Below are 230,686 nucleotides of genomic sequence, written 5' to 3' on the forward strand. Positions count from 1 at the left end.
AATTCCGACAGCTTATGATTGATATCAACGAGCCCATTGCCGAGTCTAAAATTGTGGAAACCGTGGAAGAAGGCCTGGAATTTATTAAGGAAATTGGCTTTCCGGTCATTTTGCGTCCTGCCTATACACTTGGCGGGGAAGGCGGCGGTTTTGCCTATAATGAAGAGGAATTTAAAGGTCTTTTAGAAAATGGATTAAAGCTGAGTCCGATTCATCAAGTGTTAGTGGAAAAAAGTATCAAAGGCTGGAAAGAAGTAGAATATGAAGTGATGCGTGATGCCAATGATACCTGTATCATCGTTTGTAATATGGAAAACATGGACCCTGTTGGTGTTCACACCGGTGATTCCATTGTAGTAGCACCATCACAAACACTGTCAGATGTAGAATATCAAATGCTGCGTTCTTCTTCTTTAAAAGTTATACGTGCATTGGATGTAGTGGGAGGATGTAATATTCAGTTTGCATTACATCCAGAATCCAAAGAATACTGCATTATCGAGGTAAACCCACGGGTGAGCAGATCTTCTGCATTGGCATCCAAAGCAACTGGTTACCCAATTGCCCGGATTGCAGCGAAATGTGCCATTGGCCAGAATTTAGATGAAATTATCAATCCGATTACCGGAAATACTTACGCATCCTTTGAGCCAGCATTAGATTATGTTGTGGTAAAGCTTCCACGTTTCCCATTTGATAAATTTACCGAAGCAGACCGCACACTTGGTACACAAATGAAGGCAACAGGAGAAGTCATGGCGATGGACCGTACATTTGAAGGAGCGTTGAATAAGGCAGTTAGATCCTTGGAGATGAATGTTTATAGTCTTGCTTGGCCTGGAATGGATGAGAAGTCAGAGGAAGAGCTTTTAGAATTGTTGACGAATCCGAATGATTTACGGTTATTTGCCATTGCCGAAGCGTTTCAGCGTGGAATGGGAATGGATCAGTTAATGAATATCACGAACATTGATTATTGGTTTTTACGGAAAGTGGAGCGGATATTGGAATGTGAAAAAGCCTTATCAGCATTTGACTGGCCAAATATACCTGCCGAGAAAGTAGTGGAAGCCAAACGCTTTAATATCAGTGATCACCGTATCGCTGAACTTGTCGGCACCACAGCAAAAGAGCTACGCCAATTTTATAAGAAAATGGACCTGCAGCCGGCATATAAATTGGTAGATACCTGTGCAGGGGAATTTGACGCGTTGACACCGTATTACTACTCCACTTGGCATGGAAAAGATGAAGTGGAAACAACTCAAAATGCGAAGAAAATTTTAGTATTAGGCTCTGGTCCGATTCGAATCGGACAAGGGGTGGAATTTGACTATTGCTCTGTCCATGCAGCATGGGCAGTAAAGGAAATGGGATACGAAGCGGTTGTCATTAATAATAACCCGGAAACCGTCAGTACGGATTATTCGGTTGCAGATAGTTTGTATTTTGAACCCCTTGCATTAGAAGATGTGCTTGCTGTAGTCGAAAAGGAAAAGGTAGAAGGTGTGTTGATTCAATTTGGCGGTCAAACCGCGATTAACTTAGCAAATGATTTGAAAGACGAAGGAATTCATGTATTCGGAACGTTGCCGGAACATATTGATCAGATGGAAGACAGGGAACAGTTTTATGAGGTGTTAAACCAATTAAATATTCCTCATATTGCCGGACATATTGTTCACTCTTTAGAGGAACTTTCTGAATCTGCCTATCAATTAGGATTTCCGGTTCTCATTCGTCCATCCTATGTCATCGGTGGGCAATCCATGTTTATTTGTAACAGTGAAAAAGAATTATACAGCTATGTATCACGTATCCAAAAAGATACCAATGACCGCTGCTGGCCATTATTAATCGATCAATACTTGCCAGGAGTAGAATGTGAGATTGATGTTATCAGTGACGGAAACGACATTGTTGTACCGGGAATCTTTGAACATATTGAAAAAGCAGGTGTCCATTCTGGAGACAGTATGAGTGTATTCCCACCGATTTCTTTATCTGATGAGGTAAAAGAAGAACTAATAGAAATGGCTAAGCAAATTAGCCGTACCGTTCCGATTGTCGGTATGATGAACATCCAGTTTGTCATTCACGATGATGTCATCTATGTACTGGAGGTAAATCCAAGATCATCACGGACCATTCCGGTTATGAGTAAAGTGACAGGCATCCCAATGATTGAGTGGGCAGTCAAAGCGCAATTAGGTGTTCCTTTGCGACAGATTACGAAGGAGTTTAATTTATTGCCGGAACCTACTTATTACACAGTGAAATCCCCGGTGTTCTCAGCAAGCAAGCTAAAAGGGGTAGACCATGTTTTAGGACCGGAAATGAAGTCAACGGGAGAAATCATTGGTTTAGGCTATTCGAAAAATGAGGCGTTGAAAAAAGTTGCCTCATACATTGGTGATTTACAGAAAGTGGATCAGGTTTTTGTTTCGGTCTCGGATCGTTTAAAAGAAGAGAGTGTTTCTCTAGTGCGTAAATTTGCTGAATCAGGAGCTGAGATTATTGCAACAGAAGGAACGGCGAGATTTTTAGAATCAAAAGATATCCATGCAAATTCGATTGCCAATGATAAGGGTGAAATTTTGAACTATTGGCAGACTAAAACACCGGATGTCGTGTTAAATATTCCGAATCAAGGAAGAGAAAAAGAAAAGATTGGTTTCTATATACGCGAGCTAGCGGTTAGATATCAGACACCATATTTTACGAGCTTGGAAACGTTGGATGTAATGGTAGATTGCTATAATTGTAAAGAAGAAGAGGAAAGTCTTCTTTCCCTTCAGGAACATTTAGGACATAATGAAATAAAAATTGGTTAATGATGGAGCGAGGGCACTTAGGGTTGCCCTCGTTTTTTGGTTGGTAGAAGTGACCGAGATCGGTAATCGATTGTTGGTGTGAAGTTATCGATCGTTGGAGAGATATATCAACCTTTAGAGGGAATATATCAACCATAAAGGAGAAGAAATCGACCGTTGCGCAAAATATCAACACAAAGCATGCATATCAACCAGTGCATTGTATTACGGACAAGAAAAGAGTGACCAATGGTGATCACTCTTTCTAATTTAAGCTTCTATAGCACTATGAATGTTTGCATCTTTTTCGTATGCTGTCTGTATTTGTCTCGTAATGTTTCCCGGTTTTCCGTTATTCACTTCGGTATGGTCTACCTGAGTAATAGGTGTAATTTCTGACGTGCTGCTGGAAAGGAATAGTTCATCTGCTAAGCCAATATCTTCTACTGAAAAAGCTTCCTCGATAAAAGGGATACTCAAGTCATTGGCAAATTTTTCAATAGCCATTCGAACACATCCATGCAGAATATGATTTGTAGCAGGGTGGGTATAAATTTTGCCGTCTTTTACCATATATACATTGGAACTGCTGCATTCTGTTACTGTTCCGTTTTTGTGTAAAATGGCCTCATAACAGCCATTCTCTTTAGCTGTCTGTTTAGCGAGTACATTAGGTAGGAGGTTTAAACTCTTAATGTAGCAATTTTCCCAGCGCTCGTCACGCTGTGTAATCGTTTTGACACCGTTCTTCAGACTATCAATATTACGCGGCAAATCCTGAACATAAGCATAAATATTAGGTAAGACATCCTTTGGGAAAATATGATCCCTCGGTGCAGAGCCGCGTGTTGCCTGTAAGTACACCTTCCCATCCGTACTCATATTATTTCTGCTCATTAATTCCACTAATAATTCTTTTAGTTCTGTTTTTGTATACGGAAGCTTTAGTTTAATTGCTTCAGCTGAACGGAATAAGCGATCGACATGTTCTTCCAGTAAATAATAGTTACCTTGATAGATACGGATTACTTCATAAATTCCATCTCCAAACTGGAGACCACGCTCTTCAAATGGATAATGTAATTGATCACGATGCAAAAATCTGGACTGTGTTAAGATAATCGGATATATTGACATTTTTATTCTTTCCCTCCCCTAAATAAGTCTAGTTTATATCGATTCATGCTACATGTAAATAAAAAGAATATAAACTTTGGTGTTTATACGAAGGATGTTTTCTTAATGATTGTTGCTTTTTAAAAGAAAATTTTATGTCGTATTTGATATAAACTCCTGACTAACATTAGATGCTTGGTTGGTGTTGTACCTACCGCTGCAGAAATACACTATGCGCACCTTAGGGCGACCCGTGAGCCTCCTCGTGCTGTCTTCTTTAGGGGTCTCCCTTTGGTCATTGTTCCCGCAGGAGTCTCCTTGTATTTCCTCCGCTGGTTTTGCACTATCCAACTTTCTACCTTAGTTTTAATAACGGATTTTGATTGGATTATTGGATTAGAGAATAGTTTATTTCAAGTAGTCTGGTGCAGTATGTATCTTTTAACATAGATAAGGTGAAAAGAAGCTTATTATCAAACGTACCTTTTATAAGTTATAGCTATACATGAATCAGAAAACCAGTACTAGCGTAGCAGAATACGTAAACTTCCTCAAAAATAAAAACCGATTTTCCTCGTGCGATGTAGAGCTGCAGTTCGATGTTCCTTGTCCTGTGGGAATAGCACGTTCCAGACCTGAGCAGCGGCTAACTTTCCGCGAGGAGGCTTTAGGTCGTGCCCACGAACCGTAAGTATTCTGCCGGAGAGAATGTGCACGCTATAATCATTAGAACAAGCGAGATCATCACAAATAGGAATTTTCACTAGTCAGGAGTTTATATCAATTCATAACAAAACAATTTACGAAAGGGGACTTAAAGAAAAATGTAAAAAAATGTTGAATTTCCTCTTGATTTGTATAAATAGACTTGTTATAATAAATTTTGTTAATAAAAATTAACAATATCCAATATATTATATATTTTTCAACATGCGGGTGTAGTTAAATGGTATAACCTCAGCCTTCCAAGCTGATGTCGTGGGTTCGATTCCCATCACCCGCTCCATACATAAGTGGTTAACGCAGTGTTTCGTAGAATTAGGCTACGAAGCGTTGCGTTTTTAATTTTATCACGTGATTCGTTCATTAAACCACAGTTGGGGGATGAAAAAAACACGGATTGAAGATTCACTTATGCTTACCTACTATTTCTACATTTTTCTTCTACACTTGAATCAATCATTTCTTCCATAGTATTCTATAATAAAATGACGTAATAAGAGGGATTGTTATGAATAAATTATTTCAACAGCTCAAACAACTGGATAATAAAGGGTATAAAGCTTATAAAAGTTTACAGGGAAAGTACGATTATCGAGACTTTTTTCTGTTTATTGATTATGTGCAAGGGGATCCATTTGCCAGCCCGTCAAAAATTCGAGTCGTAATCCCTAATGCAAAACGAAATATTCATTCGGATTGGCTGGAGAGCTCACCACGTAAAGTAGCCGTGGAAGATGCGTTTGCCCGTACAGTTGGGAAAGCAATTTATCAGGAAAATACTTTTATCAAAGGCTCTGGTAAAAGTAGGCAGATTCAATTTGATACTCCAGGCCAGGAAGTACTTGAACGGACGGCAGTACAAATCAATTTGGAAGAAATCACTGTTTGCATGTCAGTTGGACTTCCTGCAAACGGAAGAAGAATTAATGGAAGGGAAGCAGAGAAGCTGTTTTCTATAGTGATTCCAACCATTATTCAAAACTCGATATTTTCGATTACGGACAATGAAATCACTGAAGCCATGCAGCTTGCGGATCAGCAGGAAGCGATACGGGAGCATATGAGAAAGAATGAATGGATTTCCTTTATTGCCAATGGAGCGATATTGCCGAGAGAAAGCGGGATTAGTAATCAACCATTAAAAGAAGCAGTAGCTTTTCAAAGCCCTCCTGAAGATGAAGTGTCGATTACGATACCATATCAATCTGAACCAATAAAAGGGATGGCCATTAAAAAGGGAATTACTTTGATCATTGGTGGTGGGTACCACGGAAAAAGTACCTTCCTGCAGGCCATTGAGCGTGGTGTATATTCCCATACTAAAGGAGACGGTCGGGAATTTGTGCTGACAGACCCGGATGCAATGAAAATTCGAGCAGAAGATGGACGGAAAATCAGTGGAGTAAATATTTCTCCGTTCATTAATAATTTGCCGCACGGAAAGGATACTTCCTTTTTCTCCACAGAAAATGCGAGTGGAAGTACGTCTCAGGCGGCGAATGTAATGGAGGCTTTGGAAATCGGTGCAAACACATTACTCATTGATGAGGACACGAGTGCTACGAATTTTATGATTCGTGATCACAGAATGCAACAGCTGGTTAAGAAGGACAAGGAACCAATTACACCGTTTATCGATAAGATTAAACAAATGCGGGATAAGCTCGATGTATCGTCGATTTTAGTTATGGGGGGTTCTGGTGACTATTTTGCTGTTGCGGATTCGGTCATTATGATGGATGAATATGTTCCTCATAATGTAACCACAAAAGCAATGGCGATAATGGAAGAACACCCATTGGAACGTGATGCTTTCATGGATGAAGACTTCGGTTCCATTACGAGTCGATATTTTCAGCAGAATTCTCTGCAAACCCAAAAAGGGAAACGAAGTAAGACGCAAGCGAAAGGCTTATATAAAATAGTAATGGGAAAAACCGATATTTCTTTTGAATATACGGAACAGTTAGTGGATGCCTCGCAAACGAGAATGATTGCGGAAATCATTCAATTTTTAGACCGGACAAAAGGGCTGGGCAACGATTCATTGAAGGATTTACTCGATAAAGTCGAACAGCAGTTTACTGAACAAGGTCTTGCGTCTTTTACAGTATTCAATGACCAGCATCCCGGAGATCTTGCTAGACCACGAAAATACGAGATTGCGTCAGTTTTAAACCGTATGCGAACAGCCAAAGTAACCCAAAAACAAAGCCCTTTTTCGTAAAATTCGCAGCTTTTTAATCTTCGCAGTTGAAATAAAGTGCGAACTAACTTCGGATGATGTTGGAGCTTAATCTACCGCTGCGGAAATACACTACGCTTTCCGTGGGCGGCTGGTGAGCCTCCTCGTGCTGCCGCACTGCGGGGTCTCACCGATGCCTCTTTTCCCACAGGAGTCTCCGTGTATTTCCTCCGCTGTTTTTGTGCTATTCAACTTTCTATCTGAATGTTGCTGATTGATATTTAATTGGATTAGAAAATAGTTATTTCTCTAGAATATAAAGTTATCCTTTTTACTTGGAATAAAGAAGTTCTCTATTCAGATGAAAAGTAGATTATGAAACGTCTTTTTTATAGGTTATAGTTATACATGAATCAGAAAGCCAGTACTAGCGTAGGCAGAATACGTAGACTCCTGTGGGAACAGCACGTGTCCGAAGACCCCGCAGGAAGTGGTTTTCTTCCGAGGAGGCTGAGGCCGTGCCCACGGAAAGCGAAGTATTCTGCCGGAGTGAATGCAACCCACTATCACCATTAGAACAAGCGAGAGCAACACGATATGAAGTTTTTATTAGTTCGCAGTTTATGTATTTTGCGTTAAAAATAACAGTTTTTTAGAAACTGCTGAAATAAAGGGAGGGATAATCATGCGCACCGAAGAATTACAACAGGAAATCAGAGATTATGCAAAGGAAATTGGCATCGATAAAATTGGATTTGCAGCTGCAGATGTTTTCAGTGAACTAAAGGAACGTCTCAGAAGGCAGCAGGAATTAAACTACCAGTCTGGATTTGAAAAGGGATCGATTGAAGAACGTACCGAACCAAAGCGATTGCTGCCGGAAGCACAGTCGATAATATCGATTGCCATTGCATACCCTTCACGAATGAAGAATGCCCCGAGAAGTACGAAAGAAGAGCGACGCGGTCTGTTTGCAAGAGCGTCTTGGGGGATTGATTACCATGATGTATTGCGTGACCGTTTGGAAAAACTTTCTGCATTCATTCAAGAAAAATTCCCGGACGCAGATAATAAAGTTATGGTGGATACTGGTGAGCTATCAGACCGTGCTGTTGCAGAAAGAGCAGGTATTGGCTTTAGCGGAAAAAACACTTCAATTATTACACCTGAGTTTGGCTCTTTTGTTTATTTGGGTGAGATGATTACGAATATCCCATTTATTCCCGATGATCCTGTGGAGGATAGCTGTGGGGACTGCAGGAAATGTCTGGATGCCTGCCCAACAGGTGCAATAGTTGAAGGTGGTCAGCTAAATGCTCAGCGCTGTATTGCTTTTCTTACGCAAACAAAGGACTTCCTGGAAGATGAGTACCGATTGAAGCTTGGAAATCGTCTGTACGGCTGTGATACGTGTCAACAGGTTTGTCCAAAAAATAAAGGAATCGATTATCATATTCATTCAGAGTTTGAACCCGATCCAGAAGTATCCAAACCGAAGTTAACCCCGATGCTTCGTATCTCCAATCGAGAGTTTAAAGAGAAGTTCGGTCCTATTTCCGGATCATGGCGTGGCAAAAAGCCATTGCAGCGAAATGCACTCATTGCTCTTGCCCATTATAAAGATGAAACGGCGATACCAGAGATGATCGAAGTGATGAAAAATGACCCACGCCCAGTTATTCGTGGTACAGCTGCATGGTCTCTTGGTAAAATAGGGACAGTGGAAGCATTTGAAGCGATCAAAGAAGCGATGAAATATGAAAATGATGACGAGGTTTTATTTGAAATGGAAAAGGGATTGGATTTTAAAAAGTCTGCTGTAACAAATTAGTCAAAAAGAGGGTGCTAGTATAGTGAATCTATATGTAGATGAAATGGAGTCACCTCTAGGTCCATTAACGTTAATTAGTAATGGAGAGAAAATGGTTCGAATAGATTATGGATTCATGAAGGATTTGAATGAACAACAGCAAAAGTGGGCGTCCCGGTATTTTCACAAACCAGAATTTATTGACAAACCAGACGAATTCACCAAAGTGAAGGCAGAGTTACGAGATTATTTTGATTCAAAACAGTATTCTTTTTCCATAAAAATGGAATTTTATGGTACAGAATTTCAGAAAAAAGTATGGCAAGCTTTATTTGAACGAATTCCATTTGGCAAAACAAAAACCTATAAAGATATTGCCGAGGCAATAGGTAATCCAAAAGCTGTACGGGCAGTTGGCGGAGCGGTTAATAAAAACCCATTTGCAATTGTCGTTCCATGTCATCGAGTGATCGGGACAAATGGAAAAATGGTTGGCTATAATGGTGGTCTTGATAAGAAGGAATTTTTATTGCAACATGAAAAATTATAATCTGAAACCTTTTCATATGCTATGACGTATAAATAAGAGACACTCTTCAATACGAGGTGAGTAGACGATGAAACAGGCATTTTTCATAGGATGTGGAATTTCCTTCATCTTGATATTGACCGCCTTTATAACCCGTGATTATGGGCTTTATGGAAAAGTTTTGCTAGGATTTGGGATCATATCTGTAGTGATTAGTGCACTATTAGGTGGTGTTTTCTTGAGCGGTCCGGAGATTAGAGCTAATTTCCATACAGAAAGTAAAGAAGATCGAAAGAGGCGCAATAATACGATGCTGGTCACAGGTATATTTGCTCTTCCCAATTTAGTGGCAGCTGCATTTTTATTGTTAATCTAAACCAAGCTATCCCTCCATATACTGTTTATGGAGGGGATTTTTATGGAAAAAATAAAAAAAATGTGGATGGACTTTTTTCAATCTGAACGGAATGATGATAATTGGTGGTCCCGTAAAAAGGCTTTATGGGAAAAAAGAGATGCTGAGATTGTTCAAACAAAGGGAAATGGTGAAGTGTTTCAAAAATTGCGGTATGACCATGAAACAGTCTGCAAATATTTATTACACACTTCCTTTTTAATTAAACAAGGCAACAATTTCCATATGGAAGAACTGGTTGTACCGTATCAATTTAGAATGGTGGATGGAGAAATGGTGGAACATAAACAAATTGCACGGGATTTTTCTTCAGATGAAATACAGCCACTGGATATAGAGGAGATGAATGAAGCAGATACTGAACGGTTTTCTTATGACAGACATGCTGCCGTACAGTATGCAGAACGTTGGTGGAACAGCTATAATCCGGAATACCGTGTCTTTGATGTAGACTGCACCAATTATGTCTCTCAATGCTTACGGGCAGGTGGTGCTCCAATGCGCGGGGCACCCGTTCGCGATCGGGGCTGGTGGTATTCTGGGGATAATTGGAGTTTCAGTTGGGCAGTAGCGCATTCATTAAGATGGTATTTAAGTGGATCAACAAAAGGTCTAAAAGGAAGAGAAGTGGAAAGTCCCGAAGAGTTACTGCCAGGGGATATTATTTGCTATGATTTCCAGGGAGATGGCCGATGGGATCACAATACTATCGTCGTTAGCAAAGATGCATACGGTATGCCTTTAGTCAATGCCCATACCGATAACAGCAGGCATCGTTATTGGTCATATGAAGATTCAACTGCTTACACACCAAATATTGAATATAAATTTTTCCGAATCGGAGAATAGAAATGGTATAATGATTTTTGAATTGAAATTGCAATCTTTTCAAATGATGTTAGGAGAATGAAAAAGTGAGTTTACATGTCGTATTATTTCAACCAGAAATTCCAGCTAATACAGGTAATATTGGAAGAACATGCTTAGCGACCGATACTACCCTTCACTTAATTCGCCCCCTTGGTTTTTCTACAGAAGATAAGATGCTTCGCCGAGCGGGGCTTGATTATTGGAAAAATGTGGATGTCTACGAGTATGATTCCATTGATGAATTATATGAAAAATATGTGGAAGGTGAATTTTATTATATTGAAAATTTTGGAACAAAACATTATACGGATTTTGATTTTAGTGATACAAAAAAGGAGATATTTTTTGTGTTTGGCCGTGAAACCGATGGGATTCCCAAAGAATTGCTAGTTGGCAAAGAGGACCGTTGCTTACGGATTCATATGAATGATAAAGTACGTTCTTTAAATTTATCCAACACGGCTGCGATTATTATATATGAAGCAATGAGACAGCAGGGCTTTCCTAATTTAACATAAGAAAACCGTCATGTAGGAGTACATGACGGTTTTCTTATGTACGGACGCAGTTTGTAACCTTCTAATCAACCATCAGCTTTACTGATTATCTTTCGGTACTCCTGGTTTTGCTTCATATCCGGCACTAAAGATAGCAACGATAAATGTTACAGTTACCCCTAAAATTAATGCTAAATTCATATCTAGATCCTCCTTTTGTATGGAACGATTTAACTTGTCATTATTATATAGTATAAATCAAAACGGTTTCAATGTTAACTAAAAGTCTTAATTCTAATGTATAATCAGAATATTTATTTTTTTGTCGCGAACCTGAGAATAATTACGATAATTCATTTTCTTTACAAATATCAGGTACAAATATTGTGCGAGTCGATAAAATGAGGTATATTAGTTGATGAGGGCAGTATCTAAAACATTAACCGTTTACATAAACGGGCAAAGTATTTATGGGGGTATTCATCGTGTCAGTAGGATTGGAAGAATCTGCTAAAAGTTTTTGGGAGCAGTTTTATGGCCCTAATGCGGGGTATGTGGAACAGCAGTATGAGTTATACAAACAAGATCCAGAAGCTGTTGAACCGTCCATTAGAGAGATTTTTGAACAATACGGTTCTCCCGAGTGGCTGAATCAGCAAAAAGAGAAAGATACAAATTTAACGACATCTAAAGTGCCTTCAAATTTTGATGTGAAAAAACTTACCTCAGCATTCCAACTTGTTGAGGCTATTCGTCGTTATGGTCATCTTGAAGCTGATATATATCCAGTAGGGAAGCATAAAGACCCGAAAGCAATTGAAATTGATCCGGAAACATATTGTTTAACAGAGGAAGATTTAAAAAGTATTCCAGCATCATGGCTGTGGGATCAGGCTCCAAGTGATGTTGAAAATGGTTTGGATGTTTTCAAAACATTAAAGAAATACTACACAGGTACTATTACATTTGAATACGATCATGTGAACAATGACGAAGAAAGAAAATGGTTATTTGATTTAATTGAATCTGGAAATGCTAGATTAGAATTATCCAAAGATGAAAGAATCAAGCTTTTAAAACGATTAGCCCATGTGGAAGGATTTGAATTATTCCTGCAAAAGACTTTTGTTGGACAAAAACGTTTTTCGATTCAAGGACTGGAAGTAATGGTGCCAATGCTTGATGAACTTGTAAAGTTTGGCAACGAGGATAATGTGGAAAATATTATGATGGGAATGGCACATCGTGGCCGTTTAGCAGTTCTGGCACATGTGTTGGGAAAACCATTTGATAAAATCTTTTCCGAGTTCCACCATTCTCCAGATAAAGAATTAATTCCATCAGAAGGATCGAGGGCAATTAATTATGGCTGGACTGGAGATGTGAAATATCATTTCGGTGCACAAAAAGAAGTGAAGGATGGAAGAAATACAACTAGGATAACGCTGGCCCATAACCCATCCCATTTAGAGTTTGTCAATCCAATTGTGGAAGGTTTTGCACGCGCTGCACAGGATGAGCGTGCAAATAAGGGATTTCCAAAGCGTGATATAAATAAAGCATTTAGTGTGTTGATTCATGGGGATGCCGCGTTTATTGGAGAAGGGGTTGTCCCGGAAACATTAAATTTGAGCGGTTTGCCTGGTTATAATACTGGTGGAACGGTTCATATTATAGCAAATAATTTGTTAGGGTACACTACTGATAGGGAAGATAGTCGATCCACAAGGTATGCAAGTGATATGGCAAAAGGTTTTGAAATTCCGATTATTCGAGTGAATGCGGATGATCCAATTTCCTGTGTATCAGCAGTTAAAATTGCTTATGAATATCGTCAAAAGTTTAACAAAGACTTTTTAATAGATTTAGTTGGTTATCGCCGTTATGGACATAATGAAATGGACGAACCTAGAACAACCCAACCTTTACTTTACAAGGAAATCGATAATCATCCATCGGTTACCAATGTATTTGCTGCTTCCCTGGAAAAGAATGGTTACATTAAGGAAGGGGAAATCAAGCAAATAGAAGATACCGTAGAGAAGGAATTCCGGGATATCTATAATGGCATGATTGAAAATGAGTCTATTGATTCAGAACCGCCATTTATGCCGAGTATTTTAAGAAATGGATTAAATAAATTTGAAACGGGTATTGACTTAAAAACCTTAAAGAAATTGAATAAGGACTTGCTAAAACGTCCAGAAGGATTTAAAGGATTTAAAAAGACCGAAAGAATTCTTAAACGCCGTGAAAATGCGCTGGAAGAAGGGAACAAGGCAGACTGGGGAACTGGTGAGGCATTGGCATATGCATCTATCTTGAAAGATGGCATACCAATCCGGATTACCGGTCAGGACACAGAACGCGGTACATTCGCACATCGCCATATGGTGCTTAGTGATATAGAAACAGGTGAAAAATATTGTCCGTTACACGGATTGGAGGATGCTAAAGCATCTTTTGAAATTCGAAACAGTCCGCTTTCTGAAGTTGCTGTATTAGGGTTCGAATATGGATACAGCATTAAGTCTCCAGAAACATTGGTGATTTGGGAAGCTCAATTTGGTGACTTTGCTAATGTTGCGCAAGTGATGTTTGATCAATTTATCTCTTCTGCACGAGCAAAATGGGGAGATAAATCCAATCTGGTCATGCTGCTTCCACATGGTTATGAAGGTCAGGGGCCAGAGCATTCAAGCGCTCGTTTAGAAAGATTTTTACAGATGGCTGCGGAAAATAACTGGATCGTTGCATATCCAACATCTTCTGCCCAATTCTTCCATTTGCTGCGCAGACAGGCGAAATTAGGCGGAGATGATATTGCAAGACCTCTTATCGTTATGACACCGAAGAGCAGTTTAATTCGTCATCCAAGAATGGCATCTGCTGCAGAAGAATTTACCGATGTTAAGTTCCAGACATTAAGAAACCAGCCGAACTTAAAGGGAAATAAACAAGCAAATCGCTTACTTATTGGTACCGGGAAAATAATGATTGATATAGAAGAGGCGATGGATAACTCTGAGGAAAATTATGATTGGCTACGTGTTTTGCGACTTGAACAAATTTACCCATTCCCTAAAGCGGAATTAGAAAATATATTAAGTGAACTTCCGAATCTGGAAGAAATTGTTTGGGTACAGGAAGAACCAAAGAACATGGGAGCATGGGACTTTGTAGACGATTATTTAAGAGAACTGTTAAAAGATGGGCAGAAACTGCGTTATATTGGCCGCCCAGACCGTTCAGCACCAGCAGTAGGACTGCCTAATGTGCATAAATATGAACAAAATCAAATCGTACAGCAAGCAATTAACCCTGAAGGAGGAAATTCCAGTGCAAGAAATTAAAATTCCAGAACTCGCAGAATCGATTACAGAAGGTACAATCGCAGAATGGCTTGTAAAAGTAGGAGATAAAGTAGAAAAAGGCGATCCAGTTGTAGAATTAGAGACAGATAAAGTAAATGTAGAAGTCAATGCAGAATCTTCCGGAGTAATTACGGAAATTCTTCAAGAGGAAGGTAACGACGTTTCTGTTGGTGACGTGATTGCCAAATTGGATGAAAACGGAACAGCAGGCGCAGAAACATCAGAAGCACCAGCACAGGAAGAAGCACCGAAGAAAGAAGAACCAAAAGAAGTCCCGGCTGCTGAAACGAAACCAGAAGCTTCAGAGGCGAAAGATACAAATGGTAATGGTGATGTCATTGCAACACCTGCTGCTAGAAAACGGGCACGTGAATTAAATATTGATTTAAACACCATCAGTCCACGTGATCCATTGGGCCGTGTTCGTCCAGATGATGTAGAGGCTGCAGCAAAAGCGGCAGCTGCACCGAAGCAAGAAAAAGCGGCGAAGAAAGAAGCAGCAGCACCAGCGAAACAAGAGTTTGATAAACCGGTAGAACGTGTGAAAATGACACGCCGCCGTCAAACGATTGCGAAGAATCTTGTTCAGGTTCAACAGGAATCCGCTATGCTTACGACTTTTAATGAAGTCGACATGACGGCGATTATGAATTTACGAAAAGAAAGAAAAGATAAGTTTGTAGAGAAACATGGCGTTAAACTTGGCTTCATGTCCTTCTTTACGAAAGCAGTAGTTGGGGCATTAAAAGAATTCCCACTTCTCAATGCAGAAATTCAAGGAAACGAACTAATCTTGAAGAAATTCTATGACATTGGTATTGCTGTTTCCACAGATGATGGATTAGTAGTACCGGTTGTCCGTGATGCAGACCGTTTAACATTTGCTGGTATCGAAAAAGAAATTGCGGAGCTTGGTAAGAAAGCTCGTGACAATAAATTAGGCTTAAGTGATTTACAAGGTGGAACATTCTCCATTACTAATGGAGGAATCTTTGGTTCCATGATGTCCACACCAATTCTTAATTCACCACAAGTTGGTATTTTAGGTATGCACAGCATCCAAAAACGTGCAATGGTAATGCCGGATGATTCCATCGAAGTACGTCCAATGATGTATTTGGCACTATCCTATGACCACCGAATTGTAGATGGTAAAGAGGCCGTAAGTTTCCTAGTTCGCATTAAGGAAATGCTGGAAGATCCAGAAACATTATTGTTGGAAGGATAAGGTTTGGAAAGCACAACCCCGTATTGGCTGAGAGGTCTGTACGGGGTTTTTGTATGCTTTGAAAAGGTTACAGGAAGGCCTTAAGTGATAAGGGAGCCCCAAAAGTGAGGTGGAGAGTATATAACCCAAAAAGATCCTTTTATCTGTATCCGGAGTTACGGACAAATGTCTACATCTTTCACTAATCCTTCTACAAATGTATTGAAAATCCCCCTATAAACGAATAATATAGTAAATGTTGGTTAAATAATAAGGAAAGAATGGTGTTTGTAATGGATAACTTCTTTAAATTAAAACAGAATAATACAAATATCCGAACAGAAATGACGGCAGGGATTACGACATTCTTAACGATGGCTTATATTGTTGTGGTAAACCCTGCAATTCTGTATGGGGCAGGGGTTCCGTTTGAACAGGTTTTTATGGCAACGGTTATTTCTGCAGTGGTTGGGTGTTTGTTAATGGGTCTATTTGCTAACTATCCGATTGCAATTGCACCTGGTATGGGATTAAATGCATACTTTGCCAGTGTCGTTGCGACGCAAGGATTATCCTACCAAGTTGTTTTTGGTGCAGTATTTTTGGCTGGTATTTTATTTATATTATTATCATTTACTAAGCTGCGGGAAACTTTAATCTTTGCAATTCCAGCTTCTTTAAAATATGGAATTACTTCTGGTATTGGATTATTTATAGCATTTGTTGGCCTGCGAAATGCTGGTATTGTTGTTCCCGATGAAGCAAATATTGTTGGATTAGGAGATATAACAGACCCAATAATCATATTAACGGTTGTTGGTTTGTTTATTACGCTAATATTGTATGTGTCGAAAGTACAAGGTGCTTTATTTTTTGGTATGGCAGCAACGGGGATTATAGCTTTTTTTACGGGGCAATTACAGTTTGAAGGTGTAGTAGCAGCACCTCCAGCACCAGTGTTTTTGGATATGGATATTGCTGGAGTGTTTTCAAATGGTCTGTTTACAGTTGTATTTGCGTTTCTTTTAGTAACATTATTTGATACAACTGGAACGATGATTGGCGTAGCTGAACAAGCAGGGTTTATGAAAGATGGAAAAATGCCGCGTGCAAAAGAAGCATTATTATCCGATGCGACGGCAACAACAGTGGGTTCTATGTTTGGAACTAGTCCATCAACAGCGTATATCGAATCATCATCAGGGGTTGCGGCAGGGGGAAGAACTGGTTTAACATCACTAACTGTGGCTGTATTATTCATTGTTTCGATTTTCTTTACTCCAATCATTCAGGTAATAGCCGGAATTCCAGCGATTACCTCACCAGTACTAATTATTGTTGGATGCTTCATGATGGAAGGTTTAGCGCGAATTAACTGGAAGGCATTTGAAGAAGCATTTCCAGCTTTTGCAGTTATATTAGCTATGCCATTTACGTCCAGTATTGCAACAGGTATTGCAATTGGATTCATAACCTATCCATTACTAAAATTAGTAAGTGGAAAAGGAAAAGATGTGCATTGGATTATTTATGTATTCGGGTTTATTTTCTTAATTCAGATGATTTTCTTCCCAATGCATTAATTTTAGAGTTTAAGAAAAACTTACATTCGCTAAAGGACGACCGAATGTGAGTTTTTCTAACTACTAAAATCGATAAACACTTTATTAAGGACAGTCTTTCTAATTTTTGTTACAATCATAATTTTTGGTAAGGAGTTTAAACTTAATTCCTTAGTTCGCTCTATGTTTTTATGTTAAATATCTCCTTAAAGGGTATAACTAAAATAAATGATGCGAAGAAATTTTATAGGGAGGAACAAATGTGGATATTTTACTAGGCATCTTAGCAATCATTATCGTTTTAGGACTTGCTTATCTGATGTCAAACAACAAAAAACTGATTAACTTTAAAGGTGTCGGTATTATGCTTTTATTCCAAATACTGATCACCTGGTTTATGTTCAAAACTGAAATTGGTGCAGCAATCATTCGTGCGATTTCCGCCATGTTTAATAAACTGATTGAATTTGGTACAGAGGGAATTAATTTTGTAGTCGGAGGCTTTATGGTTGAAGAAGGTGGCGTGTTCTTCTTTAACGTGCTACTGCTTATCATTTTCTTCGCAACCCTATTATCGGTATTAACTTATTTGCGTATACTTCCGACCATTATCAAATATATTGGTGGATTTATTTCAAAAATTACTGGCCTGCCAAGAATTGAATCATTTAATGCCGTCAATAGTATCTTTTTTGGGCAGTCAGAAGCTATTATTGCAATCCGTTCCCAATTTCATTATTTACATGATAACCGTTTATTTATTGTATGTGCTTCTGCGATGAGTTCTGTATCCGCATCTATTGTCGGTGCTTATATCCTGATGCTGCCGGCAGAGTATATTTTGGTGGCACTGCCACTAAATATGTTCAGTGCACTAATTGTCGGTTCTATTATGGCTCCTGTTGATGTTGCCAAAGAAGATGACCAAGTGGATATAAAAGATGTAACCGATGACCGGAGTATTTTTGAGGCAATGGGAAATGGTGCCTTAGAAGGTGGAAAAATTGCCCTGATTGTTGCATCCATGCTAATCGCCTTTATCGCAGCATTGGAATTAGTCAATTGGCTCGTTCAATTAGTCTTTGCCGGGGTAACTTTACAGCAGATTTTAGGCTATATTTTAGCCCCGATTGCCATTCTTATGGGTATTCCAGCGAATGAGGTTATTGAAGCAGGGGCTGTAATGGGGACTAAAATTGTTACCAATGAATTTGTAGCAATGCTTGAGTTCCAGCCGATGCTTGAACATATGTCTGAAAAAACGATTGGAATTGTGACAGTTTTCTTAACTAGTTTTGCGAATTTCTCATCCATTGGGATTATTGCAGGAGCAGTGAAGGGAATTGATGATAAAAAAGCGTCGATTGTGTCTGGTTTTGGAATGAAACTGTTATTTAATGCGATATTAGCTTCCGTCTTATCTGCAACATTTGCAGGTCTTTTCATAAGATAAAGGGAGGACCGAGGTTTATTACCTCGGTTTTGCTATATAAAAACTTATCTACATTTATCTATGCAGATGAGTCATGATTTAATTGGTTGTATTTTCTTTGCAAGGCGAACATTCTCCAAAGCAATGCGGCGGCACCACAGCTTAGGCCAACCGTAATTCCTACCCAGTAACCAAAAGGTCCAAGAGAAGTATAGTTAGCTAATAACCATCCTGACGGTAAACCAATAAGCCAGTAAGATACAAGCGCAATAACCAATGTCATATTTACATCCTTATACCCACGAAGGGCGCCTTGAATAGGTGCACCAAAGGCGTCTGCTAACTGATAAAAGATAGCAAAGATGATAAATTGAGTGGTTAGTTCAATTACATCCGGATTGGTGTTGTATAAGGTGGCAACGGGTTCTCTTAGAAGATATAACAGAGCACCGTTTAGAATGGCGATAAAAATCGAACCACTGATTCCAATGTAGGCATACGTCCGCGCCTCTTTATAACGTTTGGCACCGACTTCAAAACCAATTGGAATCGTTAAAGCCATGCCAACACTAAGCGGAATCATATATAAAAGCGAAGCGAAATTCATGGCTGCCTGGTGCGCAGCAATGGTAAAGGTACTATATACACTCATTAAAATGGTTACTGCTGAGAATACACTCGTTTCAAAAAACATGGCAAAACCAATTGGCATCCCAATTTTTAACTGTTCCCACCAGTTACTGATATGTGGGAAGGTCCAATTTGATAAAATGTTATATTCGCTAAACGGATAAACCTTATGGGTAACCAATATAGTAATAAAGCAAACAAACCAGTAAGTCCCTGCTGTCGCAATCCCTGCACCAATTCCACCAAATGCAGGAACCCCAAATTTACCAAAAATGAAAATGTAATTCAATAAGATATTAATCGGAAGAGATACTAAAATTATCCCCATCGAAATCCGTGTTTGTCCAAGGGAATCCATAAAATTACGGAGCGTGTTATATACAAACAACGGTATAATTCCAATTCCAAGTGTAATAAGATAGTATTTAGCAATGCGAAACACCTCTGGTTCCAGATCCATTAGGTTTAACACAGGGTTAATGGCAAATCCGCCAATGATAATAACTACCAGTCCCAGGGCAATAGATAAATAAATACTTTGCTGGATTTTTTTGGGAACGAGATGATTTGCACGTGCGCCTGTAATTTGCGCTATAATAGGTGTTATCGCTAGGAGAATTCCATTTATTGCTGTTAAAATGGGGACCCAAAGACTGGAGCCAATGGCAACACCAGCTAAATCTGCAGCTCCTGCACGACCTGACATGACGGTATCAAAGAAATTCATTAAATAGATACCAACTTGAGTAATTAGGATTGGAAACAATATGAGTGCAAATAGCTTTAATTTTTCTCTTAATGATGATGTCTCATACATAATAAAGTCTTCCTTTTTTTATATACTTTTAATAGGATAAAAGAAGGGATGGATAGAGAAGCATAAAAGTAATTATAACGTAAAATATTGATTTGGGAAAGAAAGGACGTACATAACATGAATACGAAACGAATTCTATTTACTGGTGGTGGAACAGCAGGGCATGTCATTGTTAACTTAGCCTTAATTCCAGTTTACCAGGAAAAGGGCTGGGAGATTGATTACATTGGATCCTATAATGGAATTGAACGCGATTTAATTAGTCAGTTAGAAGGGGTAACCTACCATCCAATATCGACTGGGAAATTGCGCAGATATCTCTCAAAAGAAAATTTAAAAGATCCTTTTAAAGTATTAAAAGGCACCATGCAAGCGTATCGCATCATCGGAAAACGCAAACCATCTGTTGTATTTTCAAAAGGTGGGTTTGTTTCTGTGCCAGTTGTAGCAGCTGCGAAACTTCGCGGTGTTCCATCTGTTATTCATGAGTCAGATTTTACACCAGGACTTGCTAATAAATTGTCGATTCCTTTTTCGAAAAAAGTAATTGCCACATTTCCGGAAACACTTCAATATCTTCCTGAACAGAAATCAGAGTATGTTGGTGCGGTCATTCGGGAAGAGCTTTTTAAAGGGAATAGGGAAAAAGGGTTAAAATTTGCCGGATTAACGAAAGAAAAGCCAGTTCTGCTTATTATGGGTGGAAGCGGTGGTTCACAAAAAATAAATGAAACCGTCAGAAACAGTTTGCCTGAAATTTTATCTACTTTTCAAGTTATTCATATTTGTGGGAAAGGAAAAGTGGATGAAAGCATTTCGGAAAAAGGATATGTTCAATTTGAATATGTGAATGAAGAATTAAAGGATGTATTTGCTGCCACGGATTATGTCATGTCACGTGCAGGATCCAATGCGATATTTGAATTTTTGGCATTGCGTATCCCGATGCTCCTCATTCCGTTATCCAGAGAAGCGAGTAGAGGAGACCAAATTATTAATGCCGAATCATTTGCCAGCAAAAATTATGCCCGGGTGCTGGAGGAAGAAGAATTAGCGAATAAAAAGCTAGTGAAAGAACTTACTCGTTTGAAGGATGTTGCCCCTGTTATGCTGGATAAAATGAAAGAATTTAAAAGTGAAAAAGCACGTGACCGGGTGATTGAAATTATAAGAGAAGTTAGTAAATAAAATCATAGGCTGTTTTTAAAATATTATTGCTTTTTACGGGAAAATGTTGTTCCATATTTGATATAAACTTATAAACTGCGAACTAACTTTAGATGATATTGGAGCTTAATTTACTGCTACGGAAATACACTACGCACACCTTAGGGCGACCCGTGAGCCTTCTCAAGCTGACGCATCTTTGGGGGTCTCACTCTGGTGTCTGTTCCCGCAGGAGTCTCCGTGTATTTCCTCCGCTGGTTTTGAACTTTCAATTTTCTACCTGTGTGTTACTAGCGGTGTTTGATTAGATTAAAGAACATTTTTTCTGATGATAATAGCGTGCTTGTATTCGCTCCGGCAGAATACTTACGGTTCGTGGGCACGACAGAATACGTAGACTTCTGTGGGAATAGCCGTATCGTGAATTATAAACATCATAACATGATATTTGAAATTTACAATTGTCAGCTAAAAGAGGAGCTATCTAAATTTAGATAGACTCCTTTTTGTTCGACATTACTGAACGGTTCCGGTATGCATGAGCTTCACATTAACATTAAATTCTACATTTATATTTGGATACTTCTCTCGCCATTCTTCAGGTGTTATTCTTCCATCTTCTTTGTTTGCCCGATATATTTTCCCAAAACCAAAGGGATCGGCATTAACTTCCTGTGTCTTTTTCAGTAGCTCTTCAAATTGCTGCTGAATCTTTTTTTCCATTTCTTTTTCTAAGAGGTCTGAGGCTTTTTTGTCTTTAATGCTAATAGGCTGAGATATTTCTGCTATTTCAAGATCTAAATATATATCAGTCTGAAACTTAAGTTCTTCTAAATTTTTAACTTTGGTCTTGCTGTTTCCGTGTTCGCCAGTTAATTGAATAGAGAAAGTTTCCCTTTCATCTCTCTCCCTTTCAGTAGTTCCTATTTTTTCTATATACTCCTGAAAGGGTTCTAATGGTAAAGTAAGTTCTATCGGTGTATTTCTTATTTGATTAAGAAAAAGATTCAGTAAAAAGCCTTCATGTGTAGATATCTCCAGTACGTATCGATCATCCTGCAATACAGCCATGCCTACGATGGAAGGTTTATCTTCTTTTATATCAATAAGTGTCAGAGCAGCATCTTGACCTATCGTAGCCCCTCTTCTCGTAAAATCCTGTAAAGTAGAGGATGGAAGGGCACCTTCATCAACTTCTATCTCTATAAGGTCAGCTAAATATTCTCCGATGGCTATTCCTTGTTCTAATTCAAATTCCAGAATTTCCTTAGCTGTCGTATTGCTGATTACCAACTTCATCGTATCGGATACACGGGCATCACGGATTAACCCCCCTATATAAGGGAATATTCCTTGTTTTGCAGCTTCATTTCCATATAATTCCACATCAATTTGTCCCTCTTTCAATTCATAGTTTAGTCGATTTCCTGCATCTTCCCGCGCTCCTTTGACCGTGTTTCCGGTTCCCGAAACGGTGGCAAAGATGTTTTGCGTTTGTGGATCAAATCGGGCAACATTTAATACTGTTTCTACTCGGTTATCTTCTATACGGTCTACTCCTCTTGCAGTAATAATGGCTAATTCTTCAATATTATTTGTCGGAATACATGAAGTAAGCACTAGAATACAGACTATTATAATTGCTAGACTTTTATTTTTCATGGCTTTCACCTGCCTTTTTGTTGCGCCGATATTTTTTTAATAAAACTAAGGGCAATAACACAAATGGATAAACATAAACGAGCCAAAAACCATAGCGGGCAGAAAAATCAATTAAATTCTGAATAACAAAATGTTTATCGAAAAATATGGATGCAACTAAAAAGATAACAGCCGAAACATACAAGGTTGTTTTTTGCCGTATTTGATACATTCGCTTCATTCCAAATGTAATCCCCCACATGAGAAAAATAAGATTTGGCAGGATAATCATCATCCATTGGGCAACGACAATATAGTCAAATCTTTCGATAAAGGTTAAATTCTGAATTTTAAAGAGACCGAGTAACACCCATTCCCTCCTGGCTATTTGCTGATAGCTAAAATAGCCAATGACAATGATTGTAGTTAATAAAACCAAAAAAGTGGTCCAGCTGATAGCTAAGAAGGCAGGAAATCTTGCCTTCTTTTTATTTTGTATAAAGGGATAAACAAGCAGGAGAATTTCAAAGCCCATGAACGTGTACGAAGTTGTTTTTGCTCCACTTAATAACTCAGGAAAGGAGGAAACAAACATGGGCTGTAAATGCGTAATATCCATTTGTGTAAAAGGATGAACGAGCAGAAAGACAATCCAATGTGAAAAAATGAAAAATAGCGTACAAACTCCGACCATTACACGAAATCCGCCTAATACACTGTATACGACAAGGCTGAGCAGTAGAAAACCGATTGCTATATTGCTTATTGCGGGAAACATATATACTCTAATTATTTCTATATAAGTAATTAATATGGAAAAAAAACTAATTGCGAAATGCAGAATATAAATCGTGCCAAGCAATTTACCAAGAAATGTTCCAAAAATATCTACTTGGATACCATATATATCTGCATTTTCGTATTGATTAAGAATGATAAACATAACAGCGATTACAACAATAATGTATATAAACGCAATTAAGATAGAAATCCAGGCATCCTGAAGTGCTTCTAAATAAATCAGTTTTGGAGCACCAATGATACCGACTCCTAATTGAAGAGAGGTGACAATAAAGAATAGATAAAATGCACGGATTTGCAAGTTTTTCCTTGTTTTAACATTTATTTCCATATAATCACCTACTCATCGATATCTTTCTTCTCTTTGGCATCTTTATTTGCGTACCGCTGTAAATCTTTTGGACGATAGGACTTAAACCGCTGATTTTGAAACTGATTCGGTAAACGATACAATACTTTATTAAAATCCTCTACTACAAGAGGGTAGATAGGTGAAAGATATGGCCTGCCAAGAGATGTTAGTCTTAGTAAATGAATAATCAGTAGACTAGCACCAAAGAAAATGCCAACAATCCCTAACAATCCCCCTAATATAATCATCGGAAACCGTAAAATCCGAACAGTAGTACCCATTAAATAGTTGGGAGCCGTAAAGGATGCTAATGCACTTAAAGCAACAAAGATAATGAGCACATTACTTGTAACCCCTGCTTCCACTGCTGCTGTTCCAACAACTACACCACCAACAATACCAATGGTCTGCCCAACCTTAGTTGGCAGTCTCGCCCCTGACTCCCGCAGCAATTCAATCATAAGCTCAAGAAATAAGGCCTCGAGTATTGGTGGGAATGGTACCGCAGCCCGAGACTGTCCGAGATTAATTAATAATGGAGTTGGAATAATTTCATAATGAAATGTAACTGCTGCCACATAAAGTGGGGTTAGTAATGTAGAAAGAAAAAATGATAGATATCTTAGTACCCTTAGAAATGTTCCAACATTCCAGCGCATATAAAGGTCTTCGGTTGATTCAAAAAAACTAAAAAAAGTAGACGGTGCAATGATGGCGGTTGGACTGTTTTCGACTAGTACACCAAGTTTCCCTCTATTAATGTTATAGCTAAAACGATCCGGCAATTCCGTTGTGAAAAATTGAGGGAAAATAGTCGTTGTAGAGTCTTCAATATATTGCATTAATACAGCACTATCATCCACCACATCCACATCTAGTTCCTGTAATCTTTGACGCATCGTATTGATATCAGTCTCATTGGCAATCGATTTTAAATAAATGAGCCGTACTTCACGGGGTTCTCTTTTTCCAATTATATACTTTTCCAAAACAAGATCTTCAGACCGAACACTCCAGCGAATGATGTTTAAATTGGTCGTCATCGACTCCGTGAAGCCAATTTTGGGACCTAGTACTAACGATTCCGTTTCTGATTGTTGCAAAGAGCGATTCTCTTTTTTGGACAATAAATAAGATACAACGGACTTTTCACTTTCACAGTAAATAAAGACCGCACCAATTAAAAGGTTTTTCAGAATATCATCCAGTTTTTCATAGGTTTTACCAGAGCTTAATGGTATTTCATTCAGAATGGAATCATTTGTCCATTCTATTTTTTCTCCTAATAATGGTTCTAATAAGAAGTCCTCTACTTTATCTGCTTCTACCTGATAATCGATATAAAATACTGCTACCTTTTCATTTTTCCGTTCATACGTTGTAAAACTTAAATCTGGATTGTTCTTAAACTTAGACTTTAGAAGTGATTCCAAATCCTCTATTTGTAATGGGAAGATATTGCCTTTTCCTGTTTTTTTCCTTCTGTTCATTCGATAATCCTCCGCATATTACTGGTTTATTTTTTTAGTATGCGAAGCTAAAGGAAAAATATTTAGTGTAAAAATAAAAAACTACCACAATTTTGTGGTAGTTAAAACTTGTCATTTCATCCGTTCATTGAGCAATCAGAAGTGGGAGTACTCTTTTGATGAATTTGGATGTATTTCATTATTTAGTCTTCTCTTGTAACAACATCTACTTTTCCTGTACCCGGGTCAATAACAAGGCCATGTACTTTAATTCCATCCGGAAGTAATGGATGATTACGGATAATGTCTACACTTTGTGCAACCGATTCTTCTACATTATGAAAGCCTTTGAATTCATCACTCAAATTGATTCCTGCATGTTCTAACGCTTCAATTGTTTCTTGAGCAACCCCACGTTCTATCATATTAGCGGACAAGGAATCGGTATCCACTTGTGACATTCCACAATCATGATGACCGATAACCACTACTTCATCTGCTTTTAGGTTATAGATTGCTACTAAAATACTTTTCATCACACTATCGAATGGATCCCGTATAATGGCTCCAGCATTCTTAACCATCTTAACATCACCATTTTTAATGTTTAATGCTTCATTAAGCAATTCAATGAGACGGGAATCCATACAAGTAAATATCACCATACGTTTATTTGGGTATGTATCCGTTTGATAAGCTTCATACTCTTTTTGGGCTATGAATTGTTTGTTAAATTCCAACATTTCATCTAAATGCATGATATCAACTCCATTCCTTACTTTTTTACCATAATAGCAGGAATAGATGATTTTGTCATTTTGAAAATTTTAATTTTTTCAGTTTTCATCTTATTAGTTTCGTACGGGAATGATAATTCTTCAGGATCAAATGATGTTTTTTAAAACGGTACAAATTATTGCTAATTAACTTCTTATCATTCATTCAGCAATCAGATACGATTTTTGGATAAATCATGGTACAATAATTTAATAAGGCAATCACGAATCACTAATTGGTGATATTATCTAATATGCCAAATGAGTAAGGTATAATAAACGGAAGAGCCGTTTAGTTATTCCTGTATGTTGAATCTGATATAGTGCGCGGGGTGACGCATGATGGACAAGAAAAATGATCGTAAACCAGATATTATCGATGAAGATCTATACGAAGAGTTTGATGATGAGGAACTTTATGAATTGGTTCAGGAAGAGCGAAGGAAAGCTCTGGAAAAGGCAATGAATAAAAAAGATACACCTCCCAAACGCCCATTTCCGAAATGGGCGTTTTGGCTAATTGCTATCGCATTATTTATTAATGTTTTTGCACTGATTCCTCAAACATTTTCCATTCCTGCCATCGACTTTTTGAAGACGTCGGCAAGATTGACATTAGATGAGGATATTCAAGCGTATAAAAAAGCAGTCGTTGTTGTTGAAACTCAGGACAGCAAGGGAACAGGTTTTTCTATTTCAAATGATGGTACGATTTTGACGAATCATCATGTCATTGAAGACGAGAACGGAATTGTTGTTGCTTTCCCTGACGATGGTTTGTTTGAAGCGGAAGTTGTAGAAACGTATCCATCGATAGATTTAGCAATCCTTCAAGTAGAGGAGGAGGACTTGCCACATCTGACCTTATCTGAAGAGGCCTCCTTTGAAGCTGGTGAACCTATCTATTTTATTGGAAACCCTCTGCGTTTTAACGGAATTGCCAATGAAGGAAATATTATTGGATCTACAGAATTAAGGAATTGGAAGGAACAAGTAGTGATGATTGAGGCGCCAGTCTATCGCGGAAATAGTGGAAGTCCAATTATTAATCATAATGGGGAAGTAATAGGTGTCATATTTGCAACCTTAAACCATGATATACATGGGAAAGTTGGACTGTTTGTGCCAATTGATTTGTTTTATGAATATCACTCATCCAAAAATTAATTTCATGATCTCTTTATAACGTGATTAACTAGCTGTAAGATCCCTACTTCAAGAATTCGAGATACTTCAAGAATTATAAGTGGGGGGCGGGCAGCCAGTAAACTCCTGATTCGTTCAGAGGCCTGGGTGTCTCTCCTTGTGGTACTAACAATCACTGGGGGATGAAAAAAACCCACTGATTGAAGATTCACTTTATTAGATGTTAGAGATTTATCCCTCATCTAATAGATTTCAGTAACCGATATTTAAATAAAATGTAATACTTTTGAGATAGCAACCTAGCTTTTGTTGCGTTACGATAGAATGTGTCTTATTCGATAGAAAAATGTCGAAGTATTTTAAAGAAGATGGTGGAATCCATGTTAACTTTTCATTTTATTCATAATATATATAGTAAAAACGCAAAAACTACACCCAAAAAGGGTTCTAATAAATCGAAACTTATATTGTCAGGGGGCATCCTGTGTAATGATAACTAAATCTATAAAAGAAAAGCCCCTTGAACAAATGGTTATTTCTGCTCAGAATGGAGATACTTCAGTACATAATTATTTACTGAAGACGTATCAGCCATTTATTGCAAAATGTGTCTCCGAGGTTTGTAAACGGTATATCAATCCTAAACATGATGACGAATTTAGCATTGGGTTATCCGCATTTAATGAAGCAATATTTTCTTATTCCCGTGAAAAAGGCAGCTCATTTTTACCATTTGCTAAATTAGTTATAAAACGAAAAGTGATTGATTATATTCGTTCTAATCAAAAAGTAATCAAAGCAGTTTCTCTTGATGAAAATTATGATGACGTTCAAATGGAAAATCCAACTGAAATTCGGGTTGCCAAGGAAAAATATCAAGAAAACCAAAATACGGTCCTCTTAAGAGAAGAAATTGCGGAATTCAAGGAAAAATTATCGGAGTACAAATTAAGTTTGACGGAGCTGACAGAAGTATCTCCAAAACATAAAGATGCGCGGGAGTCAGCCATTCAAACTGCTCGAGTGCTGTATGAAGATGAGGAATTACGCCAATATGTTTTGGAAAAAAAGAAACTGCCAATTAAAAATCTGACTAAAAAAGTAGAGGTCAGCAAAAAAACATTGGAACGTAATAGAAAGTTCATCTTAGCAATTTTTATTGTCTTGAGTGAAGAATTTATTTATTTAAAGGACTATCTTAAGGGTGTGGGTCAGTGAAAAAAGGAATTATTCTTGAACAACATCGAAATTATACCATCCTAATGACGAAAGACGGTGCTTTCGAAAAGGGCAAAGCCGAGGGTGGACAAATAGGTGAAGAAGTATACTTTGAGCCTATTCATTCCAGAAAGTCATTATTTTTTGCGAAAGGCAGGCGCAAACATGCGCCAGCTCAAGTGCTGTCTATGGCTTGTATACTCATATTATTACTTCTTCCTTTTTATCTTATTTCAGGAGCGAATGAAACCTATGCATATGTAACGATTGATATTAATCCGAGCATTGAATTAGAAATTGATGATAATTATCTAGTGCGTGATATTCGCCCAATGAATGACGATGCATCCAATGTAACAAAAGAGTTGAACAATTATGAAGAAAAAAACCTGGAAACCGTTATCCAAATGATTATGGAAAAAAGTGAAGAAATTGGACTTATTAATAGTGAAAAAAATATTCTGGTTGGCGTCAGTTTTTTAAATGATGAAATGGCGAACAACGAGGAGATTCTTCAAAATATTGAAAGTCATTTTAAAGTAAGGGAACCCGATTGGAATATTGCTGCATTTAATGTGCCAAAAGACATTCGGGAGTTGGCTGATGAACAGAACACATCCATGAATGAGATTATGGCATCAACAGTTGCCAGTGATGACTATGTTTCATTAAATGAATGGACAGATGATTTTATATTAGATGATGAGGAAATTGAAATTATTGATTCTTTTTATAATATTACCGATCCTGCTGAAGAAGAGGAAGCCGAAGAATCCGACAGTCAAAATGAAAGCAAAGAAGAAGCGGCAGAAACCAACTTGAATGAAGCAAGTGAGCCGGAACAGGAAGAGGAAGAAGCCCAACCAGTAATAGGTAAGGAAAAAAAGAATTCGGAGCCAAATAAAAAATCCGTTAATACAAGCGGAAAATCAACGAGCGAATCACATCCAAGTGAATTGAAAAGCAAAAATGGCGAAATCCAATCCAATGGAAAAAGTGCAGAACGTAAAAATAACAGTTCCCAATCAAGCAACAAAAAGGAAAATAATGGTAATAAAGGAAATAAAGAAAACAAGGATAAGAACGGGAATAACGGTAATTCTAACCAAGGAAACGGCAATAATAAACATTAATTGATATAATTTTAATTAATAGAGGATGTTCAAAAAGTACGGTGAAAAGGACACATCTATATAGGGGACCTTCTACTAAAACCGCCCACGTCCTTGAAAAAGAAAAGCACTTTTTCTGTGTGCGATGTATCGCTGACGAAGAGTTCCTTGTCCTGTGGGCAACGTAGAAGTCACCACACCACGCTCGGGGCCCGCTACTCAAAGCTTTGCCGCCTCGAACTTCTCGGTCCTTTTCCTCCTCCTTTTTGAACACGCACTAATAGTATGTAGAAAAAAGGAAGCAGCCAATTGGTTGCTTCCTTTTTTATTTATTTACATTTCCATGGTAACAGCTGGTGTTTGCTTCATTGCATGGTCAATATAGTAAAGAAGGCTGTCATGGGACTCAATAATTTTTTGCTGATCAAGGGAATAGTTGTACGAGTGAAGAAATTGTTGAATCTTTTTGGAAAGTAAGTCATCTTTTGTTCGAACCATTAATACAAGCAAATCATCCCATTGCCCCCAAAGCGTATAGTAAAGTGCTTTGTCGTAATCCGGAATCATTTTTCCCCTCCTTATAATTAAAGGGTCATTTCATATTGTCCCCGTTTTTACTATTACATGTGCAAAACTTTTTTGGTGTGATTACCATAAATAGGCTCACTTCCTTATCGCATAATGTGTTTTTGATGAAACATACTATGACCAGATTCACAAAAAAAGGAGGTTAAAAAGTTGAAGAAAAAGCTTGTATCTGGAGCAATTGTTGTTACTTTAGCTTTAGCAGGTGGCTGTCAAGCGGCAGATCAAGGTGCTGCTCCAAACGGTACTATGGATCAACCAAGATATGATACCAACACTGGCGACGGGATGACAAATGTTCGAAATTATACGATGCAGCGAGATGCGGATAATTTCCAAAATCGTGATACACGTAATATTAACAATCGGACAATGGATCCAAATACCCGTACAGATAACGTAAACCGTGCAAATGATAATCGTACAAACAATAATTTTTACAATCGAATGAACAATAACAATAACAATAACATTAACCGTGTTACTGACAATAGAAATGAAAATCGTTATGAAGTTTCTTCTGAAGCTGCTGACAGAATTTCTGACCGAGTGGAAGAAATTGACAATGTTTATGTGTTAACAACTGAAAACAATGCATATGTTGCAGCTGAGCTTGATACAGATAGAGGAGATCAGAATAATCGTAACAACAATCGAAATAACCAAAACAGATTTGATGATGAATTATCAGAAGATGTAAAAGATGAAATTGCGGATATTGTACAATCTGTTGATAATAATATTGACAATGTTTATATATCCACTAATCCTGACTTTTTTGATTTAACAAACAACTATGTGAATGACGTGAACCGTGGAGAACCGATTGAAGGCTTCTTTGACCAGTTCAACAATATGGTTGAGCGTCTATCTCCACAAAATCAAACGAGATAGTTTTTAGGCGGGCAACTCATACTACATGAGGTGCTCGCTTGTTTTTCCACGTTGGAAACATTATATGCTAGAATAGAAAGGAAAAGGAATTGGAGGAAAGATATATGAGTGAAAATGCCTTAGCTTATTTAAAAGAACATCGAGTTGCACTATTGGAAAAACTAAATGAGTTTTTATCCATCCCAAGTGTAAGCACGGATAGTGTTCATAAAGAGGATGTCGACAAAGCAGCTGATTTCCTTGTTACATATTTACAAGATATTAATTTTGAAAATGTGGAAAAGCAGCAAACTGGTGGGCATCCATTGGTGTATGCTGAATATAATGGAGCAGGACCAGATGCACCAACGGTTTTGTTTTACGGCCATTATGATGTGCAGCCTGTAGATCCAATTGATAAGTGGCAAAGTGATCCATTTCAACCGGAAATAAGAGACGGGCGATTGTATGCACGTGGTTCTAGTGATGACAAGGGACAAGTGTTCATGCATTTAGCTGTTTTTGAAGCATATATGAAAACAGAAGGAAAACTTCCTCTCAATGTAAAAGTATGTATTGAAGGGGAGGAAGAAATCGGAAGTGAGAACCTTTATGATGTTTTACATAAGAAAAAAGGGAAATTTCAAGCAGATTTTGCCGTGATCTCAGATTCAGGGATGGTTGCCAAAAATCAGCCGACAATCCTTTATGGATTAAAAGGATTTACCGGTATTGAAATTACGGTAACTGGTCCAGATCATGACTTGCACTCAGGCATGTATGGTGGTGCTGTTCGAAATCCGATTATGGCATTGAGTCATATTTTGTCATCGATGAAAAATGTGGATGAAGTAGTCACAGTTAAAGGTTTTTATGACGATGTGGAGCCTTTAACAGAAGAAGAGCGAAAATTAATTGCTGAAGTTCCAAGTGAAGATTTTGCCCAATCGACCGGTATTCCAGAAACTGTCTCAGAAAAAGGCTATACACCAAAAGAGCATACGATGGGACGTCCGACATTTGAGGTTAATGGAATTTATGGAGGTTATCAGGGAGAAGGAACAAAGACGATTATTCCTACATCTGCGACTGCAAAAGTTACTTGCCGTTTAGTTCCTGGGCAGGATCCTGAAAACATTCAGGAATTACTGGAGAAGCATGTCGAGAAAGTCGTACCAAAAGGCGTAACGGTTAAAGTGAAAAAAGAAAAATTATCTGCTAAAGCATATAAAGTGGAACCAAATCATCCACTTATTAAAACAGCTGCAGAGAGTTATACAAAAGCGTTTGGTAAAGAAACCGTATATATTCGGATGGGTGGTTCCATCCCAGTTGTAGAATGGATAGAAGCGATTTATAATATTCCAATCGTTTTATTAGGCTTCGGAACACCAGAAGATCGCCTACACTCACCAAATGAAAGCTTTCCGCTAGATAGTTTTGATAAAGGAATGGAAACGTTGGTTTATTATTGGGATAAAGTGACAAAAGTATAAGTAAAGAAACAGCCAGATTGCAAAGTTATGTATAAGAGGATGTTCAAAAAGTCCGGTGAAAAGGACACATCTTATAGGGGACCTTCTACTAAAACCGCCCACGTCCTTTAAAAAGAAAAGCGCTTTTTCTGCGTGCGATGTATCGCTGACGAAGTGTTCCTTGTCCGGTGGGTAACGTAGAAGTCACCACACCACGCTCGGGGCCCGCTACTCAAAGCTTCGCCGCCTCGAACTTCTCGGTCCTTTTCATCCTTCTTATTGAACACGTACTACAAAGGAGAGTAAAGTATGTCAAAATTCGCCATTGTTACCGGTGAGTCCAGGGGGCTTGGTGAGGGAATTGCAAAATTGCTTCTTGAATCAGGGGTAAATGTAATTGGTTTATCCAGAAGCCAAAATCACCATCTACCCGGAATAGCAAAAGAAAATAATCAGATTTACAAACATTACAGCTGTGATTTAAGTGATCCTGAGCAGGTAGAAGGTACTTTTAACGAATTAAAAGAATTGGTTTTTACAAAAGAGCTTTCTACTGTATTTCTCGTAAACAATGCTGCAGCAGTAGGGCCGATTGATCAAGCGATGAACGTGAATCGAAAAGAACTTGTTCAGCATGTTCACATTAATACGGTTGCTCCGATGTTGTTGACTAACTTATTTTTAAAAGAAGCACAGGAGTTTGATGCGGTTCAAGCGATCTCCGTCATCGTTACCTCAGGTGCAGCGAGAAGGGCTATATATGGTTGGAGTGCATATTGTTCCACGAAAGCAGGTATGAACATGTATACGGAAACAGTTGCATTGGAACAGGAAGAGTTACATACAGGAAATAAAGTCATAGCCTTTGACCCAGGTGTAATGGATACAGAAATGCAGGAAACAATTCGATCCAGCAACAAGGAAGCTTTTTCTGATGTTGAACGCTACCGGAAATTAAAAGAAGAAAATCATTTAAACAGCCCGATGGATGTAGCTGGTGTCCTTATCGATATACTGAATGATGAGGATGTCGTTAATGGGAAATTATACAGCATCAAAAATTATCTTTAAAGCATGAAAAAATACAGTGGGGAAAGCCCCCACTGTATTTTTTACACGTTAGGAAGGAAAGTATAAAACTTTAGCAAAGGAGTTTTTCGACGTAGCTAAAATTTTAAAGTCCTAAGTATAAGAAAAACTACCCATTCGCTAATCGACGAGCGAATGCGAGTTTTTCTAAAAATGAAAAGGTAGTATAAATTTTATTGTCAAGACTATAAATATACAGATGTTTTTCTTGTGAACCGGCCTGTATGCTAAGGTTGTTATTCAAGTGGGGTAAAGGAATATATTATTGAAAACCGTAACCTCTGCAGGAAGTGTAAGTTTGTGATAAAATTTAAAAGGCTACTATTATCTTACGTGAAATAATAAGCATTTATATATAGAAGAAACGTATTTTTATGCTGAGAAAGGAAGATTATATTTGATTACCCGTAAAAGTAAACGTGAAATTGAAAAAATGCAAGCAGCAGGTGATCTACTTGTGCAAACCCATAAGGAAATTGCAAAAATGATCAAACCGGGAATTACAACTATGGAGATTGATACATTTGTGGAAGATTTTCTAGCTAAACATGGAGCAACTCCAGAGCAAAAAGGATACAATGGTTATCCATATGCAATTTGTGCTTCGGTTAATGATGAAATTTGCCATGGTTTTCCTCGGGAAGAACAGTTGAAAAATGGTGACATGGTTACGGTTGATATGGTTGTCAATTTAGATGGTGGCTTAGCTGATTCTGCGTGGACATATGCAGTTGGGGATGTAGATGAAAGAGGCAAACGATTGATGGAAGTAACAAAGGAATCTCTGTATAAAGGAATTGAGCAAGCTCAAGTTGGGAATCGAATTGGGGATATTGGCCATGCTATTCAAACTTATGCAGAGGAAGAGGGGTTCTCTGTAGTACGTGATTTCACTGGTCATGGAATTGGTCCAACTATTCATGAAGACCCACATATTCCTCATTTTGGTCTTCCGAATAAAGGGTTGCGTTTAAAAGAAGGCATGGTAATTACTATTGAGCCAATGATTAATGAGGGAGCATGGCAGAGTAAAATGGATTCGAATAACTGGACTGCGAGAACAATTGATAATGGCCGTTCTGCCCAGTATGAGCATACCATTGTCATTACGAAAGATGGCCCACTCATCTTAACAGATCAAAATAAATAAAAATACTAACGCCCAGAATTTGCAGAAGGACAATGCTTTTCTGGGCGTTTGTTATATGAATGGAGGAGAGGTTTTTGCGAGTTGTTTCCATCTGTCCGAGTAATACAGAAATAATGGCATACTTGGGCCAAATAGATTTATTGGTTGGTGTTGATAATTATTCCGATTGGCCGTCTTCTGTTTTGAAACTACCTAAAGTTGGACCGGATCTATCGATTGATATGGAGAAAGTAGCGGAATTACAGCCAGATCTTGTACTTGCATCCTTAAGTGTTCCTGGAATGGAAAAAAATATTGAAGCACTGGAAGAAAAGAAATTACCTTATATCATTTTAAATCCGAATTCACTGGAAGAAATTTCGGATGACATTAGAAAAGTCGGGGATGCTCTCGGGTTAAAAGAACTTGGAGAAGAAAAAGCGAAACAATTTTTACGAGAAATCCAGGATATTCAAACTCAAAAGAAAGCCAATGAATATAAGCCAAGTCTTTATTGGGAATGGTGGCCAAAACCGATTTTTACTCCCGGTGGCTTGAATTGGCTAACAGAAATCAGTGCACTTGTTGGAGCGGAAAATATTTTCGCAGACCAGAACGTGGCCAGCTTTCAAACGGATTGGGAGGAAGTGAAAAAGCGGAATCCAGATCATATATGTATGGTTTGGGTTGGGGTCAAGGAAGAGAAGATGCGTCCTGAATTAGTAAAGAAGCGGCCTGATTGGAGTGAGATGAAGGCGATTAAAAATGGTAATATTCATGTGTTGGAGGAGTCACTGTTTTGCCGACCGTCACCAAGATTGCTTGAGGGATTGCGGAAATTAACTACAATTCTTAAATAAGGTGAAACTGTTGTGAAATCTTTACCAATTGGAGGGGGAGAGAACTTTCCCCCTTCTTAGTCAATAAATGTCAACCAACTCTAATTCGCGCGGTGGCCAAGTCAAATCGAGCGACAGTCACCTAATTCGCGCGACAACCAAACAACTAAAAACCTCGCAATTGCTTAAATAGCCGTTACCACAAGATAGTTTTTCGTATTATAGCCGTTTAGCTCCAGTAGTTCTACCGCCAAATAAAATAGTAATGAGCGGACTAAGCAGACAGAAGAATGCAAAAGGCAGATATTCCAGAACAGATACACCTAATACATTTGCAATAAATACACCACATACACTCCATGGGACGAGTGGATTGATAACTGTACCGGCATCTTCCAAAGTTCTGGATAATGCTTTTTTAGATAATCCAGCCTTATGGTAAATCCCTTTAAATGTTTCCCCTGTTAATAAAATCGATAAATATTGCTCCCCGATTAAAACATTTACTCCAATTGCTGTTGCAGCTGTTGTAGCAATGGTCGTTCTAATATTTCTAATCTTGTCTTGAACTGCCGTTAACAAACTTGGGATAATTCCAGTGACAAACAGTAATCCTCCGAAACTCAATGCCAAAATAACAAGAGAAATGGTGAAGAGCATACTATTGATTCCACCTTTAGTAAGCAGTTCATTTACTGGTTCAAAATCAGTCGCTCCAATATATCCATCGAACCAGATTGCCCAGATTTCTGACCACGTAAACGGATTATTCAACCATGCAAAGAAAGTTGCTACCAAACTGCTTATGGCTAAAGCGATAAATGCAGGGACACGGAATATCGTACAAATAATAAGCAATACTAGTGGAATCCAGGATGTGAAATGAATAAGATTAGTCGATATTAGTGCCTCTTGGTAGTCTTGAATATTGGTTATCATGGCAGTCTCATTTGGTGATAACATGACAAAGATAATAAACGAAATAATAAATGCAGGAATTGTTGTTAAACTAATGTGTTTAATATGGTCAAATAAATCGACACCAACAATGGTAGATGCAAGATTGGTTGTATCAGATAATGGCGACATTTTATCACCAAAAAATGCACCAGAAACTATTGCCCCCGCTGTTATAGCTAATGATGCATCCATGGCATTTGCCATTCCGATAAATGCAACCCCTATGGTTGCCGTAGTAGTAAGGGAACTGCCAAGTGATACCCCAATAATGGCTGTAACAGCAAACACAATACCGAAGAACCATGTGCCATTAATGATGGAAAATCCTGCATTAATCATAGATGGGATCGTTCCACTAATCATCCAGCTGCTGACTAATACACCGATAAGGAAGAATAGAAAAATCGCACCCATTGCTGATTTTGCACCAGCGATCATTCCTTCCTGCAGGTCTTTAAAAGAAATTTTCTTAAAAAACCCAAAAGTGATGAGCAGGAATATCCCCAATAATATCGGAATATGTGGTGCTGTTCCCAGACCAATAATAAAGTAACTGATGAGGCCTATAATGAGAATAAAGAATAGCAGGGACTCTGCTAATGATGGCTGATATTTAGGTTGAATCGGAAACATACAAAAACCTCCTGATTGTAATTTTATAAACGTCCTCTTTTAGTAAAAGAGTAAAAGAAAAAAAGCCTCATCCCATAGTAGGGACGAAGCTTTTCTCCGCGGTACCACCCTGATTGATGAAAATAATATATTTTCATCCACTTCATTTATGCTTAAATCCAATCGTTGTCTAGAATCTGCGTTCCTTGCTTAGTATACTTTCGCTTTTCTATGATGAATGTGTAATTCAATTATTTCCTGCCAAAGTTTCCACCAATCACTTTGTCTCTTCGTGCTGCCCGGGAATAATCTACTATGCATTCTTGGATTGCTTATGTGATTGTTTGATAGTATAGAATATACAATCTGCATTTGATGATTGTCAATAGTTAATTTTTCCAAAAAAAATTATTCCGGATAGTAAATGATGTTATGAAAATGAACGGGCTCTTCTCCACTATTGGAATACATATGTTCCACATTGGCTTTAAAATGGATGAATTGATTGGGGGATAGAGTATATTTTTCCCCTTGAATCTCAAGTGTCAATTTACCACTTTGGATAAGTATATATTCTTCACCTAAATGTTTTTCTGATTGATGTGTATGTCCTGGTTGAAGATGAACAGAGAAAATCTCAAATTTCTTTTCCGGATGAAAAGAGAAAATGGAGTAGACTTGATAATTTCCTTCATCATCAACGGCAGGAGTAATAGCTTTTAGATCGACAACTTCAATTTTCGTTTTATCTATTTCTTTCATAAAACTGGAAAAGGATACTTGCAACCCATTAGCGATTTTCCAAAGGGTCGTTACGGTAGGATTGGAATTCCCTTTCTCGATTTGAGCTAACATTGCTTTACTTACACCTGTTAAGTTGGAAACTTTATCTAAACTTAATCCGCGCTCCTTCCTTATGTTAACGAGGTTATAAGCAATTATATCCTGAATAGGTTCCATCACATCTCCCCATTTCTTCTAGTAGAAAATAATGAAGTTTTTTCCATAGTTGTTGTCTATTATAACATATGATTGTATAATATAACATACAACTTTGTAGGGGTAAGTTTCCTACTTTATTTGATTAGTGAGGTTGAAAAAATGGAATGAGGGCTGAAATAAGTTAATGAAGGCTGAAATAAGTTAATGAAGGCTGAAATAAGAAAATGAAAGCTGAAATATGAGAATGAAAGCTGAAATATGAGAATGAAGGCTGAAATATGGAAATGAAAGCTGAAATATGAGAATGAAGGCTGAAATATGAGAATGAAGGCTGAAATATGAGAATGAAGGCTGAAATATGAGAATGAAGGCTGAAATATGAGAATGAAGGCTGAAATATGAGAATGAAGGCTGAAATATGAGAATGAAGGCTGAAATATGAGAATGAAGGCTGAAATATGAGAATGAAGGCTGAAATATGAGAATGAAGGCTGAAATATGAGAATGAAGGCTGAAATATGAGAATGAAGGCTGAAATATGAGAATGAAGGCTGAAATATGAGAATGAAGGCTGAAATATGAGAATGAAGGCTGAAATATGAGAATGAAGGCTGAAATATGAGAATGAAGGCTGAAATATGAGAATGAAGGCTGAAATATGAGAATGAAGGCTGAAATATGAGAATGAAGGCTGAAATATGAGAATGAAGGCTGAAATATGAGAATGAAGGCTGAAATATGAGAATGAAGGCTGAAATATGAGAATGAAGGCTGAAATATGAGAATGAAGGCTGAAATATGAGAATGAAGGCTGAAATATGAGAATGAAGGCTGAAATATGAGAATGAAGGCTGAAATATGAGAATGAAGGCTGAAATATGAGAATGAAGGCTGAAATATGAGAATGAAGGCTGAAATATGAGAATGAAGGCTGAAATATGAGAATGAAGGCTGAAATATGAGAATGAAGGCTGAAATATGAGAATGAAGGCTGAAATATGAGAATGAAGGCTGAAATATGAGAATGAAGGCTGAATTATGAGAATGAAGGCTAAATTAAGAGAATGAAAGTAAAACTTAAATTAGGGGGGATAACGTGATTTCGAAACGGAGGACAGAAGCTCAAATTGAGCCCGCGATGGAAAACGAAGCCGGTCAATTACATATGTTTCAAAGAGGGATGATGACAGGTATACCGATTATGTTAGGGTACTTGCCGATTGCTGTTACGTTTGGTGTGTTGGCAAAACAAGCTGGGATGTCCTTGACGGAACTAACGTTAATGAGTCTTTTGGTTTTTGCCGGAGCAGCACAATTTATGGGGACGAATATGATTGCTGTTGGTACTGGCGCACTGGAAATTATTATTGCAACCTTTGTACTGAATTTCCGTCATTTTGTCATGAGTCTTTCCTTTATGAATCAGCTACGGGGAATCGCTCTAAAGTGGAAGTTGCCAATGTCGCTTGGGTTAACGGACGAAACCTTTGCCGTCTCTGCTTTGCATTCGGAAGAGGCAAGAAAAGAAAATGGGGCTTTTTATTACATTGGAATTATCATCGTTGCATATCTCTCATGGGTGTTAGGTTCTTTGCTTGGTGGAATACTTGGTGAAATTATTCCCGAACGTTTAAGTCAAAGTATGGGAATTGCATTATATGCTATGTTTATTGGTCTACTTGTCCCGTCTGTGAAAAAGAATTTAAGAATTGGTCTAATTGCTATTATTGCAATGTTAATCAATGCGATTTGTGTGCAACTCGGACTGAGCACAGGGTGGGCGATTGTGATAGGTACGGTTCTTGGTGGTATGAGTGGAATTTATTTATTTAAGGAGAATGAACAATGACGAACTTATTAATTATTATAGGGATGTCTATCGTGACGATGGTACCAAGAATTATTCCAGCATTTGTTGTGGAAAAATTACAATTTCGTCCATGGATCAATCGTTGGCTAAGTGCCATTCCATATGCTGCTTTGGGAGCATTGATTTTCCCTGGGATTATGACAGTGATTCCTGAAGAACCGATGGTAGGAATCATTGGAGGGGTAGTAGCAATTATACTGGCCTCCTTTGGATTAAATGTTGTCCTGGTTGTAATAGGTGCTATTCTAACGGTATTTTTGTTTACGGTATAATAAATAGGCTGCCTTTATGGCAGTCTATTTATAATAAGGTTCAATGTGAATATGTGCATGTGTAATTTTATGTTTTTCGAATAAGTAACTCTCTATATTTTCTGTCACATGATGGCTTTGTTCTACATTTAAACTGGGATCGACTAATATCGTTACTTCCAACAAGGACTGATTACCGTGGACACGTCCTTTAACATCGACTACTTCTTTTACTTCTTCAACTTTTTCAATACTCGATTTTATTTCTTTTAACTTTTCTTCCTCAAAACCATCTGTAAGCGTTAATGTCGCTTCCCTGAAAATGTCCCATGCTGTCTTGCAAATAATAATTCCTACAACAAATCCAGCGAGTGGGTCAAGCCAAAACAGACCAAATTGTGCCCCGACAATTCCTATAAATGCCCCGATACTTACGAGCGCATCCGATTTGTTATCCTGTGCCGCTGCATTCAAAGAACTGCTTTCAATTTTCTTTGCCAGTGCAGCATTATAACGATAGACAAAAAACATGATGACCGCAGCTCCAAGAGCAGTCCAAGCTGTTAATAAATTTGGCGCCTCTGATATTTGACCGGCGATTATTTTTTGGAGTGTCTCAAATATAACTTGGATACCAATAAACATCATAATGAATGCTGCGAATAAAGAGGCAATGGTTTCAACACGGTAATGCCCATATGGATGATCCTCATCTGGAGGTTTACGTGATATTTTTAAACCTGCCAGGACAGCTACAGATGCAACAACATCCGTAGCATTATTTAATCCATCTGCACGTAAGGCATCGGAATTACCGATATAAGCAATAATCAGTTTGATGATGGATAAAGTAACATAAGCGAATATACTAATCCAGGCGCCCTTTTCGCCCTGCTTTAAGTTATTCGAATAATTCATTTCATTTCCTCCACTTTTCACATGTTGACAGCGTTCTATATAATATCCCCTTATTTGTATGTAGCTATCATAGTCTAACAAATGTCATGTTGGTGAGTCTAGAGAAACATAAAAGGCTTCGGTTATATGTATTGGGAGTTACTAATTATTTTTCGTAAGGCAAAATTTAACGTAATAGGATGTTTAAAAGTATTAAGCCCCAAACTTTTACGGTCATTTTGAACACGCACCATAACCAATAGTATCTGTAAAAAATGACAAAGATATTTATGAGAAAAATGAGTTGCTTTTTTTCGGAAAATTTAGGATAATAGATAAAAGGAGCTAAGGGGGAGTTCTCAATGAAAAAACAGAAAGCAGTTTATCGTTTTTGCCGTTATGAAGGTGCAGTGCTTTACGCGAAAAAAGGAATCCCTTATGAATTTAGTTTTAATGCTCAGTTAGTTTTGGATGAAATTTGTTTTAATTGGAATAAACAACAGCTGATTGAACAAATTAATCATTCCATTGAAACAAACAATAAAGAAGAATTTATGAAGTATAGTAACTTATATAGACATTACGTCTGGGAGTAAGTGATATAGAGCCTCACCTATGATGGGTGGGGCTTTTTGTGGCTCTGAAAAGCAAACGAATTGCTTAAAAGCTTGATTTTATAGTTTATGTAAATTTTAGAAAATATGCATAAAGTAGTTATACTATTTTGTTATACTTTATTTGCATATCGGGAGTTTTTTGAAAATAGGGGGTGGATTCATGGAGAATAGGAAAAAAATTCAACGCAGCTGGATGCTGTATGATTTTGGGAATTCAGCATTTGCAACGACTATTATGGCAGCGGTTTTACCTGTATATTATTCAACCGTTGCAGCAGCTGGAGTTGATGAAAATCTCGCAGCCAGTTACTGGGGATATTCTCAATCTATTTCTGTACTGATTGTAGCTATTTTAGCACCAATATTGGGAGTTATTAGTGATTTCACGTCAGCTAAAAAGAAATTTCTCCATTTTTTTGCATTTATGGGTATTATAGCAAGTATTCTACTGGCTTTTGTCGGTGAAGGAGACTACATATTAGCATCTGTTTTATTTATTGTTGGGTCTATTGGGTTTTCCGGTGCGAATATTTTCTATGATTCGTTTTTGCCCGAAATCGCGGATAGAAATGAGATGGATAAAGTCTCATCTGGTGGTTTTGCTTACGGATATATTGGTGGGGGGATATTACTGGCGATAAATATTCTTATGATATTAAATCCGCAATGGTTTGGAATTCCGAATACAACGTTGGCTACTCAAATCTCCTTTGTTACAGTTGGGGTCTGGTGGTTTATTTTTTCCATTCCGCTAATAAAAAATATAAAAGAGGAGAAAAAGTTTCATAACCATAAAAGAGACAGGTCATATGCTGCAATTGGTTTCTTGAGAGTTGGAAATACATTTAAAGAAATAAGACGCTATAAGCAATTGTTGATTTTTTTATTGGCATTTTGGCTTTATAATGATGGGATTTCTACGATTATTCGTATGGCCACTGTTTATGGGAGTTCAATTGGGATTGGCAGTAATGATTTAATTGTTGCCCTATTAATTACCCAGTTTGTTGGGATTCCCTTTACATTTTTCTTTGGTTGGCTGGCAACGAAAATAACTGCGAAAAAAGCTTTATATATTACGTTATTTGTTTATTTAGGCATTGTTTCCATCGGATACTTTATGACTTCGGCTGTACATTTTTATGTTTTGGCCATTTGTGTAGGAATGGTACAAGGGGGAGCCCAAGCTTTAAGCAGGTCTATTTTTGGGAGTATGGTTCCGGAAAATAAGAAAGCAGAATTCTTTGGTTTTTACGGGATTTCCTCTAAATTTGCCGCTGTTATTGGGCCTTTCGCGTTTGCTTTGATCGGTCAGGTTACCGGGAATAGCAGAACGGGAATCTTATCGCTAGTTGTATTCTTTATAGCTGGAATAGTGATTTTACGATTTGTAGACATTGAGAAGGGAATTCAAGAGGCGAAGGAGCCTGTGGCAAGTTAACATCCGATTAATTGAAGACATACGTTAGGAAATTGTGAGATTTCAGCTAAAAGGAGTACGTCGCAGCTAAGAATTTTAACGTCTCAATATAAAAAGAATTCATTCGCTCAAAGGTGAGCGAATGAGTTTTTCTAATGAAACAATGGATTACTAAATTTATTTTCTAATCCGAGTGACACTGGTTTTCCTGTATCATAAGAAATATTGCCAATTAATTTTTCCAGCTTTTGTCTCGAACCCTCATTGTCTTTTTTCCAGTAATTCCCTAATTCGGTTAAGATTTCGATTGCTTCCACACGTCCTTCTTCATATAAATCGATAAAGCTCTTATTAGATGGTTCGTTTGTTGCGGAATGATACCATGTCTGATTCTGTAAATTTAAGTAGTCCTTATCATCCTGTACCGGCTGGTGTGAATAGGAAGAAATGTACGAGCGAAATAATAGATTTTTCCAGCCATGAGGATCGGATAAGAGCTTCAAAGCAAGAATCATATCCTTATATGCTTTATGGATATATGAGGGTGAACTGTTTTTGAATTCCGGATAGTAATTGTTAATGGCAGTATGCATCATTTCAATGATTTCCTGATTTAAAGAACTGCCAACATGTATTTCTTTGTATACTTGTGTTTTCCATGTTTTTAAATGATGATATTTTTTCATCATTAAAGTGTCAATAATAACCTCTAATTTTTGGTGGTTGCTGCCCTCGTAACCTGCATGGTAGTGGATGTATGGATGTGTATTTCGATCAAGTATATGATGAGTTAGGAACCCAACTACAAATGCTCGTACACATTTACTCTTTTTCTTTGCAGAAGTGATTAATTCCATCAAAAATGGACCACATTGTCTAGTATGTAATGCCATACCCATTTGTTGGAAAGGTTCATCTTTTATCCAAGGCCAAAAATTATAATAAAAAAGCGGGTCAGGGCCTTGGGCTCCTAATTTTAAAAATGACTCAGTTTGTGAAGTTAGAAACGGTTGATTTACTGCATCCACGACTTCCTCACAAAAAAGTATATGTGTCCATATATTTGGCACAGTGAAATCCCCCTTTATTTTTCTATATATAAAATGTAGATGATTTTACAAGTACTCATCTATTATATAGTAAAAACGAAAGGATTTGGTGAAATAAAAAGGAAGAAACTTTTACAGGTTTATCTGATACATAATTCTGATTAGACACTATTAAGAATTTTATTATCACCGTGTATTTTTTATTCTTTTATTTGGGAAATTTGTTACAATAGAGATGAAAAGTGAGAAGATTACATAGGGGAGGAAAATTGGATGGAATATCGTGTAGAAAGAGATACATTAGGGGAAATCAATGTACCTGCTGATAAATATTGGGGTGCACAAACACAGCGCAGCAAACAGAATTTTCCAATTGGAAATGAAACGATGCCAAGTGAAGTAATCAAAGCATTTGCTATTCTAAAGAAGAGTGCTGCAAAGGCTAATAGTGACTTAGGTCTAATGGAAAGTAAAAAGGCTGAAGCTATCGCATTTGCTGCTGATCAGATTATTCAAGGAAATATTGATGATCATTTTCCGCTTGTTGTTTGGCAAACCGGTAGTGGAACACAATCTAATATGAATGTGAATGAAGTGATCGCACATGTTGGGAATAAATGGCTTTCCGAGAATAGCAGTGATCTAAAACTTCATCCTAATGATGACGTAAATAAATCACAAAGCTCCAATGATACGTATCCAACAGCAATGCATGTTGCTTTCGTTTTAAAATTAGAAGATGAAGTACTGCCTGCAGTAAAGACGTTAAAGGGTACATTTAAAGCGAAAATGGATGCGTTTTCCGATGTTGTTAAAATTGGAAGGACCCACCTGCAGGATGCCACTCCACTTACATTAGGCCAGGAAATCAGCGGCTGGCACCGTATGCTTGAAAAATCGGAAGCGATGATTAAAGAAAGTGTCCATCATATTAAAGAATTAGCAATTGGTGGTACGGCTGTTGGTACAGGATTAAATGCACATCCCGAGTTTTCTGAAAGAGTGTGCCAAGCTATTAGTGAGTTTACCGGAAAAGAATTTGTGTCTGCACCCAATAAATTTCATTCATTAACAAGTCATGATGAATCGGTTTATGCTCATGGTGCTTTAAAAGCACTTGCCGCCGATATGATGAAAATTGCCAATGATGTTCGGTGGTTAGCGAGCGGCCCACGTTGTGGAATTGGAGAAATTACGATACCTGCAAATGAACCGGGAAGCTCGATTATGCCAGGGAAAGTAAATCCAACACAAAGTGAAGCAGTAACGATGGTAGCCGCACAGGTAATGGGAAATGATGCTGCAGTTGGTTTTGCAGCAAGTCAAGGTAATTTTGAACTAAATGTATTTAAACCAGTAATTGCTTATAACTTCCTGCAATCGTGTCAATTATTAGCAGATAGTATTCTTTCGTTTGATGAGCGCTGTGCAAAAGGAATTGAACCAAATCAAGAACAAATTGAAAAGAATTTAAATGATTCTCTTATGCTTGTTACTGCTTTAAATCCGCATATCGGCTATGAAAATGCGGCAAAGATTGCTAAGAAAGCATTTGCTGATAATGCAACATTAAAAGAAACCGCAGTAGAATTAGGTTTATTGACGGAAGAAGAGTTTGATCAATATGTAAAACCAGAGGAAATGACATATCCGAAGTAGGATAGTAATAAATAACTTGAGGATGAACAAGCCTGTTACACATGGTGTAATGGGCTTTTTTCTATTGTATTGGAAGTACATCTACATTTTACCAATGAAATTTAGTTATAAGAATGGGGTTATCGACAGACAATAGAAATACACAAGGAGGTGATAACACATGGCAACTAACAGAAGCAACAACTCAAACCAATTATTAGTTCCTGGAGTACAACAAGCTTTAGATCAAATGAAAATCGAGATCGCATCTGAATTTGGTGTGAACTTAGGAGCAGACACAACTTCTCGTGCTAACGGATCTGTCGGTGGAGAAATCACTAAACGTCTTGTACAAACTGCTCAACAACAACTTAACGGTGGACAACAATAATATAAATGATGGCTAAAGAGGGAAGTCCTAAGAGGCTTCCCTCTTATTTATATCGTAGACAATAATTTATCATTAAATACCTGCTTCTTTTTAAAAAGCTGTTAAATATTCTAGTGACCTGTTTTTCAACAGAACAGTGTTACACAAAACATTCAGGTAGAAAGTTGAAAAGTTCAAAACCAGCGGAGTGTATTTCCGCAGTGGCAGGTATAACACCAACTTAGGAACTATAGTTAGTTCGAAGTTTATATCTATTCAATAAAAACATAAACGATTTTAAGAGTATAAAACCAAGTGGCTTTATACTCTTGAAATCGTTTATCATTTGATTAACTAGTTATAATACTCAACTAAGTTATGATTTAATTCGACTTTCTGTTTCAGCATCAAAGAAATGAGCACGATTCATATCAAACGCTAATTCAATTGTTTCATTACCTTTAATATCAGTGCGAGAGTCTACACGAGCAATGAAGTCTTGATTATCTACTTTAGAATAAAGGAAGGATTCAGCTCCCATTAGCTCAGCAACATCAATCTTTGCACTTATTTTAGTTTCTGGTGAAGCCTCGATAAATGCTGGTTCATCATGGATGTCTTCCGGTCGTACTCCTAAAATAATTTCCTTGTTTATATAGCCTTCGTTACGAAGCATTTTCATTTTGCCTTCTGGAACTTTGACTTTCACATCTCCCATTTGGAAATAGCCTTCTGTTAATGTTCCATTAAAGAAGTTCATGGAAGGAGAGCCAATAAAACCACCAACAAATACATTTTCTGGGGAATCGTAAACTTCCTTTGGTGCTCCGATTTGTTGGATGATGCCGTCCTTCATTACAACAAGGCGTGTCGCCATTGTCATTGCTTCGGTTTGATCATGGGTTACATAAATGGTGGTAGTTTGTAAGCGTTGATGAAGTTTTTGAATTTCAGCACGCATTTGCACACGCAGTTTTGCATCCAGATTGGACAGTGGCTCGTCCATTAGGAATACTTTTGCATCACGAACTATTGCACGACCAAGTGCTACACGCTGGCGCTGCCCACCTGAAAGAGCTTTCGGTTTGCGATCAAGATAAGCTTCTAAACCAAGTATTTTAGCTGCATTGTTAACTCGTTTCTCGATTTCATCTTTACTGAATTTACGAAGTTTTAAACCAAATGCCATGTTATCATATACATTCATATGTGGATATAGGGCATAGTTCTGAAATACCATGGCGATGTCACGGTCTTTTGGTGCAACATCATTCATTTTTTTGTCATCAATGTAAAACTCTCCACTGGAAATTTCCTCCAACCCTGCAATCATACGAAGGGTAGTTGATTTACCACATCCGGAGGGGCCAACGAAAACGATGAATTCTTTTTCTTTTATGTGTAAGTTAAAATCATCTACTGCTACAACGTCTTTATCATATCGTTTTTGGATATTTTCTAATCTTAATTCTGCCATTTTTATGACCTCCATATTTGTAAACGTTTAATTTTATTTTAATACGAAGGGTTTATTCTGATAATAGCAATGGTGCACAAAGAATGGACTAGTCTTTGTGCACCATGGACAGAATAACAAGATAAACGGTCATTGCACCATTAAATTGACGTACATCAATACCCGTTTTATCAATAAATTTGTCTAATCGATATTGTAAGCTGTTCCTGTGTAAATGTAGTTTTTTTGCTGCAACGGTGACATTCAAATTGCTTTCGATAAAAGTTTTGATGGAATGAAGCAGTTCCGGATCCTCTGTCAATTTTCTTAATACAATCTTTTTGATGGAATGAAGAAATTCCTTATCAGCCTGATCAACGAAATGGTAGGAAATAGCTTCAACATAGGAAACGACGGGTCGGTCTGCATAGATAAAACCAATTTCAGCGCTTTTTAAAAAGGTTTTATAATAATGATGAAGGTTGATTAAATTATCTATGTAAGGGCCGATAAAAAATTTTATATTGATATATAAGTCACCCATTAACAATTTGATGATTTGCTCGTAGGAAATGGACTCCTCTTGAATGATTGGCTTTTCTTCTATGATGATGCCTTCATGTTCATTTTCCCATAATATTGAAATCGGAGTGGAGTAGAAATTAGATATCGCCTGTTTAAATAAAGATGGTTCGATTTCGTTTGCTTTAATGGAAAAGTAAACAAAGCGGAATGGATGTACTTGTTCGTCCCTTGTATGATCACTTATTCTCCTTCTCCACTTTTGCTCTTGTTCAGTAGGTTGTGGAATCATAATATTATGTGGTTTAAGAAAGACTAATAGTAAATTTTCATCACTTTTTGTCAGCTCAGACTTATCAATACCAATAATTTGGTTATCTTCTGTTATAAACCAGCGATAGTTTTCCGGTATTTCATGGAGTTCATCAAAGAAACACATAGAAGGAAATAATTTTCCAAGTTTGTTTATCATTGAAAATCCTCTCTTCCGTCATTCGTCAGTCCTATTTTAACATGATAAAGATTAATTGGTAGGCAATAACAAAGTTACCCTTCTTAGTATACAATGAATGGTACGTTTGTTATAGTTGACTAGAATAAAATTCAAGGAGGTTACGTTTTGGCTAACATACATGATACTGCGTATGATTTAGAAAATGCTATTCGTGAAAGTGAGGAATTCAATCACCTTAAAACTGCTTATGAAGCAGTAATGAACAACCCTCAAGCAAAAGAGATGTTCGAAAGTTTCCGTGATACACAAATGCAGCTTCAGGAAAAACAAATGCAAGGATTAGATATTACGGAAGAGGAAGTAGAGAAAGCACGTGCAGTTGTTGAACAAGTGCAGCAGCATAGCGATATTTCCAAATTGATGGAAGAAGAACAACGCTTAAATCTTTTGATTAACGATATCAGCAGAATCATCACTAAACCATTAGAAGAACTGTACGGTGACCCAAATAATCAATAAGAAAAAACAGGCTGGGACAAAAGTGTTCTAGTTAAAGTGCGTGTTCAAAAAGGAAAATGAAAAGAACCGGTCGGCTAAAATCGCAACGTCATGTTGCAACGCCGACACTAGCACGTCCTGTGCGTCGAAAGTTAGAGGCGGCGAAGCTTTGAGTAGCGAGCCCCGAGCGTGATGTGGTGACTTCTACGTTGCCCACAGGACAAGGAACACTTCGTCAGCGATACATTGCACGCAGAAAAAGTGCTTTTCTTTTTCAAGGACGTGGGCAGTTTTAGTAAAAGGTCCCCTATATAAATGTGTCCTTTTCACCGGACTTTTTGAACATCCTCTTAAAGAAATTATCCGAACTACGATTCAAAATTCTTTGGTTAGAATTGGAATTAGTTCGGATATTTGCTTTTTATAGGGATGTTTCCTAAAGGATTATTGCCTTTTGCAAAAAAACTTTATTTCGAATTTGATATATACTCCTGACTAATAAAAATTCATATCATGATGCTCTCGCCTGTCCTAATGATGATAGCGTGCTTACATTCGATCCGGCAGAATACTTGCGGTTCGTGGGCACGGCCTAAATCCCCATCAAGGAAAACCGTAAGTGCGCCTCTAGTCTTCTATTACCACTCCGTAGTAGGCTTCCTCGGCACAAGGGAACAAAGAAGATTAATCAGGTAGTACCCGCGCGTGCTAAAGTCTAAACACGAGTGATAAATGCCCTCTAATGGTTGATATCCCGCATACACTGGTTGATATGTGCGCCCGTTGTGTTGATATTTTGCACAACGGTTGATATCTCCCTCTTTATGGTCACCCGCGGAAGTCGTAATGTATTTCCTTAGCAGTAAGTTGGTGCTCCAACATCATTTAAAGTTAGTTTGCAGTTTATATAAATTCCATAACAACAAATTTAGCAAACAGGTATTGCTTCTCTAACAGGTCATCATTGTTATTAGGGTGGGGAAGTAGTTATGTCCCATTTTTTGGATGTTTTTTAACAGTTACCTGTGAAACAGTACTAATTTTGCTTGTGGGGATACACAGCGATGGGTATATTCACTGTATCCATTTTCATCTAAGCGTCTTTGTCCAATTGCTTTGGCCTCTTCGTTATTTTGTGCAGTAAACGTTTCGTCCATTAGTTTTTCTCCTAATTTACTAAAAACCGTTAATGTATATTCTTCCATTATTAAACCTCCTTGTTAGAATGTATCTTATATTCTAAAAATTATTATAAATCATAATGTGCAAAAGGAAAAGAAATTGTTATTTGCTTCATTAAATAAATACAAATTTACACTTTTCTAACAAAAGCTGAAACTTTGAAGTGCTATAATCGTAATAGTGTCTGAAAGGGGAGAGAGAAATGGCATTAATATTAAAGCAAGTAACAAAGCGTTATGGAAAAGAAACAGCTGTAGACCATCTGTCCTTGGAAATTCCAGAAAGAGAGATGTTTGGATTTTTAGGAGGAAATGGTGCTGGGAAAACAACTACCTTTCGTATGATTCTCGGACTGCTGGATATGACAGAAGGTGAAATTACGTGGAATGGTGAATCAATAAATTATGGAAAAAGCCATTTAATTGGCTACCTTCCAGAAGAGAGGGGGCTTTATCCTAAACTTACGGTGAAGGAGCAAATTATTTATTTAGGTAAGTTACGGGGAATGAAAAAACAGAAAATAGTTCAAGAACTTGAAAACTGGCTGGAGCGCTTTAAGGTTACGGAATATATGAATAAACGGGTAGAAGAGCTATCCAAGGGAAATCAGCAAAAAATCCAGTTTATATCAGCCGTCATACATAATCCGAATCTATTAATCTTAGATGAACCATTTTCGGGATTAGATCCTGTGAATGTGGAAATGCTGAAAAGCGCTGTCGTTGACCTAAAGGAACAGGGGACATCAATCGTTTTTTCATCCCATCGCATGGAGCATGTAGAAGAATTATGTGAACATTTATGTATCCTGCATAAAGGAAGTCCAGTTGTAAAAGGTTCACTAAGGGAAATTAAGCGATCTTTTGGCAAAAAAAATCTCCTTATACATGCGGACACGTCATTAGAATTTTTGCAAAAGGTGCCTGGAGTAATACAATACAAAAAAGTTGCTGATGGCTGTGAGCTGCAAATCGAAAATGAAGATGTGTCGCAACAGATTTTTTCTGAATTGCAAGGAAAAGGATTTGTTCGTAAATTTGAACTCGAAGAACCTTCTTTAAATGACATCTTTATCGAGAAAGTCGGTGCAGCATATGAGTAAATTCTGGGTTATCCTCACACACACCTATATGTCCAGACTTAAAACGAAATCATTTATTATTAGTACGATAATTACTCTATTGTTTATTTTAGGATTAGCAAACATTCAATCAATTATGGAATTTTTCTCAGACGAAAGTGCAGATAAAATTGCGGTTATAGATGAGTCCGAACTGCTTTGGGAACCTTTAATGATGAATGCCGAAGCTGTTGGCGAAGATTTACAGTTAATCGAGTTTACTGGAGACGAAGAATCAGGAAAAGCTGCGGTTGAAAAAGAAGACTATAAAGCACTTGTCGTTCTAACATTAAATGATAATCAATTACCGGAAGCAACGTATTATGCCAATAATATTTCCGATATGGGGAATCAAATGTTTATAGAACAGCAGCTTCAGCAATTAAAGGTGGCGATGGCGACACAACAATCAGGGATTGATCAGGAGACACTTGCTGATATTAACGAACCGGTTGTATTTCAAACCATAGCATTGGATGAGACAGCCAAGTCAATGGAGGAGCTTAACGAGGCGCGAGGAATTGTTTACGTAATGCTATTTGTTTTATATTTTACCGTAATGGCATATGGGCAGATGATTATGACGGATGTCGCTAATGAAAAATCCTCGAGAGTAATGGAGATCTTAGTATCAAGCGCCCCCGCGGTTACACATATGTTTGCAAAAATACTGGGAATTGCATTGCTTGGGTTAACTCAGGTAGGAACTTTTATCTTAGTAGGTTATTTACTCATATCGTCTAAGCAGGGCGAGTTAGTTGGTGGGATATTTGAATATCTAGGATTTCAGGATATATCTCCTTCTGTCTATATATATGCTATCGTTTTCTTTTTGCTTGGATATCTATTATATGCAACATTGGCGGCTATGCTAGGTTCATTGGTGAGGCGCGTTGAGGATGCAGGGCAAATGATGATGCCCCTAATATTTTTAGTGATGATTGCTTTTTTTATTGCAATGTATGGCTTAAATGTACCAGATTCAACATTAATTAATGTAACATCATATATTCCATTCTTCTCACCAATGATTATGTTCATGCGGGTAGGGATGCTGGATGTTCCTGCCTGGGAAATAGTGTTATCTATCGGAATATTAGTTGCGACCATTATTTTAATTGCAGTGATTGGTGCAAGAGTGTACAAAGGCGGAGTTCTCATGTATGGCCGCTCCAGTTCATGGAAAGATTTTAAGAGGGCAATGACATTATCGAAGAAAGAATCATAGAAAGGAAGGTCACTGGTGTGTGGCCTTTTTTTGCTATTTACTTTACTACGTTAAGTGGAAGGTATTTATCAAGTGATTAACTGACTGTAAGCCCCCCCCGCTGATTGAAGATTCACTTTATGTTATTAACAGAACGTGCATTCTGTTTCGTGGTTTGCTAGAATGTAGGTAATCATAGGAAAAGAAGGTGAGGATATGAAAAAGGAAATATCCTTTATGCATGCCGCGGATTTACATCTGGACAGTCCTTTCAAAGGGCTTTCCTATACACCGGAACATATTTTTCGGGACATAAAAGAGAGTACGTTTAACAGTTTAGATAACTTAGTTAAGGCTGCCATACAAAAAAGAGTAGATTTTGTGCTTATTACCGGAGATTTATTTGATAATGAAAAGCAAAGCTTAAAAGCACAAGTACGGTTGCGCAGGGCATTTGAAGAGCTTAAGCGACATCAGATTCACGTCTATTTGTCATATGGAAACCATGACTATATCAATGGGAATATCCATCCTGTTACATATCCGGATAATGTATTTATTTTTCCAGATGAAAATATATCCGATTTTATATTTAAAAAAGCAGGTAAGGCCATAGCAAAAATTTATGGATTCAGCTATGAAAACCGGGCTGTACTAGAGGAGAAGGCTAAGGATTACAAAGTCAAAGACAGACAAATACCTTTTCATATTGCAATGCTGCATGGGAGTATTCGGAGCAATACGGAACATGATGTTTATTCTCCTTTTCAATTAACGGATTTACAAAAAGAGCCTTTTGATTATTGGGCACTGGGCCATATACATAAACGGGAAGTTTTAAAAGAAAAACCGCCAATAGTTTACCCAGGTAATATCCAAGGAAGAAACCGCAAAGAGACGGGAGAAAAGGGATGCTATCATGTTGTTTTATCGGAAACAGATATAAATCTGTCTTTTATTCCCCTCCAGGCATTCACTATTCATCCAGTATACATAGATGTTTCTCAATGTGAAGATCTTTATGAAATAGAAAGATGCATTCAAGAAGAAATAAATAGCCGGCAATTAACAGGAAATGAATTGATAGACCTAACATTGACTGGCCGCTCCACCCTAAGACAATGGGAAAACGATAAGCTGCTGGAAGAACTGGTAGAAGTTATCAATGAGCCGATTGCTTATGCCCAGCCATGGAAATATATTTTTCGGGTAGTAACAGAAGTAAAGGAAAAAAAAGCGGATATAGAACTTCGAAAAGGAGATCATTTTATTGGCGAATTAATCAGACAAGTAGATTATGTATCCGTCCAAGCCAATGTGAAAGAATTGTATCACCATAAACAAGCAAGAAGGTATCTGGTGCAGCTTACTAACGAAGAGGAGCAAATAATGAAAGAAGAAGCAAAAGAATTATTGTTCAATCAACTGTTCAAGGGGGGAAGCGAATGAAAATAGTGAAGGCTTCCATTTATGGCTTTGGAAAATGGGTTGACTATGATATCGAGTTTTCTGACGGTATATGTATTTATGGGGAAAATGAAGCGGGAAAATCAACACTCCAAAAATTTATTTTGTTTATGTTATTTGGATTTCCACCAAAACAGAGGGAATTTTATCGTCCGAAAATAGGAGGAACAATAGGTGGAAGCTTAACCATGTATGATATCGATGAAGGAATGTTTTCGATTGAGCGGACAGACCAAGTAAATAATGGGGAGGCAATCTGTTATACGCCGGATGGAAAGGAATATGGTGAAGCCTGGCTGAAGGAACGGCTGAAGGGAATGACAATGAAAACATATCAATCTATTTTTTCTTTTTCATCGATGGATTTAGCAGGAATCGATGATATGAAAGAAGAAGATCTTGGAGAAGTGCTGCTGGGGATTGGGATGTCAGGTTCAACGATGATTCATAGGTTGGAAAAGCAGTTGGACAATCAGCTGGGTGATTTATTTAAACCATCCGGTAAAAAGCCTGTGATTAATCAACAGCTGGAAATATTGGATAAGCGATTTGCGTCTTTACAGGATTATAAAGCCAATGAGACAACTTACCGTGAAAAGAGAAATAGTAAATTAACTTTGGAGAATCATATGATGAAGCTCCAAGAAGAGATTCAGAAAGAAAAAGCTCATTTGGTGAGTTTGGAAAAACATATGCAAGCATTACCGATTCTTCAGGACTACAACCGTTATCAAAATCTATTAAAAAACGATGAGGATAACCTGACTTTTCCAGAGAATGGCATGGAGCGTCTGGAAAACATAAAGGCTTCTCTGTTACCTATACAAAGTGAACTCGCTGTTTTGAAAGAAAATGGACAGAAGTATCAGCAAAAGCTGAATAACCTACATGAGCAATTAGCGGAACAGAAGATACAGGATGATGCACAATCACTTATACAAAGAAAGCAGGAGTTTCTTGATACCAGCAATGAATTGGAACGAACAGAAAATACTTTAAATAAAAAGCAATTGGAAATAGAAGGCGAATTGAACCGTTTAAATATTGGTCTGCAACTGGAAGATTTAGGGGAAATATCCTTTCCGTTTCATTTGGAAAAGATGTGGACCCAGCTAAAAAATGATTTAGAGCAGCTTAAACTGGAAAAAGAAAAAAACACCCTAGAAGCGAAGCAACTAAATGAGGAGAGAAATGATCTATATAACCAACTGGAAGAGTTAGAAGAACAAAGTTTACCTGAAGAAAAGGTTCTTGAATTAAATGAAAAAATCCATGTATACAATGAGAACCGTTTATTAGAAAAATTACTGGCCGAATCAAATCTAAAGCAACAAAACTGGAAGCGGAAAAATAAGAAAAAAGAAAAAGATATAAATCGTTTATTAGCGGGTTGCATTTTGGTTGCCGTAATCACTGGAATTGCAGCAATGTTAACCGAAGTGAATTGGCTGTTTCAAATCACTTTGATTATATTTGTAATTGGAATCGGACAATGGATTTTAGGAAGGCAATCGCTAAAAGAAGTGGAAAAAATGATACAAATAGAAGCACAACCTTCTGTCGGCACCCAGGTATCGACAGAACAGAAGCAAGAAGTAGAACAACAGTTGTTACATCATAACAAGTGTGTTAGTGAAATGGAAAATGTGAAAGACCAACTAAAAGCCAATAACATCCAACGTCTAAACAATCGGGATGTAAAAAAGAAATTAGAGGAAAAAGAATATAACATAGAGGAACAAATCCATGTACAATACAAAAATTATCCTTTTCTAAAACAGGTTGATCATACGTACTGGCCGGAATTTTTCCATGCAATGAAACAGTTGATAACACATTACAAAGAACTATTGCACCTCAAGGCTGATACGGAAAGATTGTTGAAGAAAGTGAGTGAGTATCACTCGGAAGTTGCTCAATTTTTTAAAAAAAATAAGTGGGAAGAAGATCAATCTATTTCACATCAAATCCATACAATAGAATCATTTCTTGAACAGCAGAGGGAGGTTTCCCAGCATATCCGCCAATATTCTGATTTACTGGCAGAGAATAAACAAAAACAACACGAATTACGGCAGCGGGTTGAAATGTACCAAAAAGAAATGACGGTTTTATTTGAAAAGGCTCATGTGAAAACGGAGGATGCATTTTATCAAAAGGCAAATCGGTTAGGTGAGAAGCTTGAAATAAAGGCTGCAATGGAAAAAACGCTTGATCAGTTGGAGAGATTGTTTCCTAATGGGGAGTGGAAGCAGTTTGCTGGAAAACAGGAAGATGAGCATACCCTGGAATGGAAACGAGAAAATACTCAAAATACGATTGAGAAAATGGAAAAGCAAATGGAAGAAATGCAAAGGGAATTAGCGAGCCTTCAAGTCCAACTAGAAACGATGGAATCATCTGATGAGTACTCAAACAATTTACATCAGTTTGAAATGGAACAGGAGAAGTTAAATAAGTTGGCAAAGGAATGGGCAATAATAAAAACAGCAAAAGAGCTATTGATAGAAACGAAACGGACATATCGAGAAAAATATTTAAGTCAGGTGATGGAAATAACGTCAGATTACTTCCGGAGGCTAACAGGAAATAAGTATCAGAGAGTATTTGCGCCAATGGATCATAAACCATTTCAAGTGGAAACAGAAGGTGGTATTCGTTATAAGGTGAACGAACTTTCCAAAGGTACCATGGACCAGCTGTATGTATCCTTAAGACTTGCAATCAGTCAAACGATGAGTGAGCGTCACAAGTTGCCATTTATGATGGATGATGCATTTCTGCACTTTGATTCGATACGAATAAAGCGGATTATGGAAATTGTAGAAGAAATATCTGAAAAACATCAGATGATACTTTTTACATGTAAGGAAGAAGCTGTAGATGCTGTTAAAAATTTGGAAATACGTCTATTAGCATAAACGATTCGCATAAATTAGCATTTAATGGTACACTATTTTCAGATTACATGTAGGTGGAGGGAACATCCATTGACAGCAGAAAAAGATGAAAAGAACTGGGAAAAGCATGAGGCAATTATTGAAAAATTTATCCAGATCATTGCAAAAAATATGAATTTATATGGAATTACACCGTCTATAGGAAGACTATATGGTGTTTTATATTTCAATGATGAACCGATGACATTAGATGATATGCGAGATGCTTTGTCGATGAGCAAGACAAGTATGTCCACTGGTGTACGTACTTTAGCTGATATGAAGATGGTGGAATCGAGGTTCCGTAAAGGGATACGCAAAGATCTGTATCAATCAGAAGAAGATTGGTATAAATCATTTACTTCATTATTTGGAACTCGCTGGCGGAAGCAAACGGAAACCAATATTGAAGAAGCCGAGGAAACCATTGAGATTTTAGAAGAAATGTATAATAAGACAGAGGACGAGGAGCTAAAGGAAAGAATAACGCAGGATCTGGAAAAATTAGATTACGCCAAGAATTATTATCAATGGCTTATCCAATTTATCAAGGTTGTGGAGTCAGGAGAAATATTTAACTACATTCCCAAAAATAAGTAAAGAAAAACAAGCACAAAGATGAATGGAAATATCTTTGTGCTTGTTTTATTATGTGGATTTTTAGTAAGTTTTGATGCTGCTTTTCATTTTTGCAGTTTTTATAGTTTGTGTCAAAACAAGATTTTAAAATACAACCTATTATTTGATTCCTTCTGTATTTTCATATCTGCTGTCTAAATAGTCGACAATATGAATAAGGTATCCTTCCATAGTCTGTGGGGATTTAACAGCTGATCCCCATTCTGGAAGTCCGTGATGACAAAGGATACAATGTGCCATTTGATGAATTTCCTGCATAGAAATAGCAATATTCTCAGCCTCAATAATCTTAGTTAAAATAAGCACACCATAAGGAATATGACCAACCATTACTCCTAACTCGTCCATGGCAATACCAGCTTGTTTTCGGTTTTCAAAATTGGAATCTATTGCAGTCGGGAATAAGAAATGAAATTCCTCAAATGTTTTTCCTGCATGGTCATACTCCAGTAATTTTCCAATATCATGAAATAGAATGCTTGTGATAAGTAAGTCGTAATTTGGTTTGCATTCTTTATGCTCCATCATACGATAGAACATGTCATACAAGTGATCAATCGTATTTTTCCAAATTAGTGGCTGATTTTGCTCTCCTTGAATTTGTGCCCATAATTCATTCTTATGAGCTTTTTCTACGATGTGCATGAGCTTCATCGTTGCTTTATAGGGGTCTTCTTCAAATTTTAAAATATATCTCGCAAAGCGCATTAAACCGACTGTATGTTTTAATAAACCACCCAAATAATTATGATGATATCCCTTTGCAGCAGGTCTGATGGAAAATTGATTCCAAAATCGATTCATAGCACCAATAGCAATCTCCTGATAGGGGGATTTTAGTTCATACAAATACGAAAAAAGCTCGATCGTGAAGCTTTCTAAATCCTGTTTTGTATAAGGGAGGAAAGAAAACGGATTGACCTCCTCTTCACAAGGGATCAATTCATCGACAGTCAGTGATTTAAAGCCATTGAATTCATCGACTTTGCCAGCAATATCAAATATGGAGTAGCTTTCAAGCAATGGTAGAATTCGTTCTACGGCACCTTGATTATCCCATATTTTCGCATTAATGGTTCCTGCATTATTGCTAAATCTTATCTTTATAAATTCTTTGTTTGTTTTTGTTAGCTGCACTTGATAATCGTTAACCAGCAAACGAACGTGAACTCGGTCGCCAGCTGTTTGATCTTCGAGAACAAATGTATCTTGCCCATTTGGTAATATAGGAACCGGATACTGATCCAATATTTGTTTTTGTTCAAGCTCAGTTGTATCGATTTTTACGGGAACATGGTTATAAAAATAAAATTGTGTGTTTGTCAAGTTATCACTCCAATAGAAAAACTCTTCTTGTAAGATTAATTTTATGATTATTATTTCTTATATTATAGTTTACTAGACTGCTATAAATTAGGAAAGAATTTATCACGTGATTCACTGGCTGTAAGAAAAGTTTGAGATGCTTCAAGATAGATAAGTGGAGACGGCAGGCGGTAAACTCCTGGTTCGTTCAGAGGCCTTTAGTCATACCCTTGTGGTACTCACAATCTGCAGGGGAAGATTCATTTTTTTCATCTACTTTTTCTGAAAAAGTTATATTTTTATAAGATGATTCATATATATTTGGGTAGATAGAAATGGACAAGGGAGGTAGGACAGTGATTGCAGGTATACCTTGGTGGATTTTAGCGGTAATCGTCTTAATATTTTTTAGTGGTTATATGTCTTTTCGAGCTATGATTGCTGAACGGGAATTGGAACAGCAATATGCAGAAAAAGAAGGAAAAGTATATATTGAACGTATGAGAAAAGAAAGGGAAGAAAGAGATAAAAAAAGACAGCAAACTTCTTAACTGGAGTTTAGTAAAAATAAAAAGAGGTTGTCCGATTAATCTGGACAACCTCTTTTAACTAAGTTTTAACTAATAAATATACTGGAAATGATTCGCTTTGCTTTTAACCTTGTGCTTCTTCTGTCTGTTCTGGTTGTTCAAACATGTCCTGGAATTCTTCAATCTTAATATCCACGTCAGCATCTTGAATCATGTCGTTGATTTTTTGCTGTAAAGTAGTCATGTCTACTTTTTCAGATACTAATTCACGACGTAACTCTTCCTTTACATCCTCATATTCACCAATACTCTCTTCTTTCTCGCGAACATCATTTACTTTAATAATATGAAATCCGAACTGAGATTGGACAGGGTCACTAATATCACCAGGTTCCATGCTATATGCAGCATCCTCGAATTCAGCAACCATTTCTCCAGCTGAAAAGTAACCAAGGTTACCACCGTCTTGTGCTGTACCATCTGTCGAATATTCAGCAGCAAGATCAGCAAAATCTTCACCTTCATCCAGTTTTTCTTTTACTTCATTTGCGGTTTCTTCATCTTCTACTAGTATATGCTGTGCATCAATTTCAGTATTTTTACGATCATATCGTTCTTGAATTTCTTCCTCAGAGACTTCGATATCTTCCGCTGCTGCTTGCTCTTGGAGTAAAGAAATATGTATAATTTGACGTAATGATTCTTCATCACCAAAGTTTTGTTGAATGAGCATATCATATGATTCTCCATACATATCCTTCATACTCTGGATTTCATTATCAACATCTTCTTCTGAGACTTCATATTTATCTTCTAAGACCTTAACGGTTACCAATTCTTCAAGTACAGAGTCACCGTAACGGTTTTTTAGTTCTTCATAAAATTCATCTTTGGTAATGTCCCCAGCATTTGTTTCTACAACAACTTCCGAGTCTGAATTATTACATGCAGCTAAAGTTAAGACACTAGCTGATAATGCTAGAGCCGCGGCTAGTTTTTTCATCTGAACACTCCTAATCTTTATACTTACTTTCTTATTTTATTCAAAAATAAATATAACATACTTTGACAGAAAAATAATAGCGGAAAGTGAAATACTTTAAAAATAACTTACTTATGCCACATTTTGAAGAAAAAGTGTGGAAACATCCGCGACAAATCATAACGGGATTAAAAGGGTCACGTATAGAGGTTCTAGGCTCCCGAATGATTTCGAGCCAGTTTTAAAAGGTCACGTAGAAGGTTTCTAGGTTCCCGAACAATCTCGAGCCAGGGTGAAAAGGTCACGTAGAAGGTTTCTAGGTTCCCGAACGAGTTCGAGCCAGCGTAAAAAGGTCACGTAGAAAGGTTCTAGGTTCCCGAAGAAGCTCGGAACTAAACATGAAGGTCACTTAGGGCCAGGTTGAGCTACAACGACAACCATAAATTATCAAGACGAACGATTTCTAATCTAATATGGGACTTATGAAAAAAGAAATCCGAACTAATTCAAATTCTAATGAAGAATTTTGAATCACAGTTCGGATTTTTCTTTAAACTAAAACACTTTATCTCAGTCTTTAATTTGCCTTCAGCAATATATCGTAGCCATCATTTTCATTTTGGATAAATGCTTCTTTGGGAGCACGAATAATTTGGTTTATACACCAAAAATCAATGAAACTAATCCCAATATGCATACAAGTGAAGAGCAGTATATACAGGTAATAGTCAACGAATAAATAGGTTGCGAATATACCTGTCAGTGATACTAATATCGTTGGTGATAATAGTACAATTAAAGAAACTTTTTTTGTGATATGGGTTTTTGTATAATAGGTAAAAACAGGAATAAATTTTATTTTTAGTTTATAGACAATTTTCGCTCGTTTTCGCATGATTAATAATGGTAGAATATGCATAAACGAGTGAATGGTAGGCATAAAACAAATTGCTATTATAAATGGAATAATTCCGGCTTCATGGGAACGATTGGTTCCGTGATAAATAGAAAAAGGAACATAAAGAATAATGAATGATAGAACACCAATTAGTAAGGAAATTAAAAGTGTTCTGCTCTGCCCCATTTCTTTATTAGGGTTGATTGATTTCCAGCAATTCATGTTGAATCACTCCCATGCTTCATAAATTTGGTATGCCCATCAAGAGTACTTCAAGAATAATAGTATGAATCGGAATAAAAATCAATAGTTTTTTTGTTATTTTTATGTGAAAATATAATAAATATTATTTCATGTATATAAAAAGTGTGAGAATTATTTAGTGTATTTATAGAAAATGGGCAGAAGAAGCAGACAAGCTATGATATAACAAAAGAATTTTTACCTTTAAAATGGAGGTTTTTTAAGTTGAAGGATATTAGGAATTGTAATACTTCTTCATTTCATATACATTTACTATCTAAAATTATCGATATAGATGCATTTCCATTTATTAAACTAATTATTGAGAAAAATATAACGGAAACAGAATATGAGGGATTAATGCAATTTCTAAACCAACTAAACGAGACTTATTTGCAGCAAAAGGAAGAGGGGCTCATCGATTTTACAACATTGCTTGTTCAATTTGCTGGAATGCTAAATGAAAAATTGGATCCTAATGAGACGATTTCGGCATTAAAAAAAGAAGGATACTATCCTTCTTTAATGGCTGAGTTTACAAAAATCTTATTATATGAATCCAAACTTCGAAAAAAGTAATTAATCTCCTTCTGCTTTCTTGAAGAGCAATTCCAATTCTTTATGAAAGCCAATAATTTCCTTCAGCCGATCTGTAATGTTATCAGAATCTGTTGAAGGCTCATCCTTCTTTTGTTGTCTTTCAATTAATCTCTGAATTTCTTCTAAGGATTTCTTTTGGCTATTTGCTGCATCCATCCATTTTTTGATATAAAAATCCATAAATATTTTATACAGTGGAGAATTTGCTTCATATAAATCTTTTCGTACTCCTTTCTTCCATACACGTGTTACTAGATTCAATTCCGATAGACTTCGAATATTCGTGCTCATGGAAGTTTTGCTTTTACCTAAAGCTTCACTCATCTCATCAAGTGTAAGCGGTTTTCCTGAAAGGTATAAATAAGAAAATAATCTTGCTTCAACAGGATTTAATCCGAACAGTTCAACTGTTTTTGCCAATTCTGTCATTATTTTATGTGTGGTTTCTTCATTCTTCCATGTATTCATGTTCCAACCCGTCCCCTCTATGTAAACCTTACACGAAATAGAAAGGAATTAAAAATGCGTCATTGCCTAGGATTTTGGAGGAAATGGGAGGAAAAGAAAGGAATATCTTTGTATTTTTTGTACAGTTTAAACTGTACGTAAAATATATCCAAAAACAACCGTATTTTAAGTTTGTACAAAACAAATGATTAGGTATATAGTAGTAAGGTAGTAATTTGCTGTTTAGAACTTTCGGTTTGCTTATATAGCAAGCAACGATGATATTGGCTAAACACATAAGTTGTAGATAAATTGTTAGAAAGAGGTGAAAGATATGCCAATCATAGAAGTAGATAAATTAACAAAGATATTTGGAAAGAATACAAAACATGCACGAAAGCTACTTGATGAAGGGAAATCTAAAGAAGCCATACTGAAGGAAACAGGGAATACGGTTGGTGTTAATCAAGCCTCATTTTCTGTAGAACCAGGAGAAGTATTCGTGATCATGGGTCTATCAGGGAGTGGTAAGTCAACTTTAGTTCGACTTATTAATAGATTAATAGAGCCAACATCAGGAAGTATCTATATTGATGGAGAAGATTTGTCTAAAATGGATAAGCCTGCTCTTCGTCAAGTACGAAGAGAAAAATTAAGTATGGTATTCCAAAAATTTGGTCTGTTTCCACATCGAACCATTTTGCAAAATGCAGAGTATGGATTGGAAATACAGAATATACCGAAAGAAGAACGGGAAAATAAAGCAAAACAAGCGTTGGAATTAGTGGGGCTTGGGGATTATATTCATCAATACCCTGGTCAATTATCAGGTGGGATGCAGCAGCGTGTAGGTCTGGCCAGAGCGCTGGCTAATGATCCAAAGGTGTTATTAATGGATGAGGCATTTTCAGCACTGGATCCACTGATTCGTAAAGAAATGCAGGATGAGCTGCTTGACCTGCAAACATCGATGCAGAAGACCATTATATTTATTACACATGACTTGGATGAAGCATTACGTCTTGGAGACCGAATTGCATTAATGAAAGATGGTTCCATTGTACAAATTGGAACACCGGAAGAAATATTGGTACAGCCAGCAAATGATTATGTTGAAAAATTCGTGGAAGATGTGGATCGGTCTAAGGTGCTGACTGCTCAGCACATTATGAAACGACCGGAAACAATAAATGTGGAAAAACATGGTCCTCGTGTAGCACTGGAAAGGATGAGAGAAGAGGGTCTATCCAGTATCTTTGTCATTGACAGTAAGAAAAACTTGAAAGGATACATCACAGCTGAGGATGCATCTGATGCACGGAAAAAAGACATCAAAGATTTACAGCAAATCATTAGAACAGATATGCCAAAAGTAGAAAAGGATACGGCATTGCATGATATATTTACCATCATTCATGACTCACCGGTTCCAGTAACCGTTGTGGAAGAAGGAAAATTAGTAGGGATTATTGTACGTGGTTCGGTAATTGCAGCACTAGCTGGGGATAGCGAGGTGAATTTAGAAAATGCTTAATAGTTTATTAGACTTTGCGCCAAGAATACCAATTGCTGAAGGAACTGAATGGTTGACAGATAAAATAACAGATGTATTTTCATTTCTGTTTGATCCTATCAATAAATACTTTGGCAATTTTATGGATTTCGTTGCAGATGATGTATTGATGGCCATTCCGCCTTTCATTTTTATATTAATTATAGCGGTGATTGCATTCTTTGTATCAGGTAAAAAGTTTGGTTTGGCGACGTTTTCGATTGTCGGGCTGTGGCTCATATACAATCAAGGGCATTGGGATAATTTGATGAATACCGTAACGCTGGTACTGTTGGCAAGTATTTTATCTGTGATTATTGGTGTTCCAATTGGAATTTTAATGTCGAAAAGCAAGACTGCAAATGGAATCATTACTCCAATTCTTGATTTTATGCAGACGATGCCTGCATTTGTGTATCTGATTCCAGCAGTAGCGTTCTTCGGTATTGGAATGGTGCCTGGGGTGTTTGCGTCCCTTATCTTCGCAACTCCTCCTACAGTTCGTTTTACAAACTTGGGAATCAGGCAAGTATCCGAAGAATTAGTCGAAGCGGCAGACGCATTTGGTAGTACTGGTGCACAGAAGTTATTTAAAGTAGAATTGCCAATGGCTAAATCAACCATTATGGCAGGTATTAACCAAACCGTTATGCTGGCTCTTTCCATGGTTGTTATTGCTTCCATGATTGGGGCACCAGGCCTTGGTAGAGAGGTTTTATCATCCTTGCAGCGTGCACAGGTTGGTACTGGTTTTGTGGCAGGACTTGGAATTGTTATATTAGCAATTATTATTGATCGTATTACACAAAGTATGAACAAGAAAAAAGATTAAGTTGTTGGTATCTTTTCTCTACGAAAAGTTTCCATATATAAATTATAAAGAAGGGGAGATTCATAGTTATGTTTAAACTTAACTGGAAACGTCTAAGTGTTGCAGCTGGACTTTCATTATCATTATTTGCAGCAGGTTGTGGAGCTGCAGAAGAAGAAACAGACACAGATACTGGTTCTGAGGAAGGTACAGAACAATCAGCATCCCTTGAAGGTCAAGAAATCGAATTGGCATACGTAGAATGGGATACAGAAATCGCATCTACACATGTTGTTGGAAAAGTACTTGAAGATTTAGGTTATGATGTAGAATTAACACCACTTGACAATGCCGTTATGTGGGAAGCTGTCTCTAGCGGAGAAGCTGATGGTATGGTTGCTGCATGGTTACCAGGAACACACGAAGCTCAATATGCAGAGTATGGAGACCAGATGGTTGATTTAGGATCAAACCTTGAAGGTGCTGCGATTGGTCTAGTTGTACCAACATATATGGATGCAGATTCTATTGCTGATTTAACAGAAGAAGCTGGACAAACAATTACTGGTATTGAACCAGGTGCTGGTGTTGTAGCTACAGCTGAACAAGCTTTAGAAGACTATGAAAACTTAGAAGGCTGGGAAGTACAAACTTCTTCAAGTGGTGCGATGGCAACTGCATTAGGCCAAGCTTATGAAAATGAAGAAGAAATCATTGTCACGGGCTGGTCTCCACACTGGAAATTTGGTAAATACGACCTTAAATATCTAGAAGACCCTGAAGGATCATTTGGTGAAGCAGAAGTAATTAATACGATGGTTCGTAAAGGATTAGAACAAGATGCACCAGAAGCTTATCAAGTATTAGATAACTTCTATTGGGAAACGGAAGATATGGAAGAAGTAATGCTTGCTATTCAAGATGGTACTAGTCCTGAAGATGCAGCAGCTACTTGGGTTGAAGAAAACCAAGATAAAGTTGCTGAATGGACAGAAGGCATCGAATAATTCATATAACTTTTTTATAAAGGCTGATACGTATAACCGGTATCAGCCTTTATATTAAACTTTTGTAAGTATGGTTGCTTTTAAATTTTGATAGTTACTCTTAGAAAACAGCTAAAAAAAGTAGAGGAGTTTCTTATTGTATGTTATTTAACAATTTAAGATGGAAAAAATTCGTATTTTTCATTGGGTTATCACTTGTATTAATTACTGCTGGCTGTGGTTCAGATGATACAGCAGGCGAAAGTGAAGAAATAAACTATAGCGAAGCGGTGGATTACACGATTACCGGTATAGAACCAGGAGCAGGCCTAACTATAACGACAGAAAAAGCTATACAGGAATATGAGAATTTAGCGGGATGGGACTTAGAATTGTCTTCCACTGGGGCCATGGTAACAGAGCTTGGTCAAGCTATTGATAATGAGGAACCAATAGTTGTAACTGGATGGAATCCACACTGGAAATTTGTCAAATATGATAACTTAAAATATCTAGAGGATCCTAAAGGTGTTTTTGGGGGAGAAGAAGTCATTAAAACTATAGCTAGAAAAGGGTTGAAGGAAGAGAAACCAGATGCCTATAAGATTCTAGATCAATTTTATTGGGAAGTAGAAGATATGGAAAGTATTATGTATGAATCATCTGAGACAGGAGCAGAGATCCAAGAGGTAGCGAAAAAGTGGGTAGAGGATAATCCAGAAAAAGTTGCAGAATGGACAGAAGGAGTAGAGGATGGGGATGGGGTTTCTGTTGAACTGATATCTATTCCATGGGATACAGAACGTGCCTCTGCCTATGTTATGGCCGAAGTATTAGAGCAAAAAGGGTTTAATGTAAAAGTTACTCCAGTTGATGTAGCTGTTGCTTTTGAAGCAATTGCAAATGGTGAAGGGGATGCTTCACTTATCGCTTGGATGCCAATTACTCACAAGGATTTTTATGAGCAATATGAAGACCAATTCGATGATTTGGGAGAAAATTTAAAAGGTGCCAAAATTGGATTGGTGGTTCCAGATTATATGGATATCGATTCCATTGAAGACCTGGAGCCAAAGGAATAAATGAAAAGGCCATCTGCTAAGGATGGTCTTCTTACATGTAAGAGACGTATAAAATTTTAGATGTAAAAATAATCATTTTTTAGAATATCCTCTTTAAGAAAACAGCCAATAGAAGAGAAAAAATAAAGCTTTCTCCTTATAGAAAAAGCTTTATTTTTGCTTAGGAAATTATAAAATGTAAAACCTGTGGATAATTTGCATTACTATAAGTAGCCACATCCAGCTCCAGCGCCCAGCGACTAGCGAGACTTCCTTCACCTCCGTACGATAAAAAAGACTTGCCGATTGGTGAAACCAGAGGCTTAGTCGCACTTATACCCTGGCGGTGAAAGTCAACATCGACTGAGGTTTTTAGGAAGGCCGACTAAAAGCGGGCTCTAGCGCTCAGGCGTCGGCATACCCCTATGAAGGGGCATATTTCCTTTATCTCCTGCGGGGACTGTTCGGTTAAACCACCGCTTTACGCGGTAACACCGAACCACCTGGCATGGCCAGGCGCAGTCCGTACGTCGCTAAACGGGCGCTTGCGCTTTTGTTCTTAATTTTGTTGTTTCACTTTTTCTTCCAGGTCTTTTAAACTACTTTCAATTTGTTCCAGATAATTGTGAATACTTTCCTGATGGGGTTCAACCGTTTGTTTCCATTCTTCTACGGATTGTTTTATATCCTGTGTTAGATCCTTAATTAAAACGGCACTTTCTTTCGTAGTTTCCGTGATTTGTCTCTTAAGCCGCAGACCATCTTCTTTTAAATGATGTAACATTTCCCTGAGGTCCTGCTCCTTAAAACGGCTGCGAAGCTCTCTTCCGGATGAAGGTGTCGTTAACAATGCCACAGAAGCACTAACTGCTCCACCAACGACGATTCCTAATACGAGTGATTTTGCTCTTGACATAAAAAAACACGCTCCTTTCATTAAATTATTATATCATTTTTTCCAATTATTCTATAGTGAAGCCATTCAAATAAAAATGTTTTACTATCGGCCGTCATGATTAAAAAAATCCTCTGGCATGGTGTATGCCAGAGGATTCATTTTTACGCTACGCTGCAGCAAATTTGGTTCGCTTCATAATGGATTGTACAATTGGATATACAACTACCATAATAATCGTGTTTACTGCTGCTGCTGGCAGAATCGCACCTATAAATAATGCGATAAATCCACCTTCCCCTAAACCAGCGATTAAAGCAACTACCGCCGCAAAAATCGAACCACTGATTAAAGTCCCGATAAAGGTTAGTACAGGTGCACTAATCGTATTTTTTGCTCTATTTTGTAAGAATAGGAATAATGCCAAAACAACAAAAGCTGTAATTGGTTTATCAATCATATTGGCAATTTGTCCCCCTGGAGCTTGTGTTGTTAATGCAGAAATAACACCTGATACTAATGCTAATAATAAAACATATTTTGCCCTTGGAAATAGAAAAATGCCTAAAAACATCATGGATAACAGCATATCTGGTTTCACTCCAAATATATAACCTGGAACGAAAGCATGAAGCACTGTCCCAATCCCTATTAACAGGGATAAAGTAATTAATATACGAATATTCATTTTTTACCTCTCCTCATCTATGCATTTCTATGCTCTACTGTTCTCTTCCCAACTGTAAACTATTTTTCAGCTGCGGAATGTATTGTAATTATAACAAAAAACGTTCTAAATAAAAAGTACTATTTTTTAATTTCCATTTTTTCTGACTAATTTGTAATGTTTTGATTAATTTCTGCAGCAATTTGTTGTAAATCTTCGGATGTATACTCATCTGAATGGGTTTTCCAATTTGGTGTGTAGCCGTCTCCTTCACCATAACGTGGAATCAAGTGAATATGTAGGTGAAACACAGATTGTTCTGCTGCTTTTTCATTATTATTAAGCAGGTTCATGCCTAATGGCTGATAGGTTTCTTTAATAGCATTAGCAATGATTGGAATACGTTGAAATAATTCTTTTGCTACTTCTGGTGGGGTTTCGAAAATATTTTTGGTATGGGTTTTTGGAATGACTAGAGTATGGCCTTTTGTGACCTGGGAAATGTCAAGAAAAGCATACACTTTTTCATCCTCATATACTTTTGCGGAAGGTATCTCACCGTCAATTATTTTACAAAAAATGCAATCCTCATGACTCATTTTTACCACTCCTTCTTTTTTAAAAAATAAGAAAGTATAAATTTGCGCTTTGATGTCTAGCTCCACGCCCAGCGACTAGCGGACTTCCCTCACCTCCGTACGATAAAGAAGACTTGCCGATTGGTGAAACCAGAGGCTTAGTCGCACTTATACCCTTGAGGTGAAAGTCAACATCGACTCAGGTTTTTAGGAAGGCTGACTAAAAGCGGGCTCTAGCGCTCAGGCGTCGGCATACCCCTATGAAGGGGCTTGTTTCCTTTTCGCTCTTCAAGCATAAGATTCACTAAGATTTTTACATTCGTAAAAATCAAGATCATCTAATCTCCTACGGGGACTGTTCGGTTAAAACCGCCGCTTTGCGCGGCAACACCGAACCACCTGGCATGGCCAGGCGCAGTCCGTACGTCGCTAAACGGGCGCTTGCGCTTTTCTTATTATAGTTATTGTATAAGGGGAAGGGGACAAAGTAAAGCAATTAGGATGAGCTGGGGAGTTAGAAAAAGAAATAGGCCCAGCTCGCCTCCCAAGCGAACCAGACCTATTCTTTGCGAAGAAACAGGATGGTAAAACCTAATGAGTGGGGACCTGTAAACTTGTTAAATCGAGTTTAACTTTCGTTTACAAAAACCTTTTTGTCAGCATCTCATATATGAGACGGGTTCTGGCAAAAGGGTTTTCTGCATTAGAACGCCAACACTAACACCTCATTTGTGTGTTATTGGTCATCAAATTTAGAGTAGTTTATCGTTTACTAACACCTCATTTGTGCTTTGAGTAACACGAAACTACATTAGTAACTCGATCACTAACACCTCATTTGTGATTCACACGTTCGTAAGTGTTTGCTATACATCCTGTTTCTTCAATAACTATTTTGTGCGGATTTGTGTTTCTTATACAAAGGTACTTAATTTTTTTGATGTGAGTAATAGTAAGCAGTAGAATACTTCATAAGTAAAGAAAAATTACAAAACTGAATAGGCCTCCCTATCACTCAACCCAAATGGCTAAACGTGTCGAAAATTTACTCACGGTTTATTTTGGAAAAGCTATGTAAAAATGATAAAATCAAGGGTAGTGAAGAGGAGGAAATGATTTGGATTCATTGCTGCACATAGACAATCTTTATGGTGGATATACACATAAAAATGTATTGCACGGGATTTCCTTTGAAGTTCAGTCGAAAGAAATCGTTGGACTTATCGGTTTAAATGGTGCAGGAAAAAGTACGACCATTAAACATATTATTGGCCTGATGCAGCCAAAAAAAGGGAATATTTCCGTTAATGGAAAAACGTTTAAGGAAAACCCGGCATCTTATCGAAATCAAATGGCATATATTCCAGAAATGCCAATTCTGTACGATGAATTAACCTTGTATGAACATCTTCATTTAACCGCAATGGCTTATGGGATTAGTGAAGAGGAATTTGAGAAAAGACTGAAGCCACTCTTGAAAGAATTTCGCATGGAGAAAAAGCTGAATTGGTTTCCGGTGCATTTTTCCAAAGGGATGCGCCAAAAAGTCATGATTATGTGCGCGTTTTTAATTGAACCGCCACTATATATTGTGGACGAGCCATTTGTTGGGTTGGATCCATTAGGAATTCAATCCTATCTTCAATTAATGAATGAAGTGAAAAATAATGGATCTGGTGTTTTAATGTCCACACACATTTTAGCTACTGCGGAACGTTACTGTGATCGATTTGTTATATTGCATGATGGAAAAATACGGGCGATGGGGACACTAGAGGAACTACGTGATAGCTTTAATATGGCTGGTGCAACCTTGGATGATTTATATGTACAGCTTACAAAGGAAGATAGCCATGTTTGATTCCCATGCGTTTTATAAAAAGCGTTTGTCTGCCCATATGAAGGAATTGGGGCGCTACTTGCGCTATATATTGAATGGGCATATGGTTATTGTCATTTTCTTTTTAATATCGACTTTAGCTGTATATTATCAACAAGTCCTAACCAAGCTGCCGGAGTATTTTCCCACAGCTTTAATCATTGGAATATTATTTGGCTTGATAGCAAGCTATAGTCCTGTTCGTACGTTGTTAAAAGAGCCTGATTTAGTTTTTCTCATCGTTGCTGAAGATAAAATGGATGCTTATTTTCGCAATTCGTTAATATATAGCTTTGTCATTCAACTGTATGCCATCCTGCTTCTTGCGGCCGCCTTAGGTCCTTTATATTTCGCAACTTATCCAGACCGATCCGGAAATATGTATTTGCTAAGTATCCTGGTTTTGCTCATAATCAAGATAGCCAATCTATTTGCAAATTGGTGGATGCTTAAAGTAAGGGATAAAAACATACGCCAGCTGGATATGCTAGTTAGAACACTATTGAGCATGGTAATTTTATATTTTGTTATACGAGGGGATCTTCTATTTGCGGGGATTACGACCGTAATTTTCGTGCTGCTTTTTCTGTATGATTATACTTTTTCCAAAAAACAACACGGAATAAACTGGGATTTACTAATTGAAAAGGATCAGCACCGGTTACAGGCCTTTTATCGTTTTGCCAATATGTTTGCCGATGTTCCGCATTTAAAAGTTCGAGTGAAAAAGCGTCAATGGCTGGTTAATCTCGTTACGAAGGGTATTCCGTTTAAAAATAGCAATAGTTATGATTACTTATTTCGAATTACTTTTGTTCGAAGTGGGGAATATCTGGGGATGTACTTCCGTTTAATCGTTATAGGTGGTATATTTATCTATTTGATTCCAAACATTTGGATAAAAGTCATTTTCAGTATTTTGTTTATCTATTTAAGCACCTTCCAAATGATGGCTTTGTACCATCATCATAGGACCAATATATGGCTAGATTTGTATCCTTTAGAATCAAAAGAACGGAAGCAATCGATTATTAAAATTTTATACCAGCTAAGCTTTATACAATCCGTTCTATTTGCTCTGGTATTTATTGTGATACAGGATTACCTGGGCTTCCTGCTCGCATTAACAGGAGGCATATTATTTAGTGTGGTATTTATTAATGGATATGTAAAAGCTAAATTAGCATGAAAAAGGAGAGAGGGAGTCCCTCTCTTCAGGCTGTCGAGAAACCCTCGGCAGCCTGTTTTAATTTAGAATACTTTAACAATTCACCGCGTTAATTTGGTATAATATAAGTAATAATAAAAGGCGGTGGTTAGGTTGTTTCATACAAGGAATAATACTCAAAATGAAGTAGAATTTGTTTGTCTTGAAGACTTGGTACCTCAGGATCATTTACTTCGTAAAATTGATAAATACATTGATTTTTCTTTTATTATAGATAAGGTAAAGCCGTATTACTGCGAGGACAATGGTCGCCCTTCCTTAAATCCCCTTGTCTTATTTAAGATGATGTTCATTGGCTATTTCTTTGGAATTCGCTCGGAACGTCAACTGGAAAAGGAAATTCAAACGAACTTAGCTTATCGTTGGTTCCTTGGATTAAAGCTTTCCGACCCGGTTCCCCATCATTCCACCATTAGCTGGAATCGTCGTAAACGATTTAATAATACCAACATATTTCAAGAAATCTTTGATGAAACCGTTCTAAAAGCTATCAACCATCGAATGGTTGGAGGAAGGGTTTTATTTACTGACTCCACCCATTTGAAGGCAAATGCCAATAAGCACAAATTCTCGAAAGAAGAGGTAGAGATAGAGACTCGAGACTACATAGAAGAACTGAATAGAGCTATTGAAGAAGATCGGAGACAACATGGAAAAAAGCCACTAAAGGACAGAGAGGAAGTGAAACAAAGACGATTCGCAAAAGTAAAACGGATCCGGAGAGTGGCTTCATGTCCCGTGATCATAAACAAGAAATGTTTTGTTACCTAGACCACCGTACAACGGATATGAAATATAATATTATTACGGATGCTTACGTTACCCCAGGAAACGTCCATGATTCCGTACCGTATTTAGAACGCTTAGATAGGCAAGTGGAAAAATTTGACTTCAATGTAGAAGCTGTTGCTTTAGATTCCGGTTATCTGACGAATCCAATTTGTAAAGGACTGGCTGATAGAAAGATATTTGGAACGATTGCCCACCGAAGATTTCATCCAACTAAAGGACTTTTTCCAAAATGGAAGTTTAAATATGATAAGGATCAAAATTATTATATCTGCCCGAATGGCGAGACATTAGCCTATTCCACGACAAGTCGAGATGGATATCGAGAATATAAATCAGATCCTAAGAAATGTGCAACCTGTCCACTCTTAGATCAGTGTACACGATCAAAAAATCACCAAAAAGTATTAACCCGACATGTCTGGGAAGAGCATAAAGAGAAGGTTCGCGAGAATCGTTTATCTTCATCGGGAAAGATGCTTTATAAATATAGAAAAGAAAAAATAGAGCGAAGCTTTGCAGATTCAAAACAACTGCATGGGCTTCGCTACTGCCGGTTGAGGGGATTGCATAACGCGGGCGAGCAAGTATTACTGACTGCAGCCTGCCAGAACATGAAGAAGATTGCCACACACCTAGCAAGACTAGGTTAGGTGTGTGGGAGCCTATTTTCAATTAAAATTCATTCTTCAATACATTACTTAAAAACCATTTTAAACTCATATTAAAAAGCTTGTAGAGAAAAAACACCCACTTTCTCTACAAGCTGGAGAGAGGGAGTCCCTCTCTTTTTCATTTCACGTTAGGAAAGTATAAAATTTTAGCAAAGAAGTTTTTCGACGAAGCTAAAATTTTAACGTCCTAAGTATAAGAAAAACTACCCATTCGCTAAAGGACGAGCGAATGCGAGTTTTTCTAATATGTAAGGAAAGCATAAAGCCTTCTTCCTGCATATGTGTTAACAATGGCTGGCAATAGCCAAATTTTTTAATATTGATTTTCTTGATATTTAAAGTATGCTCCAAATAGCGTTTTGGCTGCAATTGGCATGGCCTTTTCATTAAAATCAAATTTCGGATGATGATGTGGATATGGGTTGTCATGAACTTGAGCACCGGTAAAGAAAAATGCTCCAGGTTTCTCTATTAAGTAATAGGCAAAATCTTCTCCTGCCATGGATGGGTTCATTTCTTCCGAGGTATGGATTTCTCTAATATTTTCGGCGACTTCCAAAACAAGTGTCGCTTCCTTTTCATGATTAACAACTGGTGGGTAGCCTTTGTGATAATGAAAATCATAGGTTGCATCATAACCAATGCAAGCTCCTTTTATGATTTTTTCCATTTCTGACATAATTCTTTCTTGTACGTTTACATCAAAATGTCTAACCGTTCCTTTTATTTTGGCGCTGTCTGCTATAACATTAAATGTATCTCCAGCATGAAACATACCAACCGAAACTACTGCGGTTGCGAGGGGGTCAATTCGTCTGCTTACAATCTGCTGCAGTTCAGAAATTAATTGTCCACCGATAACGATAGCATCCTTGGTTTCATGCGGATAGGCGCCGTGACCACCTTTACCCTGGATTGTAATCTCAAATCGATCTGCCCCAGCCATCATAATATCCTTCGTAGTTTGTAATTTACCAAGTGGAGTAGTGGCCCATAAATGTGTTCCAAAGACTACATCTACATGATCAATGGCACCTGACTCAATCAATGGCTTTGCCCCGCCCGGTGTATATTCTTCCGCATGCTGGTGCACAAATTCAATCGTTCCAGGAAGTTCATTTTGAAACTGTTTCAATGCTTTTGCAAGCGTAAGAAGGGTTGCAGTATGTCCATCATGTCCACAGGCATGCATGACACCAGGAACTTTTGATTTGTATTCTACATCTTTTTCATCTTGAATCGGCAGTGCATCAAAATCTGCTCTTAATACAACTGTTTTACCTGGTTTACCGCCTTTCAATGTTGCTATAACACCATTTCCGCCTACGTTAGTGCGATAAGGAATACCGAGTTCTTTATAATAATCAGCAATGTATTTTGCTGTTTCCGTTTCTTGAAAGGAAAGCTCCGGATATTGATGCAGATGCCTCCTTATTTCCACCATTTCCGGATATAGTTTTTCTATAGATTTAAAAATTTCATCAAGCAAAATAAGTCCCACCTTTAAAGCTTTTTTACAATTATAACACTTTAGGTGGAAATAGTTGCGAAAATAACAATATGCTAAGTAATGTGGAAGAATTATTATTCATTCCTGTCCGAAAAAGCAAAAAATCTGTAGTACAAGGTAGGGCATAGTTAATCAAAAGAGGTACTAATCATTTTGATCAGTACCTCTTTTTAAATGGTCAATTATTTCTGTTATAAAAATTAAGAGAATCTAGGGTCCTCTAGTAATCTTTCAATTTCTTCTTTATGCTGTGTTTCATCAGTAATTAAGTCTTCCAGTTTGACAACAAGTTCCGTTAAACCTAAGTTTTCGGCTTGTTTTTTTCGTTTTTCATAACGTTTAATCGTGTCTGTTTCCGAATTTAGTGTTGCTTCCAATAAATCTTTTACGTGAATCGGCTGCGGGATTTCAGCGGCTTTCGTTGTTGGTGTGCCACCAAGGGATTTGATTTTTTCTGATAAGTATAGTGCATGTCCCAATTCATCGGATACCTCCCCTTCAAAAAAAGGTTTTAAAGCAGAGCGATAGAGGCCGGAAACGACAGATGCACTATACGTATACTGGATAGCTGCACCATATTCATGTGATAAATCTTCATTTAATCCATCAATTAACTGTTGTAATTCATTATCCATTATTATCCCTGCCTTTGTAGAGGATGTTCAAAAAGTCCGGTGAAAAGGACACATCGATAGAGGACCTTCTACTAAAACCGCCCACGTCCTGTGGGCAACGTAGAAGTCACCACATCCTGTGGAAGCTCGTTGGCTCGCTTTTCCGTTGCTCACGTATTAATTGCATACGCTCCGCTACTCAAAGCTTCGCCGCCTCGAACTTCTCGGTCCTTTTCATCCTCCTTTTTGAACACGTACTTGTAGTAAATTTTGGTATACTACATCTATACCACTACTGGCTATTTTCAAACATAGAGAAGGAGATTTGGAATTTGTTCAATCGAAATCTGGTAAATTTTTTATTCATCACGGTTTTTATCATGACAGTAATCTGGATTATTCAAATCGTTAACGGATACGTCCCTTATGTCGATCAATGGACCCGTGAATTAGTTGAGAAATTTGATGATACATTTGCCTATCATGTTTTTCTTATGATAACAAATTTGGGATCCAGACATTTTTTGATACCTTTCGTTTCAACAGCAGCGATAGTCTTATGGATCATACATAAACATTGGTTACCACCATTTATTTTTGCTGGAGGAACGCTTGTTACCTATTTGTTTAATGGGGTTATTAAGAATATTGTTCAACGGGAAAGACCGAGTATTTTGGAGGAGGCAAATGCGGTAGGAAACAGTTTCCCATCTGGTCATGCGATGATTTCAATGGTTTGTTATGGATTACTTGCATATTTTTTGATAAAAAAATTAAAATCACCAAAGTTATCGATAGCTGTACAAATTATTTTTTCCTTGCTTATTTTTTTAATAGGAATCAGTAGATACATTATTAATGTACATTATCTTACTGATGTAGGAGCAGGATTTTTTCTTGGGTTTATTTTTCTAGTGGGATTTTTATATCTTTACGAAGGACTAAGGAAAAAAATAGCTCCGTCTCAAGTCGGAGAGAAAAGCAATCTGTAGAAGGTTTCCTCGGCCTGAAACAACGTTTATGATAGAAGGACTAACTGATCTAGGAATCGTAGGAATGTAAGCGGTTAGGACTCCTATGAAAGGAGAATAAATTTGAGAAGTATGGTTCGTTATTTTATTGCAATTCTATTCATTGTAATTGGTACTATTCTTGTTTTAACCAATGTCGGGGCAATAGAGTTTGAGTTTAACATTTCGATGGCATGGCACCTTATTTATCCAATGTTATTCGTGGCCATCGGATTAAAGTGGTGGATTGACCATTTAAGGAGAAAAGGAGGAAGCTGGGTATTTGGTTCTTTCTTCATTATATTTGGCTTATTATTGCTTCTTGACCGTTTTGGGATTATCCATTTTACGTTTTGGGATGTCTTTAAATTATGGCCCTTATTGATTGTTTATATCGGTTTTATGCTGATTAAGAAACCGAATATGAATATGGAAGATGTGGATGAGTCAGATAGGAGGAAAAAGAAAACATATAATCATTCCTTTTTTTCGATAGGTGACCATCATTTTAGTGAGCCAAACTGGAAAGTGCAGCCTATGAATTTTCGGACATTCGCTGGTGACCTTTATTTTGATTTTTCGAAAGCGTACATTCCGGAGAAGGAGATACCAATCACCATTCATTGTTTTGCTGGGGATGTCAATATTGTAATACCTGAGAATATAGAATTTCAGGTAAATGCTTCAGTGAAAGCGGGAGAAATTGAAGTACTTGGCCAAACGTCAGATGGAATTTACAGATCGATGATATACTCTACAACCGATTACGAACAAGCGGTAAGAAAAATTGATTTTCAAATTCATCTAAAAGCTGGATCGATCCGTATTGCTCAAGTATAAGGAGGGAAAGGAGTGTTCAAACTCAGATTTTCAGGTATTCGTTATTTATTTTTTCGGGCCCATTTTTATAGTTTGTTTTTAACAACTGTCACGATTTTATCGATTTTATTATCGGTATATGTGTTATTCCGTCCAGAATGGTTATCTTTTCAAAGTATTTTTTTATTCATTTCTTTGTATATTGTGATATCAGCTATACTCTCTGTTTATATAGGATTTTATGCGAGTGGTTCGCTTAAATCACGATTGGATGCTATGTCTGTGTTAATTACACAGTATGCCAATGGAAATTATGATTCCTATATTCAATCGGTAGAAAAGGATGAAATAAGCCGAATTACGAATGAATTAAATGAGTTAGGAAAAAAGCTGCAAAACCAAGTTAAATCGCTGCAGCGTATGGCAGATGAGAAGGCTGAGTTTACCAAATCAGCACATAAAGCAGCGGTGATTGAAGAAAGACAGCGAATTGCAAGGGATTTACATGATGCGGTCAGTCAGCAGCTATTTGCCTTAACGATGATGTCAGAAGCGGCGGTAAGGCAGTTGAAAAAGCAGCCAGAAATTGCGAAAACACAAATGCAGGAGGTATCTCAAGCTGCACTGCAGGCACAAACGGAAATGCGGGCACTATTGTTACATTTAAGACCTGTTCATCTATCTGGGGATTCGTTAGCAGAAGGAGTTCATAAATTAATTACGGAGCTGAAACAGAAAAGTCAGCTTGCATTTCGGGTTTCTATCCCAGAAGATTTAATGGTGTCAGATACAGTAGAAGACCATGTTTTTCGAATTATTCAAGAATCACTGTCAAACATATTGAGACATGCCAGCGCAACCGAAGTGAACCTGGAAATATCTAACCGATCAAAGGAATTATTTATTCACATCCGTGATAATGGAAAAGGTTTTGATGTGACGAATGATTACGAAAGAAAGACATCTTATGGTTTAAAAACCATGCAGGAAAGAAGTGAGGAATTAGGAGGAACATTTATGATACGTTCCAATAAGGACGAGGGAACCTATATCGATATTCGGATTCCCTGTTAGAAGAAATGAAGAACATAGATAGGGGAGAGGTTGTAATGATTCGGGTAATCGTGGTGGATGATCATGAAGTAGTTCGAAAAGGAATTGTTGCTTATTTGCAAACAGAGGATGATATCGATATAGTTGGTCAAGCTTCCAGTGGTAATGAGGGAGCAGCGCTTATTTTGAAGCATGAACCAGACGTAGTGTTAATGGACTTAATTATGGAAGATGGAAATGGGATTGAGGCTACCAGAAAGGTGATGGAAAGCCTTGCAGCATGCAAAATTATTATCTTAACCAGCTTCTATGATGATGAACAGGTTTTCCCGGCAATTGAAGCAGGGGCGTTCAGTTATATTTTAAAAACCTCCTCTGCCAAGGAAATTGTAAATGCGATACGAAAAGCGGCAAAGGGTGAAAATGTGATTGAATCAAAAGTAGCTGGGAAAATGATATCAGGTTTCCGGGCAGGTGATAAGAAACCGCATGATGATTTAACTGACCGGGAAATGGAAGTACTGTTATGTATTGGAAATGGGATGACAAATCAGGAAATTAGTGACAAACTATATATTGGAGTAAAAACTGTAAAAACCCATGTCAGTAATATTCTATCGAAGCTTGACGTACATGATCGTACACAGGCTGCTATTTATGTGCATCGAAATGATTTGTTTAAATAGCCGTAAAATCAAAATGTTTGAAAAGTTGTCATAGTTATTTTTAGTAATCTTCTTGTACTTGATAACTCTCGTCATGTATAATGATGATTGGAGAAAAGCAAATTTGGGAGAGGAATACGAATAAATGGGGAAATTAACCAAGAAAGCAGAGAACTTATTAATGCTTGCCTGGGCTCAAGCCATTATCGCAATGGCAGGAAGCTTGTTTTACTCTGAAGTAATGGGGTATGTTCCTTGTGAATTGTGCTGGTATCAACGCATTCTGATGTACCCGTTAGTTGTTATTTATGGAGTCGCAGCCATTAAGAAGGAAATAAATATTGCACTCCCTGGAATCATCTTAAGTGGAATTGGAATGTTTGTTTCTGCATACCATTACCTTATCCAAAAAGTTCCAGCCTTTCAGGAATTTGGTGGGGCTTGTACAGGTGGAGTTCCATGCAACGCTGTTTATGTGAACTACTTTGGATTCATTACGATACCTTTCTTAGCATTAACTGCATTTATAGTTATCTTCGTATTAAGTATATTTTTATTAAAAGAACAGAAGAAATAAGGGAGGAAGTAAATTATTATGGGAAAGAAAATGCTATCGATAGTTGGAGTGATTGTGCTATTATTGGTTGCTTTATATTTCGTTGTTCAATATCAAAATAATCAGGCATTGGAAGGTGCAGATAACCCATACGGTACCACAGATTTAGATCAGGCAACGATTGATCAGTTGGATGATCCAAATTATGGAAATCAAATTTTGCCGGACGAGCTTAGCGAACAATTAGAAAACGGGGAAGATGTGACCGTTTATTTCTATAGTCCAACTTGCGTATATTGTCAAAATACAACTCCGTATCTTGTACCGCTCGCAGAAGAAAATAATATTGATATGAAGAAATATAATCTATTGGAATTTGGTCAGGAAGCCGTACCATATGCGATTGAATCTACTCCTACATTAGTTCATTTTGAAAATGGTGAAGAAGCTGCACGGATTGTGGGGCAAAGACCAGAAGAAGAGTTCCAGGCATTTTTTGACGAGTATGTACTGAACTAATCATGTGAAAAAAGCTAACTAGAACGATAACTAGTTAGCTTTTTTCTGTATCTTCTTCATGCATAAAATACGTGGTCGTAAACGGCATATCATTATAGTATGCTGGCAGTTTAACGGAAAGCACTTGATGTGCTTCCTTATAACGATCAGACTCCTTCCATTTTTCATAGTCAGCAATCGAATTCCAATGCGTAAGTACGACATACTTATTTGATTTTATTGGCTTAAGAAATCGAAATGCTTGTACTCCTTCTATTTTATCGAGTAAGTTATTTTTGATGCGATCTTCAAAGACGGCGTGATCATCGTCCATAACCGCAATCGTGTTCATTACGACATAGCCTTTTTGAATGAGCTCACCTGACTTTTTAATGACTTCATACGTACGACCTGCACCAAAAATCTGCTTTTCGCTTTCTTCGTAATAAGCCAATGCACCTCCATTATTCGTCATAAAGAAGAAGTTAATTGCCGGATGTTTGTCTTGTAATTTCATAAGGAAGTCCAATGTTCCATTCGTCATATAAGCTTTCATCGTATCATCCTTCCTACCTTTCTCCTTTTATTATATTACCCTAATTCCATTTCATTAAAGCTAGTTAATCATTTATTACATATTTTTATTTACTGGGGAAATCGACAAAATTTTTTCAAAAATAGCGGCGATAAACTATGATACAATCATTTAGACCAATGAATAGTGTTAGTATGTCAGTTTATCACGTCATAACTGATGATAAGCCCTTGCTGATTAAAGTTATAATTTATAATTATTATTAAGTGATATAAAGTATATATTACTTTTCTAATGAAGAAATATGTCGTATAATGAAAAGGAACCTGTATAGAGGTGAACAAATGCAAATAAAAAAGAAAAATGTACTATCCATACGACGTCGCATACCAAAAGGACTGAGAAACCTATTAATCGTCATGTTGGCTGTATTATTACTAGGTATGACAGGATATGGTATATTGTGGATTGGCGGAAGTCTCGTTGTTGAAGAAGATGCAATGAGACTAGATGCTGCGACGATGATAGAGACGGAAGATGGAGAAGTGATTGACCAACTGTATAATGAAAAACGAACAATTGTCCAAATTGACGAAGTACCAGACCATGTGAAAAATTCGTTTATTGCCATAGAAGATAGACGTTTTTATGAACATGCAGGTGTCGACCTCAAGTCCGTTGTTCGGGCGGTATATAAAGATATAATCGCTATGAGTAAAGTAGAAGGGGCAAGTACGATTACCCAGCAATTAGCGAAAAATTTATTTTTATATAATGAAAAAACATGGAAAAGAAAAGCAAAAGAAGTAATGGCAGCAATCTATTTAGAACAAACGTTATCTAAAGATAGAATACTAGAATTATATTTAAATGAAATTTATTTTGGGGATGGCGTCTATGGTATTGAAACAGCGGCCGAGTATTTCTTTTCCAAGCCTGCTGCTGATTTAACTATCGGAGAAGGAGCGATGCTTGCAGGACTTGTAAAAGCTCCAAATGGATACTCTCCGATTAACCATCCGGAAAAAGCATTGAATCGAAGAAATATTGTTCTCCAGTCCATGAATGATGGTGGAATGATTTCAGCGGAAACAAGAATACAGGAGCAGGGTAAAACATTAGGTTTAAATCTATATAAGCAAGAAGAACATCCTTGGAATGATACGTACATTGACCTAGTTACAAAAGAAGCGGCAGACAAATATCAAATATCTATGGAAGAATTACGACGTGGAGGCTATCGTATTGTTGTGAACTTGGATTCTGATGCACAACGAATTGCCTATAAACAGTTCCAGGACAGTAACTATTTCCCAGGGAATACAGACGGTGCAGAGGGATCGTTTGTAATGATGGAGCAGGAAACAGGGAAAATTATCGCTGCAATTGGTGGGAGAAATTACCGGTTGGGAAATTTAAACCGAACCTTAGTGGAGAGGCAGCCTGGTTCGACCTTTAAGCCGATTGTGGTTTACGGGCCTGCAATGATGCATGAGAACGTATATACACCATACACACTTATTCCAGACCAGCAGACGGAAGTGAATGATTATGTAGTTTCCAATGCGGATAATATGTACACCAATATGATTACAATATATAACGCAATTATGGAATCCAAAAATACGTCAGCGGTTTGGTTACTTAATGAGATTGGAATTGATTATGCTAAAGGATTTTTAGCTGAAATGGGTATGGACATAGAGGATGATGGGTTGCCAATTGCTTTGGGGGGATTGACTTACGGGGTAACACCAATTCAGATGATGGAAAGTTACCGTGCCTTTGTACATGAAGGAAAAGTGATCGATTCCTATACCATTGATCGGATTTACAATCAGCAAAATGAATTAATTTTTGAAGCGAATCCTACTGAGACAGAGGTATTCAGTCCCCAAGTAGCATGGAACATGACGAAAATTCTATCAGATACCGTTGATAAAGGAACGGCAAGTGCTGGTGAATTTAATAAAGCGCTGGCTGGTAAGACTGGGTCCACGGAACACCCGCATGTAGAAGAACAAACGAAAGATGCGTGGTTTGTAGGCTATACTCCAGAATATGTGAGTGCATTATGGATGGGATATGACCAATCAGATGAAGATCATTATCTTACAGGTGGCAGTGCATATCCAACCGCCCTGACCAAGTCGATACTTACTGAAATCGATAAATTAAATCCACTCTCTGAGCAATTTATAAAGCCCGATAATGTGGAAGAGTTGCCTGAGCCAATTGAACTCCCGGAAATTTCTGAGGTAAAAGCTACCTATGAAATTGGTGGGTTTTCCCTCATTCGTGGCAAGTTAACATGGAATGGTTCGGCAGATGATCGTGTCATATACCGGATATACCGTGAACAAGAAGGTATAGATGAAAGGGTTGGTGAAGTAGAAGGTACAACGGAATTTTATATCAATCCTGCGTTATTCCAATCCAACCTATACTATGTTGTACCTTATGATCCTCTAACTAAACTTGAAGGCAAACGGTCGGAAACGGTAAAATTAACATGGTAAATGTATCACGTGATTAACTGGCTGCAATACTTCCATTTATGATTGCAGCCAGGAGCTAGGCAAAGCAATTTAGTCAAATTAGTGACAAAAATCGATAATTACTACACTTTCTTGTTTGAAATCTTTATAGTAGTGATAGTAGAAGAACAGCTAAAGGATGGAAATTATGCCAAAAAATTTGAATGACACCATTATAAGAGCGTATAACGGGGAGGAAACGGAATATATTCCAGCATGGTTTATGCGCCAGGCCGGAAGATCCCAGCCGGAATACCGTGAACTTAAAGAGAAGTATTCCCTTTTTGAAATTACCCATCAACCTGAATTATGTGCTTATGTAACCCGCTTACCTGTAGAGCACTATGGGGTTGATGCAGCAATTTTGTACAAAGATATTATGAGCCCACTACCTTCTTTAGGGGTGGATGTTGAAATTAAAGCAGGAATTGGACCTGTTATTCATAATCCAATAAGAAACATTCAGGATGTGGAAAGTTTAGGAGAAATCAACCCGTCTGCAGATGTTCCATACGTATTGGATACAATACGTCTTTTAACAGAAGAACAATTGGAAGTACCTTTGATTGGATTCAGTGGAGCACCATTTACGCTGGCCAGTTATATGATTGAAGGGGGTCCTTCGAAAAATTACAGCAAGACAAAAGCATTGATGTATCGTGAGCCTGAAACATGGTTTGCGTTAATGGATAAGCTGGCAGATATGATCATTACGTACGTGGAGGCACAAGTTGAGGCTGGTGCCAAAGCTATTCAAATCTTTGATTCATGGGTAGGAGCGTTAAATGCCGCGGATTATCGTGTGTTTATCAAACCAGTCATGACAAGGATTTTTTCCGAATTACGTAAACAACAGGTTCCATTAATTATCTTTGGTGTAGGTGCTCGACACTTATTACTTGAGTGGAATGATTTGCCAGTCGATGTGATCGGGCTGGATTGGCGAACCTCTATTACGGAAGCACGTAAAATGGGCGTGACAAAAGTTGTACAAGGAAATCTTGACCCAACGATATTACTAACACCATGGGAAACGATTGAAAACCGTACAAAAGCCATTTTAGATGAAGGATTACAACATGGAAAATATGTCTTCAACCTTGGACATGGTGTTACACCAGATATTAAACCAGCAACATTGCAACAATTAACGAAGCTGATCCATGAATATTCAAAAAGATAGAGATATTGGAATAAGGGGGGCACAACAATTGAGCAAGAAAAAATTAGGATTATTAGTTATGGCATATGGTACACCATATAAAGAGGAAGACATAGAGCCTTATTACACACATATACGCCATGGACGAAAACCGGAACCTGAAGCATTACAGGATTTGAAAGACCGTTATCAAGCAATCGGCGGAACTTCACCACTCGCAAAAATTACGGAAGAACAAACAAAAGCATTGGAAGATACATTAAATACAACTCAAGATGAATACGAGTTTCAAGCATATATTGGATTAAAACATATTCATCCATTTATTGAAGATGCTGTGGAAGAAATGGCCAAGGATGGTATAACAGAAGCAGTATCTATCGTATTAGCTCCACATTATTCTACATTTAGTGTGAAATCCTATAATGACCGTACAGCTACTGAAGCGGATAAGCACGGTATTACTATTAAATCTGTACAAAGCTGGTACAATGAAGCTGGATTTATTAAGTTCTGGGCTGACGGAATTAAGGACATCTATAAAGGGATGCCTGAAGAAGAACAGGAAAAAGCGGTACTAATTGTTTCCGCACATAGCTTGCCTGAGAAGATATTGCAAAATGGAGATCCATATCCAAATCAATTAAAAGAAACAGCAGATTTAGTTGCTAAAGAAGCCGGTATTAGAAATTATGAACTTGGCTGGCAAAGTGAGGGAAATACTCCTGATCCTTGGCTTGGTCCAGATGTGCAGGATTTGACTCGTGACTTATATGAACAAAAAGGATACCGTTCCTTTGTATATGCACCAGTTGGATTTGTAGCAGATCATTTAGAGGTTTTATATGATAATGACTATGAATGTAAAGTGGTTTGTGATGAACTCGGTGCAAAATATTATCGTCCGGAAATGCCAAATGTTCATCCGCAATTCATTCACACACTCGCTGATGTCGTACTAAATACCGCGAAGAGTGAAGCGTAATGGAATATAAACATATTGTTATTGTAGGTGGCGGAATTACAGGATTATCCGCTGCCTACTATTTACAAAAAGCGATTAAAGAAAATGCTCTTCCATACCGTGTGAAATTAGTTGAAGCGAGTGATCGTCTTGGTGGTAAGATACAATCGGTTAAAAAAGAAGGATTTACGATTGATAAAGGACCAGATTCTCTATTAGCACGAAAGCCAGCAGCTATTAATCTTGTTCGAGAGATAGGCCTGGAGGAGCAAATGATTCGCAATGCTACAGGTCAGTCCTATATACTAGCAAAAAATAAATTACATAAATTACCAGCGGGGACATTTATGGGAGTTCCAAAAGTGGCTGATGCTGTATTAACATCACGAATGCTCTCTACAAAAGGGAAGCTTCGTGCATTATTCGATCTTATCCTGCCAAAGAGCAAGCAGGTAGGAGATCAATCAGTTGGCGCCTTTATGCGCCGACGTTTCGGAAATGAAGTAGTCGATACTTTAATTTCCCCATTACTATCAGGAATTCATTCTGGTGATGTTGACGACATGAGTCTTCAGGCAACCTATCCCAATTTTTACCAATTGGAACAAAAATATGGAAGCGTTATGAAAGGGTTGCAAAAGTCTATGCCGAACCCATTTAACAAGAAGCCCAAAAAACCTGGAAGTATGTTTTTTTCTTTTAAGAGTGGTTTAGAAACACTGGTACATCGTCTAGTGGAAGTAATGGACGAGGATATTTTTTCCATTCATACTGCTGTGGATCATATTGAAAAAAAAGAAGAAGGCTATCATGTGTTATTAAGCAATGGGAAAGTATATAAAGCTGATGCTGTCATAATGGCAACCCAGCATAATGCTGTGCCTAAAATATTTAGCCAATATGATTTCTTTAAGACATTGAACGAGATACCATTGACGTCATCAGCAAATGTGGTTCTTGCCTTTGATCAAAAGGCTATTAAAAATAAATTCGATGGCACTGGTTTTCAGGTGGCCCGTAACAGCTCTAAATATCGAATTACAGCATGTACATGGACAAACAAAAAATGGCCAACAACTACACCGGAAGGAAAAGTACTGTTACGTTGCTATGTAGGAAAACCAACAGATCAAACGGTTGTTGATTTATCAGATGAAGAAATAACGAATATCGTACTGAAAGACTTAAAACGTACTATGAAAATAAAAGGGATGCCAGAATTTTCCATTGTCACACGTTGGAAAGACGCACGCCCACAATATAATGTTGGCCATCTGGAACGTGTCAGCAAAGTACGTGCTAATATGTCAGAAACCTTACCAGGTATCTATTTGGTTGGTAGCTCCTATGATGGGGCAGGAATTCCAGACTGTATTGGAAATGGGGAAAAGGCTGCAGAAGAAGTAATAAGTTATTTGCAAAAATAAAGAGAAATACATTCAATAAAACGGGGCTGAGACAAAAGTGTTTTAGTTAAAGAAAAATCCGAAGCATAATTCAAAATTCTTTAGTTAGAATTCGAATTAGTTCGGATTTTTTATTTTTCTCTAACAGTTTGGGACTGTGGTTACTCGTCCTACAGAAAAGATTTGTTTTTTTGTCCCTATATCGATAAAATCCGACTTTAAAATATGTTGGAGCTAGTGGTTCTTGAGTTCATTCGAGCATCTAGAGCCTTTCTAGATTCCCTTTTGCAGGGTACTTGAATGCATTCGGTCACGTAGAAGCGTACTAGGTTCCCATTTGAAAGGTACTTGATTTCATTCGGTCACGTAGAAGCATTCTAGATTCCCTTTTGCAGGGTACTTGAATGCATTCGGTCACGTAGAAGCGTACTAGGTTCCCATTTGAAAGGTACTTGATTTCATTCGGTCACGTAGAAGCATTCTAGATTCCCTTTTGCAGGGTACTTGAATGCATTCGGTCATGTAGAAGCTCACTAGGTTCCCATTTGAAAGGCACTTGAGTGCATTCGGTCACGTAGAAGCATTCTAGATTCCCTTTTGCAGGGTACTTGAATGCATTCGGTCACGTAGAAGCATTCTAGGTTCTCTATAGAAAGGCACTTGAATGCATTCGGTCATGTAGAAGCTCACTAGGTTCCCATTTGAAAGGCACTTGAGTGCATTCGGTCACGTAGAAGCTCACTAGGTTCCCATTTGAAAGGTGCTTGAGCGTATTCGGTCACGTAGAAGCTCTCTACGTGACCTTAGAAAGGTACTTGAGTGCATTCGGTCACGTAGAAGCATTCTACGTGACCTTTTGAAAGGTACTTGAGCGCATCCGTTCACGTAGAGCTCTTTACGTTCCCTTTAAAAGGTACTTGAATTCATTCGAGCACGTTGAACCTGTCCGAGAATCCTAAAAGTGCACCTTTAAAAATGTGCTTTTTTCAGTAGTCTCTGTTCCGTGCATTCTAGAAGACGCAGGATCACCAATTTTGCGAGCGGGGAGGTTGAAGTGTTGCCTTAAGATGCGACTCAATTCCAATAGCCATACTCCAGTCCATGTTATTCCCTTGCTTCAAAGTTCACTTCATTCAGTCCGCTAATTTCAATTATTTGCCCATCCTCCAGGTTAATGGTTACTTTTGGAACCCCGAAATCACCGGAGGCATCCAATATCTCGTTTACTGTAGGAATTCCAACGCATTATAAACAAAGAGATTCCCGCTTCCGCTTGGTGTTGTCACATCATATCTGCTAGCTTCTATGTCCAAACCAACTTCCCATGTACCGGTGGAAAGGGTATTCGATAGTTCCGTTTCAGCTGGTGTGAAGGTTACCGCGTTAATTCCGGATATTTCTATTTCCTGTCCGTCTTCAATTTCTGTTGTAACACTAGTTACACCAAACTCACCAGATGGATCCAGAATTTCGTTTACGGTAGGTATATCTCCATCATATACAAATAGATTGCCGTTGCTGTCCCCGGTAATGACATATCGACCTGCAGGGATATCTGTTCCTACTGCGAACGTACCCGCGTTAAGTGTCGTTTCAGTGGCAGATGCATTGTCCCGGGTTCTTGTTTCCGGTTCAGGTTCCTCTTCTTCCACTTCCTCTGTTTCTTCCCCTTCTTCAGGCTCTTCTTCCGTTTCTGGAAGTTCTTCTGTTGTATCTTCTACTGGTTCTGCAGTGTCAGTAGGTTCTTCTTCCTCTTCACCACTAGTAGCTATGATTATGATTAGAATGATGGCGAGTAGCCAAAACCACCATCTTTTATAAAATGGCTTTTTACGACGATGTCTCTCTGCCATTTTCATAACCTCCTTTAAATAAATACTTAGTCATTTTATTTTTCCTTGATAATCATAATTTTATCCCCCTAATATGAACTATAAGATAAAAAAAAAAGCCCAAAGCCTTGATTCTGCGGCCTTGGACTTATTGGTTTATTTATAGCTATTTTCTAATTCATTGATCAGGGAACCAACATAATCAACTGCAATATGAATTGCATCAGCTTTCGACATATCGACACCAGCTTGTTTGATTAAATCCAGTGGTTTCCGTGTGCCACCCGATTTAAGGACATTTAGCCACTGATCCGCTGCTGGTTTTCCATCTTCTTTAATCTTTTGTGCGACGGCAGTTGAAACCGTTAATCCAGCTGAATACGTATATGGATATAATCCCATGTAATAGTGCTGTTGTCGCATCCAGGTTAAGCCTGCACCACCGTCAAAGACAACATCATCACCCCAGAAGTTTTCCAATACTTCCTGCTTTTGTGCACATAGCAAATCAGCAGTTAAAGGTACTCCTTTTTCCGCCAAGTTATAAACACGGCGCTGGAATTCTCCTTCTAATAAATGAGTAACAAAGTTATGATAATAAGTTCCGAGCAATTGGGTAATTACCCATCGGCGCATCCTTTTATCATCATGTTTCTCTAATAAATGATCAGCAAGCAGTAACTCGTTTAAGGTAGAAGGTGCCTCGACAAAATACATCGATGGACGTGAATTAAATAGCGTTTGATTTTTTCCGGCAAGGTAGAAATGCCCAGCATGGCCCAATTCATGAGCTAAAACAAAAGCACCACGCATCGTATCTGTCCATGTTATAAGAATATAAGGATGGACACCATATGGACTGGAACAAAATGCACCATTCACTTTGCCCTTATTATTCGCTATGTCCACCCAGCGGTTAGACAGTCCTTTTTCCATGATGTCACTGTATTCTGGCCCCATAATTTGCACTGCATCGAGAATGGTTGACTTTGCCTCTTTGTACGTTATTTTCGGGTTAAATGACGGATCTAATGGAGCTTTTAAGTCACAATAACGCATTTCTTTAAGTCCTAATTGTTCTTTCTTTAGTCGGATGAATTTACGCATATGGGGAGCTAGTTCTTTTTGGATAATATCCAATTGATTATGGTACATCTCTTTTGATACTTGCTGGGAGGATAGCAGCATATCGGTAACTGATTCGTAATTACGGAGCCGGGACAATGTTACCTGTTTGGAAACTTCTGTTGCGTACGTTGCAGCAAATGTGTTTTTATATTGATTTAAAGTATTGGTAAAAGACTGATATGCTTTTCCTCTAATGTCTGCATCTGGTGATAATTCATAACGATCTTCAAATAATGGAGCAGACATTGGCAATTCTTCCTCTGTTTCCGTTTTAATCGAATCAAAGGTCATATCAGAAACTTTCGCCCGCTGGTATATCAAATATGGTGCCTGATGAACTTGTTGTAATGCAGCTAGTGTTTCCTCGACTTCAGGGGAGAGGGTATGCAATTTTTTCTCCGTTAGGTCCTGAAACATCTTGCTGTAGACTTGTAGATTTGGCTCATCTTTCAAAAATGAGTCAATCGTTTCCTCTGACAGAGTTAACAGTTCTGACTGGAAAAAAGAAAGCTTTGCTCCAATCTCCGCAAATAATGAAGATACCTTGGCGGAATCCCGCTGATTTTCTGGATTAGATCCGTCAGCACTGGAACGAAGATTTGCATATGTAGCAACTCTAACAAGTTTTTCCTGGTAGGTTTCTCTGGAAATAATGGCTTCTAATAATATTTTCGCACTTTCCTTTAGTTTCCCTTTGTATTTAGTTACATTGTCGATATCTTTTTGCAGGGCAGTTAATTCCTCTTTCCAAGCCTGAAGAGATGGAAATAAATCGGTTAGTTCCCATTTCTGTTCTTCAGAAATTTCACTTCTGTGAAGGGGGGCTGTAGCAGATGTATTCATTGTATTCTCCTCTCCAAATATTTCGATAATCTAAGTAATTATATTATATAAATAAGCAGAAAGACAGAGTTTAGTGATATTGATATGTTGGAAACTAATAGTGCTTAACCATAACTAAACAAAAAAATACAACTACCAAGGCAGCTGCATGTTTGTTCAATATTTTTAAATAAGAAGGTGGATTTGATTGTTACATGGTAATTTCTGTTATAATGATTGTTGTATAACAAAGATTTTATCCTTTTTATCTAGCTGGATGATCGCATTCATCACAAATATTACCGTAGCAATCGGCTTTCTCATGGATTTCTCCACCGCATTGCGTACACTTCTTTTTCGGTAAGCTTTTAAAGAATTCAAGGATGTTGACCATGTTTGTTTCCCCCTCATAAGTTAATGTACTTTTATTGTATTACAACAGCATTTGTTATGTCAATGCTGTTTTATAACATTTTTTTTGAAAAGGAGTGATTTTTTTGAAATTTACTGTAATTGGTTTTTGGGGAGGCTATCCAGCTATGGATGGTGCAACCTCTTCGTATTTGTTGGAAAAAGATAATTTCTCGCTATGGATAGATGTAGGGAGTGGTTCGTTATCGAAGCTACAAAAGTATAAGCATGTTTCCGAGCTGGATGCTGTTCTTGTTTCTCACTATCATCATGATCATATAGCCGATATTGGTGTATTACAATACGCCCGACTGATTGAATATTATGTAACAGGAAATGATACTATTTTACCAATTTACGGACACACAGAGGATAGGGAAGGGTTTCAGTCGCTTACCCATACCTATACAAAAGGAATTGCGTATCATCCAAATGAAACATTGCAGATAGGTCCATTTTCGATTACTTTCCTGAAAACCAATCATCCTGTTCCATGTTATGGAATGCGGATTACAGATGGTCAATCGGTTATCGTTTACTCGGCAGATTCAAGTTACCAGGAAGAATGGGGGACGTTTGCTGAGGATGCTGACTTGTTCATTAGCGATTGTAACTATTATGCTGGACAAGATGGGTCAAAGGCAGGACATATGAATAGTGAAGAGGCAGGGAAAATTGCGGCACAAGCAAATGTGAAACAGTTATTATTGTCCCATTTACCCCAATACGGGGACAGAAAAAAATTGGTAGAAGAAGCAAAACAACAGTATGATGGTCGTGTTCAATTAGCCAAAGAAGGATTTGTCTGGGATGGGGCATTAGAAGGATAATTCGAAAGCGTTTCTCTTTGAATTCATTTTCTTTTGGATTAAACTAATAATGAAAGGCTGTCTTAATTTGTTGTTTCTGACAAAAAATTAATGTACTGTGACATCATTTTACGGGTAGTTGGTGCCTATACTCGCATCGGAAATACATTAAGACTTCACCAAAGTTTGAGGGTTAAAAAGCAGCAAAGTTTATAAAAGAGTCTTGTTAAACAATTAATAGGAGGTTTCTAACATGAAATTTATTGATAATAAAGGGATTACCGATCCAATGGTTAATTTGGCCATCGAAGAATATATTTTGGAAAATTTTGGTGAGAAAGATACATACTTGTTATTCTACATTAATAAACCATCGATAATTATTGGCAGAAATCAAAATACAATTGAAGAAATAAATACAGATTATGTGGATGAAAAAGGAATTAAGGTCGTTCGTCGTTTATCTGGTGGTGGAGCGGTTTACCATGATGAACAAAACTTAAACTTCAGCTTTATTACGAAAGACGATGGAGAAAGCTTCCAAAACTTTGCTAAGTTCCTGCAGCCAATTGTCGGCGTATTGAATAAATTAGGGGTACCAGCAGAAATGCAGGGACGTAATGATCTCGCTGTGGAAGGAAGAAAGATTTCCGGTAATGCCATGTTTTCAACAAAAGGCCGTATGTTCAGTCACGGCACATTAATGCTTGATTCAGAAGTAGAAGAACTCACTAAAGCATTAAAAGTAAAAAAAGAAAAGATTGAATCCAAAGGAATTAAATCGATTCGCAGCCGTGTTGCTACCATTTCTGAATTCCTTAATGAAAAAATCACCATGGAAGAGTTTAAAGAAGCTATTCTAAAAAATATCTTTAACGTAGAAGATATAAAAGATGTTCCACAATATGAACTAACAGATGAAGATTGGGAAAATATTCATAAAATATCTAAAAACAGATATCAAAAATGGGAATGGAACTATGGCAAATCTCCATCTTATAATGTTCAGGAGTCTCATAAATTCCCATCAGGTTTAGTGGATATTCGTTTGGATGTTCAAAAAGGTGTCATTGAGAATTGCAAGATTTATGGCGACTTCTTCGGCATAGGTGATGTAAAAGAACTGGAGGAGACACTAATTGGAGTTCGTCATGACCGTCAAGCAATTGAAGAAGCACTAAAGGATGTGGAAGTTCCACATTATTTAGGAAAAATTTCAAAGGAAGATTTTATTAATCTTTTTTATTAAGCAAGTTCAAATAGCGAAATAAGGTCCCTTCGAAAATATCATTTTAGAGGAATTGCCGATAGGGGAAATTTCCGCAGAGATTTGCGTCATTTAATAAGCCAATAACCCAAAAATGCTTTAGAGAATAACAAACTCTAAAGCTTTTTTTAGTATGGATTTCATCATATTTAGGCAAAATAAGGACTAGGAGCTGATAAAGAATGGAGAAAAAGAATAATCCCGAACTGGATACATTTACGATTTTAAATCCGGATTTTACGGTTGAAAATCAGGATTTAAACGTGAAAAGTGGAGCAGATAACCCGGAAGAACTCAAGTCGGAATCGATGGTACAGTAATAGGGGATATTTTTTTCGAAAAATTTAGTTTTTAACTATCTTTATTCGTCGAAATTTGGTAAATTATAAATAAAGCTACTTTCTTTTCGTTTTCTAAAATCGAAAGGAAGGTTACCGTGATAGAAGAATTTAATACCCCGATTTTTGAAATAAGCCCACTTACATTGGCAATTATCGCAGAACATAATGAAAATGACGTAATTGTTACCCGCATTATTGAGGAAGATGAAGAATTTCTTGTGGATCAAACTCCACAACAGGTTATCAATTTCGCATGTAAGTTTTTCGGATCGAGTCTAAAGGGCAGACAGGAGGGAACAAGGAATATATGTGGATTTTCCAGTAAAATTCCTATTTCTATTGACCCTTCTAGTGGAATGTATTTTTTTCCTACAACCTCACCTAAAAATTCCAAATGTTCTTGGATTGCCCATTCGCATATCGGAAAATTAAGCAAGATGAGGAACCAAAAAACGAAAATCATTTTCAAGAATGGCAAGACGCTTACATTGGATGTGTCCTTTCGAACGATGCTAAATCAATTACAGCGAACGGCACAGTTCCGCTTTTTACTTGATAAGCGTCTCAGGTTTTTGCAACAGCAGAATCCTGAGATGATTGCAGAGCCCTCTCCATTAGATCCCGAATGACTTCTTCCACTTTTTTTCGAATGGCAGGATTAAAGTAATTACGTTTCTCTTCTCTACCTTGACAAAGGAACAGAAAAGAAGAAAATGAGTCATTTTTGTTTAAATTTACAACCTGTATTTTCTTATCCTCCATCGTTTTCCGAAGTTTTCTGCGTTCCTTTCTTGCCAAGGAATCCATTCTCTTTACCAAATCAAGATAAGGTTCATTAATTTTAAATTGCCCATTCTGAATATGGACGATATCTTGGTGCAACACGACAATTGCCATGGAAAGAAACAGAAATCTTGTTGCTATCTGTAACTCATCATCTTTCAGATAACGCATGTAAACTCCTCCATATCACCAGGAACATTTGTTCTGTTTATTCTATTATATGATAAAGTGAAACGAAAATACAACATAAATCATAATTTTTTAGTAAAATGAAAGAAAGTAGCTTAATTAATCTTACAAGTACGCATGATGAAGCCTTATAAGATAAAATGGTATACACATAAGGATAAAAACAGAATTCGATACATAATGAGGAGTATAAAACTACATGTATATAATGAATATTACCTTTTCAAATTGGGAAACCATGCTTGAAAAAGAAGGAGTAGAAGATTTTATCCTGCAATTACTGGAACAATATGAAGGGTTGGGACCATTGCCAGGTTTTTTTCTGCCTTTTGTAGAAGCGTTCCTTCCTTTTTTACCTTTAATTGTCTTTGTATTAACGAATGCTGCTGCATATGGATTGCTTGAGGGATTTTTATTATCCTGGCTAGGTGCAAGTGTTGGTGCAATCACGGTGTTTATTATTATTCGCCAGTTGCGGAGTCAAAAATGGGTGAGAAAAATCCGGAAAAATAAACAAGTAAGTGCCATTACTTCATGGGTTGATAAGCATGGGTTCGGGCCATTGTTTCTATTACTGGCTTTTCCATTTTCCCCGTCGTCTATTATTAATATTGTAGCTGGGTTATCTAAAGTCAGTATTCAGCAATTTACATTAGCAGTACTGCTTGGGAAATCGGTCATGATTTTTTCCATTTCCTATGTTGGGACCAGCATTATGGAATTTGCAGAAAACCCATTAAAAACTATTATTGTATTCATTATTATTGGGTTATTTTGGATGATAGGAAAAATCATTGAAAAAAGGCTACAGAAACGAGCAGAGCGGGAAGAGTCAAATGAAACAATAAAATAAAAAGTAAAAACACATGATTCTAAGATACGTGAAAAAAGCTGCATAAAAATCGGTATTTGTTTTTAATTAGATCTCTTATTTTGAACCCAAAATAACGTAGACTCCTCGAAAATAAAAACCGATTTACTTCGTGCGATGTAGAGCTGCAGACCGCGTTCCTTGTCCTGTGGGAATAGCACGTTCCAGACTTGAGCAGCGAGGGTACTACTTGAGTAATCTTCTTTGTTCCCTTGCGCCGAGGAATTCTACTATGAAGCTTTACTGTAAGAATTGAGGCGCATCGGTTTTCCTTGAAGAGGCTTTAGGTCTTGCCCACGAACCGTAAGTATTCTGTCGGAGCGATTGCACGCACGCTATCATCATTAGAACAAGCGAGAGCCACTCTAAGAAGCTTCATTAGTTCGCAGTTTATATATTTAGTGACAAAAATTTTAGTTTCATTTTCTCACCTCGATAACTGAACTAGTTACTATATCAGCGCCTCTATCTTTGGTAAAATAGAAAAGATAGAGGCTCTATTTAATGGAGAGCCGAACGAATAAAGTAATCAATAAAGTATGTTGATAGATAAAAAGTTTTACCATACGAATGGAGGATGAACCATGGGACTCCGGTTTATTATAGGGAGATCGGGAACGGGGAAAAGTGGAAAAACACTGGATGAAATCAAAGAAAAACAGATACAGAATCCTTTAGGAAAACCTATCTTTTATATTGTTCCTGATCAAATGACGTTTCAACAGGAGTATACGTTATTTAACGATGAAGAATTACAGGGAAGTATCAGGGCACAGGTCGTAAGCTTTTCAAGACTTGCCTGGCGTATCCTTCAGGAAACAGGTGGGGCAACGAAACAGTTTATAAGCTCCGTTGGTATCCAAATGATGCTCCGGAAAATTATTGAAGAAAAACAGGGTGATTGGCTTACATTTCATAAAGCGATGGAGAAGCAAGGCTTTTTAAAACAATTAGAAGAAATGATCACCGAATTTAAGAGGTACCAGGTCACTCCTGAAGTTCTGCAAGCTCAGATTGAACATATGAAACAATTTGTACACAAAGAGCCTGGCGAGGAAGCTTTAACCAATAAATTAGAGGATTTATTTTATATTTATGATAAATTAGTTTTAGCTTTAAAAGACCACTATGTGGATAGTGAAGATAGATTGCAGATTTTAGCAGAAAAAATAAAGGAATCCAAATTGCTGCAGGGTGCGGAAATCTATCTGGATGGGTTTCATCGATTTACACCGAAAGAGCTGCTGGTAGTGGGAGAGCTGATGAGAAGGTGTGAATCGGTCACCGTTACATTGACGCTAGATAATCCGAATGAGGAAGCAACTGAATTGGATTTGTTTTATCAAACGACAGAGACCTATCATGTATTAAGCCAAATTGCAGTTGAAAATAATATTTCTATTGATGAAACCATTCGCATGGAACCGGAAAATGGGAAATTTCGCCATCGTCCGTATTTTGCTCATTTGGAAAGTCATTTTGATACAAGGCCTGCTCCGGCATATAAAGGAGATGTAAAGGTACAGGTTGCAGAAGCAGTACATCCACGGGCTGAAGTGGAGGGAGCGGCACAGGAAATTATTCGCCTTGTAAGGGAAGGAAATTATCGGTTTCAGGATATCGCCGTGTTTATCCGACAAACCGATGTCTATCATGATTTGATCCATACGATATTTGATGATCATGGTATTCCTGTTTTCATTGATGAAAAGCGTACGATGCTGAATCATTCCTTGATTGAGTTTATTCGTTCGGTTTTGGATATTGTTGAAGGGAACTGGCGTTACGATGCAATTTTCCGGGTATTAAAGACAGGATTTATTCCAAAATCGGATGAGGAATACCCGTTGACAAACGATGCGATTGACGAGCTGGAAAATTATGTATTGGAATATGGAATTCGTTCCAGAGAGCGCTGGTTTGGTGACAAAGAATGGAAATTCCAGCGTTTCCGCGGTTTTGAACAGGCTGCACAGACGAATCAAGAAAGAGAGACACAAACACGTATTAATCGCTACCGCGGGCAAGTGGTACATGCACTACAGGATTTTGATGAGCAGATGAGAAGTGCATCGACCGTCAAGGAATTTTGTGAAATGATTTATTTATTGCTTGAGAAACTGGGGGCACCTGCTCGATTGGAAAAAGTACGCACATATTACGATGATGTGGGGCAACTGGAAAAGGGAAGAGAACAGGAGCAAGTATGGAATGCAGTAATCCAGTTGCTTGATGAAATGGTTGAGATGGCTGGAGAGGAAGAAATGTCACTGTCCGTTTTCCGTTCTGCACTCGATGCTGGTTTTGAAACACTAACCTTTTCTCATGTCCCACCGAGCATTGATCATGTAATTGTCGGTTCAATTGACCGTTCACGGATTAGTGGAATAAAGTGTGCATTTTTATTAGGTGTGAATGATGGAATTTGGCCAATGAAGCCACCTGGTGATGGTATGATTAGTGAAGAAGAGCGGGAACTACTAGCGATGCAGGGGGTTCAGCTTGCAGAAAGCAGTAAACGGCAGCTTTTGGATGACTGGTTTTATATGTATCTGGCATTTACTGCAGCAAAGGACAGACTTTGGGTAAGCTATCCATTAAGTGATGAAGAGGGAAAAGCGAAAATGCCTTCCCAACTGATTAAACGAATGGAAGCTCTGTTTCCCGCGTGCAAAGAACATATCCTACTGCAAGATCCGGATGAATTATATGAAGCGGACCGGTTTATTACGACCCCTGTTAAGACGAGGTCGGCACTTACGGCACAGCTTTCCCGTCATCAAAAAGGCTATCCGATGCAACCAATCTGGTGGCAGGTATTGAATTGGTACATGGAAAATCATCCGAAACATAGTACAACCTATAAAATTTTACAGAGTCTGTACTATCAAAATACCCCAATTGCTTTAGAGTCTGAAACGGTGAAAGAATTGTATCCAAAAGAAATCAAAGCAAGTGTAAGCAGATTAGAATCGTATTTCAGATGCTCTTACCAGCACTTTGCCAAATACAGCTTAAAATTGGATGAGCGTAAAACCTATAAGTTGGATGCACCGGATATTGGAATGCTCTTCCATGAGGCTATTAAAATTATTACGGAGTGGATTCAATCAGAGGGGAGAGACTTTTCCGAGCTGAATCAGCAAGACGCAAATACTTACGCAGATAAAGCTGTTGGAAATTTAGCTCCAATTCTACAGCATCAAATTCTGCATAGCTCCAATCGTCATAAATACATTAGCCAAAAACTGCAGGAGATTATTGCAAGGGCTACGTTTATTTTAAGTGAACAGGCAAGACAGAGCCACTTTTCACCTGTGGGACTGGAGCTTGGATTTGGTGTTGGAGAAGATCTTCCACCATTGTCGATGAAATTGCCGAATGGCTACAAACTCTTATTGCGAGGGAGAATTGACCGTGTTGATAAGGCGACAAAAATAGATGATTTGTACTTAAGAATTATTGATTATAAGTCAAGTTCGAAAGGATTAAATTTAGTAGAAGTATATTATGGACTTGCACTGCAAATGCTCGCTTACTTGGATGTAGTATTGACCCATTCGGAAAAATGGTTGAAGCAAGAAGCAACGCCTGCAGGGGTATTGTATTTCCATGTGCATAATCCAATGATTTCTAAAAATGTAAAATTAAATACGGAAGAAATCGATGAGGAAATTTTCAAGAGCTATAAAATGAAAGGATTGCTTCTTTCCAATGAAGAAATTGTTAAAATGATGGATGCGTCACTGGATTCCGGTACGAGCCAAATCGTTCCAGCAGGATTTAAAAAGAATGGCGGGTTTAACCATCATTCCAAGGTGGCGGAAAAAGAAACGTTCTCCAATTTGCAGTCCCATATCCATCATTTAATGGAAAAGGCAGGGACGGATATTACTTCAGGAGGAATTGATTTAAATCCTTATCAGAACAAAAATCAAGTTGCATGCACTTATTGTCCATTCCTTTCTGTTTGCCAGTTTGATCCCATATTAGAGGAAAACAATTACCGGAAACTGAAAGATATGAAGGATGATGAAGTACTTGAAAAAATAAGTGAGGAAGGGGATATCGATGGTTAGTTGGACAAAGGATCAAGAAGAAGCAATATATACAGATGGCAGCGATATCCTTGTTGCTGCTGCAGCAGGTTCTGGAAAAACCGCAGTATTAGTGGAGCGGATTATTCAGAAGCTGCTTAAACGAGATAAGCCTGTCGATATTGATTCCTTGCTTGTTGTTACATTTACAAATGCAGCAGCCCAGGAGATGCGAAATCGAGTGGGTGCTGCTTTAGAAAAGGCATTGGAACAAAATCCAACATCTGTACACTTAAAAAAGCAGCTTTCTTTGTTACAGCGTGCATCCATCTCAACCTTGCATTCTTTTTGTTTAGATGTCGTTCGAAAGTATGCTTATTTACTGGATATAGACCCGGCATTTCGAATTGCGGATGACATGGAAGCAGATTTAATGAAGCAGGAAGTCATGGATGATTTATTTGAAGAATGGTATGGCTTGGAAGGGGAAGAACAGGAGAAATTCTTTGCTGTAGTTGACCGTTTTTCCAGTGACCGCAGTGACGTGGAAGTTGAGGAAGTGATTCTGGACTTGTATACCTTTGCGATACAAAACCCTTGGCCAGCTCTTTGGCTCGATAGTCTTGTAGAAAGCTACAAGATTCCGGAAGACTTTCGGGAAGAAGATTTAACCTGGTTAAATCTTATGAAGCGTGAAGTGAAAAATCAATTTTCTGCCATGGAGCAGGAAATGAATCTCGCTCTGGATATTACGCGGGAAAGTGATGGACCTTATCAGTATGCCGAAACTATTGATGCTGATTTAATGCTTTTGCAGGAAGCAAAGCAATTTCTCGATTCCTGGGACGGTTTACAGGGCTTTATTCAGAACAATAAATTCAGCTCGCTATCAAGAAAGAAACAGGATTGTGATGAATCAAAAAAGGAAAAGGTAAAGAAGCTAAGGGATAGCTACAAAGATAGATGGAAAGAAATGAAAGAAAAGTGGTTCAGCCGTGATTTGGCCAATCATGTTGAAGACATGAGGGAATTGGCTCCTGTTATTAAACAATTAACGGAATTAGTTAAACAGTTTGATGCCAAATTTACCGAACAAAAACGGGAAAAAGCATTGGTTGATTTTTCAGATCTGGAGCACTATTGTCTTCAGTTATTGCTGGATGAATCCTCGACTCCAGAGGAACTTATCCCATCCAGTGTTGCGATTCAATTCCAAAAACAGTTCAGTGAAGTTTTGGTGGATGAATACCAGGACACCAATTTGGTTCAAGAAACGATTCTTTCGCTAGTCAGTGATCAAACGGGTACTGGTAACCGGTTTATGGTAGGAGATGTGAAACAAAGCATTTATCGCTTCCGCCATGCTGAACCATCTCTATTTATCCAAAAATACAAGCAGTTTGCAAATGAGGAGTCTGTTGGTAGACGAATTGACTTGGCCAGAAACTTCCGAAGCAGGGAACAGGTGCTAATTGGGGCAAATTATATTTTCCGCCAGATTCTGGATGAGACCCTTGGTGAGATTGATTACGATGATAAGGCGGAACTAATTTATGGAAACAAAACATATGATGAATATGATTTTCCGGAACCGAATCCGGAGCTTGTGATTATTGATCGCGATAAAGAGGAAGAAAAAGATGAGGATACGGAGGCTGCGGAAAACTTTCAAGATTTAGAAAAAGCCGAAATTGAGGCCCGGGCTTATGCACAGAAAATTAAAGCTTGGATTGGGCATGAGGAAGGGAAAAAGCCGCTACAGGTTTTTGATAAAAGTACGGGCATGCAGCGGGATATTCAGTATCGGGATATAGTTATTTTGCTTCGTTCCATGACCTGGGCACCAACGATTGTCGATGAATTGAAAAATCAGGGTATTCCTGTTTATGCAGAGCTTTCTTCTGGTTATTTTGAGGCAGTTGAAGTCAAGGTTATGATCAGTCTGTTAAAGGCAATCGATAATCCTAGGCAGGATATCCCACTGGCGTCAGTATTAAAATCACCAATTGTCGGCTTAACGGAAGATGAATTAGCAAGAGTTCGGCTGGCAGATAAACATCATTGTTATTACGATGCTTTGAAACAATACAAACGGCAGTATTCGGATGAAACAACGGAAAAGGTGTCCCATTTTCTAGAACAGTTAAACCAGTTCCGTCTGGCATCCAGACAAGGCGCATTATCAGAGTTAATCTGGGATATTTATCAGGAAACAGGCTACTACGATTTCGTTGGCGGAATGCCTGGTGGTCGCCAGCGCCAGGCGAATTTAAGAGCGTTATACGACAGAGCAAGAGGTTATGAATCCACATCGTTTCGAGGGTTATTTCGTTTTCTGCGCTTTATTGAACGTATGGAGGAGCGGGGGGATGACTTAGGGGCTGCACGTGCTCTCAGTGAACAGGAAGATGTTGTCCGGATTATGACGATTCATAAGAGTAAGGGGCTTGAGTTTCCAGTCGTTATGATGGGGGCGATGGATAAACAGTTTAATATGCAGGATTTGAATCAGAAGTATTTGCTGCATAAAGATTTAGGCTTTGCGAGCAAATACATTGATCCTGTAAAGCGAATCACATATCCGACCTTGTTTTATCATGCATTAAGGAGTGAGCAAAAACGGGAGTTGCTTGCAGAGGAAATGAGGGTGCTATATGTTGCGTTAACCCGTGCGAAGGAAAAGTTGGTAATGGTAGGAAATGTCGCTTCATTTGAGAAAAAACTGGAGAAATGGCAGAAGATGATGGATCATTCCGAGTGGATTCTTCCGGCTTATTTCCGAATGGAAGCAAAATCTTATTTGGATTGGGTAGGACCAGCTCTAATGCGTCATCAGGATAGTAGTTCACTGCATTCTAATGAAGTAAAAGATGTGGTATTAAAAGACATTCAGATTGATCCATCGAAATGGGATATTTCTATTGTCCATGCAAGCGAGTATACGAATTTGGAACAATCGTCTACAGAAACCGACCTGCGATTAAGAGAAAAAATCGTGCAGTGGAAACCAGTTGAAGTGGAAGATGGGGAATGGAAAGATGAGGTTGAAAAACGGCTTTCCTATGAATATCCTTATCAGCAGGCCGCCTATTCACGGGCAAAACAGTCGGTAACGGAAATTAAAAGACAGCGGGAAATCAAAGATGAGTACAGTGCAGATCAATTGGTTAAACCGTTTAAACCGCCAATTGTAAAACGGCCTAATTTTATGCAAAAGGAAAAAGTGGTTACGGCAGCGGAAAAAGGGACAGCGATGCATACGGTTATGCAGCATCTTCCGCTCTCTAAACCACTTGATCACTCTGGAATCCACGAGCAGATTGAAGTTTTGGTTGAAAAAGAAATTTTAACAAGACAGGAAGCGGATATTATTGACATTCCTGCAATTGTAAGGTTTTTCGAAACGGATATTGCAGTCCATTTAATGGAGCAAGCTGTAGCTGTTCAGCGTGAGGTACCGTTTAGTTTGACTTTGCCTGCAAGTGAAGTATATGCAACATGGTCAGGAGCAGAAGAACGGGTGCTTATCCAAGGGGTAATTGACTGTCTTGTACCTTGGGAAGATGGCTGGATGATTGTAGATTATAAGACAGATGCCATAACGGAAGGTGTTTCTGATAGCTTAAAGCGTAAATTACTTAAGCGATATGAAACACAAATGGATCTATACCGTCATGCAATCGAAGAAATCTGGAAACAGCCTGTAAATGAAACCTATTTATACTTCTTTTCGAAGCAATTGCTTGTGAAAGTACCGAGAAAAGGATAATTGTGTTATAGGAGCACGCTGTGGGAGACTGCAGGGTGTTCTTTTACACGTTGGAAATAATATTTTAGTACGACGTAGCTAAAATCTTCATGTACCAAGTATAAGAAAAACCTTACACATCGCAAAAGGATGAGCGAATGCAAGATTTTCTAATATGGCTCTTTTTTTAGTTCTGTAGCTTTATAATCTTATATAGAAACTTTTAGAAAAGCAAAAAGCCAGCTAATCTTATATAGTTGCTGACTTTTTAAAGCGTTATTATGCATTGGCATTTTGGTTTTGGTCAGAAATATCGGGATCGTTTGTTCCGGTATTGCTAAAGCCTGTATTTGTATTGATAAAATCACCAGTATTTAAGCTACCGGAACCAACATTTGTTTTATCGGTACTTTTTGGTGAAAGATAAAAGGAATCACCAAAATTGACGACACCGCCACCAACACTGTTTATTTTAATTGGACCGACAATAGATGGCATTTATGAACACCCACTTTTTCTATTTATATATATATATGACGATAATACAGATAATGTTAATCTGGATGAAACTGAGCCAGAAGTATACGGAAATGTTTAATTCTGGATTCTGCTGAAAGATAATTTAAGTTCCCTACATGAATTATAGATGAAGCACTTGCTGCTATTATAGATGCATTATTTACATGAATATAAGGGTTATGATGAACCGTTCTCTTTATGACATTTGGCTGAGAATCCGGCCAGTTTGCTTCTCTCTGAAAAATAGAATAATCTTCAAATTGCAAATCTCCTTGAAAAGTTGGTCCTTCCTTTTGCAAAGCGATAACCCGTGTAACTGGGTTGGCTTGATGCGTATCACCGATGTTTTGTATAGAGCTATTGATAACCGAATTTGTTTTCAAGTGTTTAACTACAGATGTACGTTTAGACAATTTCCTTCCTCCTATTATGCTGGTGGAGCTAGTGGTACAAGATTAGCAGCAACGATATAGCTCTCGGGTGGTGTATCAAAGAAAGATGATAGAACGATGGATTCGTTGTCGCCGATTAAAAATACAGATGAAGAACCAATTGCATCTATTTCTACACTCCCAACGTGCAGTCCGTAATTATGAACTTCCATAAACATTTTTTATTCTCCTTTATAATCTTTCATGTAATTGGTAAGAGAATGACGAACTTCGTCTTTTATTTTATTAAAAATGAAATCGGCAAGTTCCTGTTCATTTAAAGCGGTATTGTTTTTCATTGCCTGCTCCTTATAATATTTGATTCGATTAGGAAACTGCTTTTGGATATCATGAAGCATCAAAGATTGGTGCGAATCATCAATGGTACGATTATAATTCTTTGCTAAGTCACTAATCATAGATGGCCCAGATCCCTGCAGCCAATTTTGCAGTTGAGATGTAAGCTGCTGCTCAAATGATGGCAAGTTGTTAGTTGGGCTTAGTTGACTTGCTTGCCCTAGAGCTAAGTCTTCCATATTTTTTAATTCTTCAGGGGATAAACCAATCTGAAGGCTGCCTGAAAGTGTTTCGATTTTTAATTGATCAAATTTATATTCTACTTTTTCAATAACAGTACCGTTTTTTTGCTGCTGGTCGTTGACAAGTCTTTGAATCTGTTCTTCAAGGGATCTGATTCTAGCATCCTGATGTTGTATTTGCTGCTGCAATTCATATAAGTACTGACTCCAATCTTTGCCGTACATTCTAATGCCCCCTGTACGCTTAATTTCATAATTAAATTCTGGACAAATGCCTAGAATTATTTTATGCAAAAAATTTTGAGATGTGTTTAATCTATAGGAGCTAAGGGAACTAGGGGAGCAGCAGGAGCCTCTGCAACTGCAGCTTCAGCGGGTTCCGTAAAACCTCCAGTATTATAGATGTCTGCTTGCGCTTGAATGCTCCCTGTACTGCCAATTTGTACAACGGAAGAATTGGTTATCGATCCAATTCTTAACAAATGAATGTTGATTGTTTGATGAATGGTCATGTTCATAGTTATCACCCTAACTAATGTACAGGCTGATCAATTTTGTCTGTATCTGTTACTTGAGTCTTTGAATTTGTGAGACGAATCTGGATTCCTCTACCTGTATTAAAGGAGCCGCCGCCAGCATATGTCTTTGCTGTACTTCGTGGTGCAATGGAATACACATCCCCAATATTAAAAATACTTGATGTAGATACAGTAATCACTTTCACTGCTCCAACGATTGCAGGCATATAAAATCCCCCTTTTGTCATAGTTTATGCCGAAATAAGGAAATGTTGAAAAGGGATATTAAGTGAAAGTCAGTAGGTGTTATAATAGATTTAGGGGGGGTTCTAAAAGATTGGGACTGCGGTTACTCGTCTACCTGAAAAGATTTGTTGCCTTTCAAATAAAAATTTTAGTTAAAAAAACTCCTGACTAATGAAAATTCCTATATGATGCACTCGCTGGTTCTAATGATGATAACGTGCTTGCATTCACTCCGGTAGAATACTTACGGCTTTTATCCTGAAGAGATCCCTTAATACACTACTAAGTAAAAAGATACGTACTAAACAGATTGCTTGCTGCTCGTGAAAATTCTAGTTACCTGCAGAACAGTGGTAAGAAAAAAGTGTTCTTCCTTTTAATCAAACATCGATTAGTAACACTCGGGTAGAATTGAATAGCTCACAATAGCGTAGTGTATTTCCGTATCGGTAAGTTGCTGCTCCAACATCATTTAAAGTTAGTTCGAAGTTTATATCAATTCATAACCTTTTAGATTTATAATTTTGGAGGGCGAGAAAGGAAAGTGAAAGATGAACAGTGAGTTAACACCGACACAAGAATCGAATCGGCTCTTTTGGATCGACGCTGCAAGAGGATTTTCGATATTTGGAATTTTTATGGTAAACATTGGTGCTTTTAGTGCTCCGTATTTTTTGTATGGAGGGGAAGAGCAGGGGTGGACATCCAGCGTTGACCCATGGATACAGGTAATAATTGATATATTTTTCCAGGCCAGTTTTTATACACTATTTTCTATTTTATTCGGGTTTGGGATTCAGATTATGAAAGATCGTATTATTGCCCGTGGTATTAGCCTCTATCCATTCTTGCTGAGAAGACTGTTTATCCTGCTATGTTTTGGAATGGTTCATGCCTTTCTCTTATGGCATGGAGATATATTGCTGACCTATGGGATGGTTGGGATTCTTTCCTTACTGCTCCTGCATGTTAGAGCTGAGACAAAATTAGGAATAGGATCGGTTCTGTTAGTTGGCAGTGTTAGCTTTCTTTCATTCTTATATTATATATCCAGAGATTACTTAGACTTTGTCAACCATCCTATGATTGAACAGTCATTTGTGAATTATCAAAGCAATGATATACGTACCATTTGGATGCAAAATTATCAGGATTGGGTATATTCCAATAGCGCTTTCAGCTTGTTCTTTTTAACGCTCGTACTGCTGCCTCTCTTTTTATTTGGAATGTTTCTTGCGGAGAAACGCTGGCTTCATGAACCGGTAAAATATAAATCTATATTAATTAAATTATGGGTTATTGCCTTTGTATGTTTTATCGGATTTAAAATAGGTCCATATGCCTTTGGTAATCCGTTATGGCTTTCTTATATTCAGGATAATATTGGTGGAATGTTTTCTGCGTTATTTTACATTCTTTCGATTACACTGTTAGCAGGAACCGGGTTGGGGAGAAAACTGCTCAAACCATTTGCCTATGTTGGAAGAATGGCACTTACTAATTATATTTCCCAATCCATTATTAGCTTTATTTTATTCTATGGAGTTGGATTTGGCTTGTATGGCTCGGTAAGTCCTTTTCTTGGAGTCGTGTTCGTGGTGACGATCTTCACGGGTCAAGTGTTTTTTAGCAGATGGTGGTTTATGCGGTTCCGTTTTGGTCCACTTGAATGGGTTTGGAGAAGCTTAACCTATTGGAAAAAGCAGCCCTTACGAAAATAAATAGAGGGAGTAATTCTGCATTAACTTAAGGAGATTTTAAATGACCTATTCACGCTATCGTGATATGATATCGATAGTAAAGGAATTATTTACTAGTAATCATTCAAAAAATGTTGATTTAAAAGGAGGATACATACTAGATGACACATATGCATATAACTTCATGGGTATTAGGCTTTATCCTATTTGCTGTAGCTATTGTATTATTAAACCAGGGAAAAGAAAAACCTGCTAAAATCGTTCAAATGATTTTACGTCTGGATTATCTGTTTGTTTTATATACTGGTGGGGCACTACTTGCATTATATTTCCAGAACATCCAAATGCCGCTTTTTGCCGAAGCCATAACAAAGGGGCTTGCCGGTCTTTGGTTAATTGCTGCAATGGAATTAATTTTAGTGAAAAAAGCAAAGGGAAAACCTGCTAATAGTTGGTGGATTCAATTTGTGATTGCTCTCATTCTTGTTATCGTTTTAGGTTTTGTTCGTTTACCATATGGAGTGGTTTTATAAAAATATTAGTAAGAAACCGCATTCGCACGCTTGTAGCTTTGCGTGTAGTGCTGCTTTACTGAATAGTCTTGTCACAAAACGAGCACATTTGTGTTCGTTTTTTCTTAACTTATAATAACGCAGTTTATATTCGGTTTACTTGTGAGGAAGAAAAATGATAAATCGTGACATTTATAACCCCTTTAGCCACCATAGTCTCTTCATTCTTGTTCTTCGATAGTTAAGCGCTCTTTAGTTGGATATGGCACAAAATATAATTTTGAGATGTCTCGAATTCTTGATATGGGGGTCTACTGAACATCCCTTTCACAAGAAAACGACCAATGAAATGCTAATAAATTTAAATCTTGTTTAGTAACAGTTCCATTGTTTTTTTCACAAGTATTTTTAGCTTCTCTAAAAACGATATAACTGGAAGCAAATACGATAGTCAGCATAACCAAAACCATTAACCCGATTATCCAATTTCTTATCCTTTTCGATTTAATTGTTCTTACAGCCCTACTTAAATCAATCTGTATATAATAAATGATTAGTATTTAACAATCTTCTGCATTATCTCTTATCATTTTAACATAGTTATCCAAATAGATTTGCTTGTAAATGGCTTGTAAGCCTACAAGCGTTTGTCAGTTTTTTATCTATTTTTACGGTAAAAATGGTTAAAAAGTGAACCCTTTTTAACAATATCGGAAATCATGTTGACTATTTCCTTCTTTGGTTAATAATAGAAGCAGAAAGACATATTTGGTGGGGGACAGTTGAATGAAGAAATTTTTAATCATGATCTTTACTGCATTTATTTTTATTTTTGGCACAAACAAACCAGTTTTATTTGCAGACGAGAGACAAATTCAGGAAGAAGTCATATATAACATTTTAATTGATCGTTATAACAATGGAAATCACCAAATTGATGAACAGGTTGATGTTGATGATCCCACTGCTTATCATGGTGGAGATTTTCAAGGAATCATTGCTAAGCTCGATGATTTAGTTGAACTTGGAATAACGACAATTTCCTTATCTCCAATCATGGCAAATGCGGAAAAAGGCTATCATGGATATTGGATCGAGGACTTTTATGAAGTGGAAGAGCAATTTGGAACAATGGAAGATTTCCAGATGCTTGTGGAAGAAGCTCATAAGCACGATATGAAAATTATATTGGAAATAGTAACCAATTATGTTTCACCATCCCACCCAATTGCAAGTGATCCAGAGAAGGAAAACTGGTTTATCGAACAGGAATTATCAGATCCGGAGTGGGTAAGTAATACATTAAGATTAAATTTGGAAAATGAAGAAGTACAGCAATATATGATGGATGTTGCTGATTATTGGATGACAGAAACAAACATTGATGGATTTAAGCTGCATGCTGCAGACCAAGTACCAATCAGCTTTTTGGAAGTAATGACAACACATATTCAATCAGAAGACCCAAACTTTTATCTGCTTGGAGATAATTTAGTAACAGATGAGTATAATCAGGAAATATTAGAGAATACAGAAATACAAGTATTGGAAAATCCATCCTTGACCCAGGCGATGAGAACAGTTTTTTCACAGGAAGATAACGAAGTCTCTGCCATTTATGATATATGGGAAGAAAGCGGTAACCAAACTCCTCTTCTTTACATGGATGATATGTATTCCAAAAGATTTACACAAGAGTTCTCAGAAAACGGGCGAAATTCCTTTACAACATGGAAGTTAGCTTTGACTTACATGTTTACAGCTCCCGGAATACCGTCGATTTTCCAAGGGTCGGAAATTCCAATGTATGGTGCAAATGCGGAGGAAGCACAACACCTCGTCCAGTTTAATAGTGGGGAGGCAGATCTTCAGGAATATTATCATCAAATTGCTTCCTTACGTTCTCAGTTTCCTGCATTACAATTTGGGGATTTTGAGTTAGTAGGTTCAAGTAATGCAATGAGTGTATTCCGAAGAACGTATGAAGATGAAACCATCTATATCGCGATTAATAACAGCAGTGAATCACAGGATATATCTCTTTCTAATCTGGATTCGGGCATGCAATTGCGAGGATATTTGGGAGACAATCTTGTGCGCGAAGATAAAAATGGTGAATATCGTATTGGTTTAGCTCGTGAAACGGCAGAAGTGTTTTCTGTTGAACCAAATACAGGATTGAACTGGGGATTTATTAGTTTTGTAGGCGGAATTTTTATTCTGTTCATCGCTGCTGTCATTTATCTAAGTAGAAAACAAAAAAAAACATGAATCTGGAGTGTAAAAGGAGTTCCATCCTTTTCCTATATAATAGTTACGATGAAAATATAGTAGGAGGTGCAGGGATATGGTTGGTCTTATTGCTTTAGCATTAACAGCATGTATTAGTCTTAGTTCTATTATTTTGAGTGAAGTTTGGGAATAATATTTATCAACTTGTGGCCATCTCATTCAGTGATGAATTGGATGGCCTGTTTTATTGCTTAAATAAAAATGCTTATACGTTGATTATCCATTTACAACCGTACCGCCATTGACATGAATCATTTGTCCAGTTACATAACTGCTATCTTCACTGGCTAAGTATACATAGGCAGGGGCGACTTCCTTTGGCTGACCGGGTCGTTTCATTGGTGAATTGGCACCAAATGAATCGACTTTCTTTTTATTAAAAGATGCAGGAATAAGTGGTGTCCAAATGGGTCCAGGAGCAACAGCATTTACACGAATACCTTGATCAACCAGTGCTTGTGACAGGGATCTGGTAAAGGATGTGATGGCTCCTTTAGTAGCAGAGTAAGCAATTAAGTCTACATTGCCTTCATAAGCGGTAATGGAGGAAGTATTGATAATTGAACTTCCTTCTTTTAGATGTGGAATGACCGCTTTGGATAAATAAAACATACTGAAAATATTCGTTCGAAATGTTTTTTCCAGTTGCTCGCTTGTTATGTCCAAAAAGCTTGGCTGTGTATGCTGTTCAGCCGCATTGTTTACCAAAATATCAATCTTATGGAAGGTATCGAATGTTTTTTGTACAGCATCTGCACAAAATGCTTCATTTCCGATATCTCCGCTAATCAGTAAACATTTTTGTCCTTCCTGTTCGACAATCCGCTTAGTTTCTTCTGCGTCTTCATGCTCATTTAAATAAATGATTGCGATATCGGCTCCTTCTTTCGCGAAGTGGACACTGACAGCCCGACCAATGCCACTGTCCCCACCAGTTATAATCGCTACTTTATTTTTCAATTTATTAGCACCCTGATAATCATCGCGGATATATTCTGGCAGTGGATTCATTTCTGACTCAATTCCCGGTTGTATCCCTTGCTGTTGTTTGGGCGGGGTTATCTTCCCATTTTGATGCTCCATTCCCATATTATCTCCTCCTTCATGCTTATCGTACCCATTTGGAAGGTGTTCCATTATGAAGAAGAGAAAAAAGAAGGCTATTGATATCAACCGTTGTGCAAAATATCAACACAACGGGCGCGCATATCAACCAGTGTATGCGGGATTTTAATCATTAGAAGGCTTTTATCAACCATAAAGGAGCAGATATGTATTCTAAATGATGTGTTGTTTTTTGTCACTAAATCAATAACTTTAGATGATGTTGGTGCTTTTTTAGCCGCCCCGGAAATACATTACGCTAGTATTGTGCTTTTATATTTCTAACATTTGATTTAGCTTAATAAACTTTAGTATATCTAATCACTATTAAGCTGGTTGATTGGAGCGGAGGGTAGTCGACTCCTGTAGGAAAAGCACGTATCTAGACCTAAGCAGGAAGTGGTTTTCTTCCGGGGAGGATGAAGCCGTGCCCTAAGGTGCGCGACTGCCCGGATCAGAAATCTACGGAGCACTATATTAGTTCGTACTTTATATCTATTGCGAGGTAAAAAAACTTACGATAAGTGCCAAAAAGAAAAAGCCCTAATTTAATAGGACTTTTGGAGTTCTTTATAATCGAAAGCGGATATTGCCCCTTGCTTATGCAAATAAGCAAAAATGTGGCGGTAATCCTTTATGTCAATTTCACCGATGATGTACTTGTACTGGTAATAATCAAGCAAATCATTAACTGACTCAGGCATATAATTACGTTCTGTCATATATCTGTCTACTAAATCATGGATATGCATCTTATTCCCCCTTAAAGAATAACTTTCTCTGTATCCATGTGTATATATATGATAATAAAATAGCTTTCATGCTTTTTTATAGGTTGTTTCTAGAAGATTATTGGTTTTAAAGGAAAAGTTGTTCCATATTTGATATAAACTCCTGACTAATGAAAATTTCTATTTGTGATGCTCTCGCTTGTTCTAATGATGACAGGGTGAATGCATTCGCTCCGGCAGAATACTTGGGCACGCGTACTCAACCAGATTTCATTCTGCTCGTGAAAATTCTAGTTACCTGTTTTTCAACAGAACAGTGTTACATCGAAAAAAGAAGATGTCTTTGTATTTAGAAACAAACTACTCTCTGAGCCAATCAAATACCGTTAGTAACACTCAGGTATAAAGTTTAAAAGCTCAACCAGCGTAGTGTATTTCCGCAGCGGTAGGTACAGCACCAACTATGCATCTAAAGTTAGTCCGGAGTTTATATAAATTCAATAACAACAATTTTGCGAAAAGAGTCTTTCTAAAGGATTTGTTGTTTTTACCACTAAAATCGATGAACTTCGACGAATCAGTAAAATTGGTGCGGAAATACAAGAGCAAGGATTATCCCTCTAATATCCCGGGGAGTTCGTCATTTTCGGCAGCTGGACTTCATGAATAGTCAATTTTTCATTGATATCGTAAACCGTGAATTGGTCATAGGAAAATGTATATAAGAAATCACCGACTGAAATCATTCGTTTTATTTCTGATTCGTAGTCAGGATATTCTTTTTGCTGTACCTCTTTCTGATGGGTCAAACTATTAGATAATTGGATACCATTTTCTGGTGTAATGTGATACAAAAACGCCCCCTCATAAACAAATGACTGATCTTCATAGGTCGCATCACCTTGCTGAACGGTTTTCGATTCAAATAGAACCGCTGGAAAACCAAACAGGTTTCGCTCTGGGTGTTCGTATAAAGCATTATGATTATGGGTGATTTCACTATAGGACCCACCGCGCCCCAAAATTTCGCTGTCTTTTTCAATAGGGTTGGTCGGATCACTGACATCAAATAAAGATATTTTTAAGCCATCCATTCTTACTTGCGGTTCACTGCTATGTTCATTTTCTACTAGTTTTGTATGCTGTCCAAAACCGATTACATGGTTATCGTCTAATGGATGAAGGTAATTGCTGAATCCGGGTATCTTTAATTCTCCGAGTACTTCTGGATTCTCCGGGTTTTCCAAATCAATTACGAACAAGGGATCAATTTGTTCAAATGTTACCATGTAGGCGATGTCTTCCATAAACCGAACACTAAAGATTTGTTCCCCCTCCGCAAGTCCCTCCACGGCCCCTAAAGGATTTAATTCCAAATCAAAGGTATAAAGATTATTCGTTGAAGTGTTATCCTCCTGCGATGAAAAACCTTGTGTAGTAGCGACACGGAACGTATCATTACGTTCATCCATCGCAAACTGATTAATCAGTGTACCATTTACAACAGTGGAAGTTTTAAAGTTGAATTCACCCTTATCTACATGAAATTGAAAAATTTCGGTATTTGCCTGGTTCGGACTGGCAATAGCCATCTCTGCATTTCCATTAGAAGAAGTGATGTCAAATTTGGTCTGGGCAAGATAAATATGATTTTCTGACATGTACATATTATTAGAAGCTCCTAAAAAACTTTCCACTTTGGCTTCCTTATCAAGATCATGTAAATCAATAGAGGCGAGCAATAAATAATTTGTATCCTCACTGTCTGGGAAGTAGTACATATTCTCAAATGATAATGGCTCTGCTCTCTCACTAACAGCCGTATCCTTTATAAAAGGTCTTGCTTCCATATCTTTTTCCATTTCTTCAAGTATGTGGAATCTCGGATATTGATTAGCAACTAAATAAAGGTATCCGTCCATTTTTCGGGAAGCATTTAAATATCCCTCGACGGTGATTTCTCTTATTTTTTCCGGGTTTTCTTTATCTGAGATGTCATATATATAGACAGCCGTTTGTTCAACCGGTGCCGGGTAAATAGCGATATCCGATCCTGCGTCATTTTCAGTAGTCGGTTCCTCACGAATTGATTCGAACCGATGTCCGATGCTAATTAATACATTTTCCTCTAAATAAATTTCACTCGGCTGAAAATTGTCTTCCCTTATGCTTGTGACAGCCGTACTGTTTTGCTGATCCGCAGTAGTGATCACAATGTCATTTTGACGTGCAAAATATACAAATTCTCCATCAGTTTTCATGATGTCTCCTTCATCAACTCCCGCAACTTGTACATTGGTTTCAGAAACTACTGAATTTCCTTCTGGTGACGCAGCTGCTTGGTCTTCACTTACGGACATAATTTCTGCAGATTCTTCTTCACTATAAAAAGTCTGATTATGGTTCTCCATCCGTTCGTTTAATAAGGTAAGCAACTGTTCATTATTTTGTATATTTGGTAAATCTCCCAAAGCGGTGAAGTTGTGGATAAATGGTTTTGACAAATTTTTGCCATTATCCGCTTTCACGTCATCCGAGATGGTAATAACGTAATTTTTATCTTCCATATAACCATTTGTTGGCGCCTTCAACGTCAGTATCGTGTTCGTACTGTTCCATTCAAAGGATACATCTGCAGGTTGATCATTTTCATCCAGAATGCGTACGGTCTCTTTTGTAAAAGTATTTGGATCCATGCTCTTGGAGAAATGCACCGTCCAATCTTTTGTAGTAGTAGCAACTTTTGAAGCAGAAGGGATCTCTGCAGTCGGTTTATTAGAAAATATGACAGTTATGACTGCTGTAGATATAATTCCAGCAATGACTAAAGTAATGATAATCAACCAATTGTACTTTTTCATAGCTCTCACCTCTCTTTTGTAAATGCTTCCTTATAGAGTTAGACGCCAGGAGTTGTAATTTGTTACAGATTTTTTACTATTAATGGGCAGTTTTAAACAAAAACGGTTGAATAGTCCATAAGTAGAGAAAGAATAGCATAAGAGTAGAAAGAAACTTCTCCTAAACAAAAAAAGCTTCACTTCAAACTCAAAAAGTTCAAAGCAAGCTATTCGATTTTTATACAGGTTTATTGGAAAAGAATAGTGAAATGGTTCCTGGGCCGGCATGGGCTCCAATGGCAGAACCTACCATCTCGATAACGATATTTTCTTCACTGACATCAAATCGATCTTGAATCATTAATGCAAGCTGTTCTGCTCTTTCGCGGTCATCGCCGTGGCTGATGCCAATCGTTTGATGCTGGAAATCAGTTCCTCTTTCCTCCATTAATTCCATCATACGGCCAAGCACTTTTTTGGAACCGCGAATTTTTTCAAGGGGAATGAGTTTTCCGGCCTCTACATGAAGGAGCGGTTTAATTTTTAATAATGTACCGACAAAAGCTGCAGTTTTGCTGACGCGCCCACCACGTTTTAAGTATTCCAGGTCATCTACTGTAAAGATGTGTTCCATGTGTTCGGATTGATATGTTACAGCTTCGAGCACTTCATCCAATGAGGCCCCGTTTTTGGCTAATTTAGCAGCATATAATACTACTAATCCCTGACCGATGGAAGCACATTTTGTGTCGATAACATGAATCGGTGCGTCGGGAAATTCCTCTCTCACTTCCTGTTCCATCATTTTTGCTGTTTGGTATGTACCTGATAGTTGTGATGAGAACGCAATGTATACGAGTGGCTGATTTGCTTCAGCATAGGATGTAAAGATTTCCTTAAACGTTTGTGGCGACACTTGTGAGGTTTTGGGAGCTTTCCCCTGTCTCATAGCATCATAAACGGTTTTTGGTTCAATTGATTTGCCATCTTCATATTCTTTTTCATCTAAATGAACAGTTAATGGTACCATTTCAATGTCAAATTCGTTATAATGTTTTTCTGTTAAATCACAGGCAGAATCGGTAAGTATTTTAATTGTCGTCATATCTTTTTCACCTACAATCTATAGTTTAATTATTTATTTTTAAGTGTATAGTGATATAAGTGTTTAGTCAAAGTTTAGGATATATGTTAGCATTGTTTGGAAAACTGGATATGAACCGATCATTGAAATTAGCTTAAGGAATAGACAGAAAGTTTAGTAAATAGAATAAGGGGAGTTTGCTATGTTTTTGTTAGAAGCAAAGCGTATTTTTATTGTTATTATTGGCGGATTATTAAATGCCATATCGCTGAATTTTTTCTTGATTGAAGCAAATGTGTATGCTAGTGGATTTACTGGTACAGCTCAGCTAATAGCCAGTATATCAAATGATTTCCTTGGTATCGGACTTAGTACAGGTATATTACTGTTTTTATTAAATATTCCTGTTCTAATCTTAGGCTGGTTTAAAGTTGGAAAAGGGTTTACAATTTATAGTATTGTCTCTGTTGCATTTTCCACGCTTTTTCTGGAATTTATACCAATTATGGAATTATCCAATGACATTATTTTGAATGCTGTATTTGGTGGTGTCATTGGTGGGGTAGGTGTTGGTCTAACATTGAAGCATGGTGCCTCAACTGGTGGTATGGATATTATTGCGATGGTATTATCACGGATGAAAGATAAACCAATAGGAAATTACTTTTTAATCATGAACAGTATTATTATTGTGGCAGCCGGTATTATGTACGAATGGGAGAATGCGTTGTACACGATGTTAACATTGTATGTGTCAACAAGAGTCATTGATGCCATTCATACACGCCATGAGAAAGTCACAGCGATGATTATTACCCATAAGGCAGATGAACTGCAAAAGGCCATTCATAATAAATTGGTTCGTGGCATTACCATTTTACCTGCCAAAGGCGCATATACCAAGTCAGACAAAAGCATGCTGTATCTTGTTATTACGAGATACGAGTTATATGATCTGGAGCAAATCATTCATGAAGTCGACCCAAATGCCTTTACAAACATTGTTGAGACTGCTGGAATTTATGGATTCTTTAGACGAGATTAAGGGGGAATACAAAAAATGAAATACATCATTTTATTGCTGATGTCAATGATTTTAGTTGGTTGCAATAATGAAGAAGCAGCCAATGGAGAAAGCAATGAAACAGAAGAAACGAGTGCTTCCATTGAAATTAGAAATGTAGATGTACAAGTGGAAGAACTTCAAGTTATATTAATGGCTGAAGCCAAAACTTCCAGTAATGAAATTTTTTATCGATTGGAACAAGGGGAAGAACTGCTGCAGGAAGAAAGGCAGATGAGTTTCAATGGTGAGAAGGAATGGAATGCATTCGAACTCGAAGTAACATTACCAGAGGAAGTTTCTGCAGAAGAAAATCCACCTATTATTGTTATTTACGGGAAAAATGAAAATGGAGATATGATTAATCCAAATTATATACCAGTAGCGATAGGTAAGGAATAAAAAAACGGTGATAAGGAAAGTTGCTTATCACCGATTTTTCTTTGCTGAGGAAATTATAAAATGTAAAACCTGTGGATAATTTGCATTACTATAAGTAGCCACATCCAGCTCCAGCGCCCAGCGACTAGCGAGACTTCCTTCGCCTCCGTACGATAAAGAAGACTTGCCGATTGGTGAAACCAGAGTCTTAGTCGCACTTATACCCTTGCGGTGAAAGTCAACATCGACTCCCTTCGTTCGTCGTGTTTCCTTTATCTCCTGCGGCTCAGTCCAGTCCGTACGTCGCTAAACGGGTGCTTACGCTTTTGTTCTTTTCTATGTAAAATTAATAGCCATGCTTTTCGAATACTTCTTTCACACGAGGTGTTAAATCATCCCATTCGGTGTCAAACTGTTTGTTAACGGTAATGAAATTTTGATAACCAAAAACGTTATCCACACCTTCAATTTCCATTAAGTCATTTAAAATAGCGTGTTCACTTGTATCTCCAGGCATAACCGAAATACTGTTCGTTCCTTCAAATATCATGCTATCAGTTGTAAATTTCATTGCATTTGGGTTTGGTGTACCTTCCATTCGTAAGCTCAATGTGCTTCCCTCCTAATTATACATACTTACTTTTATATTAGCAGATTATTGCCAAGGATTAAAGTAACATCCCCTTCCTTTTTATCGGGAAGGGGATGTATGGATCTCATGCTTCAAGGTAGCAGAGGTTATTTTAATTGATTGTGCTGTTTTAATTGTTGCTCAAGTTGCTGTAGTTGCTGTTTTTCTTCTGGAGTAGCGTCATTATAAGCGGTTTGAATAGCGTTTTGAGCTGCCTGTTTATCCGTTTGACTAGCATTACCATTCATTAGGTTGTTTACAGCATCTCGTGCTTGCTGAAATAAATTGTTTTGCAATGAAAACCCTCCTAGATAATCTTAATTATCATTCTTCAGTCGATCTCGTTCTGCTAAGGTAGAACGATAGGGGAATTGTTCGTCATGCTTTTTTACGGAGTCAGCACCTTGCTGTGTAAATCGCTTTGATTTACTTCGTTTTCCCAAACTAATTCCTCCTTAGAATCGAATGGAAAACTTGGAAAAAGGCTTATGAAGATGTTTCCTAATCCTGAATACCTAAGAAGTAAAACAAAAAGTGAACGTTCCTGACGTTCACTAATAGTATGGATGCTCAAATCATTTTATAAGCGTGGAAATATCCGGGAATAATGTACGATATTGCCTAGTTAAAATGAACTTAGCCTTAAGTAGCTATTAAGAAATATACCAATTCCGTCCTCTTCATTGGTATCTGTTACATGATCTGCTACCTGTTTCAGTTCATCAATCGCATTTCCCATCGCAACACCTACACCTGCATAATCAATCATTTCCAAATCATTATCTTCATCACCAAATGCAATAATATTTTCTTTGGAAATGTCAAAATAATGCGCAATTTTTTGCAGACCAACTGCTTTATTTATTCCTTTTTTAACAATTTCAATGACATTATATGGTGTGCCCCATCTGCGGTGTTCGATGAGTTCAGCATGGTATTCCGTTAAATGGTTCCGAAGCTTAAGAATATCATCCTCTTTAGGATAAATAAGCAAGGATGTTGGGTCTTCTTTTAGATTATGCTTCAGATTGCCGATTGTAAATGGTGGGTCGTTTTTCGATTGCTGAAATAGTTCAATCACTTTCTCATCATATTGTTCCATGTAGACTTCATCCATTATTTCCGCTAAGATGTTGTGAACGTCTAGATCATAGCTTGCTTCAATAATTTGTCTAGCTGTTCTTATTGGCATCGGATTATGTAAGACATCCCATTTTTTGTCTGTCGGATGGTGGATAAGGGCTCCATTGAAATTAACCATCGGGGTTTTTAAACCAAGTTCATGGTAATATTCAATACTTGCTCGATGGGGCCTTCCGGTTGCGATGATGACAATATGTCCCTCATCCATTGCCTTGAATACTGTTTGTTTTGTTCGTGAACTGATTTCTTTTTTGTCCGTTAGCAGTGTTCCGTCTAAATCTAAAGCAATTAAATGTCTGTTTTTCATTCCATTCACCTCATATGCATTTAGTTTAAAGCGGAAAGAATAATATGTAAAGTTATTTTTTCGTTAACTACGTTTGCTTGAACAGTAGGTAAAACATTAAAATATAAGTATTACATAACTAAGGGAGACGACATGAAATGATTGGAGTATATAAAGAGGAAATTAACGAAATACCGAGTTTAATCGTTGTAGATGCATCAATGGAGAATGAGAAACTGCCTGCAATCATTAAGATGCATGGTTTTACGAGTGCAAAAGAACATAATCTGGATTTGGCATATTTGCTTGCAGAAAAAGGCTTTCGAGTGATCCTTCCAGACAGTGTGCATCATGGTGAAAGAGATATGGGAATTCCCCCGATGAAAAGAACTTTAGCTTTTTGGGAAATTGTTATGCAAAACTTGAAAGATATAGAGTCCATTAAGTCCTTTTTGGAAGAAAAACAATGGCTGAAGGATAATCGTATTGGAATTGCCGGAACGAGTATGGGTGGTATTACTGTATCAGCTGCACTTACACAATTCCCATGGATTAAAACATCTGTTATTCTTATGGGGTCACCGAAAATATCCGAATTTGCGAAAGAGTTAGTGGACAGTTACCGAAAGATGATTAACCTGCCCTTTTCTGATGAGATGATTGATCAATTGTATGACAGGCTGGAAGCAATTGATCTATCCAAACAACCGGAAAAGCTGAATAATCGTCCATTACTGTTTTGGCATGGGGAAAACGATTCGGTTGTTCCATTTAATCATTCCCACAGTTTTTATAAGGAAGCGAAAAGCTTTTATGAAAACCCAGGTGATATCAAATATTTAAAAGAAGAGAATCGTGACCATAAAGTAAGCCGTCCAGCTAAATTGGAAACTGTTAAATGGTTTAAGGAACATCTGTAAGACAAAGTGTGATGTATATCATTTAAAAACGAAAGAAAATATGTTTAAATATAAGAAAGGTGATAAAGGGAGGTTAAATCGATGGATGAGGCACTAAAAGAAAATGTTATGGGGGCATTAGAGAACGTCATTGACCCTGAATTAGGCATAGATATCGTTAATTTGGGATTAGTATATGATGCAGAGGTGAATGAAGAAGGACTTTGCACAGTTACGATGACTTTAACTGCAATGGGTTGTCCACTTTCTGCACACATTGAGCGTGATGTGAAATTTGTCTTAGCAGATATTCCCGAAGTTAAAGAAGTCGATGTGAATATTGTTTGGAATCCGCCTTGGAGCAAAGAAAGAATGTCCCGTTACGCAAAAATTGCACTTGGAATTCCGGATTGATTAAAAGAAGTCAATACAATATATAGAAAAAACACCTGCCATTCATGAGGAATCAGCAGGTGTTTTTTCTATATATTGTAAACTGGAAAAATGAATAGTTCATTACATATAAGGAAAATTAATTATAAAGACTTTTGTCTAATCTGTTATGGAATTTGTTACTTAGAAGAAAACATAACAGGATGGTTGCAAAGGTCAAGAATTTATGTAAAATCTGGAGGTATTGTTTATGAAGCAAGGTACAGTAAAATGGTTTAATGCAGATAAAGGCTTTGGCTTTATCGAAGTTGAGGATGGAGATGATGTCTTCGTACATTTTTCCGCAATTCAAGGGGAAGGTTTTAAAACATTGGAAGAAGGCCAACAAGTTACATTTGATATTGAAGAAAGTGAACGTGGCCCTCAAGCAACAAATGTAGTTAAAGCATAAAACAAAATTAGAGGCTGGGACTAAAGACCCAGCCCTAAATAACTAATATAATTACATATTAAAGAAATGATTCATCCTCTTTTCCACAGGACAGGGAAAACTTACGGCAGCGTTACATCGCACGTAGAAAAAGCTGTTTTCTTTTTCAAGGAGTCACCGAGTATTTTCTTCGCTGGGTAGTGCTTTTCAACCTTCTACTTGAGTGTTACTAACCGATTTAATTGGATCAGAGAATAGATTATTTCTGTAGAATACAAAGATTTTTTCTTTTTTTCACGAGTAACCACAGTCCAAATCTTTTAGAAAATAGCCTTATTAAAAGAAAAGCCCGAACTGATTCGAATTCTGATGGTAGAATTTTGAATGACAGTTTGGGCTTTTGATTAAGATAAATTCTCTTATCTCTATAAGAATAATATAACAAGTAAACCGACAACTACACAGTAGTAGGAAAAGTATTTTAGGTTACCTCTAGCCATAATTCCCATGAACCATTTCAATGCAAAGTAAGAGGCAATAAACGCGGTAATAAAGGCGATTAAATTAGGAATGAGCATCGCCTGAAATTCATCACTGCCAATTAAATCAGGTACTTCTAGAATTGTAGTTCCAACGCTAACAGGAATATATAGCAGGAAGGAAAACCGAAGTGCTGTTTCCTGTTTCATTCCTACAAGCATAGACGCTACAATTGTTGCGCCAGAACGACTAATCCCTGGAGTAAGTGCAGCCGTTTGGGCTAGTCCAACAATAATTGCATCTTTTGTGGATAAGTCCCCATCGTTCTTTTTCCCACGCAAGTTTCGAATAATCCATACCGCTGCAGCAGTAATTAATAATGTATATCCAACAACAACAGGATTACTTAATGTATCTCCAATTACTTCTCCAAATAATACACCAATTACCCCAACTGGAATTGTTGCAATAATAAGGTATACAATAAAACGGAAATCACTTTTTGCTTCCTCTTCCTTTTTAAATAAGTAAAGATAGCTATTTTGGATAAGACGGATAATATCTTCACGATAAATAACTAAAATAGCAAGCAAGGATGCGAAATTAACAAAGATTTCAAAGGATAAACCTTCCGCCTCGATTCCAAATATTTCACGGAAGATAACAAGGTGACCACTGGATGAAATCGGAATTGGTTCAGTAATACCCTGCACCAATCCTAAAAACAAATATTGAAATAAAGTCCATAACTTCTCAATAAAATCCATTTAATTCTCTCCTTATAAATCGAACTAATTCTAATATGTAAAAACAAGTCACCATCTAATAGGCTGATGAATAATCTGGATGGTGAGGAGGTTGAAGAATGAAACATCATCATATATATGATTTATGTAAGCAGCATATGCATTCCTATGTACTAGCAGAAACAACAGATGGAACTAAATTTGACGGCATTATTACGGGTTTGGATGACGAGTATGTTTATTTCGCTGTTCCAGTCGACCCAACACAGCCAGATATGGGTTTAGGACATCTGGCAGATTATACGCCACAACAAGGGTTAGCTGGTTATACACCAAGTTATAGTCAACAAACAGAACCAACGGGCTATGCACCAGGCTATGGTCAACAGCCGGGACCATCCGGACAAATGCCTCAATATGCCCAACAGCCGGCACCAGGGTCAATGCCAATGCCTGGATATCCGCAACAGCCAGGAGGTATGAGACAAACGGATGATAGCCGTTATGGATTTCCGGGTGCGTTTGGTTACGGATACGGTTTCCCAGGTTATGGGTATGGTTTTCCACCTAGAAGATTTGCAAGACTGGTACTACCGTTAGCCGCATTGGTAGCACTTAGTGCACTGCCTTGGTACTAATAATAAACCCTTGCCACATTCCTTGAGGGCAAGGGTTTCACTGTAAAAATCATATGGAGTTAATTTTCTTCTTTTAAAACACTATCACCTAGAAGAAAGATAGCTGCAGATAAAATAGCAGCTAAAATCAATGAATCGGAAAGTACAAATGTTTCCCCAGCCATACTGGTTAATACATAGGAGATAGCTAAACTAATTAGAATTGCCCAAAAAATTGACATTATGTAGCGCATGTTTACACCTCACATTATAGCTGTTTGTTTATTTTAGTATATATTGATAAGAATTTTACATCCTATTTCCAGTTTATCAAAATAGGGAATAAAGGAAAAGTATTTTCTCGTTTTCCATAATTATGAAAAGGGGGAAGACAGATGTCCATCTTAATTGTTAACTGCAATCACTGGGTTGGGTTTCATATTATAAACACGATACTTGATCTGGACTACGATGTGGACGGAATAAAAGGAACAAATCAAAATAATGATTTATCGCTGTTTTTTGGAAGAAACAGTTCGTTTAGCTTTGTAACTGAAGAGAATCTGAAACCGTATCAATCATGTATCATTATTGGTGAATATCATCATACAGAAAACATTAAAGCAGAACAAAAATTTCTTATTGGTTTAGAGGATGAAGATGGTGCTTCTGAAAGAGAAGACATCGTTACGATTCAAGCACCACTATTATATGGCGAATGGATGCCGATGAATGAGAAAGGAATATACAAAAATAACAGGTTTATCCCTTTTGATTCCGAGGAATTTATAAATAATGCAATATATATACAAGTTTTTACTTCCGCACTCTTACAATGGATGAAATCTTCTACTTTACCAAAATATATAGAGGTAAACCCTGTTCATTCGAACCGGCAGCTAAAACTTGAGAATTTTGTCTATCTTAGGGACAATGGACCCAAAGAGAAAAAAATTGAGGATGTTAAAAAGCACTACAAATTATATAAAAATTTTTATTAGTATTCAAAAACTGCCGTTTACTCCTTGACATTTAGGCTATAAAATAAAAAATGGAATTACTGCTTTTAGATTGGGGTGCCTTCGTTGAAATCATTTAAACATATCTTGTTTTTCGTGTTACTACTATTGCTAACTGGATGCAGTTATTTTGAAACTGGGCAAATTCAAAATGTCGGTATGCTGCTGGATAGTGCTATTGAGGGAAATGCATGGAATGAAAGTGGATATAATGGATTACTCCGTATTGAAGAAGAGTTTGATACAGAGATTTTTTATAAGGAAAATATAAATACAGAAGAAGAAATCAGAAATGCAGTAGATGAGCTTGTACAAGATGGAGTTAATTTGATTTTTGGACATAGTAGTGTCTATGGGAATTATTTCTCCGAGCTTTCCCGGTATTACCCAGATGTTCATTTTGTTTATTTTAATGGTGGCATTTATAGTGAAAATGTAACAAGTCTTAATTTTAACTCACATGCAATGGGATTTTTTGGTGGCATGGTTGCAGGGGAAATGACAGAAACAAATAAAGTGGGAGTCATCGCTGCTTTTTTATGGCAGCCGGAGATAGAAGGTTTTTTTGAGGGGGTTAACTATCAAAATCCTGATGTGGTTGTAGAGATGGATTATATAAAAAGCTGGAATGACAAGGAAGCGGCCATGTCCATGTATGAACAAATGAAAGCAAATGATGTGGATGTTTTTTATCCAATAGGTGATGCTTATAGTGAAGATATTATTAAGCAGGTGGAAGCAGATGGATTATATGCAGTTGGTTATGTGAAGGATCAACTTGAAATTGCACCTGATGCGGTCTTGACAAGTACTATTCAGCATGTGGACAAGCTATATGAGATTACGGCAAGGAATTTCCATAAAGGGAAATTGAAAGGAGATATTCTGACTTTTGATTTTCAGGATGAAGTTATTTCGCTGGGTGAGTTTAACGAAGATATACCGGAAGACTTTCAGGATTATATTCATGAAACGGTGGAGGCATATATAGATACTTCTTTGTTGCCGAATGAGCAGTAAAAAAATCATTTTTTCTTGCCATTTGTAAGGTTATATAATAAAATTAGTACCAAGTCATAAGAATTGATTGTAAGAATTGATAGTTAATATTTTGAGCATCTTATAAGGAGCGGTGAATATGAGTGTTGGTTTTATAGGGCTCGGACATTACGTTCCCCCAAAAATAGTAACCAATAAAGATTTAGAAAAAATCGTGGACACAAGCGATGAGTGGATTCGAACACGAACAGGCATCGAAGAAAGAAGAATTGCAGAAGATGATATGAATACGTCAGATATGGCATATTTATCTGCGGTAGACGCGTTAAAGGATGCAAATTTGACAGCTGAAGATATAGATTTAATACTAGTGGCAACCGTAACACCAGACATGCCGTTTCCCTCTGTATCCTGTATGATACAAGAGAGACTTGGGGCAATAAGAGCGGCGGCAATGGATGTTAGTGCAGCATGCTCCGGTTTTATGTATGCCATATCAACGGCAAAACAATTTGTAGAATCAAAGACATATAAGAACATACTAGTCGTTGGTGTTGAAAAATTATCAAAAATCACGGACTGGTCTGACCGCAGTACTTGTGTATTGTTTGGAGATGGTGCTGGAGCGGCTGTTATTGGAGAGGTCTCTGAGGGTAGAGGAATCCTGTCATATGAACTGGGATCAGATGGAACAGGTGGAAAACATCTATACCAAAATTCAGACGATTATTTGGTAATGAACGGCCGTGAAGTATTTAAGTTTGCCGTAAGAAAAATGCCTGAAGCCTCCGTTAATGTCATTGAAAAAGCCGGGTTAAAGAAAGAAGACGTGGACTATCTAATTCCACATCAGGCAAATATTCGTATTATGGAAGCGGCTAGACAACGACTTGATATTTCAGAGGACAGAATGAATCAATCGATTAAAAAATATGGAAACACATCTGCAGCATCTATTGCTATTGCTTTATCAGAGTCTGTAAAAGATGGTCACATTAAAGACGATGATATCGTTGTTTTAGTAGGCTTTGGCGGTGGATTAACATGGGGTTCTATTGCCTTACGCTGGGGAAAATAATTGATAGATCTGGAAGGAGGATCATTTATGGATAAAAAACGAGTTGTAATTACAGGACTAGGAGCAGTGACTCCTGTAGGAAACGATGTTCGAACGATGTGGGAAAGCATTGTAAATGGAAAATCAGGAATTGATTTCGTAACCAAAATTGATAAAGACAATTATCCTGCTAAAGTTGCAGCGGAAGTGAAAGACTTTGACCCTACAAAATATATGGATAAAAAAGATGCAAGAAAAATGGATCCATTCACTCAATATGCTGTTGCGGCGGCTAAAATGGCAGTAGAAGATGCAAAGCTGGATATTAACGATGACAATCGTGATCGTGTAGGTGTCTGGATTGGATCAGGAATCGGCGGTATGAAAACATGGGAAGATCAGCATACGATTTTAATGGAAAAAGGACCAAGACGAGTAAGCCCATTTTTTGTTCCTATGATGATTCCGGATATGGCAGCAGGTCAAGTATCGATTCAATTAGGTGCAAGAGGGATAAACTCGTGTACGGTAACGGCTTGTGCATCAGGTGCCAATTCGATTGGTGATGCGTATAAAGCGGTTCAGCGTGGTGATGTTGATTATATCATTACAGGTGGTACGGAGGCCCCGATTTCCGATATGGCTTTTGCTGGTTTTTCTTCATCTAAAGCATTATCAACAAATGATGACCCTAAAACTGCGAGCCGCCCATTTGATAAGAATCGTGATGGTTTTGTCATGGGGGAGGGTGCAGGAATTCTAGTAATGGAATCCTTAGATAAAGCATTAGAGCGTGGAGCCCATATATATGGTGAAATTGTTGGTTATGGTGCAACAGGTGATGCATATCATATTACAGCTCCCGCTGAAAATGGAGAAGGTGCAACCCGTGCCATGCAGCACGCTTTATCAGATGCAGAATTACAAGCAGAAGTTGTTGACTATGTGAATGCCCACGGGACAAGTACAGCATTAAATGATAAATATGAAACACAAGCTATTAAAGCTGTTTTTGACGAATATGCACGCAAACTTGCCATTTCTTCAACGAAATCCATGACTGGGCATTTGCTAGGTGCAGCAGGTGGAATTGAAGCAGTTATCTCGTTATTGGCGATTAAGAATGGTATTATCCCACCAACTACAAATTATGAAACCCCTGATGAGGACTGTGATTTGGATTATGTTCCAAATCAAGCCCGTGAACAGGAAGTGAACGTGGTAATGAGTAATTCCTTAGGATTCGGTGGGCACAATGTGAGTTTAATTTTTAAAAAGTATAATGGGTAAGAGTGAACAGGAAGACTGATCAGCTATGTGCTGGTCAGTTTTTTTGTTTTTAGGCTTAATATACGAAGCGACTTTGTAGGATAGGCTAACTATTGAAAAATAAATCAACACAAAGGAGTGCGATATCAACCCAAGCGAGGAAGAAATCGACCATAGGAAGCCGGAAATCAACGTCAAGCAGGAATATATTAACCATTGAAAAATAAATCAACACAAAGGAGTGCGATATCAACCAAAGCGAGGAAGAAATCGACCATAGGAAGCCGGAAATCAACGTCAAGCAGGAATATATTAACCATTGAAAAATAAATCAACACAAAGGAGTGCGATATCAACCGAAGCGAGGAAGAAATCGACCATAGAAAGCCGGAAATCAACGGTAAGCATATATATATCAACCATTGAAAAATAAATCAACACAAAGGAGTGCGATATCAACCGAAGCGAGGAAGAAATCGACCATAGAAAGCCGGAAATCAACGGTAAGCATATATATATCAACCATTGAAAAATAAATCAACACAAAGGAATGCAATATCAACCGAAGCGAGGAAGAAATCGACCATAGGAAGCTGGAAATCAACGGTAAGATGAAAAAAGCACCACTAACATAGTGGCGCCCTTAACATCCTAATTAATCCAATACTGGATTTTTGAGCCAGAGGTAAAAAGGAGTCTTGAGGAAAATCCTCCAAGTCTGGGGCAAAGTAGATTCTTCCTTTATTATTTCCTTGGTACTTTAAGTTGAGGGAATTAAGTATAAAATATGCCGTTCTAGGAGAGTCAATTTGAAGTAATTCCCTGCACTGCTGGTTAGTTATTGTGTGATGGCCGAGTAAAAAGTAATCGAAAATCACTTGAATGTGCGAATTATTATCTAAATGCGAGCAGTTCGGACACATCCATCTTTTATATATCCTATTCATGGAATATTTATTGCAGTGAGGACAGGGGATTCCTTTTATAAGATGATAGTCAGATATTTGATAGGTATCCATTAGGTTTGGCTTAAGTGGCTCGTTGTTGTTTAGTAGTAGCATACATAATTTATTTAGAGTGTGTTTATTTAAGAGGATGTTCAAAAAGTCCGGTGAAAATGACACATCTATATAGGGCACCTTCTACTAAAACCGCCCACGTCCTGTGGGCAACGTAGAAGTCACCACATCCTGTGGAAGTTCGTTGGCTCGCTTTTCCGTTGCTCACGTATTAACTGCATACGTTTCGCTACTCAAAGCTTCGCCGCCTCGAACTTCTCGGTCCTTTTCATCCTCCTTTTTGAACACACACTTTAAGTAGGGTTTTTTTAAAACTATTCTTAATCCTGGAATGGTGGGGGATTCAAGCTTTCTGCACGTACTAGCTTGTTGTATATTTTGGGGTCTTCATAAATATTTGTGATTTTTGTTTGTGGGTTGCTGGAAACGACTAGGCTTTCAATTGTAATGTTAATCTTATGTGTGTGGAGCCAATATTCTAGGTTTTGTCTTTGTGTTTCGGCTTGCGTTTATTAGGTTAACTAGTTTACCCCATGATTGGAACTACTTCATATCCAAATCATCCAAATCCAAGGATGAAAAACAACCAAACATTAGAAAAGAACGTTTGTACATAATCTTAGCAACCATTTCAAAGTAGGCATGTCCCACCTTGGACAAGCATAAATATATAGTAAAAAGTGGACAAGGTGTAGGTGGAGAAATGGGATATGTTTTTTTATTTTTATTAGGATTTGGACTAGCTGTTACAGGAGGAGTTACACTTATTGCATATCTGAACTTTTTGCCAGCAGGATTAATTTGGGCTGATTATTTTATTTTTATCAGCAGCAGAATAGAATGTTATTTTTTGCCATTGGGATTTTTGCTGATGGCAATAGTAATTTCCCGTTTTCCAAACAACCCATAATCACTCAAGAAAAGAATATTTTTCTAAATGATGGTCATAATGTATTGTAAGTTAAAATTTGTTCAGCTGAACCAAGTGACTATCATACACATGACGTACAGAAAAGGAATTAAGTTTTTAAAGTGAGGGTTGTTTATGTTATATTTGCATGATGTTTGGGTGAATTGGTTTGAAGGAGAAGAAAACGGCTATAATGTATGTTATTTTCATGAATGGCGTAAAGATGATGGGATAGAATTATTGGATCAAGTACCACTTCTATACATAACACCGGGACTGTACAGCTACATCGAAAATGATATGCATGACTTGCCGAAACCTTTACTTGATGCCATTTATAAGCGTGCTTATATAAGAAAAGGACATGAAAGATCAGTAATTGAATATGCTTGTGTTGTGACAAATGGGGAAGATATCATCGCATTTGATACGATTGGGTATCACATCCCGATACGTAAAAGCAGATTAATTCCCAGACAAGAACAATTAGTATATGACATGATTAAAAAAACAAAGCCACAATCGTTTGGATTTGAATTGGAAAATTATGAGAAAGATTATCATATGTTGTCTATGGCTCCAGAGCTCGTGTTTGGACTTACTAGAAAAGAACGACAGTTAAAGCAATTATTAATGATTGCATTGGATCAATTGCGTACGTCCAATAATTTGGAAGAGTTGCGTTATTGGCTTACCGAATGGGATCCGAAACAATATCCATATATCCGCTATATGGACGAAGAAAAAGTATGGGATACTCTTTATAACGGGGTGAAGGACGGCTGGAGTCAAGCACACGAAGATTTATGCGGGAAATTAATTAAAGGGCAGCCTTTCCTCGAGCAAATGTGGGAAGTTGAAAATGGCCAAGAACAAAATACATCCAGTCAAAAATAGATATATAAAAAGAGGGCAGTCTGAATTTGCTTCAGGATGCCCTCTTTTTGAATGGTTTAGGAGATGGCATAAGCCATACGCTTTTAGCAGATAAGAAAGTATAACACTTTCTTATTTGGGATGAGTGCCACTAAGCCAATCACCTAAAAGCTTGGCGAACGCCATGTTTTCTTACGTTATTTATTCTTTTTAACTCTTCCTAATCCCATTGCTTTCTTCGCTTTCATCAATGTTTTATTTGCAGGAATAGAAGCTTTTCCTGCACCTTCATCTAAAATATTATCAAGTTCTTCCGAAGTAATTAATTTTTCATATTCTTCTTGAATAGGTTGTAATAACGTAATAACAGCATTGGCAACATCTTGTTTAAACTCTCCATAGCCTTTACCTTCATATTTCGCTTCCAATGTTTCTATCGATTCGCCTGAACAGCTGGAATAGATGGTAAGTAGGTTAGATACTCCTGGTTTATTCTCTTTATCGTATTTAACAATTCCCTCTGAATCTGTTACAGCACTTTTTATTTTTTTCTCGATACGTTTCGGATTATCAAGCATGGAAATGAAGCCTTTTTCATTTTCATCTGATTTACTCATTTTCTTTGTCGGATCTTGTAAGGACATGATTCGTGCACCAACCTTAGGTATACGTATCTCTGGAATCGTAAAGATATCATTATAACGATTGTTAAAACGTTGTGCTAAATCTCTTGTTAATTCAAGATGCTGTTTCTGATCATCTCCAACCGGTACGATGTTGGTTTGATACAGTAAAATGTCAGCTGCCATTAACGAAGGATAAGTAAGTAAAGCAGAAGAAACTGCTTCTTTTCCGTTAGACTTATCTTTGTATTGTGTCATACGTTCCAATTCGCCTACATAGCTTATGGACTGTAATATCCATCCTAATTGGGTGTGTGCTGGTACTTCAGATTGGATGAACAAGGTAGCCTTTTTGGGATCAATCCCTGAAGCAAGGTATAGGGCAGCTAAAGAACGAATATTATTTCGTAATTTTAATCGTTCCTGTGGGACAGTGATGGCATGTTCATCGACAATACAGAAATAACATTCATAATCGTCCTGCAGTTCTACAAATTGTTTGATTGCTCCTAAATAATTTCCTAAGGTTAGTGTGCCACTTGGCTGAATACCTGAAAAAATTTTCTCCATTTTTATCCACTCCACTTCTATATTAACTCTAAAAAAGTCCATTAAAAAAAGCCCATTTATCCCAATTAAAAAGGGACGAATGAACCGCGGTGCCACCCTAATTATCTTAACGTTGTAAGATCACTTTATTAATAATTAGCTCCAAAGTCCAATTCCGATTTACCTTGATGCTTGTTTTCACCAACCACAAGCTCTCTAAAAATCAGCGGGTAAAACGTACTGCGCCTTCTTCATTGCCTATATTATTGATTTTTTATTATTATATTATAGCATTGTATTCATTGCAAGTTTCCACCTTTTATTACAAACAACCAGAAGAAATATCAAAATGGCGGTCTAATCATCCCCATTTCCCTTGCTTGCTCTTCAATTTCATCATATATTTCAATTTCTTTTTGATACTCCATGTTTATTATAAATACAGCTTCTTGTTTTATACAATTTCACTTTGACTATTATCATCTTCTAAATATCATTTTAAAATATTTTCTAACCAAGTCGATTTCTTTTTGATCACCTAAACAATATTTTTTCCTTTTTTAACCATCTATTTCAACTTCTTCTATTGAGATCCCTATGGTTGCCTACATATCAGCCCATATCAACAAGTTCATTCATATTGGCTGATACTTTAGTCCATTAATAGAATTTTCTTTTTCCCATATACAGAATTATAGTATAGACGTGCAACGGTAGATAAGTCAATTATACTACTTTATTCCTACCTAGAAATAGAATGAGCAAGGTAAATGAATGATATATATTAAAGAATCTGGCATCGAAGTATAGAGAGAGTGTTATTGAGGAGTTATTGTTTGTTAAATCAATTTTAAAGTAAAGGGAAGTTAAAACAAGGGTAAAATGATTAACTCTCTAGATTGTATTTGTTTGGGGATGCAAAAGAGAAGTCGACTTTTGGCACTCTATAGCCCCCATAGATGACATAGTAGCTAAATAACATGTTGCAAAATTTTCTCCGTACATATATAATAAAGCAGGCTTCTAAAATACCCTAACAGGTATATTAGGAGAGATAATATTAGGGGGAAAATGAGATATGGATAAAAAGAACAATGTAATTCAAAACGATATATATAATCCAGGTAAACAAAAACAATTATACAAACGAACACTTATTGTTATTATAATTGCTCAAATGCTCGGCGGGGCTGGTTTAGCAGCTGGTATAACAGTAGGTGCATTGCTTGCTGAAGATATGCTAGGCTCCAACACGTTAGCTGGTTTACCTATCGCACTATTTACTCTAGGATCTGCAGGTGCATCCTTAATTGTAGGAAACCTTTCTCAACGATTTGGTCGTCGTGTCGGTCTTGCATCAGGTTTCATCACAGGTGGCTTAGGTGCAGCTGGTGTTGTACTTTCAGCTTTATTCCATAATGTTATGCTCCTATTTATTGCCTTACTAATATACGGTGCTGGTACAGCAACGAACTTACAAGCGCGTTATGCAGGTACAGACTTAGCTAGTGAAAAACAACGTGCTACAGCTATTAGTATGGCGATGGTTTCTACGACATTTGGTGCAGTTGCTGGACCCAACCTGGTAGGAGTGATGGGTGAATTTGCCTTATCGATTGGTGTCCCAGCGTTAGCTGGACCTTTCATTCTTGCCGGGGTTGCCTTTCTCCTTGCTGGTTTGGTGTTATTTGTGATGCTTCTTCCAGACCCACTTAAGGTCGCACAAGCAATCGCAATGAATAAACAAGAAGTTGAAGAAAGTACAGAACATAAAACAAAAGAAATACTAAAGCTTGATCATCGTACTATAACGATGGGAGCTACTGTCATGGTTGTAACTCAAATTGTAATGGTTGCGGTAATGACCATGACTCCAGTACACATGGAAGAGCATGGACATGGACTTTCTGCAGTAGGATTAATCATTGGATTTCATATCGGAGCCATGTATTTACCATCTCTTGTAACAGGTGTTCTAGTGGATAAAGTTGGACGTAAAGCGATGGCAAGTATAGCTGGTATTACCTTGCTCCTTTCTGGGATTATGGCTGCTTATGCACCAACAGAATCAGTAACACTATTAACCATTTCGCTAATTCTTCTAGGTCTAGGTTGGAACTTTGGGTTAATTAGTGGAACAGCATTAATTGTTGATGGTACTACACCTTCCAATCGTGCGAAAGTACAAGGAACGGTTGACGTTCTGATTGCGTTATCTGGTGCAGCAGGTGGTGCTTTATCAGGTATGGTAGTTGCGGGTTCAAGCTTTGCTACCCTTTCAATAGGAAGTGGTGTTATTTCCTTGTTACTTGTACCGGTCATTCTAATTGTGTTACGAAACAACAGCAGCAAAAATGCCGTAAGTCCCCATAAATGATGCAATCATTGTGGGGATTTTTTGCGGTTTAGGAAATTATAAAATTTGTGGCTGTAGATTATTTTTATTTAGGTATAGCCACGTCCAGCTTCGACGTACAGGACGTACTAGTGCCGACGTCGCCACAGGACATGGCGAACTTAGTCGGCCAGCGCCCAGCGACTAGCGAGACTTCCTTCACCTCCGTACGATAAGTCAACATCATTCAAGTACTTAAGGAAGGCCGACTAATAACGGGCTTTGCGCCCAACTCACGTATACCCCATGAAGGGGCATGTTTCCTTTTCGCTCTTCAAGCATAAGATTCACTAAGATTTTTACATTCGTAAAAATCAAGATCATCTAATCTCCTGTGGGGATTGTTCGCTTAAAAACGCCACTTTGCGCGGTAACATCGAACCACCTGGCATGGCCAGGCGCAGTCCGTACGTTGCTAAACGGGGGCTTGCGCTTTTGTTCCACTCGTAATACAACCGCTTAACTCCTCTTTACCTATATAATACTTGTTTGGCTTACAATTAAATTCTTCATATAGAATTTGGTCTTTTGGAGACCCTAACAATGAATTAAAGTTTAGAGGGTGGTGCGGCAACGTTTATTGAATATGCGAAAGACGCTAATATTACCCTAACATTTTAATCGCTAGGAGGATTATGCATGGTTAAAATTATGACTACAAAAGAATTAGCGAAGAAGGTCATAAAACATGAAGAGACACTTATACTAGATGTACGTAACACCAATGAATTCGACAATTGGAAAATAGAAGGCGGAAAAGTCGAGGTAATAAATGAACCTTATTTTAACTTGTTAGATGGTGTTGATCCACTAGTAGAGAAGCTTATGAAAGAGCAAGAGGTTATTGTGGTCTGTGCCAAGGGAGGTTCCTCCAAAATGGTTGCAGAACTACTTGAGGATGAAGGTTTCTCAAATGTATACAGTCTCGAAGGTGGAATGAAATCATGGAGTGAGCATCTAGAGCCTGTTAAGGTTGGTGAATTAAGTGGAGGGGGAACGCTTTATCAATTTGTTCGTTTAGGTAAGGGCTGCCTATCTTATTTTATAGAAGTAAACGGGGAAGCGGCAATAATTGATTCAAACCGTATGACGGGCGTTTATGAGGAGTTTGCTGCTGAAAAAGGAGTAAAGATCACACATGTGCTCGATACCCATTTACATGCGGACCATATTTCTGGTGGCCGCCAGTTAGCGGAAAAGGTTGGAGGAACTTATCACCTGCCTCCTAAAGATGCTACAGAAGTTACTTTTGAATTCACACCGCTTCAAGAAGGAAAGGACATTGAAATGGGTGGTTCTGTGAAAATCCAACCAATCTATTCTCCGGGTCATACAATCGGAAGTACTTCTTTTTTAATTGATGCTCAATATCTACTAACAGGAGATATTCTTTTTGTAAGGTCCATTGGACGTCCAGATTTAGCTGGTTTAGCTGAAGATTGGGTTAGTGACTTACGTAATACTCTCTATAATCGCTATAAAGAATTATCCGAGGATTTAATTGTCTTACCAGCCCATTACTCTTTTGCAGAAGAGCTCGGCAAGGGAGGTTTAGTATCAGCCAGGTTGGGAGCCCTTTATCACGTAATTCCGGCTTGCAAGTGGATGATGAGAACCAATTTAGAAAAATGGTTACCGAAAATCTTCCACCTCAACCAAATGCTTATGAAGATATTCGAAAAACAAATATGGGTAAAATCACCCCAGAAGAAGAAAAGAAAAAAGAAATGGAAACAGGACCAAACCGTTGTGCGGTTGAAGGTTAAGGTGCCCCACTTGTCTTGGTCTAGCCTAGTTGCTTCACCATTAGGTGCTAATTCTGGAAAAAGGGTCAATGCAAAAATTCTACGATGAATATTAGTAATATTGATTTTAGAACAGCAATAAAAATATGGTTAGGGTTTTTGTAAGATGTCCATTTAAACCAATTAGCAAATGTTAGGAAAGATTTTTGGCCTTTTTTGGTTATTAAGATGCGACACCCACGATTTTGTCTAAATCAGCATTTGTGTGGGTGTTTTTTATTGAGAATATACTAGCTTTTTCACGTATTTCTATTTAAATTAAGGATGAAAATAGCCAATAATATGTGAAGATAACAAATAATTAATAAAGAAGTGTTTAATTATAATGGACAAGGAGAAGAATCAAAACCAGTCAACGAAAGATTCTAAATATATTCAGCAGCATATGGCAAATGAACGAACATTGCTAGCGTGGATTAGAACAGCAATCGCTATTATTGGAGTGGGGTTTCTAGTAACAAATTTACATTTTACAATGAAATCAAGGGTAACTATACTTGGTGACATTTTAGCAAATATTATTGGTATTTCTTCTGTAGTATTAGGTATAGCCACTATAGCCCTTGCGATAATTACTTATATTCAAAAGGTCGATGCCATTAATAACCAATCGTTTCGAGCACCAAGACTAACTGTTATCTTACTTGGATTATTCGTGATTGTAATTGCAGTTGTATTTGGTATGTACTTTATAATTCTTTAAGTCATTCTAATTCCTAGGCCTATATTTTTAGTCATATCTATTATTCAAAATTTTAGGGGGAAAGAGTAATGTCAGGAAAAAATTTAATCCCAATAAAGCACACAAACTATTAAGTGAAGAGAGAAAAGCAATCTTACCACCTACAGAAATTATTAAATACTTAAATATTAATAGAAATGATATGGTAGCCGACCTTGGTGCAGTTAACGGATACTTTACTATTCCCATTACTAAAGTTACTAATAATACTTTCTATGCTGTTGATATTGAACCTAAGGTGCTTAGTATGTTGTGGAAAGTGATTTAGTTAATATTAATCTAGATGATAATTCAGTTAATAAAGCTATTGTTTCAATGGTTATTTATGAAGTGTCCAGTATTGATCGGACACTTTATGAAATAAAGCGAATTTAAAACCAGGTGGACAAATACTTCTTATTGAATGGAAAGCTATAGAGATGAGTCTGGACCACCGGCTGTTTCAATACTTATGGATCTTTAGTATCTCTACGATAACCATCGGTAGTCTCACACATTTTTATTTAACAAAGAAGCTGATTCATCCATTGAGAGAGCTTATTCATTCTACTAAAAAGATGAAGCAAGGGGAGTACCCTACTCCTATTGAAATAAAGCCTGAGGGAGAAATTGGTGAACTGATGAGTCATTTTAACGATTTAGTGAAACAATTAGAGGCTAATGAAAAACACAGACAAAAGCTAGTATCTGATTTATCACATGAGTTTCGAACTCCATTATCTAACTTAAACGGTTATCTTCGTGCATTACAAAGTAGTGTGATAGAGGGAGATGAGAAACTATACCAATCTCTATATGAGGAATCGAAACGACTTATTCACTTGGTTGAGCAGATGGAGCAGCTCAAGGAATGGGATCACCTATCAAGTCAGATCTTTTCAGAAAAGTCTCCTGTAAATATAAAAAAACTGGTGGAACAATCTGTTGAAATGTTTCGTTGGACATCGGAGCAAGCAAAAATTAAAGTACAAGTAGATGTTGCACCTAGCTTGGTAACGGTTAATAGTGGAGCGATAACACAAGTCATTAGTAATTTACTAGATAATGCGATTCGCTATTATGAAGGGACTGGACCGATTATGATAGAAGGAAAGAATCTGGAGTCAGAATACGTGCTTTGTGTAATTGGTCCTGGAAAACCTATTTCAGTTGAGGGTCAGGAAAGGATTTTTGAACGCTTCTATCGCACTGACTATTCTAGGTCACGAGAATTTGGGGGATCTGGACTAGGGCTAGCAATATCAAAAGAAATTATTGGACATCATCGTGGCATTATCGGTGTTACTTCAGAGGAGAATGTGCATACTTTTTCGTTTAGAGTGCCACGGGAATAAGCCTAAGTGTTGTGAGGTGTAGCCAATGCTGGGATACATGAACCTATGTCCAAGTTAAATAGCCCATAGATACATTGGAAAAAGGTATCAAAAAAAATATAGATAACAGGGTTGACATTTTACCCTATGGGGTATATTATAGGTGATGTAATTGATTTTCGTAAAGCAAAATCAGTGGAAATCATGCAAAAATCATCTTATAAACGTCGTTATTAATAACGACTATTTTATTACTAATTATTATACCCATGTAGGTATAAAATAGATGTCAAATCACAAATTTTTTTGATGAAAATAATACCTTGGGGGGTAAATGTATGATTCAAACAAATCATCAACTAGATGCAAAGGGCTTAGCTTGCCCAATGCCGATTGTGAAAACAAAAAAAGCAATCATCGAACTTGAAGAAGGTCAAGTATTGGAAATTCAAGCAACAGACAAGGGCTCCAAGGCAGATTTAACTGCATGGGCAAGTTCTGTGGGACACCAATATTTAGGAACAGTGGAAGAAGGCGATGTTCTTTATCATTACATTCGTAAAGGTTCTAATGAGCCAGAAGTGGAAAAATCATATGAACACACTGTTTCACTTGATGAAATTGAATCACGTGAAGGCTTAATTTTAGACGTACGTGAAGCAGCAGAATATGCATTTGGTCATATTGAGGGTGCTAAATCCATTCCGATGGGAGAAATAGAATCACGGCTTGCGGAATTGGATAAAGAAAAAGAAATCTATGTGATTTGCCGTACAGGGAAACGCTCTGACTTGGCAGCACAACTTTTAGCTAAAAATGGTTTTACAAAAGTTTATAATGTTCTACCAGGTATGAATGAGTGGAACGGAAAAATTACAAAAGAGGTATAGGAGGAATTTATAATGTCAGAAAAGATAGCTATTATTGCAGCAAACGGTGGAATGTTTGATGCATACAAAGTATTCAATATTGCAACAGCAGCAGCAGCTTCAGAAAAAGAGGTAGAAATCTTTTTCACGTTTGAAGGGTTAAACTTAATTCACAAGCAAGGAATGCATCACTTAGAAATGCCAGCAGGGAAAGAACATTTCGCGGAAGGGTTTGAAAAAGCAAACATTCCGACCATACCACAACTAGTTGAGACGGCACAGGAACTTGGCGTGAAATTCATTGCTTGTCAAATGACAATGGATGTAATGGGACTTACAAAAGAAGATTTTATCGATGGAATCGAAGTCGGTGGAGCAGTCACATTCTTAGACTTTGCAAAAGATGCAGCACCAACATTAACTTTCTAATTAGATTATAAAACTTCATGCAGTGGGGAATTTCTCCCACTGCAAAAAAATCTACAAAAATATACCTAAGGGGGTAATCAGGAGAATGGCTGTAAACAAATGGACAGCAGCAAAAGTTGCGAGAAAAGTGATAGATAATGAAGAATTATTTATTTTAGACGTACGTAATCATGATGCATTTGAAGATTGGAAAATTGAAGGACATAAATTTGAGTATTTAAACATTCCTTACTTTGAACTATTAGATGGTGTGGAAGAAGTCCTACCAAAACTTCCAACGGATAAAGATGTGCTAGTAGTCTGTGCGAAAGAAGGGTCTTCTGTTATGGTCGCAGAAATGCTATCTGAAGCAGGCCTGGAAGTAGCATACCTTGAAGGTGGAATGAAATCTTGGAGTAGCTATCTAGAACCAATTAAAGTTGCAGATTTAGAAAATGGTGGGGAGCTGTACCAATTCGTTCGTCTGGGTAAAGGCTGCCTATCCTATATGGTTATTTCTGAAGGAGAAGCTGCAATTATTGATGCGGTACGATTTACAGATTTATTCACAAACTTTGCCAAAGAAAAAGGTGTAGAAATTAAGCATGTATTTGATACACATTTACACGCAGACCATATCTCAGGTGGACGCAACATTGCAGCTGCAACGGGCGCAACTTACTACCTACCACCAAAGGATGCTACAGAGGTAGTGTTCGATTACACAGCTCTTACAGATGGTTTAAACGTGAAAATTGGCGCATCTCAAATTGATGTAAATGCACTATATTCACCAGGACACACAATAGGATCAACATCTTTTGTCATTGATAACAAATTTCTATTAACTGGTGATATTTTATTTATCGATTCAATCGGTCGTCCAGACTTAGCTGGCTTAGCTGAAGACTGGGTTGGGGATTTACGTGAAACCTTATATTCTCGCTACCGTGAACTAGCAGAAGATTTAGTAGTATTACCAGCACATTTCATGATTATCGATGAATTAAATAAGGATGGTACAGTGGCAAGACGATTAGGTGACCTATATAAAGAAAATCATGGCCTAAACATTAAAGACGAAGAAGAGTTCCGTCGTACGGTTACAGATAACTTACCACCACAACCAAATGCGTACGAACAAATTCGCCAAGTAAACATGGGTAAAATTACTCCTGATAATGACGAACAAACCGAAATGGAAATCGGACCAAATCGTTGTGCCGTTCGTTAATTGAACGATAATAATTTAATAGTAACGTAATAGGTTAAGAAAATCAGTCATTGATTCAAAAATAGCAGTGGATGATCTACAACTAATGTTGATCATCCAATTCAAAACTCTACTAAAACAAAATTAACGGAGGTATTTTAAATGAACATTACAAAAACACTAGATGCAAAAGGTTTAGCATGTCCAATGCCTATCGTTAGAACAAAAAAAGCAATGGACACGATTAACTCTGGAGAAGTACTTGAAGTGCTTGTAACAGACAAAGGAGCTTTAAACGATATCCCTGCATGGGCAAAATCAGGTGGTCATATCGTATTAGAACAAAAAACAGAAGAGGATGTTCTATACTTCTATATTCAAAAAGCATAATGAAAATCAAAAAGCGAGTAGCAACATCTACTCGCTTTTCTAAAAGTTAGAAAGAAGGTTTATCGATGGATTTAACATTTATCACGGTAGTATTTGCAATCGGATTTATTGGTTCCTTTTTATCTGGAATGTTGGGTGTTGGTGGCTCGATCATTAAATACCCAATGCTATTATATATTCCACCTTTATTCGGTTTAGTAGCTTTTACAGCCCATGAGGTTTCGGGGATAAGTGCAGTACAGGTATTGTTTGCCTCCATTGCTGGAGTTTGGGCATATCGTAAAGGTGGATACCTGAACAAACAACTCATCATCTATATGGGAGGAGCTATCCTAATCGGTAGCTTAATCGGAAGTTATGGATCTAGCCTCATATCGGAACAAGCAGTGATTATTGTGTATGGTATTCTTGCCGTAATTGCCGTAGTGATGATGTTTGTACCGAAAAAGCGCGTAGATGATATGTCACTAAAGGAAGTAACTTTTAATAAGCCATTAGCAGCAATATTAGCTTTCATAGTTGGAATAGTATCTGGCATAGTTGGTGCAGCAGGAGGGTTCTTGCTAGTACCTATCATGTTAACAGTTTTGAACATACCTACACGCATGACCATTGCAACTAGTCTAGCCGTTACTTTTATTTCTTCGATTGGAGGTAGTGTTGGTAAGCTTGTAACCGGTCAAATTGATTATTGGCCAGCATTTATTATGATTGTAGCAAGCTTATTAGCAGCACCGCTCGGAGCAAAAGTCGGTAAGAAAATGAATACACAAATTTTACAAGTGATTTTGGCAATTCTTATTGCAGGAACCGCAGTAAAGATTTGGTATGATATTTTATTCTAGAAAGACCTGACAATTTAATTCCGCAAGATCGACCGGTTTACATTCATCGTAGCTCTGGTCAACGAAGCTATAACATGGTCATGGCTCTTAAAAACTTAGGATATTCTAATGTATTAAATATTTCTGGCTCTTATCTAGGTGTTAATCTATTTGAATACTTTAATGATTTGGAAACTGGAAGAGAGAAAATCGTTACAGAATATAATTTTAAATAATTATCCATAAATCTAATTAGTGAATAGGAATTTATACCTAAACAAACTTGACTAAATACCGTGTTGGGTATATGATTGACGATAGAAGAGTTGATATACTTTTCTTTTATTTTTAATCAAAATAATACCTATTGGGGTATATGTGTGTAATTGGAGGTAATGATAATGAAAGAAATTACTGCAAAAGAATTAGAGCAAAAATTAGTATCAGGCGAGAAACTTAATATTATTGATGTTAGAGAAGATGTGGAAGTTGCTACTGGAAAAATACCAGGAGCAAAACATATCCCGCTTGGTCAAGTTCCAGATCGTCTAGAAGAATTAGATAAAACGGAACATTACTATATGGTATGTCGTTCAGGTGGTAGAAGTGGTAACGCATGCCAGTTCCTAATCCAGAACGGTTACAATGTAATAAATATGGTAGGCGGTATGCTTGACTGGGAAGGAGAAATGGAGTAATAAAATGGGGATTATTGAGTGGATTCTAATCATTTTAATTATTGGTTTTCTCGTTAATCGTTTCATGCCAGTAAAAGGTATTTCAAATATAAGTGTTCAAGAGGCGAAGAATAAATTCAAGGAAAACAATGTGCAATTCATTGATGTACGGACGGTTGGTGAATATAAGGCAAATCACCGCAAACCTTTTAAAAATATTCCACTTTCTAATTTAGCTAGTAAGATTGATACCTTAGATAAGGACAAAGAAGCTGTTGTTATTTGTCAAAGTGGAATGAGAAGTGCTAAAGCAGCAAAAATCCTAAAGAAAAATGGATTTCAGAATATATATAACGTAAAAGGCGGTATGAGTACTTGGATTTAAGAAAGGAAGAATACGATGGCAAAACAAGTAACACCTAAAGAAATAGCTCAACGTCTTAAGAAGGGTGAAGAAGTAATAGTAATTGATGTTCGTGAAAGTAGTGAAGTGGCTAACGGTAAAATTCCCGGTGCTAAGCATATCCCTTTAGGTCAACTTGCTTTACGTAAGGGTGAACTAGACAAGGATAAAAACTATTTTATTACGTGCCAATCAGGTAATCGTAGTAAAGCTGCTTGTGGAATTCTAGAAGCATTAGGATATAAAGTAGAAGACATGATTGGCGGCATGAATAACTGGAGCGGTAAAACCGAGTAAAACATGGAGGTATAGAGAAATTTCCTTGAGGTTATCATTAAAATCATGGTGTTTTAGGCAATTGCCACAAATATTTTAAAAGAAATAGAGGCCATCTATAATGAATCAAGATATAACCATCTACACCACCACGATGTGTCCAGTATGTGGTATGGTTAGAGATTTCTTAACGAATATGAATTTGGAATATAAAGAAGTTAATGTAGATCTTCATCCAATTGCAATGATAAAACTGATTGGAAAAACCCGAAGATTTTCTGTCCCACAGACAAATATAAATGTCAATGGATTTTTGGGTTTGATCCTGTTCGTATATTAGATGTATTAAGTTCTTAGGATTATTTAGGGGGATATAGATATGCAATCAATACCATATTCGTTTTTTGTTAAGATATAACCCAAAGAAAAAAGGAGGTATTTTCATGGAGAACAACATTACAGTATATACGACAACACAATGTCCATATTGTACAATGCTAAAGGGGTTCTTATCTCAAAATAATATTGCTTTTAATGAGGTAAATGTTGAGAAAGATCCAATTATGATGCAAAGGGTAGTGAGACAAACAGGACAAATGGGAGTTCCTCAAACAGAAATTAATGGTGAATGGGTTATTGGATTTGATCCTGAGAGCATCATTAAAGCACTTAAACAATAAGTATATGAAAAGATTAAAGGGCGAGAAAATATCGCCCTTTGCTTTCTTTATCCTCTTTGTAGCCCTCGTTTCCTTCAGAATTTAACAGGAAGATAGTTGTAATTTAGCAAATACGTAATCCAATTAAACAGAATATTATAGCAAGCTTTTTTTTATAGTTACCTTAACGAAATACCTAACGGGGTATATTGTATAAGTTTATAATCCTTATTAACAGGTGATAATTATGATATTATATTTGCTAGGTATAATTATAGAAGGTACGTTTCTATTAAGAAGAGGGTTTCTTGTTAGCAGCTTTGAAATTTTAGATTGTCCTTGTAAGGAAAAAGGAGGAATTATAGATGGAGTATGATAAATCTGTTGTCAATCGTTTAAAACGAGTGGAAGGACAAATCAAGGGTGTTTTAAATATGATTGAACAAAATAAAGATTGTAGCGAAGTAATTACTCAATTATCAGCTTCACGGACTGCCATTGATCGTACCATTGGTTTAATTGTAAGTATGAACTTAGAACAATGTGTTCGGGAAAATATAGCAAATGGTGAAAACACAAAACAAGTAGTTAAAGAAGCTGTCGATTTATTAGTTAAAAGTAGATAAGTTCAACAATTCATGTAAAAAGAAGAGTTGATGAACTTTTCTTTTTAAATAAAATGATACCCATGTGCAGGAAACTTTACCAACCTTCAACAATGGTAATGAAAAATTATAGTGTGGATTTAAAATAATGTCACGAAGTTTAAAATAAAGTCGCGACGTTTTACCCCTTTGGATCCGCATTGTCCAAAGGGACGGATCGATTATATTATCAATTTCACATCGAAACGCTAAATGAGTTGCTAAGGGTTTCGAAGGAGGAAATTCGTATCTTCCCTTAGATGATTTAGAGGGAAAAAATATGATCATTTAGATAAAATAAGAGTTATCTGACTGACATCGGCTATCAAGTTGAAGAAATGAAAGTATCATATGAATTTCAGATAAATGCTAACTCGATAATGACATATAAATATTTAATGGTTGCCATCTGCGGCAAGTAGAGGTCTTTACTTTTATCTAAAGCTTGGCTAACAGAAAGGTGGTTGCAGGATGGGAACATTCGAAGAGTTACACACAATTGAAGCTGTGAATAGTTTCATTTCCAACAATCCGTTATCCTTTGTTTATATTTCGCGTACAGGCTGCAGTGTATGTCATGCCCTTTTGCCGAAGGTCCGTAAACTAATGGAAAATTTTCCGGAAATCCAACTCGCCCATATCAATTCCGCAGAAGTGGAGGAGGTCGCAGAAAGATTCACTGTTTTTTCGGTCCCGGCATTGCTTCTATTTATAGATGGGAAAGAATATTTGCGAGAAGCACGTATTGTCCATATGAGTCTATTCGAAGAAAAATTACAGAAGATTTATGAAGGTTATATGAATTAGAAGGCTATTCCCAAATGCTATAGGAATAGCCTTTTAATTCCTGATAAAGTGGGTTCTTTTTTTATCCTAGTGTGTTGCTAGTTAGGTATTTTAGTCAAACATTATTCTAAGTAAACAACGTAGGATTTGCTTCAAAACCTCCCCTATTTTTCCTACCCTTAACTGTCTCCAGTTTTCAAGAGATAGAACCCACAGTTCTCAAGAATTCAGAGAAGACAGATCAATAAGGTGAAGGAATAACTGCCCACAATTTAGGTATTCACTTTTTAAATACCCATTTACAGTGGCAAAAATCAATCATTCTGTTAGGTTTTTATTCTTTAGCTATTTCTGTAAAAGTATTATAATATACCTATATGGGTATAAGGGGTGGAGAAAATGAAAGAACAATCATATGCAAATCATACTCGTTATCAACCGTTACAGCACTTTGTTTGGTTACCATTAAGCTTTCTGTTGCTAGTTGGTACAGTTATTTATACTGTAATTCAATTCATGAAAGATGGTTTTTCTTTGCATTTGTTATTATTAGTTGGTGTAGTTATTCTGGCAATCATTCCTGGAATGCTAGCTCGTATCTATGCCCTAACTTTGCAAGATCGATTGATTCGGACCGAAGAGCAATTGCGATATTATATGTTGACGGGGAAGGGTTTGAATAATCGTCTGACAAATGAACAGATAATTGCGTTACGCTTTTCTTCAGATAGGGAATTTGTTGAGTTAGTAGATCGTACACTTGAAGAAAATCTATCACCAGCTGAAATTAAAAAGAATGTAAAAACGTGGAGGGCTGATTATCACCGTGTCTAATAGGTATTACCCTACAAAAATGAGAAAAGCATGTAGACATGGTTGGAACATGATATTAATCATAAAGTAAAGCATCATTCAATGAGAGCTTTTGTTCTCTCCTCACTGAAAATAGATAGAATGAATAAGAACCCCATGTTTCAGTTATTCTATTAAAGGGCGCTTTAATGTAGTAACGGAAAAGCCCAATTTCTCTATTTAACTAGCAGAGAAGTCGGTCTTTTTCATATTGATACTTTCTTAACATTGTAAAATCACATTTTACTGACGGTACTCCTTAAAGTTCTATACTTATCTGGTTCTGAGCCAACTAATGACTTAAAAGTACTAGAAATGTCATTACTTGAAGAGCCATTTGCAGAAAAGATTGAGCATCTATATAATATAGGGGCATATAAGACAGTTAATAAGTATCTTAGACAGATTTCCTTATGAAAATGAAAATGTGTAATATTTCTTGAGGATTTGGAAAAAGTAAAGACTTCAAAAAAAGAGTTGTTGCTAACAACGTATCAATGTGCGATTTTTACGAATGATGATTCAAATTCAATTATTGTTTTTGATAAGGACCCGATATCTAATCTTTTCCCATATCCCAAAGGAAAGTTTCCGATTTAGTGTATGATATTTTCAAAACTAAAAGAAAGCGAAATGAACAAGGATGTTATTATTACTTTTCAGAACATGATATTGAATACTCCATTTGATATTGCTCAGGAACAGTCATCGTTTCTATTACCGTTTTATACATTTTCACTTGCCACAGCTCCCTAAAGTCATCGGGTAATTTTACTATATCTTGTAATCACTTACAATAGTTGTTGAAACATACAACCACCAGGACATCTTGTAATATGTTAAGAAAAATTAGATATAAGCAAAACATATTTACTTGGTCAATCTAACAATCGCAGTAAAGCATATTATGGCATGTTAAGTGTTTTAAGTTTGGCTGTAGAGAGGTTATGGCTGGCATATGATTGGCGGTATGAATGATTAAAAAGTCAAACTAGAGTTGAAAGAAAGGGGCTATAAATATGACAGATAAACGATTTAATCCCGAAAAGGCACGTGTATTAATGAGTGAGGATCGCAAAAAGTTATTACCACCGGACGAAATAATTAAACATCTAAATGTGACCCAAGATGATACTATCGCTGATCTTGGTGCTGGTAATGGGTATTTTACAATTCCATTGGCAAGGCGAACGAAAAAGACAGTTTATGCGGTAGATATTGAGCCAAAAATGCTGGAAATGTTGAGGGAAAATGCAAGAGAAGAACTATTCGAAAACCTTTTTTATGTCGAAAGCGACTTAGACCATATTCAGCTTGATGACAACTCAGTAAACAAAGTAATGATTGCATTTGTCATTCATGAGGTTCCGAATATAGACAAAACACTGAGTGAAATAAAAAGAATTTTAAAATCTGGTGGACAGATGCTTTTAATTGAATGGGAGGCTATCCAAACAGAATCTGGTCCGCCAGTGCATCACCGAATCCCATCTGAAGAAATGTCTAGAATTTTGAAAGAAAATGGGTTTGATGCCAAAATAATTCCATTGAATCAAGCAAATTATGCAATAAAGGCTATACCAAATTAGTTCTAAGCATATAACCATCATTTTTACGAAATTAGATTAATTGCATGCACCAATCCAATCAAAGTATATAATGATAAAAAATATGTTTTAAAAAAGTTTTGAATGGATAATGGGGAAAATGTGTTTCCTTCAAAATCCTTACAATTCATCAAATTTTTCATTATCATAAATTATTGTTTACTGTGTCTCTTTGTTAACAAAAAACTCATCATGCAGTTCAAATGACTGTATGATGAGTTTGATTTTCTTATCGTTTTTATGAATCGTATGTTCTTTTAATTTTAAACTCCTCTGTGATTTTAATACTATTTTCAACAGATTGGATCATGGAACAATTTTTCCGTGTCAACTCCAGAGCCTTTTCTATTTTATTGGGCTCTATTTTTTCAGCATAAATAGTAAAAACCAAATGAATTTCCTCAATGCGGTTTACTTTATCTGGATTTCTTCTTACTCTAGTAGAGATAACTATATCATTAAATGGCAAGCGCATTTTTTGCAATATCTTTCTTAAAACCCCACCACTGCAGCCTGCTATTGAAGAAATCATCAATTGATAAGGACGAAAACCACAATTTTCTTGACTTGATATCCTTAATTCACCGAATTCTAAATTTGCTTGAAAACCATTTTCATTCATAGTGAATTTCAATTTTATTTAACTCCTTTAATGATTTATTTTTGTTTTCTTTAATGTAAAGGTTACCATTAGTTATTACTTGTAATTTATGTTCTATATGTGGAAACGGTTATCAAAGGAAGGACTATTATATTTAGCCTAAAAGGTATCTCAAATGATACAGTGGAAATGTGAAAGTTTGGTGAAAATTCAAAAAATGTTTTGGGTGAAGTCCTTGTTAATGTAGTTCAGGATTATCAAAAAGCGGGGAATTGTCACCCGCATCTCATCGTAAATTTTATAGTAATGTACTCAAAAGTATCTTCTTTAATTAAAAAGTTGTGTGGCTTCATGACACATGCCCCGCGGTGCCACCCTTATTATCCTACAATTTTATGTAAGGTCACTTTTTTATCTTAAAACAGCTCCAAAGCCCAATTCCAATAGACCATGGCACTTGTTTTCACCAACCACAAGTTCTCTAAAACCAGAGGGCAATTGTACTTTATCTTTGTCATCACTAATATAAGTTTTTTTCATTATATATACGAAAAAGAAAAAAGAAAGCAAGTCATTACGGATAAACAGATTCCGTTTAAAAATACGGTTTGGTCACTATTCATTTCATTGCTCAATTATTAAGTTCTATTTACAGTTAACCATGGATTGAATGGTGCTTAAATTTCTTTATTTAAAGTTCTATCGGATTACTTAATTGAAATCACAAATGAGTGAAACCCATAAAAAGGTTAAGTACTTTGTTCGTACTTAACCTTTTCAAGTGTGAACGTCTGGTTAGAAAAAGAATAGAGACGCAAGCAATACGAGAGATACGATTGCAAAGAATGGAATAAAGAAACCGGACCCATTTGTAGCAAGATAGATGCCTTTAGGCGTAACTTTCTTTATCACCCCACAGTAACGTTTACCATAATAATCAACAACTTCAACAGGTTTTCCATAATATTTACAAGCTTTGTGATAAAGGTGACCAGCTGACATTATTCTCCCCCCCTTTCACAATATATGGAGGCAAAGGACCTTGTCCTCCACCTTCAAGCTTTTTAATAGTTCACAAAACTAGTTCCTACGATAATTAGAAGAATAAACAGAACGACGATAAGGGCAAAGCCGCCGCCATGTCCGTAACCACTATAATCAGTCATATATATCCTCCTTTCTTAAAGGGTTTTAATATATGAGGAATATAGTGTTCTCTATTACATTAAATGCATAAAATTAATCGATTTTAATTCAACAATTAAACTGTGCTGCGATAAAAATATCCCTCACAGTATTAATTTATGCTAAGAAGTTAGTATCGAATGGACTAGTAATGGAGGGTACAAAACAAATTTTTAATAACGTGAAAGAGTGAAGGGCATCGTACTACAATAAAGGGATATTTCCTCATAAAACACCAAATACATATGAAGGGAGTGCCTATGATGTTTTGTTTTCTTCTCTTCTCGTGTTTAATCATCAAGGCATAGGGTTACTCAAGAATATCAGCAAAGAGGAATTAATTCCGAAACGGTTGTTTTCCTGAAAAAAATAAGTATTATCTCACGTTTATTAACCAATGTATTTAATTCTTTATTAAATGTTTGTTCTCATATTACATGTTAGAAAGGCTGTCATCAATCAGTGGCAGTTTTTGATGAACAGGTCAAGAAACAAGAATAGACGCTAGTGGGATTATTGGAAAGTCCGTGTAGCAAACAGGATATATTAACACCAAGAAGTGATATTAATTAGTTCGCAAATCATTTATTGCTAACGATATTAGTATTTTTTATAATATACTTAATAGAGTCAGGCAAAAAAATATTACATTCTCAGGGACTGGGAAGTTAGTTTAGTAATACAGGAAATTGTAAATGAATACTTGACTGGGAAGACGAAATATAAGTGAGGAAAAAAAATGGTTCAAGCAAATGATTATATGATCAGTTTACAAGAAATTAAATTAGTGAATCCAACATTAAATCAGGGACTCCAAGTAATGATGCTGATAAGTGGTGAACTGATTGTAGAAACGAATAGTCGATATTATACGTTAGAGGAGAAAGACCTATTAGTTATTAATCAAAATCAGCTTTATCAAATGAGAGGAAGTAAAAACAATAGGGTGCTGGTTGTAACGATTACAAATAAGTATTTGGAACAGCACTATCCCGCTTATCGAGAATATCGATTTGAATGTTTTTCTAAAGAAGTCGATATGGGACGTATACACTTGGTTAAGTCCATTCGGAAGTTGCTTGCAGAGATGCTAATTTCCAATTATCGGAGAGATGACAGCTATAAGATCGAAATGCAGTCTTATTTAAGCAAAATATTGCTTATTCTCATCCGTTCCTTTAAACAAAAGGCCATAAATACAGAAAAACATTTTTCCGATAATCGTATTACACAAATCATTGCTTATATAGAAGAAAATTATAAACATCCGATAACCCTTGAAGACACAGCAAAGAATTTTTATCTTTCTACAGGTTATCTGTCTCGATACTTTAAGCAAAAGATGGATATTGGTTTTAATCGTTTTTTAATGGAGATTCGAATGAATCATGCCATTAAGGATTTGCTTTATACCTCAAACCAAATTGGCCAGATAGCTATAGATAATGGATTTCCAAGTGCCAAATCTTTTGCAACACTGTTTAAGAAGATGTATAAAGAAACGCCTAAAACTTATCGAGAAAAAAATCAGAAGAATGTGTCGGATGTCGTGAATATTCATAAACCTGAAGATACTCTGGAAACCAAACAATCAAAAGGTATCCTGAAAAAGCTGCAGCTATTCCTTCATGAAGATGTTAAAGATTCCTATGAAAATACGGAGTGGCGTTCAGAGGAATTAATGATTGATGTTTCCCAAAATAGGAATAGGATGGAGGAAATGGTTAAACCGAAACATAATCTTTCCATCGGCGAATTAAGGGAAGTATTAAGAAAAGACGTCAGATCCCAATTGTTAGCGGTCAAAAAAGATTTGGGTTTGGAATTTGTCAGTATTAGACGTCTAATAAATGGATCTACTATTATTCCTGCCGTTGAAACAGATGAACTTATTGCAACAACTTCTCCTTATTACAATGCTGATTTTGCTTTAAGTTTTCTCCAAAAACATGGAATTTCTTTATTTATAAGCGTAGACTATCAAGAAATTACGGAAAATGAACAGCATTATTTTAAAGAATTAGATCAATTTTTGAAGCATTGTCTTAATATATATGGGAGATCTTACTTGAATACATGGAAATTTATGTTTTATGAATCACCTAGAACCGTGGTCAGTATGAATGAAATGAGCCGTGTTTATCTTAAGCTTAATCAAAAGATAAAAGATCTGATTCCAAATATAAATGTAGGAGTATTCCTTCCTTTTTCCTCTAGAAAAGAAAGAACAGGTAAAAAACATGAGTGGGTGATGGAAAAGAACATTCCAGTAGATTTTTTTGGGTATGAAACCAACCAAAATGAGGTTGTAGACTTTGAAAACCTTGATGATGAACGATTTGCTTTAACGGAAAACTATATAACTGACAAAACTGAGAAGCTAAAAAAATACTTAAGAAAGCATCATAAGGAAAAAAACCTTCACCTTGTTAACTGGAATACGTTGACCGGAAATACCCGTTATACAAATGGGACGTTTTTCCGAGGTGCCTTGGTATTTAAAAGCGCGCTTGAGGTTGCAAAAGAGGTAGAATCGATTGGCTTTTGGATTAATACGGAACAACATGAAAATAGGGTGAATAGTAGGGGTATTAGTATAGAAGGAATGGAACTTTATCACTATTTTAGTGGGAAACGTCCAGCATATTTTTCTATGCAATTTTTACAGAGATTAGAAGGAAAGATCATTGCAAAAGGTAACGAATATATGATGACGGAAAATGAATGGGGCTATCAGCTTGTATTAATGAATTATACAAATGTCAATCCTTATTATTCAACAGAAGAAACCTTATTAAAAAAATTAAATAAAGACATTCATGTTACCATTTCTAACCTTGAGCCAGGCAATTACCAAATCCGAAAACGTGTATTTGATAAGGATCATGGTGCACTTTATAATCAATGGTGGAATTTAAATAGTAAATTTGGTATTGATGAAGAGGTGATTCAATATATCATTGAAACAAGTCAACCTTCCTTAGATCTCTTTGATAAAACCTTTGACAAAGAATGGTCATTCTATTCTTATTTAACCTTTAATGCTATACATTTTTTTGAAATACGTAAAATAATAACTTAAAGAGGATGTTCAAAAAGTCCGGTGAAAAGGACACATCGACAGGTCTACTAAAACCGCCCACGTCCTTGAAAAAGAAAAGAACTTTTTCTGCGTGGATGTATCAGCTGACGAAGTGTTCCTTGTCCTGTGGGTAACGTAGAAGTCACCACAACACGCTCGGGGCCCGCTACTTAAAGCTTCGCCGTCTCGAACTTCTCGGTCCTTTTCATCCTCCTTTTGAACACGTACTTAAATGGTCATATTACTGAGGAATCAATGCATAAGGCATTGGTTCTTTTTAATGAGGTAAAAAAATAACGGTTGATTTTATACTTGTCTAAATTTGTCATAAAAAAAAGGTTAAACTTTGTTAATAATTGAGCAAGGATTAGCTTATCCGCTTTCATGTTTTTCTTTACAATTAATTTATATTAATAAGCATAAACAGCTTATTAAAGAAACAAAAAAGTAATTATTATCACTTACTTGTGAAACAAAATTAAGATTTATAAAAGGAGGATCATCATGGAAGCTACCAGCTATAAAGGTACAAATAAGATGATTGCAGGTATTGTATTTGGTGTCATTACATTCTGGTTATTTGCTCAGGCAATGGTAAATATTGTCCCTGCAGTACAGGAGGATTTAGGTGTTGAATCAGTGGCCTTAAACATAGCCATTAGTTTAACTTCTCTATTTTCAGGTATGTTTATTGTTGTTGCAGGTGGATTAGCAGATAGAATGGGAAGAAAGAAAATTACGTATATTGGTTTAATTTTAAGCATCATTGGTTCATTGCTTCTGGTACTTGCACAAGGTGCTGGATTATTAATTATCGGTCGTGTATTGCAAGGCTTATCTGCGGCATGTATTATGCCAGCTACGATTGCTTTGATGAAAGCATATTTTGAAGGTGCGGAGAGACAACGTGCACTTAGTTACTGGTCCATTGGTTCTTGGGGAGGATCTGGAATTACTTCCTTTGCCGGTGGTGCTATTGCAACGTATATGGGATGGAAGTGGATTTTTATTTTCTCTATCATTTTTGCCTTACTTGCGATGTGGCTCATCAAGGAAGTTCCGGAGAGCAAAGCCGAAACAACTGGTAAATTTAAGTTCGATTTCGGGGGACTGGGAATATTTATCATAACCATGCTTGCGATTAATATATTTATTACGCAAGGTGCTGACTTAGGTTGGACAAGTTTACCGACAATTATTGTAGCATTAGTATCTATTGTTGGTGTTATCGTATTTGTGAAATATGAAGCGAAAAGGAAAAATGCACTTATTGATTTTAACTTATTCAAAAACAAACCATATACTGGTGCGACCATTTCAAACTTTCTATTGAACGCTGTCGCAGGTACATTGATTGTTGCTAATACGTATGTACAAGTAGGTCGCGGTTTTACTGCATTTCAATCTGGTTTACTTTCCATTGGTTATTTAGTTGCCGTTCTAGCTATGATTCGTGTTGGTGAAAAACTGATGCAAAAGACTGGTGCGAAAAAACCAATGATTTGGGGATCAGCTATTACTTTAATTGGTGTAGCTTTAATGGGATTAACATTCTTACCTGATCTAATTTACACCGTAATGGTCTTTATCGGATTTATTTTATTTGGATTAGGTCTTGGAATGTATGCAACTCCATCGACTGATACAGCCGTTTCTGCAGCACCAGACGATAAGGTTGGGGAAGCATCAGGTATTTATAAAATGGCAAGTTCTTTAGGAAATGCTTTTGGTATTGCAATTTCTGCAACAGTATATAGTACTGTTGCGGCAGTCAGTACGGTTCATGTATCTGCAACAGTCGGAATTATCACGAATGTTATTTTCGCAGCTGTTTCATTATTATCTATTATGATACTCGTCCCAAGTGCTTCTAAAGAGGAAACGGACGAAGTTAATAGAACAGCGTAATTAAACAGCAGGACAAAATATTGTCCTGCTTTTACAAAATCTGAAAGGAGATGATCTTGATGAAAGAACAATTGATGAACATGTTGGAAGAACGAGAAAATGAAATGATTGAAATTCGCCGTTATTTACATGAGAATCCTGAACTTTCTTTCAAAGAGGAAAAAACTGCTGCATATATCGCAGAATTTTACGAAGGCAAAGATGTTGAAGTCGTAACAGATGCAGGTAATGGTCACGGAATTGTAGTTACGATAAAAGGTGGAAAACCTGGTAAAACGGTTGCACTGCGGGCTGATTTTGATGCACTGCCTATTAAAGAAGAATTGGATGTTCCCTTTAAGTCAAAAAATGAAGGTATCATGCACGCTTGTGGTCACGATGCTCATACAGCTTACCTATTAGTTTTAGCCGATTGTCTTATCCAATTAAAAGATAAGATCCATGGTACGGTTAAAATTATTCATCAACATGCTGAAGAAGTACCACCAGGTGGAGCAAAGAGCATTGTAGAAGCTGGATTCTTAGATGATGTAAATGCCATTTTCGGTATTCATGTATTACCGATGGCTCCAGCGGGAACGGTTGGTTATCATAGTGGGTATTCCTTTAATGGTCGTGCATATTTTAAACTTCGTTTACAGGCAAGTGGAGGACATGGATCATCTCCGCATAAGGCAAATGATGCGATTGTTGCTGGGTCCTATTTTGTCACAACGGTTCAAACGATTGTTAGTCGTAGAGTAGATCCATTGAATGCAGGTGTAGTGACAATTGGTTCATTTGATGGTAAAGGAAGTTTTAATGTTATTAAAGACAGCATTGAAATTGAAGGGGATATTCGCTATTCAAATAATGAAACCAGGGATATTATGGAAAAAGAAATTCATCGTATAGTTAAAGGTACCGAAGAATTATTTGGAGTAACCTGTGAACTAACCTATGAACCCGACTATCCTCCGTTATATAATGACCCAGAGTTGACTTCATTTGTAGCGGATACCTTGAAAGAGGTAGAGGATAAAGATATTAAAGAAATAACAGAATTCCCTAAAATGTCTCCATCCGATGATTTTGCATACTTTTTAGAGAAGGTTCCTGGCTCTTATTTTTATATCGGTTGTACACCAAAGGGAGTAAAAGAACCATATTTCAATCATCACCCTAAATTTGATATTGATGAAGATGCGATTCTCGTCGCAGCCAAATCAGTGGGATATGTTGTTTCTAACTATTTGGAAAAAGATGAATCAAGAGATTAATATTGAATATTGATTTAGAATATTGCACTAAATATGAAATTGAAACGTAATCTAACGGATTATGTTTCAATTTTTTTTTTTTTTTCGCACGTTAGGAAAGTATAAAATTTTAGCAAAGAAGTTTTTCGACGTAGCTAAAATTTTAACGTCCTAAGTATAAGAAAGTATAAATTTGCGCTTTCTAATGAATTTGGGCTGGGACATTATTAAAACAAGTATGTAAGGATAGATGAGCTCAGAGACTTTCATTGTAATGATTACATTATTTTGCAAGGGAATAAATAATTAAATGAGAAAGCGAGATACTAACATAACAAACACCCATACAAGATGGAAAATGAAGGAGGATTAATATGGAAGCTGCAAACTATAAAGGTACCAATAAAATGATTATGGGGATTGTATTTGGTGTTATTACGTTTTGGTTATTTGCTCAAGCAATGGTAAACATCGTTCCAGCAGTTCAGGAGGATTTAGGTGTTGATTTAGGGGTTTTGAATATAGCAATCAGCTTGACTTCTTTATTTTCTGGTCTGTTTATCGTTGTTGCGGGTGGATTGGCAGATAGACTTGGAAGAAAGAAAATCACCAATATTGGTTTAATATTAAGTGTCATTGGTTCTCTATTACTCGTTTTAGCGCAAGGATCTATCCTATTAATTTTAGGACGAGTTCTGCAAGGATTATCAGCGGCATGTGTTATGCCAGCTACCATTGCATTAATAAAAGCCTATTTCGATGGTGCAGAAAGACAACGGGCACTTAGTTTCTGGTCTATTGGATCATGGGGAGGATCTGGGGTTACCTCGTTTGCCGGTGGTGCTATTGCTACGTATATGGGGTGGAAATGGATTTTCATATTCTCGATTATTTTTGCACTGCTTGCTATGTGGCTAATTCGGGAAGTACCAGAAAGCAAAGCAGAAACAACAACCAAATTTAGATTCGATTTCGTTGGGTTGGCGATTTTTATCGCTACTATGCTTGCGATTAATATCCTCATTACGCAGGGCGATAATTTAGGGTGGACTAGTTTAACATCCATTATTTTAGTCATCGTATCTATTGTTGGTATTATTGCGTTTGTACTTTATGAAGGAAAAAGAAGGAATCCTTTTATTGATTTCAAGTTATTTAAAAATAAACCCTATACAGGTGCGACTGTATCGAATTTCTTACTGAATGCGGTTGCAGGTACTTTAATCGTAGCGAATACGTATGTACAAGTAGGGCGTGGATTCACTGCATTTCAATCAGGAATGCTATCCATTGGTTATTTAGTTGCTGTTCTTGCAATGATTCGCGTAGGAGAAAAGCTCATGCAGCGTGTTGGTGCTAAAAAACCAATGATATGGGGATCAATCATTACATTAATCGGGGTTGCTATTATGGGATTAACTTTTTTACCTAATCTCATTTACACAATTGGTGTGTTTATCGGGTTTATCTTATTTGGACTAGGTTTAGGTATGTATGCTACTCCATCAACGGACACAGCTGTTGCTGGAGCTCCAGACGATAAAGTTGGGGAAGCATCGGGTATTTATAAAATGGCAAGTTCTTTAGGTAATGCATTTGGTATTGCCATTTCAGCAACTGTATATAGTACAGTAGCTGAAATAACCAATGTTCATATATCAGCTACAGTTGGTATAATCACAAATGTTATATTTGCTGCTATTTCCCTAATTTCTATTATTGTACTTGTTCCAAGGGAAGTTAATAAGCATTAAAAACAACATATGAGCTGTGTTTTTATTCAGAAAAGGAACTTGTTTTGTGTTAGGAAATTATAAAAATTCAGCAAGGTAGGGCATAGGAAAAACTGCACATTCGCTCAGGGACGAGGAATGGAAGCTTTCCCTATGTCATTCCTAATCTAAAAATTAGAAGGGAGCTTTACATGATGAGAGATGAATTAATGAAAATGCTGGAGGAACGAAAAGATGAGATGATTGAAATCCGTCGTTATTTACATGAGCATCCTGAACTGTCTTTTAAAGAAGAAAAAACAGCATCCTATATTGCCGATTTTTACAATGGTAAAGATGTCCAAGTAGAAACTAATGTAGGAAATGGACATGGAATCATTGTAACGATTGAGGGTGCTTCATCTGGGAAAACTATCGGACTTCGTGCTGATTTTGATGCACTACCTATTATCGAGGAAGCGGATGTTCCGTTTAAGTCGAAAAATGAAGGCGTGATGCATGCGTGTGGACATGATGCCCATACCGCATATTTATTAGTATTGGCTGATTGCCTTATCCAGTTAAAGGATAAAATCAATGGAAAAATTAAAATTATTCATCAACATGCAGAGGAAGAGCCCCCTGGTGGTGCAAAAAGCATTATGGAAACAGGCAAACTGGATGATGTAGATGCAATTTTTGGCATTCATGTATTACCTATGGCTCCTGCGGGAACAGTCGGCTATCATAGTGGATTTTCCTTTAATGGTCGTACCTATTTTAAATTACAGATTCAGGCAAGTGGAGGGCATGGTTCATCTCCTCATAAAGCAAATGACGCCATAGTTGCAGGCTCCTATTTTGTTACTGCAGTACAAACGGTCGTCAGTCGTAAGGTGGATCCACTTGCTGCAGGTGTGGTAACCATTGGCTCATTTGACGGAAAAGGAAGTTTTAATGTTATTAAAGACAGTATTGAGCTTGAAGGAGATATTCGTTATTCAAATGATAAAGTACAGGAGGTTATCGACAAAGAAATTCATCGAATGGTCAAAGGGTTGGAAGAATTATTTGGTGTAACTTGTGAGCTTACGTATACACCTGATTATCCACCATTATATAATGATCCTGAATTGACGGTTTTTGTTGCAGAAACCTTAAATAAGGTAAATGATAAAGATATTACAGAAGTAAAAGAATTTCCTAAACTGTCTCCATCTGAAGATTTTGCATACTACCTAGAAAAAATTCCAGGCTCCTACTTTTATATTGGTTGTACTCCAAAAGGTGTGGAAGAGCCTTACTTTAATCACCATCCTAAATTCGATATTGATGAGGATGCAATTCTTGTTGCAGCCAAATCAGTAGGGCATGTCGTTTGCAGTTATTTAACGCAAAAGTAGCAGTATATGTGGTCGTGTGATAAATGACTTGTAAAATCAGCACTTCAAGAATGATAAGTGGGGACTCGGCAGCCAGAAAACTCCTGATTCAATCATCTCATAATCGCGGGGATAAAAAAACGCTGATTGAAGATCACTTATTATCCATAGCGGGCAATGATACAAGGTAAAGTTAGACAAGCGGGAAATTGCATATTTCACCTTTCGAGAGAAAAAAATATTATTGATCGGATACAGCATGATCAAGGAGGGTGCTAAATGGACAAGGATATGGATATGCATTACGGTAGTGACTACAAATATATCCCCACAACTTCTCTAGAAAGTGGAATGGGGATTGAAGTCTTGCCTGATTTATATTGTCATACAATCCAAATTGTCAATATTATTTTAGTTGATAATCCAGAAAAAAACGACTTTGTATTAGTTGATGCAGGAATGCCGAATTCAGCAGATAAAATTATTTCGGTTATCGAAGAACGGTTTGGTGATAACAGCCGTCCAAGAGCTATTATTTTAACGCATGGTCATTTTGATCATGTTGGTGCGGTCATTGACCTGGTTCAACATTGGGACATTCCTGTTTATGCTCATGAATTAGAACTGCCCTATTTAACAGGTAAGAAAAGTTATCCTGAACCAGACCCAAATGTGGAAGGTGGTATGGTAGCAAAAATGTCTCCACTGTTTCCTAATGAACCTATTGATTTAGGGAATCATGTGGAAATGCTCCCTTCTGATGGAACTATACCTCATATGTCTGATTTCCGTTGGATTCATACACCAGGACATACACCTGGCCATGTATCATTGTTCAGAGAAAACGACAGGGCCTTAATTGCGGGAGATGCATTTGTTACTGTTAAACAAGACTCCCTTTATAAAGTTGTCACGCAAGAACAGGAAATAAATGGACCACCAAGATACCTTACAACAGATTGGAAAGCTGCCAAGGAATCAGTCATTAAATTAGAAGCATTGAAACCTACTGTTGCAGTTACTGGACATGGAATTCCTATGTCTGGTGAGTTTTTATCAAACAGCTTAGAAAAGTTAGTTCAAGAATTTGATGACATTGCCATTCCAGATTATGGGAAGTATGTGGATAAAAACATACATTAAGAGTAAAGTCATAAAAATGGCTTAGGGAATATTATTTTAGTGAAGGAAAATCCGAACTATGATTCAAAATTCTTCCGTTAGAATTTGAATCAGTTCGGATTTTTTTAGCTGCTAGAATTTATTTAACTGGAACTTATAGGTATTCCGTGATTTTATTTGTATTTGGTCCTTATATTACAAATTATAGACCTCTTAAGTCTTCATATAATATGGATAAGTTAATACACACAAAGAAGCAGTGTTAACTCCGTGTCATACCGTAAAACTCCAAAAAATGTATTCCATACTTTCTTCTATGGTTGTAAAAGTGTTTTTAACACCCTCTTGTTTTTGTGACATGCCATTGGCGTGACCTTTATTACTTTGTTTTATGTAAGAATTACTATATCTGTTGATTAAGCTCCAAAGGCCAATTCCTATACAAAATGGTACTTGTTCCACGAAAAAGGCCAGTTGTATTCTGACATGTTCATCGTCAAAACAGCATGCGTTTTTCTTAACATTAAAATATACAAAATAAAAAAAGGAAATCAAATTTTGAATGCCAAAATTTAGTTTATCTATTCCTCGATTAATTATTCAAATATGTCGTTTTTCCATATATACTAATATTTAGAAAACAGTTAGGAGATTGATACAATGGGGAAACAGTATCTTACGTTTTATTATTCAGTTATCATCATTCTCCTCTTTAGTATGGTTTTGCCAACAATGAAAATTAGTGGTGAAGCAGAATTTACGGTTATTAATACCCATTCACCAAGAGAAACAAGCATCAAGTTAATGGAACCAGACCTTACAATGAAACGTTTTTCTTCTGCACCGGATTTTTCCTTTACGTATCCTGATGCAGTAAGAGGAATATATGTATCCGGAAATTCAGCAGGTTCCACTCATTTTCAATCCTTGCTTGATTTGGTTGATACGACAGATTTAAATGCGATGGTTATTGATATAAAAGATGACCATGGAAATGTAACGTTTAATGTGGAAGAAGGTTCACCATACAAAGATATCGCACGGAATTATATTTCAAATCCCGAAGCGATAATGGAGACATTAGAAAAAAGAAATATATATCCGATAGCCAGGGTTGTCGTATTTAAAGATTCCATGCTTGCGCAAAAGCGTCCGGACCTTTCCTTTACAGAAAATGGAAAAGTATGGACAAACAGCCGCGGAGAAGCATTTGTTAATCCTTTTGAAAAAGAAGTTTGGGATTATAACGTAGACATTGCAAAAATGGCAGCAGACATGGGATTCCAGGAAATTCAATTCGATTATGTTCGTTTTCCAGAAGGATTTGAAAGGAAAGACGAAATTTTACAATATTCTATGGGGGATTATAAAACCCTTGAAATGAATAACATCAAAAAACGTGTAGAGGCTGTAACAAATTTTGTAGCATATGCGAAGAAGGAATTGAAAGATTATGACGTGGATGTGTCGGTCGATATTTTTGGATATGCAGCCACGATGGAAGAAACACCAGGGATTGGACAAAATTTTTCCAGGATTTCTGAGAATGTGGATATTATTTCATCGATGATTTACCCGAGTCACTGGTCCAATAATTATTTTGGAATTGATGTACCTGACAGAGAACCATATCGGCTTGTAAGTGAATACTCCAAAGTGGAAAATGAAGTATTAGGGAAATTAGATATGCCACCAACTTCAAGGCCTTGGCTTCAGGATTTTGAAGCACCTTGGCTATATAATGGCAATACACAGCAATACGGAAAAGAGGAAGTCGAAGCACAAATAAAAGCGCTCTATGATCATGGCATCGATGAATTTCTTCTTTGGAATGCCGGCAATCAATATACAAAAGACGTAAATTATTTAGTTGGTAAAAATGAATAGTTGACGGATTCAGAACTTTTTTAAGCAGATTCTCCGAAATTCGGAGGTCTGCTTTTCTAATGTATCTTCATTGTAAAAATTGCCATGAAATGTTGGGATTTCATGCCTAGTTCCATTTTTCAAAAAGCAAATTTTTGGGTATAATAATTTTGATGACGATGAACTGGAAATCCGTGAATACGGGACAAATGATAAAGGGGTAGTAGATCAATGAACTGGTACGATAAATTGAAGGAGTATTTCCCGATTGAAGAAATGAAATCAAAAAAGCACATGGAATTACTTTTAAAAGAAAAAGGCGACGTTTACCATAAAGATGAAAGCCCAACACATGTCCTTATGTATGCTGAATTTGATACGTTTATCTTTATCGATTATATTTGGGTATCTTCAGAAACCAGGGGACAAGGTATAGGTCATAAATTAATTGATAAACTAAAAGCAAAAAATAAGCCAATAATTTTGGAAGTAGAGCCTATTGATTATGAAGATAGTGATACGGAAAAAAGGTTACACTTTTACCGTAGAGAAGGCTTTTCACATGCACAATCCATCGGCTATAACCGCAGATCTCTAGCGACCAATGAAGAAACACCAATGGAAATCCTGTATTGGTCACCAAATGACGAACCAGAAGAAATAATATACAAACAAATGAAAAAAATGTATGAAGATATTCATACGTATAAAGACCAAGAGATATATGGAAAATCCTATCAGCCGGCTGAAGAAGTTTTGAGTTATGATGAAACCAGGGATTCACAAAACATTTTAAGTAGGTTGGAGCCCAATCAATAAGTATAGGGGAAGTCAAAAAGGCTTTCCCTATTTAAATGTAGCATGTGTCTCTAAAAATTCTTTGCATATGATGAATATGCTTTAAAGTCATTGAGAACAGCCTTAATCATTAATTCCAGTATTTAACTTGTGCAATATTAAACTTTTTTCAATTAGTTAGGTTTAATTGAAAAAGGAAAGGGGTATCTTATATAGTAAATGAGAACTTTATGTGAACATTAGAAAATTACCTTATATTTCTAAAAAACCCTCTACCTTTTACTTGACAAATGTAGTATACTTATACATATAGGTTATTTAAACTTATTTTAATTTAAGAATGGAATAAGTTTTCAAATGGTTACAAGGAAAATATATATCATATTTATAGAATGAGGAGTGAAGTTACATGGTTACGCTTTATACCTCACCAAGTTGTACATCTTGCAGAAAAGCAAAAGCATGGTTGGAAAAACATAACATACCATATAAAGAGCGCAATATCTTTTCAGATCCATTAACATTGGAAGAAATAAAAGAAATATTGCGTATGACTGAAGATGGAACTGATGAGATTATTTCAACACGTTCTAAAGTTTTTCAAAAATTGGATGTTAATATCGAGCAGTTGCCAATGAAAGACCTGTTCCAATTAATTCAACAAAATCCTGGTCTACTAAGAAGACCGATTATTCTTGATGAAAAACGTCTTCAAGTGGGATATAACGAAGATGAAATTCGCAGGTTTCTTCCTAGAACAGTACGTACATTTCAATTACGTGAAGCGCAAAGAATGGTTAATTAATCTTGGTGGAAGTGCATATAATAAGAAATAAAAACGCAGAATAATTTACATTCTGCGTTTTTATTCTCCTTTTGGAATTATTATGATTAGAATATTCCGTTAATTGGGACATTTCTCGAAGGACGAGCGATTACGGGTTTCTGTTTTTTCCAGTTTTTATGTCGTGACAAAAGTTAGATTATAGTTTAAAATACTATACTAACTATTCCTATATTCTTTTTATAAATGTTATTGAGACATTTGATTTGCGGATGATAAGGAAAAAAACAAAAGAAATTTTTTTGGCATATTATAGGCATATTAATTTCCAAGCTGCTGCAGATTGTCATACAATAGCAGTAACATAGAAAGAATGAATGGTTAGAAAAAGCAGGTAAACGAGAAAGAAAATGAATTCTTTTTAATGTATATAGATAATGGTGAAGTTATCTCTTCCACCTAACTGTTTATACTTTAAAGTTTAGAAAGCGAAGTTAAACGTTTTTCTATAAGAAGGGAGAGAAAAATATGGATATAGAGAGAATCAATGAAAACACGGTGAAATTCTACATCTCTTATCTTGACATTGAGGATCTTGGGTTCGAGAGAGAGGAAATCTGGTACGACCGTGAAAGAAGTGAACAACTTTTCTGGCAAATGATGGACGAAGTAAACTACAAAGAAGATTTTAATGTGGATGGTCCATTGTGGATTCAAGTGCAAGCTCTTGAAAAAGGATTAGAGATTATCGTTACAAAAGCCAAAATAACAAAAAATGGTGAACTTCAAGCAAATGATGCTATTATGGACAGTCACTTTGAAGATAAAATTGAAAACTTCCTTGAGGATAAATTTGGAAAAAATGTTGCAAATGATGATGAGTTCATCGAAGACGGCATGTGGATTATTGCAGATTTTAATAATTTTGAAGACGCCATCCAATTGAGCCATTATTTCCAGGATGACACAGATAGTGTAGAGGAAACACTTTATTTCTATAATAATAAGTATTATCTCTTTATGGAATTTTCTCCTGAATTGCTTGATGATCACCTTCAAGAGGATTTAATCAGTCAAGTATTGGAGTTTGCAAACGACTCTGATATGTCCATTCATGTTTTGGAAGAGTACGGTAAGAAAATCTTTGAGTATAATGCGTTTGAACAAATTAAATCTTATTTTCCAGCACAAGTATAGGCACTCGTTATTAAAGCGGGTGTCTATTTTTCGTGTTAGGAAAGTTACATATAGTTAAAAACAATAAAATTTATGTAAGAGGTTTTGCTAAAAGAAAATGCAAACTCTAAAAGACATGAGGTGGGGGCTATGATGATTTTGGTAAGGAATTTTCTGTAATATTGCAGGATATTTGACAGATGCTGTCGAAAGCTTGTAGTAGGAGGTGGTTGTAGCTATGCTGCAAGCTAAATTAGAAAATGGTAATTCGTTTACACTCGTTCATTTGACGAAGGAAGAAATTGAAGGGTTAAGGAAAAAGCAAATTAAATTTTATTGTCCTGTTTGTAATCAGTCAGTTCTTATCAAAGCCGGTTCAAAAATGATTCCGCATTTTGCCCATTATTCAAGCAGAGATTGTCCATCCAATGAGAGTGGGGAAGGTAAATACCATGAAAAAGGAAAACTGCTTTTATATAACTGGCTTAAACATAAGGGATTAGACGTATCCCTGGAAGAATATATTCCAAGTATTAGCCAGCGTCCGGACTTTTTGCTGACTATACATAGGAAACGAATTGCGTTTGAGTATCAATGCGCAAGGATTCCGCCTCAGCAGATCCAAAAACGCAATCAAGGTTATATCTCAGCCGGTATTACACCAATATGGATTTTAGGTGCTAATCGCTTTGAGAGAAAAACAGGAAACTATTTTAAACTCGATTCTTTCACACAGCAATTCATCCATCAATTTTCATCAGAATTACCTTCCGTTCTTTATTATTTTTGTCCCCATACCCTTCAATTTATCTCCATTCAGGACATATTCTTGATAAAACATGGACAGGCAATTGGAAACATAAACGTAACTGATATTAGAAAACAGCATTTTAAGAATCTGTTTACTCTTTCCCATCTACCAGCTAAGAAATTATGGATGATATGGGGCAAAGAAAAGGAACGATTTCGACTGCGGCCAAGAAAGAATTTATATGGAAATGAACTTGCGTGGCATCAGTGGCTTTATTTAAAAGGGTCGCACATTGAATATCTGCCATCCATCGTTTATTTGCCGATTTCCGCTCAATATCGAATGAAGTCCCCACTATGGGACTGGCAAAGCAGAATATGCTTAGAGGTTCTCGAACCAATGACAGTAGGAAGTGTATTTACCTTACATTCCATTGAATCTCTTCTAAGAAAATCCCTTCAGTCATCCTCCGTTTTTCCGTTAATTCGCTCCAATGACCACCCAATCAAACAATATTTACAATTGCTAGCTGATCTTGGCATAATAAAGAAGCTGTCGAATCATACGTATCAAAAGGCAAAAAGCGTGGACGGTTATCAAAATATTGAGCAGTCTTTAAAGGGAGATAAAGAAATAATAAATCAATTAAAAAATTAGATAGGAAGCAATATTCAAGCATGAATTTTATATATTTCGTTATACTAAATAAATAGAGAAATTTAAAAGGAATTTTTAAGAGAATCTAGAATTATAATGGGTAATGGAATAAAGGAGGAATTACAATGGCGAAATCGACAAAAGAATTACCGAAGCGAGAAGAACTTCCTTTAGACAAGACATGGAGATTGGAAGATATTTTTTCGGCTGATGAGCTTTGGAAGGAAGAATTTGAGAAGTTACAAAAGGATATACCCGAAATAACAACGTATCAAGGGAAGCTGTCTGAATCAGCAAATACCCTATATGAGTTACTTAAGCTTCAAGATCATCTTTCGGAACGGCTAGGGAAGTTATATACATATGCACATATGCGATATGATCAGGATACAACCAATTCCCATTATCAAGCGATGAATGCCCAGGCAGAAAATGTGCTGACACTTGCATCTAGTTCCATGAGTTTTATCGTTCCAGAGATTCTGGAAATGGATGAAGGGAAAATTGAATCTTTTATAAAAGAAAAAGAAGAACTTAAATTATATAGAAAAGTATTGGACGAAATTACACGTCAGCGACCTCATGTATTAAGTGAAAAAGAGGAAGCGCTGCTTGCGGAAGCGTCCGAAGCATTGTCAACCGGTTCACAAACCTTTGGCATGCTGAATAATGCCGATTTAACTTTCCCAGCTATCAAGGATGAAAATGGGGAGGAAGTAGACCTCACACATGGCCGTTACAGCCGGTTTATGGAATCCAAAGACCGCAGAGTGCGCAAAGATGCTTTTAAAGCTATGTATGATACGTATGGTAAGTTTAAAAATACATTTTCTTCTACGCTTGGCGGAACGGTGAAAACTCATAATTTCTCTGCCAAAGTACGAAATTATGAATCTGCGCGACAATCCGCATTAGATAACAATAATATTCCTGAAGAGGTATATGATAATTTAGTGGAGGCAGTTAATGAAAAACTCCCATTACTGCATCGCTATACGGAACTACGCAAAAAAGTGTTAGGTGTAGAAGAATTACACATGTACGATCTGTATACACCATTAGTTAAAGATGTAGAAATGGAAATATCCTATGAAGAAGCAAAAGATTATGTGATGAAAGGATTAAAACCTCTTGGAGAGGACTATGGAAAAGTTCTTCAGGAAGGCTTTGATAATCGCTGGATTGACGTGGAAGAAAATAAAGGGAAACGGAGTGGAGCATATTCTTCTGGTGCTTACGGAACCAACCCATATATCCTGTTGAACTGGCAGGATAATGTAAATAATATGTTTACATTAGCTCATGAACTTGGGCACTCCCTGCATAGTTATTATACGAGAAAACATCAGCCATTCCGTTATGGAAATTACTCCATTTTTGTTGCAGAAGTGGCATCCACTTGTAATGAAGCATTGCTGAATGATTATATGCTGAATAATTTAGAAAACGAAAAGGAAAAACTTTATATTTTAAATCATTTCCTGGAAGGGTTCCGTGGCACGGTATTCCGTCAAACCATGTTTGCTGAATTTGAGCACGATATTCATAAGAAGGCACAAAATGGTGAAGCATTAACAGCTGATAAGCTAACAGAAATTTATTATGATCTAAATAAAAAGTATTACGGTAATTCTACCGTATCCGATGAAGAAATTGGTCTGGAATGGGCAAGAATTCCACATTTTTACTACAACTATTATGTGTATCAATATGCAACCGGGTATTCTGCAGCAACATCATTAGCTAATCAGATCCTCACAGAAGGGGATAGTGCTGTGGAACGTTATCTTGATTTCCTAAAAGCTGGTAGCAGTGATTATCCAATTGAGGTTTTGAAAAAAGCTGGAGTAGACATGACATCAAAGCAGCCAATACTGGATGCGTTGGATGTTTTTGAAGAGAAGTTAAATGAAATGGAAAAATTACTGTTAAATCAATAATAAGGAAGGGAGTAGGTACCTGCTCCCTTTTAAAATTAACTTGTTTTAGAGCACGATACAACTTGGATAGATATAATTATTCCTGGTTTGATAGGCAGGGGTATTCATTAAAAATAAAGTAGCCGGTTTTTCAAAACGATAAAGTGAACTTTTTGTGAATCCATACACAAAAAGGTTGCAAGATGGGCTTGTACTTGCTATGATATATATGTAAGTTTATTACACAAACAAATACCCCTTTTGTTTGATCATGAAACTTTCTCCCATCCCCCTTTGTATTTATACAAAGAACGGAAAAAAAAGGATATGCGCTGCCCCGCATATCCTTTTTTATGTAAAATTTAGTCAAAATGTAGGTCCAACACATCTAAAATTTGAATGCCCCAAGTATAAGAAAAACGAACACAAATGTGTTCCTCCTGTTACAAGCCAAAATTAAGGTCTATGTATAGTCTTATCTCATTCTCCTTCGATATGATTTTTGATTAGTAAAAGAATAGATTGTTAAATAAATAGAAATAAATAATAATGGCAATGTAATATAAAGTGGCATTAATTGCATTAAACCAAGAAGGTTAAAGAGGAATGCAATAGCAGCTAAAACAAGAAAAAAAATTGGGTAAAGTTGTTGCAACAATATTCACTCCTTCCCATGGATGTTTTTCTATCTTATGTATATGTAAAAGAATGGTTAGTAGAAGTGAACATTTTGTGAATCTATGAACAAAAGGATTGCAAGATGAGCTTGTACTTGCTATGATATATATGTAAGTTAATTACAAACAAATACCCCTTTTGTTTGATCATGAAAACTTTCTCCCATCCCCCCTTTGTATTTATACAAAGACGGATTAAAGGATATGCGCTGCCCCGCATATCCTTTTTTATTTAAGGCTGTTCAGTATATTTCCAATATGTTCCCTGTTTCTCATGGATTCTATCGACCTTTTGTCTGAACTGCAGTTTTTTCATTTCTTTCTCTGTTTTTGCTAAACTCCAATCATATACAATAGAAATTTCTTTACTGCCAACTATATCATATTTTTTTAAGAATTCTTCCAGTGGAGGCTTCTCCGATGGAATTGGGTTAATTTTTAAAGTTTCCTGCAAAATAAATTCGTACACTTCATATGGGTAAAGTCCAGCTATTTTAATGCCTTGCTCATCCTTGGAGTGATTAAAAAAGACAATAGTAGGTGTGTCATCAATTTCCATTTCATGAGTTAAATGCACATCACACTGAAATGCTTTTTTTGCTGAAGTCGAATAAAGATCCTCTTCAAATTCTTCCATGTCCAAATTTGCTTCTTGGGCAATCTCCATTAAAATATGTTCTTTAGAAATATCAAGCCTCCGTAAAAAGAGATATTCCTGTATTTTCCGCAAAAAGGCTTTTCCTGCCTTTTTTCCTTGTATTTCGGCAGCTTTGATGGCAAGAGATACCATCCATGGGTTGGAAATAGACTTTTCTAATTGGGTGTCAAAATTTATTTTCGTTTGTTTCGTTTTTGTCCAAGGATCTTTCAGTTTGATCGATTTGCAAAAATTTTCTCGATTCATGGAAATACTTACAATTGGCTGGGTGGTAAAAAATCGCCCATATTCTAATGTTAGCTTTTTTAAATAAGGCTCAAAATACCAGCATTCTGGACAAAGCGGGTCAATAAATACATACATTTCAATCGGTTTTGGATTATGGTTTTCAAGATAGTCCCGGTTCTCCGATGTGCTTGATTTATTAGACTTCCTTAGCCCAGTTTGATCCCAACTCACATCGAATTCTCCTTTCTATCAATCTGGTGTATTCATCATATGATTTGCTGTTAGGGTCAATTTTTCAAACATCACCGTACGATATGGTTCCTGAATATCAGCTTCCTTAAGTGCTTCCTCCATACACGCAAGCCATGCATTTCTTCTTGTCGGTGTAATAGGAAAAGGCAAGTGACGACGCCGCAGCATAGGATGCCCACGCTCCTCTTCGTAAAGCCTGGGACCACCAAAAAATTGTGTAAGAAATAATGTTTGTTTCCTAGCAGTTTCTGTTAAGTCATCCGGGAAGATTGGAGTCAAATCCGGGTGCTTCCCGACACGTTTATAAAAAGAGGTAACTAATCGATTTATAGTGTCAAAACCGCCTATTGCATCATAAATATTACCATGTTTTATCTCTTCCATTATGATTCTCCTGTCCCCATAAATTGGTACGGCCGATTAAGATGCCCTTTAGATTGGAATGTGTTTAATACTGTATAAAAGATTTCTTATATTAAAAAATTTGATTCTTAGCTTGATTTTTTACAGTGATTATATATATTTTAGCAGGGCTACCTCATTCTGGGCAACCAATCCAAATTGGGGCATGATAAAAATTACCTATACTGGAAAGGATGCAAAAAATCTTTCAATTTTGTTAGGTGTGTTTTTTTTCTGAATATGAAATTCCTGCAGTAATGCATCAAAAGTTTGAAGCCCTGTATGTTTATCCTGTGCTTCTAATTCAAATTCAAAATCTTCTTTTTTATTATATGTACTATAGTCCAACACAATGAGGACATCTTTGTAGGTAACCTCCCGGCGCTCCGTTGTTAAACTTCCATAATAAACAAGGTCCTCTAGTTTAATGCCCAGATTCTTTAATTGTTTGGATGTATTATATTTGGGAATGATGTTCCCGTTCATCCATTGCTTCGCTTCTTCTTCGGTCAATTCATCATGTGTTTCCTGTAATCCTAATTCATGCGGCTCTTTTAAGGTTAACTGATATTTGCCTGCTTTTTCTCTAATTCGTAGTGCACTTCCTTTGTCTTTTAGAGAAAAGTTTTTTGTTTCAAAATAGTAATTGGTTTGCTTCACACTATGTTTCGGAAATGGCAACTTATACAATAGTTTCTCGAATTCTTCTTTGGTCAATAAATTTTTAAATTCAATTTCAATTTCTTGTGCCATGAATAAATGCGGCCTCCAGTATAATGAAAATATATTATTAATGATTATCGCCAATAAAGCGCAAATTTGCAAAGAAAAGGAATCCCGCTAGTATGTTAAAATAATATAAGCTATAATTTGATTGAACTGACTGATACATAGGAGTGTGTTTTACATGAACTGGGACGCATTGCTTGCTCCTTATAAGCAAGTAGTTGAAGAATTAAAGGTTAAATTAAGAGGGACTCGTTCACAATTCGAATATGAATCCAGCCATTCACCAATCGAGTTCGTTACAGGAAGGGTAAAACCAGTCCCAAGTATACTGGAAAAGGCTAAAAATCGAGGTATTCCATTAGAAAATATAGAGAAAGAAATATTTGATATTGCAGGTGTACGGGTGGTTTGCCAATTTGTGGATGACATTTATACCATCGTAAAAATACTTCGCAATCGGGATGATTTTACAATCATTGAAGAAAAGGACTACATAACCAATAAAAAAGACAGCGGCTATCGATCGTATCACATGATTATTGAATATCCGGTGGAAATGGTGCAGGGAAGAAAACTGGTATTGGCAGAAATTCAGATACGTACATTGGCTATGAACTTTTGGGCAACAAATGAGCATTCATTAAACTATAAGTATAAAGGTAGTATTCCATCAGAAGTGAAGGCGAGATTACAGCGTGCTGCGGAAGCCGCTTTTAAATTAGATGAAGAGATGTCCAAAATCAAACATGAGATACAGGAAGCACAGCGGATTTTTCATCGGAAATAGGGCACTTATTACGTAATTGGAATAATAGGGGAGGCGAAAATAATGAAATTTAAAATTATATCCAAAGGTGATAAACGCTCTAACAAAATTAAATCGACGATAAAGCAATATTTAACCGACTTTGAGTTGGAATACAATCGGGAAGAGCCGGATTTGGTTATCTCGGTTGGTGGTGACGGAACGTTTCTTGAAGCATTTCACCGCTATATACATCGTTTAGACAAAACGGCATTTATAGGGGTACACACTGGTCATCTCGGATTTTATGCGGATTATACACCGGATGAATTGGAAAAGCTGATCATAGAGATTGCTAAAACACCGTTTCAAATTGTAGAATATCCGTTGCTGGAGGTCATCATCCGTGGGAATTCCAATGAGAAGGAAGACCATTTGCTTGCATTAAATGAATCAATGATAAAAACGGCAGAAGGATCGGTTGTATTCGATGTGAAAATTAAAGGAGAACATTTTGAGACATTTAGAGGCGACGGGATATGTATCTCCACCCCATCTGGAAGTACGGCTTACAATAAAGCCTTAGGCGGTGCAATTATCCATCCTTCCATTGAGGCGATTCAATTAACGGAAATGGCTTCGATCAATAATCGTGTATTCCGAACAATTGGTTCACCACTAATATTACCTAAACATCATACATGTTTGCTGGAGCCAAAAAAAGACAAGAGTTTTCTTATTTCAATCGATCATTTCACACGAACTTATCATGATGTGAAATCCATTCAGTGCCGAGTTGCTAAGGAAAGAGTTCGCTTTGCCCGATTTAGGCAATTTCCGTTTTGGAATCGTGTTCGGGATTCCTTTGTTGCAGATGATAAAGAGTAGATATAGTGAGGCTGAATTATGATGAAATGGGTAATAACATCAGAACATGAAGGGATGATGATTCGTGAGTATTTAAGACTAATCCATGCCTTTTCAAGACGAATTCTGATTGCGATTAAGCAAGACGGACATATTCTGGTAAATGGTGTCCCACAAACTGTCCGACATCTTTTAAAAGCAGAAGATGAACTGGAAATTATTTTTCCGAAAGAACAGATCGGCTCTTATTTGAAGGATGAAGATATGGAGTTATCGATTGTTTATGAGGACGATGCTGTTATTGTAATTGATAAACCAGCTGGAATAGCTACCATTCCTTCTCTGCATCATCCTTCGGGTACGGTAGCTAATGGGGTTTTATCTCATTATTTGAAAAACAGTATTCCATATACTGTCCATGTGGTAACAAGGCTTGATCGTGATACTTCCGGATTATTATTAATTGCCAAGCATCGTTATAGTCATTCGTTGTTGGCTGAAGCCCAGCAAAACGGAAAGGTCAAACGAACATATGAGGCAATTGTAGAAGGAAATGTATCGAGAGACAGTGGTACGATTGATGCTCCAATCGACAGGAAAGAAGGCTCGATTATTGAGCGTACCGTAAAGAATACTGGAAAACGGGCTGTTACCCATTTTAAGGTAGTCAAGCGGTTACATGACCACACACTTGTCCACATTCAATTAGAAACCGGAAGAACTCATCAAATTCGTGTCCATTTTTCCTATATGAATCATCCATTAGCAGGGGATGATTTATATGGAGGAAAAACGGAACACATTCCTCGTCATGCTTTGCATTGCTATGAGCTTTCTTTTGAACATCCATTTTCAAAAGGGGTAATCCGGCTGCAGTCTTCATTACCAAAAGATATGCAATCGCTCCTTAATCAAATGAATTAAATTTTTCTTCTACTAGTGGCTGTTCAGAGCGGACAGCAACTAGTTTTTCTTCTGGCAGCTGAAATGCTGTTAATTGGTTTCCAAAAACACAGCCCGTATCAATGTTAATCGTCTTATTCATGATTCGCGGTTTTTTGACTGGTGTATGACCATAGACAATCCAGCGGTCTCCATGATAGTTCTTCGCCCAATCCCGGCGAACGGGGCGACCGTCTGGATGGGTCTCTCCGGTTACATCTCCATATAAGACAAAGGATTTTACCTTTTTGTCGTTTCTTCCTATTAAATCTTCACGAATACCAGCATGGGCTATAACTGCCGATACTTCAGGAATTTCCAAGTAAAGAGGTGCCTCCTCATATAGTGTTATAAATTGTTTGCTTATGCTTTTCTGTTCTTTTGCTGGTAATGCCTCATATTCGGCGACTGTTGTCTCCAGTCCGTGTTTTTTCTGCACATTATTTCCTAGGAAAAATCGATATAATTTGTTACAGTGATTACCCGGGACATATTTTGCTTTCTGATGTTGCACAACCATTCGATATACCAGTTTAATAACGGCAATTGAATTAGGTCCGCGATCGGTCAGGTCGCCAACGAATACAGGAATCCTTCCCTCAGGATAGATATATATGCCGCTTTGTTTATCGTACCCAAGCTTTTGAAACAATGCATGTAATTCATTGATACAGCCATGAATATCACCAATTACGTCAATTTTCATATCATTTTCTCCTTTTTCGACGTTAAGTTTAATAAGTAAATGAAATTGGATTATGATTTGTTTTTATACCACTATACACGAATGGATGTTTTTTTTATAATATAGTATAAAAGTGTCGTTTTTTATACTATGGTTATGGTTAAAAGATAATACATGTTTCATTTTTGGACTGTTTTCTTAAAGGTTTTCGTTTATGACATATTTTATATAAACTCCTGACTAAGTAGATACTGCTTACCAACCGCTACGGAAATACACTACGCTAATTTTGTGCTTTTATATTTATAACATTTTATTTAGCCAAATAAATTTTAGCATAGCCTACCATTATTAAAATGGTTGATTGGAGCGGAGGGCAGTCGACTCCTGCGGGAAAAGCACGTGTCTAGACCTGAGCAGCGGCGGTTTTCTTCCCTAAGGTGTGTGAATGCCTGGAGAGAAGTCAACAGTGCACTTACTTAATCAGGAGTTTGTATCAAGTGTGAATAAAAAGGCGATGAAGTATACGTACGTAAAGAGCTATTTTTTAAATGGTTTTGTTTCAAAAAAAATAAGGCGGGAATAGGTCTATAGTCTCTATGGATACAAAACCTATAAATTGTAAAAAAATGCGAGTCTTTCTAAAAGAAGAAAGGGGGTATCCCTTTGGAAGAGATACAAAATAAATACGAGGAAAAATATGAAGAACAGTTTAAAGCACATTGGGATAAAGTGTATCAAGCATTAAACCAGGAACAAACAGATGAGTTCAGAGAAGAGTTTCTGGATATGCATCCATATGATCAATCATTGTTTTTCATTGATCAATCGAAAGAAAAGCGAATGAGAATTTATACTTATTTATCGCCTGATGAACTCGCTGAGATTATGATTAACATCGATTTGGAAAATACACCTGCGTATTTTACGGAGATGAATCCGCGACTTGGTGCAATGATCTTGTCGGAAATGCCTGCTGATGATGCAGTGGATATTTTTAATGAAATGGATAAAGAAGAAGTTGTCAGTTTTTTAACGATGATGGATAAAGAATCCGCGGATGAAATTAAACACTTGCTGCATTATGAAGAGAAGACTGCCGGGAGTATTATGACCACCGAGTTTGTCGCTGTTTACAAAACACAAACAACAGTAGAAGCGATGAAGCAATTAAAAAAAGAAGCACCTGACGCTGAGACGATTTATTATTTATACGTTTTGGATGATGATAAGCGCATTGTTGGAGTATTATCTTTACGCGATTTAATCATAGCAGAGGACGATATGAAAATAGAGGATTTGATGAGTGAAAAAATTGTTGCTGTATCTGTCGCCAAGAATCAGGAAGAAATAGCCCAGATGTTCCGAGATTATGACTTTCTTGCACTCCCTGTTGTCGATTTTCAAAATCATTTATTGGGAATTATTACGGTCGATGACATTCTCGACGTTATGGAAGAAGAGGCGAGTGAGGACTTCTCCAAATTGGCGGGTATCACCGAAACAGAACATCCAAACGACAGTGCGGTTGCTGCGGCAAAAAAACGGCTGCCATGGCTAATAATTCTTCTGTTCTTAGGAATATTCACGGCTAGCCTAATTGGTCAATTTGAGGAAACGTTGAATCAGGTTGCAGTATTAGCCATATTTATTCCGCTAATTGCGGGGATGGCCGGAAACACAGGTACACAGGCACTTGCAGTTGCTATTCGTGGACTATCCAATGGAGATTATGAAAATGAAGGAAAAATACGATTAATCATGAGGGAAGCAACCACAGGACTGATAACCGGAACTGTATGTGGTATTGTTATTGCGGTTGTCATTTTCTTCTGGAAAGATGATATTTTTCTTGGATTTATCGTCGGTGTCTCCATCATGGCCTCATTAATTGTAGCAACCTTGGCTGGATCGCTTGTACCTATTATAATGGATCGTCTGAAAATTGATCCGGCCGTAGCTTCCGGTCCATTTATCACAACCATTAATGATATTATATCTATTTTAATTTACTTTGGAATGGCTACGACCTTTATGGATTATTTGATGTAGGAGGATCTCTTTTGAGAGATGCTCTTTTTATTTTATAATAAAATTCCTCCTGGGCAAATAACACACTTCGATAATTAGGTACATATACTACTTTAGTAAATTGTTATGGAGGGAGAGATAGTTATGGGTAGAGGGAAATTTGCTAATGACCCATTACTTTTTATACATCAGGCCAAAACGAGCAAACCGAAAGCACCAATGCAGGACCGTTATATGAGTCCTAAGAAAAGGGAAAATAATATTAACGAAAAAAGCAGTACAGAAGAATCGACGAAAGAGATTCCCAGGAAAAGATATGCTTCTAAAAAGCCACTGAAACAGGCGTCTGCTATGGAAGAGGAAGCTAAAGACGAGAAAAATGAACAGCAAGAGCGGAAGCAGTTTAAAGACATGACAATAAAGGAACGAATTGAACATTTTGCAAACACATCCCAATATGCTCCAAAGGTGAGATGTGAAGTGAAAACAGATAAAAAGTCATTTAAAGGAATTATTAGTTCCTTTAAAGATAATAAGGTTGAAATGCAAATTGGAAAAAGAGTCTTTCAAATTCCTTTTGACGAAATTAAAGATGTACGATTACTTGGATTTTAAATTAATATTTCATTTAAGTTAGTTATAGGGCGATTGCTGATGTAAAGGCCGTGTCCTTGTTGTATTGAAAAAACGTGAATATATTTTTTATCCAAACAAGCATTTGTAAAAAATAAGGCCTGTTCGTAAATTTTGTGCTTTTTAATTTTGGTAGTTGATGTAAATTCTGAGGTAATTTAGATGATATGTTTGAGTTACATCTACTGCTGCAGAAATACACTACGGTTCTCGTGCGCGGCTGGTTCTACGTGATCGAATGAATTCAGAAATTAATCAAAAGGTCACGTAGACAGGTTCTACGTGACCGAATGAATTCGGAATTCAATCAAAAGGTCACGTAGACAGGTTCTACGTGACCGAATGAATTCGGAATTCAATCAAAAGGTCACGTAGACAGGTTCTACGTGACCGAATGAATTCGGAATTCAATCAAAAGGTCACGTAGACAGGTTCTACGTGACCGAATGAACTCGGAATTCAATTAAATAGTCACATAGACAGGTTCTACGTGACTGCATGAACTAGGGTTTCAATTAAAGGGTCACGTAGAGAGGTGCTACGTGACTGAATGAACTCGGGTTTCAATCAAAGGGTCACGTAGAGAGGTACTACGTGACCAAATTGAGATCAGGAATCATTGAAAAGGTAAGATGACTCTTTTCCCGTAGCATACTCCATATATTCCTTCGCTATTTTTGTGCTATTATACTATTATTTTTTCTAATCCCAGTCGACACTTGCGGGAAGGCGAAGACGATGAGCCCGCGGAAAGCAACTGTGCACTATACTAGGGCGAGTATATGTTTAGTGGCAAAAGCAATAATCTTTCACAAAATAGCTAAAAATAAAAAAAACACCATGAAAGTGGATAGCCACTTTTCAATGGTGTTTTTAAACATTGGTTTCCTGTCACGATGCAGCTCTATAAGAATTATACAATTATATGAACAAATTTTTAAATGACAAATTAGTCGTTATTAAATACGCTGATTGCTGGCAGGCAAGTTACATGGCAGAAGCAATCAAGGTCAACAGTAATGCAAATTCCAGTTGCTTCTAAGTCTTTTGTGGATTGATCTGTTGGGTCTTTTAAGTCTCCATGGCCGCAAGTTTCCCCATCTGAAAGCAATAGCTCAAGTACGGCACAGTTATCTTCATCTACAGATTTAACACGGAAGATGAAGCTTGCTACAATATCACCGATACCAAGTTCATTATTCTTGAATTTTCTTTCAGCACCGAAACCTTTAAATGGTTTGCAGTCTTTACAGTATAGAATGACTGGTACAGTGTCCAAACCAGTTGTTGGATCAGTTTCTCCCAATAAATCACTAATTGATTGTTCACAACTTGTGTCACAACAATTCTCAACAATATCGTCTTGTGCTTCCACTATATCTTTTAGAATGTCTGCAACACAATTACCTGAATCAAATTTTTTCCCACAACCCATGATTTATATCTCCTTTCATTATTTGGTTAACTTTCCCTAATAGAATATGTGGGACTACGCTGATGGTGTGGGCATTTATTGATATTCTGTGGAAATTAACCTTCAGAAAGATATCCAAAAGCCTATCAAATAGCTTGATTTGCTAGGTAAATTGGGAAGTTAAACGAAACAAACAACCATTTTTCAAAAATCATGCTTTTCCGGTTACACTTTGTCCGTCATATTACATAAACTACTGTAAATCACAAGAAAAAGGGGAAGGGTGCATAGATTGAAGAATCCCGAAGAGAACCCGTGGCTTAAAAATTTAAGAATTATTGAAAAGCATTTAGAGAAGAATGAGAAGTGGTTCCAGCGTCCCGAAGAGAAAATGAAGTCATTCGAAAAAGATGCAGTAAAATGGAATGAAGAATTTACGAAAAAGATTTCTAAGGTGGAAGCAATAATAAAGGAATTGGAAAAAAAGATGGAGCAATAGGTTTAATTTTCTTAAAATTGGGGCATAGATAATAAGATAGAACGGACATATTCTGATTTTTAAAACGAATATATATGATAAAAGAGATAGAGAAAAAAGGGGGATTTGAGATGGGATATATTTTGCCGGTTCATCAATCTCAATATAGTGACTATCAAACACGCGTGAACGAAAACAAGCGCTTGAGTACCAAAGCTGTGGAAAAGCCGTTTAAAGTTGTTTTAGAAAAACAGCATCAGGATATAAGAAATCAATACGAACGATTAAATAATACTGTCTCTCAATCGCCGCAGGAATTATTGGATGAAAAAAAAGGACGTTATTTTAATGTAACGATTTAATCAAAAATGGGATGTTCATTGGACATCCCATTTTTGATGGTCTCGATTGAAAAAAGGCAGGATAAATAATTCTTCTCCTTTTGTGTATTCTACATAAAATACTTCTTCTACCTTTTCGTATCCCTGTTCTTTTAGCTTTTCATGAAGCCATTCTTCCGTCAGGTTTTTTTCTTTCAAGTTATCATAAATGATTTCTCCATCATTTACAAGGGTTACTGGTAACTTCACTTCCTGAGGAGATAACTTCATGTCTTTTCGGGTTGGAGTTTGATAATCCGATTTTCTTAAAACAGATAGGGTGCCATCTGATTCAAGAATACCAAACTCCACTTCCTGAATAGAGAATACGTCTTTTTCACGTAATAAGTGCTGCAGCTGATGGATATCTAATTTATTTTTTTTCATGACATCTCGCATTAGTTTTCCGTTGTGGATAACTACGGAAGGATACCCTTCAATAAGCCCGCGGGTTCGTTTAAACTTTTGTGTAATAATTTCAGAACTATACATTAACACTCCATAAAGGGTAACGACAAAAGCGATTTCCGGTACACCGGCTTTTTCATCAAATAATGCATTCCCCACAAGTTCTCCTAGTAAAAGGGCAGAAATAAAATCAAAGGGTGTAATTTGTGATATTTGTGTCTTTCCTAATACTTTTGTAATAACGAATAAAGCAAAAAAGCCAAAAACTGTTTCGGTGAACATGGATAAATAATCACTCATCATTTTACGTATCTCCTTATGCAAACAATTCAATTGCTAGTTTACCCAGGAAAAATGCAATTATTTATGATGTGGGCTATCATTGCTAATTTAATGCTTTTTTACTATATTAGACAATCTAAGCATTCGTTCGCCTTTAGCAAATGTATTCGATTGAAAGTATAGATTGTGACGGTGGTTACTCGTCCCACCGAAAAGATTTGTTGTTTATGACACAAAATCTATAAACGGCAAACTAACTTTAAATGATGTTGGTACATCACCATCGCTACAGTAATACACTACGCTTTCCGCGGGCGCCCCGTGAGCCTCCCTGTGCTCACGCGTCTCTAGGAGGATCACTCTGGTCACTGTTCCCGCAGGAGTCTACGTGTATTTAACTCCGCTGGTTTTGGGCTTTTATCTTCCTAGCATTTTAATTAAGCTAATTAAATTTTAGCATAGCTAATCACTATTAAGCTGGTTGATTGGAGCGGAGGGCAGTTGACTTCTGCGGGAAAAGCACGTGTCTTGACCTGGGCAGCGGCGATTTTCCGCGAGGAGGCTGAAGCCGTGCCCTAAGGTGCACGACTGCCCGTAGCGGAAATCAACGTTGCAGTCACTTAGTTCGCACTTTATATCTACTGCGAGGTTAAAACACAACAAAACTTACGAACAGATCCTTCGTTTAAAACTTCCGCTTGTGAGTGGCAACACCGAACCACTTGACTGGCAGGAAGTAGTCTGTACGTCGATAAATAGGTGTTTGCATTTTTGTTCTACTTTTGACGTTAAAATTTTTTGCTGCGTTAAATCCATTTCTCAGCTAAAATTTTATCTTTCCTGAATTTTAAAAAAGCGCACACAAAGCTTGTGGCGCTAGGGATTTAAAATTCTTTTATCATCGTTACATGTGGAATACCTGCATCCATAAACTCACCTGAAACGGTTTCGTAACCCAGTTTCGCGTAAAATTCTTCTGCATGGGTTTGAGCGTTTAATTTGGCTTTGTTATAGCCCTTATCTTTGATGAATTCTTCCATTGCAAGAATTAATTCTTTTCCAAAGGATTTACCGCGTGCTTCTTTTAAAACGCAGATCCGTTCCAGTTTTCCATATTCATCAACAAAACGCAAACGGCTTGCCGCAACAGCTTTGTCATCGTCATACCCAACGAAATGGGTTGCTGTCTGATCATGCTCATCCAATTCTTCTTCTTCTGGTACTTTCTGCTCCTCTACAAAGACTACCATTCGTACTTGGTATGCTTGCTCAAGTTCTTCCTGTGTTTCTACTACTTTTATTTTCATACTTTTTCCTTTCCGAAGACAAACGTTTCATATACAGTCCAAGATCCATTATCTAATTGATATAACAATTGAAAACGATCGATTTTATCTTCAAATTCAAATTTATTCATTTTTAATGTTCCAAATACATCAGAATATTCATCATCTATTAAATCTTGAGCAATCGTAATATGCGGCACAAAGGTATGATTGCGATTGTCAACGAATTTTCCTTCATGCATTTTTTGATGTAAGTCAACCAACTCTTGAATCGGTTCTATTTTAAAATAAATCGTGTTTGTTACAGGTGCAAATGTACTTACTTTGTTAATATTAATCATAAACGGCTTCGTATCATTAGCGATATGCTTCAATTCTGTAATAAGTTCATCCATGAGTTTGTCTTCAGCTTCGAATGATTCCTTTAATGTAATATGCGGTGGAATCAGTGAATAATGTGGATCATATCTTTTTCGATATGAATTGGCTTCATCTTGAATGGATTTGGATGGAAAGATTGCAATCCCATATTTCATTTTAAATCCTCCTGTCAAATAAATAGTTTAAACTATATGGTTAAAACCTGTTTTATTGTGACGCTACCTTTTCTCCGGGTTTTGTTCTTATTATACCAAAACATTTATTCTTCAGAAAACATGGCTTTTAATGTGTGCGGCATATCTTGCTGCCAATACTTCCAGGTGTGATTACCATCTTCCAGTTCATGGTACGTGTAACTTGCTCCTTTTTCAGTTAAGAGTTTATTTAATTTGCGGTTTGGTGTCAATAAATCCTCCACTTTGCCATCTGATAATACTGCTTCGTCTTCCTTGGTGCCAATCGTATGATAAATATCAATAGAAGAGAGGTCAGCATTGGTCTCTTTCACTATTTTTAACATCGTTGCATCTATATAAGGTGAGTGCATGATCACTTTGCCAAAAGTATTTGGGTATTTAAGCGCTGTGGCTAATGCAAAGGTTCCAGCAAGGGAATCTCCCATTAATGCCCGGGATTTTCCGAGAAATAATGTTGGAATAAGATCATCGAGAAGCGGGATGACTTCATTTACAACAAACTTTGTATATGCTTCAAATTCCTCACCATTTGGGTGATACTTTTTCCGTCTATCCTTTCTATTTTTATAATGAATCCCGACAAAAACAGTATTCGTTATTTCTTCTGATTCATGCAGCCGATCACTAAATGTTGCCACTCTTCCCATCTGAAAAAAGTCGTTGCCATCCTGCATGATGCAAATATTGTACTTATAAAGGGGAGAGAAGCTTTCCGGTTGATAAATCTTTATAGCTTTTGTTTCATTTAAATACGTACTGTTGATTTCTTTATTGATCATCTTGCCTTTTCTGACCATATCGATGCCCCCAAATATTATGCTTTTTTTTAGTCTATCACGTCTACTGCAAACATTCTAATTTGCGGCGTCTAATAATTGACCTTTGTATAGTTGATAATAATGTCCTTTCTTCTGGATAAGTTCTTCGTGATTTCCCTGTTCTATGATTTTACCGTGTTCCAACATAATAATCCTGTTTGCTTCCTGAACTGTATTTAAACGATGTGCAATCACAAAACTAGTACGACCTTTCATAAGGCGTTTCAATGCATCCTGGATTTTTAACTCCGTAATCGTATCAATATTGCTCGTGGCTTCATCTAAAATGAGAATGGTTGGTTCATCCAGCAATGCTCTGGCAATTGTGAGCAGCTGCCTTTGTCCTTGACTGATTCCAGAGCCTTCCTGATCCAAAATGGTATCATATCCTTTTGGGAGTTTACGGATGAAATCATGGGCATTAGCATCCTTGGCTGCACGTATTATCTCTTCATCAGCTGCATTTAATTTACCGTAACGAATATTTTCCCGGATTGTTCCTTTAAACAAAAAGGAATCCTGTAAAACAAACGCCATATGCTGACGTAAACTGGAACGTTTCATGCTTTTTATGTCTGTTCCATCTATGGTGATCTTCCCGCTATCATAGTTGTAGAAGCGGGAGAGCAAGTTGATTATCGTAGTTTTCCCTGCTCCAGTATGTCCGACAAAGGCAACCGATTCACCTGGATTTACTTCAAAATGAATATTTTGAAGTATTGGTGTATCTTCGTAGGCAAAAGATACATTGTGAAAGCTCACTTTTCCCTTTATAGAGGAGATTTCTATGGCATTTTCTTCATCCATCTCTTCCTCTGCTTCATCCAGAACGTTAAATACTCGTTCTGCACCAGCAATCGCGGAAAGGAGCAGATTGAACTGGTTTGATAGTTCATTTAGCGGTCTTGTGAATTGTCGGGCGTATTCGGTGAATATAACGATGACTCCTACAGTAACAAGATCGGTGTTAATCGTTAACATTCCACCAATGAAAGCAATCATTCCAAAGCTTAAAAAGTTTAAGGTATTCATCACTTTTGGTGTGAAACCGGCAATCGTTTGTGCCCAAAATCCTGTGTTTTTCAGGCTGTTATTCCGTTTTTTAAATTCTTGAATAACCCGGTCTTCTTGGGTATAGGTTTTTACTACATGCTGCCCTGACACAATTTCTTCTACATATCCATTCACTTCTCCAATGTCGCGCTGCTGCATTTTATATAGACGTCCTGTCCGTCTAGTAATCCAGCGCATGGCCAGAAACATCATCGGAATGATGATCATCGTTACTAAAGTTAAAATCGGACTCAGTAACAACATTACAATGACGGTACCGATTAGTGTTAGAACACTGGAGAAAATCTGGATTACCGAGGAATTTAATACATTATTGATATTATCAATATCATTTGTAAGGCGACTCATTAACTCCCCGTGCTGCCTTTTGTCAAAATAGGAAATAGGTAAACGGTGAAATTGCTTAAATAAGTGTTCGCGTAAATCCTTGACGGTATTCTGTGCAATGCCTATCATCCAGAAACTTTGCAAAAACATCGATAAAGAGTGGAAAAGATAGATGAAAATCAAGCCAACTAGCAGGTAACCGAGGCCAGCTACTTCTCGAGTCACAATATAATCGTCGATAGCCATTCCGACCATATAAGGACCAAGTAAACTCAAGCATGATGTTACAGCAACAGCTAGCAACACAAGAAATAATCTTCCCTTTTCCCTGGCTAAATAGGACCAAATTCGCTTTAGGGTACCAGTCATGTTTTTAGCACGCATTTTAGAATCGATATCCACGTCGTCAAGGGGAATTTTTTGATGCTGAAAAGGTGCCTTTATTTCGCTAATTGACATGTGCATACTCCTTTCCAAGCTGTGATTCTACAATTTGCTGATACAAGTCAGATGTCATTAATAATTCTTCATGGGTACCTAATGCTAAGATTTCCCCTTCATCCATTAATAATATTTGATCTGCTTTGCTTGCGGTTGATATCTTTTGCGTAATGATAATAATAGTGCATTGATAGTTTCGAATGGCATCAAGTAAACGGGATTCTGTTGCTAAATCCAGTGCACTTGTACTGTCATCCAGCATTAATATTTTTGGTTTTCTTACAAGTGCGCGGGCAATGGAAATTCGCTGTTTTTGACCGCCGGATAAATTGACGCCTTTTTGACCAACCTTTGTCTCATATTGATTAGGCAGTTCCATAATCGTTTCATGAATTTGCGCGTCTTTTGCCGCTTGCATCACTTCCTCCAATGTAGCTCCTTTTTTCCCCCAGGCAATATTGTCAAAAATGGTACCTGAAAATAATAAAGGACTTTGCGGTACAAAACCAATGCTACCGCGTAATTGTTCAAAACTGTAGGAATGAATCGGCTGATCATCAATGTAAATTTCGCCATCAGTTGTATCATAAAGCCTTGGCATCAACTGGAAGAGAGAGGTTTTTCCAGATCCAGTTGCACCTATCATCGCCAACTTCCTCCCTGCAGGTAAAGTAAAGGAGATATTCTTCAATACTGGCTCATTACTATTTGGATATTGGAAAAATACATGGTCATATTCCACTTTTCCATTTTGTACAGTTACCGTTTTCTTCGGGTCTGCTGTATCAACGATGTCAACATCAACCGTTAATACTTCATTTATTCGGTCTGCGGATGCTTTCGTGCGGGAGAGCGCCATAATGATAAAGGAAAACATTGAAATCGACATGGATACACGAAGGGCATAGTTAATAATGGTTACTACTTCACCGACATTGGTATTTCCAGCAACGATTTGAGAGTTACCAAACCAGATAATAAATACCAAACTCATGTTCATAACAAAAAATAAGACAGGTGTGGAAGCTTCTACAAAACGAAAGGTGTTTCGTGTTGAATTCGCTAAATTGCGATTTGCTTTTTCAAATCGGCTTCCTTCAAAATTGCGGCGAAAAAATGCTTTAATCAGTCGCATACCAGCAAGGTTTTCCTGCATGATACGATTGACATTGTCTACGTTTCCTTGCACCTTCATAAACATTTTCCCTGCAAATTTAAGGACAATCGATAAGAAAAAAATAAGCAATGGAACTGTAATGAAGAAAATAAGAGCAAGTCTTGCGTGAACGACAAAGGCCATAATCACACCGCCCACTACAGTAAGAGGGGCTTTTGCCATAATTCGAAGTCCCATAAATACGGTGTTCTGCACTTGGCGAACATCATTTGTAAACCGAGTAACGAGTGCAGAGGTTGGGTACTGATTTAAATTTTTAAACGAGAAATCCTGGATTTTTTCAAATAATTTTTGGCGAAGATCATAGCCATAAGAAAAACTGACATGTGATGAATAAAAGGAATTAAGAACACCAGCCAAAAAGGAAAAGAAAGCTAGCACAATCATCATGCTGCCCCACATCGTGATATTCTCTAAATCCTGATTCATCACACCTTCATTAATCATTAATCCGAGGAAAAAGGGAAGAAGAAGTTCTACCGCCAGTTCTATGAGCATCAAAAATAGTGCGATGCCTGCGGAGAGTTTATACGGTTTTAAAAAAGACAAGACATTTCTCACGATGTACCTCCAATACAAAATAAAAACAATTTTTCTACTATTATAATAGTATCATTCAATTTTATCCAGTTTCTTATTTCGTGTTTCGAAATGAATGGAAATCTAATTTGTCTGTTTAATATGCTCTACTTTGTTTCAACTTAAAAATAGTACTGTCTTCCTATTAAAATGGTCGATAATAAGAACACAAGGTGATAGCTTTATCTACCCAAATGCGCGAAAATAAATTGTACCAATTAACGTGTACGGAAAAGAATTTAATTATATTTCAAGTGCATGCAGAAAGGGAAATGCAAATGTCGATGGATGATATTTTTAATAAATGGAAACAGACGGATTTTGTGGAACAAGTGAAACAGCGTATCAATTTTAAGGGAAATAATCAGGACGATGATTTTATTCAGCTGTTGTTATCGGGCTTTCAATCGTTACAGTTTATAATTTATGTGATGGAAGTCAGAGATGGAAAATACGTTTATTCTTATGCCAACGAAGCAGGGCTTGAAATCCTGCAAAGTGACCAATCACTCTTTGGAAAAACTTTTGAGGATGTATTGTCTAAGGAAAGTGCAGAGAACATGGAACAGCATTATCGGGAAGCTGTCATGTCTAATGAGGTTACCAGATTTGAAGATGAAATGATCCTGCAAAGTGGTGAAGAAGTAATCCAGGAAACGACACTAACACCTTTTTCTTTCCAGGAACAAAAGTATGTCATCGCTGTAGTAAAGGATATTACGGAAAAAAATAGGCAATGGGATACCTTAATCCAATCGAAAAGGCGTTTGGAGGAAAATGAACAGCGCTTATCTTCGCTGGTCGATCACAATAAGAATGCCGTATATATGTTTAATAAAAGTGGTTATTTTCTGGAAGTAAATCAGACAACTGAGAATATGTCCGGATATTCAAGCGGAAATTTAATAGGGAAACATTTCTCAAATATTGTTGTACCAAGGGATCGAGAAGAAGTAGAAGAGCAATTTCAACTAGCCGTTCAGGGACACACTGTGGATTATGAGACGACTATCTACCATAAAGATGGCCATGAGATTCATGTCTATGTACAAAATATTCCATACATCATTAATGGAGAAATAAAAGGCGTATATGGGATGGCTACAGATATCACTTCTGAGAAAAAGCTGTTTGAAGAAATGAGAATGCAAAATAATTTTTATAATTCATTACTGAAAGATAATACCGATACGATCGTTATTATAGATAATAACCATCAGGTTCAATATGTTAATGATGCATTTATAAATCTATTTGGTTTCGCGGAAAAAGAAGTACTAGGGGAAGAAATGCTTACCGTACCTGACTGGCTAAAAACAGAAACGGATGAGATACAAAATCAAGTATTACAAGGAAAGAAAATACAGGATCTACATGCGAAAAGACAACGGAAGTCTGGAGAATTACTGGACATGAGTCTTACATTTTCCCCGATTTATGATGAAACGGATCATATTATTGGGATGTCAATTACCGGCAGAGATATTACAAACACGATAAACGAACAACGGCAAATCAAAAAAGAAATGGAAGAGTTTGAACTTGTCTGGAAACATACGACAAATGCGATATGCCTGATTGGGTATGATGGCTCCATTATTAGGTCGAATCCAGGATTTGAAGAAATGTTTGGCGTGAAATCTGAACCGAATAAAAAAATGTCACTATCCGATATTCAACCAGAGTATCTCAATAATCAGATGGATTCGCTATTATCGAGGCTCAGTGAAGACCGGAACCCAATCGTATCCAGTACAAAACGAAAACGCAAAGATGGTACAGAGTTTGATGCAGAAGTTACCTACACCCCAATCCAGGAAGGAAATATGCTGGCAATTGCAACCTATAGGGATGTGACAGATTCTAATGCATTACTGGAAGAAATAAAAGAAAGGGAAGAGATGTATCGACAAATTGCAGAGTCACTTCCTGAAGCAATATTCATTTACCATAAAGATAAGGTGGACTATGTTAATCAACAAGGTTTGGAATTGCTAAATGCGAAAAACTCAAACCAGGTTGTTGGAAAAGGTCTATCCGATTTTATTCATCCGAAAAACAGGAAACACGTTATAGAGCAAATGAAAGAGGCAGAACAGCAATTACAAGAGGTTGAACCGAGTGAAGAGAAATTTCTTACACTCGATGGGGAAACTTTTTATGCAGAGACCCTAAAAGTACCGGTCACCATTCATGGAAGAACGTCCATACTCGTATTGGTCAGGGATATAACAGCAAAAAGAAGGGCCGAACAGGCGATGAAAGAAAGTGAAGAAAGATTCCGCATCATTGCCGAAAATTCCACGGATATTATCAAAGTACTCGATTCGAAAAGACGAGTGACTTATGCTTCGCCGACAGTGGAGCATATTTTAGGATATCCTGTCAGAGAAATTATCGGAAAACCTTATATACATTCCATTCATCCAGAGGATACAGAAGTAGTGGAGCGGCACTTTACTAACATGCTGCAGACGAAAGAAAACTTTGAAATGGAAGTAAGACAAATGCATCAGGAGGGCTATTCCATCTGGATGCGTTCCCATGTTATTCCAAATGTTAATGAACAGGGTGAAATTGAAAAGATAGTCGTAATCTGTAAAGACATCTCGGAAAATAAACGTAAAGAAGAAAAGCTTTCCAAAATGGCCTTTTATGATCAACTCACCGGATTACCGAACAGACGATTGTTTAATGACCGACTGGAACAGGCAATGTATACGACGGATCGCACCGGAAAACAGACAGCATTGATGATGATGGACTGTGACAAATTCAAGGATATTAACGATACATTGGGGCATGACGTGGGTGATGAAGTAATTAAGGAATTTGGTCGCAGAGTAAAGTTAACTATTCGCAAAACGGATACTGTTTCAAGGGTCGGAGGGGACGAATTTACTGTAGTTCTTCCAGAGTTGAAGAGTGAACTGGATGCGATAGAAGTAGGGAATAGAATACTGGAGAATGTACGGAAACCAATGCAAATAAGCGGTCATGAAATAGAAATTACAACAAGTATCGGTATATCCTTCTATCCGACGGGTGGCCGCGATTCTGACCAAATATTTAAGCAGGCGGATGAAAATTTGTATAAAGCAAAAGAACGCGGAGGGAATACACTATTTACAGATATTTACTAATTTAGAAATTATTCTTGGAGTGATTTTATTAATATAGTATATGGGAGACTAATCAAGCTAATGAAAGTAGGTACAAAAATATGAGGTATAAAAGAGATGAGCCTTTTCGTTATACTTTCGGAATACCTATACCAGCATCTTTTAAAATTTTAAAAATAGAAAACAAGATGATTGATTCTTCAAAAGGTGAAGCAAAAATCATCGATGTAAGCCCAGAAGGAGCAAAATTAAATTCAGAACTGGAATTACCAAGTAAACCTGTTCAAATAACGATTACTTTTAAGTTAAACGGTAAAGAATTTAATGTGATTGGGAATGTTATGTGGAAGAAACCAGTAGGGGTGACATTTGATTACGGAATACAACTTGAAATAGATGAGGATCATAGGCGGGAACTAATTGAGCATCTTAAATTGTTTTCAAAGAATGCAATGGATAAGTGAACTGGGTGCATGCCTAGTTCATTTTTTTAGGCTGTTTTCTAAAAGATGATTACTTTTGCAAGTCTTATATCGCATTGGATACAAAGTGAACTAGCTTTAGATGAAATTGGAGCTTAATCTATCGGAATTACCACCACATAAATTCCACAAAACTCATATTCGTAAAATAACGTCTATATCGTTTTGACAATCGTTTACATATGATGTATATTATCTGATGTGCGAACGATAATAAGGGAAATATGTTAAAATATCCGTGTTTTAGGGAGTGTATATCATGGAAAATGTATTTGATTATGAAGATATTCAGTTAATTCCCGCAAAATGTGTGGTTAATAGCCGCTCTGAGTGTGATACGACAGTAACACTTGGAGGACGAACTTTTAAATTACCGGTAGTTCCTGCTAATATGCAGACGATTATAGATGAAAGAATTGCAACGTATCGCTGAAAATGGCTACTTTTATATAATGCATCGATTCCAGCCGGAGAAGCGAATCGATTTTATTAAAGATATGAATGAACGTACCTTATATTCATCCATTAGTGTTGGTGTCAAAGAGGAAGAATATAGTTTTATTGAACAATTAGCTATAGAAAATCTATCCCCAGAGTATATTACGATTGATATTGCCCATGGACACTCCAATGCGGTGATTGAGATGATTCAGCATATCAAGAAGCACTTACCGGAAAGCTTTGTTATCGCAGGGAATGTTGGTACACCTGAAGCTGTTAGAGAGTTAGAAAACGCTGGATCAGATGCAACCAAAGTTGGAATTGGACCTGGAAAAGTTTGTATTACAAAAATTAAAACCGGTTTCGGTACTGGCGGTTGGCAGTTAGCAGCACTGCACTGGTGTTCGAAGACAGCAACCAAGCCGATTATAGCTGATGGAGGAATCCGTACGCACGGAGATATTGCAAAATCCATTCGCTTCGGTGCAACAATGGTTATGATTGGGTCTTTATTTGCTGGTCATGAAGAGTCTCCAGGAGAAACAAAAGAGAAAGATGGCAAGCTTTATAAGGAATATTTCGGTTCAGCCTCTGAATTTCAAAAAGGGGAAAAGAAAAATGTAGAAGGAAAGAAGATGTTTGTGGACTACAAAGGATCATTGCAAGATACACTAGATGAATTGGAGCAGGATCTTCAATCTTCTATCTCTTATGCAGGAGGAAAAGAAATAAAAGCCATCCGTAATGTCGATTATGTTGTTGTGAAGAATTCGATTTTTAATGGGGATAGGGTTTATTAGAAAGAGAATATTTTCTTAAGAAAACAGAAGCTAGGGATGTGAACCCTAGCTTTTTTTTTCACGTAAGGAAAATTATCCAAGAAGTATGTTCGGTTTACCTTAAATTTTAATGTCCCTAGTATAAGAAAAACGAACACATTCTCTAAAAGACGAGCGAATGCTTCGTTTTCTAACTATGCTGGTGATTTACGGGTTCTACCACTATTTATTAAATAACGATGCTGAAAAATCTCGGTGACAGCGAGTAAAAGTCCCGTAAATAAGGCTCCAAAGAAAGTTACTTCTGCACCAGCTAAAAACAGTGAAACAAAATAAACGATTAAAGTAGCAGCGGCAAAGTCCATAAGAGTACTAGTCCAAAAGGTATCCGCTTTTAACAGGAAAATTTCCATCATATGAGCAGCTACAGCGAGAATTAAACCAACAATTATAGGCTGCCAAAGATTAGCGTATGTCACATTTGGGAATAAGAAAGACGCGATGAAAACGGTAATAGGACAGACAAAGATTTTAATTATTAGACCTGTCATTATATACCCTCCTTTTTAGGAGTAGTATTTTCCAAGAAAATAAAAAGAATACAAAAAGGCTTTTATTTTAAGGCTGTTATCTAAAAGATGTTGCTCTTACAATGTTGTTCTAAATTTAATATACCCTCCTGACTAATGAAAATTCCTATGGTGATGCTCTCGCTTGTTCTCATGATGATAGCGGACTTTATTCGCTCAGGCAGAATACTTACGGTTCGTGGGGACGACCTAAAGGCTCATCAAGGAAAACCGGTGCGCCTCTAGTTTTTTATTAACGCTCCGTAGTAGGCTTCCTCGGTGCAAGGGAAAAAAAAGATTACTCAGTAGTGCTCGCGCTGCTAAAGTCTAAACACGAGTGATAAATTTCCTCTAATGGTTGATATCCCGCATACACTGGTTGATATGTGCGGCCGTTGTGTTGATATTTTGTACAACGGTTGATCTTTGCTTCTTTATGGTCACCCGCGGAAGTAGGTAGTGTATTTCCGTAGCGGTAAGTTGGTGCTCCTACATCATTTAAAGTTAGTCAGGAGTTTATATAAATTCATAACAACAAACTCTGCGAAAAGAGCCGATTTTGAAGAAAGTGTAAATGTCTGTTATTTCGGACTCTCTCTCCAGTATGAACAAAAAAACAGGCAGAACTAAATCCTGCCCCATCCTCTCCTAGAAATAATTACCTCTTAATTTTTGTCAATCACCTGAAATAGCGTTCATCATAACCCAAACGTTCAGAAGCGTCTTTACCTGCCTTAATCACTTTTTTAGCAATGTCTGGGATTTTGTAGTCTTTCATGCGTTGAATGGGTCCAACAACAGTAATGGCGCTGACTACTTTTCCAGTATAGTCCCTGATTGGTGCAGCAACGGATTTCGTTCCTTCTGTTAACTCTTCCGTACTGACTGCATATCCTTGTTTCCGAATCGTTTCCAGTTCTTCTCGAAGTCTGTTTGGATCTGTGATACTATTTTCAGTATAGGCAACTAAACCTTTTTCGATGACCTCTTCTACGATACTGCTGTCATTAAAAGCGAGTAAAACTTTCCCTGAACTGGTGCAATAGGAGGGGTTTCTCCTTCCGAGGTGAGTTAGTATGCGTACAGGGTGATTGCATTCTTCTTTATGAATATAGATCGTATCCAGTCCGTCCATAATCGCTAGGTGTGCTGTTTCACCAGTATCATTAACCAGCTTGTAGAGAACTGGTGCAGCTTCATTATGAATTTCCAAGTTATTGGTGACAATCCCGCCAAGTGTCAAGACAGATAGCCCCAGGCGATACTCGCTTGTTTTCTCATCTTTAATGACAAAGCCCTCACTTGCTAAAGTGGAAAGCAGTCTACTGACAGTGCTTTTTGCAAGACCAAGTTGTTCTGCGAGTTCACTTACTTTTTTTGTAGGTTCAAAAGTTGAAAAGCTTTTAAGAATACGCAGGGCATTTTTTACAGAAGAAAGTATTTGTGGGTCACCACTCTTTTTCTTCATGATTCTACCTCCTTATGTGATGTTCTGTATATAAGAACATATTTATTGCGTGTTTTATCAGGTGTAATTCAATAAGTACACTAATTTGTTAACGCTTACTCATAAGTATACTATAAATTCTATATATTTTTTACCTCTCGTTCCACATAGAGGAACTGGCGTCTTTTTTTATTTATTTAGCTTACTTATAATGAACATGTGCTGGAGTAAACAGCGTTTAAGTAATAGTTTGTCTACATGAAAATACTTGTTTTATAGGTAAAATACCGGAAATGGTGTATACATTTCCGGAAATACACATAAGGAGGAAGGTAACATGCAAACTACAGAAACTAAGACAGAAGTGAAACCGATTGATTGCTCACATTATATTGATGGAAAGTATGTACCATCAGGAAATGGGAAAACGTTCGAGAATGTTAATCCTGCTACAGAAGAGGTATTGGGAACCGTTGCAGTAGGTGGAAAGGACGAAGTGGATCAAGCGGTTAAAGTGGCAAGGAAAGCATTGAAAGGTGAATGGGGAAACATGCCAATTCGAAAACGCTCCGCAATTATTCGCAAAATTGGCGATTTAATTTTAGAAAGAAAGCCGGAGTTAGCAACACTTGAAACATTGGATACAGGGAAGCCATTATGGTTATCCAACAGTGTGGATATTGAAAGGGCTGCATATAATTTCCATTTCTTTGCCGACTATATGACTTCAGTTGGAACGGAGTCCTACCAGCAAGATGATATTGCCATTCATTATGCCGTTCGCCGTCCGACTGGTGTGGTAGGTTTAATTAATCCATGGAATCTTCCATTATTATTGATGACATGGAAATTGGCTCCAGCTCTTGCGGCAGGAAATACCGTTGTCATGAAACCATCGGAAGTAACGCCGATGACAGCTACAGTCCTAGCACAAATTTGTACAGACGCAGGGGTGCCTGATGGTGTTGTTAATATGGTACATGGATTTGGTGAAACAGGTGCTGCAATTACTGCACATGAAGAAGTCGATGCCATTGCCTTTACTGGTGAAACCGTTACTGGAACTGCGATTATGAAATCGGCTGCCCCAACGTTGAAAAAATTGTCCTTTGAATTAGGTGGTAAAAACCCAAATATTATCTTTGGGGATGCAAATTTAGATGATGTCATAGAAACAACGATGAAATCCAGCTTTATCAATCAAGGGGAAGTTTGCTTGTGCGGATCAAGAATTTATGTGGAACGTTCAATTTATGATGAATTTTTAGAACGGTTTGTAGCAAAAACGAAAGAGTTAAAAGTGGGAGACCCATTTGAACAAGATACAAATGTTGGTGCATTAGTAAGTGAAGAGCACTATAAAAAAGTACTTAGCTATTTGGATATTGCTAAGGAAGAAGGGGGAACTTTCCTAACAGGTGGGAAGGCTGCAGATGTAGATAAAGGATATTTCGTGGAACCGACCATCATTACTGACTTGGGAAGAGAGTCCAGATGTGTGCGTGAAGAAATTTTTGGACCTGTTGTAACGGTTATTCCTTTTGAAACGGAAGAAGAAGTGATGGAGCAAGTCAATGATACTCACTATGGTCTAAGCGCAAGCCTTTGGACGACAGATATTAAACGGGCAACGCGTTTATCTGCGGAAATTGAAGCAGGCATGGTATGGGTGAATACTTGGTTCTTGCGTGACCTTCGTACTCCATTTGGAGGAATGAAACACAGTGGTATCGGTCGTGAAGGTGGAGCACACAGCTTTGACTTCTATTCAGAATTAACGAATGTAACTGTTAAACTCTAGGAGGATTTATATGGTAACGAAGAACATACCTAAAATAGAAAGCCATGCAAAACATTTAGCAAATGCTTGGAGAAATCAGGAAGGGGTCCAACCATTAACTGAGTTGGATCCTGACCTCTCTATAGATGAGGCTTACTATGTCCAATTACACACCATTAGAGAGTACGTTGAAAGCGGTCAGCGAATTTCCGGAAAAAAAATTGGTTTAACGTCAAAAGCAGTACAGGAAATGTTAGGTGTTACGGAACCGGATTATGGACATTTATTAGATAATATGGAAGTGAAAAATAATGGGGAGATTTCCTTTAATCGTGTACTTCAGCCTAAAGTGGAGGGAGAACTTGCTTTTATTTTAAAGGAAGACCTAGCTGGACCAAATGTAACCGCTTTTGATGTTCTTCAGGCGACAGATGTAATTGTACCTGCTCTTGAAATTGTCGATAGTCGAATTAAGGATTGGAAGATTACCCTTGAGGATACTGTAGCTGATAATGCATCTTCCGGATTATATGTACTCGGTGGAACCCCTAAAAAAGTTACTGATATTGATATCAAGCAAATTGGAATGGCGATTTATAAAAATGGGGAGCTTCAAAATACGGGTGTTGGTGCTGCTGCATTAGGAGACCCTGCCAAATGTGTGGCATGGCTTGCGAATAAACTAGCAAACTATGACATTATATTAAAAGCCGGGGAAGTGATTTTATCAGGTGCCTTATCCGCAATGATAGAAGCAAAACCAGGTGACCATTTTTACGCAAAATTTGCTGAATTAGGTGAAGTACGAGTTCGTTTTACAGAAGAATAAATAGGGAGGGATGGGTATGAGTAAAGTTAAAGCAGGAATTATTGGTTCTGGAAATATTGGGTCCGATTTAATGGTCAAATTAACCAAATCGGATACATTGGAATTAACCACGATGATGGGGATAGATCCGACTTCAAGAGGTATGCAGCATGCGAAACACTTAGGACTGGAAGTATTTGATAACGGGGTAGATGGTTTATTAGAACAACCGGACATAGTTGATATTATATTTGATGCAACAAGTGCAGGGGCACATATTCATAATGCAGAGGTGGCCAAAAAGCTAGGTAAGCAAATGCTGGACTTAACTCCAGCAGCAATTGGTCCTTTTATTGTTCCAACGGTGAACTTAGGTTCCCACCTGGATGCGGATAATGTCAACTTAATTACATGTGGTGGTCAGGCGACGATTCCGATTATCCATGCGATAAATAAAGTTGCAGCGGTTGAATACGGAGAAATCGTTGCGACGATTGCAAGTAAAAGTGCTGGTCCAGGAACAAGGGCAAATATTGATGAATTCACTGAAACTACTGCTAAAGGCATTGAGCAAGTAGGTGGTGCGAAAAAAGGGAAGGCAATCATTATCTTAAATCCAGCTGAACCTCCAATTATGATGCGTGATACGGTTCATGCCATCGTAGAAGAGGGAGAAGTGGACGAAAAGGCAATTACTGATTCGGTTGTGGAAATGGTAGAGAAGGTCCAATCTTATGTTCCTGGGTATAAACTACGTACAGAACCGATTTTTGACGGAAATAAAGTCACTGTGTTCCTTGAAGTGGAAGGGGCTGGTCATTACTTACCAAAATATGCAGGTAATCTTGATATTATGACATCGGCAGCTGTGAAGGTAGCGGAGGAATTTGCAAAAAATCGATTAAATGTAGCAGCCAAATAAGTTCAGGAGGGGAGGATACATATGTCCAATCAAAAAGAAATAAAAATTACGGAAGTTGCATTGCGGGATGGAAGTCATGCGATTAGTCACCAGTACACGGTAGAGCAGGTAACAGCAATTACGAAAGCATTAAATGAGGCACGTGTCCCATATATTGAGGTTACCCATGGTGATGGACTGGGAGGATCATCATTACAATACGGTTTATCTTTAACAGATGAGTTAAAATTAATAGAATCGGCTGTTTCTGTTGCTGATTTTTCAAAGATTGCGGTCCTGTTACTCCCTGGAATTGGTACAATTGAGGATTTGAAAGAAGCAGCTAGTATTGGAGCAAAAATGGCAAGGGTTGCAACGCATGTGACGGAAGCAGATGTATCGAAGCAGCATATTGAAACAGCTAAAGAATTAGGCATGGAAACGGTCGGGTTTTTAATGATGAGTCATATGGCTCCAGTGGAAAAACTGGTAGAACAGGCCAAATTAATGGAAAATTATGGAGCGGATACGGTTTATGTAGTGGATTCTGCAGGTGCCCTCCTTCCACATCAAGTGACGGAACGAATCAAGGCTCTTCGTCAAGAGTTATCTATTCATATCGGTTTCCATGGTCATAACAATCTATCCCTTGCCATGGCTAATACATTAGCTGCGATTGAGGAAGGGGCTAATAGAATCGACGGAAGTATCCGCTGCTTAGGTGCTGGTGCAGGAAATACCCAAACAGAAGTATTGGTAGCTGTGCTGGATAAAATGGGAATTCAGACTGGCGTAGATCTATACAAAATTATGGATATCGCAGAGGATATCGTTGCACCTATCCTGCCAAAACCTCAAGAAATCACCAAAGACAGTTTAACGTTAGGTTATGCTGGCGTATACTCCAGTTTTCTTCTGCACTCCAACCGTGCAGCGGAGAAGTTTGGTGTTGACTCCCGTGATATTTTAGTAGAATTAGGCAGAAGAGAAATTGTTGGCGGACAAGAAGATATGATTATTGACGTTGCTGCTGAGCTTGCGAAGGCAAAAGCAACCGTTTGATGGTTAGAGTTTATAAAAAGCTCTTTTTGCAAGGTGTATTGTTATAAAATTGATATAAACTCCTAACTAACTTAATTAAGGATAAATGTCTGATGGGATGGGTGCTATGTTGATTTCCGCTCCGGGCAGTCGCTTTCCGCGGGCACGGCTTCAGCCTCCTCGCGGAAAACCACCGCTGCGGGGTCTTCAGACACGTGCTATTCCAGCAGGAGTCGACTACCCTCCGCTACAATCAACCATCTTAATAGTGGTAGACTATATTTTATAGCATAATCACATGCTAGAAAGCCAAAAGCACCAAACCAGCGGAGGAAATACACGGAGACTCCTGCGGGAAAAGAGGCATCGGTGAGACCCCTAAAGAAGACAGCACGAGGAGGCTCACCAGCCGCCCGTGGAAAGCGTAGTGTATTTCTGCAGCGGTAGTATTATCTCAAATTAAATATATTTACAGTCTATATAAAATGCGAAATAAAATATTCCTGCAAAAAGTAATAATCTTTTAGAAAACAGCCAAAAGGAATATACAGTTATACATTGGAAAGGAGGAAGAACATGGATAAAAATCTAATCAAAGAGCTTGCTAATTATACACATCATGCAGAAAAAGAGAAACAGGAAATCTTAAAAATTACTGCGGAGCTATATCCGGAGCTGACGATTGAAGAAGCCTATTTGGTACAGGAAGAATTAATTAAACAAAAGTTAGAAAAAGGTAGCAAAATCATTGGTCCTAAAATGGGGATTACAAGTGAAGCGAAAATGAAACAAATGAATGTAGATGATCCAATCTATGGATATGTATTTGATTACATGGTCATTAATGAAGGGGATTCTATCTCTATATCAGATTATATCCATCCGAAAGTAGAGCCGGAAATTGGTTTTATTTTATCAAGGGATTTGGAAGGACCGGGTGTGACGCCATTGGATGTTTTACGCTCGACTGAGTATGTATTCCCGGCTATTGAAATTATTGATAGCCGTTACGAAAATTTCAATTTCACATTACCAGACGTTATAGCGGATAACACCTCAGCAGCTGGTGCAGTATTTGGAACGAACCTTAAAAGACCGGAATCATTAGAATTGGATGTAGTCGGTGTTACCTTATCGATTAATGGTGAAATTCAGGCTTTAGGTGCAGGTGCCGCAGTTCTTGGCCATCCAGCTAACTCTGTTGCAAGACTTGCTAACATGCTGGCTAAAAAAGGGGAAAAGGTGAAAGCAGGTCAGCCGATTTTAACTGGTGGTATTACAGCAGCAGTACGATTATCCCCTGGAGATTATGTCAGTGCTAAGTATGGTGGCCTAGGAGATATTTCGTTTTTCGTTAAAGAATAAATGTGAAACGGAAATTTTCTTTATATCGACAAGGGGGGATGGACTTGCCACTCGTTAATATTCAAATTATGGAAGGCAGATCACAGGAAAAAATTGATGCATTAATGAAAAATGTGACAGATACGGTTAGTGAAACACTGGGGGCTCCAAAAGAAAATGTACGGGTGATTGTAACCGAAATACCTAAAACACATTGGGGCATTGGTGGAACCAGTGCTAAAAATTTAGGGAGATAATCGGTGAAACGAGTAACCGCTGTACCAATGTCTTAAAATGCAGTCTTATAAAAAAATCCGAACTAAATTGATTTCTAAATAAAGATTTTAAATCATAGTTCGGATTTTTCTTAACTAAAACATTTTTGTCCCATCCTAAAATGCAGAATTTTTTATAAAATTTTTAGAATGTTGCGCATAGAGGAACAACTAGATTCCTATTACGATTGACTTATATATAATAAACATTAAGAACTATTCCTTGTATAACATTTCTATGAATCTATATTTTTTTAGATTTAATGAAAACGTTATCATTAGGAGTAGAAAAATAGGAGGGAATTGTGTCATGGAAAACGAATTAAAGAGGTTTGATGTTGCTCAATTAGCTCACGTGGAGATTTTTACTCCGGATCCGGAGGGCACACTATGGTTCTTTAAAGAATTATTAGGTATGTCAGAAACAGCCAGAGAAGGGCAATCCGTTTATCTCCGTTCTTATGAGGACTTTTATCATCATTCGCTAAAAGTAACGGAAAGAAAGGAAGCGGGCTTAGGGCATATAAGCTGGAGGGCTAGTTCAAAGAATGCATTAGAAAGACGCGTGAAAGACCTTGAAAAATCCGGAGCTGGGAAAGGATGGATTGATGGGGATCTTGGTCATGGTGCAGCTTACCAATTTGTAACTCCTGACAACCATAATATGGAAATTTTATGGGATATTGACTATTATCAGGCGCCAGAAAATCAAGTAACCGTATTAAATAATCGACCGCAAAAACGCCCGAACAAAGGGGTACCAGTTCGTCGGATTGATCATGTGAATTTACTGTCCAGTGATGTTACTGTTAATAAAAACTTTGTGATGGATGAATTAGGATTTAACTTAAGGGAGCATGTCGTAAAAAATGACGGAGGAGAAATTGGTGCTTGGTTAAGTGTTAGTCCGTTAGTTCATGAACTAGCCTTAATGGGTGACCAAGGTACTTCTGAGAAGGGACTGGGACGACTTCATCACGTTGCTTTCTGGTATGGCTTCCCGCAGCATTTACATGACTTGTCTGAATTATTAACTGAAAATGGAATTAAAATTGAAGCAGGCCCATTGAAGCATGGGGTATCTCAAGCGATGTGCATGTATGTCATTGAACCTGGAGGAAATCGTGTAGAACTATTTGGCGATTCCGGATATTTAATCTTTGACCCAGATTGGAAGCCAGTAACCTGGACAGAAGATCAAGTGGAGCAAGCAATTATATTCTATGGGGCTCCATTACCGGATTCCTACTTTAAATATGGAACTCCACAAGTGAAATCACCTGTACCATCATCAAAATAAGAATGGCTATGATTATAGATCATCCCACTTCCTAATTGAGAGAAGTGGGATGATTTTTCGTTTAATGATGAAACTTGTTATTTTTGGATTACGGACACTTCATTTTTAGTGTATTTTTTAATAAGTTAAGAAAGTATAAATTTGCGCGTTGATGTCTAGCTCCATCGCCCAGCGACTAGCGGACTTCCCTCACCTCCGTACGATAAGTCAACATCGACTCACTCCGTTCGTCGTGTTTCCTTTATCTCCTACGGCAGTGGAATGTTCAATTAAGACCGCTGCTTTGCGCAGCAACATTGAACCACCTGGCATGGCCAGGCGCAGTCCGTACGTCGCTAAACGGGCGCTTGCGCCTTTCTTATAAGTTTTCGCACTTTTAGTGTATAATTAATAGGAGATAATAAATATAATGTTCTTTTTAAGTAGCATAAGGTATAATAATTATATAGTTATTTGTTACTATATATTATGTCGTCAGATAGGTATATAGCATTATTTTTGCAGATAGAGATAATGTTGTTTTCTTCTTTCTAAATTTATTCGATAACATGAGAAGGTTATCGAATGGAGGGGATCAAAATGGATTACTGTAACGATTGTCCGTCAAACAAAGACTGCACGAATTGTTTGGAATTAATCGGTGGAGGAAGGTTCCGCAAGAAAGTCAATCCGCCTATAAATGTCAAATTACAAAGTCTGGATGGCGGCGGCAGTTATTCTGGGAAATTACACGCAATCAGTCGGGTGGGAATGTTGATAGAAACTGATGCTCCGAAAAAAGAATATAAAATATCTATAAATGGTAAAATAAATGCACATTTGTCACCAGTCTACCATAAAGGATTGGAACATTTAATTGCATTCGATATCGTTATAGTTAATAGAGAAGAGAAATCAGACAAACGACTTACCAGAGATGAATACGAATATTTATTTATGGAAAAAACAGAGATTATTGATAACTTGACAGAAGATCTTGAAGAGGAAGTTAAAACTAGAATAAGAGAAGATTTGAAAACAGAATTATTTAAATCGCAATTGCTTGACGAATTAATGGTCGGATCCACCTATAAGTATGAAAAGGGACATCTTAAACAATTAAGTGGAGAAAAATCCCCATTATTGGATGAAGAAACATTAACCGATTTAATGCAAAAGTCGTTTAAAGAAAAAGGACCGACCAGGGATGTCATTATTGATCCAGATGGCCGTTATATTGATGTTCATGCAGTTCCTTTTGGCTATCAAACAGGTGGATGCCTGACATTTGATGTCACCGATTTAGTGAATAAGGAAAAACGGTTACTGCAAGAACAATGGGAAAATTATAAAGAGGTTATTCAATCGATTACAAAAGGGAAGGTCCTGTTAAAAAATAGTACGGAAATGGACGAATTACTCCAGGAATATCAGGAAAAGGAAAGGTATCAGTTAACTGATAAAAAGCAATTAACTCCTATTAGGGAAAGCATAAAAGAAGTTATCAATAATTATAACTTAACGGATAAACAACAGTATGGAATTCTCCTTGCCGTCCAAGAAGCTGCTACAAACGCATTAAAGTATTCTACGGATGGGGAAATTCAATTAAGAGAATCCGATGATGAGATTTTAATAACAGTGCATGATCAAGGGAAAGGAATTGCTTTAAAAAACCTCCCTAAAGCATTGCTGGTAAATGGGTTTTCTACCGGTTCCACTCTGGGGCAGGGGTTTAACCTAATGTCGCGGATTAGCCATCGATTATTTTTGAAGAGTGATCATACTGGTACTAGCGTCGGTCTATTATTTAAGAAGCCTTAATAGATTTTATGAGAAACAAAGATGATGCGAACAATCGGTCTAGATATCTTCTTTTAGTTGTATAGATAGGCCATTTATTATGATTGTCAAAGGCTACTGCCAAGGGGATGGCAATAGCCAAACATTTTACATTAATATTTTAATAAGTAAAATATGTTCTAAGATGTTAGAAAGAAACGGCCCTTTTGTTTTGACCTTCCCAGATTTTATGAAATATCTCTTTCGTAATTTTGACATCTTTTTCAGCAGTCCAGGGGTCATTATAATAATAATGATCCTCATCAAAGCCTGTTAATGTTAAAGCGTGAACCGTAAAACCATGCATGGATGCCACCAATACAACTACTGGTTTATCATTAGATAAATATTCTTCCAGCTTATCGTTACTAGTATCCGTAAGATCTATGGCACTACCAGCATATTTTTCTATTAAGTTGATTAGGGCGGGGGGATAAACCGTCCAGCCCTCGGGTGTAAATGGGTCACCGACATATCCGAGGTTTGGATCCTCTGGATGTCTAGGCATTTCTTTGGCAAGGGTTAATTTATCTAGGTCTACACCTTTGTACTGAAGCATCATCGTTACTGCGGTAATTTCACATCCAGTTGGTAATTCAGGCTGCTGACTGATAATTGGTACGTTTAATAGGATCATTGTTCGTTCTCCTTTTTATATTTTATCTTCTATTATACTATTAAATGTAAAGAGTAGGATTGCTTCTTTTCGATTCTTTTTAAGGAAAATTCTATAGATAGTCCAGCATTGCATTTGCGATGGAGCAATAGATGAGTAATCCTAAAATATCATTTATAGTTGTAATAAAAGGACCAGAGGCAATGGCAGGATTGACGTTTAATTTGTTTATAATTAGAGGTACAATTGAACCTACAATAGTTGCTATACTTAACGTACATAAAATGGAAACTCCAACAATGACAGCAAGTAGGATATTGCCTTCATAAAATATCCGTTATCATAACGCCCAGTACAACCATACAAATAAGTCCTAACATCGCTCCGGTAGCAAATTCTCTACGTATCATTTTTCTGATGCCGCCATTTTGAATGGTGCCCAGTGCCAATCCTCGAACAGTGACGGCTAGAGATTGTGTACCCGTATTTCCAGCAGAATCCATAATTAGTGGAATAAATGCGGCAAGTAAGACGATAGCTTCCAGTGTTTCTTCAAACTTTCCTATTACTTCTGCTGTGATTAGTCCAAAAAACATAAGTAAAATAATCCAAGGCACTCTTTTTTCGTGCGGCAGTAAAGGCACTAACATTTGCATCTGTGCTTCCTTTTGAGGTGGATATTTCATCAAAATTAGTCGTCTTTTGCTCCATCCCATCTATTACATCATCGACTGTAACCATTCCGACTAGTGTTCGGTTTTTTGAAACAACTGGTACCGCTAAAAAACCATGCTTCTTAATAAGGCGTGCAACCTCTTCCTGTTCCATTTTGACATCCACTGAGACAACATTTGTACTCATTATATTTTCAATTGTTTCATTTTCCTTTGCTGTAATTAGTTTTCTTAATGAAATGACCCCTACTAATTTTTCATCTTCATTGATAACATAAAGATAATAAATCCCCTCGACATCGGCTACTTCATTTCGCAATTTTTCGATGACAGAGGAAGCTGTATCATTGGAAGTAATTCGGAAAACCTCTTTGGTCATAATCGAACCAGCAGTTTTTAATGGATAGGATACTTCAGCAGCTATCATTTTGTCCATTTTTTGAAGGAATTCTTTGGCTTTGTCCCCCGGTAGTTCCTGTAAGAAGTAAGCAATATTCTCAGCTTTCATATAGTTAAACATTTCGGTCGAATATATATCATTCAGTTCTAAAAAAATTTCCTTTTGCTTGTTTATGTCGAGCTGTTCAAAGACCTCAGAAAATTCATAAGGAGTTAGATATTGATAGATTAGATGGCGCTGTTTTTCATCCATCGTCATAAATATCTTTGTTCGATCAGACGGGTGCATCTCCAAAAATATATCACGAAATAATGTGGAATCCTCTTTTTGCAGTGATTTGATAATGTCTTGCGTGTATGATTTATGGTCTTTTATACCTAATTTAATCATTAGTAATCCTCCTTTTTAAAAAGATAAGAAAGTATAAATTTGCGCTTTGGTGTCTAGCTCCATCGCCCAGCGACTAGCGGACTTCCCTCACCTCCGTACGATAAGTCAACATCGACTCACTCCGTTCGTCGTGTTTCCTTTATCTCCTACGGGGACTGTTCGGTTAAAACCACCGCTTTGCGCGGCAACACCGAACCACCTGGCATGGCCAGGCGCAGTCCGTACGTCGCTAAACGGGCGCTTGCGCTTTTCTTATCGGAGGCAATTAATTAATTTGTGGAAGAGAGAATGGCCTCCGATGTGATTATTCTTTTTTGAAAAATGTTACAGGTGTACGAACTGGGTTCTGGATAACTGTCCATGCCATCCTCACTTCCTTTCCTAGTAATATAAAAAACACCTCCCACGAATGGAAGGTGTTTCAAATCTCAATAGAACGAGCTGAATAAATTTCAGAACAAAAATATCCGAGTTTCCTCCATTCGTAGAGCTTTAGCACTGTGCGGCATAGGATTTTATCCAGCTACATTAAAAACCACCTTATGTCGATGGTTTCTGTTGACCCATTGGCGTCTTTGGACATTTTTGGGCAGCAGCGTATCTCCTGCACAGGAGCCTCACCTAACGAGGTATTAAATTTGTTAATCTTACTTTAATCAAAAAGATTTAGTTTGTCAATCATGTTGAAGTAAGTGATTGGTGTAGATTGGAAAAGCCTGAATCTCTTGTAAGGTAAGAGGTTCAGGCTTTTAGGTGAATGATTCCGACTGGACTCGAACCAGCGACCCCCACCCTGTCAAGGTGATGCTCTCCCAGCTGAGCTACGGAATCGTACTATAAATAGTATTATTTACTATAATAGATTTTAGGTGATCTGTCAATATATTTTTAGAATTATAAATTTGTATTAATGTCAGCACGTTTAGCTTAAATCACCCAACATACCGTAAAATTCTCTTTATTTACATGTTAACAAAAAATTCAAATTTAAAGCTCGTCTATTTTTTCATCTCCAGCATACAATGTCTTCAGAGGTGAAAAATATTGAGAGAAGCAACTGTAGATAAATCACATATCTTTATTATTATGTTCTTCATTAGTTTGATCATGAGTATTCAGTCTCCTATTTTCACCCCATATGCGGCGATGATAGGTGCATCAAGTGTTTTAATTGGTATTATGCTGAGTGTTTCTTCGTTGGCAAATTTAACAGGGAATTTAATTGCAGGGCCTTTGGTGGATCGTTTTGGCAAGAGAATTTTTATTACGTTACCACTCTTTGCATCAGGTATGCTGTTTATTGGCCATGGCCTGGTATCGAATTCTGCAAGTTTATTAATCCTTCGAGCATTAAATGGATTTTCGTTGGCATTTTTAATCCCTGCTGCAATGGCTTTATTGTCCGGTTATGCAGCGAATAGCGAGCAGCAAGGAAAGAACATGGCAATTAATGGAATTCTTGGAACCATCGCAAGCATCATAGCTCCGTTAATTGGCGGGCAATTGGGTGTTTGGATAGGATATGCCAATGCTTATTTTGTTATAGGAACCGCATTGATTTTAACTGCTGTTTATACGATAGGATTTTTAAAAGATAGACAAGTTGTTGTGGTGAAGAGGGATAGCAATCCGAAATTATTAAGTTTGAAACATGTACTGGGAATGCCTAGTCTTCAGATTGTTTTTATGACGGGGTTTGCTGTGATGTATATTCATGGTGTGATTATTTATGAAGTGCCTTATTTGACGGTTGAACAGGGACTTTCTACTGCTAACACAGGACGTTTATTCAGCTATTTAAGTATTGGAACATTTTTATCTTTGTCCTTATTTTTTATCAATCGATTTGATCCGGTGAAACGGTTGATGTTTGGATTGTTTGGTATGTGTATGGGTTTATTTGCTTTATTCAATTCGCTCCTTTCATTAGGATTGCTTTTGTTTTTAATCGGCCTATGCTTTGGAATTATTATGCCTGCGATGGCAACTGCGCTTACAGACGCCGTTTCAAGGGAAGGGCATGGAAGGGCATTTGGAGTAATGTCAGCGGTATATTCTTTAGGTATGATTGTTAGTTCGTTTTTAACAGGAATTATACGGGAAGTGATTTCCCCGTATTTTATTGCCTTTTTAATAGGGATGCTCGTATTAACCATAGTCGGCTATAATAAATTACGAACACCAAGGCCGGCTCAGTCCAGAATACCTTATTAAATCGAATAGAAGAGGAGGAAAGAAATGAAGAAAATGTTTCCTTTTATTGGAATTGTTGCGATACTTGGTTTGGTTGCCTATATGGAAACACCATCGGACTCGTATCACGGTTTTACACCTGATCTCCATGTTGATTCCAATCCAGCTATGGAGGAATCGGAAGAAGCTGTTGCTCAAGCAGAAGAGGTTAGTATACCAACTTTCTCATCTTTAGAATATGTTCTGGAAGAAACAAAAGAAGTAGACGGATACATGATAGAGCAGTACAGGGAGTATGAAATTTACGAAGATGAAAACGGGGTGGTTGTCAAGAGAGTACCAACCTCCAACTATGATTTTTTGAGATATAAAATAGAGGAAGAGTAGGTGTGAAAGAGGCTGAACCTCGCTAGAAGGTTCAGCCTCTTCGGTGCCTAGTTCGACAAAATTCAACAAATTCCGGGAAGTGACAGGCACCTTATTGGGTTAGTTGCTGCTGGCATTGTTGAACAAGTTGCTGTATTTGTTGTAATTGCTGTGCTGCATTGCGCTCTCTCATGGACATGGTCATGTCAGACATGTTTGCTCCGCCTTGTTGCTGGCCTTGCTGCATTTGTGTCTGTCCACCTTGCTGAGCTTGTTGTTGTAATGCTTGTGCATTTTGCTGCTCGTTTTGCTCAAGCTGCTGGGCAATTTGTGCAATTTGTTGTAAGGTTTGTTGTGCTTGCTGTGTTGTCATGATGTGATCTCTCCTTTGTAATAAAAAAGTCCCCCTTATTTTACAGAAGTATTATGATTTTATTCATTATTTAGGGGGGCTTTTTTTTAAAATGTTTATTTAGGTTTGACCGTGTAAAACGTTATAAATGGTACAAAATAATAAGCAAAAAGAGGGAGTATATCATGGAAGAAAACAATCATAACTATACAGTTACAGGTACAGATATTGAAGAAGTTAAAAGGAAAAATGCAGAGTCGGGCTTATCTTATAATGAAGTGAAAGCATTGATTGCTAATACAACAGGTGGGAGAGGTACGTCAGTATACAGTGATACCAATCCACAAGAGGTTCGAAAAAAGATTAACCCAAAGCAATCAAAATAAGGAGGTTTGAGCTATGCCTGAAAAAGATTTTGAACAAATATATAACGAGTACAGGGAACAGAGTGAGCAGCAAATTATAGATGGTGGAACAAGTGATAACAATGGAAAAGAGCAAATCATTGCAGTACGAAAAAATGACAGTGGTGATATCATCGCTTTTAAAACAGATACTGGTCGAGAATTGGATTATGTCGCTGCATTAGAGGAAGCAAAGGCAGGACATCTTGCCCATGTTGATGTGTTTCATAAGTATGGCAGGGATATTATTCGCAGTGAACCAGATGGAGTCAAAGAGAATAATTTGGATAATTTGCCATTGTTTTAAAGTGGAAGGCCCCCATCATGTTTGGGGGCTATATTTTTGTGCGATTTTTCATTATTTGATGCTTAGTTGCAGCTTGAGGTACTATTTATCAATTCTATATTATTTATTCGTGAACAATACCCGGTAAATGATGGATGGAAGATTTACTAAACTATTAGGTGACAGAGCCAAACAGATTCAACAAATTCCGGGAAGTAACAGGCACCAGGACGGCGATAAGTTGAGTGATTCGACAAAATGTTATATAATTCGGGGAGTAACAGGTACCAATGGATTCGTTGAGGTTACTTCAGTTTAAGAGAAAGTTTTCTTACTTTGGACGTTAAGATTTTAGCTTCATGCATCAATTTTTACACTGATCTAACTTGTTAGAAAAACTCGCATTCGCTCGTCTTTTAGCGAATGGGCCTGTTTTTCTTATACTTAGTACCTTAAAATTTTAATTGTGCCGATACTACTTCTTGCTAAACCTTTATACTTTCCTAACGTGCAAAAAGAGTATGAGAAGAAAAGAAAGGTTTCTGGATAATGAGAAGAAACCTTTCTTTTTAACCAACATATTAGAGAGATTTTTTAGAACCGTCGATTTTCTGGTATTGCACGATCAGTTGATCCAAATCCTGACTGTATGCTAATGTTTTTTCGCTGTTAATTCCATATATGCTAACAATTTCAAACATATCATTTCTTTTTTTATCGATGCTTTTTAATAATTCATCTTTCTTTTCTTTATAATTAACACTCATTGGATACCTCCGGGATGGATTTGATTTGATAATCGAAACATGTATGTATTATAATTATTTCGAACTGTGCCAAAAGTCCTATAATCCGAACATAAATCTTGCTTTCCTACATGATTTAGGAGCATTCTGTCGAATAAATCCCTCCATTCATCTTGATTATAATGTTTCAAGTGTAAAGGTTCTATTGAACATACATTACTCTTTCTCTTCGATAGAAAACGATTTAATCCTAACAAGCTATATTTTATTACATATAATCATAAATGTAAACAGAAATATGACTATTAGTTCTAAAAAGTCAGATTTAAACAATGTTTATCAAATTTTGTAGGTTGATGAAGGAGTATTGTATGATAGATAAATATAAAATAGGAAATCAATTAAAATTACTTAGAAAAGCTAAAAACTATACCACTCAAGAACTTGCTAGCAAGGTAAATGTCTCCCAATCTTATATAAGTCGTTTTGAAAATGGGAAGGCAATACCGGATATTGAAATGTTAGATAAGATATTAACTGCTTTAGATACAGATCTTTCTACATTTTTCTCAGATGAATTGCAAGACATTCCTGCTGATTTGATACAGCTTGTTGTTATGTTGAAAGAGTTAAGTCCGGAAGCAAGGAGAAAGCTTACTGAATTTATAGAAATCGTATTAAAAAATTAAAGGCAGTCTACCTTGCGCCAAGGATATTCTACCATATAAATACTCGTTGCTATAATCTTTACACAGAAAAATCATTCGACAAATTTCGGGAAGTAACAGGCACTTGTTAGGGGGAGAGGGATGAATAATAATTGGAATAGGGTAATATATCGTATTTGGGCTCCTGTGTATGATAAATTTTTTAACTCAGGGATGTTTGTGAAAGCACGAAAGAAAACATTTCAGGGAATCGATTTTAAACGTAATTCTAAAATATTATTTGTTGGTGTTGGTACAGGTGCTGATTTAGAGCTGATTAATGATACAGAATTAGATATTACGGCTATTGATTTTTCGGAAGCTATGTTAGAACGGGCAAGAGAAAAATTTAGTTCGTCAACTATTAAATTTATAAAAATGGATGCCCAAAATATGAGTTTTGAAAGCCATTCGTTTGATATGGTGGCAGGAAGCTTAATTCTTTCTGTAGTCCCTAATGCCAATACATGTTTTCAGGAAATGATCAGAGTGTTAAAACCTGGAGGAAAATTAATTATTTTTGACAAATTTTCTTCAGGCATTCGACCTTCTCTGGGAAAAAGACTTATGAGACCAATAATAAAAGTATTAGGAACAGATATAGGACTTAACTTTGAAACGCTGTTCGAAAAATATAAAGATGATTTAAGGGTTATAGAGGATAAACCAGTTATGCTAGGTGGAATGTATAGGAAAATAATTATACAGAAACAAGGTTAATTAGAGGATATTAGCTTGAAAAAAGCACACTTTTAGAAGAAACAAATTACCTGTAAAAAAACAGTCTAAATCTATCAGCCTTAAAAAATTAATAACACCTTAAATAGTTCTTACAGTGGCTCTGTCTATCTGTATATATTATATTTTGAGAACAATTTCTATATCAAAAACATTTAACCGCTTTGTATCACATTAAGAAATACCATGCTGTTCAACCTAAGCACCACATTCAATAATTTCGACAAATTTCGGGAAGTGACAGGTACCCCTAGTGATGTCTTTTATTTATTACTAGGAAGTAACTTACAATTAAATTTGTAATAGGTGCAAAAAAACACTGTTTCCATCCATGTTCTGGATAGAAACAGTGTTTTTTTACATGCATATGTTCGTCAAATTTTGAGGGTATCATTGTGTTAATTATGTGTTATAGTGTTTATATAGATATATACACTATAACACTGGGGAGGAATGGGAGATTCATGAATATTTTCGTTGCATATGTTTCAGTTTTTGTATTAGCTGCAATTCCATTATTTGAGGCTTATGGAGTAATTCCGGTTGCGACCATTGCAGGATTATCTGTACTGCCTGTGATGGTACTTGGGGTTGTTGGTAATATTGCTACCGTCCTGCTGGTTATTGTTTTCATTAATCAAATAAAGAATTGGCGAAAGAAACGGAAAGGGAACAATGATGAAAAAACGAGTAAACGATCGGTCCGTGCACAAAAGTTATGGGGGAAATATGGTCTGCCTGGATTAGCAATGCTTGGTCCATTGGTGGTAGGGAGTCATCTAACAGCATTAATGAGCATTACGTTTGGAGGAACAAAAAGAAAAACATTCTATTGGATGACAGCAAGCATTATTACGTGGGGCTTCGTTTTCACCATACTAATATTACTGGGAATCGATTTCTTGGGTTTAGAAGAGCGTGGATTTATTAATTATTTTGACATAGAACAATAAACAATTTATAAGGAGGGAATTGAATGTTTCAGGATGCATTCTGGTTGGCTAAAAAGGAGTTAAAGCATCATTGGTCTGCTATCGCTTTATCGCTGTTATTTACTGTCTTTGTCGGTGGCAGTACAGGAATGTTACTTGCTGATTCTGCTGTTAAGATGTTTGAAGACCATGCAACATCCTATAATTGCTTTCTGCTGGATTTGATATTTCTTGGTTTGACACCAGCTTTTGCAACCATTTTCATGGCTAAGCCCTATTTAACTTTACAAACAATAAAGGAGGACCCATATAGCAAGCGCATGGCTTTTCTTCGTTCCTTGCCAATTCCGGTTAATGTATTAGCATTCAGTCGAACCATTGTCATGTTCATCATATTGCTTATAATGTCCAGTGCATTTTACTTAAGTATAGTTTTTGTTTTAATAGGAATGTCCAGTACATTTTATGATTTTATTTCCACTGGCGAGTTTTTGATATTTATCTTTATTTGGTTTGGGTATGCGTTAGCAGTAGGGGGCATAAATCCATTTATTGAGTATGGGACGAATGGGAAAGTATTGCATCTGTTTCCATTTATATTTTTCGGTTTATTTCTCATCTTTATTCTGAATTTCTACAATTACACGGGCCAAGGAGTAGTAGAGATGATTCTCTATTATACAAAAAATGCCGGCTGGCCACTTGCTATTCTCTCTCTCGTTATGGGTGGATTTGGGTGTTATATTTGGAATAAATTACTTACGATTCGGCTAAAGAAGCGAGACTATGTATAGAAGGGGGAGGGAGCAGTCATGAAATTACCAATTCATGTGTCTGAAGAGAGTAGAGTTCCGATCTATCACCAAGTAGAAAATCAAATAAAAACACTAATTATTGGTGGGCAGCTCCCGCCTGAAACTCCACTCCCATCTATAAGGGTTTTAGCAAGTGATTTAGGCTGTAGTGTGATTACGACCAGGAGGGCTTATCAAAATTTGGAAGTTGGTGGCTTTATTAAAACGGTTCAGGGAAAAGGTACATTCGTAAGGGAGATTGAAAAGGTTATTAAACAAGAAACAAAACAAAAAGTGGTTTACGATGCCTTTGAAAAAGCAGTGGATCAGGGGAAGCAAGTCGGCTGCACCAAGGAAGAAATGCATCAGATTTTTAAAGAGGTTATCAAGCGGAATTTTAAAGAAAATGGGGGATGAATATGGGTATCTCACTATTAGATGTAATAGGATTAGAAAAAAAGTTTCAGAACTTCCAATTAGGTCCAATGGATTTGAAAGTGGAACAAGGAATGGTTGTAGGGTTGGTTGGAGCAAATGGTTCTGGTAAAAGTACGTTGTTTAAATTATTGATGAATATTTTAAGGAAGGATAATGGTCAAATTTTGTTGTTCGGTAAAAATGTAGAAAAAAATGAAATAGAAGTAAAGCAAAAAGTGGGATTTGCAGGTGACTTGCTTGATCCTTATGGCCATTTGACAATTGAGGAATTAGCGGGAATGATTGCTTATTGGTATCCGACATGGAATAAAGAGCAGTTTAACCATTTAATCAAAAAGTATAATATTAATACGGAAGAGAAATTTGGGAAATGTTCAAAAGGAACAAAGAAAAAAGTGGAATTCATTTTTTCTCTAAGTCATGATTCTGCTTTACTTTTATTAGACGAACCAACGGCTGGTGTGGATATCGTTTCCCAGCGGAAAATGAAAGAAGATTTGATATTATTTATGGAAGAGGGAGAAAGAAGTATCATCATTGCCACCCATAATGCTGATGAAATTAATCAGCTCTGTGATGACATTGTCGTATTGCAAGCTGGTAAAATAATTTATTCTTTTAATAAAGATGAAGTGTATGAGAACTGGGCAAAACTTTGGGTTTCCCGTGTTCCGGATGAACTTGCTAATCATCCAAATGTTATCCTGTTTTCAACAAATACACCTGTACAGGTAGTAACAAACAACGCTCATAAAATAGAAAGAGTATTGCAAAGTAAGCAGGTTTCTATTAGTCATTCCCAACGCCTAACAATGGAAGAGGTTTTCGAATATCTAATAGAAACTTGAAATTTGACAATCAAAAAATTTGTGAGTGAATTACATAAGAAAAGAAAAAGGCACAAAGAGCAGAACAATCCGCTAATTGTGCCTTTTCCATGTAAAACTTCCGATTGTCCCCTTTAAAAATTGTCTCACTGTTCTTATCACAAGAAAACGTTATTCCATTTTTATCCTAACATATTATTAATAGAAAAAAACTAACATTATACTATTTCAGGAATGAATGACACTATCATTATTGTCAACTTAATAAAAAAGGGGTTGACAATATAGTGGAAATAAAATATGATATTTTCAGAAAAGGAAGTAAAAAAAGGAAGCCTAGGTGGGGGGATGCATTGCTTATTGGCATAGCGAAGCAAAAGAACCATCCCGCTGCTTCATTGAGAAGGGGAGGAGTTTTATGAAGTTAAGAGCGATTGATATTACGTTAGCGGCTTTGTTTGCTGCTTTAATGGCAATTGGGGCAAATATTACCTCTTTTATTGTTATTGGTGGAGTACCGATTACATTAACAACTTTTTTTAGTATTTTATCTGGACTTATTTTAGGAAGCAGGTTAGGTGCAATCTCTATGACGGTCTATGCCTTAATTGGACTGGCTGGTGCACCTGTTTTTGCGCAGTTCTCTGGAGGACCATCCTCACTGATCAGTCCAACGTTTGGCTTTATTCTATCTAACATTCTTGTTGCTTATACAGTAGGGAAAATAATTGAAATGAAATCGACTCGTACTAATTTTGTAGTTGCTGCTTTAATTGGATTGACAATTAATTACGTATTTGGCACGAACTGGATGTATTTTGCCTATCAATTATGGTTTGGGGCACCGGAAGGATTCAGCTATGCGATAGCATGGTTATGGATGGTCGCACCATTGCCGAAAGATATAATTTTCTCTGTATTAGCTGGCGGTCTGGCCTATCGAATTCGTGGGAAAGTATATAAAGCAAATAAAGTTGAAAGCCAAACGATTGCTTGACCATTAAATAGTGTATACGTGCAGAAGTTATCATCAGTTGTCCAATCTTAAAAATTGAAATCTATACAGAAAAGGGGAAATAGAAATGTCTATTCATTGGTTTGACATGGCAGAGCGGGTAATTGCTGGAGAGGATATAACAGATGAGGAAGCACTATCTATCCTAAACTGCCCAAATGATCAGCTTCTATTATTGTTGCATGGGTCTTATAAAATCAGGAATCATTATTATGGAAATAAAGTAAAATTAAATATGATTATCAATGCTAAATCAGGGCTTTGCCCGGAAAACTGCGGGTACTGTGCACAATCTTCTTTATCTACTGCACCGGTTCAAAAATATACGATGGTAAATAAAGAAACCTTATTAAAAGGAGCAGAGCAGGCCAATCATATGAATGCGGGAACTTATTGCATTGTTGCCAGTGGCAAAGGGCCAAGCAACAGAGAAGTAGATACTGTTACTTCTGCTGTGAAAGAAATAAAGCAAAAGTATGAATTGAAAGTTTGCGCTTGTATGGGAATACTGAAGCCGGAACAGGCTGAAAAGCTAAAAGAAGCAGGTGTGGATCGATATAATCATAATATTAATACATCAAAAGCACATCATCCGAATATAACAACTTCCCATACTTATGATGACCGTATTTCAACGGTTAATACAGCAAAACGGGCTGGAATTTCTCCATGTTCTGGCGTCATTGTTGGAATGAAGGAAAAGGAAGAAGATGTGATTGATATGGCAAGAAGTCTGAAGGTTCTTGATGCGGATTCGATTCCAGTAAACTTTCTCCATGCAATCGATGGAACACCGCTAGAAGGAACGCACGAATTGGATCCAAGTTATTGCCTAAAAGTATTGGCACTTTTTCGCTATATTAATCCAACCAAAGAAATTCGTATTTCCGGCGGCAGGGAAGTGAATTTAAGAAGCCTACAGCCACTCGGACTATATCCTGCCAATTCTATTTTCGTAGGGGATTATTTAACAACTGCGGGTCAGGAAAGCACCGTTGACCATGAAATGATTGAAGACCTTGGATTTAAAATTGATTATACTCAAGTGCCAGAAAAGGAAAGTTCTCTTGCTTCTTTTTATGAGTAGCCATCATTTTATATAGAAGGAATGTAAATTTTCCATCCTATGTTAATATAGTAATAGTTAAAATGTTGGCGAGGCTATCATGAAGCCCCATCGTTCCTAGGAGGTTGATTTTCATTCCTGTAAATAAAGAGATGGTCATCATAGAAGATTTAATGAAACGAATCGTTATGAAGGAAATGGCACCAGGTTCAAAACTCCCTTCTGAAAATGAACTGGTAGATACATATCAAGTCCCAAGAATGACAGTGAGAAATGCATTAACCAAATTGGAGGAGCGCGGATATATATATTCTAAACAGGGCAAGGGGAGGTATTTAAAAGAGAAATCGATTCAAATCCAGCTACCGCTTACAGGGAAAACAAGTTTTACAGAAAAAATGGAGAAAATGAATTATGATTTAAGAACCGAAAATATATGCTGTCAAAAAATCATCTATGATCCAAAAATATATCAAATCTTACATGCTGATAAAAATGATGCTGTCTATCAAATTGGCAGGCTGCGTTATATTAACGAAGAACCGATTGCTATTCATTATTCGTTTGTAAGTGAAGCGAAATTTCCAAAGATTAAAGATGATGGTCCAATGATTTTTTCGATGTTTTCCTATTATCGTAATCATGGCATTCAGCAATTTGCCAGCACCAAAACACTACTTAGTATTACTTTTCCAACGTCAAAGGAACAGCAGCTGCTTTCCTGTAAAAGTATGGTGCCACTCATTGTGGTAGAAAGTGATTGTATTGATGCTCAAACAAAAAAAGTATTGGAACATACGAAAATATTATATCGTAGTGATCGTTTTAAATACGATATTACTGTGGACAGTTAGAACAAGCGCAATACTCTTAACGAGTGTTGTGCTTGTTTTTTTGTTGCTTAGGAAATTATAAAATGTAAAACCTGTGGATAATTTTTATTACTATAAGTAGCCACATCCAGCTCCAGCGCCCAGCGACTAGCGAGACTTCCTTCACCTCCGTACGATAAAGAAGACTTGCCGATTGGTGAAACCAGAGGCTTAGTCGCACTTATACCCCTGCGGTGAAAGTCAACATCGACTCCCTTCGTTAGTCGTGTTTCCTTTATCTCCTGCGGCAGTGGAATGTTCGATTAAGACCGCTGCTTCGCGCAGCAACATCGAACCACCTGGCATGGCCAGGCGCAGTCCGTACGTCGCTAAACGGGCACTTGCTCCTTTGTTCCGCTTTTGGAAAGTAATGATGAAGCTAATTTTAATGTCTAAAGTATAAGAAAAACTACCACATTCGCTAAAGGACGAGCAAATACGAGTTTTTTTATTATTTACAAAATGTTAATTCCATTTACAAATAATTTATGATTTTTTAATACGCAGCAACTTGGCGACAAGTTACGATGAAATGGAGAAGGAGGTTGCAGCAAAAAATGAAAAGACGAAGGAGAACAGAAATACTTATTCAAGGAGATTCTCATGTTGCAAAAGAATTTGCGGCAAGTATCCTTGAACAATACCCGTGTAATGAAATCATATCCCCAAGGTATGGCCTAACGATGTTGAAGATACGTGAATCAGCTAAAAATTCATTATTCTATCTTGGTGAAGTTCTCGTAACGGAAGCAAAAGTAGAAATTAATCAGCAAATCGGAATAGGCATTGTTGCAGGGATGAAAGATGAGCTCGCTAAACATCTGGCTATTATTGATGCAGCGTATAAAGCGAAATTGCCAATAACAAATGAATGGGAAATACGGCTTTTGGAAGAAGAACAATCCATTCTCAAAAAAAAGGTGAAAAAGCAGGCTGCATTAATGGAAACGAAAGTGAATTTTGAAACGATGGATATTTAATATAGTGGAGTAGGAGGAAATGAAATGCAAATAGATTATGTACATGATTTGCAAGAGGTATACCGTAAAATACTGCATAGCATGTCACGGCCTGGGACTATTTCCACGCTGAAAATAGATTCGGAGCAACAAGACCATCATTTACCTTGTAATCACGCAACTTTTCTTACTATGTTGGCATTATTGGATGCAGAAGTCAGCTTTCATGTTGTATCAGAAGAACATCATAATCTAGCAAATCAATTAGCAGAATATACGTTGGCAAGACACGCTTCTATTGACGAGGCGGATTATGTTCTTGTTCTTCGTGGAACAAAAGAGTCAGAGATTGCCGATGCTATTAAAAAATGTAAAATTGGTACTTTACTAGACCCGCAAACATCAGCCACATGGATATTAGAAAATAATAGTATGATAACCAACGAAAAAAAGTTCATCCTAACAGGTCCAGGGGTACAGCATGAGGTGAATCTCCACCTGGATTGGAATAAACACCTCCTGCAAGAAAGGAATGAAAGAGTAAAAGAATATCCACTGGGTATTGATCTGGTTTTTACGGATGATTATTCCCATATCGCATGTATACCACGAACAACGACAGTAGTAATGGAAGGGATGTGAAGGAATGGGGTATGTCGCTGTAAAAGGTGGGACAAAAGCAATTGAGGCCTCGATCAAGCGCTTAAAATATGAACGGCTTAAGGGACAGGATTCTATCCATGTAGAAACGATATTAGCTACAATGCGTGGTATGGTTGATCAAGTGATGTCAGAGGCCAGTTTATACGATCCGTATCTTGCGGCCCTTGCGATTAAACAGGCGGAAGGAAGTATGGAGGAAGCAGTATTTTTACTCCGTGCCCATCGATCTACATTGCCAAGACTTTATTACAGTCAAACAATGGAAACAGAAAATATGTTTGTTGAACGTCGCATTTCTGCAAGTTTTAAAGATATCCCTGGTGGACAACTCTTAGGAGCAACTTATGACTATACGCACCGTCTTTTGGATTTTCAGTTAATAGAGGAAACGAAATCAGATATAGAGCAATGGCTGAGCGAATATGAGCAGGAAGTAAACTGTTCCAATCCTCAGGAAGAGGTCATTTATTTTCCAAAGGTAGTAGATTATCTCAGAGAAGAAGGTTTGTTTGAAACCAATCCTTTAGAAAATACACCACCTGATGATATTACGAAAAAAAGTCTGCAATTTCCTGCTTCGCGAAGTGAGCGATTGCAAGTCCTGACCCGCGGACAGACTGGTGCCGTTACTTCGCTTGGATATGCCTCCCTAAGAGGTTATGGGCAAGTACATCCAACAGTAGGGGAAGTCCGTGTCGGAAACTTGCCTATTTATGTTTCACCGCCAACGGAAGAAGAAAGTGAGTATGAAGATGACTACTATATTGGCGAGGTAAAGCTGACCGAAGTAGAATCCTTTGTTCCGGTTATGAAACAAAATAACCGAAATAAAAAGGAACTGGAGTTTGAAATTGGATATGGAATTTGCTTTGGACAAAACGAAACAAAAGCAATTGCAATGAGCATTCTGGATCAATGCCTGGATCATCCGGAGGCTCCGTATCCTACTCATGATGAGGAATTTGTCCTCTTACATATTGATTCTGTGGAATCAACTGGTTTTATTTCCCATTTAAAGCTACCCCACTATGTTACATTTCAATCAAAGCTTGACAGTGTCCGTGGTGTGAAACAGGAGGTTGAAAAAGATGAAAACTAAACCGCATTTTGCATTTTTAGATGAAGGGTCGAAAAAGGAGATTCGCCGTACCATCTTAAAAGCAGTTGCTATTCCCGGTTATCAAGTACCATTTGCATCCAGGGAAATGCCGATTGCCCGTGGCTGGGGAACTGGCGGACTGCAAATTACCCTATCACTTATCGGGAAAGAGGATGTGTTGAAGGTCATTGACCAGGGGGCCGATGAATCGGTGAATGCCGTAAGTATTAAAAAACTTGTACAGTCCACAACAGGCGTGGAAATAACAGAGCAAACGGCGGATGCATCCTTGATCCAATCACGACACCGAATTCCTGAGGTTCCTTTAACATATAAGCAGATACTCGTGCTCCAGGTACCGATGCCAGAGCCATTAAGAGTATATGAAGCGAAGGAATATAAGACAAAAATGCTGCATGCGGAACAGGAATACAGTGGAGCTTGGCTGATGTTGTTTGAACAAATTATGAAGTACGGAAAAACATCCACAGATGCAGACCACCCTGTCTATGTGAATGATCGTTATGTGATGGCACCAAGTCCAATACCGCGTTTCGACAATCCAAAAATGAATCAATCTGAAGCACTCATCTTACTGGGAGCCGGTCGCGAAAAGAAAATTTATGCGATCCCACCATTTACCGATGTCACATCCTTGGCTTTTGAGGATTACCCATTTGCCAAGGAAGATTTTACAAACAAGCATTGTTATTTATGTGGAGCAGACGATGTGTTTCTTGATGAATTAATCGATGAACATTCCGGTGAGACCATTTATCAATGCAATGATACAAGCTATTGTATGGAAAGACTGAATTCGAATCAGAAGGAAGAGGTGGGGAGTGTTGATGCATGAACAACCATTGTTGAGCGTTCAGCATTTGAATAAACAATTTGGATCCGGTTGTAGCAAGTGCACTCAGCTTGAAAACAGGGGGCTAACAAAAAATTACTGTCCAAATTGTGGAACGATATATGCTTGTCAGGACATTTCTTTGGAATTGTATTCCGGAGAAATTTTAGGGGTTGTTGGGGAAAGTGGGAGCGGGAAATCCAGCCTGATGAAATGCCTATATTTTGATTCTGACGTAACTTCTGGTGAAGCATATATCGATGACAAGGAGTTAAAGGGGAAAAATCTGTTTGCACTATCCGCACAGAGAAAGCGATATATCCGCAATCATAAATACGGAATGGTGTATCAAAACCCTGTTCATGGATTGAAAATGAATTTTTCTTCGATTGGGAATATCGCAGAAAAATTAATTGCAGCAGGAAACCGGAATGTAGGGGAAATGGAGGCGATTGGTAAAAGCCTTCTTGAGAAAGTACATATTCCAATATATCGAATGAAGGAGGAGCCACAGCATTTCTCGGGAGGAATGCAGCAGCGTGTACAAATAGCCAAGGCATTATCCAATAATCCCCCTGTTTTATTTTTAGATGAAGTAACGACTGGGCTTGATCTGTCCGTTCAGGCAGATGTACTGGATTTAATTAAAAATATCCAGCGGGAACTAGGCATCAGCATGTTGGTGGTTTCCCATGATTTAGCCGTCATTCGAATGCTTGCTGATCGGACAATTGTAATGCTGAATGGCAAGATTATTGAACAGGGGTTGACAGATCAAATTTTAGAAGATCCAGCACATGCATATACGCAGCAATTAGTCTATTCATTGCTATAGGAGGCTCGTTAGCTTTGTTTATTATTCATAATGGGAAAATTGTAACAGAAGAGAAAATATTGGAAGGTTATGCAGTAGTTGTGGAAGGAGAGACAATACAGGAGATTATCCCTGAAAGTGATATTTATCTTAAGCGTGATGCTAACCTCATTGATGCCAAAGGTGGCTATATATCACCAGGGTTTATCGATATACATTCCGATTATATTGAATCCATTGTTTCTCCAAGACCTACTAGTATGATGGATATGGATATCAGTCTAAGGGAAGCGGAGAAGATTCTCATCAGTCACGGGATTACAACAATCTTTCATTCCCTGTCTTTTTACCGCGAGGATGTTGTTACCCATAAGCCGATGCGCTACCCGAAAAATGTGCAGCGGTTGGTGGACGCAATTAATCGAACACATCACCGTATGCACTTAATTCGTCATCGACTCCATGCAAGGTTTGAACTGGACAATATTGATCAGGTGGATAGTCTTATCGAAAATATTAAAAATGATAAAATCCATCTTTTGTCCTTCATGGATCATACCCCAGGACAAGGGCAGTACCGTGATTTGGAGGTGTTTCGCGACACATTAAAAGGTTATCGTAATTTGACAGATGAGGAAGTGAACGTCATCATCGCCGAGCGAAAAAGTAGGGAGCAAATGACGATGGAAAAAATATCGGAAGTAGCAACCTTCGCAATTGATCATGGAATTGCGGTAGCATCCCATGATGATGATAATGTAAAAAGATTAGAGCTTGTAAAGTCCTTTGGAACAACAATCAGTGAATTTCCGATTACGTTAGAAGTTGCTAAAAAGGCCAGAGAATTAGGCTTACATACGATTGTTGGCGCACCGAACGTATTGCTTGGTGGGTCACATTCCGGGAATTTATCGGCTGCTGCAGCAATTAGCTGTCAATGTGCGGACATTTTATGCAGTGATTATTATCCTGCAGCACTATTGCATGCTATTTTTGAATTACATGAGAAATATGGCAATGATCTGCATGGCATGTTTATGATGGTGACATTAAATCCGGCAAAAGCGGTTCGTTTAGACCATGAATTGGGTTCGATTAAGCCGGGGAAAAAAGCGGACATCTTAATTATTGAGCGAATGGATGACGGCTACCCGATGCTAACGACAACCATGGTAAATGGTGCGGTGATGACGACAACCAATTACCGGACGAAATAATAAAGGAGGGGTTTATCGATGTCCATGCTTGAAGTCGTAAACTTGGGAAAAACGTTCACTAATTACCATTTAGGTATAACAAGGCAAGCCGTTCACCACATTCATTTTCAAGTGGAAAAGGGACAATTCATTGGGATTGTTGGCAAAAGCGGAAGCGGGAAATCGACCATTTTAAAAAGTATTTATCGTACGTATTTGCCAGATCAAGGAAATATTTTCTTTGATTCCGAGCGTTTTGGAAGAATTGATGTCACACAAGCAACGGAGAGGCAAATGATATATTTACGTAAACACGAAATAGGCTATGTTTCCCAGTTTTTAAATGTGATGCCAAGGACAACAAGCAGGCAGTTAGTTGAAAAGGAATTACTGGAAATGGGGGAATCAGCTGCAGTTGCAAAGTTAGAGGCTGAAAAAGCACTAACCCATTTTGAGTTGGACAGGGAACTATGGGATACGTTTCCGAATACATTTTCTGGTGGAGAGAGATTACGCTTGAATATTGCGATGGCCACAGTGAAAAAGCCAAGGTTACTGTTGCTTGATGAACCAACAGCCAGTTTGGATAATCAATCAAAAATAAAGGTCCGGCAAGTCATTGAAAAGCTGAAGGACAGTGGGACGACTTTAGTTGGAATTTTTCATGATATCGAATTTATGGAGAATCTTTGTGATCAGGTCTTTGATATGCATTCCAAACAGCTGGCAGTCATAGCGGGCGGTAGTGCGGATGAAAGCTGATTTGCATGTACATAGTCACTATTCCGATGGGGCAGATTCGATTCAGGAAATTTTGAGGAAGGCAAAAGTGAATGGTTTAACACACCTTAGTATCGTAGACCATGACACGGTTGATGGTTTAGAGGCAGCTGTTAATCTTGGGAAAAAGTACGGTATTTCCATCATTCCGGGCATTGAAATCTCTGCCTATGATTTTAAAAGAAAGAGAAAAGTTCATGTTCTTGGTTATAGTTATCGGCCGGAAGCTGTACATATTAAAGCGGTTTGTCAGCCGATTCTTGAAAAAAGGCAGAAACATTCTCTTTGGCAGATTAAACAAATCAACAACTTAGGCTATCGTTTGGATGAACAGGCAATTATGGAAGCCGCGAGACCTGGCCGAACGATTTACAAACAGCATATTATGCATCATTTGACAAATGCCGGTCATGATTCTGTGGAATATAGAGAACTATATCGGAAGCTTTTTAAAAATAATGGTGTTGCGTCAGGCGATATTGAATATGCTGATGTTTTTGAAGTGGTGGAGGCGATCGTAACTGATGGAGGACTAGCCGTAGTTGCCCATCCCGGTCAGTTGGATTCCTATGATCTTATACCAGAACTGGTGGAGAAAGGTTTAGGCGGAATAGAGAAGTACCATTCCGATCATACGGATCTCGATCATCAGCGAGTAGATACGTTAGCAAAGAGGTATAATTTGGTGATGACAGGTGGTACGGATTATCACGGGATTTTTGGAGCGTCTATTAAAATCGGAAAAATTTGCAGTCCTATAAATTTTTTGTTGAAAAAATGTAAATAATCTTAATTATGTGTGAAAAGATGGTAAATTCCCGCACTTTCCATTAGGATTATGATTTAATGAGACTAGCCTTGAAATCAATTTTTTCAGGACAAATTTAAAAAATGAAAAGTATGGAGGGGGAATTGGTAATGCAGAAGAAATGGACTCTATTAATTTTATTGTTTACCTTTACCGCAATGTTGGCAGCTTGTTCAACTGGAAGTGCCGGAGAAGCAGAAGTGGATGATGTCATTGATATTGTTTGGTATCCGAATGAATCCGGAAATGATTTAAAAGGGGCTCGGGATGCCATTGGTAGCGAGATAGCTGAGGCAACTGGCAAAGAAGTAGAACATCATTTAACGACAGATTATGCCATCGCAATTGAAACTATAGTGAATAACAATGCAGACCTTGCATTCATGGGTGCCCAAGGATATATCGAAGCAAATGAACAGAATGACTCCATTCTGCCTATAGCTGTACCAACTGGGCCTTCAGGTACGTTAGATGATGCCATGTATCATAGCTGGTTGGCGGTAAATGTTGACGATCAGGATGATTTCAAAGTAGATGGGGAGTTTTCACTTGATACCATTGAAGGAAAAAGCTTTTCGTTTGTATCCAACAGCTCTACATCTGGATTTGTTGTACCATCATCTACTATTCTTGGACATTTCTCTGATATGGATCTAACAGAGGAAGATTTAATGGAAGGTGGTCCACTGTTTTCACAAGTATTATTTGGTGGTTCTCACCAAGGTTCTGCAGTTAATCTATTAAATGGTAATGCGGATATTGCAGCATTTTGTGATACGTGTGTGGATAACTATGTAGAGGTTGCTGAGGGTGAAGAAAATACGATAGGTGCGGTTTACCGTGTTAAAGATGATGCTGCAGAACCATTCAACACAGTTACTGGAAGTGAATTCATGTTAATGAGTGTAACACCAGTATTGAATGCACCATTTGTTGCAAATATGGATGTATTGGGTCAAGAGGATTATGACAAGATTCAAGAAGTGTTTGCGTCAGATGAGGTAGCAAATAACGAGGAAATTTTTGTACCGAAAGATTCTGATGCAACCGGTTTGTTCTCTAAATCAGAACAGGAAAGATTTGTCCCTGTAGAAGATGAATGGTTTAATCCGATTCGTGAACTTTCTCAAAACTAAAATAAATGATAAGCGATATGGAGTATGCATAACCATTGCATACTCTATATTTCTAAAACTATGAAAAAGGAGTTTCGTTCTATGCCATTATTAAAAGTTGAAGGACTAGGAAAGCTGTACGATGGGGAAACAAAGGTGTTAAGGGACGTTAACTTTGAAGTGGAGGCAGGAGAGTTTCTATCTATTATCGGTCCATCTGGTGCCGGGAAATCAACCTTACTGAGATGTATTAATCGAATGGTTGAGATCAGTGAGGGTAAAGTTATTTTTGATGACTTGGATGTAGGTGAAATGAGGAAAAAAGAATTACGCAAACTGCGAACCAATATTGGGATGATTTTCCAGCATTATAATCTTGTTCCTCGTTTAACTGTCATTGAAAATGTACTTCATGGGCGGTTTGGCTATAAATCTACTTTGCAAGGTGTATTTGCAAGGTTTACGGAGGAAGAGAAAGAACGGGCGTTTTTCTTACTTGACAAGCTTGGGATTGCAGAACATGCATACAAGCGATGTGATCAATTAAGTGGTGGACAGCAACAGCGTGTCGGTATATGCCGTGCATTAATTCAGGAGCCGAAACTCATCCTTTGTGACGAACCGATTGCATCCCTTGATCCAAATTCTTCTAAGGTGATTATGGATTATTTGAAACAGATTAGTACAGAAATGGGAATTACTTGTCTGGTGAATCTCCATCAGGTTGATGTTGCAAAAGAATATGCAGATCGAATCATTGGCTTGAAAAAAGGGGAGATTGTTTTTGATGGTCCAAGCAAATTGCTGTATGAAGATCAGATTGAGAATATCTATGGAATAGAAACGAGAGAATTAATCACGGTTTAAGGGGACAGGTAGCATGAACGAGAAGAAGATACACAAGAACAAATGGCAGACAACGATATTTCTACTTATTATTATTTTCATAACCTACTTATCGACAGCGATAACAGATTTTAACTTCATTGATAGTATAGCAACCATCCCAGCGGCGATTGGATGGATGTTTACCAATCTAATGGTAACCCAGGAATCTATGGCAAAGATGCCGGCCATTATGGAAAAACTTGGTGAAACTATTTTCATGTCGATTGCTGCCACGACATTGGCTGCAGTTGTATCACTTTTTCTTGCCTTATTAGGTTCCAAAACGACGAAAGTGAACAATATATTCAGCATGCTTGCTAGATTTATAGCATCCTTTTCGAGGAATATTCCGGTTGTAGCATGGTCGTTAATTCTCCTCATTTCATTTGGGCAAAATTCGGTAACCGGATTTTTGGCATTGTTTGTTGCTACACTCGGCTTTTTAACAAGAGCGTTTATTGAATCGATTGATGAAGCAAACCAAAGTTCGGTCGAGGCACTTACAGCGACAGGTGCCACTTATTTTCATATTGTCAGTAAAGCCGTTATTCCACAAAGTCTCCCTCAAATGCTCAGTTGGATTTTGTTTATGATTGAGACGAATATCCGTAGTGCCACATTGGTTGGTATTTTAACGGGTACCGGTATTGGATACATGTTTGATTTGTATTATAAGAGCATGAACTATAATGTTGTTGCATTGATTACATTTACCATTGTTATCGCCGTCATTGTCATTGAATTGATATCTAATAAAATACGGAAGGTGATTTTATAATGGAAACAAGTCAAGCAATGAATCAGGCTCTTATGAAAAGGAAAAGAAATGGTCAAATTAATATTAAGTCCGGAAACAAAATCGATTCGGCTGTGAAATGGACCATTTGGGTGCTGACTGTTTTGACAGTAATATCATTTTTCTTCTTTGATTACACGGGTCTTCAGCTGGAACGTGCGATTACAGAGACAGCACATAATTTAAGAGTGATGTTTCTGGAACCCGGATTAAGTCACTTTGGCTGGGGAGAAGCGTTCTATCAGGTTGGGATTACGCTTGGATTAGGTGTTTTAGCAACGGTTTTTGGTGCGATTATAGCTTTATTTCTATCATTGATGGCAGCAGAAAATTTATCCAAGCCTTGGCTCTCCAAAACTATACGTATCATAGTTGCGTTTATCCGTGCAGTACCAACTGTGCTTTGGGTTCTTATTTTCGCGATTGCTGCTGGCCTTGGTAGTGAAGCGGCGGTACTTGGAATGCTGTTCCACTCTGTTGCGTATTTAGTAAAGGCCTTCTCGGAAGCAATTGAAGAAGTGAATCCTGGTATTATTGAAGCATTGCGGGCAACGGGATCCAGCTGGTGGCATATTGTGGTGCATGGTGTCTTACCATCTACATTTACATATTTATTATCCTGGACGTTCCTGCGATTTGAAATTAACTTCTCTGTAGCGGTTGCCATGGGGGCAGCAGCTGGAGCGGGTGGTATCGGATTTGAATTATTTATGGCATCTGGTTTTTATTTTGACTTAAGGGAAGTTGGTTTTATTACGTATGCCATATTGATTATTGCTATCGTTTTAGAGGTTATTTCAACCAGATTGAAGAATCGTTATTTTCCTTCCTCAGTCAAGGCTTAAATAGTTAATGAATTGCCTTAGAAGAAAAAATCCCTTAAATTTATCTTTAAGGGGTTTTTGTCTGCTTAGGAACATATAAAAAATGATAGAGATAATAGAAAGCTAGAAATTTAAAATAGGAACCTATAGAATGAGGAATAAGAATAATGATTGGAGAGGGTTTAGATGGAAAGAAAAAGTATAGCTATTGATATGGATGAAGTTCTTGCTGATACCTTTAAAAAAATACTGAAAACAGCTAATGACTTATTTAACTTATCTATAGATAAAGAGGATGTGAGAGGGAATAAGTTTTGGAATTTATTAAATGAGGAACAGGTTGTAGAGTTAAGGAAAGCAATTAATGCACCTGGTTTTTTTCGTGATTTGGAAGTCATAGATTCTGCAATTCCTGTAGTTAAAGAGCTTTCTGAGCATTATGATATTTACATTGCGACCGCGGCGATGGAAGTGCCAAATTCTTTTATAGACAAATATAATTGGCTAAAGGAGCATTTTCCATTCCTGAACAGCAGCTATTTTATTTTTTGTGGTAATAAGAAAGTGGTAAATGCTGATTATCTAATTGATGATACAGTAAAGCAACTGGATGCTTTTACTGGTGAGGGTATATTATTTAAGACAATCTTCAATGAAAATCTGCAAACCAATCATGTCCAGGTGGATAACTGGAAGGAAGTACTGGAATACTTCAACAGCCTAAGAATATCCGTTTAGGTACCTGTCACTTCCCGGTTTTTGTCGAAAGATGGAGCTATATAAAAAAAGAGGGTGCCTGATTGGCCCCTCTATCAATTACCATGTCATCAAAAAATGTAATCAGAAATTAGTAAGCTTAGAGATTAGTTATTCTTCACTGGATGGTAATAGACATGTTCGGTATAGTCTGTAATAATTCCATCTACATTCATCGCAAATAAACGGTTTGCTTCTTCTTGGGATCTAGACGTGTATGGATAGATTTCCATATCTACTTCATGCACACGGTCGACAAGTTCCTCTGTTACAATGTTCATGTTCGGATTGAAATAATCAGCATATGTTGCGAACTCTGCTAGTTGCTCGTCCGTAACATCGGCCCATGTTACACCAGCTAATACACCATGAGGAATTTGCGGCAATAGTTCTTTTGATTTTTTCATAGATTCATGGTTAAAGGATTGGATGATAATTTTACCATTATTCGTTTGATCCATATTACGTTCCTTTAAAGCTTCGGCAACTTTCTCTTCCATTCCAGGGTATAGTTCCGGTGCTTTAAGCTCTATTAAAATACCAGCTTTACCACGAAAAGCATCTAGTACTTCTTCAAAGGTAGGAATCTTTTCACCAGCATATTCTTCACTAAACCAGCTTCCAGCATCCAATTGTCTAATTTCCTCTAATGTAAAATCACTTACTTGTCCTGTTCCATTCGTTGTACGGTCTACCGTTGTATCATGAATAATTATCAGTTCTCCATCCTCTGTCATTTGAACATCAATTTCAATATAGTCTGCCTTCATTTCAAAGCCCTTTTGGAAAGCAGCCATCGTGTTTTCCGGTGCATGCCCACTTGCACCGCGATGGGCAACATTAATCATTTTCTGCTGCTCTTGCTTTGAAATGGTGCTGTTCTCTGCTGCGAAGGCGGGGGGAGTAAACATCGTCATTGCTATGGTACCAGCCGCCATAAAAGAAAAGAGACGTTTCATTTTCATAAAAATCACTCCTTATATTTTTATTAACTCTATTATAAAAAGTAGATGTGAAGTACGTATTAATAGACTATTAAATATCTATAAGGAAAAATGCGAGAATTGTCCCGCATCCAAAGTATTACCGTTCGACAAATTTCGGGAAGTGACAGGCACCTGAAGGGAACAAAAAAAGATCTAGCTTTGTTTTGAGCTAGATCTTTTAAAACACTATTCTTTTGCGAAGAATGAAACAAGGAAATCCCAAATGGATTGTAGGAATCCCATAAAGGAATTGATTATGTTTTGTCCTTCTTCACTTTGTGCAAATTCAGCAACTTTATCTTTTGCTGTATCAATCGTTTGATTTACTTTATCCCAATCAATATTTAATCCCTTTAACTTATTGAATAGGGAAACCAATTGATCCAATTGTGCATCCGTCAGGGAAATCCCTAATTCTTCAGCTAATCGCTGAATCATAGCCCGAATTTCTTCCTCTGTTTGCGGATTTTGTTCTGCCATTTCCGTCTTGATTAGGTTCATTAGTTCTACCGCTTTATCTTCACCAATATTTTCATCTTCAGATAGTTCAGCTGTAACTACCATTTCTTCGTTGGCAGCTTGCTTCATATCCTCATCGATTGTTTCGCCTGTAGAAACCTCATAAGCTTTAAAAATCCCTGTTAATGCTCCTGTACCGGATACCGTAAATGGTGCAGTAACATAAATTTCTGCATCGGTTACTCCAGCAGTAGCTAAAGGATTGATATACATTTCCTCTGTAATATAGTTGATATTATTCGTTTCAACAGCTAAACCAGTATCTGCTTCCCCGAAGGTAATTCTTGCAGAGGAGATTGCTCTGCTTCCAATTTGTGCTGCAGGGATATAATCACCCAAATATTGATGTTCTTCTTCGTTTGTTACATATACAATTTGTACATTATTCTCATTTTCAATACCCATATCTTCTAAAACAGTTTGTTTCTGTTCTTCGGTTAAGTCCTCGCCAAGAGTTACAATCACATCACCTGGGACAGCATCAGCGCTAATTACTGGTGATAACATAAATAGCAGCATGGTAACAGAAAATAACACGATTCCAATCTTATGAGCTGTTTTTTTCAATGTAAAAACACCCTTCCTTCTTTAAAACATGTCTTAAAGTAATCGTACCACATTCATTATATATTTTTCTTTCAAAAATGGAAAATTTATATACGCAATAATTTCTATTTACTACTATTCATAAATCAACTCCTATATCTGTTTACGCATTAGGTAAAGTATAAAATTTTAGTCAAGCGTTTGGACGTAGTTACAATTTTAACGTCCTTTTAACCTCCTAAGAATAAGGAATTCATTCCCTAAAAGGCGAGCTAATGTTTTTTTCTAATAGATTATTAATTTTACTTATGAATTAATATACGCGAATGAACGAAAAAAATAGAACTAAAAATAGTATTATCATTCATTTTTACAAAATGTTAAAACGACTAAATAGTTTAAAACATGTCCAAGCTATGAATAAATTTAATAGGGTTTTGAGGTGATTTATTTGAAAAAGTCAACCTATCTTAGTTTGCTGGGAACTATGTTTCTACTAGGAATGATAATAGGTTTTTTGCTGTATGTTAATACTAGCCAAGACAACGAGGAAGTGTTCGAGGGGGGAAATCAGAATTCCTATCAGAAGGAAGTGATTGTAATGGAGGTGACTGGGGAAGTAGTGGCTCCTGCTGATGGAAGTATCCAAGGGATCATTTATCACGTGATTAACTGGCTGTAAGACCCTTAATGAGAAGAATTCGAGATACATCAAGAATTATAAGTGGGGGACGGGTAGCCAGTAAACTCCTGATTCGTTCAGAGGCCTGCTGGTCTCTCCTTGTGGTACTAACAATCAGTGGGGGGGAAACTCCACTGATTGAAGGTTCACTTTATTTATTCACTGGACGATGAACGAAGGTGGCAGTATGTACACCAGAAAAGGATAAAACTTTAGTTTGGAATAGGGTTCTTCGTAGTTTAATTTTTACCGTTACTAGTAAGAAAAACGAATACATTTGAGTTTGTTTTGTTGTAAGTTGATTCAGTAAAGTTGCGTTCTTCGCAAAACTGTACAAATGTAAGAAGATGATAAAAGTAGAAAATCTCAAAAAAACCTAAAGGTTGTTTTGGTAAAATATGTAAAGAGGTCCAAGGTTCCCGAATGAGTCCGGTCTAGCATTAAAACTGTCCCCAGACTTCATACAGCGGTATATTTATGGTTAATGATAGCGTAGATGATTTTTTTTGCGAAATCTTTAATTTGTGAACTTTTCCGGTATTGAACATAGACCTTATTCGGGATGTTATAAACTTCTTCTATACTCCGAGCTTCTATGTATGATTTATACCTGTTGTCCAACCCTAATTCAGGAATGATTCCAATTCCAATCCCATTGGAAACTGCTTGCATAAGCATTTCATTGTTATCCACATCAATACGGATGGCATTAGCTACACGGATGAGTTTTTGATCAATCAATTTCCAAAGTGCAGATTTTCTTCTATAGCTAATAATCGTTTCACCATTTAAATCTTCCAATTGAAGATGGGATTTTTGACATAATGGATGCGTGCGGGGCAAAACAATAACAAGATTATTATCAAATAAATATTCGGATAGGATATCCTGATTATTGGAAAGAACATCTCTTGTAAAAACCAAATCCACTTCCCCGGCCAAAATCATTTCATTCAAACTGACAGAATCATATCCTTCCAG

General features: G+C 37.3%; 217 protein-coding genes, 2 tRNA genes, 3 pseudogenes, 1 riboswitch and 1 other annotated feature (2 of these 224 cut by a window edge). Of the genes and pseudogenes, 150 read left to right on the forward strand and 72 right to left on the reverse strand.

From position 1 onward, the window contains the following. Positions 1-2,834, forward strand: the 3' portion of a protein-coding gene (carB, locus tag GMJ66_RS02410; protein ID WP_156288751.1) for a carbamoyl-phosphate synthase (glutamine-hydrolyzing) large subunit. The gene continues 391 nt to the left of window position 1, outside the view; the window shows 2,834 of its 3,225 coding nt (coding positions 392-3,225); its start codon lies beyond the left edge, outside the window; the stop codon is at positions 2,832-2,834. 249 nt (positions 2,835-3,083) lie between these two features. Here carB and dat read toward each other — a convergent pair whose 3' ends face one another. Next, positions 3,084-3,950: a D-amino-acid transaminase gene (gene dat, locus GMJ66_RS02415; protein ID WP_156288752.1), complete on the reverse strand. Its 867-nt coding sequence runs from the start codon at positions 3,948-3,950 to the stop codon at positions 3,084-3,086. A gap of 911 nt (positions 3,951-4,861) precedes the next feature. Here dat and GMJ66_RS02420 point away from each other — a divergent pair. The 11 genes from GMJ66_RS02420 (at position 4,862) to GMJ66_RS02470 (ending at position 18,554) form a co-directional block, all read left to right on the forward strand. Further along, a tRNA-Gly gene (locus GMJ66_RS02420) sits at positions 4,862-4,935 on the forward strand. Positions 4,936-5,160: 225 nt separating this feature from the next. Then, a complete protein-coding gene (locus GMJ66_RS02425; protein WP_156288753.1) occupies positions 5,161-6,879 on the forward strand; it encodes an ABC-ATPase domain-containing protein in 1,719 nt (572 codons plus the stop codon). A 643-nt stretch (positions 6,880-7,522) separates the two neighbouring features. Beyond that, entirely contained in the window at positions 7,523-8,668 is a 1,146-nt protein-coding gene (gene queG / locus GMJ66_RS02430; protein WP_156288754.1) for a tRNA epoxyqueuosine(34) reductase QueG, read from the forward strand. A 22-nt stretch (positions 8,669-8,690) separates the two neighbouring features. Further along, positions 8,691-9,197, forward strand: a complete 507-nt coding sequence (locus GMJ66_RS02435) for a methylated-DNA--[protein]-cysteine S-methyltransferase (protein ID WP_231514791.1) — start codon at positions 8,691-8,693, stop codon at positions 9,195-9,197. A gap of 67 nt (positions 9,198-9,264) precedes the next feature. Continuing rightward, positions 9,265-9,552, forward strand: a complete 288-nt coding sequence (locus GMJ66_RS02440; RefSeq protein ID WP_156288755.1) for a DUF5316 domain-containing protein — start codon at positions 9,265-9,267, stop codon at positions 9,550-9,552. A gap of 42 nt (positions 9,553-9,594) precedes the next feature. Beyond that, positions 9,595-10,440, forward strand: a complete 846-nt coding sequence (locus GMJ66_RS02445) for an amidase domain-containing protein (protein WP_156288756.1) — start codon at positions 9,595-9,597, stop codon at positions 10,438-10,440. A gap of 65 nt (positions 10,441-10,505) precedes the next feature. Continuing rightward, complete coding sequence (gene trmL, locus GMJ66_RS02450) at positions 10,506-10,979, forward strand: tRNA (uridine(34)/cytosine(34)/5-carboxymethylaminomethyluridine(34)-2'-O)-methyltransferase TrmL (RefSeq protein WP_156288757.1); 474 nt, start codon at positions 10,506-10,508, stop codon at positions 10,977-10,979. Positions 10,980-11,443: 464 nt separating this feature from the next. Next, on the forward strand, positions 11,444-14,311 hold the full coding sequence (locus GMJ66_RS02455) for a 2-oxoglutarate dehydrogenase E1 component (protein ID WP_407939184.1): 2,868 nt from the start codon (positions 11,444-11,446) through the stop codon (positions 14,309-14,311). Then, complete coding sequence (odhB, locus tag GMJ66_RS02460; RefSeq protein WP_231514792.1) at positions 14,298-15,560, forward strand: 2-oxoglutarate dehydrogenase complex dihydrolipoyllysine-residue succinyltransferase; 1,263 nt, start codon at positions 14,298-14,300, stop codon at positions 15,558-15,560. Before GMJ66_RS02455 ends, odhB begins: the two co-directional genes overlap by 14 nt. A 272-nt stretch (positions 15,561-15,832) precedes the next feature. Further along, entirely contained in the window at positions 15,833-17,122 is a 1,290-nt protein-coding gene (locus tag GMJ66_RS02465) for an NCS2 family permease (RefSeq protein WP_156288760.1), read from the forward strand. Between the two features lie 241 nt (positions 17,123-17,363). Further along, positions 17,364-18,554, forward strand: a complete 1,191-nt coding sequence (locus GMJ66_RS02470; RefSeq protein WP_156288761.1) for a NupC/NupG family nucleoside CNT transporter — start codon at positions 17,364-17,366, stop codon at positions 18,552-18,554. Positions 18,555-18,612: 58 nt separating this feature from the next. Here the strand turns inward: GMJ66_RS02470 and GMJ66_RS02475 are convergent, their stop codons facing one another. Next, entirely contained in the window at positions 18,613-19,980 is a 1,368-nt protein-coding gene (locus GMJ66_RS02475) for an MATE family efflux transporter (protein WP_156288762.1), read from the reverse strand. A gap of 117 nt (positions 19,981-20,097) precedes the next feature. Here GMJ66_RS02475 and GMJ66_RS02480 point away from each other — a divergent pair, with 117 nt between their 5' ends. Continuing rightward, the gene (locus GMJ66_RS02480; RefSeq protein WP_156288763.1) at positions 20,098-21,168 is read left to right on the forward strand and encodes an undecaprenyldiphospho-muramoylpentapeptide beta-N-acetylglucosaminyltransferase; all 1,071 of its coding nucleotides are present in this window, start codon (positions 20,098-20,100) and stop codon (positions 21,166-21,168) included. 495 nt (positions 21,169-21,663) lie between these two features. Here the strand turns inward: GMJ66_RS02480 and GMJ66_RS02485 are convergent, their stop codons facing one another. The 4 genes from GMJ66_RS02485 to GMJ66_RS02500 form a co-directional block, all read right to left on the reverse strand. After that, on the reverse strand, positions 21,664-22,809 hold the full coding sequence (locus tag GMJ66_RS02485) for a Ger(x)C family spore germination protein (protein WP_156288764.1): 1,146 nt from the start codon (positions 22,807-22,809) through the stop codon (positions 21,664-21,666). Next, positions 22,799-23,920 carry a GerAB/ArcD/ProY family transporter gene (locus tag GMJ66_RS02490; protein ID WP_156288765.1) on the reverse strand — a complete coding sequence of 374 codons (1,122 nt, stop codon included), beginning with the start codon at positions 23,918-23,920 and terminating at the stop codon, positions 22,799-22,801. Before GMJ66_RS02490 ends, GMJ66_RS02485 begins: the two co-directional genes overlap by 11 nt. 8 nt (positions 23,921-23,928) lie before the next feature. Continuing rightward, on the reverse strand, positions 23,929-25,431 hold the full coding sequence (locus GMJ66_RS02495; RefSeq protein ID WP_156288766.1) for a spore germination protein: 1,503 nt from the start codon (positions 25,429-25,431) through the stop codon (positions 23,929-23,931). 182 nt (positions 25,432-25,613) lie between these two features. Next, a complete protein-coding gene (locus GMJ66_RS02500) occupies positions 25,614-26,168 on the reverse strand; it encodes a beta-class carbonic anhydrase (RefSeq protein WP_156288767.1) in 555 nt (184 codons plus the stop codon). 360 nt (positions 26,169-26,528) lie between these two features. Between GMJ66_RS02500 and GMJ66_RS02505 the strand changes: the two genes are divergently transcribed. From GMJ66_RS02505 to GMJ66_RS02515, 3 genes are all read left to right on the forward strand, one after another. Continuing rightward, positions 26,529-27,353, forward strand: a complete 825-nt coding sequence (locus GMJ66_RS02505) for a S1C family serine protease (RefSeq protein WP_156288768.1) — start codon at positions 26,529-26,531, stop codon at positions 27,351-27,353. A 468-nt stretch (positions 27,354-27,821) separates the two neighbouring features. Next, positions 27,822-28,550, forward strand: a complete 729-nt coding sequence (gene sigI, locus GMJ66_RS02510) for an RNA polymerase sigma factor SigI (RefSeq protein WP_156288769.1) — start codon at positions 27,822-27,824, stop codon at positions 28,548-28,550. After that, the gene (locus GMJ66_RS02515; RefSeq protein ID WP_156288770.1) at positions 28,547-29,683 is read left to right on the forward strand and encodes an anti-sigma factor domain-containing protein; all 1,137 of its coding nucleotides are present in this window, start codon (positions 28,547-28,549) and stop codon (positions 29,681-29,683) included. Before sigI ends, GMJ66_RS02515 begins: the two co-directional genes overlap by 4 nt. A 312-nt stretch (positions 29,684-29,995) precedes the next feature. Here GMJ66_RS02515 and GMJ66_RS02520 read toward each other — a convergent pair whose 3' ends face one another. Next, positions 29,996-30,229: a YhdB family protein gene (locus tag GMJ66_RS02520; protein WP_156288771.1), complete on the reverse strand. Its 234-nt coding sequence runs from the start codon at positions 30,227-30,229 to the stop codon at positions 29,996-29,998. Positions 30,230-30,400: 171 nt separating this feature from the next. On the opposite strand from GMJ66_RS02520, the gene GMJ66_RS02525 reads away from it, so the two are divergent. The 5 genes from GMJ66_RS02525 (at position 30,401) to GMJ66_RS02545 (ending at position 35,673) form a co-directional block, all read left to right on the forward strand. Continuing rightward, the gene (locus GMJ66_RS02525) at positions 30,401-31,141 is read left to right on the forward strand and encodes a YhcN/YlaJ family sporulation lipoprotein (RefSeq protein ID WP_231514793.1); all 741 of its coding nucleotides are present in this window, start codon (positions 30,401-30,403) and stop codon (positions 31,139-31,141) included. A 104-nt stretch (positions 31,142-31,245) separates the two neighbouring features. Beyond that, positions 31,246-32,616, forward strand: a complete 1,371-nt coding sequence (locus tag GMJ66_RS02530; protein ID WP_156288772.1) for a dipeptidase — start codon at positions 31,246-31,248, stop codon at positions 32,614-32,616. 288 nt (positions 32,617-32,904) lie between these two features. Further along, complete coding sequence (locus GMJ66_RS02535) at positions 32,905-33,666, forward strand: (S)-benzoin forming benzil reductase (protein WP_156288773.1); 762 nt, start codon at positions 32,905-32,907, stop codon at positions 33,664-33,666. Positions 33,667-34,081: 415 nt separating this feature from the next. Then, positions 34,082-34,834, forward strand: a complete 753-nt coding sequence (gene map / locus GMJ66_RS02540; RefSeq protein ID WP_156288774.1) for a type I methionyl aminopeptidase — start codon at positions 34,082-34,084, stop codon at positions 34,832-34,834. 74 nt (positions 34,835-34,908) lie between these two features. After that, the gene (locus GMJ66_RS02545) at positions 34,909-35,673 is read left to right on the forward strand and encodes a cobalamin-binding protein (RefSeq protein WP_156288775.1); all 765 of its coding nucleotides are present in this window, start codon (positions 34,909-34,911) and stop codon (positions 35,671-35,673) included. Positions 35,674-35,871: 198 nt separating this feature from the next. Here GMJ66_RS02545 and nhaC read toward each other — a convergent pair whose 3' ends face one another. Further along, positions 35,872-37,245: a Na+/H+ antiporter NhaC gene (gene nhaC / locus GMJ66_RS02550; RefSeq protein WP_156288776.1), complete on the reverse strand. Its 1,374-nt coding sequence runs from the start codon at positions 37,243-37,245 to the stop codon at positions 35,872-35,874. 387 nt (positions 37,246-37,632) lie between these two features. Then, complete coding sequence (locus tag GMJ66_RS02555) at positions 37,633-38,184, reverse strand: helix-turn-helix domain-containing protein (protein WP_156288777.1); 552 nt, start codon at positions 38,182-38,184, stop codon at positions 37,633-37,635. A 1,120-nt stretch (positions 38,185-39,304) separates the two neighbouring features. On the opposite strand from GMJ66_RS02555, the gene GMJ66_RS02560 reads away from it, so the two are divergent. Next, positions 39,305-40,015: an AzlC family ABC transporter permease gene (locus GMJ66_RS02560; protein WP_156288995.1), complete on the forward strand. Its 711-nt coding sequence runs from the start codon at positions 39,305-39,307 to the stop codon at positions 40,013-40,015. Continuing rightward, positions 40,012-40,308 (forward strand): AzlD domain-containing protein, encoded by a 297-nt coding sequence (locus GMJ66_RS02565; protein WP_156288778.1) that lies wholly within the window; start codon positions 40,012-40,014, stop codon positions 40,306-40,308. Before GMJ66_RS02560 ends, GMJ66_RS02565 begins: the two co-directional genes overlap by 4 nt. A gap of 24 nt (positions 40,309-40,332) precedes the next feature. On the opposite strand, the gene GMJ66_RS02570 is transcribed toward GMJ66_RS02565, so the two are convergent. After that, positions 40,333-41,205, reverse strand: a complete 873-nt coding sequence (locus GMJ66_RS02570) for a cation diffusion facilitator family transporter (RefSeq protein WP_156288779.1) — start codon at positions 41,203-41,205, stop codon at positions 40,333-40,335. Between the two features lie 341 nt (positions 41,206-41,546). Between GMJ66_RS02570 and GMJ66_RS02575 the strand changes: the two genes are divergently transcribed. Both GMJ66_RS02575 and GMJ66_RS02580 read left to right on the forward strand, forming a co-directional pair. Continuing rightward, positions 41,547-41,780, forward strand: a complete 234-nt coding sequence (locus GMJ66_RS02575; protein WP_156288780.1) for an IDEAL domain-containing protein — start codon at positions 41,547-41,549, stop codon at positions 41,778-41,780. Positions 41,781-41,961: 181 nt separating this feature from the next. Then, entirely contained in the window at positions 41,962-43,242 is a 1,281-nt protein-coding gene (locus GMJ66_RS02580) for an MFS transporter (protein WP_156288781.1), read from the forward strand. Between the two features lie 131 nt (positions 43,243-43,373). Here the strand turns inward: GMJ66_RS02580 and GMJ66_RS02585 are convergent, their stop codons facing one another. Further along, a complete protein-coding gene (locus GMJ66_RS02585; RefSeq protein WP_156288782.1) occupies positions 43,374-44,291 on the reverse strand; it encodes a zinc dependent phospholipase C family protein in 918 nt (305 codons plus the stop codon). A gap of 252 nt (positions 44,292-44,543) precedes the next feature. Between GMJ66_RS02585 and fumC the strand changes: the two genes are divergently transcribed. Both fumC and GMJ66_RS02595 read left to right on the forward strand, forming a co-directional pair. Continuing rightward, a complete protein-coding gene (gene fumC, locus GMJ66_RS02590; protein ID WP_156288783.1) occupies positions 44,544-45,929 on the forward strand; it encodes a class II fumarate hydratase in 1,386 nt (461 codons plus the stop codon). A gap of 160 nt (positions 45,930-46,089) precedes the next feature. Next, positions 46,090-46,299, forward strand: coding sequence for an alpha/beta-type small acid-soluble spore protein (locus GMJ66_RS02595; RefSeq protein WP_156288784.1), 210 nt, complete (start codon positions 46,090-46,092; stop codon positions 46,297-46,299). 355 nt (positions 46,300-46,654) lie between these two features. Here GMJ66_RS02595 and GMJ66_RS02600 read toward each other — a convergent pair whose 3' ends face one another. Both GMJ66_RS02600 and GMJ66_RS02605 read right to left on the reverse strand, forming a co-directional pair. Then, positions 46,655-47,755, reverse strand: a complete 1,101-nt coding sequence (locus GMJ66_RS02600; RefSeq protein WP_156288785.1) for an ABC transporter ATP-binding protein — start codon at positions 47,753-47,755, stop codon at positions 46,655-46,657. Positions 47,756-47,843: 88 nt separating this feature from the next. Then, positions 47,844-48,728: a PucR family transcriptional regulator gene (locus GMJ66_RS02605; protein WP_156288786.1), complete on the reverse strand. Its 885-nt coding sequence runs from the start codon at positions 48,726-48,728 to the stop codon at positions 47,844-47,846. Between the two features lie 147 nt (positions 48,729-48,875). Between GMJ66_RS02605 and GMJ66_RS02610 the strand changes: the two genes are divergently transcribed. Next, a complete protein-coding gene (locus tag GMJ66_RS02610; protein ID WP_156288787.1) occupies positions 48,876-49,229 on the forward strand; it encodes a YlbF family regulator in 354 nt (117 codons plus the stop codon). 998 nt (positions 49,230-50,227) lie between these two features. Here the strand turns inward: GMJ66_RS02610 and GMJ66_RS02615 are convergent. Continuing rightward, complete coding sequence (locus GMJ66_RS02615) at positions 50,228-50,413, reverse strand: YhzD family protein (RefSeq protein WP_156288788.1); 186 nt, start codon at positions 50,411-50,413, stop codon at positions 50,228-50,230. A 179-nt stretch (positions 50,414-50,592) separates the two neighbouring features. On the opposite strand from GMJ66_RS02615, the gene GMJ66_RS02620 reads away from it, so the two are divergent. The 5 genes from GMJ66_RS02620 (at position 50,593) to GMJ66_RS02640 (ending at position 57,723) form a co-directional block, all read left to right on the forward strand. After that, complete coding sequence (locus GMJ66_RS02620) at positions 50,593-51,492, forward strand: ABC transporter ATP-binding protein (protein ID WP_156288789.1); 900 nt, start codon at positions 50,593-50,595, stop codon at positions 51,490-51,492. Beyond that, positions 51,485-52,738: an ABC transporter permease gene (locus GMJ66_RS02625; RefSeq protein WP_156288790.1), complete on the forward strand. Its 1,254-nt coding sequence runs from the start codon at positions 51,485-51,487 to the stop codon at positions 52,736-52,738. The genes GMJ66_RS02620 and GMJ66_RS02625 overlap by 8 nt, the downstream gene beginning before the upstream one ends. A 195-nt stretch (positions 52,739-52,933) precedes the next feature. Then, on the forward strand, positions 52,934-54,166 hold the full coding sequence (locus GMJ66_RS02630; RefSeq protein ID WP_156288791.1) for a metallophosphoesterase family protein: 1,233 nt from the start codon (positions 52,934-52,936) through the stop codon (positions 54,164-54,166). Next, positions 54,163-57,105, forward strand: a complete 2,943-nt coding sequence (locus GMJ66_RS02635) for an ATP-binding protein (RefSeq protein ID WP_156288792.1) — start codon at positions 54,163-54,165, stop codon at positions 57,103-57,105. The genes GMJ66_RS02630 and GMJ66_RS02635 overlap by 4 nt, the downstream gene beginning before the upstream one ends. 69 nt (positions 57,106-57,174) lie before the next feature. Beyond that, positions 57,175-57,723, forward strand: coding sequence for a GbsR/MarR family transcriptional regulator (locus GMJ66_RS02640; protein WP_156288793.1), 549 nt, complete (start codon positions 57,175-57,177; stop codon positions 57,721-57,723). Positions 57,724-57,861: 138 nt separating this feature from the next. On the opposite strand, the gene GMJ66_RS02645 is transcribed toward GMJ66_RS02640, so the two are convergent. Continuing rightward, positions 57,862-59,088, reverse strand: coding sequence for an HD domain-containing protein (locus GMJ66_RS02645; protein WP_156288794.1), 1,227 nt, complete (start codon positions 59,086-59,088; stop codon positions 57,862-57,864). Between the two features lie 335 nt (positions 59,089-59,423). On the opposite strand from GMJ66_RS02645, the gene GMJ66_RS02650 reads away from it, so the two are divergent. Next, positions 59,424-59,618, forward strand: a complete 195-nt coding sequence (locus tag GMJ66_RS02650; protein WP_197046582.1) for a sporulation YhaL family protein — start codon at positions 59,424-59,426, stop codon at positions 59,616-59,618. A gap of 103 nt (positions 59,619-59,721) precedes the next feature. On the opposite strand, the gene GMJ66_RS02655 is transcribed toward GMJ66_RS02650, so the two are convergent. Together GMJ66_RS02655 and GMJ66_RS02660 are read right to left on the reverse strand one after the other, a co-directional pair. After that, a complete protein-coding gene (locus tag GMJ66_RS02655) occupies positions 59,722-60,600 on the reverse strand; it encodes a peptidylprolyl isomerase (protein ID WP_156288795.1) in 879 nt (292 codons plus the stop codon). A 556-nt stretch (positions 60,601-61,156) separates the two neighbouring features. After that, a complete protein-coding gene (locus GMJ66_RS02660) occupies positions 61,157-61,699 on the reverse strand; it encodes a DUF3267 domain-containing protein (protein ID WP_156288796.1) in 543 nt (180 codons plus the stop codon). A 246-nt stretch (positions 61,700-61,945) separates the two neighbouring features. On the opposite strand from GMJ66_RS02660, the gene GMJ66_RS02665 reads away from it, so the two are divergent. Continuing rightward, positions 61,946-62,299: a DUF1878 family protein gene (locus tag GMJ66_RS02665; RefSeq protein ID WP_156288797.1), complete on the forward strand. Its 354-nt coding sequence runs from the start codon at positions 61,946-61,948 to the stop codon at positions 62,297-62,299. Here GMJ66_RS02665 and GMJ66_RS02670 read toward each other — a convergent pair whose 3' ends face one another. Then, a complete protein-coding gene (locus GMJ66_RS02670; protein WP_156288798.1) occupies positions 62,300-62,788 on the reverse strand; it encodes a GbsR/MarR family transcriptional regulator in 489 nt (162 codons plus the stop codon). It lies immediately after the preceding gene. Positions 62,789-63,101: 313 nt separating this feature from the next. On the opposite strand from GMJ66_RS02670, the gene GMJ66_RS02675 reads away from it, so the two are divergent. The 4 genes from GMJ66_RS02675 to GMJ66_RS02690 all read left to right on the forward strand — a co-directional run bounded on the left by GMJ66_RS02675 (position 63,102) and on the right by GMJ66_RS02690 (position 67,198). Continuing rightward, the gene (locus GMJ66_RS02675; protein WP_156288799.1) at positions 63,102-64,301 is read left to right on the forward strand and encodes a quaternary amine ABC transporter ATP-binding protein; all 1,200 of its coding nucleotides are present in this window, start codon (positions 63,102-63,104) and stop codon (positions 64,299-64,301) included. After that, positions 64,294-65,151, forward strand: a complete 858-nt coding sequence (locus tag GMJ66_RS02680) for an ABC transporter permease (protein ID WP_156288800.1) — start codon at positions 64,294-64,296, stop codon at positions 65,149-65,151. Before GMJ66_RS02675 ends, GMJ66_RS02680 begins: the two co-directional genes overlap by 8 nt. A 68-nt stretch (positions 65,152-65,219) precedes the next feature. Continuing rightward, on the forward strand, positions 65,220-66,137 hold the full coding sequence (locus tag GMJ66_RS02685; RefSeq protein ID WP_156288801.1) for a glycine betaine ABC transporter substrate-binding protein: 918 nt from the start codon (positions 65,220-65,222) through the stop codon (positions 66,135-66,137). A 140-nt stretch (positions 66,138-66,277) separates the two neighbouring features. Then, the gene (locus tag GMJ66_RS02690; RefSeq protein WP_156288802.1) at positions 66,278-67,198 is read left to right on the forward strand and encodes a glycine betaine ABC transporter substrate-binding protein; all 921 of its coding nucleotides are present in this window, start codon (positions 66,278-66,280) and stop codon (positions 67,196-67,198) included. 538 nt (positions 67,199-67,736) lie between these two features. Here the strand turns inward: GMJ66_RS02690 and GMJ66_RS02695 are convergent. The 3 genes from GMJ66_RS02695 to GMJ66_RS02705 form a co-directional block, all read right to left on the reverse strand. Further along, positions 67,737-68,093: a YtxH domain-containing protein gene (locus GMJ66_RS02695; RefSeq protein WP_156288803.1), complete on the reverse strand. Its 357-nt coding sequence runs from the start codon at positions 68,091-68,093 to the stop codon at positions 67,737-67,739. Between the two features lie 148 nt (positions 68,094-68,241). Further along, on the reverse strand, positions 68,242-68,760 hold the full coding sequence (locus tag GMJ66_RS02700; protein ID WP_156288804.1) for a tryptophan transporter: 519 nt from the start codon (positions 68,758-68,760) through the stop codon (positions 68,242-68,244). 146 nt (positions 68,761-68,906) lie between these two features. Beyond that, positions 68,907-69,338 (reverse strand): HIT family protein, encoded by a 432-nt coding sequence (locus tag GMJ66_RS02705; protein WP_156288805.1) that lies wholly within the window; start codon positions 69,336-69,338, stop codon positions 68,907-68,909. Positions 69,339-70,434: 1,096 nt separating this feature from the next. Here GMJ66_RS02705 and GMJ66_RS02710 point away from each other — a divergent pair. The 3 genes from GMJ66_RS02710 to GMJ66_RS02720 all read left to right on the forward strand — a co-directional run bounded on the left by GMJ66_RS02710 (position 70,435) and on the right by GMJ66_RS02720 (position 73,866). Then, a complete protein-coding gene (locus GMJ66_RS02710; RefSeq protein WP_156288806.1) occupies positions 70,435-71,178 on the forward strand; it encodes an ABC transporter ATP-binding protein in 744 nt (247 codons plus the stop codon). Then, entirely contained in the window at positions 71,144-72,385 is a 1,242-nt protein-coding gene (locus GMJ66_RS02715; RefSeq protein WP_331279653.1) for an ABC transporter permease, read from the forward strand. The genes GMJ66_RS02710 and GMJ66_RS02715 overlap by 35 nt, the downstream gene beginning before the upstream one ends. A gap of 132 nt (positions 72,386-72,517) precedes the next feature. Beyond that, positions 72,518-73,866, forward strand: a protein-coding gene (locus tag GMJ66_RS02720; RefSeq protein ID WP_407939186.1) for an IS1182 family transposase whose coding sequence is annotated in 2 segments (ribosomal slippage) — positions 72,518-73,111 and positions 73,114-73,866 — 1,347 coding nt in all. Because the reading frame shifts where the segments join, the coding sequence is not laid out codon by codon here. Positions 73,867-74,200: 334 nt separating this feature from the next. On the opposite strand, the gene GMJ66_RS02725 is transcribed toward GMJ66_RS02720, so the two are convergent. Then, positions 74,201-75,376, reverse strand: a complete 1,176-nt coding sequence (locus GMJ66_RS02725) for a M20 family metallopeptidase (RefSeq protein ID WP_269321857.1) — start codon at positions 75,374-75,376, stop codon at positions 74,201-74,203. A 221-nt stretch (positions 75,377-75,597) separates the two neighbouring features. Beyond that, on the reverse strand, positions 75,598-76,032 hold the full coding sequence (locus GMJ66_RS02730; RefSeq protein ID WP_156288807.1) for a ferritin-like domain-containing protein: 435 nt from the start codon (positions 76,030-76,032) through the stop codon (positions 75,598-75,600). 311 nt (positions 76,033-76,343) lie between these two features. On the opposite strand from GMJ66_RS02730, the gene GMJ66_RS02735 reads away from it, so the two are divergent. The 6 genes from GMJ66_RS02735 (at position 76,344) to GMJ66_RS02760 (ending at position 80,633) form a co-directional block, all read left to right on the forward strand. Further along, a complete protein-coding gene (locus tag GMJ66_RS02735) occupies positions 76,344-77,003 on the forward strand; it encodes a phosphatase PAP2 family protein (protein WP_231514794.1) in 660 nt (219 codons plus the stop codon). A gap of 111 nt (positions 77,004-77,114) precedes the next feature. Then, the gene (gene liaF, locus GMJ66_RS02740) at positions 77,115-77,861 is read left to right on the forward strand and encodes a cell wall-active antibiotics response protein LiaF (RefSeq protein WP_231514807.1); all 747 of its coding nucleotides are present in this window, start codon (positions 77,115-77,117) and stop codon (positions 77,859-77,861) included. A 12-nt stretch (positions 77,862-77,873) separates the two neighbouring features. Continuing rightward, positions 77,874-78,914, forward strand: a complete 1,041-nt coding sequence (locus tag GMJ66_RS02745; protein ID WP_156288809.1) for a sensor histidine kinase — start codon at positions 77,874-77,876, stop codon at positions 78,912-78,914. A 35-nt stretch (positions 78,915-78,949) separates the two neighbouring features. Continuing rightward, entirely contained in the window at positions 78,950-79,579 is a 630-nt protein-coding gene (locus tag GMJ66_RS02750; RefSeq protein ID WP_156288810.1) for a response regulator transcription factor, read from the forward strand. A 124-nt stretch (positions 79,580-79,703) separates the two neighbouring features. After that, a complete protein-coding gene (locus GMJ66_RS02755) occupies positions 79,704-80,135 on the forward strand; it encodes a disulfide oxidoreductase (protein ID WP_156288811.1) in 432 nt (143 codons plus the stop codon). Between the two features lie 18 nt (positions 80,136-80,153). Beyond that, complete coding sequence (locus GMJ66_RS02760) at positions 80,154-80,633, forward strand: thioredoxin family protein (RefSeq protein WP_156288812.1); 480 nt, start codon at positions 80,154-80,156, stop codon at positions 80,631-80,633. 34 nt (positions 80,634-80,667) lie between these two features. Here the strand turns inward: GMJ66_RS02760 and GMJ66_RS02765 are convergent, their stop codons facing one another. Next, positions 80,668-81,168, reverse strand: a complete 501-nt coding sequence (locus GMJ66_RS02765) for an antibiotic biosynthesis monooxygenase family protein (protein WP_156288813.1) — start codon at positions 81,166-81,168, stop codon at positions 80,668-80,670. Positions 81,169-81,491: 323 nt separating this feature from the next. On the opposite strand from GMJ66_RS02765, the gene GMJ66_RS02770 reads away from it, so the two are divergent. From GMJ66_RS02770 to hemY, 4 genes are all read left to right on the forward strand, one after another. Next, positions 81,492-83,666, forward strand: a complete 2,175-nt coding sequence (locus tag GMJ66_RS02770) for a transglycosylase domain-containing protein (RefSeq protein WP_156288814.1) — start codon at positions 81,492-81,494, stop codon at positions 83,664-83,666. Positions 83,667-83,832: 166 nt separating this feature from the next. Then, complete coding sequence (gene hemE / locus GMJ66_RS02775; protein ID WP_156288815.1) at positions 83,833-84,867, forward strand: uroporphyrinogen decarboxylase; 1,035 nt, start codon at positions 83,833-83,835, stop codon at positions 84,865-84,867. Positions 84,868-84,895: 28 nt separating this feature from the next. Beyond that, the gene (hemH, locus tag GMJ66_RS02780; RefSeq protein WP_156288816.1) at positions 84,896-85,831 is read left to right on the forward strand and encodes a ferrochelatase; all 936 of its coding nucleotides are present in this window, start codon (positions 84,896-84,898) and stop codon (positions 85,829-85,831) included. Further along, positions 85,831-87,237, forward strand: coding sequence for a protoporphyrinogen oxidase (hemY, locus tag GMJ66_RS02785; protein WP_156288817.1), 1,407 nt, complete (start codon positions 85,831-85,833; stop codon positions 87,235-87,237). Before hemH ends, hemY begins: the two co-directional genes overlap by 1 nt. 1,202 nt (positions 87,238-88,439) lie before the next feature. On the opposite strand, the gene GMJ66_RS02790 is transcribed toward hemY, so the two are convergent. From GMJ66_RS02790 to yhfH, 3 genes are all read right to left on the reverse strand, one after another. Next, complete coding sequence (locus GMJ66_RS02790; protein ID WP_156288818.1) at positions 88,440-89,069, reverse strand: hypothetical protein; 630 nt, start codon at positions 89,067-89,069, stop codon at positions 88,440-88,442. 135 nt (positions 89,070-89,204) lie between these two features. Next, entirely contained in the window at positions 89,205-91,019 is a 1,815-nt protein-coding gene (gene pepF / locus GMJ66_RS02795; RefSeq protein ID WP_156288819.1) for an oligoendopeptidase F, read from the reverse strand. Positions 91,020-91,263: 244 nt separating this feature from the next. Continuing rightward, positions 91,264-91,392, reverse strand: coding sequence for a protein YhfH (gene yhfH / locus GMJ66_RS02800; RefSeq protein ID WP_156288820.1), 129 nt, complete (start codon positions 91,390-91,392; stop codon positions 91,264-91,266). Between the two features lie 103 nt (positions 91,393-91,495). On the opposite strand from yhfH, the gene GMJ66_RS02805 reads away from it, so the two are divergent. The 4 genes from GMJ66_RS02805 (at position 91,496) to GMJ66_RS02820 (ending at position 94,455) form a co-directional block, all read left to right on the forward strand. After that, positions 91,496-92,239: an MBL fold metallo-hydrolase gene (locus GMJ66_RS02805; RefSeq protein ID WP_156288821.1), complete on the forward strand. Its 744-nt coding sequence runs from the start codon at positions 91,496-91,498 to the stop codon at positions 92,237-92,239. A 232-nt stretch (positions 92,240-92,471) separates the two neighbouring features. Continuing rightward, positions 92,472-93,467 (forward strand): lipoate--protein ligase, encoded by a 996-nt coding sequence (locus GMJ66_RS02810; RefSeq protein ID WP_156288822.1) that lies wholly within the window; start codon positions 92,472-92,474, stop codon positions 93,465-93,467. Positions 93,468-93,667: 200 nt separating this feature from the next. Continuing rightward, positions 93,668-93,805, forward strand: a complete 138-nt coding sequence (locus GMJ66_RS02815) for a hypothetical protein (RefSeq protein ID WP_156288823.1) — start codon at positions 93,668-93,670, stop codon at positions 93,803-93,805. Positions 93,806-93,921: 116 nt separating this feature from the next. Further along, entirely contained in the window at positions 93,922-94,455 is a 534-nt protein-coding gene (locus tag GMJ66_RS02820) for a competence protein ComK (protein WP_156288824.1), read from the forward strand. Here GMJ66_RS02820 and GMJ66_RS02825 read toward each other — a convergent pair. After that, entirely contained in the window at positions 94,391-94,780 is a 390-nt protein-coding gene (locus GMJ66_RS02825) for a hypothetical protein (RefSeq protein ID WP_156288825.1), read from the reverse strand. The two genes, GMJ66_RS02820 and GMJ66_RS02825, sit on opposite strands and share 65 nt — an antisense overlap. A gap of 217 nt (positions 94,781-94,997) precedes the next feature. Here GMJ66_RS02825 and GMJ66_RS02830 point away from each other — a divergent pair, with 217 nt between their 5' ends. From GMJ66_RS02830 to addA, 3 genes are all read left to right on the forward strand, one after another. After that, positions 94,998-95,651, forward strand: a complete 654-nt coding sequence (locus GMJ66_RS02830; RefSeq protein ID WP_156288826.1) for a TVP38/TMEM64 family protein — start codon at positions 94,998-95,000, stop codon at positions 95,649-95,651. Between the two features lie 602 nt (positions 95,652-96,253). Continuing rightward, a complete protein-coding gene (gene addB / locus GMJ66_RS02835) occupies positions 96,254-99,748 on the forward strand; it encodes a helicase-exonuclease AddAB subunit AddB (RefSeq protein ID WP_156288827.1) in 3,495 nt (1,164 codons plus the stop codon). After that, positions 99,741-103,475 carry a helicase-exonuclease AddAB subunit AddA gene (gene addA / locus GMJ66_RS02840; RefSeq protein ID WP_156288828.1) on the forward strand — a complete coding sequence of 1,245 codons (3,735 nt, stop codon included), beginning with the start codon at positions 99,741-99,743 and terminating at the stop codon, positions 103,473-103,475. The genes addB and addA overlap by 8 nt, the downstream gene beginning before the upstream one ends. Positions 103,476-103,733: 258 nt before the next feature. On the opposite strand, the gene GMJ66_RS02845 is transcribed toward addA, so the two are convergent. The 6 genes from GMJ66_RS02845 to GMJ66_RS02870 form a co-directional block, all read right to left on the reverse strand. Continuing rightward, on the reverse strand, positions 103,734-103,952 hold the full coding sequence (locus GMJ66_RS02845) for a spore germination protein (protein WP_156288829.1): 219 nt from the start codon (positions 103,950-103,952) through the stop codon (positions 103,734-103,736). Between the two features lie 56 nt (positions 103,953-104,008). Then, a complete protein-coding gene (locus GMJ66_RS02850) occupies positions 104,009-104,386 on the reverse strand; it encodes a spore germination protein GerPE (protein WP_197046583.1) in 378 nt (125 codons plus the stop codon). Between the two features lie 14 nt (positions 104,387-104,400). Further along, on the reverse strand, positions 104,401-104,583 hold the full coding sequence (locus tag GMJ66_RS02855) for a spore gernimation protein GerPD (RefSeq protein WP_156288831.1): 183 nt from the start codon (positions 104,581-104,583) through the stop codon (positions 104,401-104,403). Positions 104,584-104,586: 3 nt separating this feature from the next. Beyond that, positions 104,587-105,168, reverse strand: a complete 582-nt coding sequence (gene gerPC / locus GMJ66_RS02860) for a spore germination protein GerPC (protein WP_156288832.1) — start codon at positions 105,166-105,168, stop codon at positions 104,587-104,589. An 86-nt stretch (positions 105,169-105,254) separates the two neighbouring features. Then, complete coding sequence (locus GMJ66_RS02865; protein WP_156288833.1) at positions 105,255-105,461, reverse strand: spore germination protein GerPB; 207 nt, start codon at positions 105,459-105,461, stop codon at positions 105,255-105,257. Positions 105,462-105,475: 14 nt separating this feature from the next. Next, positions 105,476-105,688 carry a spore germination protein gene (locus GMJ66_RS02870; RefSeq protein ID WP_156288834.1) on the reverse strand — a complete coding sequence of 71 codons (213 nt, stop codon included), beginning with the start codon at positions 105,686-105,688 and terminating at the stop codon, positions 105,476-105,478. Between the two features lie 570 nt (positions 105,689-106,258). On the opposite strand from GMJ66_RS02870, the gene GMJ66_RS02875 reads away from it, so the two are divergent. From GMJ66_RS02875 to GMJ66_RS02885, 3 genes are all read left to right on the forward strand, one after another. Continuing rightward, positions 106,259-107,428, forward strand: coding sequence for a DUF418 domain-containing protein (locus GMJ66_RS02875; RefSeq protein WP_156288835.1), 1,170 nt, complete (start codon positions 106,259-106,261; stop codon positions 107,426-107,428). 140 nt (positions 107,429-107,568) lie between these two features. Continuing rightward, positions 107,569-107,940 carry a YisL family protein gene (locus tag GMJ66_RS02880; protein ID WP_156288836.1) on the forward strand — a complete coding sequence of 124 codons (372 nt, stop codon included), beginning with the start codon at positions 107,569-107,571 and terminating at the stop codon, positions 107,938-107,940. Between the two features lie 765 nt (positions 107,941-108,705). After that, positions 108,706-110,190, forward strand: coding sequence for an alpha-amylase family glycosyl hydrolase (locus GMJ66_RS02885; RefSeq protein WP_156288837.1), 1,485 nt, complete (start codon positions 108,706-108,708; stop codon positions 110,188-110,190). Positions 110,191-110,427: 237 nt separating this feature from the next. Here the strand turns inward: GMJ66_RS02885 and GMJ66_RS02890 are convergent, their stop codons facing one another. The 4 genes from GMJ66_RS02890 to GMJ66_RS02905 form a co-directional block, all read right to left on the reverse strand. Continuing rightward, entirely contained in the window at positions 110,428-111,300 is an 873-nt protein-coding gene (locus tag GMJ66_RS02890; RefSeq protein ID WP_156288838.1) for an SDR family oxidoreductase, read from the reverse strand. A 563-nt stretch (positions 111,301-111,863) separates the two neighbouring features. Continuing rightward, positions 111,864-112,067: a YppF family protein gene (gene yppF / locus GMJ66_RS02895; RefSeq protein WP_156288839.1), complete on the reverse strand. Its 204-nt coding sequence runs from the start codon at positions 112,065-112,067 to the stop codon at positions 111,864-111,866. Between the two features lie 599 nt (positions 112,068-112,666). Further along, positions 112,667-114,907 (reverse strand): beta-propeller domain-containing protein, encoded by a 2,241-nt coding sequence (locus GMJ66_RS02900; protein WP_156288840.1) that lies wholly within the window; start codon positions 114,905-114,907, stop codon positions 112,667-112,669. A 217-nt stretch (positions 114,908-115,124) separates the two neighbouring features. Beyond that, the gene (locus GMJ66_RS02905; protein ID WP_156288841.1) at positions 115,125-115,991 is read right to left on the reverse strand and encodes a DegV family protein; all 867 of its coding nucleotides are present in this window, start codon (positions 115,989-115,991) and stop codon (positions 115,125-115,127) included. Positions 115,992-116,172: 181 nt separating this feature from the next. Between GMJ66_RS02905 and GMJ66_RS02910 the strand changes: the two genes are divergently transcribed. After that, entirely contained in the window at positions 116,173-117,015 is an 843-nt protein-coding gene (locus tag GMJ66_RS02910; protein ID WP_156288842.1) for a YitT family protein, read from the forward strand. 15 nt (positions 117,016-117,030) lie between these two features. Beyond that, a complete protein-coding gene (locus GMJ66_RS02915) occupies positions 117,031-117,435 on the forward strand; it encodes a hypothetical protein (protein WP_156288843.1) in 405 nt (134 codons plus the stop codon). A gap of 325 nt (positions 117,436-117,760) precedes the next feature. Here GMJ66_RS02915 and GMJ66_RS02920 read toward each other — a convergent pair whose 3' ends face one another. From GMJ66_RS02920 to GMJ66_RS02935, 4 genes are all read right to left on the reverse strand, one after another. Further along, entirely contained in the window at positions 117,761-118,012 is a 252-nt protein-coding gene (locus GMJ66_RS02920) for a NifU N-terminal domain-containing protein (protein WP_156289000.1), read from the reverse strand. 140 nt (positions 118,013-118,152) lie between these two features. Further along, complete coding sequence (locus GMJ66_RS02925; RefSeq protein WP_156288844.1) at positions 118,153-118,341, reverse strand: DUF3813 family protein; 189 nt, start codon at positions 118,339-118,341, stop codon at positions 118,153-118,155. Positions 118,342-118,362: 21 nt separating this feature from the next. Next, positions 118,363-118,488, reverse strand: coding sequence for a competence protein (locus tag GMJ66_RS02930; protein ID WP_156288845.1), 126 nt, complete (start codon positions 118,486-118,488; stop codon positions 118,363-118,365). Between the two features lie 182 nt (positions 118,489-118,670). Next, positions 118,671-119,495 (reverse strand): Cof-type HAD-IIB family hydrolase, encoded by an 825-nt coding sequence (locus GMJ66_RS02935; RefSeq protein WP_156288846.1) that lies wholly within the window; start codon positions 119,493-119,495, stop codon positions 118,671-118,673. A 137-nt stretch (positions 119,496-119,632) separates the two neighbouring features. Here GMJ66_RS02935 and GMJ66_RS02940 point away from each other — a divergent pair, with 137 nt between their 5' ends. The 3 genes from GMJ66_RS02940 to GMJ66_RS02950 all read left to right on the forward strand — a co-directional run bounded on the left by GMJ66_RS02940 (position 119,633) and on the right by GMJ66_RS02950 (position 121,217). Beyond that, the gene (locus GMJ66_RS02940) at positions 119,633-120,394 is read left to right on the forward strand and encodes an alpha/beta fold hydrolase (protein WP_156288847.1); all 762 of its coding nucleotides are present in this window, start codon (positions 119,633-119,635) and stop codon (positions 120,392-120,394) included. Between the two features lie 81 nt (positions 120,395-120,475). Continuing rightward, the gene (locus GMJ66_RS02945; RefSeq protein WP_156288848.1) at positions 120,476-120,787 is read left to right on the forward strand and encodes a metal-sulfur cluster assembly factor; all 312 of its coding nucleotides are present in this window, start codon (positions 120,476-120,478) and stop codon (positions 120,785-120,787) included. Positions 120,788-121,016: 229 nt separating this feature from the next. Beyond that, on the forward strand, positions 121,017-121,217 hold the full coding sequence (locus GMJ66_RS02950; RefSeq protein WP_156288849.1) for a cold-shock protein: 201 nt from the start codon (positions 121,017-121,019) through the stop codon (positions 121,215-121,217). 404 nt (positions 121,218-121,621) lie between these two features. Here the strand turns inward: GMJ66_RS02950 and GMJ66_RS02955 are convergent, their stop codons facing one another. Next, positions 121,622-122,434 carry an undecaprenyl-diphosphate phosphatase gene (locus GMJ66_RS02955; protein ID WP_197046595.1) on the reverse strand — a complete coding sequence of 271 codons (813 nt, stop codon included), beginning with the start codon at positions 122,432-122,434 and terminating at the stop codon, positions 121,622-121,624. Between the two features lie 107 nt (positions 122,435-122,541). Here GMJ66_RS02955 and GMJ66_RS02960 point away from each other — a divergent pair, with 107 nt between their 5' ends. Beyond that, positions 122,542-123,060 (forward strand): hypothetical protein, encoded by a 519-nt coding sequence (locus tag GMJ66_RS02960; RefSeq protein ID WP_156288851.1) that lies wholly within the window; start codon positions 122,542-122,544, stop codon positions 123,058-123,060. A gap of 59 nt (positions 123,061-123,119) precedes the next feature. On the opposite strand, the gene GMJ66_RS02965 is transcribed toward GMJ66_RS02960, so the two are convergent. Further along, positions 123,120-123,293: a DUF2929 family protein gene (locus GMJ66_RS02965; protein WP_156288852.1), complete on the reverse strand. Its 174-nt coding sequence runs from the start codon at positions 123,291-123,293 to the stop codon at positions 123,120-123,122. A gap of 141 nt (positions 123,294-123,434) precedes the next feature. On the opposite strand from GMJ66_RS02965, the gene GMJ66_RS02970 reads away from it, so the two are divergent. The 6 genes from GMJ66_RS02970 (at position 123,435) to GMJ66_RS02995 (ending at position 130,209) form a co-directional block, all read left to right on the forward strand. Beyond that, a complete protein-coding gene (locus tag GMJ66_RS02970) occupies positions 123,435-124,040 on the forward strand; it encodes a hypothetical protein (protein WP_156288853.1) in 606 nt (201 codons plus the stop codon). Between the two features lie 84 nt (positions 124,041-124,124). Then, positions 124,125-125,078: a BMP family ABC transporter substrate-binding protein gene (locus tag GMJ66_RS02975; protein WP_231514795.1), complete on the forward strand. Its 954-nt coding sequence runs from the start codon at positions 124,125-124,127 to the stop codon at positions 125,076-125,078. A gap of 118 nt (positions 125,079-125,196) precedes the next feature. Beyond that, entirely contained in the window at positions 125,197-126,135 is a 939-nt protein-coding gene (locus GMJ66_RS02980; RefSeq protein WP_156288854.1) for a beta-ketoacyl-ACP synthase III, read from the forward strand. A 27-nt stretch (positions 126,136-126,162) separates the two neighbouring features. Further along, complete coding sequence (fabF, locus tag GMJ66_RS02985; RefSeq protein WP_156288855.1) at positions 126,163-127,404, forward strand: beta-ketoacyl-ACP synthase II; 1,242 nt, start codon at positions 126,163-126,165, stop codon at positions 127,402-127,404. A 1,701-nt stretch (positions 127,405-129,105) separates the two neighbouring features. After that, positions 129,106-129,312, forward strand: a complete 207-nt coding sequence (locus GMJ66_RS02990) for a hypothetical protein (protein ID WP_156289002.1) — start codon at positions 129,106-129,108, stop codon at positions 129,310-129,312. 135 nt (positions 129,313-129,447) lie between these two features. Beyond that, positions 129,448-130,209 (forward strand): YjbA family protein, encoded by a 762-nt coding sequence (locus GMJ66_RS02995; RefSeq protein WP_156288856.1) that lies wholly within the window; start codon positions 129,448-129,450, stop codon positions 130,207-130,209. A 176-nt stretch (positions 130,210-130,385) separates the two neighbouring features. Here the strand turns inward: GMJ66_RS02995 and trpS are convergent, their stop codons facing one another. Then, positions 130,386-131,381: a tryptophan--tRNA ligase gene (gene trpS / locus GMJ66_RS03000; protein ID WP_156288857.1), complete on the reverse strand. Its 996-nt coding sequence runs from the start codon at positions 131,379-131,381 to the stop codon at positions 130,386-130,388. Positions 131,382-131,449: 68 nt separating this feature from the next. Then, positions 131,450-131,624 (reverse strand) — a binding site (T-box leader). Between the two features lie 814 nt (positions 131,625-132,438). Here trpS and GMJ66_RS03005 point away from each other — a divergent pair. The 19 genes and pseudogenes from GMJ66_RS03005 to GMJ66_RS03095 all read left to right on the forward strand — a co-directional run bounded on the left by GMJ66_RS03005 (position 132,439) and on the right by GMJ66_RS03095 (position 147,205). Then, entirely contained in the window at positions 132,439-133,737 is a 1,299-nt protein-coding gene (locus GMJ66_RS03005; protein WP_156288858.1) for an MFS transporter, read from the forward strand. Between the two features lie 657 nt (positions 133,738-134,394). After that, positions 134,395-135,521: pseudogene (locus GMJ66_RS03010) on the forward strand (MBL fold metallo-hydrolase). Between the two features lie 364 nt (positions 135,522-135,885). Further along, complete coding sequence (locus GMJ66_RS03015; RefSeq protein WP_156288859.1) at positions 135,886-136,263, forward strand: YidH family protein; 378 nt, start codon at positions 135,886-135,888, stop codon at positions 136,261-136,263. Positions 136,264-136,721: 458 nt separating this feature from the next. Further along, complete coding sequence (locus GMJ66_RS03025; protein WP_156288861.1) at positions 136,722-137,636, forward strand: sensor histidine kinase; 915 nt, start codon at positions 136,722-136,724, stop codon at positions 137,634-137,636. A gap of 317 nt (positions 137,637-137,953) precedes the next feature. Next, positions 137,954-138,505: a sulfurtransferase TusA family protein gene (locus GMJ66_RS03030; RefSeq protein ID WP_156288862.1), complete on the forward strand. Its 552-nt coding sequence runs from the start codon at positions 137,954-137,956 to the stop codon at positions 138,503-138,505. Between the two features lie 12 nt (positions 138,506-138,517). Further along, positions 138,518-138,913 carry a DsrE/DsrF/DrsH-like family protein gene (locus GMJ66_RS03035; RefSeq protein WP_156288863.1) on the forward strand — a complete coding sequence of 132 codons (396 nt, stop codon included), beginning with the start codon at positions 138,518-138,520 and terminating at the stop codon, positions 138,911-138,913. An 85-nt stretch (positions 138,914-138,998) separates the two neighbouring features. Then, on the forward strand, positions 138,999-140,126 hold the full coding sequence (locus GMJ66_RS03040; protein WP_156288864.1) for an MBL fold metallo-hydrolase: 1,128 nt from the start codon (positions 138,999-139,001) through the stop codon (positions 140,124-140,126). Between the two features lie 141 nt (positions 140,127-140,267). Then, the gene (locus tag GMJ66_RS03045) at positions 140,268-140,495 is read left to right on the forward strand and encodes a sulfurtransferase TusA family protein (protein ID WP_156288865.1); all 228 of its coding nucleotides are present in this window, start codon (positions 140,268-140,270) and stop codon (positions 140,493-140,495) included. 65 nt (positions 140,496-140,560) lie between these two features. Beyond that, the gene (locus GMJ66_RS03050) at positions 140,561-141,340 is read left to right on the forward strand and encodes a sulfite exporter TauE/SafE family protein (RefSeq protein ID WP_156288866.1); all 780 of its coding nucleotides are present in this window, start codon (positions 140,561-140,563) and stop codon (positions 141,338-141,340) included. Positions 141,341-141,357: 17 nt separating this feature from the next. After that, a pseudogene (locus GMJ66_RS20555) lies at positions 141,358-141,555 on the forward strand (rhodanese-like domain-containing protein); the annotation flags it as partial. 165 nt (positions 141,556-141,720) lie between these two features. After that, positions 141,721-142,017 carry a rhodanese-like domain-containing protein gene (locus GMJ66_RS03055; protein WP_156288867.1) on the forward strand — a complete coding sequence of 99 codons (297 nt, stop codon included), beginning with the start codon at positions 141,721-141,723 and terminating at the stop codon, positions 142,015-142,017. Between the two features lie 4 nt (positions 142,018-142,021). Further along, on the forward strand, positions 142,022-142,381 hold the full coding sequence (locus tag GMJ66_RS03060; protein WP_156288868.1) for a rhodanese-like domain-containing protein: 360 nt from the start codon (positions 142,022-142,024) through the stop codon (positions 142,379-142,381). Between the two features lie 15 nt (positions 142,382-142,396). After that, positions 142,397-142,696: a rhodanese-like domain-containing protein gene (locus GMJ66_RS03065; RefSeq protein ID WP_156288869.1), complete on the forward strand. Its 300-nt coding sequence runs from the start codon at positions 142,397-142,399 to the stop codon at positions 142,694-142,696. A 100-nt stretch (positions 142,697-142,796) separates the two neighbouring features. Then, positions 142,797-143,015, forward strand: a complete 219-nt coding sequence (locus GMJ66_RS03070; RefSeq protein ID WP_231514796.1) for a glutaredoxin family protein — start codon at positions 142,797-142,799, stop codon at positions 143,013-143,015. A gap of 103 nt (positions 143,016-143,118) precedes the next feature. After that, positions 143,119-143,355 (forward strand): glutaredoxin family protein, encoded by a 237-nt coding sequence (locus GMJ66_RS03075; RefSeq protein WP_156288870.1) that lies wholly within the window; start codon positions 143,119-143,121, stop codon positions 143,353-143,355. Positions 143,356-143,699: 344 nt separating this feature from the next. Continuing rightward, the gene (locus GMJ66_RS03080; RefSeq protein WP_156288871.1) at positions 143,700-143,960 is read left to right on the forward strand and encodes a metal-sensitive transcriptional regulator; all 261 of its coding nucleotides are present in this window, start codon (positions 143,700-143,702) and stop codon (positions 143,958-143,960) included. A 489-nt stretch (positions 143,961-144,449) separates the two neighbouring features. Further along, positions 144,450-144,785, forward strand: a complete 336-nt coding sequence (locus tag GMJ66_RS03085; protein ID WP_156288872.1) for a thioredoxin family protein — start codon at positions 144,450-144,452, stop codon at positions 144,783-144,785. Between the two features lie 378 nt (positions 144,786-145,163). Then, positions 145,164-145,598: a DUF6526 family protein gene (locus tag GMJ66_RS03090; protein ID WP_156288873.1), complete on the forward strand. Its 435-nt coding sequence runs from the start codon at positions 145,164-145,166 to the stop codon at positions 145,596-145,598. Positions 145,599-146,635: 1,037 nt separating this feature from the next. Continuing rightward, entirely contained in the window at positions 146,636-147,205 is a 570-nt protein-coding gene (locus GMJ66_RS03095) for a class I SAM-dependent methyltransferase (protein ID WP_156288874.1), read from the forward strand. Between the two features lie 256 nt (positions 147,206-147,461). On the opposite strand, the gene GMJ66_RS03100 is transcribed toward GMJ66_RS03095, so the two are convergent. From GMJ66_RS03100 to GMJ66_RS03110, 3 genes are all read right to left on the reverse strand, one after another. Further along, positions 147,462-147,857, reverse strand: coding sequence for an OsmC family protein (locus GMJ66_RS03100; protein ID WP_156288875.1), 396 nt, complete (start codon positions 147,855-147,857; stop codon positions 147,462-147,464). A gap of 762 nt (positions 147,858-148,619) precedes the next feature. Beyond that, the gene (locus GMJ66_RS03105; protein ID WP_156288876.1) at positions 148,620-148,826 is read right to left on the reverse strand and encodes a hypothetical protein; all 207 of its coding nucleotides are present in this window, start codon (positions 148,824-148,826) and stop codon (positions 148,620-148,622) included. A 62-nt stretch (positions 148,827-148,888) separates the two neighbouring features. Further along, the gene (locus tag GMJ66_RS03110; protein ID WP_156288877.1) at positions 148,889-148,990 is read right to left on the reverse strand and encodes a YjcZ family sporulation protein; all 102 of its coding nucleotides are present in this window, start codon (positions 148,988-148,990) and stop codon (positions 148,889-148,891) included. Between the two features lie 758 nt (positions 148,991-149,748). Here GMJ66_RS03110 and GMJ66_RS03115 point away from each other — a divergent pair. The 12 genes from GMJ66_RS03115 to pepF (GMJ66_RS03170) all read left to right on the forward strand — a co-directional run bounded on the left by GMJ66_RS03115 (position 149,749) and on the right by pepF (GMJ66_RS03170) (position 167,425). Continuing rightward, a complete protein-coding gene (locus GMJ66_RS03115; RefSeq protein ID WP_156288878.1) occupies positions 149,749-152,091 on the forward strand; it encodes a helix-turn-helix domain-containing protein in 2,343 nt (780 codons plus the stop codon). 504 nt (positions 152,092-152,595) lie between these two features. Then, entirely contained in the window at positions 152,596-153,999 is a 1,404-nt protein-coding gene (locus tag GMJ66_RS03120; RefSeq protein WP_156288879.1) for an MFS transporter, read from the forward strand. Between the two features lie 59 nt (positions 154,000-154,058). Further along, positions 154,059-155,258 carry an amidohydrolase gene (locus GMJ66_RS03125; RefSeq protein ID WP_156288880.1) on the forward strand — a complete coding sequence of 400 codons (1,200 nt, stop codon included), beginning with the start codon at positions 154,059-154,061 and terminating at the stop codon, positions 155,256-155,258. Positions 155,259-155,611: 353 nt separating this feature from the next. Then, positions 155,612-156,991 carry an MFS transporter gene (locus GMJ66_RS03130; protein WP_156288881.1) on the forward strand — a complete coding sequence of 460 codons (1,380 nt, stop codon included), beginning with the start codon at positions 155,612-155,614 and terminating at the stop codon, positions 156,989-156,991. Positions 156,992-157,164: 173 nt separating this feature from the next. After that, the gene (locus tag GMJ66_RS03135; RefSeq protein ID WP_156288882.1) at positions 157,165-158,352 is read left to right on the forward strand and encodes an amidohydrolase; all 1,188 of its coding nucleotides are present in this window, start codon (positions 157,165-157,167) and stop codon (positions 158,350-158,352) included. Between the two features lie 258 nt (positions 158,353-158,610). Further along, entirely contained in the window at positions 158,611-159,474 is an 864-nt protein-coding gene (locus GMJ66_RS03140) for an MBL fold metallo-hydrolase (RefSeq protein WP_231514797.1), read from the forward strand. 639 nt (positions 159,475-160,113) lie between these two features. Beyond that, complete coding sequence (locus GMJ66_RS03145; RefSeq protein ID WP_156288883.1) at positions 160,114-161,340, forward strand: putative glycoside hydrolase; 1,227 nt, start codon at positions 160,114-160,116, stop codon at positions 161,338-161,340. A gap of 210 nt (positions 161,341-161,550) precedes the next feature. Beyond that, positions 161,551-162,138, forward strand: coding sequence for a GNAT family N-acetyltransferase (locus GMJ66_RS03150; protein ID WP_156288884.1), 588 nt, complete (start codon positions 161,551-161,553; stop codon positions 162,136-162,138). Between the two features lie 388 nt (positions 162,139-162,526). Further along, positions 162,527-162,922: a transcriptional regulator SpxA gene (spxA, locus tag GMJ66_RS03155; RefSeq protein ID WP_156288885.1), complete on the forward strand. Its 396-nt coding sequence runs from the start codon at positions 162,527-162,529 to the stop codon at positions 162,920-162,922. Positions 162,923-163,429: 507 nt separating this feature from the next. Continuing rightward, on the forward strand, positions 163,430-164,098 hold the full coding sequence (gene mecA, locus GMJ66_RS03160) for an adaptor protein MecA (RefSeq protein WP_156288886.1): 669 nt from the start codon (positions 163,430-163,432) through the stop codon (positions 164,096-164,098). A gap of 217 nt (positions 164,099-164,315) precedes the next feature. Then, on the forward strand, positions 164,316-165,485 hold the full coding sequence (locus GMJ66_RS03165; RefSeq protein WP_156288887.1) for a competence protein CoiA: 1,170 nt from the start codon (positions 164,316-164,318) through the stop codon (positions 165,483-165,485). Positions 165,486-165,610: 125 nt separating this feature from the next. Next, the gene (gene pepF / locus GMJ66_RS03170; protein ID WP_156288888.1) at positions 165,611-167,425 is read left to right on the forward strand and encodes an oligoendopeptidase F; all 1,815 of its coding nucleotides are present in this window, start codon (positions 165,611-165,613) and stop codon (positions 167,423-167,425) included. 454 nt (positions 167,426-167,879) lie between these two features. Here the strand turns inward: pepF (GMJ66_RS03170) and GMJ66_RS03175 are convergent, their stop codons facing one another. From GMJ66_RS03175 to GMJ66_RS03190, 4 genes are all read right to left on the reverse strand, one after another. Then, positions 167,880-168,059, reverse strand: a complete 180-nt coding sequence (locus GMJ66_RS03175) for a hypothetical protein (RefSeq protein ID WP_156288889.1) — start codon at positions 168,057-168,059, stop codon at positions 167,880-167,882. A gap of 254 nt (positions 168,060-168,313) precedes the next feature. Beyond that, entirely contained in the window at positions 168,314-169,198 is an 885-nt protein-coding gene (locus GMJ66_RS03180) for a ClpXP adapter SpxH family protein (RefSeq protein WP_156288890.1), read from the reverse strand. A gap of 18 nt (positions 169,199-169,216) precedes the next feature. Further along, positions 169,217-169,603 (reverse strand): globin domain-containing protein, encoded by a 387-nt coding sequence (locus GMJ66_RS03185; RefSeq protein ID WP_156288891.1) that lies wholly within the window; start codon positions 169,601-169,603, stop codon positions 169,217-169,219. Between the two features lie 198 nt (positions 169,604-169,801). Then, positions 169,802-170,374, reverse strand: a complete 573-nt coding sequence (locus GMJ66_RS03190; RefSeq protein WP_156288892.1) for a CYTH domain-containing protein — start codon at positions 170,372-170,374, stop codon at positions 169,802-169,804. 154 nt (positions 170,375-170,528) lie between these two features. On the opposite strand from GMJ66_RS03190, the gene GMJ66_RS03195 reads away from it, so the two are divergent. Genes GMJ66_RS03195 through GMJ66_RS03205 form a run of 3 tightly spaced genes read left to right on the forward strand, consistent with a single transcriptional unit; the run spans position 170,529 to position 172,886 of the window. Continuing rightward, on the forward strand, positions 170,529-171,137 hold the full coding sequence (locus GMJ66_RS03195) for a GTP pyrophosphokinase (RefSeq protein ID WP_156288893.1): 609 nt from the start codon (positions 170,529-170,531) through the stop codon (positions 171,135-171,137). A gap of 42 nt (positions 171,138-171,179) precedes the next feature. Further along, positions 171,180-171,983, forward strand: coding sequence for an NAD kinase (locus GMJ66_RS03200; RefSeq protein ID WP_156288894.1), 804 nt, complete (start codon positions 171,180-171,182; stop codon positions 171,981-171,983). 21 nt (positions 171,984-172,004) lie between these two features. Next, positions 172,005-172,886, forward strand: a complete 882-nt coding sequence (locus GMJ66_RS03205; RefSeq protein ID WP_156288895.1) for an RluA family pseudouridine synthase — start codon at positions 172,005-172,007, stop codon at positions 172,884-172,886. On the opposite strand, the gene prpE is transcribed toward GMJ66_RS03205, so the two are convergent. Next, entirely contained in the window at positions 172,870-173,610 is a 741-nt protein-coding gene (gene prpE, locus GMJ66_RS03210; protein WP_156288896.1) for a bis(5'-nucleosyl)-tetraphosphatase PrpE, read from the reverse strand. The two genes, GMJ66_RS03205 and prpE, sit on opposite strands and share 17 nt — an antisense overlap. Positions 173,611-174,255: 645 nt before the next feature. Between prpE and mgtE the strand changes: the two genes are divergently transcribed. Continuing rightward, positions 174,256-175,641 carry a magnesium transporter gene (mgtE, locus tag GMJ66_RS03215; protein ID WP_407939190.1) on the forward strand — a complete coding sequence of 462 codons (1,386 nt, stop codon included), beginning with the start codon at positions 174,256-174,258 and terminating at the stop codon, positions 175,639-175,641. Positions 175,642-175,764: 123 nt separating this feature from the next. Further along, positions 175,765-176,235: a CotO family spore coat protein gene (locus GMJ66_RS03220; RefSeq protein WP_197046585.1), complete on the forward strand. Its 471-nt coding sequence runs from the start codon at positions 175,765-175,767 to the stop codon at positions 176,233-176,235. Positions 176,236-177,202: 967 nt separating this feature from the next. On the opposite strand, the gene GMJ66_RS03225 is transcribed toward GMJ66_RS03220, so the two are convergent. Further along, positions 177,203-177,688: a CotY/CotZ family spore coat protein gene (locus GMJ66_RS03225; protein ID WP_156288898.1), complete on the reverse strand. Its 486-nt coding sequence runs from the start codon at positions 177,686-177,688 to the stop codon at positions 177,203-177,205. A 271-nt stretch (positions 177,689-177,959) separates the two neighbouring features. Here GMJ66_RS03225 and GMJ66_RS03230 point away from each other — a divergent pair, with 271 nt between their 5' ends. After that, on the forward strand, positions 177,960-178,166 hold the full coding sequence (locus tag GMJ66_RS03230) for a hypothetical protein (RefSeq protein WP_156288899.1): 207 nt from the start codon (positions 177,960-177,962) through the stop codon (positions 178,164-178,166). 110 nt (positions 178,167-178,276) lie between these two features. Further along, positions 178,277-178,507, forward strand: a complete 231-nt coding sequence (locus GMJ66_RS03235) for a hypothetical protein (RefSeq protein ID WP_156288900.1) — start codon at positions 178,277-178,279, stop codon at positions 178,505-178,507. Positions 178,508-178,522: 15 nt separating this feature from the next. On the opposite strand, the gene GMJ66_RS03240 is transcribed toward GMJ66_RS03235, so the two are convergent. The 6 genes from GMJ66_RS03240 to GMJ66_RS03265 form a co-directional block, all read right to left on the reverse strand. Further along, positions 178,523-179,233, reverse strand: a complete 711-nt coding sequence (locus GMJ66_RS03240; protein ID WP_156289005.1) for a DUF421 domain-containing protein — start codon at positions 179,231-179,233, stop codon at positions 178,523-178,525. An 866-nt stretch (positions 179,234-180,099) separates the two neighbouring features. After that, on the reverse strand, positions 180,100-180,522 hold the full coding sequence (locus GMJ66_RS03245; protein WP_156288901.1) for a GNAT family N-acetyltransferase: 423 nt from the start codon (positions 180,520-180,522) through the stop codon (positions 180,100-180,102). Then, entirely contained in the window at positions 180,519-181,037 is a 519-nt protein-coding gene (locus GMJ66_RS03250; protein WP_156288902.1) for a YjcG family protein, read from the reverse strand. Before GMJ66_RS03250 ends, GMJ66_RS03245 begins: the two co-directional genes overlap by 4 nt. Before the next feature lie 104 nt (positions 181,038-181,141). Then, a complete protein-coding gene (locus GMJ66_RS03255; RefSeq protein ID WP_156288903.1) occupies positions 181,142-181,876 on the reverse strand; it encodes an alpha/beta hydrolase in 735 nt (244 codons plus the stop codon). 57 nt (positions 181,877-181,933) lie between these two features. Continuing rightward, positions 181,934-183,757 (reverse strand): ABC transporter ATP-binding protein, encoded by a 1,824-nt coding sequence (locus GMJ66_RS03260; protein WP_156288904.1) that lies wholly within the window; start codon positions 183,755-183,757, stop codon positions 181,934-181,936. After that, positions 183,747-185,477 carry an ABC transporter ATP-binding protein gene (locus GMJ66_RS03265; RefSeq protein ID WP_156288905.1) on the reverse strand — a complete coding sequence of 577 codons (1,731 nt, stop codon included), beginning with the start codon at positions 185,475-185,477 and terminating at the stop codon, positions 183,747-183,749. The genes GMJ66_RS03260 and GMJ66_RS03265 overlap by 11 nt, the downstream gene beginning before the upstream one ends. Positions 185,478-185,773: 296 nt before the next feature. Here GMJ66_RS03265 and GMJ66_RS03270 point away from each other — a divergent pair, with 296 nt between their 5' ends. From GMJ66_RS03270 to guaC, 3 genes and pseudogenes are all read left to right on the forward strand, one after another. Beyond that, the gene (locus tag GMJ66_RS03270) at positions 185,774-188,638 is read left to right on the forward strand and encodes a PAS domain S-box protein (RefSeq protein ID WP_197046586.1); all 2,865 of its coding nucleotides are present in this window, start codon (positions 185,774-185,776) and stop codon (positions 188,636-188,638) included. An 80-nt stretch (positions 188,639-188,718) separates the two neighbouring features. After that, positions 188,719-189,081, forward strand: coding sequence for a PilZ domain-containing protein (locus GMJ66_RS03275; protein ID WP_156288907.1), 363 nt, complete (start codon positions 188,719-188,721; stop codon positions 189,079-189,081). Between the two features lie 277 nt (positions 189,082-189,358). Then, a pseudogene (gene guaC / locus GMJ66_RS03280) lies at positions 189,359-190,340 on the forward strand (GMP reductase). 173 nt (positions 190,341-190,513) lie between these two features. On the opposite strand, the gene GMJ66_RS03285 reads toward guaC, so the two are convergent. Together GMJ66_RS03285 and GMJ66_RS03290 are read right to left on the reverse strand one after the other, a co-directional pair. Next, positions 190,514-190,870, reverse strand: coding sequence for a DUF2512 family protein (locus GMJ66_RS03285; RefSeq protein WP_156288908.1), 357 nt, complete (start codon positions 190,868-190,870; stop codon positions 190,514-190,516). Positions 190,871-191,567: 697 nt separating this feature from the next. Continuing rightward, on the reverse strand, positions 191,568-192,356 hold the full coding sequence (locus GMJ66_RS03290; protein WP_156288909.1) for an IclR family transcriptional regulator: 789 nt from the start codon (positions 192,354-192,356) through the stop codon (positions 191,568-191,570). A 316-nt stretch (positions 192,357-192,672) separates the two neighbouring features. Between GMJ66_RS03290 and GMJ66_RS03295 the strand changes: the two genes are divergently transcribed. The 8 genes from GMJ66_RS03295 (at position 192,673) to GMJ66_RS03330 (ending at position 201,587) form a co-directional block, all read left to right on the forward strand. Beyond that, the gene (locus GMJ66_RS03295; protein WP_156288910.1) at positions 192,673-194,136 is read left to right on the forward strand and encodes an aldehyde dehydrogenase; all 1,464 of its coding nucleotides are present in this window, start codon (positions 192,673-192,675) and stop codon (positions 194,134-194,136) included. Positions 194,137-194,146: 10 nt separating this feature from the next. Next, positions 194,147-194,944, forward strand: a complete 798-nt coding sequence (locus tag GMJ66_RS03300; protein ID WP_156288911.1) for a 2-keto-4-pentenoate hydratase — start codon at positions 194,147-194,149, stop codon at positions 194,942-194,944. 16 nt (positions 194,945-194,960) lie between these two features. Further along, complete coding sequence (locus tag GMJ66_RS03305; protein ID WP_156288912.1) at positions 194,961-195,845, forward strand: acetaldehyde dehydrogenase (acetylating); 885 nt, start codon at positions 194,961-194,963, stop codon at positions 195,843-195,845. A 21-nt stretch (positions 195,846-195,866) separates the two neighbouring features. After that, a complete protein-coding gene (gene dmpG, locus GMJ66_RS03310) occupies positions 195,867-196,886 on the forward strand; it encodes a 4-hydroxy-2-oxovalerate aldolase (RefSeq protein WP_156288913.1) in 1,020 nt (339 codons plus the stop codon). Between the two features lie 555 nt (positions 196,887-197,441). Next, a complete protein-coding gene (locus GMJ66_RS03315) occupies positions 197,442-198,230 on the forward strand; it encodes a 2-keto-4-pentenoate hydratase (RefSeq protein WP_156288914.1) in 789 nt (262 codons plus the stop codon). 44 nt (positions 198,231-198,274) lie between these two features. Next, a complete protein-coding gene (locus GMJ66_RS03320; RefSeq protein ID WP_156288915.1) occupies positions 198,275-198,466 on the forward strand; it encodes a 4-oxalocrotonate tautomerase in 192 nt (63 codons plus the stop codon). Positions 198,467-198,794: 328 nt separating this feature from the next. After that, positions 198,795-199,784: a catechol 2,3-dioxygenase gene (locus GMJ66_RS03325; RefSeq protein WP_156288916.1), complete on the forward strand. Its 990-nt coding sequence runs from the start codon at positions 198,795-198,797 to the stop codon at positions 199,782-199,784. A 579-nt stretch (positions 199,785-200,363) separates the two neighbouring features. After that, on the forward strand, positions 200,364-201,587 hold the full coding sequence (locus GMJ66_RS03330) for an ATP-binding protein (protein WP_197046587.1): 1,224 nt from the start codon (positions 200,364-200,366) through the stop codon (positions 201,585-201,587). Between the two features lie 166 nt (positions 201,588-201,753). Here GMJ66_RS03330 and GMJ66_RS03335 read toward each other — a convergent pair whose 3' ends face one another. The 5 genes from GMJ66_RS03335 to GMJ66_RS03345 form a co-directional block, all read right to left on the reverse strand. Then, positions 201,754-202,242, reverse strand: a complete 489-nt coding sequence (locus tag GMJ66_RS03335) for a C39 family peptidase (RefSeq protein ID WP_156288918.1) — start codon at positions 202,240-202,242, stop codon at positions 201,754-201,756. Positions 202,243-202,333: 91 nt separating this feature from the next. Beyond that, positions 202,334-202,555: a magnesium transporter gene (locus GMJ66_RS20975; RefSeq protein WP_331279659.1), complete on the reverse strand. Its 222-nt coding sequence runs from the start codon at positions 202,553-202,555 to the stop codon at positions 202,334-202,336. Beyond that, positions 202,545-202,817 carry a magnesium transporter gene (locus GMJ66_RS20980; RefSeq protein ID WP_331279655.1) on the reverse strand — a complete coding sequence of 91 codons (273 nt, stop codon included), beginning with the start codon at positions 202,815-202,817 and terminating at the stop codon, positions 202,545-202,547. The genes GMJ66_RS20975 and GMJ66_RS20980 overlap by 11 nt, the downstream gene beginning before the upstream one ends. Then, positions 202,774-203,685 (reverse strand): magnesium transporter, encoded by a 912-nt coding sequence (locus tag GMJ66_RS03340; RefSeq protein WP_331279656.1) that lies wholly within the window; start codon positions 203,683-203,685, stop codon positions 202,774-202,776. The genes GMJ66_RS20980 and GMJ66_RS03340 overlap by 44 nt, the downstream gene beginning before the upstream one ends. Positions 203,686-204,154: 469 nt before the next feature. Further along, a riboswitch (M-box (ykoK) riboswitch) is annotated at positions 204,155-204,321 on the reverse strand. Between the two features lie 122 nt (positions 204,322-204,443). After that, positions 204,444-204,516 (reverse strand) — tRNA-Val (locus GMJ66_RS03345). 213 nt (positions 204,517-204,729) lie between these two features. On the opposite strand from GMJ66_RS03345, the gene GMJ66_RS03350 reads away from it, so the two are divergent. Both GMJ66_RS03350 and GMJ66_RS03355 read left to right on the forward strand, forming a co-directional pair. Beyond that, on the forward strand, positions 204,730-205,899 hold the full coding sequence (locus GMJ66_RS03350; RefSeq protein WP_231514799.1) for an MFS transporter: 1,170 nt from the start codon (positions 204,730-204,732) through the stop codon (positions 205,897-205,899). A 24-nt stretch (positions 205,900-205,923) separates the two neighbouring features. Further along, positions 205,924-206,265 (forward strand): hypothetical protein, encoded by a 342-nt coding sequence (locus GMJ66_RS03355; protein WP_156288919.1) that lies wholly within the window; start codon positions 205,924-205,926, stop codon positions 206,263-206,265. A 91-nt stretch (positions 206,266-206,356) separates the two neighbouring features. Here GMJ66_RS03355 and GMJ66_RS03360 read toward each other — a convergent pair whose 3' ends face one another. After that, positions 206,357-206,617: a hypothetical protein gene (locus GMJ66_RS03360; protein ID WP_156288920.1), complete on the reverse strand. Its 261-nt coding sequence runs from the start codon at positions 206,615-206,617 to the stop codon at positions 206,357-206,359. A 164-nt stretch (positions 206,618-206,781) separates the two neighbouring features. On the opposite strand from GMJ66_RS03360, the gene GMJ66_RS03365 reads away from it, so the two are divergent. After that, entirely contained in the window at positions 206,782-206,982 is a 201-nt protein-coding gene (locus GMJ66_RS03365) for a gamma-type small acid-soluble spore protein (RefSeq protein ID WP_156288921.1), read from the forward strand. 13 nt (positions 206,983-206,995) lie between these two features. Next, positions 206,996-207,307 (forward strand): DUF3892 domain-containing protein, encoded by a 312-nt coding sequence (locus GMJ66_RS03370; RefSeq protein WP_156288922.1) that lies wholly within the window; start codon positions 206,996-206,998, stop codon positions 207,305-207,307. A gap of 560 nt (positions 207,308-207,867) precedes the next feature. Here the strand turns inward: GMJ66_RS03370 and GMJ66_RS03375 are convergent. Next, complete coding sequence (locus GMJ66_RS03375; RefSeq protein ID WP_156288923.1) at positions 207,868-208,053, reverse strand: aspartyl-phosphate phosphatase Spo0E family protein; 186 nt, start codon at positions 208,051-208,053, stop codon at positions 207,868-207,870. A 350-nt stretch (positions 208,054-208,403) separates the two neighbouring features. On the opposite strand from GMJ66_RS03375, the gene GMJ66_RS03380 reads away from it, so the two are divergent. From GMJ66_RS03380 to GMJ66_RS03485, 22 genes are all read left to right on the forward strand, one after another. Next, the gene (locus tag GMJ66_RS03380; protein WP_197046588.1) at positions 208,404-208,721 is read left to right on the forward strand and encodes a helix-turn-helix domain-containing protein; all 318 of its coding nucleotides are present in this window, start codon (positions 208,404-208,406) and stop codon (positions 208,719-208,721) included. A gap of 120 nt (positions 208,722-208,841) precedes the next feature. Then, on the forward strand, positions 208,842-209,459 hold the full coding sequence (locus GMJ66_RS03385; RefSeq protein ID WP_156288925.1) for a class I SAM-dependent methyltransferase: 618 nt from the start codon (positions 208,842-208,844) through the stop codon (positions 209,457-209,459). A 482-nt stretch (positions 209,460-209,941) separates the two neighbouring features. Continuing rightward, on the forward strand, positions 209,942-210,430 hold the full coding sequence (locus GMJ66_RS03390) for a small multi-drug export protein (protein ID WP_156288926.1): 489 nt from the start codon (positions 209,942-209,944) through the stop codon (positions 210,428-210,430). A 23-nt stretch (positions 210,431-210,453) separates the two neighbouring features. Then, on the forward strand, positions 210,454-211,203 hold the full coding sequence (locus tag GMJ66_RS03395) for a hypothetical protein (protein WP_156288927.1): 750 nt from the start codon (positions 210,454-210,456) through the stop codon (positions 211,201-211,203). 18 nt (positions 211,204-211,221) lie between these two features. Next, the gene (locus tag GMJ66_RS03400) at positions 211,222-211,620 is read left to right on the forward strand and encodes a GntR family transcriptional regulator (RefSeq protein WP_156288928.1); all 399 of its coding nucleotides are present in this window, start codon (positions 211,222-211,224) and stop codon (positions 211,618-211,620) included. 2 nt (positions 211,621-211,622) lie between these two features. Next, on the forward strand, positions 211,623-212,489 hold the full coding sequence (locus GMJ66_RS03405) for an ABC transporter ATP-binding protein (RefSeq protein ID WP_197046589.1): 867 nt from the start codon (positions 211,623-211,625) through the stop codon (positions 212,487-212,489). 397 nt (positions 212,490-212,886) lie between these two features. Beyond that, entirely contained in the window at positions 212,887-213,465 is a 579-nt protein-coding gene (locus GMJ66_RS03410; RefSeq protein ID WP_156288930.1) for a biotin transporter BioY, read from the forward strand. Positions 213,466-213,550: 85 nt separating this feature from the next. Beyond that, positions 213,551-214,570 carry a biotin synthase BioB gene (bioB, locus tag GMJ66_RS03415; protein ID WP_156288931.1) on the forward strand — a complete coding sequence of 340 codons (1,020 nt, stop codon included), beginning with the start codon at positions 213,551-213,553 and terminating at the stop codon, positions 214,568-214,570. Positions 214,571-214,674: 104 nt separating this feature from the next. After that, entirely contained in the window at positions 214,675-215,403 is a 729-nt protein-coding gene (locus GMJ66_RS03420; protein WP_331279657.1) for a GntR family transcriptional regulator, read from the forward strand. A gap of 575 nt (positions 215,404-215,978) precedes the next feature. After that, the gene (gene phnG / locus GMJ66_RS03425; RefSeq protein WP_156288932.1) at positions 215,979-216,401 is read left to right on the forward strand and encodes a phosphonate C-P lyase system protein PhnG; all 423 of its coding nucleotides are present in this window, start codon (positions 215,979-215,981) and stop codon (positions 216,399-216,401) included. A gap of 24 nt (positions 216,402-216,425) precedes the next feature. Continuing rightward, positions 216,426-217,022 carry a phosphonate C-P lyase system protein PhnH gene (phnH, locus tag GMJ66_RS03430; protein ID WP_156288933.1) on the forward strand — a complete coding sequence of 199 codons (597 nt, stop codon included), beginning with the start codon at positions 216,426-216,428 and terminating at the stop codon, positions 217,020-217,022. Between the two features lie 4 nt (positions 217,023-217,026). Further along, the gene (locus GMJ66_RS03435) at positions 217,027-218,142 is read left to right on the forward strand and encodes a carbon-phosphorus lyase complex subunit PhnI (RefSeq protein WP_156288934.1); all 1,116 of its coding nucleotides are present in this window, start codon (positions 217,027-217,029) and stop codon (positions 218,140-218,142) included. Continuing rightward, positions 218,132-218,998, forward strand: a complete 867-nt coding sequence (locus GMJ66_RS03440; protein WP_156288935.1) for an alpha-D-ribose 1-methylphosphonate 5-phosphate C-P-lyase PhnJ — start codon at positions 218,132-218,134, stop codon at positions 218,996-218,998. Before GMJ66_RS03435 ends, GMJ66_RS03440 begins: the two co-directional genes overlap by 11 nt. After that, positions 218,991-219,830, forward strand: coding sequence for an ATP-binding cassette domain-containing protein (locus GMJ66_RS03445; RefSeq protein ID WP_156288936.1), 840 nt, complete (start codon positions 218,991-218,993; stop codon positions 219,828-219,830). The genes GMJ66_RS03440 and GMJ66_RS03445 overlap by 8 nt, the downstream gene beginning before the upstream one ends. Before the next feature lie 14 nt (positions 219,831-219,844). Further along, on the forward strand, positions 219,845-221,026 hold the full coding sequence (phnM, locus tag GMJ66_RS03450; protein WP_156288937.1) for a phosphonate metabolism protein PhnM: 1,182 nt from the start codon (positions 219,845-219,847) through the stop codon (positions 221,024-221,026). Positions 221,027-221,044: 18 nt separating this feature from the next. Then, entirely contained in the window at positions 221,045-221,767 is a 723-nt protein-coding gene (gene phnL, locus GMJ66_RS03455; RefSeq protein WP_156288938.1) for a phosphonate C-P lyase system protein PhnL, read from the forward strand. Then, a complete protein-coding gene (locus GMJ66_RS03460; protein ID WP_156288939.1) occupies positions 221,757-222,572 on the forward strand; it encodes a PHP domain-containing protein in 816 nt (271 codons plus the stop codon). Before phnL ends, GMJ66_RS03460 begins: the two co-directional genes overlap by 11 nt. 131 nt (positions 222,573-222,703) lie before the next feature. Further along, positions 222,704-223,729, forward strand: coding sequence for a PhnD/SsuA/transferrin family substrate-binding protein (locus GMJ66_RS03465; protein ID WP_156288940.1), 1,026 nt, complete (start codon positions 222,704-222,706; stop codon positions 223,727-223,729). A gap of 81 nt (positions 223,730-223,810) precedes the next feature. Then, positions 223,811-224,575 (forward strand): phosphonate ABC transporter ATP-binding protein, encoded by a 765-nt coding sequence (gene phnC, locus GMJ66_RS03470; protein ID WP_156288941.1) that lies wholly within the window; start codon positions 223,811-223,813, stop codon positions 224,573-224,575. A 13-nt stretch (positions 224,576-224,588) separates the two neighbouring features. Further along, positions 224,589-225,374 (forward strand): phosphonate ABC transporter, permease protein PhnE, encoded by a 786-nt coding sequence (gene phnE / locus GMJ66_RS03475; RefSeq protein WP_156288942.1) that lies wholly within the window; start codon positions 224,589-224,591, stop codon positions 225,372-225,374. Continuing rightward, entirely contained in the window at positions 225,374-226,237 is an 864-nt protein-coding gene (locus GMJ66_RS03480; RefSeq protein WP_156288943.1) for a phosphate/phosphonate ABC transporter permease, read from the forward strand. Before phnE ends, GMJ66_RS03480 begins: the two co-directional genes overlap by 1 nt. A 165-nt stretch (positions 226,238-226,402) precedes the next feature. Beyond that, positions 226,403-226,954, forward strand: a complete 552-nt coding sequence (locus GMJ66_RS03485) for a 5' nucleotidase, NT5C type (protein ID WP_156288944.1) — start codon at positions 226,403-226,405, stop codon at positions 226,952-226,954. A 125-nt stretch (positions 226,955-227,079) separates the two neighbouring features. Here the strand turns inward: GMJ66_RS03485 and GMJ66_RS03490 are convergent, their stop codons facing one another. Both GMJ66_RS03490 and GMJ66_RS03495 read right to left on the reverse strand, forming a co-directional pair. Further along, the gene (locus tag GMJ66_RS03490; RefSeq protein WP_156289008.1) at positions 227,080-227,931 is read right to left on the reverse strand and encodes a glycerophosphodiester phosphodiesterase; all 852 of its coding nucleotides are present in this window, start codon (positions 227,929-227,931) and stop codon (positions 227,080-227,082) included. A gap of 213 nt (positions 227,932-228,144) precedes the next feature. Continuing rightward, positions 228,145-229,044, reverse strand: a complete 900-nt coding sequence (locus tag GMJ66_RS03495) for a DUF1002 domain-containing protein (protein ID WP_231514800.1) — start codon at positions 229,042-229,044, stop codon at positions 228,145-228,147. Positions 229,045-229,474: 430 nt separating this feature from the next. Here GMJ66_RS03495 and GMJ66_RS03500 point away from each other — a divergent pair, with 430 nt between their 5' ends. Then, positions 229,475-229,705 (forward strand): hypothetical protein, encoded by a 231-nt coding sequence (locus GMJ66_RS03500; protein ID WP_156288945.1) that lies wholly within the window; start codon positions 229,475-229,477, stop codon positions 229,703-229,705. A gap of 459 nt (positions 229,706-230,164) precedes the next feature. Here the strand turns inward: GMJ66_RS03500 and GMJ66_RS03505 are convergent, their stop codons facing one another. Further along, positions 230,165-230,686, reverse strand: the 3' portion of a protein-coding gene (locus GMJ66_RS03505) for a LysR family transcriptional regulator (RefSeq protein ID WP_156288946.1). The gene runs 360 nt beyond the window's last position; only the last 522 of its 882 coding nucleotides appear in the window; the start codon falls outside the window, past its right edge; it ends in the stop codon at positions 230,165-230,167.

The organism is Oceanobacillus salinisoli (assembly GCF_009733865.1).
Classification (GTDB): domain Bacteria; phylum Bacillota; class Bacilli; order Bacillales; family Amphibacillaceae; genus Oceanobacillus; species Oceanobacillus salinisoli.

Bases quoted from the DNA above. Each gene is read 5' to 3' on its own strand.
- dat (WP_156288752.1), bottom strand. From the start codon at position 3,950: ATGTCAATATATCCGATTATCTTAACACAGTCCAGATTTTTGCATCGT.
- GMJ66_RS02425 (WP_156288753.1), top strand. From the start codon at position 5,161: ATGAATAAATTATTTCAACAGCTCAAACAACTGGATAATAAAGGGTAT.
- queG (WP_156288754.1), top strand. From the start codon at position 7,523: ATGCGCACCGAAGAATTACAACAGGAAATCAGAGATTATGCAAAGGAA.
- GMJ66_RS02440 (WP_156288755.1), top strand. From the start codon at position 9,265: ATGAAACAGGCATTTTTCATAGGATGTGGAATTTCCTTCATCTTGATA.
- GMJ66_RS02445 (WP_156288756.1), top strand. From the start codon at position 9,595: ATGGAAAAAATAAAAAAAATGTGGATGGACTTTTTTCAATCTGAACGG.
- GMJ66_RS02465 (WP_156288760.1), top strand. From the start codon at position 15,833: ATGGATAACTTCTTTAAATTAAAACAGAATAATACAAATATCCGAACA.
- GMJ66_RS02475 (WP_156288762.1), bottom strand. From the start codon at position 19,980: ATGTATGAGACATCATCATTAAGAGAAAAATTAAAGCTATTTGCACTC.
- GMJ66_RS02480 (WP_156288763.1), top strand. From the start codon at position 20,098: ATGAATACGAAACGAATTCTATTTACTGGTGGTGGAACAGCAGGGCAT.
- GMJ66_RS02485 (WP_156288764.1), bottom strand. From the start codon at position 22,809: ATGAAAAATAAAAGTCTAGCAATTATAATAGTCTGTATTCTAGTGCTT.
- GMJ66_RS02490 (WP_156288765.1), bottom strand. From the start codon at position 23,920: ATGGAAATAAATGTTAAAACAAGGAAAAACTTGCAAATCCGTGCATTT.
- GMJ66_RS02495 (WP_156288766.1), bottom strand. From the start codon at position 25,431: ATGAACAGAAGGAAAAAAACAGGAAAAGGCAATATCTTCCCATTACAA.
- GMJ66_RS02500 (WP_156288767.1), bottom strand. From the start codon at position 26,168: ATGCATTTAGATGAAATGTTGGAATTTAACAAACAATTCATAGCCCAA.
- GMJ66_RS02505 (WP_156288768.1), top strand. From the start codon at position 26,529: ATGGACAAGAAAAATGATCGTAAACCAGATATTATCGATGAAGATCTA.
- sigI (WP_156288769.1), top strand. From the start codon at position 27,822: ATGATAACTAAATCTATAAAAGAAAAGCCCCTTGAACAAATGGTTATT.
- GMJ66_RS02520 (WP_156288771.1), bottom strand. From the start codon at position 30,229: ATGATTCCGGATTACGACAAAGCACTTTACTATACGCTTTGGGGGCAA.
- GMJ66_RS02530 (WP_156288772.1), top strand. From the start codon at position 31,246: ATGAGTGAAAATGCCTTAGCTTATTTAAAAGAACATCGAGTTGCACTA.
- GMJ66_RS02535 (WP_156288773.1), top strand. From the start codon at position 32,905: ATGTCAAAATTCGCCATTGTTACCGGTGAGTCCAGGGGGCTTGGTGAG.
- nhaC (WP_156288776.1), bottom strand. From the start codon at position 37,245: ATGTTTCCGATTCAACCTAAATATCAGCCATCATTAGCAGAGTCCCTG.
- GMJ66_RS02555 (WP_156288777.1), bottom strand. From the start codon at position 38,184: ATGGAACCTATTCAGGATATAATTGCTTATAACCTCGTTAACATAAGG.
- GMJ66_RS02560 (WP_156288995.1), top strand. From the start codon at position 39,305: ATGGAAAACGAAGCCGGTCAATTACATATGTTTCAAAGAGGGATGATG.
- GMJ66_RS02565 (WP_156288778.1), top strand. From the start codon at position 40,012: ATGACGAACTTATTAATTATTATAGGGATGTCTATCGTGACGATGGTA.
- GMJ66_RS02570 (WP_156288779.1), bottom strand. From the start codon at position 41,205: ATGAATTATTCGAATAACTTAAAGCAGGGCGAAAAGGGCGCCTGGATT.
- GMJ66_RS02575 (WP_156288780.1), top strand. From the start codon at position 41,547: ATGAAAAAACAGAAAGCAGTTTATCGTTTTTGCCGTTATGAAGGTGCA.
- GMJ66_RS02580 (WP_156288781.1), top strand. From the start codon at position 41,962: ATGGAGAATAGGAAAAAAATTCAACGCAGCTGGATGCTGTATGATTTT.
- fumC (WP_156288783.1), top strand. From the start codon at position 44,544: ATGGAATATCGTGTAGAAAGAGATACATTAGGGGAAATCAATGTACCT.
- GMJ66_RS02595 (WP_156288784.1), top strand. From the start codon at position 46,090: ATGGCAACTAACAGAAGCAACAACTCAAACCAATTATTAGTTCCTGGA.
- GMJ66_RS02600 (WP_156288785.1), bottom strand. From the start codon at position 47,755: ATGGCAGAATTAAGATTAGAAAATATCCAAAAACGATATGATAAAGAC.
- GMJ66_RS02605 (WP_156288786.1), bottom strand. From the start codon at position 48,728: ATGATAAACAAACTTGGAAAATTATTTCCTTCTATGTGTTTCTTTGAT.
- GMJ66_RS02615 (WP_156288788.1), bottom strand. From the start codon at position 50,413: ATGGAAGAATATACATTAACGGTTTTTAGTAAATTAGGAGAAAAACTA.
- GMJ66_RS02620 (WP_156288789.1), top strand. From the start codon at position 50,593: ATGGCATTAATATTAAAGCAAGTAACAAAGCGTTATGGAAAAGAAACA.
- GMJ66_RS02625 (WP_156288790.1), top strand. From the start codon at position 51,485: ATGAGTAAATTCTGGGTTATCCTCACACACACCTATATGTCCAGACTT.
- GMJ66_RS02630 (WP_156288791.1), top strand. From the start codon at position 52,934: ATGAAAAAGGAAATATCCTTTATGCATGCCGCGGATTTACATCTGGAC.
- GMJ66_RS02635 (WP_156288792.1), top strand. From the start codon at position 54,163: ATGAAAATAGTGAAGGCTTCCATTTATGGCTTTGGAAAATGGGTTGAC.
- GMJ66_RS02655 (WP_156288795.1), bottom strand. From the start codon at position 60,600: ATGAAAAAACTAGCCGCGGCTCTAGCATTATCAGCTAGTGTCTTAACT.
- GMJ66_RS02660 (WP_156288796.1), bottom strand. From the start codon at position 61,699: ATGAATTGCTGGAAATCAATCAACCCTAATAAAGAAATGGGGCAGAGC.
- GMJ66_RS02670 (WP_156288798.1), bottom strand. From the start codon at position 62,788: ATGAATACATGGAAGAATGAAGAAACCACACATAAAATAATGACAGAA.
- GMJ66_RS02675 (WP_156288799.1), top strand. From the start codon at position 63,102: ATGCCAATCATAGAAGTAGATAAATTAACAAAGATATTTGGAAAGAAT.
- GMJ66_RS02680 (WP_156288800.1), top strand. From the start codon at position 64,294: ATGCTTAATAGTTTATTAGACTTTGCGCCAAGAATACCAATTGCTGAA.
- GMJ66_RS02685 (WP_156288801.1), top strand. From the start codon at position 65,220: ATGTTTAAACTTAACTGGAAACGTCTAAGTGTTGCAGCTGGACTTTCA.
- GMJ66_RS02690 (WP_156288802.1), top strand. From the start codon at position 66,278: ATGTTATTTAACAATTTAAGATGGAAAAAATTCGTATTTTTCATTGGG.
- GMJ66_RS02695 (WP_156288803.1), bottom strand. From the start codon at position 68,093: ATGTCAAGAGCAAAATCACTCGTATTAGGAATCGTCGTTGGTGGAGCA.
- GMJ66_RS02700 (WP_156288804.1), bottom strand. From the start codon at position 68,760: ATGAATATTCGTATATTAATTACTTTATCCCTGTTAATAGGGATTGGG.
- GMJ66_RS02705 (WP_156288805.1), bottom strand. From the start codon at position 69,338: ATGAGTCATGAGGATTGCATTTTTTGTAAAATAATTGACGGTGAGATA.
- GMJ66_RS02715 (WP_331279653.1), top strand. From the start codon at position 71,144: ATGTACAGCTTACAAAGGAAGATAGCCATGTTTGATTCCCATGCGTTT.
- GMJ66_RS02730 (WP_156288807.1), bottom strand. From the start codon at position 76,032: ATGGATAATGAATTACAACAGTTAATTGATGGATTAAATGAAGATTTA.
- liaF (WP_231514807.1), top strand. From the start codon at position 77,115: ATGGTTCGTTATTTTATTGCAATTCTATTCATTGTAATTGGTACTATT.
- GMJ66_RS02750 (WP_156288810.1), top strand. From the start codon at position 78,950: ATGATTCGGGTAATCGTGGTGGATGATCATGAAGTAGTTCGAAAAGGA.
- GMJ66_RS02755 (WP_156288811.1), top strand. From the start codon at position 79,704: ATGGGGAAATTAACCAAGAAAGCAGAGAACTTATTAATGCTTGCCTGG.
- GMJ66_RS02760 (WP_156288812.1), top strand. From the start codon at position 80,154: ATGGGAAAGAAAATGCTATCGATAGTTGGAGTGATTGTGCTATTATTG.
- GMJ66_RS02765 (WP_156288813.1), bottom strand. From the start codon at position 81,168: ATGAAAGCTTATATGACGAATGGAACATTGGACTTCCTTATGAAATTA.
- GMJ66_RS02770 (WP_156288814.1), top strand. From the start codon at position 81,492: ATGCAAATAAAAAAGAAAAATGTACTATCCATACGACGTCGCATACCA.
- hemE (WP_156288815.1), top strand. From the start codon at position 83,833: ATGCCAAAAAATTTGAATGACACCATTATAAGAGCGTATAACGGGGAG.
- hemY (WP_156288817.1), top strand. From the start codon at position 85,831: ATGGAATATAAACATATTGTTATTGTAGGTGGCGGAATTACAGGATTA.
- GMJ66_RS02790 (WP_156288818.1), bottom strand. From the start codon at position 89,069: ATGGCAGAGAGACATCGTCGTAAAAAGCCATTTTATAAAAGATGGTGG.
- pepF (WP_156288819.1), bottom strand. From the start codon at position 91,019: ATGAATACATCTGCTACAGCCCCCCTTCACAGAAGTGAAATTTCTGAA.
- yhfH (WP_156288820.1), bottom strand. From the start codon at position 91,392: ATGGTCAACATCCTTGAATTCTTTAAAAGCTTACCGAAAAAGAAGTGT.
- GMJ66_RS02810 (WP_156288822.1), top strand. From the start codon at position 92,472: ATGAAATTTATTGATAATAAAGGGATTACCGATCCAATGGTTAATTTG.
- GMJ66_RS02815 (WP_156288823.1), top strand. From the start codon at position 93,668: ATGGAGAAAAAGAATAATCCCGAACTGGATACATTTACGATTTTAAAT.
- GMJ66_RS02825 (WP_156288825.1), bottom strand. From the start codon at position 94,780: ATGCGTTATCTGAAAGATGATGAGTTACAGATAGCAACAAGATTTCTG.
- GMJ66_RS02830 (WP_156288826.1), top strand. From the start codon at position 94,998: ATGTATATAATGAATATTACCTTTTCAAATTGGGAAACCATGCTTGAA.
- addB (WP_156288827.1), top strand. From the start codon at position 96,254: ATGGGACTCCGGTTTATTATAGGGAGATCGGGAACGGGGAAAAGTGGA.
- addA (WP_156288828.1), top strand. From the start codon at position 99,741: ATGGTTAGTTGGACAAAGGATCAAGAAGAAGCAATATATACAGATGGC.
- GMJ66_RS02845 (WP_156288829.1), bottom strand. From the start codon at position 103,952: ATGCCATCTATTGTCGGTCCAATTAAAATAAACAGTGTTGGTGGCGGT.
- GMJ66_RS02855 (WP_156288831.1), bottom strand. From the start codon at position 104,583: ATGTTTATGGAAGTTCATAATTACGGACTGCACGTTGGGAGTGTAGAA.
- gerPC (WP_156288832.1), bottom strand. From the start codon at position 105,168: ATGTACGGCAAAGATTGGAGTCAGTACTTATATGAATTGCAGCAGCAA.
- GMJ66_RS02865 (WP_156288833.1), bottom strand. From the start codon at position 105,461: ATGAACATGACCATTCATCAAACAATCAACATTCATTTGTTAAGAATT.
- GMJ66_RS02870 (WP_156288834.1), bottom strand. From the start codon at position 105,688: ATGCCTGCAATCGTTGGAGCAGTGAAAGTGATTACTGTATCTACATCA.
- GMJ66_RS02875 (WP_156288835.1), top strand. From the start codon at position 106,259: ATGAACAGTGAGTTAACACCGACACAAGAATCGAATCGGCTCTTTTGG.
- GMJ66_RS02880 (WP_156288836.1), top strand. From the start codon at position 107,569: ATGACACATATGCATATAACTTCATGGGTATTAGGCTTTATCCTATTT.
- GMJ66_RS02885 (WP_156288837.1), top strand. From the start codon at position 108,706: ATGAAGAAATTTTTAATCATGATCTTTACTGCATTTATTTTTATTTTT.
- GMJ66_RS02890 (WP_156288838.1), bottom strand. From the start codon at position 111,300: ATGGGAATGGAGCATCAAAATGGGAAGATAACCCCGCCCAAACAACAG.
- yppF (WP_156288839.1), bottom strand. From the start codon at position 112,067: ATGCATATCCATGATTTAGTAGACAGATATATGACAGAACGTAATTAT.
- GMJ66_RS02900 (WP_156288840.1), bottom strand. From the start codon at position 114,907: ATGAAAAAGTACAATTGGTTGATTATCATTACTTTAGTCATTGCTGGA.
- GMJ66_RS02905 (WP_156288841.1), bottom strand. From the start codon at position 115,991: ATGACGACAATTAAAATACTTACCGATTCTGCCTGTGATTTAACAGAA.
- GMJ66_RS02910 (WP_156288842.1), top strand. From the start codon at position 116,173: ATGTTTTTGTTAGAAGCAAAGCGTATTTTTATTGTTATTATTGGCGGA.
- GMJ66_RS02915 (WP_156288843.1), top strand. From the start codon at position 117,031: ATGAAATACATCATTTTATTGCTGATGTCAATGATTTTAGTTGGTTGC.
- GMJ66_RS02920 (WP_156289000.1), bottom strand. From the start codon at position 118,012: ATGGAAGGTACACCAAACCCAAATGCAATGAAATTTACAACTGATAGC.
- GMJ66_RS02935 (WP_156288846.1), bottom strand. From the start codon at position 119,495: ATGAAAAACAGACATTTAATTGCTTTAGATTTAGACGGAACACTGCTA.
- GMJ66_RS02940 (WP_156288847.1), top strand. From the start codon at position 119,633: ATGATTGGAGTATATAAAGAGGAAATTAACGAAATACCGAGTTTAATC.
- GMJ66_RS02945 (WP_156288848.1), top strand. From the start codon at position 120,476: ATGGATGAGGCACTAAAAGAAAATGTTATGGGGGCATTAGAGAACGTC.
- GMJ66_RS02950 (WP_156288849.1), top strand. From the start codon at position 121,017: ATGAAGCAAGGTACAGTAAAATGGTTTAATGCAGATAAAGGCTTTGGC.
- GMJ66_RS02960 (WP_156288851.1), top strand. From the start codon at position 122,542: ATGAAACATCATCATATATATGATTTATGTAAGCAGCATATGCATTCC.
- GMJ66_RS02965 (WP_156288852.1), bottom strand. From the start codon at position 123,293: ATGCGCTACATAATGTCAATTTTTTGGGCAATTCTAATTAGTTTAGCT.
- GMJ66_RS02970 (WP_156288853.1), top strand. From the start codon at position 123,435: ATGTCCATCTTAATTGTTAACTGCAATCACTGGGTTGGGTTTCATATT.
- GMJ66_RS02980 (WP_156288854.1), top strand. From the start codon at position 125,197: ATGAGTGTTGGTTTTATAGGGCTCGGACATTACGTTCCCCCAAAAATA.
- fabF (WP_156288855.1), top strand. From the start codon at position 126,163: ATGGATAAAAAACGAGTTGTAATTACAGGACTAGGAGCAGTGACTCCT.
- GMJ66_RS02990 (WP_156289002.1), top strand. From the start codon at position 129,106: ATGGGATATGTTTTTTTATTTTTATTAGGATTTGGACTAGCTGTTACA.
- GMJ66_RS02995 (WP_156288856.1), top strand. From the start codon at position 129,448: ATGTTATATTTGCATGATGTTTGGGTGAATTGGTTTGAAGGAGAAGAA.
- trpS (WP_156288857.1), bottom strand. From the start codon at position 131,381: ATGGAGAAAATTTTTTCAGGTATTCAGCCAAGTGGCACACTAACCTTA.
- GMJ66_RS03005 (WP_156288858.1), top strand. From the start codon at position 132,439: ATGGATAAAAAGAACAATGTAATTCAAAACGATATATATAATCCAGGT.
- GMJ66_RS03015 (WP_156288859.1), top strand. From the start codon at position 135,886: ATGGACAAGGAGAAGAATCAAAACCAGTCAACGAAAGATTCTAAATAT.
- GMJ66_RS03025 (WP_156288861.1), top strand. From the start codon at position 136,722: ATGAGTCTGGACCACCGGCTGTTTCAATACTTATGGATCTTTAGTATC.
- GMJ66_RS03030 (WP_156288862.1), top strand. From the start codon at position 137,954: ATGATTCAAACAAATCATCAACTAGATGCAAAGGGCTTAGCTTGCCCA.
- GMJ66_RS03035 (WP_156288863.1), top strand. From the start codon at position 138,518: ATGTCAGAAAAGATAGCTATTATTGCAGCAAACGGTGGAATGTTTGAT.
- GMJ66_RS03040 (WP_156288864.1), top strand. From the start codon at position 138,999: ATGGCTGTAAACAAATGGACAGCAGCAAAAGTTGCGAGAAAAGTGATA.
- GMJ66_RS03045 (WP_156288865.1), top strand. From the start codon at position 140,268: ATGAACATTACAAAAACACTAGATGCAAAAGGTTTAGCATGTCCAATG.
- GMJ66_RS03050 (WP_156288866.1), top strand. From the start codon at position 140,561: ATGGATTTAACATTTATCACGGTAGTATTTGCAATCGGATTTATTGGT.
- GMJ66_RS03055 (WP_156288867.1), top strand. From the start codon at position 141,721: ATGAAAGAAATTACTGCAAAAGAATTAGAGCAAAAATTAGTATCAGGC.
- GMJ66_RS03060 (WP_156288868.1), top strand. From the start codon at position 142,022: ATGGGGATTATTGAGTGGATTCTAATCATTTTAATTATTGGTTTTCTC.
- GMJ66_RS03065 (WP_156288869.1), top strand. From the start codon at position 142,397: ATGGCAAAACAAGTAACACCTAAAGAAATAGCTCAACGTCTTAAGAAG.
- GMJ66_RS03070 (WP_231514796.1), top strand. From the start codon at position 142,797: ATGAATCAAGATATAACCATCTACACCACCACGATGTGTCCAGTATGT.
- GMJ66_RS03075 (WP_156288870.1), top strand. From the start codon at position 143,119: ATGGAGAACAACATTACAGTATATACGACAACACAATGTCCATATTGT.
- GMJ66_RS03080 (WP_156288871.1), top strand. From the start codon at position 143,700: ATGGAGTATGATAAATCTGTTGTCAATCGTTTAAAACGAGTGGAAGGA.
- GMJ66_RS03085 (WP_156288872.1), top strand. From the start codon at position 144,450: ATGGGAACATTCGAAGAGTTACACACAATTGAAGCTGTGAATAGTTTC.
- GMJ66_RS03090 (WP_156288873.1), top strand. From the start codon at position 145,164: ATGAAAGAACAATCATATGCAAATCATACTCGTTATCAACCGTTACAG.
- GMJ66_RS03095 (WP_156288874.1), top strand. From the start codon at position 146,636: ATGACAGATAAACGATTTAATCCCGAAAAGGCACGTGTATTAATGAGT.
- GMJ66_RS03105 (WP_156288876.1), bottom strand. From the start codon at position 148,826: ATGTCAGCTGGTCACCTTTATCACAAAGCTTGTAAATATTATGGAAAA.
- GMJ66_RS03110 (WP_156288877.1), bottom strand. From the start codon at position 148,990: ATGACTGATTATAGTGGTTACGGACATGGCGGCGGCTTTGCCCTTATC.
- GMJ66_RS03115 (WP_156288878.1), top strand. From the start codon at position 149,749: ATGGTTCAAGCAAATGATTATATGATCAGTTTACAAGAAATTAAATTA.
- GMJ66_RS03120 (WP_156288879.1), top strand. From the start codon at position 152,596: ATGGAAGCTACCAGCTATAAAGGTACAAATAAGATGATTGCAGGTATT.
- GMJ66_RS03125 (WP_156288880.1), top strand. From the start codon at position 154,059: ATGAAAGAACAATTGATGAACATGTTGGAAGAACGAGAAAATGAAATG.
- GMJ66_RS03130 (WP_156288881.1), top strand. From the start codon at position 155,612: ATGGAAGCTGCAAACTATAAAGGTACCAATAAAATGATTATGGGGATT.
- GMJ66_RS03135 (WP_156288882.1), top strand. From the start codon at position 157,165: ATGAGAGATGAATTAATGAAAATGCTGGAGGAACGAAAAGATGAGATG.
- GMJ66_RS03140 (WP_231514797.1), top strand. From the start codon at position 158,611: ATGGACAAGGATATGGATATGCATTACGGTAGTGACTACAAATATATC.
- GMJ66_RS03145 (WP_156288883.1), top strand. From the start codon at position 160,114: ATGGGGAAACAGTATCTTACGTTTTATTATTCAGTTATCATCATTCTC.
- GMJ66_RS03150 (WP_156288884.1), top strand. From the start codon at position 161,551: ATGAACTGGTACGATAAATTGAAGGAGTATTTCCCGATTGAAGAAATG.
- spxA (WP_156288885.1), top strand. From the start codon at position 162,527: ATGGTTACGCTTTATACCTCACCAAGTTGTACATCTTGCAGAAAAGCA.
- mecA (WP_156288886.1), top strand. From the start codon at position 163,430: ATGGATATAGAGAGAATCAATGAAAACACGGTGAAATTCTACATCTCT.
- GMJ66_RS03165 (WP_156288887.1), top strand. From the start codon at position 164,316: ATGCTGCAAGCTAAATTAGAAAATGGTAATTCGTTTACACTCGTTCAT.
- pepF (WP_156288888.1), top strand. From the start codon at position 165,611: ATGGCGAAATCGACAAAAGAATTACCGAAGCGAGAAGAACTTCCTTTA.
- GMJ66_RS03185 (WP_156288891.1), bottom strand. From the start codon at position 169,603: ATGGAAGAGATAAAACATGGTAATATTTATGATGCAATAGGCGGTTTT.
- GMJ66_RS03190 (WP_156288892.1), bottom strand. From the start codon at position 170,374: ATGGCACAAGAAATTGAAATTGAATTTAAAAATTTATTGACCAAAGAA.
- GMJ66_RS03195 (WP_156288893.1), top strand. From the start codon at position 170,529: ATGAACTGGGACGCATTGCTTGCTCCTTATAAGCAAGTAGTTGAAGAA.
- GMJ66_RS03200 (WP_156288894.1), top strand. From the start codon at position 171,180: ATGAAATTTAAAATTATATCCAAAGGTGATAAACGCTCTAACAAAATT.
- GMJ66_RS03205 (WP_156288895.1), top strand. From the start codon at position 172,005: ATGAAATGGGTAATAACATCAGAACATGAAGGGATGATGATTCGTGAG.
- prpE (WP_156288896.1), bottom strand. From the start codon at position 173,610: ATGAAAATTGACGTAATTGGTGATATTCATGGCTGTATCAATGAATTA.
- GMJ66_RS03220 (WP_197046585.1), top strand. From the start codon at position 175,765: ATGGGTAGAGGGAAATTTGCTAATGACCCATTACTTTTTATACATCAG.
- GMJ66_RS03225 (WP_156288898.1), bottom strand. From the start codon at position 177,688: ATGGGTTGTGGGAAAAAATTTGATTCAGGTAATTGTGTTGCAGACATT.
- GMJ66_RS03235 (WP_156288900.1), top strand. From the start codon at position 178,277: ATGGGATATATTTTGCCGGTTCATCAATCTCAATATAGTGACTATCAA.
- GMJ66_RS03240 (WP_156289005.1), bottom strand. From the start codon at position 179,233: ATGAGTGATTATTTATCCATGTTCACCGAAACAGTTTTTGGCTTTTTT.
- GMJ66_RS03245 (WP_156288901.1), bottom strand. From the start codon at position 180,522: ATGAAAATAAAAGTAGTAGAAACACAGGAAGAACTTGAGCAAGCATAC.
- GMJ66_RS03250 (WP_156288902.1), bottom strand. From the start codon at position 181,037: ATGAAATATGGGATTGCAATCTTTCCATCCAAATCCATTCAAGATGAA.
- GMJ66_RS03255 (WP_156288903.1), bottom strand. From the start codon at position 181,876: ATGGTCAGAAAAGGCAAGATGATCAATAAAGAAATCAACAGTACGTAT.
- GMJ66_RS03260 (WP_156288904.1), bottom strand. From the start codon at position 183,757: ATGTCAATTAGCGAAATAAAGGCACCTTTTCAGCATCAAAAAATTCCC.
- GMJ66_RS03270 (WP_197046586.1), top strand. From the start codon at position 185,774: ATGTCGATGGATGATATTTTTAATAAATGGAAACAGACGGATTTTGTG.
- GMJ66_RS03275 (WP_156288907.1), top strand. From the start codon at position 188,719: ATGAGGTATAAAAGAGATGAGCCTTTTCGTTATACTTTCGGAATACCT.
- GMJ66_RS03285 (WP_156288908.1), bottom strand. From the start codon at position 190,870: ATGACAGGTCTAATAATTAAAATCTTTGTCTGTCCTATTACCGTTTTC.
- GMJ66_RS03290 (WP_156288909.1), bottom strand. From the start codon at position 192,356: ATGAAGAAAAAGAGTGGTGACCCACAAATACTTTCTTCTGTAAAAAAT.
- GMJ66_RS03295 (WP_156288910.1), top strand. From the start codon at position 192,673: ATGCAAACTACAGAAACTAAGACAGAAGTGAAACCGATTGATTGCTCA.
- GMJ66_RS03300 (WP_156288911.1), top strand. From the start codon at position 194,147: ATGGTAACGAAGAACATACCTAAAATAGAAAGCCATGCAAAACATTTA.
- GMJ66_RS03305 (WP_156288912.1), top strand. From the start codon at position 194,961: ATGAGTAAAGTTAAAGCAGGAATTATTGGTTCTGGAAATATTGGGTCC.
- dmpG (WP_156288913.1), top strand. From the start codon at position 195,867: ATGTCCAATCAAAAAGAAATAAAAATTACGGAAGTTGCATTGCGGGAT.
- GMJ66_RS03315 (WP_156288914.1), top strand. From the start codon at position 197,442: ATGGATAAAAATCTAATCAAAGAGCTTGCTAATTATACACATCATGCA.
- GMJ66_RS03325 (WP_156288916.1), top strand. From the start codon at position 198,795: ATGGAAAACGAATTAAAGAGGTTTGATGTTGCTCAATTAGCTCACGTG.
- GMJ66_RS03330 (WP_197046587.1), top strand. From the start codon at position 200,364: ATGGATTACTGTAACGATTGTCCGTCAAACAAAGACTGCACGAATTGT.
- GMJ66_RS03335 (WP_156288918.1), bottom strand. From the start codon at position 202,242: ATGATCCTATTAAACGTACCAATTATCAGTCAGCAGCCTGAATTACCA.
- GMJ66_RS20980 (WP_331279655.1), bottom strand. From the start codon at position 202,817: ATGTTTTTTGGACTAATCACAGCAGAAGTAATAGGAAAGTTTGAAGAA.
- GMJ66_RS03340 (WP_331279656.1), bottom strand. From the start codon at position 203,685: ATGATTAAATTAGGTATAAAAGACCATAAATCATACACGCAAGACATT.
- GMJ66_RS03355 (WP_156288919.1), top strand. From the start codon at position 205,924: ATGAAGAAAATGTTTCCTTTTATTGGAATTGTTGCGATACTTGGTTTG.
- GMJ66_RS03360 (WP_156288920.1), bottom strand. From the start codon at position 206,617: ATGACAACACAGCAAGCACAACAAACCTTACAACAAATTGCACAAATT.
- GMJ66_RS03365 (WP_156288921.1), top strand. From the start codon at position 206,782: ATGGAAGAAAACAATCATAACTATACAGTTACAGGTACAGATATTGAA.
- GMJ66_RS03370 (WP_156288922.1), top strand. From the start codon at position 206,996: ATGCCTGAAAAAGATTTTGAACAAATATATAACGAGTACAGGGAACAG.
- GMJ66_RS03375 (WP_156288923.1), bottom strand. From the start codon at position 208,053: ATGAGTGTTAATTATAAAGAAAAGAAAGATGAATTATTAAAAAGCATC.
- GMJ66_RS03380 (WP_197046588.1), top strand. From the start codon at position 208,404: ATGATAGATAAATATAAAATAGGAAATCAATTAAAATTACTTAGAAAA.
- GMJ66_RS03385 (WP_156288925.1), top strand. From the start codon at position 208,842: ATGAATAATAATTGGAATAGGGTAATATATCGTATTTGGGCTCCTGTG.
- GMJ66_RS03390 (WP_156288926.1), top strand. From the start codon at position 209,942: ATGAATATTTTCGTTGCATATGTTTCAGTTTTTGTATTAGCTGCAATT.
- GMJ66_RS03395 (WP_156288927.1), top strand. From the start codon at position 210,454: ATGTTTCAGGATGCATTCTGGTTGGCTAAAAAGGAGTTAAAGCATCAT.
- GMJ66_RS03400 (WP_156288928.1), top strand. From the start codon at position 211,222: ATGAAATTACCAATTCATGTGTCTGAAGAGAGTAGAGTTCCGATCTAT.
- GMJ66_RS03405 (WP_197046589.1), top strand. From the start codon at position 211,623: ATGGGTATCTCACTATTAGATGTAATAGGATTAGAAAAAAAGTTTCAG.
- GMJ66_RS03410 (WP_156288930.1), top strand. From the start codon at position 212,887: ATGAAGTTAAGAGCGATTGATATTACGTTAGCGGCTTTGTTTGCTGCT.
- bioB (WP_156288931.1), top strand. From the start codon at position 213,551: ATGTCTATTCATTGGTTTGACATGGCAGAGCGGGTAATTGCTGGAGAG.
- phnG (WP_156288932.1), top strand. From the start codon at position 215,979: ATGAAAAGACGAAGGAGAACAGAAATACTTATTCAAGGAGATTCTCAT.
- phnH (WP_156288933.1), top strand. From the start codon at position 216,426: ATGCAAATAGATTATGTACATGATTTGCAAGAGGTATACCGTAAAATA.
- GMJ66_RS03435 (WP_156288934.1), top strand. From the start codon at position 217,027: ATGGGGTATGTCGCTGTAAAAGGTGGGACAAAAGCAATTGAGGCCTCG.
- GMJ66_RS03440 (WP_156288935.1), top strand. From the start codon at position 218,132: ATGAAAACTAAACCGCATTTTGCATTTTTAGATGAAGGGTCGAAAAAG.
- GMJ66_RS03445 (WP_156288936.1), top strand. From the start codon at position 218,991: ATGCATGAACAACCATTGTTGAGCGTTCAGCATTTGAATAAACAATTT.
- phnL (WP_156288938.1), top strand. From the start codon at position 221,045: ATGTCCATGCTTGAAGTCGTAAACTTGGGAAAAACGTTCACTAATTAC.
- GMJ66_RS03460 (WP_156288939.1), top strand. From the start codon at position 221,757: ATGAAAGCTGATTTGCATGTACATAGTCACTATTCCGATGGGGCAGAT.
- GMJ66_RS03465 (WP_156288940.1), top strand. From the start codon at position 222,704: ATGCAGAAGAAATGGACTCTATTAATTTTATTGTTTACCTTTACCGCA.
- phnC (WP_156288941.1), top strand. From the start codon at position 223,811: ATGCCATTATTAAAAGTTGAAGGACTAGGAAAGCTGTACGATGGGGAA.
- phnE (WP_156288942.1), top strand. From the start codon at position 224,589: ATGAACGAGAAGAAGATACACAAGAACAAATGGCAGACAACGATATTT.
- GMJ66_RS03480 (WP_156288943.1), top strand. From the start codon at position 225,374: ATGGAAACAAGTCAAGCAATGAATCAGGCTCTTATGAAAAGGAAAAGA.
- GMJ66_RS03485 (WP_156288944.1), top strand. From the start codon at position 226,403: ATGGAAAGAAAAAGTATAGCTATTGATATGGATGAAGTTCTTGCTGAT.
- GMJ66_RS03490 (WP_156289008.1), bottom strand. From the start codon at position 227,931: ATGAAACGTCTCTTTTCTTTTATGGCGGCTGGTACCATAGCAATGACG.